Raw genomic sequence first — 230,686 nt, 5'->3', positions numbered from 1 at the left:
AGCACTTGAGAGGAACGCGCTATGGACGTGAAAGACAAGGTCGTCGCCATCACCGGCATCGGGTCAGGTATCGGGCGAGCGATGGCGACCGCCTTTGCCGCGCAGGGTGTCCGCGTCCTGGGGTGCGACATCCAGGCTGACAAGGGCGCCAAGGTCGAGCAGGCGATCCGTGCCGCCGGAGGACAATGCCGCTTCGTACCCGCCGACGTCACACGGGAGGCCGACTGCGAAGCCTTCATCGACGCGGCCGTCGCCGAATATGGGCGGATCGATGTCCTGATCAACAATGCCGGTGGCAGCGGCAAATGGATGCCCAGCGCACAGGTCGACGAGGCCGCGTTCGACGCGGTGATGCGGCTCAATCTCTACGGCCCGCATGTCTGCGCGCGGAGGGCGATTCATCACATGATCCCGGCAGGTGGCGGCGTCGTCCTGTCGCTCGCGTCGATCCAGGGCATCCGCGCGGTGGCGGGATCAATCGCTTATAATGCGGCCAAGGCGGGCCTCATCCAGATGTCCAACACGCTGGCGGTCGAATATCAGCACGACAATATTCGGTCGAACATCATCCTGATCGGCGGCGCACCGACCGGTGGCGCAGCGACGGTCGTAGATGACATATCGCAATGGTTGAACGGCAAGGAAGCGGATTTCGGGCAATATCTGCCCCGGTCGCTGACCGGCACGCCGCTGTCCGATATCGCCGACGCGGCCGTTCTGCTCGCCAGCGATGGCGCGCGGGCGATCACCGGCGCGACTATTGCGATCGACCAGGGCATGAGCGCTGGCGCCCTGCATTCCGATGCGGTTTTCCTGGCATTGTCGGGCGGGTGGAAGCCGCCAACGGGTTAGGAGGTGTTCATTCCAGCAATTTTGCTAGTTCGCGCCGATCGACCTTGAAGGACGGGTTGCGCGGGATGGCATCGATCACGCGGATTTCTGCCGGCACGGCGTAGCCGACGATTCGCTTACGCACGAACGCGGTCAGGCCATCGGCCGTCGCATCCTGGCCCGGATGCAGCACTACTGCCGATACCGGCACCTGCCCCAGTCGGGCGTCCGCGCGGCCCAGCGTCTCTGCCTCCGCCACGGCGGGATGTTGCTCCAGCGCGGTATTGATCGTCGCTGGATCGATTTTGAATCCGCCGCGCGTAATTACGTCGTCGGCACGGCCCTTGATGAAGAGGAAGCCATCCTCGTCGATCACCGCCAGATCGTTAGTCGACAGCCAGTCCGGTCCGATGCGATCGACCTGCGTTTCCAACCGGCCCGGCGATCCAGGCGGTAGCGGGTCGCCGCTGGCCGGATCGACGACGCGGATATGCGCGCCGGGCAGCGCGCGCCCCACCGCGCCCCGTTTTTGACGCCAATGATTTTCATGGTCGGCGCGCGACCAGCAGGCGATCATCCCGCCGAACTCGGTAGCCCCATAGGACGTGTAGACGGGCAAGCCGAACTTGCGTTCAAAGGCTTCCTGCACGTCGGGGTCGAGCGATGCTGATCCCGTCATGCAGTGGGTCGCCCCGCCGAACAGATCGGAAGGCAGGTCTGCATCCAGCATCATCTTGATGCCGGCGGGCGGCATGCCGATGATCTGCTGTGGGTAGCGCCGCACAAGATCGACATAGGTTTCGACCGAGAATTTTTCGAGCAGGCACAGGGTCGCGCCCACTGCGGCCGTTGCCACGCTATTATAAACCCCTGAGATACTGCCGAGCGGAAAAGCGAGCCCTGTGACGAAATGCAGCGGCTTCTCTTTGCCGGCGGGCGAATAGCCCATGCTGGTCATCGATCCGATTGCCGCCGCTTCTATGGTAGAGCGGCTCAGCGCGACATGTTTAGGCGCGCCGGTCGTGCCGCTGGTCAGCATTATGATACCGCCATCGCCCGCCGACCGCGGATAATCGCCGGTCTGCCAAAGGCCGCCCGGCTCCTCCAACCGCGCCGTCTGCGTCGTCACTCCGATCAGCCGCATGCCGGCGTCGCGCGCAAACTCTTCCAGCGCTGCGTCGATATCGGCCTCTTCCGCCACCAGTGCGGCGATCCGCTTTTCCCGCAACTAGGCGATCAGGGCCAGGCGCGGCTGAAAGGCGTGCATCATGATGGTGTCGCGTCCGTCCATGAACAGGCGCACGAACGCCGCCACCATGGCGGGACGGGTGCGGGCGAGGATGCCGATCGCAGCGTCGCTCGGCACGCCATCCAGCGCCGCCAGCATCGCGCCGGTCATCACATCTACCTCTCGCCATGTCATGGTCAGCCCGCCGCCGGCATAGGCCAGCACGTCGGGACGGGAAATCAGCGTATCGGCAAAGGCTGCCGCAATATCCATGTGCCTCTCCTTGAGGTTCCGTGCTCGACCCATGGTCGGCGGTTGTTGCCGGATGGTGCCTTGAGTCGCGCGTTCGAACAACGCTGCTGATGCGCGCCTGGCCGAATGGTGTCGCGACAGGCGCGATGATGGATATGATAATAGGAGACGGTTTTGAATTGCGCTTGTCGGCTTGACGTCGCCTTGCCATCTTCAGCTCCAAGAACACAAAGCGACTTCGCGGCAAACGGCCTCTGGACCCGCGATCGGGAGAGTATGGATGGGCAGGATCAATTTTCTGCATCATGTTGGCACGTCGGTGCCGTCGCTGGATGAAGGGCGGGGCTTCTATGTCGGCTTGCTGGGCTTCAGCGAGTTGGGATCGGGGGAATTTGCGGCGGACGCGGATATCGATCGGATCATGGGTCTGGATGGCGCGTCGGCGAATGTTGCCTTCCTGACCTTCGGCGACTTCAAGATCGAAATGTTCGAATTTGAAACACCCGCTCAGACGCCGGCCATGGACGATCGGCCGGTCCACATGCACGGGTTCACCCACCTGTGTCTGGATGTGCAGGATGTGCTTGGCCTGCACGGACGACTGAAGGCAGCCGGCATGCGGTTTCACAGCGATCCGATCGACAAGGCCGGGGTGCGCACTGTCTATGGCCGCGATCCGTTCAGCAATGTGATAGAACTCCAGGAAATCATTGATGCCGACCCCACACAGGGATGATTAGTGAACTGAAAGGAAGAAAAATGGCGTCTTCACGCATCATGATCCGCGGTGGCCTGGTCTGGAATGGCCGGGATGATGGCCGGACCGTGCGCGACGTTCTGATCGAGGACGGGACAATCGCCGCAGTCGCGCCGACGGGAGGCCTACAGGCTGATGACGCACGCATCATTGATGCGGCGGGCGCGACACTCATGCCTGGGCTGGTCGATGCGCACGGGCATCTGAGCTTCCCGGACGATCCCAGCCCCACAGCGATCGAAGACACGCCGCCCGAGGAGATGATCTTCCTCACCATGCACAATGCGCGGCTGATGATTGACGCGGGTTTCACTGGCGTCGTGGGGGCCGGATCTCCAAAGCTGCGGTCCGAGGTGGTGGTACGCAATGAGATCGACTCCGGGCGCATCCCCGGCCCGCGCCTGATGGCGTCCAGCCCGACCCTGACCGCGACCGGTGGCCTCAACGATACTGGCCAGATGCACCAGCGGCGCGACGTGTCCGGTTTGGTCGTCGATGGACCCGAAGAAGTGCGCAAGGCAGTGCGCCTCTGTTATCGCGAGGGCGTAGACGTCATAAAGCTCAACATTTCGGGCGATGATTTCTTCCCCCGACCGCATGGGCGGGTAACGACCCTGTCCGAGGAAGAGGTGCGCATGGCCTGCGATACTGCCGCCGAACTCAATCTGGTGACGGTGGCCCATGCACGATCCGCCGAGTCAGTGAAGCGCGCGGTCCGCTGCGGCGTGCGCATCATTCATCATGCTGACTTCTGCGATGAGGAAGCACTCGACATGCTGGAGGCGGCGAAGGACCGTGTCTTCGTCAGCCCAACGATCGGCTTTTATCACGGCCTGCTGCACCAGAGTGGCTTTCCCGAGCCGCTGCTGGAAAGGATGATGGTGCGCCAGGCGATGGCATCGAACATCGCTACGCATAGCAGCCTGCGCCAGCGCGGGCTGCGGATGCTGATCGGCGGCGATTATGGCGTGAACTTCATGCCCAACGGTACCAACGCCAACGACGTGGCCCATCTTGTCACTTATCTTGGCTTTTCGCCCCAGGAGGCACTACGGGCCGCGACCTATCATGGCGGGCTGGCGATGGGCATGGATGCGGGCGAAATCGCGCAGGGCAGGGCCGCGGACCTGCTGCTGGTCGATGGCGATCCGACGAGCGACCCTGCCATCGTGGCCGATGCGAGCCGGCTGCGCCTGATCATGAAGGGCGGCGTGCTGCACAAGGCCCCACAGGAGGCCGTGGCGCCAATGGCTATCGCTGCCGAGTGAGCGGCCGCAATATCAGCGCGCGAGGCGCGAAGATCAAGCCGTGTCGACTGACAGACTTTGACGCGGTCACCCGGCGAAGGACCGCTCGCCGGGGACGCTTGGGAACGATAGAGCCTCTCAGGCTGCGTCGGCGGGTTCCAGGCCGGCGATCAGCTTCAGCACCTGATCGGCATGCTCCTTGCGGCAGATCAGGAGATCGGGCAGATAGACGTCCGCCTGATTATAGACGAGCGGGCTGCCGTCGATACGCGAACAGTGCAGGCCATGGGCGGTAGCGACCGCGACGGGCGCCATCGAATCCCATTCATATTGTCCACCGCTATGCAGATAAATGTCTGCCTGGCCCAGGATCACCGCCATCGCTTTCGCGCCCGCGCTGCCCATCGGCACCAATTCGGCACCCAGCGCCTCGGCAACGGCGATCGCTTCCTTGGCGGGACGAGTGCGGCTCACTACCATGCGCAGCATTGCGGGGGCCGGCGGCACCACGACCGGCTGGTCCGATCGTAACACTTTCCCCCCTTCGAAGCCGGGGAGGGCAACAGCGCCCAGCACCGGCTTGCCGTCTACCGCCATGCCGACATGCACGGCCCAGTCGGCCCGTGCCTCGCCATATTCGCGCGTGCCGTCGACCGGATCGACGATCCACACCCGCGACTGGGCGAGACGATCGGCATTGTCCTTCTCCTCCTCCGAGAGTAGGCCATCCTGCGGCCGCACCTCACGCAGGGCATGGCAGAGGAATTGGTTAGCGGTCTGGTCGCCAGCCTTGCCCAGCGCCTTGGCACTGAACAGGCCGGACGAGCGGACCTCGACCAGGATACGTCCGGCGACCTCAGCCAGATGGGCGGCGAGATCGCCGTCGGTCATGGCCTGCTGCATTTCGGAAACGCTCATGGGATCAGCCTCTTGACGATTTCCTCGGCCGCTTCTTCGGCCGTGAGCGAGGTCGTGTCGATGCGGATTTCAGGATCCTCCGGCGCTTCATAGGGGCTGTCGATGCCCGTGAAGTTCTTGAGATCACCCGATCGCGCCTTGGCATAGAGACCCTTGACATCCCTTGCTTCGGCGTCCGTCAACGAAGTGTCGATATGCACTTCGATGAACTCACCCGGCTGCATCATCTGGCGGACCATCTCGCGCTCGGCACGGAACGGCGAGATGAAGGCGGTGATGACGATCAGACCCGCGTCGGTCATGAGCTTGGCCACCTCGCCCACGCGGCGGATATTTTCCACGCGGTCAGCATCAGTGAAGCCCAGATCCTTGTTGAGACCGTGGCGCACATTGTCGCCGTCGAGCAGGAAGGTGTGGCGGTTCATCCGCGCCAGCTTCTTTTCGACAATGTTGGCGATGGTCGATTTGCCCGCGCCCGAAAGCCCGGTGAACCAAAGTACGACCGGTTTCTGGTTCTTCATCGCCGCATGGCTTTCACGGCTGACGTCGGTAGGCTGCCAGTGGACATTCTGCGCCCGGCGAAGGCTGAAATGCAGCATGCCGGCAGCCACCGTGGCGTTGGTGATCTTGTCTATCAGGATGAAGCCGCCCAGCGTCCGGTTGTCGCTATAAGGCTCGAACGTGATCGACTTGTCGGTAGACAGGTTGGCGACCCCGATAGCGTTCAGGTCTAGCGTCTTGGCCGCCAGATGCTCCATCGTATTGACGTTGACCTGATATTTGGGCGCCTGCACCGTCGCGGTCACGGTCTGCGTTCCGAGTTTCAGCCAATAGGGGCGGCCCGGCAGCATTTCTTCATCGGCCATCCACACAATGGTTGATTCGAACTGGTCGGCTGCTTGGGGCGGGTTGATCGCGGTGGCGATCACGTCGCCGCGCGAACAATCGACCTCATCAGCGAAGCAGATCGTGACGGACTGGCCGGCAATCGCCGTCTCCAGATCACCGTCGAGCGTGACAATGCGCGACACCGTCGAGGTCTTTCCCGAGGGCAGGACGCGAATGGTGTCGCCAACGCGAACAGCGCCCGTTGCGATCTGACCCGAGAATCCCCGGAAATCCAGGTTCGGACGATTGACCCACTGCACTGCCATGCGGAATGGCTTTTCCTGGTCAGAAACCTGATCGACCTCCACGGTTTCGAGATGCTCCATCAGCGCCAGCCCCTTATACCAGGGCGTATTCGCGCTGGGGCTGGTGATGTTGTCGCCCTTGAAGCCGGAAATGGGGATCGGGGTGAAGGCGGTTATCCCGATTGATCGGGCGAATTCGGTGTAATCCTTCAGGATCGCGTCATAGACTGCCTGATCATAGTCGACCAAGTCCATCTTGTTGATCGCCAGCACGATATTCTTGATGCCGATCAGATGCGCCAGATAGCTATGGCGGCGCGTCTGCACCAGCACGCCCTTGCGCGCATCGATCAGGATGACGGCCAGGTCGGCAGTCGAGGCGCCCGTCACCATGTTGCGCGTATATTGTTCATGGCCGGGTGTATCCGCGACGATGAACTTGCGTTTTTCGGTGTTGAAGAAGCGATAGGCGACGTCGATGGTGATGCCCTGTTCGCGCTCGGCGGCGAGACCATCGACAAGGAGGGCGAAGTCGATCTCCTGCCCTTGGGTTCCGACCTTCTTGGAATCGGATTGGAGCGCTTCGAGCTGATCTTCAAAGATCATCTTGCTGTCGTAGAGCAGGCGGCCGATCAGCGTCGACTTGCCGTCATCTACTGACCCGCAGGTGATGAAGCGCAGCATCGTCTTGTGCTGATGAGTGTCCAGATAGGCGTCGATATCCTCGGCAATGAGGGCGTCGGTTTTGTAGATAGGTTCTTCAACGGTGTCGGTCATGTCGTCTGTCCCGTCATTCTGTTCCATCACGCAAGAGCAGGTTGGCATCTTGGTGATCTGGGCGGAAGTTCTGCCTGAAGGCGCAAGGTCCCAATCGTTGCTGGGGCCAATGCTTCGTCACCCGCTTCGCGGATGACGGTGCGCATCAGAAATAGCCTTCCTGCTTCTTCTTCTCCATTCCGGCGCCGCCGGCATCCTTGTCGATCGCGCGGCCCTGACGTTCCGATGTCGTAGTCAGCAACGTTTCCTGGATGACCTGCGGTAGAGTCATCGCCTCGCTCTCTACCGCTCCGGTCAGCGGATAGCAGCCCAGCGTGCGGAAGCGGATGGACCGCATCAAGGGCTCCTCGCCCGGCTGCAGCGGGAAGCGTTCGTCATCGACCATCAGCAGCATGCCGTCGCGCTCCACCGTGGGCCGCTTGTCCGCGAAATAGAGCGGGACGATGGGCACGTCGTTAAGGTGAATATACTGCCAGATGTCCAGCTCGGTCCAGTTGGAGATCGGGAAGATGCGAATTGATTCGCCCTTGTTCTTGCGGGCATTGTAGAGATTCCACAGCTCGGGCCGCTGGTTCTTGGGATCCCAGCCGTGCGACGCGGTGCGGAAGGAGAATACGCGTTCTTTCGCGCGGCTCTTTTCCTCGTCACGGCGCGCGCCACCGAAGGCCGCATCGAACCCGTAGAGGTTGAGCGCCTGCTTCAAGCCTTCGGTCTTCCACATGTCCGTGTGCAAAGCGCCATGATCGAACGGGTTGATCCCCCGCTCCCTAGCTTCGGGATTTTGGTAGACGAGCAACTCCATACCGCTGTCACGCGCCATCTTATCGCGCAGCTCGTACATCGCCTTGAATTTCCAAGTTGTGTCGACGTGCAGCAGCGGGAAGGGCGGCGGCGAGGGATAGAAGGCCTTGCGCGCCAGGTGGAGCATCACGGCCGAATCCTTGCCCACGCTGTAGAGCATCACCGGCTTTTCCGCTTCGGCGACGACCTCACGCAGGATGTGGATGCTTTCAGCTTCCAGGCGCTCCAGATGCGTTAGGGTTGCAGTGTCCGTCATATCCTCTCCTTATTCGCTTTGAACCCTGATGCCAAAAAGCGGGGCCTCCTTGACCTCCCATATGGGAGGTCGTAGCGATGATCCATGGCTGGATTTACTTCGACGAACGATGCCGCGCTCATCCTCGCCTTAAACGAAGGCTTTTTTGAGCGCCCGTTGTGGGACGGGTTTCTCAAAAAGCTCCGCGACCAGACCGGGGCGCTGCATGCCAATCTAAGCTTCCGCAACGCAGACAACTCGATCGTCGGAACGCTTTGGGCGGGCACCCCCTTGCCGCCAGAAGCGGCGGCGCTTCTGGAGGAGCGGTTCGACGGCGATCCACTGCCGCACCGGCGCATCCGCGAAGGGCGGGTTTATACATTGCCTGAAATGATTGACCCACACGACCCGTCGCATGCCGCCTTTTACCGCGATATATTGGACCCCATAGGGCTGCGGTATCATCGGATCGTGCGGGTGACGGAGCCGAGCGGCATCGACGCCTGGCTGACGGTCGGGGACGGTCGCGACTTCCGCGCTGCGACCAGTGCCCTGCTCAGTCGTCTGGTTCCGCATCTGCGGCATGCGCTGCGTACGTTCGTCGCGCTGGAAAGGGAACGGATGCGGTCGTCCATCTCGTCCGAGGCGATCGGTCGGCTGAATTTTGGCTGGGTGGCGCTGGATGCGCGGTGTCGTATCATCGATACGACACCCAACATGGACCGAATTTTCGGGCGATCGGCGCTTATGCGGCGCGACCGCTACGGGCGGCTTTCCTTCGCTGCGGCGTCGATTGATCGCGCGGTGGGTGCGATTGTTCGCCGCTTCGCCGATGATCAGGAGGGGCAGGCGCGAGCCTTCAACCTCAGCCAGGATCCGTGGATGGACATATTAGTCGCGCCGGCGAAGGGGCGGCTGATCCTCCCCGAAGCGGCATCTGCCGCCATCGTTTATGTCAGTGGTGACCATTCGTCGCGCCGGGACCGGCGCGACCAATTGGTAGAGCTGTTCGGCCTGCTGCCCAGTGAGGCGCGGCTGGCCTGGGCGATCGCGCAAGGCCATTCCATTGCGGAGGCGGCGGAAGAACTCGGTCTGACGTTGGAAACGGCCCGCAACTATACGAAGAAAATCTATTCCAAGACCGGCGCGCGGGGGCAGGCCGATCTGGTTCGCATCGTCCTGACAGGGGTTCTGGCCATCGTGTGACAGGCTTTCGACAGTCGCTGTGTTGCTGAAGCCAACGATGTACGGCGCGGTGGAACTCCGCAAATGCCGACGATGACACTTTACCAAGCTGCTCCGGTAAAGTGTCACACGTGGAAAAAGCAGTAATGTTCCGGGCAAAGGCCGAAAGGGGATCCACACTGACTCGGCTTTGTGCTTGAAATGTTCCATGTGTCAATTCGATCTTTTTGCCCCAACTCTTTCTCCGGAAACGCTGGGTCTGCCAGGTCTGGTGTAGCGGCTCGCCGGCGTGTCTGCCCGGCCACGCTATACCTTCATGGTACTCAACCTCATTGCCTGGGCTGCTGGAAGGTCAGACAGCGCCGGCCCTTATGTGTGCGAAGGCACGCGTCGTGTGCGGTTGCGTGATTAGCTAAGCTGCGCGCTGATCCCGATGGCGCAGCGCGACGCGCGTTGGTTGATCAAGTGCGCGGTGATCTGGCTGCACAGGGGAAGCTCCCCGATGATGATGATGATGTGGCTGAGATGGCTGTGCGGAACGAGGTGCGTGAGCGGCTGCTCCAGTCGGGCCGGTGCAATGTCAGCCGCGCCGTGTCAGACCTTGTACGTGCAGGGCTGATCCGTCGGCATTATTAGGGCTTACCCGTCGATCATCACAATCGGGCGCTCAACGTGAGGCAGTCTATACGGTACTGCGCGCGGCGCTGGGCGTAAGCGGCTGAACGGGACGTTACAGCTTCCTTTGACGAAGCGACGCGGACGCAGCGAACATGGCGAACGTGCATATTTTCGGGCTTACACGCCAATCGCAATTCTGGGGACAGCCGAACGCCTGTTTTGGGGAGTTTGGCATCGAAGGCGCGTCCATCCGCCAGATCGGACTGGCTGCGAAGGTCGCTAACAAATCGGCGGTCAGTTATCATTTCGGCGATCGCGCGGATCGGGTGAGAGCGCTCTGGGCCTATTGCCTGCCAATACTCCAAACCCGCCGCCAGCAGCTGTTGGCGCAATTGCGGTCAGAGAATATGACGGACAACGGCCATGCGGTAGTACGCACGCTGATCCTGCCGCTTTTCGAAACCGTCGATGCGGAAGGGCGCCACCATTACGCCATCTTCTTCCTTGCCACGATGCGATGGCGCGAATGGCGCCGTCTGCGTGAAGATGGACCGGCTTGCACACCGGCCAGTGCGGACGCAATGACGATGCTTGCCGCAATCGCGTCCAGCATTTCGATCGAGCAGATGCGCTGGCGCCTTCGCTTCGCGGTCAATGCCTTCCTCGACATGGTGGTCGAGCGCGACGCCGACATCGCCGATGGCAGGCCATTAGCAAGTGATGATAGTTTTATGCGGGAAGCCATCGATATGGTCGTGGCGCATTGTCTGCGGCCTTGGCCAAGCTGATGCGGTTGCCCGGCATCTTCCGTCTAGTCCGCTTGTCTCGATCTCGAATTGACTTTAGGAATATGCCTTAAGACAATAGGTGGGAGAGGCGCGCTTGTTGCGAACGGTCCAAAAAGCAAAGGGCTTTCGTGTCGCTGCCGCTGGATCGATTTATCAGTTTGGCTACGTGACTCCGATATTGAAACGGTCATCGTCTGCCTGGGTGAGTGTTTCGGGGTGACCAAATACCCTCGCAAGCGCGCGTGCGATTGGATGCAGTCGGCCCATGCCGGGATCGGCGAGACCATGATTGAAATATTGGAGCTGGGTGGGGTGCGCCCGCACTCTACACGGACTGGTTGCCAGCGGACGGGTCCGCCGCGCGCCTGCATCATCTGGGATATCGGGTTCATCCCGATAATTGGGGTAAACTGTTGGCTACCATCGATCACCTGGGCATCGGCACGGACATGATCGGGACGGGGATGGATGGGCATTTGCGCTACGCCTATGCTGACACCCGCAACGACCTTGGCGTCTATACCGAGTTTGTCGGCCTAAGCGATCCGTGCCTGAAGATGTACGGCGACGTACCGCATCGCCCGCCGTCGGATACGCAACCGACAGGGGCCAAAACAACAGAATATGACTATGGAAGGATAGCCATGCCTATTTCCCAAGATATCATCAACAACCTTTACGCCGTTCCCGGCAAGGTCGCGATCATAACCGGTGCAGGATCGGGCATCGGGGAGGCGACGTCGAAACTATTCGCCCATGCCGGCGCTAGTGTCGTGGTCGCCGATCTGGTCGAGGAACAGGCCCAGCGCGTCGCCAATGAAATCGTCGCGGCCGGTGGTGAAGCGATCGCGGTCAAGGTCGATGTGTCGGAAGAGGAAAAGGTCAAGGCGATGGCCGCCCACGCGGTCGAGGCCTTTGGCGGGATCGACATCCTCGTCAACAACGCCGCATACCGGCCTAAAGCCGATTTCTTCGAAATGAGCGTGTCGGACTGGGACCGGATGCACGCGGTCAATACCCGCGGCACTTTTCTTTGCTCACGCGAAGCGGTGATCATCATGCGCGGGCAGGGCAAAGAGCGCGGAGGTGCGATCATCAATATATCGACCATCGGTACGGCCCTGCCGACGATCGTCAACAACGTGCATTATGATTCTTCGAAGGCAGGCATCAATTCGATCACCAAGAGCATGGCTACGGAATTTGCGGCGGACGGCATTCGCATCAATGCCGTGATGCCCGGCGGTGTCGATACCGGCGGTGCGCGCCGGATGCGCGAGGATCCGAACCAGCATTTCGAGATGCGCGGTCCAATCACCATGCCGGGGCGACTGCTGTTGGGCGTTGCCGCGCCGATCCAACTGGCAAGCGCGATCCTGTTCCTGGCCAGTCCAGCAGCCAGTTATATGACGGGGCACATCATGCCAGTGGATGGCGGTTACCTGGTCGGCTGATCGCGCAAGGAGGCCAAGATGGCGAGCGTCACGAAGATCGAGACCAAGGGCAGCGGCAATTTTGGCAAGGTCGCCAGACCTGCCCATGTCCCGGCGGAACGGGAGGTCGACTATAATTATCTGGCCGATATTCCGATCGGCGAGGATAATTACACCATCCTCAAGCGGCTGCGCGACGCGGAGCACGACATAGTATGGACGCCGCACAATGGGGGCCACTGGATCGTCACGCGTGCGGACGACATCAAATGGGTGCAGGAAAATTTCGCGATCTTCAGCCACGAGGTGTTTTCGATCCCGCGGGGTTCCAGCCGCATCATCATGCCGCCGCTGACCGTCGATCCGCCAAACCATGCCCGTTATCGCGCGATCATAAACCCCCATATCAGCCCCAAGAAGGTGGCGGGGATGACCGACAAGGCGCGCGCCATCGCCGTTGAACTGATCGAGGGTATCAAGACGCGGGGACGCTGCGAATTCACCAAGGAGTTTGCGAGCATCCTGCCAGTCGTGATGTTCCTGGGCATCGTGGACCTGCCTCTCGACCGGCGCGAGGAATTCGTCGGCTGGGGCAAGGCTTATATGACGGCCGTAGACCAGCCGACGCGTGACAGGGCGTTGGCCCCGATCGTGGGCTATCTGAAGGAGGTGCTGGACGAACGCTATCGCAATCCGGGCGACGACCTGATGAGTGCGATCGCCAGGTGGCGCGACAATCCCCGGTACCAAAGTGAAATGGAGGTGCTGGGAATGGCGCTCGTTCTGTTCTTTGGCGGACTGGATACGGTTGCGTCTATGCTGACCTTCACGGCGCGGCATCTCGCCACCCATCCAGAGCATCGTCGCCGGATCATCGAGGACCCAGATGTGGTGCCGCGCGCGGCGGAGGAATATCTGCGTCGCTTCGGCCTGTCGAACACCGGCCGCCTCATCATGTCCGATGTCGAACGCAAGGGCGCGACGATGAAGGCCGACGAGATGATCATGGTTCCGATCGGATGCTCCAGCATAGACGATCGGCTATACGATGGTCCATTCGAGGTTGATTTCGACAGGCCCAATGTCTTCGCCGCCAACGGCCAGCCCGCGCATAACACCTTTGGCAACGGCCCGCACAAATGCGTCGGTGCACCGCTGGCGCGCACCGAACTCAGGATCTTCCTGGAGGAATGGCTAAATCGCATACCAGATTTCAGGCTCGATCCGGACCATGACATACATGTCCACATGAACTCTGTACCGGGCATCGATGCGCTGCACCTGATCATCGAGTGAACAGGCCCGAATGGAACGGAATGATATTATGATAGCAAACGCCGATATTTCGATACTGCCCCAGCGGGCGTTGCTGATCGGCAACCGTCACATCAGCAGCGCCAGTGGCGGCACGCACAGCCACGTCTATGCAGCCACCGGCAAGGTGACCGGTGAAATCCCGCTCGCCGGCGGTGAGGAAATCGACCAGGCTGTCGTCGCTGCGCGCGCGGCGGCGCCGCTATGGGCCAATATGCCCGGCAACGAGCGGCGCGACCTGCTGATCCGCCTTGCCCACCTGATCCGGGCCGAAGCGGATTCGCTCGCGCGCCTGTCGGTGATCGACAACAGCATCCCGATCGCGACGGCGCAGTGGGGCCCGCATGTCGCGGCGGATAATTTCCTCTATTATGCCGGTTGGACCGACAAGATCGGCGGCGAGGTGATCCCGGTATGGCCCGGTCCCGCGTTCGACTATACGCTTGACGAACCTTTCGGCGTGGTTGCCGTCATCATTCCATGGAACGGCCCGGTCTATGCGCTGGGCATGGTGCTGGCCCCGGCGCTGGCGGCGGGCAATTGCGTCATCGTCAAGCCGCCGGAACTCGCTCCCTATGCGGCTATCCGGATCGGTGAACTATGCCTGGAGGCGGGGTTGCCTGCGGGCGTCGTCAACATCGTCCCGGGCGGTCCCGAAGCGGGCAGGGCGCTGACGGGGCATCCGGGCGTTGACAAGATCAGCTTCACCGGCAGCGGGGCGACCGCACAGCATATTCTGGCGACCGCCGCGCCGCGCATGACACCGGTGCAGCTGGAACTCGGCGGCAAGTCGGCGCAGCTGGTCTTTCCCGATGCGGATTTCGACGCGCTGACCCCGCATGCCCTGGGCGGCATGATCAACAACAGCGGGCAGGGTTGTTGCAACCCCAGCCGCCTGCTGGTCCATGCCAGCATCTATGACGAGGTGCTGGAGCGGCTGGCGGCATTTACCGCCGGTGTGACGGTCGGCGATCCATTCGACCCAACCACCGTGCTGGGGCCGGTCGTCGATGAGCGTGCGGTTCACCGCATCGTCGGGATGATCGACCGGGCGCGGGAGGATGGCGCACGCCTGATTGCGGGCGGTGCGCGGATGGGCGGGGCCATGGCGGATGGCTTCTATGTCGCGCCGACATTGTTCGCCGATGTCGCGCACGGGTCCGAATTGTCGCAGAAGGAAGTGTTCGGGCCGGTGCAGGCCGTCCTGAAGTTCGAGACCGAGGAGGAGGCCGTCGCCATGGCGAACGATACCGAATTCGGGCTGGCTGGCTATATCTGGACCCGCGACCTGAAGCGTGCGCACACGCTCGCGCAGCGGATGGTGGCAGGCAATATCTTCGTGAACGGGTTTCGGGGCTTGCCCGTATCCGCACCGTTCGGCGGGGTTGGCCAGAGCGGGCAGGGCCGGCTCGGCGGACAGGCCGGGTTGCGCGAGTTTTTGAGGCCAAAGAATATCTGGATCGGTTTCTAGCAGATCTGGACGACGGTTTTCCGGTACGCCTACGTTACCAGACGCGGCTCGACTGGATTGCGACAGGGGCGATCCCTGCCATCCACTACGAGAACGAGAGAAATGCATATGCTGAGCTGGACTGAATTTGCCGACCTGCTGAAGCCGGCAGAGGCACTGATTAACGAGGCGACTGCGCCGGTCGATGATCAACTGCGCGCAGACCTGTTACGACAATTGGCGATGAACGCGTCGCAGGCCTATTTCCTGATCTTTGGCACCGATCCGGACTATCCCGAATTCGTCCCGTTCGAAAATTCGGTGTTCACGCTCCAGCCCAACCCGGATGCGGTCTATCATTATTCGGCGCTCAATCCGGCTGGGACCTATCGCATCACCGGCCAGCGCGGCACCGCCATCGTCGCCAACCTGACGTTGGGCAACAGGGTGTTCGGCATGGACGATGTGCCGGGCGGAAATTTCGGCGAATTCGACGTCGATAGTTTCAAGATCGACGCCGACGGCCAGTTCAGCGTCATTTTCAGTGCCAAACGCCCCGCCGGTTACGACGGCGATTGGTACGAATTGGCGAATGAGGTTGATTTCATCCTGCTGCGCCAGTTCAGCTATGACTGGGGCGTGGACAAGGATGTGCGGATCGCGGTCGAGCGGCTGGACCCCATGCCGCCACGTCCGCGCATGGCCCCCGAAATCGTCGATGCCAAGCTGCGCCAGCTGGCCGCCTATGTCCTACGGATCACCCGCATCGGTCTTGCCGCCGTACGGCGTCCGCATGAAGGCGGCTTCGTCAACAAGATGCATATCCATACATTCCAGGACATGGGCACCGGCAAGGGCTGGCCGCAGGCATATTTCGAGATGGTTTTCGATCTCGGTGCGGACGAGGCGCTGGTGCTGGAGACCGACCTGCCCGAGCAGCGCCATTATTGGAACGTGCAGGTCATCGATGGCCTGTGGAACCAGGTCGACACCACCTATCGCCAGTCCAGCCTCAACGGGCTGACCGCTGCGATCGACAGCGACGGCAAGTTCCGCGCTGTTCTGTGCGCCACCGATCCGGGGTTCGCCAATTGGCTCGACACTGGCGACCATCTCTATGGCATGCTGATCGGTCGTTGGAACCGCTGCTCTTCGCACCCGATCCCGGAGATCAAACGGATGAAGCTGTCAGAAGTCGCGGCCTATCTGGGCGACAAGTCGCCACGCTCGACCGGGGAGCAGCGCGCTGCACAGATGCGCAAGCGCCTCACCGGTAACCAGATGCGCTGCAAATGGTGACGTCCGGCGGGTAAGGAGGAGGGACGGGATGGTGAACGGAGCAGGTGGGGTGATGGCGCGGTCGGTGGTCGATATCGACGGCCGACGGCTATCTATGCTGCGTGCATCGACGGTCGATCCACGCGGGCTGGTGATCGCCCTGCATGGCGGCGGGCATGATGCGCGCTACTGGCACCATCCCGCCGCGCCCGATGCGTCGCTGCTGACATTGGGGGCCGCGTTGGGTTTCGATGTCGTGGCGGTCGACAGGCCCGGCCATAATGAAAGCCTTTCCGCCTTTCCAGCCGGCCTGTCGCTGGCTGGCCAGATCGACCTTCTTTTCGCGTTGATCGACCGGCTGACTGCGGAGCGGAAGATGCCGGTTTTCCTGATCGGACATTCGCTCGGCGCAACGCTCTCCATGATCGCTGCTGCCGATCCACGCGGGCGCGGCCTGGCGGGGATAGAGGTTGGCGGTACGCCGGTCCGCTTCACGCCTGAACAGGAAGAGGGCATCCGCGCCGGGCTGGCCGCCACGCGTGCGGCGGGTGAGGTGCTGATGCCGGAAATGGGGTCAGACGCGTTGCGCGCCATGTTCTTTGGCCCGGACGGCAGCTTCGATCCTGCGGTGATTGACGATGATCCGATGCCGCATCGCTCTGTCGTGCTGGAAATCACCGAATTACTCGACATTCCGCCGCAGCTTGCCGATATCGCGGCGCGCATCGTTTGCCCGATGCGCTGGACTTTCGCGGAGTTCGAACGCTCATCCGTCGTCACGCCAGAGACGGCGACGCAGGTCGTGCGCTGGCTGACCGCCAGCGTCGATCCACGTCCGTATGTCTGCCCGGACAGCGGGCATAATATGAGCCTGCACCATGTCGGCCGGGCTTATCACTTGGGCGCGCTCGCTTTCTTTGAGGAAATGCGCGCGCGTCATTGCCACTGAAGCTAGGGAGAGCGCATGTGGACGCGGATATCGTCATAGTCGGATCGGGCAGCGCGGGGGGCGTGCTGGCCGCGCGCCTTAGCGAAGACCCGAGTTTGCGGATCCTCCTGATCGAGGCAGGCAAGGAGCGCTCGTCCAGCCTGTTCGTCACGATGCCAGCCGGATCCTTCGCGATGATGGGTCGCGGCGGCTTCGACTGGACCTACCGAACCGCACCTGACCCGAGCATAGCCGACCGGATGATGGGCTGGTCCGGCGGCAAGATGCTGGGCGGGTCGAGCGCGATCAACGGCATGGTCTATGTGCGCGGCAACAGCCGGGACTATGATCGCTGGGTTTCGGCTGGAGCGGACGGTTGGGACTGGCTGACCATGCTCACTTATTTCCGCAAGGCCGAAGCCTATCAGGGGCCACCGTCGCAATGGCATGGCGCGAACGGCCCTTTAATAGTCGGTCGCTCCAATGCCCGGCATGAACTGAGCGATGCAGTGATCGAAGCCTTTGTCGGCAATGGTGTGCCGCATCTGGACGAGTATTGCGCGGGCGACCAGTTTGGGGTCTACGACATTCTGACCACCGCCTATGGCGGACGTCGGCGCAGCGTCGCGAACACCTATCTGGCCGCAGCGCGTAAGCGGCCCAACCTCACCATCCTGACAGAGGCGATTGCAGACCGGGTGTTGATCGAAAACGGGTGTGCGGTCGGCGTGCGCATCCTTCGCGATGGCAAAACTACCGACATTCTCGCGCGCGAAACTATCGTGTCAGGCGGCGCGATCCAGTCGCCGGCCATCCTGATGCGATCAGGCATCGGCCCAGCGGCACACCTGGCCGACATGGGCATTTCGGTTGTCGCAAACCTGCCCGTAGGCCGCAATCTTCAGGAACATTGCGGCATGTCGATGAGCAAGCTGGTTGACGTGCCGACCTATAACAGTCCCTTTGGCCCTTGGACTATCGGCAAGAATTTGGTCCGGTGGATGGTGACGAAGAAGGGACCGATGGCGTCGGCCGCCGTGCATGTGATGGCGGGGGTCAAATCCTCACCGGATCTGGAGGAAGCCGACATTACCGTCAGCTTTATCCCGCTCGCCATCAATTTCGACGCAGGCGTGCCGAAAATGCACGACAAGCCTGGCATTACCATTGGCGGCAACTGCATGCAGCCCGATAGCCGGGGGGAGATCCGGCTTGCCAGCACCGACCCCCACGACAAACCACTGATCGACCATCGCTTGCTAGGCGACGAGCGGGACATGGCGCGGCTGATCTCGTTCGGCAAAGTGCTGGACAGGGTTTTCCGTACCGAACCGCTGGCGAGCCATGTTGTGGGAGACAATTTCCCCGCGCATACGCCGCAGAGCGACGCTCAGTGGGAAGCACTGGTCCGGGAGACTGCTGGGATCGGTTATCACCCCGCTGGCACATGCCGCATGGGGGGAGCCGACGCTGTGCTCGATCCGCGCTTGCGCGTGCGCGGCGTCGGGCATTTGCGCGTAGTGGATGCGTCGGCCATGCCGAACGTTGTGTCCGGCAACACCAATGCCGCGACCATTGCGCTCGCCGAGCGCGCCGCCGAACTGTTTAGGGAAGATATGGCGGCGGGTTGAACGGCTACGCCAAATCAGGCTGGTCAGGGACGTGAGCCCTGGCGCAGCATCGCTGCCCGATTGCCCACGCGCACGACGACCAGATGCATCCCCGGTACGGTATAGTCTGCGAAGCCCGCGAAGTCCTCACGCTGGGCAGCATAGCGCACGCGGATATAGGTTTCCTTCGCCTAGTAGCGTGACCCTGCCCACGGCAGGATCGTCCGCCTCCACCGTCACCGAACGAGGCGTCACCGCCGTCACCGTCGCAGCGAAGGTACTGAGTCGCGCCGCCGCCTGGACGCGCGTGTCGAACGAGATGCGCAGGTGGTCCGACCGGTTCGGCATGCCGCCATGGGGGTAGGGATGCACCACCAGAAGGTCGTCTGGATCGTAATCGATGGTTGTCCAGCTGTCGGGACCAATCGTCGGCGGGAATAGGAAAGGGATTAGCCTTGCCCAGATTGTGCAGATGGCCCCTGCGATGCTGGCCTACTGCGATCATCAGCCCGCCTACTGGCGCGGACATGGGACCGGCGGAACCCAGAGCGGCTTATAATCCTGGAGAAGCGGTCCTGTGGATCATCGTGACCGGGCCGTGGAGCGGATAAAGCCGATATTGGACGATCGGCACCATGCAGGCCGGCTCACCCAATATCTTCGCAAGCATGGCTTGGTTCGCGAGATAGGCAATCAGGCGGCTCGAAATGCCGGCGAAGGCCGGGTCTTCCTCGCTGCGTGAAACATGGGCCTTGCCGGTCCATCGGCCCTGCACGTCGCCCGTCTCGATCAGGCCATATTCCTCGGCTGCTACGGTCAGTATCGCCCCGCGCGCCGCCGCCGCCGACCGGGGACCGAGCACGTTGCGAAAGAAAAGGTAGCCATTCTGCGAATAAAAGCGTTCCAGCGCGTCATGGTCTCCGAGCAGACGATTACAGTTTTCAAAAGTCCGCGTCCGCTGGATGGCGAGCGCATCGATATACTCGGCATCGAGCCGGTTGAGCGTAAGCGCGTTCATCTGTTCGATCCTCTTCCTGGAGCGGCGCCTTGTCGGCGTCCGGTCCCGATATACGCTCATCCGGGGCGTCAGGGGCGGATAGAAACTCCCGCTAAGCGGATATTTATGTTTGCCTATGCAGCGCCCGCCAAGCCGACGCACTCTGGCCAGTGGCACGTTGAAACATCTGCCGGAACAGGCATGCGTCGCTGTAACCCACCGCGAAGGCGATGCTTTCGATCGAACGGTCCGAGCTAATCAGCATACGCTGCGCCGCTGTGAGGCGCAGCCCGAGATGGGCCGACGGCGTTATCCCCTACGCCTTGAGGAAATGCCGGATCAGCACGGCCGGGGTCACCGCAAGGTCGCAGGCCTGCGCGGCGAGCGAGACCGGCCCGGTAAAATCCTGCTTCAGCCGCCACCGCGCGGCGGGGATCGCCGTCTGGCCCTCCAGCCCCGCCGCCATCGGCAGAATGACAGCCGCACCGCTGGCGGCGATCGGCATGCCTCTCGCTCCGGCTTCGCTCAACCAGTCGATCAGGGTTCCAAGGTTATCGAGCCGAGCGCGTAGCGCCGCCGGGTCGCCCACCCGAAAGCCGGGAACCCATGCCATGTCGAACCGATCGGATCGTGCGACCGCGCCGTCGACCTGCAACGTTGCATGGCTGTGGAGCGGCACATCCGTGCCGTCTAGGGATAATAGGCTAAGCCGCAGGGCCGGTGGCTCGCCAGCCAAAAACAATCGACCAAAGGCGCCAAGCTAGCCATGAAGGTGCCGGGCAGGACGATGGCGGCGACATGGACCATGCGCCCGGCCGGCTACGTCTTGCGGCCGCCCGTCAACGCGCCGTGCCGCGTGTCACAGGGATCAGTGCGCCGCTGATCGATCGCGCGGCGTCCGACACCAGGAAGCGGATGACGTCGGCCACTGCCTGCGGCTGAACCCAGTTGGCGGTGTCAGCGTCCGGCATGTCGGCCCGGTTGGTTGGCGTATCGATGATGCTGGGCAGGATGGCGTTGACAGTGACGCCGCTGCCCGCCAGCTCAATCGCGAGGCTTTCGGTCAGGCGGTGGACTCCCGCCTTTGACGCGGCATAGGCGCCCATGCCGATATCGGCCTTCACCGCTGCGCCAGCCCCGATGTTGATGATCCGTCCGTCACCTCCCGCCTTGAGCGCCGCCAGCGCCGCCTTCGTCATGGTCGAGGCGGTGACCACATTCATGGCGAACATCCGTTGCCAACTGTCGATGCCGCCACCCTCCAGCGTCTCCCAGGTGAAACCGCCGGCGATGTTTACCAACGCGTCAACGCCGCCGAACGCAGCGCGAGTCGCTTCCACCGCGCGGGTGCAGGCATCTGCATCGGTCAGGTCGATATCAGGCAGGTCGATCGCGCCCTCCAGTGCCTCGGGCGCGGTAGACGCGAAATCGACCCGGGCTACCCGATCCCCCCGTGCCGCGAAGGTGCGGGCGACGACACGGCCCAGAGCCCCGAAAGCGCCGGTCACGATTATGCTGCGTGAAGTCATGGTGAACTCTGGTCTCCGCAAGGTACTTTGGCCCACCATAATCGCTGACGGCCGCCCTCGCCAGAGCAGAGGCTGCGGAGCGGGGCAGGCATCATGGGTGGGATCAATGCCGACCGCGCATGGACCATCATGCCGCTTCCATGCATCCTTCGGGCAAAATTGCGCAGGTTCGGGCCATTGGCAATCCTGACGGTACGATATAACAATGACAGGGAGAGTATCGATGGGTTTGAGCGATGAGATTAATGCGTGCTTTGGCCTGAGTGGCAAAACTGCGGTCGTGACAGGCGCGGCCACCGGCATCGGCCGGGAAATCGCCCGCCTGTTCCATGCCGTTGGCGCAACCGTGATCGGCGCGGACAATAATGCGCAGGATCTGGCGAGCCTGCCAGAGCAATGCCCCGGCGCGGTGACCGTCGCCTATGACCAAAGCGACCCCGCATCGATCAAGGCGCTATTCGGCCAGGCAGACGAGGTCGCCGCGCCGATCGACATATTGGTCAATTGCGCGGCCATCTACCCACTATGCCCGTTTGAGGAGGCCGACACGGCCTTCCTCGATCGCTTGCTGGCAATCGACATCCGCGGTCCATTTCAGTGCACGCAAGAAGCGGTAAAGCGGATGAAAATCGACCGGCGAGGCGGCTCTATCGTCAATATATCATCGGTTAATTCGCTGCGCGCGCTGATCTACGACAATATCCATTATGGCGTGGCAAAGGCGGGCATCAACAACCTTACCATTTCGATTGCGCTGGAATATGGCGAGTTCAACATCCGCTCGAACGCGATCCTGCCCGGCGGTGTGGCAACCGAGCAGGCCGGCAAGTCTGTCGAGGGTCACTCGTTGCGCGGCCCGATACTCCAGCCTGGGCGGATTCCTCTGCACGGCACATCCTGTGATCCCAGGGACATTGCGCGCACGGCTTTGTTCCTGTCCAGCGACGCCTCGACTTTCGTGACCGGACAGCTCATAGCGGTCGACGGCGGTTTCCTTATCAGCTGAGGATCGCCCGATATAAGGATCGATACCATAGCCGCCACCGCCACCGCCGCCCCGCTACCGTCTTTGACCGAGACGCCCACCAGCGCCGAACGCACGCGACGGCGGCGGCGCACGCGGGAGGATGTGGTCGAACGCATCTGCGGCGCGGCGCGGCAGCTGTTCTCCGAACGAGGGTATCACGGCGCAACCACACGCGAAATCGCGCGGGTGGCGGACGTGTCGGAAACGCTGCTGTTCCGCTATTATGGTAGCAAGGCGGCGCTGTTCGACGAGGTGGTCTGTGCGCCCTTCAACGATATCATGCAGACCTTCCTGAAGGACTGGCGGGAGCTGTCGCAGGACGATCTTCGCAAGACGCGGCAACATCATATATTCCAGTCGATCAGTGATCTGTTCGAAAAGAACCGAATGCTGTTCACGGCGCTATTGTCGGCGCGGGGAATGGATCCGGAAGATACCGGGCCGCTGCCGTTCAACAGCCTGCTGTCCTTTTTTCGTGAGGGCACGCGTGAGCAGCTGGTCGCCTATCGAGAACGTGGGGAAGAACCGACGATAGACATTGGGCTGGGCGTCCGGCTTGCCTTCGGTATGCTCGCGGCATCGGTGTTGTTCAACGACTGGCTGTTTCCTGATGAACGCCCTGCACAGGCGCATATCGTGCAGACTTTGGAAACGATGGTCAGCCGGGCACTTGATCCGTCGGGAGCGCGTTGACCAAAAGCCACAGTCATCCTATGTAGTAAAAACTATATAGAATGAGGACCAAGATGGCGACGACATTCCGAATCGAGGAATTTGCGGATAGTAGCTACGATCCGTTCATGGCCGACGCCGTGAATTTCGGTGACGATCTCGATCCGTATCCGCGTATTCATGCATTGCGCGTACAGGGCGCGGTCATCCCCGGCTGCTATCGAGAAAATATGGGCTATCCCAGTTTCTACGGGACCATGCCGCAATTCACGGTATTGGGCGCGAAGGAAGCCGACGAGGTGCTGCTCGACACCAGCCGCTTTTCCAACGCCAGCTACCGGCCCAGCATTGGCGCGACCTTTGGCTTGGGCAGCATCAGCACCATGGACAATCCCGAACATGGCCGCTGGCGCAGGCTTTTTCAAAAAATCTTTCTGCCGCAATATGTGCGGACATGGGGTGAGACCATTGTCGACCCGGCGGTCGATGACCTGATGCGCACCTTCTTGCCACGCGGAAAAGCCGACCTGATCGATGAATTTACGCTGCGCTACCCATTCGAAGTCATTTATCGCCAGCTTAACCTGCCGCGCGAAGACGTGCATGTCTTTCAGCGGCTGGCGATCGGCCAAACGGATTATGTCCATATGGACAGGGCGCAGGAAGCCAGCGTCAAACTTGGCATCTATTTCAAGGGTCTTGTAGAGGCGCGTCGCGCCGACCCTGGTGACGATTTGGTCAGTTTGCTGGCGACGACCGAAGTGGACGGAGAATATCTGCCTGAACTGGTTCTGATATCCTTCCTGCGTCAGCTGATGAACGCGGCTGGCGACACCACCTATCGCGGGACCAGCGTGCTGCTGACGCAATTACTATTCAATCCCGATCAACTGGATGCGCTGCGCGATAATCGCGACCTCATCCCGCAGGCGATTGAAGAGGCGCTGCGTTTCGACGGGCCGGTGCTGGCGCAGTTGCGCATGGCGAAGGTCGATACCGAATTGGGCGGCGTCGCCATTCCCGCCGGCGCTTATCTCGACGTCATGGCGGGAGCGGTAAATCGCGATCCGTCCATTCATGCCGATCCGGACAGGTTTGATATATTCCGCCCCAAAAAAGCGCATCATTCCTTTGCGCGCGGCCCGCACATCTGCGTAGGCCAGCATCTAGCCCGGGTCGAAATGACCCGCGCCTTGCACGCGGTGCTGGACAAGCTGCCCAACCTGCGGCTCGATCCAGACGAGCCAGCGCCCGAGATCCGCGGTCTCATAATGCGCGTGCCTCGTCATCTTCACGTGAAATTCGATTGTTAGGGGTCGGCGCCCTTGCGATCATGTGAGTGATGGCACGGTTCTGTCGATTGCATGGCGGCGCTTGCTCCGTCACGCTGCGCATTAATTGTACATCAAGGCTGCGGCGACGGCCAAGGATCAAGGAGTAGGTACGATGTCTGCAGCAGCGCCATTCGACGAGGAGTTCGATCTCGTCATCATCGGGTCGGGCGGCGGTTCCATGCCTGCAGCACTCGTCGCCAAGCAGCATGGCAAGCGCGCCGTCATTCTGGAAAAGGAAGACAAGGTCGGCGGATCGACCAGCTATTCGGGTGGCGTCTGGTGGGTGCCCAACAACAACCTGTTGAAAGAGGCTGGCATTCCCGACAGCTATGAAAAGGCGCGGGAATATTTCGATAATGTCGTGACCTACAAAGGGCCGGGCGTTACCCCACAGCGCCGCGACGCCTTCCTGAAGGCCGCCCCGCGCATGATGGAGTATCTACGGGGCCATGGTCTGAAAGTCCGTCGTCCAATCAACGATTGGCCGGACTATTATGACGATGCGCCGGGCGGACTGCCGCAGGGCCGATCGCTGCTGCCGGAACCGTTGAATCTCAAGGAACTGGGTGAGGCGGCCGATCATCTCGCGCTCTATGGGCCGCTTGTGGGCATGCCGATATCGTCGGATCAGTTTCCGGTCCTGTTCCTTCACAAGCGTACGTGGAAGGGCAAGCGCAAGGCGATGCGTTATGTGATGCTGACGCTGCGCGACAAACTGCTGGGCCGCGTCACCGTCGCAAATGGCGGTGCGATTCAGGGACGGATGTACCAGATCGCCCTGCGCGAAGGGCTGGATATCCGCCGCAGCACGCCGGTCACCGACTTCATCGTCGAGGATGGACGCGTCGTTGGCGTGATCGCTCAGCGTGACGGTCGGCAGGTGAGGATCCGCGCGCGCGACGGCGTCATCGCCAATGTCGGCGGATTTTCCCACAATGTCGATTTCCGCGCGCAGGTGACGAACGGGCCGGTCGGCTCCACCAATGCCAATCCGGGCGACACGGGAGAGGTGATTCAGCGCATGATGGACCTGGGCGCGGCGACCGACTGCCTGGACACCGCCTGGTGGGTCATTACCTCCCATGCCACGGACGGCACCTGGCCCGAGGGTTCCTATTGGACCACCGGGCAATTGCTGCCCTTCATGCACCATCTGGACCTCAGCCTGCCGCACTGCATGATGGTGGACCAGAATGGCAAGCGCTTCGCGGACGAAGCGGGCGCCTATATGGAGATCGGAGAGCGCATGTATCGGCGCAACCAGGAGACCGGCGGCAAGGCTATTCCGGCCTGGACGATATTCGACGCGCGCCATCGTGCCCGCTATCCATGGGGATCAACGCTGCCTGGGCAGAAGACGCCGCAGCAGTGGATCGACAGCGGATATATGAAGACCGCCGATACGCTGGAGGACCTTGCCGCGCTGTGCGGTATCGACGCCGCCGGGCTAAAGGCGGAGGTCGAGCGCTTCAACGGCTTCTGCCGCACTGGCGTGGACGAAGATTATGGACGCGGCTGCCGCGCGTTCGACAGGGCGCATGGCGATCCGACGGTGAAGCCCAATCCCAATCTGGGCGCGATCGAGCAGGGGCCGTTCAGCGCCGTAGCCATGTATCCTAATGATGTCGGCACAGCCGGCGGCGTCGTGGCGGACGAATATGCCCGCGTGCTGCGAGATGACGGATCGGTGATTTCGGGCCTGTATGCCATCGGCAATTCGACGGCGTCCGTGCTGGGCCGCTGCTACCCTGCGGCGGGGGCAAGCATCGGCGCGTCGTTCACCTTTGGCTATGTTGCCGCCCACCATGCATTGGGATCGAACCAATTGGCAGAAATCCTGGCCTGACGCGACGGCGGTCGGTCAAAGCGGGACCGACCGCCAATGTTGTCCGGCAATGCTGGTCATGTGCACACTTGCCCATGACATACGCATCTCAGCCCATCATTTGGGCGATCATTTCCTTGCGCAGCAGAGCGATGCGCGTGGGCGCGGGAACCTGTTCGGGAATGTTGGGCACAGGCTGGCCACGTCGGGCCGTCTCTTGGACCAGGCGCGCGAGCAACTTGTCCTTCACGTCATCGCGCGGCTGGATGACCTCCTTGGGATCCTTCATCATCGGTAGCTCAGGCAGCGCGCGCTCGACCAGCACCCAGGTCTCGCCGTTTTCGTGAACAGCCTCACCGACGAAAGTTTCCAGGCCCTGGAATGTCAATGTCGCCTTGCCCGTGGCGGACCATGGTGCACCCTTCGGCACATCGACGCGAAAGCGGTCGCCCGTCAACTCGCAAGAGCGCACACCGATGGGCAGGGGGAAGCCGTCCGTGTCGCACAACGTCAGATGGGCCGGTGCACCGCGCGCCAGCGCGCCTTGGGCCATAGACTGCCAGGGGCGCTGGTCCCATTTCGCAGCCGGGCTGGTCTTGCCGGGAGGGGCATGGTCGGATGCCGGGAAGACGAAGCCGGCAGGCGCTTTCCATACATGGGGGGCGACGTCCATCGCGCCCGCATTGTCCCACCACATTATCCGTTCGGGCGCTACTTCGATGATGATGCGGGTCCAAATACCAGACTGCCTGCCGCGCAACCTCCCACGGAAGGCCATAGCTGACCATATCGACGCCGGTTTCTGCGATATAGCGCTCCGCGTTACCCTGAAGATCAGCATCGCGCACCGCAGCCATTCCGCGAATCGACACCACCGGCTCGCCCGGCATCCCGTCCAGCAGCAGGCCGACCTTCGGATTGCGGCGCGCGCGTCCGGCCTTGGCGGGATAAGCAAGCCCCGTGGCGACGCCGATATGCGACAGGTCATCGTTCGGGAAGCAGTAGGTCGGCGTGTCGATCGGCACGTCCGCCGTACTGACCGTAGCGAATTGGGTGAAGACGCTGCGTTCGATCACGTCGATCACGGACTGGGGAAGGGCAAGCTTTCTCATGGGATTGTCCATCATGGTCGGCCGCAAGTCGGGTGCGGGGGCGTCACAGGCGAGCAGGATAGAAGGGCGGATCACACGCGCCTACCCCCTCCACCCACCTATCACATCGCCGATTTCCAGAGCGACGCTGGATGAAAGGCTGGTCATTGCGCAGCGCAGCGGGATCATGATGATGGCATAGACTGGTGGTGGAAATGATTGTGCATCAGATTGGGATAGGCAGGTCCATGACGGACCCTGTGATGACCCATAAAGCGGGCCGGAGAACGGTGCGATGACCGGCGCCGCGCGTCGGATAGTGACCGGTTTTGACGAACAGGGGCGATCGGCCGTGATCATCGACGGCCTTCCGCCTGCCGACTTGATATTCCGGATTCAGGCATCGGTGGCTATCTGCTATGGCAGACGCAGAAGAACCCGGTGAGCAACGAAGGATCGAGCGAGATGACGCTGATCATAGCAAGCGGAGAAGTCATCCTGCGCGCTGGTGACGCGCTATCCAGCAGGCGCTGCGACACGAGCAGATGACGACTTTGCATTAAGCTGACAATGAATTTAACATAATCTTTATTATCCATCTCGCTATCATCACCGTCTGATCGTATGGCCATGAAATTGAACACGGCATTCTTTTCTGTTTGCCTGAGAAAGGGTCAAGTCGGCCTCCCTCTTCACACTGATGACGGCCAGTTCGTCTTTGCCAGGAACCGCAGGGTCATCTGGCGCGCTATGCTGTCACACAGTCTGTGTCGACAGACAAATGCAGGAGACGATCATGAGCATTGAAGGCAAAGCCAAGGAAGCTGCAGGTTTCGTCAAGGAAGAACTTAACGAGCATGGCAAGTCGCCGGAAAGCCAGAAGAAGGCCCAGGAAGGGCGCGATTTGCGAAACGAGGGTCGCGCCGAAGATGGCAAGCCACCAAAGACGAGCGAACCTGGCACGGGACACTGATTAGCCACAATGCCCGCCCCCTTCGGGGCGGGCTTTTTGTTTCAGCATCACAGGAAACACCCATGTCAGACAGCGACCCAGAAACTCCGCGCGGCCCTTCCGGTGATGCGCGGCCAGACTCGTTCGATCCGCATGTTCAAAATGAAAGCGGTCAAGAGGCGCAGAAACTGGAGGACCGCCCGGCTGAAAGCACCAGCGTGACGCCCGAAGACTACCCTGAAGATCAAAGAGCCAAGGGCGCTTGATAGGGTTTAGTCACTGTCGCCAACGGTGCATCCAAAGGACCTTACCTTGTTAGATATTACGGACGTGGATGGTCAGCCCGATATTCCCTTGCCTTCAGCCGGACGTATTCAAAAATTGCTGTTTGAAGCGTCGCGCATTGGTCGGACCGAGATGGTTGTTCCGCTTTTGCAGGCGGGGGCAGATTTCGGCGCCGTTGATGACAAGGGCTACACCCCTCTGATCTTGGCGACTTACAACGGTCACCTCGACACGGCGTCAGAACTGCTTGCTGCTGGAGCGAACGTCGATCAACCAGATGGCGCCCGCGGCAATACCCCTCTCATGGGGGTAGCGTTCAAGGGGTATATCGACATTGCGGAATTCCTGTTAGCCGCCGGCGCAGACGTGAATGCGACCAACAAGGCCGGGCAGACCGCCTTAATGTTCGCTGCGTTGTTCGACAGGATGAAGATCGCCGAACTTCTAATCGCACATGGTGCGGCCCCCCATGTGTTCGATTTAGCCGGCAACAGCGCCATTTCCGTGGCCAGGGAACAAGGGAACGGTGTTATGGCTGCGCGGCTTGGTGACACCGCGTCTACCGATAATACTATCTCGTAGACGCCATCAGCATATTTGGCATTGCTGGATTGTAGCTGTGCTCATAACGATGATGTATGCATTTTCACGCTGTATCTCTCCCCTCGCCAGAAATGACAGGTTCGAATTGACCAGTAGTCCGTCCCGTAAGATCGCGGCGCCGATCGTGAGCGGTGCAGCGCCGGTGGACGCCGCCCCTACCCGTCAATCCATCAAAAGCGCTCAGACCCGAGGCCGTTTGGTTGAAGCGACTATCCAATGCCTTGTCGAGGTGGGCTATTCCGGCACGACCACGCCGCTGGTCGCTGCGCGAGCGGGATTATCCCGCGGTGCCATGCTTCATCACTTCGAGAACAGCGCCACTCTGATCCGCGCGACGATCGTTGAATTACACGAACGCCGCCTTCGCGCATTCCGCCGTTCCTCCGAAGTGAGCGAGCACGATCCTGCTGCGATCATCCCGGGTTATTGGCGTCAGGTTCAGAAACCGGCCTTCATCGCGTTTCAGGAATTGGCCCTTGCCGCACGTACGGACGCTCAACTGGCGCAGATCATGCACCCGTTGCAGGTTGAATACCGCGAGCGCTTCAATGCCGAGGCTCTGGCGCTTTTTCCCGAATGGAAATCCGAGCCGGAGCATCTGGCGCAGGCCATCGCCCTATCCCAGACTCTGATCGAGGGCATGGCGCTGAGCCTGATGACCGGAGCGCTGGATGAAGCCATGGTGCCATCATTGCTGGGCACGCTGGAAAGCCAGATCCGCGCACTCCACCCGCCTGCCTGATCAGTCGCGATTGCCGTAGGCGTCAAAAAACGATGGCGGCTTGGCGTAATAACTGGCGTCCATGCGACAATCCATCAGACCGGCGTCCGGAGCGATCACCTGTCCGGTGATGTTCAAAGCATCGTCGCTGGCGAGATAGGCGAAGGCAGCGGCAATTTCGTCCGCAGTCACTACCCGTCGCAACGGATTGCGTGCTTCCGCCGCTTTTCGCATGGCTTCGGCATCGCCATAAGCGATTTCGGTCATGCGGGTGGGTACGTTACCCGGCGCCACTGCGTTGACGCGTATTCCGTCTTCCGCAAGCTCTGCCGCAACGGAACGGGTGAGGCCGAGAACTGCATGCTTCGCAGCGGTATAGGCATGCGGGCCGAGAGCCACCATACCGGCGACGCTGGAAGTGGAGAGGATGACACCACTTCGTTGCGGCCGCATGACGCACGCCGCGTGCTTCATTCCGAAGAACACGCTGTTGAGCAATATCGCCATCGTATCGCCCCACGCGGCGGCATCGATCTCTTGAATGCGGCCGACGGCACCCAGCTGGCCTGCATTGTTTATCATGCAGTCCAGCTTGCCGTGCTCTGAGACGGCGTGTTCGATCAGCGCCTGTACGTCCGCCTCTCGGGTGACGTCGCATGTCAAAAAGGAACCGCCGAGTTCCTGCGCAAGCGCCATGCCTGCATCCTCACGGATGTCGCCGAGCACGAGCCTTGCTCCCTCAGCAGCGAAGCGCCGAGCGGTTGCTTCGCCTAGCCCGCTCGCAGCGCCTGTGATGACGGTGACTCTTTCGGACAGGCGGTTCAATTGAGATCTCCAGCTATCATCAATAGTGGTAAGTCAACTGCACCTGCACGGTGCGCGGTACGTTGGCATAGCCACGTTGATCGGCAAGGCGACCGGTCGCCAGACCCGTGCCCGAGCCAGTACCGGGTGAATCCAGCGCGCCGGAAATGACGAACTGATTGGTCAGGTTCTTGCCGATGACGGCCAGGTCCCACCCGGCTTTCGAACTCAGAGTGACCGATGCATCCAGATTGATATACTTGGGCTGCGTGGCGATCGGATTGTCGAACGGCGATGCGTTGTACCGGCTCGAATAGCGCCCGTCAGCCGACAGCGTGAGCGACATGTCGGGGCTAAGTTCCGCTTCGTAGCTCGTCCCGATCGCTGCAGTCCACCGTGGTGCGTTGGCGGTGGGACGTCCACTCAGGTCCTGAACCAGCAGGCCGCCATAAGGGCTGGCTGCCGTTGGATTGCATCCCTGCGCCGGCGTCTGCCCGGTGACGCATGGGGCGATGAATTCCACGTAGCGCGCTTTGTTGTAGTTAAGGGACCCACGGACGGACAGACCCGGCAGCGCGATGGGGGCCCACTCCGTAGAGATTTCGATACCCTTGGTGCGCGCGGAGCCGGCGTTTGTCGTCACGTACCGAAACGTCTGCGCCTCGAAGAAGTCGACCTGAAGATCGGTATACTCGTAGGTGTAAAGCGCGACGTCAAAACGCAGCTGGTTGTTGAATAGCGTCGTCTTCACGCCGCCTTCGAACCCCTTGGCCTTCTCCGGCTCAAAATCGAGATCCGCAGGGATGGATGCCTGCGTGTACGAGCTCTGGTTGGAAAAGCCGCCAGACTTGTAGCCGGTCTTGAAGCCGCCGTAGATGTTGACGTTCGGCACCGGCTTGTACGATGCGGTGATTTCCGGGCTCCAGTTGGTGAATGTCTGATCCGTATAGATCGGATCGTTCAGGCGATTGATCTGCCCTGCCCGGTTGACGGGGTGCACGAAGAAGCTGTCCTTCGTTTCATGAGTATAGCGGATGCCTGCTGACAGTTCGAGTTGCGGCACGACTTTCCAGGTGACCTGCCCGAACGGCGAAATCGTTTCACCCTTGGTGTAGGAATCCTTGCCGAACGCCACGTATTCCCACTCCGGTCGTTGCGCGCTGTCGCGCACATTACCGGAATAGACGAACTGATCAGAGTCCAGCTTGGTTTTCTGATACAGGACGCCAACCATAAGGTTGAGCGGACCGTCGAGGTTGGTCTGAGCGCGAAGTTCCTCTGAGAATGCCGTCCACTTCTCGCGCGATCCGACGTAGATCTGGGTCGTGCGCTGCTGATAGTCGCTGTCGGTCAGCCAGCGGTTGTTCTGATGCTGGAAATTGGTGGCGGACGTCAGCGTTACGTCACCCAACTGCCATTCCAGATTGTTGGTCGCCTGGAAGGATCGGTATTTGGTGTAAAGCTCGCCGTCCGACCTTGCGAAAGGAAAGTTCGCTGCGATTTCGGGCGGCATCTGGTTGTGGTAGTATTTCCAGTCGCGCTTGCAGGGAACGCCGGGTTGCAACGTGCTGAAGCCGGTGGCGCAGGAGAACACGATGTTGTTCCAAGCACCGTCGTTGGTGGTGGACTGGTTCGCCGAAACCTTGAACGTGTTGGTGATCGCGTCGGTGGGTTGCCACTTCAGCGTCACGCGGCCGACCAGTTCGCCTTCCTTGGGCGATCGCCGGTCCGCTGGTTGCGCCGTAAAAGTCTGCACCGGCCCGCCTGCCACGTCCGTGACGTTGAAGGTGACGGGTGTGGCGTAGTTCCGGGAATAGCCGCCGAACATCTTTGATCCACGAAGTGCAACGCGGATGCCGAGGGTGTCCGTCAGCGGCGCTGAGATCATCTGTTCGATGTATGGACGCTTGGCCCGGAATTCATAACCCAAGCGCGTCGATGCTTCGAACGTCGAGCCGGGATCGGCGGTCGTGATCGATATGACGCCCGCCGTGGCATTCTTGCCGAAGAACAGCGCCTGCGGGCCTTTCAATACTTCGATACGGGATAAATCGAAGAAGCCCTCGTTCAGGATACGACCGCTGGCGTAATAGATACCATCGACGATGACCGCCGTGGAAGACTCGATACCAAGCGCACTTGCAGGTGTGCCGATGCCGCGCAGGGAAATCTGCGCTCCAGAACCTGTCGTGGCGCGGCCTACCACCAGGTTAGGCGTGGTCGCTGCAATCCGCTCAATATTGGAAATGTCCTGGCGGGCGATCTGTGCGGGCGAATAGGCGGTGACCGCAACGGGGATGTCCTGCAGCGACTCCGTGCGTTTACGGGCAGTGACGACGATTTCTTCAAGACCGCCAACCGCAGCCTGTGGTGCAGCATCCTGAGCCAGCGCCGGCGCGGCAAAAACCACTGCTGAAACTGACGCCATCAGTCCGATAGTCAAGCCACCTCGACGCGTGCTCTGAAGGTTCATCATGCTCTCTTCTCCCCATCGTGCTCTTCGCAAGGAAGGCCGACTTATTTTACGATGACGACGATCTATTCGCGCCGACCTACGCCAGCGCGAAGGAAGTTTCGCCTTCATCTCAATCCCCCGGCGTTCGTGATTCGCATCAACGCCGCCAGCCGTTTTGGTTTCCGCCCGCGTTATGCAAAGCGGACGTCACGCTGACAATAAAAAAGTCGAACATGTCTGCTTTTTTATCTCAACCCGCTTAAGAATGCTGGCGGGTTTCGGGCGTTTGCGCCGCACGCCCCTCAAACCCAACCTGTTTTATGGCTCAATTGAGCTAGACTTATTACCCTGCCCTCGTCATGCTTTAGAGCAAGGGAAGGTTGCGTCGCTGGCGTTTCCTAACCCGAAAGTAATCGATGGAGAGGCGCCTTATGCCGGTTTCGAATGACCGCGAAGCGACCGACTATGATGTCATCGTGATTGGTACAGGCGCCGCTGGTCTGAGCACTGCCGCCATTGCCGCTGACCATGGAGCCTCCGTGCTGATGGTGGAAGCGGCCGATCGAATTGGTGGCTCCAGCGCCTTGTCTGGCGGCGTATTCTATGCGGCCGGCACTTCGCTGCAGCGTGAGGCGGGCATTACCGACGATAACGCTGATGCCATGTACCACTATTACATGACACTCAACCAGTACAAGCTGGAGCCGTCCCTTGTACGCACTTTGTGCGAACACTCTGCGCCTGCATTCGAGTGGTTGCGGGAGATTGGTGTCAGATTTACGCAGGACAACCTGTATGCATCCGGCGTTGACAAGATCCGTCGCGGTCATCGGGCGACTGGCGATGGTGCCGGTATTGTCGAGGGTCTGGAAGGCTACCTTTCAGACAAAGGCATCGATACCGTTCTCGATACGCGGGTCGACCGTCTGCTGGTGGAAGGCAGCCGGGTTTGTGGCATCGTCACCGACGGGCAGGAGGTGCGCAGCGCTGCGACGGTGATCGCCACCGGCGGCTTCGGTGCGAACCCCGAAATGCTGGCGCAACTCTATCCCGACGCGGCACGGCACGGTGATCTTCACTGGTACATCGGTGCGCCGACCTGCCGGGGCGACGGACTCGGCCTTGCCGCGCAAGTGGGCGGGCAGTTGAGCAAGGAAAATCGCGGGCTGCTGCTGATCACGCCGGGCTTCGTCAAGGATCTGGAAAGCTATCTCCCGGGCTGGCTGATGATGGTGAACCGCGACGGACGGCGGTTCATCGATGAAACGATCGAATACTCCGTATTGGCCGGCGTTCTCGACGAGCAGCCGGGTCAGGACTGTTTTGCGATCTTCGATGAGGAAGCTCGCCTGTCCTCCAAAACCACGAAGTATCGCCCTGCTCCCAACTGGACGTCGGAACGATTGCTGGACCATGTCGAGGCCGGGACGCTGATTGCGGCGCCGACACTCGATGAGTTGGCAATCAAGCTGGGTGTTCCAGCCCCTCGCCTCCGTACCACGGCCGAACGCTATAACGAGCAGGTGCAGATGGGTAATGATCTGGACTACTTCAAGCCTGCCGCGATGCTTCGTCCTGTAGCGGAAGGACCGTTCTACGCTGCCCATATCCGTCCCGGCATCATCTGCTGGACCGGAACCGGGATCCGCATCGACACGCAGGCTCGTGTCCTTGGCGAAGACGATCGCCCGGTGCCGGGCCTGTACGCGGCAGGTGAAACGACGGGCGGCATGTTCGGGCAATGCTATGCCGCGGGTGGAGCATCGATCGGCAATGCCGTCGTCTTCGGACGGATTGCCGGAGCCAACGCTGCGAAGGAAGGGCAACCCGCATGACATACGAAGATCGCACCGTCGATGTGCTGATCGCCGGTACGGGCGCTGCTGGGCTGACGGCTGCCGTCACCGCGCGCAACGCTGGACTTGAGGTTCTGGTGGTCGAAAAGGAGGCCGTTTTCGGCGGGACGACGGCAACGTCTGGCGGTGTTCTGTGGGTGCCGGGCAACCACCACTCCCCTGCCATGCAACGCGCTACGGGCAAACGTGACGACATCGACAATGCCCGCGCGTATCTGATCGAGGAAACCGGCAATTACATCGAACGGGATCGTGTGGAAGCCTATCTCGACGTCGCTCCCCGCATGGTGCGGTTCCTCGAGCAGAATAGCCAGGTCCGCTTTTACGGCATGGACTATCCGGACTATCATTCCGAAAGCGAGCACAGTTCCATCGTCCGATCCATCGGGACGGTGGATTACGAAGCGCGTGAACTCGGCCCGCACCTCAAGAACCTGAAGCAGCAATTGCCACAAACTCTGTTTCTGGGTTTCGCGGTCGGTTCCGGGGTGGAGATGATCCAGTTCATGAAGGCGGGTCGCTCAGTGAAGGCGCTCGGCTTCGTCGCTCGCAAGCTGGCCCGTCACTTTGCCGACGTGCTGCGCTATGGTGAAGGGCAGCAGGTGGTGCGGGGGCGCGCGCTGGTGGCAAGATTGGCACGCACCTTGTTCGACAAAGAAGTCCCGATCTGGCTTTCCTCTCCGGTAGCGGGGCTGATCCGAAAGGAAGGTCGCGTCACGGGTGCGGAAATCGACACGCCGCAAGGTCGCGTTCGCATCACTGCTCGCCGCGCGGTGGTGCTGGCCTGTGGCGGGTATCCCAACGATCCCGACAGGCGCGCCGAGACATTCCCCTCACCTGCCAACAATCGCGATCAGCGCAACCCGACCAATCCGGGCAACACCGGAGACGGCATTCGCTTGGCCGAAAGCGTTGGAGGTGCGTTCAACGGCAACGTCGCGCATCCGGCGGCGTGGATGCCGGTTTCGGTTCTGCCCGGTTCCAAAGACTTCACCGGGGTATGGCCGCATCTGATCGACCGGCAGAAACCCGGCTTCGTCGCAGTGCGCCCGGATGGCCGCCGGTTCGGAGACGAATCCAGCGCCTATCACGATATCGTCCCCGAAATGACGCGCGCCAGCGAAGGGGACGCCAGTGCCTGGGCCTGGCTCATCGGGGACGCCGCCGCCGTCAGGAAATGGGGTATCGGCATGGTGCGCCCCTTCCCCATTCCCCATGGATCGCACTTGCGAAGCGGTTATCTTAAACGCGCGGATAGCCTGCGCGAACTGGCTGTCATCTGCGGGATTGATGCCGACACGCTGGCAAGCACCGTTGCGACGTTCAACGCCAATGCCGAAAGCGGCGCGGATCCTCAGTTCGGTCGCGGTGGGCGGGTGTATGATGTCTATCAAGGCGACCCGGAGCATAAACCCAACCCCTGCCTTGGCCCTTTGGTCAAGGCCCCGTTCTACGCGATCCGCATCGAGGCGGGGATCATCGGGACGTTTGCGGGACTGAAAACGGATCAGCATGCCCGTGTTCTCAACGACGATGGCGTGGCCGTTCAGGGGTTGTATGCGGTGGGGAACGATCAGGCCAACGTCTTTGCCGGAGCCTATCCCGGGGCCGGTGCCACGATCGGACCGGCGATGACCTTCGCCTACATCGCCGGTCGCCATATCGCGGGCCTGGAGCCTTGATCGAGGAGTTCGACTTCATCGTCAGCGGCGCCGGATCAGCGGGCTGCGTCGTGGCGGCGCGCCTTAGCGAGAGTGGGCGTCATTCGGTGCTGCTGCTTGAGGCCGGGCCGGAGGACAAGGCGTTCTGGATCAAGCCGCCGATGGGTTATCCGATGCTGTTCGCCGATCCCAAAGTGAACTGGATGTTCGAAACCGAGCCGGAGGCCCAGCTTAACGGCCGCCGGATGTACCAACCGCGCGGCAAAGTCCTAGGCGGGACCAGCTCGATCAACGGCATGCTCTATATCCGTGGCAATGCGCGCGATTACGATCACTGGCGCCAGCTTGGCTGCGAGGGTTGGAGTTATGCCGACGTCCTGCCGTACTTCCGCAAGGCTGAGGACCAACAGCGGGGTGCAGACGAGTACCACGGCGTCGGCGGGCCGCTTACGGTTTCCGATCAGCCCGGCGGTTCCCCTATTGCTGACGCCATCGTGAAGGCTGCGCAGGAGGCGGGCGTCCCCTATAATCCTGACTTCAACGGCGCCAGTCAGGAAGGTGCGGGCTTCTTCCAGACCACCACCCGCAACAACCGCCGATGGAACACGTCACAGGCCTATCTCGCACCGGCCCGTAGCCGGGCGAACCTGACCGTCGCGACCCACGCCCATGCCACTCGTGTTCTGGTGGAGGGGATGCGCGCGACCGGCATCGAGTATCGCACCAGGGGCGGCCTGAAAACCGCCAAGGCCCGGCGTGAGGTGATCGTGTGCGGCGGCGCGTTCGGATCGCCGCACCTCCTTCAGTTATCGGGGATCGGCCCGGCGGAGCATCTGCGCGAACATGGCATCGCTCCGTTGGTCGATCTGTCCGGTGTGGGCGCCAACCTGATGGACCATTTCTATATCTCGCTGATGTTCCGCTGTTCGCAGCCGATCACGATCAACGAGCTGGCCAACAGCCCCCTCCGCAAGCTGAAAGCCGGGATCGACTACGTCCTGTTCAACAAGGGTCCGCTTGCCAGCAACGGCATTTTCGCAGGCATCTTCACCCACACCGACGAGCGGCAGGATCGGCCGAACCTTCAGATCAATACCAACATCTGGACAGTGCAGAGCCGCACCGCCTCCGGGATGAAGGCGCACCCCTTCCCCGGTTTCACGATGAGCCCAGTCCATCTCAATCCGCTGGCCACCGGCACTGTGCGCCTGCGCAGCGCCGACCCCCTGGCCGATCCGGTGATCCGCCAGAATTTCCTGACCGACCGTACCGACGTGGAAGCGATGATTGCCGCCGTGAAGGTGGTGCGCGGTATCGCCGCTCAGCCCGCGCTTGCGGCCTACAATGCCGGAGAGATCGCGCCCGGCGCGGATGCGCGCAGCGATAGCGAGATCGAAGCGTGGGTGCGGGGCGCCGCCATCGCCAACCTGCACCCCGTCGGTTCCTGCCGCATGGGAATAGGCGATGATGCCGTGGTTGATCCGCGTCTCAGGGTGCGCGGGGTCGCCGGGCTGCGCGTCGCCGATGCCTCCATCATGCCGAGCCTTCCCGCCGGAAACACCAACGCCCCTTCGATCATGATCGGCGAGAAATGCGCCGACATGGTCCTGGACGACAATCCATCGAACTGAGGAGAAGACTATGCCTACTATCGAAGAACGCATCGCCCGGCTGGAAGCGGAATCGCAGATCCGCCAGCTGATCGCCCGCTATTGCTTCACGCTGGACGATCGCGATGTCGATGCGGTGCGCGAACTGTTCGCGCCTGATGCGGTACTGAAGTCCGCTGACGGGGTGATGAACGCCACCGGCATCGATGCGATCATGACCCAGTATGATGGCCGCTTCGATGTGCTCGGCCCCGGCCATCACTTCATGCACGACGTCCAGCTCGATTTCGTGGGCGACGGTTCGCAGGAAGCAACCGGGCGAGTGATCGGCCATGCAGAGTTGTGGCGCAACAACCAGATGATGGTCACCGCAATCCGCTACGACGACAAGTATCGCAACACCGACGCGGGCTGGAAATTCGCTGAACGCACGATCGCGTTTCTGTATTACGTGCCGATCGACAAGTACCCGAACATCCTGTCCACGCCGTTGCGCAACCACGCCTATGCCGAACCAAAGCCTGCGGACTTTCCGGAAAAGCTGCCGACGTGGATCGCCTACGAAAAATCGCGCGGACGCGGCTGAAGCCAGATCCACGCGAGCGAAGCACACGGTTGATCGCCCGCTGGCGAATGCGGGATAACGCCGGGGAAAGGCGCGGCAGGCAAACATCGGGCCGGCATCGCTGCGTCCATGCCGGACGTGGGGATTGTCACATGCTCTTGCGAATGGCCGGGTAGCTGCGGCAGCCCGGCTCGACCTGGTATTGCATCGGAGCCATCCGGTATGATCGGCGCGTGGGGCTCGCTTCGTGGCCGATCATGGGATTTTCGGAGTGCCAATCCGGAGAGGGAGTGGATTGCCGAAAGCCCAGGGGATGCTCCGGGTCTTGAGGGACGCAGTGCATGGCCACGACTGAAAAACCCGTGTCCGACTGCGACGCCGACCCGATACACTGCGACGTTCTTGTACATCAAACGCCGCGGATCGAAATGATATAACCTATTTGGCACAAAATGTCAATTGGTCGGAGGTGATGCGTCCGGAAATGAGGCGCTGGTTCCGGGAGATACCCTCCTGCATCGTCATCCGGCGTTGTGTATGATCGCGCAGCAAAAGTGAGGATACCTTTCGTGGCAAAGCAAGTCCGGTGAAGCGCGATGGAAACGAACAGGCCGCGTGGCAGCGCCGCAAGGATTTCCGCCCAAAGGAAATACTTGCGGCAGCGCGGACACTGATCGAGGAAGAAGGCACAAAAGCCACGTCCATGGCCAAGATCGCCAAGCTGGCGGGTGTTTCGGAAGCGACGGTCTACAAGTACTACGACAGCAAGCAGGAGCTGGTGAACCAGGTTCTGGCGGAATGGGCCGCGCCATTCGTCGAACGGCTGACCAGCGAATTGCGCCACATCACCGATCTGCGTTCGCAATTGACCCTGATCGCCGCGCGGTTTCTTCGCTCGATCGAAGAGACGCCACGGTTTCACCGGGTGTTCTACCAAGAACTTCGCTGGGCCGATTACCGCGGCACGGAACTTCACAAGCTCAACCGCACATTCGCGCACACCGTCGTTCTGGCAGTTCAGCAGGCCAGGGACGAGGGCAAAGTGCGCGCAGACGTGGACCCAGTGATGATCCGCGACATGATGTTCGGCGGGTTGGAACACATCGCCATGCGAACCAGCTTTATTGACCGACCACTCGACATCGATATCGAAGCCGGACGCTACGTGGACGTTCTGATGGGTGGAGTGCTGGCGACCCCTGCTGAGCCTGCGCCGCCGTCCGAAGTCGCACGTCTTTCAGCGCTCGTCGATCGGATGGAAATTCTGGCTGACAACCTAACCAAGAAATAAGATGCCGACAAAAAGGCAGGCATGAATGTCTTTTTTTATCCGCGGGATTGGGCTAGTCCTGTGCCTGAACGAAACTGCCATTTGGCGTGGGAGAGCGCGGACCAGTGAAACGACCCGGCGCGGATGAACCGACGATGCAGGCGCTCAAAAGCGCCCAGACGCGCGCGCGGTTGATCGATGCGACAATCCGGGTGCTGGTGCGCAGCGGCTATTCCCGCACGACGACCCCGCAAGTCGCGTTGGAGGCCGGGCTTTCGCGCGGGGCGATGCTGCACCATTTCGACAACGGCGTTTCGTTGATCAAAGCCACGATTATGCACTTGCACGAACGCCGGCTACGGGCCTTTCGCCGCGCCGCCGAACGCAGCGCGCTCGATCATCGCGCCATGGTGCGCACGTATTGGCGGCAGATCCAGAAACCGGCTTTCATTGCGTTTCACGAGTTGGCCGTTGCCGCAAGGACCAACCCGGACCTTGCCGCAGTGCTGCTGCCGCTTCAGGTGGAATTTCGTGACCGGTTCAACCAGCTTGCGGTGCAGCTCTATCCCGAGTGGCAGGAAAGCCCGGCAAAATTCGCTTTGGCGATGGCCATTTCGCAGGCGACGATGGAAGGGATGGCCGTCAACCTGCTGACCGGCGCTATGGATGCCGATCTGGTTGAGCCAGTGCTCGAATCGCTGGAGGCGCAGTTGCGTGCACTGCGCCCCCCGTCGCGGGATCAGGCGGCGTGAGCGGTTCCCCAGCGTATGCCCCGGCGCAGCAATTCATGAAAAACCGGGTAATTCCAGGCGCAGCGCTGCGGGTGCGGCCAGAACGGGCTGACCGGCAGCAAATCGTAATGTCCCCTGCAATGGCCCAGCGTCAGGTACAGGATCGCCCCCTGCCCGACCTTGCGTTCGTACAGCACGGGCACTTGCGCCTTGTCCCATTCGGCATCCCGAAATTCATCGCACCGACCTGTGAAACTGGTGTGCAGCAGCACGTCGATATCGGCAGTCCGGTGGGTAAGGTACAGCTCGTCTTCAACCCGGAAATCGCGCATTCCGGCCGTCATCTCGTGATCATCGCGCGTGACGAAGACCTTGAACGGAGCGATCGGCGGGTGCCCGGCAAAACGTGTGCCGAGCAGGCCGGTGAACGCAGGCACCTCATCGGGCGTATCGACCACGCCATCCGCACCGAAGCGCAGGATCGCGTTGGTCCCGTGCAGCGCCAGCCAGCGTCCGCCGCGCGCCAGAAATGCCTCCAGCCCTGCGATTTCCTCGTCCGTCGTCGGCACCATGTCGCACGTGTAGGTGATCAGCATGTCCGCCGCCGCCAGACTGGCCAAGTCCGCATAATCGGACGCAACCGAGGTCCGGATGCGCGGCTGCTCGGCCAGCAACTTGAGCAGTTCGAGGCGGGCGTAATCGATATCGTGGAACTTGCCCGCCGCGATCAGGTGAACTTTCATTTTTCAGCAAACTCCCCTCGTGTGCATACGCACGAGGGTACGCCGGGCGAGAGCGCTGGCAATATTCAAGATCAGACAAGCGGAGAATTCGAATGAGCGGGAGCGGCAAGGGACCTCTGGCGGGCGTCAGGGTCCTCGATCTTACCAGCGTGCTGATGGGGCCGTACGCCACGCAGATCTTCGCCGATCTGGGTGCGGACGTGATCAAGGTGGAAAGCCCGCAGGGCGATACCACGCGCTTTATCCCGCCCGGCCCGGACGCGTCGCGCGGGGCGATGTTCCTGAACGTCAATCGCGGCAAGCGCTCGATCGTCCTCGACCTGAAGCAGCCCGAAGCCCACGCGGCATTGCTGCGCATGGCGAAGGGCGCGGACGTGTTCATCCATTCAATGCGGTCTAGCGCGATCGGACGCCTCGGGCTGGATTACGCGGCGCTGCGCGAGGCTAACCCCGCTATCATTTACGCCAATCTCTACGGTTTTGCGCGCAGCGGACCATACCGGGATTACCCCGCCTATGACGACATCGTCCAGGCCGCATCCGGCATCGTCGATCTGCAGGCCCGGCTTTCAGGCGGCGAGCCGACGTATGCTGCCACCGTCATCGCCGACAAGGTTGCCGGGCTGACCGGCGCCTATGCCGTGATCGCGGCGCTCTACGCTCGCGAGAAGAGCGGCATCGGGCAGGAGATCGAAATTCCGATGTTCGAGACGCTGGTGTCGTTCGCGATGGTCGAGCATCTGTGCGGATCGCTGTTCGTGCCTCCGCAGGGGCCGCCGGAGTATCCGCGCGCTACCTCCGAAGCCCGGCGACCTTATCGCACGGCGGACGGATACATCGGCGTGATGATCTACAACGACAAGCACTGGCGCGCCTTCTTCGATGCGCTGGGCAATCCCGAGTGGTCGCAGGACCCGATGTTCGCCTCCATGCGATCGCGGACCCAGAACATTACTGCGGTCCTCGCGAAAGTAGCGGAAGTGATCGAAACCCGGGCGACCGAAGAGTGGGTGGAGTTGTTCCGACAAGCGCACATTCCTGCCACCGCGATCAAGAGCCTGACCGACCTGCTGGATGATCCCCATCTGGTCGAGACCGGTTTCTGGCAGGAGCGCGACACGACCGAAGGCAAGCTGCGCTTCCCCGGTATTCCGACGACGTTCTCCGAAACCCCCGGCGCGATCGGCGATCCGGGACCGGCATTGGGCGGTGAGAGCCTGGACGTGCTGCGTGAGGCTGGCTTCTCCGACGAGGAGATCGCAGACCTGCAGTCTCGCGGCGCGGTAAGGACGGCGGCGTGACCAGTCCCGAAGCCCATTGGCGCGCTGCCTTGAAACAAGGCCAACTGCTGCTGCAACGGGCGCCGGACGGCAGCGCGGTATTTCCTCCGCGCCTTGCCGCCCCCGGCACCGGTGAAGCGCTCGAATGGTTCGAGGCATCAGGCAAGGGTAGTGTCTATTCATTGTCATGGATCCAGCGCAAGCCGCCTGCCGAACCCTATCATGTCGCGCTTATCGAGCTTGACGAAGGAACCCGGCTGATGAGCCGGGTGGAAGACGTGACCCCTGAAACGCTTTCTGTCGGTATGCGGGTAGAGGCGTTTGTGGATCAGGACGGAGAAGCGCCCCTGCTGCTGTTCCGCCCGACGCGGGAGGTCTGAGAGTGGGCGATACATTCCCCCGTGGCCGCACCGCAATTGCTGGCCTCGCGACATTTGGCGTGGGCGAAATGCCCGGCTATTCCTCCATGGAATTGACGGCAAAGGCAGCCATGATGGCCGTCGCTGATGCCGGATTGACGCTGCCCCAGATCGACGCGCTGTTCATCTGTCAGCCGGACGACTTCTTTGCCGGGCTGTCCTTCGCCGAATACCTTGGCCTGCAACCGCGGTACACGGACAACAACCGCACCGGCGGCTCCGCGTTCATGAGCCACATGGCCGTCGCGGCGATGATGCTGGATGCCGGCTACATCGATTGCGCGCTGATCGCCTATGGTTCCAACCAACGCAGCAACGGCGGCAAGCTGGCGACAAAGATCACCAGCAACCAATGGGATGCGCCCTACGCGCCGATCTTCCCCCTCACCTCCTACGCGCTGGCGGCGGCGCGGCACATGCATGAATACGGCACCAAGCGCGAGGATCTCGCTGCGGTAGCACTGGCCGCGCGGGAATGGGCGAACACCAATCCGGAGGCTTTCGCCAGGGGACCGCTGACGCTGCAGGATTACCTCTCCGCACGGATGGTCAGCACGCCTATCTCGGTAAAGGATTGTTGCCTCGTCACCGATGGCGCGGCCGCGATCGTGATGACTCGCATTGACAGAGCGCGCGATCTCGCCCGCCCCCCCGTCCCCGTTCTGGGCGCGGCCGCCGCAACGTGGTGGAATTCGATCGCTCAGGCTCCGGACGTTACCGTTACCGCTGCGAAGGAATCGGGTGCGCGGGCGATGGCCATGGCCGGAGTGTCCCCGTCCGACATCGACACGGCCCAATTGTACGATGCCTTCACGATCAACACGATCCTGTTCCTGGAAGACCTGGGCTTCTGTCCCAAGGGAGAGGGAGGCCGCTTCGTCAGCAGCGGGGCCATCGCCCCGGGAGGCAGCCTGCCGGTCAACACCAATGGCGGCGGGCTATCCTGCTGCCATCCCGGCATGTACGGCCTGTTCGCCATTATCGAGGCGGCGCGGCAGATCCGTGGCGAGGCGGCCAACCAGCTAGCCGAAGTGGACGTGGCCCTGGCCCACGGGAACGGCGGAACACTCTCGAGCCAAGCAACGGTGATCCTGGGGAGCATGGCCACGCTATGATGGTGTAACTGGGCGGCGGCGATGCGCCGCCTCCCCTTACACCGCTTCCAGTGCCAGCACCCGGCGATACCCTTTCAACGCTCGCCACATGAAGAACGCCGAGACCGCCCCGGCCGCCGCGCACGTCAGCGAAAGCGAAAGCCCCACGCTGCGCTCGTCGCCAAAGACGTGATCCGTAAGCAAGGCCACGATGGTGGGTGCTGCGCCGAGTCCCATAACACTCGCCACGAAAACGTAGATCGAGGACGAGATACCCCGCATGCGGTTCGGCGTCGCCATTTGCAGCCCGGATGAGGCCAACGCCTGTGGCAGCGAGTACGTAAAACTGGCCAAGGTAGCGATGGCGATCGCCGCCTCGTACGATGGCGCGAAGGCCAGCGACAGGGATATCACGATCAATGCCAGAGCCGCAAAAAACGGCACGCGCATCAGGGCATCGGCCGAGCCGCGCTTTCGCAGCCAGTTCGCCACGACCGGTCCCGCAAGTACGCCGATCGAGCCGGTGATAAGCACCGCTACCCCGTAATGCACGCCCACCGTCGCCGCGCTCGCGCCGAACCGACGCATAAGCATGGCGGGCATCCACGCGGGGAAGGCGTACAGGATGATGACCAGCGAGGCCATGCCCGCATAGAAGTTGCCGTAAAAATCGCCACGATCGACGAAGGTGCGCCAAACTTGCGCAAACGGCATCCGTTGACCCGCATCCTTTGCAGCCAGCTTTCGGGCAGGCTCACGTATGCCGAGCATCATCAGCATGATCACGAAGCCGGGCAATCCCGCCACCAGGAACACGACTTGCCACGGCTTCAACGCGCCCAGATAGGGAACGGCGGACAAGTCCCACCCTTGCGCCGCTTCCAGCAGCAGCCCGCCAAAGATCAGCGCCAGCCCCCCGCCGATATACGGGCCCATCAAAAAGATGCTGAAAGCGCGCGGAATCATCCGGGTCGGGAAACTGTCCGCGATGATCGACCAGGCGGCGGGCGTGAGGCTCGCTTCTGCTCCACCCACGGCTGCCCGCGCGAAGAACAGTTGCCAATAGCTACGCGCCAGCCCGCAAAGGCTCGTGCCAAGGCTCCACAGTCCAATGCCGCCCAGCAAAATACGGCGACGGCTGCCGGTATCGGCAAGTCGCCCGAACAACGGGCTGAAGAGGATATAGGCCGTTGTAAAGGCCAGCCCTTGCAGCAGACTAAGCCGGGTATCGGTCAGCCCGAAGTCGGCCTTCAGTGGAGCGACCAGCAAGTTGAGCACCTGCCGGTCGATGAAGCTTACGGTGTAGGCCAGCGTCAGTACGAAGATCAGGTACCACGCCGCCGCGCTCGGCGCTGGTTCAGTATCGAAGGGAACCGTTGCGGCGGCGTTGTCGATAGCGGCATCGGCGGCTGCGACGCCCGTCATGCAGCGATCCATTCTTCGATCATCGGGCGCACCGCTTCACCCACCAGTTCCAGGACCGGACCGTCGCCTCGTGCCAGGTAGGCCATTTGGCCATACCGATGTTTTGGGGATGCTCCGGCGGCGATCAGGCGCCACCCATCTTCCATGAGACTTTCGACCTGCGCCCCGACATTATCGGTCCAGGCGCCGACATGCGCTCGCGAAACGCTGCGGAGAACATCATACGCGCCGCCAGGAGTCGCCTGGATCAGTTCCACATGGATCGGCCCCTGTCGCGAGTACGTCACGTCAAGGTGGGCCTCCGACCAGCCACCATCTGGCAACCATACGCGCAGCGGGTCGAACTTACGTACCGGTGCCCAATCGATGCCAAGTCCTTTGGTCAATTGATCCATGGATTGATGAATATCATCGACAATCAGCCCATGATGATACAGCTTATCGAACGCTTTCAATTGACACTCTTCCCATCTTATCAATCAGCGAATACCTGTCAGCAACGCGATTTTTGTAATCTTTATCTGTGCATGAGCGGGAGATAATTGCAATGACTGGCCTGATTGTCGAGCATCGTGATGCCATCTGCCTTCTGACCATTGACCGGGAGCCTGCTCGAAACGCGCTGGATGCTGCCACTTCCCGCGCGATGGACGATGCTATCACGGCGGCGGAGGCGGACCCTTCGATCGGCGCGCTGATCGTCACGGGCACAGGCGATCGCGCGTTTTGCGCAGGCATGGATCTTAAAGAGGCGGAGCGGATCGGGGCGGGCCATGGATTGATCCCGGGCCGGGGCTTCGGCGGCATTACCGAGCGCAAGCGCACCAAGCCCTTGATTGCCGCCATCAACGGCACCGCCGTCGCGGGCGGGTTTGAAATCATGATGGCTTGCGACATGGTTTTCGCTGCCGACCACGCGATGATGGGAGTCAGCGAAGTGAAGCGCGGGCTTTTTGCCTTTGCCGGCGGCATCCAGCGCCTTGCCGCTCAAGTTCCGCGCGCTACGGCTCTGGCGATGATCATGACCGGCGAACTGCTTCCCGCGCGCCGCCTCTATGAACTGGGCATCATCACCGAGGTGGTGAGTGCCGACCGACTGCTGGACCGGACGATCGCTGTGACACAAACGATGCTCCGAAATAGCTGGCAGGCAATCAACAATGGCCGTCACTTGTATGACTTGTCCTCTGGGATGGACATTGATCAGGCCCTGGCGGTCGGCAACGCTTGGGGGAAAGCCACGCTCGACAGCGCGGACAGCCGGGAAGGTATCGCCGCCTACGCTAACAAGCGGGAAGCGGAATTCGGCGACGCGGGAGTGGTGCGACCGACCGGCTGATGAAATTACAATCACTGTTGACTGTTTTATCGCGCAAGAGGTAGGATCGCAAGCATCACGACGACAGAATCAAACATACATGTCTGTTTTTTGATTCGGTCGCCGCCGCTCCGTCAACAGGGTGCGGCAGGCAAGGGAGAGAAGGCCGATGCTGGATCTGGTCACAGATCAAAAGCCCGAGAATGATTTCGCGCGCATGGATTATGAGCGTGATCGCAAGGGGCCGCCCGAAGGCTTTCCCAAGCTCCCCGATATTCCCGGCACGCGCTACACTGACCCGGAGTTCCTCCGTCTCGAAAAAGAGATGATGTGGGATAAGGCCTGGCTTTACGCTGGCCATGTCGATCAGTTGCCGAATAACGGATCGTGGTTTCTTACCCGCAATTCGGGTGTGCCGATCATCGTCGCACGAAATCTGCAGGGTGAAGTCAAGGCGTTCTATAACACCTGTCAGCATCGCGGCGCCCCGTTGGTCACCGAGGAGTCTGGTGAAGGGCGTGGCTTCGTCTGTGGCTATCACGGTTGGAGCTATACGCTTGATGGCAAACTGACGGCGGTTCGCGACAAGCGGGATTTCGTCGATTTCGACATGTCCTGTCGTTCGCTCGTACAGGTACGCTGTGAACTGCTGGGGTCGTTGATCTTCATCAACCGTGATCCGGAAGCGCAATCCCTTATGGAGCATATCGGCCCGATGGCTGAGCAGCTCGAACAATTCGAGCTTGATAAGCTCCGCTTAGTCGATAGCCGAAGCTATGAAGTTGACTGCAATGTCAAAGTCTTGCTCGATGCTTTTCTGGAAGTGTATCACCTGAAATCGATCCACATCAATACGGTGGATCGGTTCCTGGATCACCGCTCGATGATCGTTACGTTGTGGCCGGGTGGTCATAGCCGCATGGCCACGCCGAACCGACGGCCCGATTGGGTCGATCCGGGGACGGTCGGCATGCCGGAGATCGCTTCGATCACGGAATTCCCGGCCAAAAATAACGTCAGCTACCAGATCTACCCGAACTTCATTATGCCGCCGGCGCCAACGGGGATTCCCATCCTGCAGTTCTGGCCTATCGGCACGAAGCGTACGCGGGTGGTTTCCAGCTGGTTGGCACCTGACCATGATCCAGAAAATCCGCATCCCCTTTGGCCAACGCGCCTGAGCAACTGGGAACGGATCCTGTACGAGGATCTGCAGTACGCGCCGCAAATTCAGGAATCCCTGGAAAGCCCTGGATTCAAAGGGATGCCCTTGAATTATCAGGAACGTCGCATCTATCACTGGCACGAAGAGCTCGACCGTCGCATCGGTCTCAACCGCGTTCCAGAACATGCGCGCGTCGAGCAGGTACTAGGCGATCGCTGGGTCCAGCAGGACTGAGCATGCATGACGCTCGCCGCCGTTTGAGCGGGGCCACGCATGACCTATAGGAGAAAAAGACATGGCCGACCTGGCCGGAAAGATTGCCGTCGTCGTCGGCGCGGCGAACCGGGACAACATGGCTCAGGTGATCGCGCGAAGGCTCGCATCCGATGGCGCCACCGTCATCGTTGCCGGGCGCAAGGCCGAGGAGCTTGACCGGCTAGCAGCCGAGATAGGCGGCCTTGCCGTCACCGGGTGCGATCTTACCAGCGAGGATGACCTCGCCCGCCTCGGTGAAGCCGCTACTTCGGCGTATGGTGGCATCGATATTGCCGTGAACGCAACCGGTTGGGGCTTGCTCAAGCCTTTTCTGGAAACCACCAAGGCCGACATCGAGCGGATGACATCGCTTCAGTTCACCGGGGCAATCCTGTTCTATCAGGCGATGCTGCGCGTGATGCGCGATGGCGGATCGCTGATCCAGATCTCGTCGGCCACGGCATCCATCATGCTGGAAGATCATGCGGCTTATATGGGAACCAAGGCCGGTGCCGATCATGTCATCCGGTGCGTCGCCAACGAGTTCGGGCATCGAGGCATTCGCGCGAACTCGGTAGCACCGGGTTTCACTGTCACACCAATGACTGAAAAAGCCGCCAAAAACAGTGCGATAATCGATACATTTACGAAAGAATATCCGCTTGGCCGGGTGGGGACGAGCGACGATATTGCCGAGGCTGTTTCATGGTTGTCGAGCGATGCATGCTTCATGAGTGGGCAGGTTCTGCAGGTGAACGGCGGACTGACTCTCCGCCGTAATCCAACCAACGCCGAAATCGTCACCGCCGTGAAAGCCGCGCGTCAGACAGCATGATCCTGGGCATCCATCACCTCGCCATCTCGACGCCGAACCTCGAACGGTTCGTCGATCACTATCAGCGTTGGTTCGGGTTCGAGCGAGCGGGCAAGGCCGGTGGCTGGGAGCCAGGCAATGAACGCATCGACACGATGGTGGGCCTCACGGATAGCAGCGCGAAGTACGAGATGATCCGCTTGGGCAACCTGCACATCGAGGTTTTCGAGTACAGCAGCAACGACCCCCAGACGGTCCATCCGCGGATGTGCGACAGAGGCATCACCCATCTGTGCCTCTATTGCGACGATGTCTTTGCCGAGCACGAACGGCTTTCTGCTCTGGGTATGGAGTTTAATTGCCCGCCGGGCGGTTCGGCAGCAACACGAGCCACCTATGGCAAAGACTGCGACGGTAATGTCGTTGAGTTATTACAGATAGTTGATCTAGACTGTGGATTCGGATTCGAAAAGTTGGGTGCCCCCTGTTAGGCGACGCCGCAGGACCCAGTGCGCAGTTATGGACACCCAAGTTGATAGATGAAAACCCTTACGTAGATGATCCTGAGGCTGAACGTCGCCTAGGCTACACTTACGATGAAATCTCGCCGGACTTATTCCGCGCGGAGCCCATACCAAGCGGACTGCTCCGACTGTACGGAGGAATGGCGCTTTCTCAATGTCTGGCCGCTGCCAGGCTGACGGTTCCAGACGACAAGACCGCGCATAGCCTTCATGCCTATTTCCTGAAGCCGGGGCTGATCGATCGTCCGCTGGACATGCAGGTTTCGCGCGAAAGTGACGGGCGCAGTTTTGCAAATCGAACGGTGCGCATGACGCAGGATGGCGTGCCCATCATCAACATGATGGCGTCGTTCAAGGCGCCGGAGGGTTCGGGGCGGCACGGAATTTCGATGCCCGATGTGCCCGCTCCCGAAGATCTAATCAGTTTGGACGAACTGGTTGCCAACTATGGCGACCGGCTGCCTGAACGCCACCGACCTTTCTGGTGCCGACGTCAGCAGGTGGATTGGCGTCCAATCGGCTCTTTCGCTTTCGACGAGCGCAACCTGCGGCCGGCGAGCCGGGACTTCTGGTTTCGTTTTAATGGTAAGGTCGAAGGCGCGCTGGATGTGCATCAGCGGTTGCTGGTATACGCATCCGATTTGCACATCTTCCACACTGCTTTGGGCCCTCTTGGTATCGGATGGGCGAACGATTATTTGCAGAGCAGCAGTCTGGATCACGCCGTGTGGTTTCACGACGAGTTTCGGGTCGATGAGTGGATGCTCTATTCGCTCGACAGTCCGGCGGCGACCGATGCGCTAGCCTTGGGGCGGGGCAATATCTTTCGCCGGGACGGAACGCTGGTGGCGACTGTATGTCAGCAGGGTCTCGCCCGTGTGCTGGAAGAGAAACGCGAAGGAAAATTGTGACCGAGCCATTTAAGCCCGCCAAGCCAACCCGAACGTTCGAGGACCTTGAGTTGGGCGAATTTCGCCAGTCGTCACCTCGGACGGTGACCCAGGATGAGATCCTGGAATTCGCCCGCAAGTACGATCCGCAGTGGTTCCATACCGACCCGGAAAGCGCGCGGGAATCGGTGTTCGGCGAGGTGGTGGCCAGTGGCATCCATGTGCTGGCCCTATGGCGGCAGATGGATCATGAGATCAATTGGGATATTGATTGGGTCTGCGGCGTGGGCTGGGACGAACTGCGACTAAAGCGCGCCATACGTGCAGGAGATACGATCCACGTCACCAGCGAGATCGTCGCCCTCGAACCGTCCACGTCCCGCAACGACCGCGGCACGGCGAAGACCCGCTATGCGGTCATGCTGGCAGACGGGACGGAAGCGGTTACGTTCACCAGCATCAATCTAGTCTACACTCGAGAGGCGCGGGACAAGATGGCCGGGACCGCCAGATAGAGCGCTGTCCCCTCCCCAATCAATCCAGTGCCGCGAGCATGTCTCGCGTGAAGGGGCGCAATCGAGTGCCGTGTCCGGCACGCACCAGATTTGCCCAGTCCGGATTGGCGATCATCGCGCGGCCGACCGCAATCATGTCGAATTCATCGTTGGCGATATAGTTCGCGACGGTTTCGACGTCGCGACTGCGCGGTGCGCTCTCCGCAATCCCGCCGGTAGCCTCGGTCTTGCCGGCCTTGAAGTCCTGCTCCAGCGTGACAGAGCCAACCGCTATCGTTGGTATGCCCGTAAGCTTGCGAAACCATCCCGCCAGCGTCATTGGATCGCCGTCGAAACCTGGTTCCCAAAATCTACGAGTGGAGCAGTGAAATGCATCCACGCCGGCATCGGCGATCGGCTCCAGCAAAGCCCCGAGTTCGGTCGGTGTTTTCGCGATACGCGCGGCATAATCGAAGCTTTTCCATTGTGACATGCGCAGTATCACCGGGAAGCCGGGGCCTGCGGCTTTCTTGCACGCGCGGATCAGGTCGACCATGAACCGGGTACGCTTGTCGATGTCACCACCATACCGGTCGGTGCGACGATTGGTCCTATCCCACAGGAACTGATCCGGCAGATAGCCATGCGCGCCATGAATCTCGATCCCATCGAACCCGGCATCCCGCGCTGCGGAAGTGGCGCGGGCGAAATCGGCGACGGTGTCCGCAATGCCGCGTTCATCCAGGGTATCGCCTCCCGTTTCGCCAGTTCCCAGCAGACCCGATGGCCCTACCCGCGCCGGGCGTTGCTTGATCGTCAGCGGGTTTACCTCGGTAGGAGAATCCTGGATGCCGACATGCCAAAGCTGCGGCATTATCCGCGCACCGGCCTCGTGAACCTCCCGCGCGATCAGGCTGCAGGCGGCGAGGGTTTCCGGTTGATATAGCAGAGGTATGGGGCCGTCATGCGCGCCCGCCGCATTGACTGCCATCCCCTCAGTGATGATCAGACCAGCGCCGCCTTCGGCGCGGCGGCGGTAATATGCCGCTACATCCGGCCCGGGTACGCCCCCCGGCGCGAACTCGCGCGTCATCGGAGCCATGGCGATACGGTTGAGAATAGTCACGCCGCCGATGACGATCGGGCGGAACAGCGCATCGGCTGCGGTCATGGGGCGTCGTCCTGTTGAACGACCGTGGGGGGCAAGCGCGTGCTGCCGCCGTCCGCGAGCCATCCGCCATCGGCCACCAGTTCGGTCCCGGTTACGAAGCTGGCGTCATCGCTCGCGAGAAACGCGATGCAGGCCGCCATTTCCTCGGCCGTGCCCATGCGGCCGACAGGCTGCAGCGCGTCCATCGCACCGCGTGCTGCTTCGCGATCGGCGGATGCTGAAAGGCGTCGCTCGTGGATGGGAGTGTCTATGGCGCCAGGATGCAGGGAGTTGCAGCGGATACCGCGATATTCACTGGCACATCGCACCGCGACGGATTTGGTGAGGAGCCTGATGCCGCCCTTGGTTGCGTTATATGCCGGAGTCTGCGCCATGCCGATGAACCCGGCCATGGACGATATATTGATGATCGATCCGCTGGGCCCGCCGGGATTGTCGCGCATGGCGAGAACGCCGTGCTTGCAGCCTAGCATCGTTCCGGTCAGGTTGATGGCCAGCATGTTGTTCCAGTGATCCAGGGTGACCTCCTCGATCGGCTGCGCGCTGGTAATGCCGGCGTTGTTGACCAGGATGTCGAGCCTCCCGAAGCGTTCGAGCGTTGCTGTCAGGACGGCAACCCACTGCGCTTCTTCGCGCACGTCATGAACCATGCACAGCGCCGCTCCATTGGCGCCGTTCGATTGAGAAGTGAGATCCGTCGAAACGACCAGCACTCCTTCTGACGACAGGCGCTGCACACTGGCGCTGCCTATCCCCGATGCTCCACCGGTTACGATGGCGACGCGTCCTTCGAGCCTTCGCATGGCACATTCTCCCAGATTGTTATCGGAGGCAGGGGTATCGGCATACCTCAGTTAAGGCAACCGCCTTATGTCAGCCGAAAACCCGCCATTCGGACAGGTCCGCAGGATCGCGGAAGGTGGAATACTTGCCGTGATGACCGTTGATTGAGCGGCGCTGCTGTGGCGATGATGACAAGCATTGGGTGAGGAACGCGATGTCTTTAGTGATTGATCCGAAGGACCCGTTGGACGTGTGGAACGCTTCCATTCCCGCATGGGTGCTGCACCGCCCCCCCGAGTCGACGGCGCAGCGGGCGATCGTACGTCAGGAGATCGCGGAAGCCGGGCGGCGTCTGGTATGTGCATCCGGTCTGGAAGGGTTGACCCTCCGCAGGCTTGCAAGCGCGATGAACTGCAGCACCACTACCATCAACCAGCACTTCGCCGACCGGCGTCAACTGTGGACGGCCATCTATCGTACTACCATCCTGCGAACCCAGGCCCGCATCCGGCGGGCGTACGAGGAAAGCGGGGGCAGCCCCCTCGCCTGTACGTTAGCGCAGATGCCCATCGATCAGGAGGGGCGCGAGGACTGGCAGATCTACGTGGCCCAGTATCATGTAGCCTGCAATGACGAGGAACTGGCCCGTGAAGAGCGGGAGCAGGTTCGTTTCGCCATGCGGGATTTCGCGGAATTGCTGCACCGTGAGCATGGATTGCCCCTTGCACGCGCACGGAAAGCAAGCCGGCAGATCATCACCCTGCTCGTTGGTATCGCGACGCAGGCGCTGTTCGAGCCTCGCAGCTGGTCAGCACGGCGCCAGAGGCAGTTTTTAACAGAACACTTTGAGCTTCTGGGACTGCCTATTTAACCTGGAAGAAAAAGCTGCAATTTAACCTAGAGAATTGACAGATGTTAATTGTAAAAAACATGTGTTATTTACTATTCTTACGATGAGATTTTGTTATGTAATTATTTTAAATAGGTCCAAGAATAATTTCTGCTGCGCTCTGACATACAATTCGACTTACGGCACGTTTTTGGTCCATGCGCCTTATCCGCAGTCCGGTTTCGCTTTGTTTTCGCCGTTGATGCAGGCTCCCGCTTACCCGTAACCTAGCTTCGCCTCCGGTGAAAAAGCCGGACTGAGAGATGCGTGATACCGCACCTTGGGCAACGACCGATGCAGAGCGTCGGCGGGTGGCAGGGAAAGAGGAAACTGGGGGAGAAATCCGATGGCTCGACGGCATGATTTGAAAATGGGTTGCGCGCTGGCACTGATCCTTGGCGCAGGAGCGCTGCTGCCCGGTGCGGCGGCTGCGCAGGACGAGACGACAGCCGTCAGAGGACCCAATAACGACGGCGACATCATCGTCACCGCTCGCCGCCGTGAAGAATCCCTGCTCGACGTGCCGGTCGCGATTTCGGCAGTCAGCGCCACGCAACTCGAACGCAGCGGCGCCACGGATCTGCAAAAGATCGGGCAGATGATCCCTCAGGTTATCCTTGCCAAGACGGGCGGCGGTGGCGCCGGCGCCAGCTTTACCATTCGCGGCCTCGGTTCATCAGCGCTCGATGCTGGTATCGATCAGACCGTCTCATTGAACATCGACGGGATCCAGATCAGCCGCGGACGGCTTGTTGCGCAAAGCTTTTTCGATGTGCAGCAGGTCGAAGTTCTGAAAGGCCCGCAAGCTCTGTTCTTCGGCAAGAACAGCCCGGGCGGCGTTGTGTCCGTCCGCACCAAGGGCGCAACTGCCACACTTGAGGGGTATGGCCGCGCTGGCTACGAGTTCCGGGCGCGTGAGCGTTTCGTGGAAGGTGGTATCTCTGGCCCGGTCACTGACACACTGGGTTTCCGCGTCGCTGCACGTGGCAGCAAGATGGACGGCTATATCCGCAACGTAGCCGGTCCCGTCACGGTGCCCAGCGCACCCAACACACCGGGTGTGGGAGCTGCCCATCGCCGCGATCCCGGCACGCGCGAAATCCTGGGTCGTCTGACGCTCGAATGGAAGCCGACCAGCGATTTCGACGCGACGTTCAAGCTGTTTGGCGATCGCATGCGCGATAATGGCGAAACGGCGGGAACCGAACTGCTGTGTTCGGGCAGCCCGCGAACGCTTGATCTGTTGTCGGGCACTTACGTCACGGATCCTTACGGCGACTGCAAGCTGAACGGAAAACGTTCGCTGGGTGCTTTCAATCCGATCATCGCGGATAACTATCCCGGCTCCAACGGCGGCGTTCCAATCACTCGGTATGAATCAATACTGACGTCGCTGACGATGAACTATCGCACCGACACGCTGGCATTCACGTCGGTCAGCGGGTTCTGGCGCTATTCGAACGATTCGTTCGACAACTTCTCATTCGATTCCTCGCCGATCGTAGCCGGCGCCAACAAGGATGCGTCCCAGGCATTCACGCAGGAACTTCGCGTCAATTCATCGTTCGATGGACCAATCAACTTCGCCGCCGGGCTGTTCTTCGAAAGCTCCAAGCGCGATACGCGCGGCAATGGCTTCGTCGCCAACGTTGGGCCGGACCCGCGCAACGGGCAGTACAACAACTGGCAGTTCCTGACCTTCAACAAGGGCAAGACCTATTCGGCGTTTGGCCAGTTGATCTGGGACGTGACCGATACCGTCGAATTGGCCGGCGGCGCGCGGTGGACCCGTGAAACCAAGCGCACGCGCCAAGGCAACAGTTTCGTCAACCAGAACTTCGCCCCGCTGGGCATCACCGCTACCGAGGGCGTGTTCACCGAAGGACGGTTCTCTGACGAGCAGATCTCACCAGAGGCGACTCTTACCTGGCGGCCGACGCCGAACACCACGCTCTATGGCGCGTTCAAGACCGGCTACAAGTCTGGCGGCTTTTCGAACCCGTCCATCCTGTCGTTCGGACAGACCGTTGCCGATCTGGGCTTTGCTCCGGAAAAGGCTGACGGCGGTGAAATCGGTTTCAAGGGTGAGATGCTTGGCCGTCGCCTGCTCCTGAACGTGACTGCCTATCGCTACACGTTCAAGGGGCTGCAGCTGACTTCGTTCAATCCCTCGCCCCCGTCATTCACGATCCGCAATGCTGCTTCGGCACGGACCAGCGGCGTTGAAGCAGATGCTTCGTTTGCCGTCACCCCGGACTTCACCGTGCGCGGCGCGGTGGGTTACAACGATGCGAAGTACCTGAACTTTGCGGCCGCTCCCTGCTATGCGGGACAGACCGCCGCCCAGGGATGCAATGGAACGATCCAGGATCTGTCCGGCACCCATCTGGTCCGCGCGCCTTCATGGAACGTCACCGGTGGCGTAGCCTATGACATGCCGCTCGGCAGCGATGTCGGTCTGGGGCTGATGGCCGATGCACGCTACACCAGTGGATACTGGCTGCTGGAGAACCAGAATCCTGTCGGCTACCAGAAGGGCTTCGCGACGCTGAACGCAACTGCGCGCCTGCATGCGTCCGACGATGGCTGGGAACTGGCGTTGATTGGTCGCAACCTGACCGACAAGTACTACGGCGTGGCCGGCGCCGAAAAGCCTTTCGGCACGCCTGACGCAGTATGGGTGAGCATCGGCCGCCCGCGCGAGGTGATGCTGCAGGGCACCGTCCGCTTCTGACCCCCCCAAGTCCTGCCGCCGCTACCCCCCTCCCGGCGGCGGCAGGCAACCGGAGATTATTTCATGGCCCTCCACGATCCGAACGAGACAGTCCTTGCCCACGTTCGGGCAAAGCATCAGTTGTTCATCGATAACGAGTGGCACGACGCCGCCTCCGGCAAGACCTTTGAGGTCCGTAATCCTGCGACCGGCGAAACCGTTGCCCATGTGGCGGAAGGGGATGCTCAGGACATCGACCGGGCGGTGCGCGCTGCACGCCGGGCCTTCGAGGAGCGCCGTTGGTACGGTTTGCCACCCGAAAAGCGGGCAGACATCATGTGGAAGCTTGCCGAGTTGTTCGAGCGTGACGCCCGCACGATCGCGGAGATCGAAGTCATCGACAACGGCATGCCCATCGCGTTCGCCGAATGGATGGTTGGCAGCGTGGTGCAGGGGCTGAAGTATTACGCGGGGATGGTCACCAAGATCACTGGCCGCAACGCCTCCCCCGCGATGGCCAGCGACGCACTGAAAATGCACGCCTACACCAGCGTCGAGCCAGTGGGCGTGGTCGGCACGATCATTCCCTGGAACGGCCCGATCGGCGTGATGATGATCAAACTGTCGCCCGCTTTGGCCGCTGGCTGCTCGGTTGTCATCAAACCTGCGGAATTGACGCCGCTTTCGGCGCTCTACGCCGCCAATCTGATGGTGGAAGCTGGTATCCCGGCGGGCGTCGTCAACATCGTTCCCGGCTATGGCGCTACCGCCGGGCAGGCGCTGGTCGACCACCCGGATGTCGACAAGATCAGCTTCACTGGCTCCACCGCTACCGGCAAGAAGATCGTCCAGTCTGCCGCCCATACGCTAAAGCGCGTGACGCTTGAACTGGGCGGAAAGTCACCGGTGGTCGTGTTCGATGACGCCGATCCCGAAGTGACCATTCCCGGCGCATCCATGGGCATCTTTGCCAACACCGGCCAGGTCTGTTTTGCCGGATCGCGCCTGTTCGTGCAGAAAAAGTCCTACGACAAGGTCGTCGCCGGCATTTCGGACTTCGCGAAGAATCTCAAGATCGGTCATGGCTTTGACCCGGACAACGCCATCGGCCCCCTCATCTCTGAAGGACAACGTGACAAAGTGTCACGATATCTGGAGACCGGCGTGAAAGAAGGCGCTGAGGTTGTCACCGGGGGCAGCACGGTTGGCAACCAGGGCTATTACATCGAGCCTACGGTGTTCGCTAATGTCAACGCAGACATGAGCATCGTGAGGGAGGAGATCTTTGGTCCGGTCCTGGTCGCCACCCCCGTCGATGACCTCGACGATATCGTGCGCGCTGCCAACGATACCCGCTATGGTCTTGGTGCGGGCATCTATACCACCGACGTGAACAAGGCCCACCTCACCGCCGCCCGCCTGCAAGCGGGCAACGTGTGGATCAACGGCTACGGCATGATGCATCCGGCAATGCCCTTCGGCGGCTATAAGGAATCCGGATGGGGTCGCGAAAATGCCGAGGAAGGCATTCGCGGTTATCAGGAAACGAAATCCGTATTCGTCTATCTCAAGGGTTGAACGTGATCTTCGGCATTAAAAATCGGCGTCGCGGAAGCAGCGCGGTGATGGCGTGCGCCCTGCTTGTCGGTTCGGCGCTCAGTTCCTGCGCCGTGCAGCGGGATGATGCCTCCAAAAGTGACCCGCGTCTGCTCAAGGCAAGTGATAAGGCCGAGGACAGCAACTGGCTGAGCCACGGCAGAACCTATGACGAAACGCGTTTTTCACCGCTGAGCCAGATCAACGGTGAAACCGCGCCGCGTCTCGGTCTTGCCTGGTATGCCGATCTCGACACGTTTCGCGGACAGGAAGGAACGCCGCTCGTCGTCGATGGCGTCATGTACGCGACGACGGCTTGGAGCAAAGTCGTCGCGCTGGACGCCGCGACAGGCAAGCAATTGTGGACGTATGATCCCAAGGTGCCGGGCGATAGCGCAATCCACGCGTGTTGCGACGTCGTCAATCGCGGCGCGGCTTATAGCGATGGACGACTCTACTTTGGCACGGTGGATGGGCGACTGATCGCGCTGGATGCCAAGACCGGACGCCAGCTTTGGCGCGTCCAGACTACAGACCCGAAAAAGCCGATGGCGATATCCGGTGCGCCGCGTGTCGCTCGGGGTAAAGTTTTCATCGGCTTTGGCGGCGCGGATCAGGGGATGCGCGGCTACATATCCGCGTACGACGAAAAGACCGGCAGACTTGCGTGGCGCTTTTACACCGTTCCCGGTAAGCCCGGCGCGAAAGACGGCGCCGCCTCCGACGAAGTGCTGGAGCGTATGGCGCTGCCGACCTGGGCCGGTGACTGGTGGAAGATCGGCGGCGGCGGTACGGCATGGGATTCGATCGTCTATGACGAAAAGCTCAACCGCCTTTACGTCGGCGTCGGCAACGGTGGCCCCTGGAATCGGGGCGTCCGGTCCGCCGGCAAAGGCGACAACTTGTTCATCGGCTCGATCCTCGCGCTTGATCCCGACACCGGGAAATACGTGTGGCATTATCAGGAAACGCCCGGCGATCAGTGGGACTTCACTTCGACCCAGCAGATGACGTTGGCTGATCTGACGGTCGGCGGGAAATCGCGCAAAGTGATCCTGCATGCCCCCAAGAACGGCTTCTTTTACGTGATCGACCGGGAGACCGGAAAGCCGTTGTCGGCCGACAAATTCGTGCCGGTCAACTGGGCCGATCGGGTGGACCTGAAGACTGGCCGGCCTGCCATCAATCCGCAGGCACGGTACGATAAATCCGGTAGTTTCATCGCGACTTCCGGGCCATGGGGCGCACACAACTGGCATCCAATGGCGTTCTCGCCGCGAACCGGACTGGTCTATATCCCGGCGCAACAGCTTCCGGCAGTCTACACGCCGGATGGCGCATTCAAGTACCGGCCCGGACTGCTCAACATGGGATTGGGTGAGCCCGGCAAGTTACCGCAAGACAAGGCCGCCATCGAGGCCATGCTGAAATCGTTCGAAGGCCGCCTCATCGCGTGGGACCCGGTCGCCCGCAAGGAAGTGTGGCGGGTGCCTTACAAAGGGCCTTGGAATGGCGGTGTGCTGGCCACGGGCGGAGACTTGGTATTCCAAGGTGATGCGCAGGGATTGTTCCATGCCTACGATGCCGGCAATGGCCAGCAACGCTGGCAGTTCGACGCACAGCAGCCGATCATGGCCGGACCGGTATCCTATGCCGTGAACGGATCGCAGTTTATTGCAGTGATGTCCGGCAAGGGTGGCGCATACAACCTCGCTATGCCGAGCTATGCCGCCCCGCAGCAGCGCCTGCCCGGCCGTATTCTAGCTTTCAAGATCGGCGGCAGTGCTAAATTGCCCGCCCCCGAGAAGGCCCCGCCAGCTCCCTTTGCGCCGTCGAATGAGACGTTCACGCCGCAGCAGATCGCCAGAGGCAGCCAGCTATTCGCCAGCACGTGCAGCGCGTGCCATGGCGTTGAAGGGCTTTCCTCCGGAGTGCTTCCAGATGTTCGCCGTTCGGGGGCGATCGCCGACAAGGGGGTATTCAGGCAGGTGGTTATCGATGGCATCCTGGCCGATCAGGGCATGGTTTCGTTTCGCCGCTATCTTTCGGTCGACGACGCTGAGGCAATCCGTGCCTATCTGAACGGAGAAGCACGCAAAGCCAAAAACACTGGTGAGCCTTGAAGCCAAAAATTGATCATTAGCGCTTTATTTTTAAGGCATATGATCTAACATTGGCATCACAAAGAAAACCAGGAGAGAATCTGATGGCCGATGTCGGCACCCAGGAGCGGCTGGAATCGTTCAGCCTGCTCGATCCGATGACGCAGAGCGATCCCTTCGCGATGTACGAGGCCATGCAGGACGCGCCGGGTATCTACCAGATGCCGGAAACAGGCTTTTACATCATATCGCGTTACGCTGATTTACGGGCGGTTCTCACCGATCCGGTCACGTTCTCCAACAAAGTCGATCGCGCTTCTCTGCAAGGGCCTGAGAATGCGGCCAAGCTGCGTGATTATATGGAATCGCGGGGGTGGCCGCACATCTCTACGCTCCAGCGTACCGACGCGCCGGATCATGGGCGCTACCGCAAGTTGGTGGATCGCGTGTTTACGGTCGGCCGCGTTCGCGAAATGACCCCGCATATTGAAGAGACTGCCCATCGTTTAATCGACGGCTTTATCGATCGCGGTGAGTGCGAATTCATCAACGAATACGCCATGCTGCTGCCCGGCACGATCCTCGCTGAGGAGATGGGCCTGCCGTCAGACCAGGTAGCGACATTCAAGAAATGGGCGGACGCGATGCTTGCGCCGGCATCCTACGTGATGACCGAAGAGCAATTGCTGCGCAACGCGGACATCGAACTTGAAGCGCAGCATCATCTTGCGCGCCTGTTCGAAGAGCGTCGAGCAAATCCTATTGGTGACTGGATATCCGCCCTCGCAACGGCTCACGGTGAAGGGGAAGAGCCGCTTTCAATGGCAGAGTTGCAGAGCGTCATGAGCCAGTTAATCGGAGGCGGGTTCGAATCGACGATGACCGCAATCGGCCATGCACTGATGCAACTCATCAATCACCCCGATCAGATGGCCCGGCTTCGTGAAGATCCCAAGCGGACCAAGAATTTCGTCGAGGAAGTGATTCGGTTTGAAAGTCCTACGCAGGGTCTTCGTCGTCGCACGACGCGTGATGTGGAATTAAGCGGCACGCTGATTCCCAAAGATTCCGTGGTGATCGTGCGCTATGGCGCCGCCAATCGCGATGCCGCAAAATTTGCCTGCCCGCACGCCTTCGATATGGAGCGCAGCAATGCCGGCACGCACCTTGCCTTCGGGGCGGGTACGCATTTCTGCGTCGGTGCAGTACTGGCGCGACAGGAAATCGCTATCGGTATCTCGGCGATACTCCAAAGGCTGGACGACATCGAACTTGCCCGACCGCTGACGGAGCCGATCCATCGCGCCAATTTCCTGACCCTTCCCTTGCGCGAACTGCCCATTCGTTTTCGCGCGCGTTGAAAGCCACACCGATGACCCGCAAGGAAGACCGCATCGAACTGTTCGTCGTGGTCAAGGGCCACGCGTTTTCGCGCGATGGGCTGGAGGCCATGCTGCGGGCCGTCGGGTGTGAGCCGACCATGGTCGATCAGCCGGCGGCCGCCATCCTGCTGAATCCCGAACACATGCGCCGCTACGACGCAATCCTGTTCTACGATATGCCCGGACTGGACTTCCGCGCCCCGATTGAGGAGCGCCCCGCCTTCGTCCAGCCGCCCGCCTATTTCACAGAGGGCTTCTGCGCGCTGATGGACGAAGGAAAAGGCATGGTCATGCTGCACCACGCTATTGCGGGATGGCCTGAATGGCCCGCTTATGCTGAAGCGATTGGCGGGCAGTTTCTGTACCGGGATGCGGTGATCGATGGGAGGGGTCGCGAAGACTCCGGCTACTTGGGTGATGTTGCATACACCGCTCGCGTCGCGGATCCGAAGCATCCGGTAACGGCCGGTTTGCCAGACCGCATTGAACTGGTGGACGAACTTTATTCGCAGCAGGTGTTCGACGACCCTTCGATCCACCCATTGCTCTACTTGGACAGCGACATCGCGCCCGAACGCTTCCAGTCGGCCCGCCGCGCGGTTCAGCGGCTTGCCGATGGCGAGGGCAAGCCATGGCACCCCGTCGCCGTCAACCGGATACTGGCGTGGACAAAGCCCGCGGGAAACAGCCCACTGGTGTACATCCAACCAGGTGATAGTCCGGAGACGTACGCAAACCCACAATACCGCCAATTAGTAGGCAATGCCCTTCGCTGGGTCAGCAGCGCTGGTGCCCAGGAATGGGCGCGCGAAAGCAACGGTATCTAGTAAGCGCGGCGATTACAAATGATGGGTCCCGAATCCCCTCCGTACTTTGCATCTGGAGGATATGAAGCAAATTCGCCACACCACTTTGATTGTTATTAAATTATTAAAAAGGCAGTTGCCTTAATTTCATAACCGGCTAGATTTCGGGTCGACCGCAAGAGGCACCACAAGCGCTGCGGATCAAGACAGCGCAGCAAGCGCGGAAAAGTGTTGGTCGAGGGGATCTTCTGAAATGCAATCCGACATTCGCAAACCGCAGATTCAACGCGGCATTCTTCTGGCGGGCACTGCCCTGCTGACGGCAGCATGGCCCATGAGCGCGGCATCTGCGCAGACCGCTGCCGAAGCGCCGCAAGTGGCTGAAGAGGCTCCTCCTGCGGGTGACATCGTCGTAACCGCCCGTCGTCGTGCCGAATCCGCGCAGGAGGTGCCGGTTGCGGTTACGGTATTCTCGGCGGCCGAAATTGCTCGACGCGATCTGACTAGCCTGGAGCGCATTGCCGCCGCCACACCGCAGCTCGTCATCGGTCGTAACGTGTCAGGTTCAGGCGCGCAGCTTACATTGCGCGGCATTGGGTCGAACTCTCTGTCGATCGGGGTTGAACAGTCGGTCGCGGTGATTGTCGATGGTGTCTATTATGGCCAGGGCCGCACTATCAACGAAGGGTTCTTCGATCTTGCTTCGATGGAAATCCTGAAAGGACCGCAGTCGCTGTTCTTCGGCAAAAACGCTACGGCGGGCGTGATTTCCATCACCACGGCAAATCCAACTGATCACCTCACCGCGCAAGTTCGCACCGGGTACGAATTCAACGCCCAGAAAGTCTATGGTGAAGGCTTCATCTCCGGCCCGATCGGCGACACCGCCGGTTTCCGTCTGGCAGTGCGCGGATCGAAGGATTTCGGTTCGCTGTTCGACAATCGCGCGGGCGATATCGTGTATAATACCCGCGACACGCCCACCGCCGGCACCGTTGCGCCCAATACCCCGCACATCGCTCCTCCAAGCAAGTCAGGCCCGCGCGAGCGCGATATCCTTGTGCGCGGCACGCTCCGCTGGGAAGCGACGGACGATCTGACCGCCACGATCAAGGCAAACTATGGCTTGAACAAGACGTTGGGCGGCGCGTGGAACTATAACATCTTCGCCTGCGACGGTGGCACCAGCACCACAACCCCGGGAGTTGCATGTACGCCCGGTTTCTACAACCGCATGAACGATCTGCCGAAGGATATCGCCGATCAGACCGCCCTGGTTCGCGACTACAATTTCAATGACTACCGTTCGTGGGGCGTAACCGGCAACATCGATTACCAGCTGGGCCAGCTAGCGATCACGTCGGTCACCAACTACAACTTCAACCGCAATCACTGGACTGCGGACATCGACTATCAATCGTCTCCCACGGTAAACATCTGGGGCGGTGAAGTCAGTCGCTGGAAGGCGTTCAGCCAGGAGCTTCGTGTGCTGTCGCAGTTCGATGGCCCGATCAACTTCCTGCTGGGTGGCTATTACCAGAACACCAAGCGTACGTTCGATCAGGTTGTCATCAACGCGAACGCGGAAAACAGCGCCGCGCCGCAGGGCTATCGCTACGTCCAGTACGCAAAGCAGTCGACCACCGATGGCGAAACGCTTTCCGGCTATGGTCAGGTGATCTGGAAAGTCATACCTGATATCGAAGTCACTGGCGGCGTTCGCTATATTCACGAAACGAAGGACAGCTCGTTCTTTCAGCCATACGCGAACCCGCGTTTCGCCGGGATCAACTATGACGTCACTCGCCGGCTTGTCGCGAACCAGACCTTCAACAACTGGTCTCCGGAAGCGACGGTGGCCTGGAAGGTCGCGCCCGACATCAATATCTACGGCGCCTACAAGACCGCGTACAAGTCGGGCGGCTTTTCCAACAGTTCGATCCTGACGCCACTGACGTCGGCAGACTTCTTCACCTTCGATCCTGAAAAGGCAAAAGGCTTCGAAGCTGGCATCAAGACCCTGCTGTTCGACCGTCAGCTTCGCCTGAACGTGAGCCTCTACAGCTTCAAGTACACCGATCTTCAGGTGACGTATCTGGACTCGGCGGCACTCAGCTACAACTCGGTCAACGCCGGGTCGGCGCGCACGCGCGGCATCGAGGTCGATTTCGACTACACCCCGCGTGGGCTGGCTGGTTTCGGGATCAACGGATCGGTCAACTACAACAAGGCGGATTACGGCGATGGCATTGCTCCGTGCTACGGTGGTCAGTCCTTGGCGAACGGGTGTACGCCCGGTTTGCTGGTGCCGCCGATCCCCGCAACCGGAACCACGCCTGCACGCCCCGGCACGCCTGGGCAGAACCTCAACGGTGTGCCGACCTTCGCCGCTCCGCGCTGGACCGCAACGTTGGGCATGAAGTACGATACCGATCTGAGCGACAATCTGACCGCCGGGTTCGGGATCGACAGCCGGTACAGCTCAAGCTACCTGACTTCGGCTTTCGGGTCTCCACTGTCGCGCCAGGGATCGTACATCAATCTCGATGCACAGATCCACATTCGCACGGCGGACGAGCGTTGGGAATTGGCGCTTCTTGGCAAGAACCTGACCAATCGCTTTGTCGTCACCGGCGTGACCGACGCATCGGGTTCGGGCCTTGGCACCGGCACCAACAACAACCGGATCGCCGATCAGGCCGGTTTCGGCGCAATGCCCCGCACGGTCGCGTTGCAGCTGACGTGGCGCATGCCCTGATCGACGCCTGACGTCCCTTCGGATTATTGACGGAGATATCCTTGCCCGAAACCGCCCCCCTTGTCCCCGTCTCTACGATGCCCGATCTCATGACGGTCGGGGGGGCACTGGTCAATGCTGCCGATCGCTTTGGCGATCGGCCAGCGCTTGTCTACGATGGGCAGGAAGCCACCTATTCGCAACTGCTCGATCAGGTTGTGGAGCGGGCGAAGGGGCTGATCGGGCTGGGCGTTAAGCCGGGAGACCACGTTGGCATCCTGGCGCCCAACTGCTGGGACTATGTGGTCCTGTACTATGCGATAGAGATGGCGGGCGGTTGCGCGGTGTTGCTGAACGCCCGCTATCGGCCAGACGATCTGGCCTATGTCATTCCCAAGGCTCAGATCAGCGTTCTGCTGGTTGGCGGACATGCCTGGAATTTCTGCGACTACCGCCCGATGCTGACCGAGGTTTTCCCGGAACTCGCAACCTGGACCGGCGGCGATCTGGAAGTCGAGGCGGCGCCGGCTCTACGCCTAGTCTTGGAACTGGGTGACGACCGCCCGGGCAATTGGCCCGGGGCCGATCTGCTTAGTTCAGCGGCGGAAAGCGTCACAACGGACGATGTGTTCGCGCGTGCGGTGGCCGTGCGGCCCGATGACATCGGCCTCATCATTTTCAGTTCCGGTACTACGTCCCGGCCCAAGGCCTGCATGTTGACCCATGTATCGCTGACCCGGATGGGACACCGGATGGCGGGCAGCTTCCGCCTGACCTCCAAGGACCGGGTGTGGGACCCGCTGCCGCTCTTCCATATGTCCACGATCCTGCCCATGGCCGGATGCCGGGCCACGGGGGCCTGTTTCGTCGGCATGAGCCACTTTTCCGCCGACGATGCGATGGATCTGTTGATCGAGCGTCGACCGACGGTGCATTACGCCGGTTTCCCGACAATCATCTCGGCTCTCGTCACGCATCCCCGGTTCGATGAATACGATCAGTCCGCCCTGCGCATCAATCACGTTGTCGGCCCGGTCGACCTGATGCGCCGCTACGGCACGCTGTTTCCAAATGCCAAATACGTGAACAGCTACGGTCTGACCGAAGCGACCGGCGTACCTTGCTACAGCAACATCGATGACCCGGATGACGTTCTGTTCTCAACTTCGGGTCCCATCTGCGAAGGGATGGACGTTGCAATTTTCGACGAAAACGATGCGATAGTCCCCGACGGCGAGCCTGGCGAAATCCGGGTGCGCGGGTTCGGCGTGTTCGCCGGCTATTTTGATGACGATGAAGCCACCGCTGCCGCAGTCGATGCCGATGGATGGCTTCACACAGGCGATCTTGGCCGCATCGGTGCCATGGGTCGCCTCGTCTACGAGGGCCGCCTGAAAGACATGCTCAAGATCGGCGGCGAAAATGTCGCTGCGGTCGAGCTGGAAAGCTTTCTGGCGACCCATCCCTCCATCCGGATGGCGCAGGTCGTGGGTGTGCCGGACGAGCGGCTGATGGAAGTGGCTGCGGCCTTCATCGAACTCAATCCCGGCGAAAGCTTGAGCGAGGAAGAAGTCGCGCGCTACTGTGCCGGCCGGATCGCCAGCTACAAGATTCCCCGCTACGTGCGTTTCGTGGATTCATGGCCAATGAGCGCCACCAAGGTCCAGAAATTTGAGTTGCTGAAAGGGTTCAAACCGGATCGCAAGATCGACCCCGCCGCCGTGTCTGCTCCCAAGTCATGACGGCTGTGATACCGGCCGACCCACCGGTCGATCCGGCAACCATTGATGTCGCGATCCCAACCGAACGCGGCGATGGCCACGAACGCGGATCACTCGCGGGCTGGTATCTGATATTCGTCCTGACCCTGGCGTACACATGCAGCTTTATCGACCGGCAGGTCCTCAATCTGCTGGTCGGGCCGATCAAGGCCGAATTCGGACTGGACGACACCCGTCTCAGCCTGTTGCAAGGCCTGGCTTTCACATCCGCCTATGTCATCATGAGCCCGATATTCGGACGGGTCGCCGACGTCGGCAATCGCAAGCGCGTCTTGATGTTTGGCATCGCGCTGTGGAGCGTTGGAACCAGCTGCTGCGGCTTGGCGCGCAGTTACTGGCAATTGTTCATGGCACGCTTCGGCGTCGGCGGAGCGGAAGCCTGTCTTACGCCGGCAGCCTGGTCGATCATTGCTGATGCATTCCCGCCTCGCATGATCCCGCGCGCATTCAGCATTTACATGATGGGTCCTTATCTGGGCGGTGGCTTGGCCCTGATCTTCGGTGGACTGTTGCTCGATGCAGCGCAAGGCTGGGATCTGTCCGGAATTCCGGTGCTGCGATCGATGAAGCCATGGCAGCTGGTGTTCCTGTTGGCGGGCGCTCCGGGCGTCCTGATCGCGGGGATGCTGATTTTCGTCAAGGAACCGATGCGCCTGGCTACATCGGCTGCCACAGCCGCTGGCGGTGAAGTCGAGCGCATGTCTGGTACGCAGATCCGCGACACCTTCCGACGCGGACGCGGCTTCTACGGAAACTTCTATCTGGGAATGCCGCTGTTCATTATCCCGCTTTACGCTTTTCCAGCGTGGATGCCGACGGTGCTGATCCGCAAGTTCGGCGTCTCTGCCTCGCAGGTCGGCGTACAGTATGGCGTCGCGGTGCTGGTCACCGGGTCATTGGGTGTACTTGTCAGCCCATGGATCGCACGGGCGGTCGAGCGGTTTGGCCGTCGCGACAGCTTGCTCGCCGTCGCGCTTGGCTGCTGTGCACTGATGGTACCGCTCAGCATCGCGCTCATGTTCACGAATAGTTATTGGGCGGCCTTTTCGGTCGCAACGATCGCCAGCGTTCTTTACAGCGTGCCACAGGCGCTATCGTCTTCAGCGCTGCAACTGGTGACCCCCAACCGTATGCGCGGCATCGCCTCGTCCATTTACGTCTTCGTTATCAGCGTTGCCGGTCTGGCATTTGCACCGACAATGGTGGCTCTGATCACCGATTACGTCTTCAAGGACGAAGGTCGCGTCGGAGATTCGCTGGCCATTACTTGTGCGTTAGCCGCAGCGGCGGGTACTGTATTTCTGGCTCGCGCCCTGCCCCACTACCGCCAGATGTTGGACGATCCGCTATGAGCCGGCGGCAGGTCCGATCAGATCGCTGAACAGCGGCGCTTGGCGATGATTATGCGGAGCAGTGAGCGCGACCGTCATCTGCACCAGCGTATCGTCGACCAGTTCCTCAAGGGTGATCCCCTGGTCGAAGTTGGGAAAGCCGCTGTCCCGCCGCATAAGCATGTTCAGGAACATCAATTTGCAGAGACCGACGCGCAGCCGCAATTCCACGGGTGGGACATAGCTTATCCGTTCGGTAATAAGCCGCCTTACGCGCCTCAGCGCCGGAACTGGTACTTCGGGGTCATCGTAAGGATGGCGGATGCCTTCGGCTCTCGACCGGGTAAGGTACTGCGCCAGAAAAGCGGAATAGGGATGACGCCCGTTCTCGTCGCTGATCGTCAGGTGCGGCAGACACATGATTTCGAGCAGCGTGCGGGCATCGCCAAGAAGCCCGGCATCTTCCGCCCGTTCGAGCATGGCCATTCGCAACGGTTCGAACAGATTGGTGCGATAGTCGAAGATCGCGTAGACCAACGCTTCCTTGGTGCCGAAATGGTATTGCACCGCGGTATTGTTGCCCTGTTCGGCAGCGGCCGCGATTTCACGCAAGGCAACTCCGTCTATTCCACGGTCAGCAAACAGCTTCTCAGCTGCTTCGATGATCTTCGTCCGCGTCGCGATCGACGTGACGTGGCGTCGCTTTACAGGCGCAGTCTGGGTCGTGATGTCATGCATACGATTGCCTTACTGTTCCGACTGCGAGCGTTAGGCAAGTCGTTACGCACCTAACAGCGCCGTCTCTGGTCTGATATTTGTTCTTCGGGAGAATGATTATGAACGATACTCCATATTCAGTCGTAACCGGCGCTGCGCAGGGCATTGGCCGGGCGATCGCTGAACGACTGGTGGAGCTTGGCCATCGCGTCGCCCTTCTGGACGTCAACGCTGACGCGGTTCAGGAAATGGCGAACACCCTGCCTGGCACACTCGCAATTCAATGCGATGTATCGAACCCGGAAAGTGTTGAAGCGTGCGCCCGGGTCATACAGACGGAATGGGGCCATGCTGATATTCTCATCAACAATGCAGGTATCAGCCCCAGCCATGGCGGATATTCCCTCCCCGTCGAGGATACTGACATTGACGAATGGCATCGCGTCATCGGCGTCAATCTGACCGGCACCTTCCTGATGTGCCGCAGCCTTTTGCCGCTGATGAAGCCGCGCGGATGGGGTCGCATCGTAAACTTCTCGTCGCAAGGCGGCCGCATGCGCTCGCGATTGTCGGGTGCGCATTATGGAGCCACTAAGGCTGGGGTGATCGGATTTACCCGCGTTTTGGCGGGTCAGGCCGGTGCTCATGGCATCACCGCCAATTGCATTGCGCCGGGCCGCATCGTTACGCCGCAAAGCGAGAGCTTCGGCGACAAGTCCAGCTATGTGGATGACATACCGGCCGGACGTCTGGGCGAAACCGACGATATTGTCGCTGCCGTGGAGTACCTGATTTCAGATAGAGCATCGTTCGTCACCGGCACGGTGCTGGATGTGAACGGAGGCTTCTTTATGCCGTGAACCGGCATCCGAGCCGCTGATGGCCGGCACCCACGCCCAAAGGCGCGGGTGCCCGGTCACCCCCTCATGGCTCGATATTTCTACCGCCGCTGGTCGAAACGGCGTCCCAGCATCGCACCGGCGATATTGGTCTTCTGAATGTCGATCGCGCCGCCGGCGATGCCCCAGCCCCAGCTGTCACGCAGGCGGCGTTCCATCGGAAATTCCTTGGAATAGCCATACGCGCCCATCAGCTGCAGCGCATCGCCCGTCACCTCACGCGAGATAGTGTTGGCGAAGCATTTTCCGGTCGAACTATGCAGTACTGACGGCAAGCCATCTTCGGCTAGCGAGGCCGCGCGCCAGATCAGCAGGCGAGCGGCTTCCACTTTCATCTGCATCTCGGCCAGCTTGATCTGGACCGCCTGAAACTCAGCAATCGCCTTACCGAACTGCTTGCGTTCCTGAACATAGGCGCTGACATCCTCAAGCGCGCCTGAGGCCTGCGCCAGAGACATCGTCGCATTGCCGCACCGTTCCAGGTCGAACGCTTCCATCAGCTTTTTGAAGCCGCCACCGGCATGGACGATGACATTGTCCAGCGGCACCTCGCAATCGTCGAAGTTCAGGTCGGACGAAGGTATGCCGCGAAAGCCCATGAGCTGCTCGTTCGGTCCGAAGGACAGGCCGGGTGCGTCCTTCTCGACCAGTACCGCGCCAATTCCCTTGGCACCGGGCTCGTCGGAAAGACGGCAATAGACCACGTACGCATCGGAATGGCCGCCCCCAGAGCACCAGCGCTTGGTGCCGTTGATCACCACTTTGTCGGCCTTGATCACGCCTTTGGTCTTGAGATCCGTCAGCGCGCTGCCCGCATCCGGTTCGGACATCGAAACCGCGACAACCATGTCGCCTGAGCAGACTGACGGAACGATCCGCTTCTTCAGCCTATCCGATCCGAAATATTCGATGGCGCGAACGGGGCCGACCGAACTTTCGAAGATTGGGAAGCCTACAGCCGAAGAGATCTTGCCGAATTCTTCCAGTACGATCAGCGCCTCGATGTTGCCCATGCCAAGGCCGCCCAGTTCACTGGAAACGTTGATGCCCAGGAAGCCCATCTCCGCATAGCGCTTCAGGAGTGCACGGCTTGGCGGCTTGTTATCGCGTTCGAGTTCGGCGGCAATGGCGGGAAGTTCAGCGCGAGCGAACTGACGGGCGGCTTCCTGCAGCTGCACCTGATCTTCGGTCAGTTTGAAGTTCATCGATCAAGTCTTTCAAAGAAAATGAGGTTGTTCGATCAGCGCTGCAAGTGCGGCCATGAAGCGGCCGCCGTCAGCACCATCGATCGCACGGTGATCGCAGGAGAGCGAAAGGTGAAGAACCGGAACGATGCGGATGGCACCGTCATCGTCAATAGGCTCCGGGCGTGCCGTCCCGACGGCAAGTATCGCACCCTGCGGCGGATTGATGATTGCGTCGAACTGTTCGACCCCGAAGCCGCCGAGGTTGGAGAGCGAGAAACTACCGCCGGTGAATTCCTCCGGCTTCAGCTTGCCGGTACGGGCGCGCTGGGCGAGCCCTTTCATGGCAAGGCCGATGTCAGCGACGGACATATCGTCAGCGCCGAACACGATCGGCGTCACCAGCCCGCGTTCCGTTGCGACGGCTACGGAAATGTCCGCCGATCCGAAGCGATGTATTTCGTTGCCGTGCACCTGCACGTTTACCGCGGGCACCTCCAGCAACGCTAAGGCGGTCGCCTTCACGATGTAGTCGTTTATGCTGGGCCGATCGCCCGTTACTGCTGCGCGAAGGGCCATCAACCTGTCGGCGCGTACACGGCGCCGGACGTAGAAATGGGGGATCTGCTGCTTTGATTCGGTAAGCCTGCGCGCGATGGTCCGACGCATCGATGACATTGGCATAATGTCGACGTTGCCGGATGCAGGCGCAGGCGTCGATACGACCGGCGATACCTCTGCCTTTGGCTCCGGAGCGGGTGCTTCCTGCTTGACGATTGCCAACACGTCGTCCCGGCGAACCTTCCCCCGTGCGCCTGACCCTTTGACTGTTTCAAGGTTGAGGCCATGCAGGGTAGCAAGCCGGCGTGCAACGGGCGTTGAAAGGACCGGGCTGTCCGGCGTTGCCGCGAAAGCGCCCACCAATTGCGGCTTCGCCTCGGGCCGAGCGGCCTGATGAACATCCTGAGCGAAAATCCGTCCGCCGCGCCCGCTTCCGGAAACGGTATTCAGATCGACGCCGAGCCGCTGCGCTTCCGCAAGGGCGGCGGGGCTGATGGACATGCCTTCCGGAACAGGGGGCGCTGCTTTGGGCATCGGGGCCGGTTCACTTGACTTGGCCTTGGACGGAGCATCATCACCATCCGGGCCGAATCCCGTTTCAGAGGGCCGGAATGCGGCAACGACAGCGTCGATTTCTTCTGCGCTAGCTTCGCCTCCATCGCTCAACACGGCGAGCAGCGCACCCACCTGATGGGTTTCACCAGCTTTGGCCAGAATGCGAACGAAGCGGCCCGCCTTTTCTGCCTCTACTTCATTGGTGATCTTGTCGGTTTCGATAAGCGTCAGGACGGTACCCCGATCGAAAGGGGCATTTTCGGCCACCATCCAGTCGGCGATCGTGCCTTCGGCCATTTCGATGCCCCATTTGGGCATGGTGAAAGGGGTAAGTTTGGCCATGCCGAACCCCCTAGCGGAAGGCGAGAACGCGGCGGACCGCATCCTCGATCTTTTGTGGCGAAGGAACCCAGGCGCGCTCGAGATTGCGAGCGAAAGGGATCGGGCTGTGCGGCGCGGTGACCATGGCGGGTGGCGCCTTGAGGCTGGTGAAGGCCCGCTCGGTGACCATCGCGGCGATATCGGCGGCGAGGCTGCAGCGCGGCGGACTTTCGTCCACCACGACGAGGCGGCCGGTCTGCTCGACGGATTCGAGGATCGCATCCTCGTCGAGTGGACTGGTCGTGCGTAGATCGAGAAGATCCATGCCGATGCCGTCCGCAGCGAGCTTATCTCCCGCTTTCTCCGAGAAATTGACCATTCGTCCGCACGCCACGACGGTCACATCTCCGCCTTCACGTACGACGCGTGCCTCGCCGAAACGCTGGCGGTGATCGCCTTCGGGAACCTCGCCCTTCACGCCATAGAGCGTCTTGTGTTCGAAGAACATGACCGGGTCATCGCCGCGCAGTGCTTCCGTCAACAGTCCCTTGGCGTCCGCCGGCGTGGTGGGCAGGACCACTTTCAGGCCTGGCATGGCGGTCAGCATCGCGTAGACCGACTGGCTGTGCTGGGCCGCCGTCTGCATCCCTGCGCCATAGACCAATCGCACCACCGCGGGACACTTCGTCTTGCCACCGAACATGTAGCGGAACTTCGCCATCTGGTTCCAAATCTGGTCGAGGCTGACCCCGACGAAATCGGCAAACATCAGTTCGGCGACCGGGCGCTTGCCCGATAGTGCGGCGCCTGCTGCCGCGCCGATGATCGCGCTCTCGCTGATCGGTGTATCGATCACGCGTTCCGGGCCGAACTTCTTCCAGAGCCCCGGACTGGTTCCCCAGATGCCGCCGATCGCTTCGGGGCCGCCGGCGGTGCCGTTGCCGCCGACCACGTCTTCGCCCAACAATATAATGTCGGAGTCCCGCTCCATTTCCGCGTGCAGCGTCGAGACGATCGCCTCGCGGATGTTCATGATGGCCATCGGCGATCCTTCAGTAATATTCGACGTAGACGTCGTCGGCTACGGTCGCCGGGTCTGGCTGCTCGTCGGCCCGTGCTTCGATGACGGCCTCTTCGATGAGGGTCATCACCTCTGCATCCACGCCGTCAAGGTCATCATCGGTGAGCAATGCGGCGCCAGTGACGCGAGCGCGGAACGCTTTCAGGCAATCGCGCTCTTCGCGAATGCGATCGAGTTCGCCCTTGCCGCGATAGCGTTGCGGATCTCCCTCGAAATGCCCGTAATATCGTTCGGTATCGAGCTCGATAGCTGCGGGGCCGTTGCCTGCCCGAACATATTCGAGAAGTTCTGCGAATGCCGAATAAGTCTCGAAAAAGTCACAACCATTGGCACGCCAGGCCTTCATGCCGAAGGCTTCGGCGCGACTGGCGATATCCTTGTTCGTACCCACGGCGTAGGCATCGCCTGTATGTTCGGAGTAGTGATTGTTCTCGAACACGAAAATGGCGGGGACCTTGGTTACCACCGCCAGGTTCATCGCTTCGAACGTGGTGCCCTGGTTGCACGCGCCGTCGCCGGAGAACGCAATGCCGACCCGGCCCTTGCCGTCGATCCTTGCTGCAATCGCCGCCCCAACGGCCTGCGGTGCACCGCCTCCGACGATGCCGTTCGCGCCCAACATCCCCACGTCGAGGTCGGCGATGTGCATCGAGCCCGCCCGACCCTTGCACAAGCCACCGGCGCGTCCGTAAATTTCCTTCATCATGCCTTTCACATCGCAACCCTTGGCGATGCAATGGCCATGGCCGCGATGGGTGGAGACGATCTTGTCATCGACGGTCAGCTGATCGCAGATGCCCACGGCAACGGCTTCCTGACCGGCATAAAGGTGAGTGAAGCCACCGATTTCGCCGGTCTTGATCTCTTCGTGTAGGCGTTCCTCGAACTCGCGGATGATCTTCATCCGGCGATAGGCGCCCAGCAGCTCGTCGCGGTTCAATTGCATCCGCGCTTTCCTCTCGATGATTTTAAAGGTCGTTCGGCTGCTTGCCGTCGACGTAGATGTAATCGTCCAGCACCTTGTGGAAGTGACGGATGCGCAGTTCCTGATCCCCGATCCAAAGTCCGGGGTAGAAGTCCGACTTCATTCCTGTCTGCACGGTTGGCAGATTAAAGGCATCTTGATCAAGCACTTGACCGATGGTCTTGTCACCGTGCTTGAATATCTGATGGCGGACCCGTTCAGGCCATTCTTCGCCATCCGGGACAAGCCCAAACATCCAGATGTCGTAATACATCTTGTTCGGATCGGTCGCGTGCGGACGCTGCCTGAACAGCATAATGTCATCCGAGTGGACGTTCACAGATACGTTCGGGAAGATCGTATAGTGATAGTCGTCGGTCAGTTGCTCGTCGTTGAGCTCGGAATAATCCTTGCCTTGCGATGGACCATGCTCACGCTTGTACAGCTGCACGTCACGGCGAATGTCGGATACGCGGCCCTCATATTCAGCCGGGTCCATCCCCGCATGGACCATGATTTCATGGATCGCAGGTGGAATCTGGCTGGGCATGGCAACGCGCGGGGATACCGCCGCAAAGGGGATCAGGTACCGATTGTGCTTGCCATAGCAGTCGATCTGGACGTTGACGTCATCGAGATACCACTTCAGCTGCGGGTGAATGCCCTGAACGTGGTAGGTCTCGCTGAATGCGTCGACCGACGTTTTCCAGTTGCAATCCCACTCGACCGTGATGTCGCGTTTCCACGCCATTCGCTCGGCATGGTAGGGCTCCAGATGGCGCTTCAACGGATCGATGAAATCGTCGAACGGTTCGACATCGGGATTGAGCGAGAACCACACGAAGCTGTTCCACTCGATGCACGGAAGCGACGTCAGCTTCATGCCCGGAGGACCGCCTTGGTGGAAGGTGCAAAGGTCCGGGATGTGGTCCAGCTTGCCATCCAGCCCGTAGGTCCAGTGATGGTACATACACTGGAAGCTCTCGGCATTGCCGCGCCCTTCGGGACGAAGGCGATTGCCACGATGGAGGCATACGTTGGGGAAGGCCCGGATCGAACCATCGGCCTGTCGAACGATCAGCACGGATTCCTTGCCGATGTCCGTGCAGATGTAGTCGCCCTGCTCTTTCAAGTCGTCGCTGCGCCCCCCGAGGAGCCAGACCTTGGTCCAGACCCGCTCCCATTCCAGCTTCATGAACTCTGGCGAATAATAACGCGCCGCTGGAATGAGTTCGGTGCCGAGTTCAGGATCAGGTGCGCGCTCTACCGGGGTTCCGTTGCCCACGGTCTCGGGATCGACGCGGAAAACGTCGACGACGCGCTTTACGTCCATCGCTTCCCGGTCCCAACCCATGACATGCGGTTTCATTAGAACTGGGTCCTGTTGGTGAAGCCCCCGTCAACGACGAGGTGCGAGCCGTTGCACCAGCTGGCGGCGTCGCTGGCTAGGAACGCAATGGCCTTCGCAACTTCCTCGGGCCGACCGAGCCGCCCCATGGGCTGCTGGCGGAGCTGCGAGTTGTAGAACTTTTCCATCGTCCCCTTGATCATGTCCCAGTTGCCGCCTTCGAATTCGATGGGACCGGGGGAGACGACGTTCACGCGGATGCCGTTCTTGCCATGCCACAGTGCCAGCTGCTTGGCCCATGTGATGAGGCTGGCCTTCATGGCATTGTAAGGCTGCGGGCCGCCCATGGCTTCAGAAACCGATGTCGTACCAAGCAGGACGATCGAGCCGCGCTGCTGCTCCGTCATCGTTTCAATCACGCCCTCGACCGCGCGCACTACCGCCATCACATCGGTTTCGAAGGCATTGTACCAATACTTTTCGCTGCCCATGCCGGCACCGGCGGACGTGAACGGGACAAGAATGTCGACCCCGTCGAGCGCTTCGATCGCCCAGGTGATCCAGGCTTTGTAGTCTTCCGGCTGCTTTGCATTCACGGCCTTGCCGACGACATTGGTGCCGTACTTCGACAAGTTGGCGACCGCGTCCTTCACGCTGTCTTCACTACGGGCGGTGAGCGCTATGTCGCAGCCTTCGCGCGCCAGGACTTCGGCCACGGAATATCCGATACCCCGCGCCGCGCCGATGAGGATCGCCTTTTTGCCCGACAGTCCCAGATCCATTGCGCTCTTCCCTTAGTTCGTGGCGTCGCCAGCGGATTCGCGATGGCGGCGCTTCATGTCTTGGCCGGAATGTAAGCCCTTCCCCCCCGCCATGCAATAAAAAAGACAAGCACGACTGCCTTTTTTATTTCGGAGGCGATTGAATGGGATGCGAAGTGATATACCGGCTGCCTTTCAAATCAGGCGGTCTGCAGTTCCGCGATCAATTCCGAGCGGAGCCGAAACTTCTGGATCTTGGAGGTCGACATGGGCCATTCGGTCACAAAGCGGATGTGACGCGGCACCTTGAAACTGGCGATCCGGCCCTTGCAATGCTCGATCAACTCCTGTTCGCTGGCGCTTTCGCCATCGTTCAGTTCGACGAATGCAGCGGGCACTTCCGAATAGCGGTCATCGGGCAGGCTGACGACCTGCGCCAGCTTCACGGCCGGGTGCGTCTGGAGCATGGCTTCAATCTCGGCAGCCGCGACGTTTTCGCCACCGACTTTTAGCATGTCTTTGGTCCGACCGTGGAACATGACATTGCCATCAGCGTCGATAGACCCGATGTCGCCTGAGTAGAACCAGCCATCACGAATGGCCTCTGCCGTCTTCTCCGGTGCGTTGTAATAGCCCTGCAGGATGTTCGGGCCGCCTAGTACGATCTCTCCTTGTTCGCCAGAGCCGCAGTCAGTGCCGGTTTCGGGATCGACAATACGGATCTGCCATTCGTCAGTCGGAGTTCCGCAGCGTCCCGTCCGCACTTCATAGCTGTCCGAAAGCCGACTGGTCGACACCGTACCAGCAGCCTCCGTCAGGCCGTAGGTGCCAACCTGAATTGTGTGCGGCATCGCTTCCGCCACGGCGAGCTTGATCCATTCGGGCTGCACCGCGAAGTTGGAATTCATGATGCGAAGGGCCGACAGGTCCGTCTGCTTGAACGTCGGGTGCGTGATCAGATCCTGCATGATCGTGACGAAGCTGGGGTACGCGATCGTCGCACCTTCCTTGCCCAACATGGCCAGACCGACGCCGGCATCGAACCGCGGGATGGTCATATAGACGCCACCGAGGTCCAGGATCATTGTCATCGGCAGGATGCCCGCGATGTGGAATATCGGCAGCGGCGACCATACTTTGTCATCGCTCGTGCATTCGTATCGCACGCCAAGGTTGCGACTGTTGGCGACTTGGGCACGGTGGCTGATCATCGCGCCCTTGGGGTTCGCTGTAGTGCCAGAGGTGTAAAGGATCATGGCGGTATTTTGCGGCTCGACCGCATCGATCCGTGCATCAAGGTCAGCGTCGGCGATCTTTTCGCCCCCGGCCAGCGCTGCCTTGGCCGAAGCCAGATAGTGCGCACATTCGTCGTCTAGGCAGACGATGCTGCGAAGCCGCGGAGCCTCCGGCAACGACAGAGACCAAGGGTCACCGGCCTGATTTAGCGAAGGCAGGGCGGATTCCAGACGAGCGCTAAAATCGAGGCCGTCGGCCACTTTGCCGATAGTAATGATTGTCACCAGATCCGCATCGGCCGCGACGAAACCCAGTTCGCTCGCCTGATACCGTGCGTTTACCGGAACTGCGACCGCGCCGGTCATGGTGATGCCGTAAAACGCGGTGATGAAGTCCACGCACGTCGGCAGCAGGATGCCCACATTGTCGCCGGGCTTCACGCCCATCGCGATCAGCGCCTTGGCCCAGGCCCGTGCTGCCCGATTCAGTTCCGTGTATGTTAGCCGTTGATCCGGCATTACGATCGCATCGCGCTGTGCGAACCTCGCTGCCGAGGATCGTATCATCTCGCCCATAGTCAGGATCGGCTGTTGGCCCATTCCCGCTCTCCCATGTCCTGTGCTTTGTCCGGTCGCGCTGATCGACGATCGACCGGGTAACCATTTCTACACCGGCAGCTTACCAACCCGATCGAAAAACACAATCAGTCATGTCTGTTTTGTTTTGCGTCACGGTCCTTCTCATTCACCCGGCTGATATGTGTGCGCGTCGGGATACTGAGCGGCCCACCTACGCTTGCGTTCATGGCACACCTGAGCGTAAGCGGACCTGATCTACATAAACCCGTGACAGTATCTTCAGGCGAATCACATGGCCCTTTCGCGCACTCGCACCGTTCGTACGGTTAAGCCTGCCCAGGCAAAGGCAACGTCCGGTGCGAAAGGAACGGGAAGCACACTGCAGGCCACAAAGGCGGCTCAGACGCGAGGGCGACTGATCGATGCCACGGTGCGGTGTCTGATCAAGCACGGCTATGCAAAGACGACGACTCCGCGCGTTGCCGAGGAAGCCGGACTATCTCGGGGAGCGATGATGCATCACTTTGAAAACGGTGCAGCACTGATCAAGGCGACAATCATCGAACTGCACGAAAAGAGGCTTCGCGCGTTCCGCCGTGCTGCCGAAAAGCCTGATGAGCATGACGTCGATACGCTGGTGGAAACCTACTGGGCGCAGGTCCAGAAGCCTGCATTCATTGCGTTTCACGAACTTGCGGTCGCGGCCCGGACGGATAAGGAACTCGGCACGATCCTCTTTCCTCTCCAAGAGGAATTTCGCGATCGCTTCAATGCCCAGGCCGAAGCCCTGTTTCCTGAATGGCGCGGCGCCGAAGCCGAATTCGACATGGCGATGAACCTGTCGCAGACGATTCTGGAAGGCATGGCGATCTCAGTACAGACGGGCGCGATGGACAAGGCGAAAGTGCCGCGCATGCTTGCCCATCTGGAAAACCAGATCCGCGCGCTCATGCCGTCCCAAAAGGCGCGCGCCGCATCGTAAAAACAATCTTGTTTGTCTTTTTGATTGAGCCGCGTTACCGTGCCGGTCGGGCAGAGGATAAATAGCGGTGTCGACCGCTCTCTGCCTCGAATCGCAAGGACAGAGATTTGGACGCTCCCAAGACTTTCACCGCCAAGGTGTTCCGCCCAGAAGATGATGGCCCCGATCGCCCCGCACGGGGATTGGACGAGGAAGCGCTGCGACGGCAGAACACCATTTACCGTGATGACATGCTGGCGGGGCAGACCGTTCTCATCACTGGCGCGGGTAGTGGCATGGGCAAGGCGGCGGCGTTCCTCGCAGCAAAGCTCGGTGCGCAAGTTGCCATCTGCGGCCGGGATGCCGAAAAGCTTCAGACCACGGTAGATCTGGTACGGGATGAAATCGGCACCGACGTTTTGGCCGTGCCGACCAATATCCGCGACCCAGACGCGGTCGAAGTGCTGATCGGCACCGTCCATGATCACTTCGGTGGTTTGGATACGCTGGTCAACAACGCCGGGGGCCAATTCCCACAAGACGCGATTGATTTCAGCCGCAAGGGTTGGTTGGCGGTCATCGACACCAACCTGAACGGCACCTGGTGGATGATGCAGGAGGCCGCCAAACGCTGGAGGGCGGACGGAAAGCCCGGCAATATCGTCAATATCGTCGCCAATGTGGAACGCGGTATGCCGCAGGCGGCCCACACATGCGCTGCGCGGGCGGGCGTGATCTATTTGTCCAAGACGCTGGCGACCGAGTGGGCGCAGTGGAATGTCCGGGTCAATTGCATCGGACCCGGAGTGATCGAAACCGAAGGCTTTCGCATGTACCCTGAGGAAGCGCTTGCGCGGTTCCACAAGGCCAATCCGATGCGCATGCGCGGCAACGCCTGGGATGTTGCGGAAGCGATCGCCTATCTGGCTTCGCCTGCGGCACGCTTCATCAATGGCGACCTGATCATCATGGATGGCGGGCAGGCCCAGTGGGGCGTGATCTGGCCTGCGGGCATGCCTGAATATTTCACGGAAGACGGGGCAGCCTGAATTCCCAAGTCGCCCCACAAAGCGGCGAGTCAATATACAATACATAGGAGAGATGCATGGGCCGGGTTGAAGGCAAAGTCGCATTGGTAACCGGCGGCGGTTCGGGTCTTGGTGCGGCTGATAGCGAGGCGCTGGCCCGCGAAGGCGCGACCGTCGTCGTCACCGATGTCAAGCTCGAGACCGCCCTCGCCGTGGCCGATCGCATCGGCAACGGCGCCGTCGCCATGGCGCTTGACGTGTCCGACGAAGCGCAATGGATCGCCGTCATGCAGGAGATCGACGCCCGGTTCGGTCGGCTCGACGTTCTGGTCAACAATGCGGGCGTCGTCCTCAGCGCCGACGTCGAGGAAACGACGCTGGAGCAATTCCGCTGGGTCAGCGCGATCATGACCGATGGCGTGTTCCTGGGCTGCAAACACGCCATCCCGCTGATGAACAAGCGCGCTGGCGGCTCTATCATCAACATGAGTTCCACGGGCGCCTTGCTGGGCTATCCGATTTTCTTTGCCTACTCCGCTGCCAAGGGCGCGGTTCGATCGATGACGAAATCCGTGGCGGTGATGTGTCAGGAAAAGGGATACAAGATTCGCTGCAACTCGGTTCATCCCGGGTCCATCGAGACGCCAATGGTGCAGACGGCGGAAGGTAGGCTCGGCCAGACCAAGGACATACCCGACGGTGTTCTGGCCCCCGGCACGCCGGGCCATCCTAAGGACGTTGCCGCGCTGGTGCTTTTCCTAGCCTCTGACGAATCCCGGTTCGTCAATGGCGCCGAACTGGTCATCGATAACTGCGTTACCATCAGACCGTTCTGACCCTTCGAACACCATTAAAAATGCCCTGCTCCGTCACTCGGAGCAGGGCATTTTTTGTTGGCGCTATTCTGCTTTCAGGTATCGGCGTCCAGCCAGCGATCGAGCTCGACGTGGAAATGCCTTAGTCGGGCCTCCTGCTCGCCCCATAGCGGGCCACGGAAGCCACGCGAACGGGCACCCGCTTGAACGATCGGGAGGAGATCGGAATCCTGATCCAGCACTTCACCCATTCCCGGCGGCTCGCCAAGGCCGGTGTGGACGACCTCTGGCCGGGTCGCGCCGGTCATGTCCACTTCCGGACCCAGTCCCATCCATCCCGGCGCGCCGTAACCGGGCGCATCGACATGGCGATAGAGGATGGTGGTGTCATACGTGAATTGCTCGGGATCGCTGGCATGCGGCTTGAACCGGTGCAGGAACACGGCTTCCGGGTGGCAACCGATCTGCATGTTGGGGAAGATGCCGAAGATCGTTGCGTCGGTCAGTTGCGCGTCGGAGAAGTGCGAATAATCCACGCCCATTCGAGCCGCCCTCTCCCGCTTGGCATGCGCCACGGCGGCACGGCTTTCCATGGCGGTGCCGGTAAAGCTGTCCGGGTCGATACCGGCGTCTGCCAGCAAAGCCGCGATTCCAGGATTGATCGCATCCTGATCCGGGAAGTGGGAGTTCGGCTGAGCCATCGGCACGAATTGGCGCGATAGGCCGCCGGGGTACAAGTCGATGTGGGTACGATCATCGATCACGCCCATCGTTTGCGGATGGATGGCGTGAAGGTGGTAGCTTTCGTAAAAAGCGTCGATCCCGCCCTTCCAGTTGGCCGCCCAGTCCGACCGGCGATGCTGCACGACGTGCATCTTGTCCATGCCGTACGTTTCCAGCATGGGGAGGATCGGCCCCAGAAACTCCTTCAAGGGCTGCGCGTCTTCCGCCATGTTGATGAAGACAAGTCCCGCCGCCTCCTCAGCACGGACCGACGTGAGATCGGTGCCTTGGCATAGCACTTCAGGGCGGAACGTCTCTGGGTCTGTCACTTTTTCGTTGTGACCATCCAGGCCGAACCGCCATGAGTGGAACGGGCAAGTGAAGCTGTCCTGACTTCCCATGTCGCCCATGACCAGTCGGCTACCCCGGTGAGGACATACGTTGTAGTGGGCAGCGACTGACCCGTCCTCCTGCCGCACGATGATGAAGCTTTCCGGGCCGATGTCGAACTTCACCCAGTCTCCCGCTTCGGGAATGTCGCTGGCGGGGGCGGCTAGCAGCCAGCTGCGGGCAAAGACCTGTTCCCATTCCCGCTGGAAGAATTCCGGCGACGTATAACGGCTTGGATCGGGACGTACGGAACCATTGTCTATGGCAGGGGCGGGCTGGTCGAACGGATGCTCCGACCCCTTGTGAACGGCCCAACTGCGAGGATCGTAATTCACGCTCGGTTCTCCGAATTGTGGCCCATGCGGCGGTCAAGCTCGGCATGGAAATGGCGCAGGCGGCCTTCCTGCTCGCTCCAGAGCGGACCACGAAATCCGCGCGACCGAGCGCCTGCCTGCACGATCGGTAGCAGATCTGAATCCTGATCGAGGACTTCGCCTAGGCCGGGTGGTTCCCCCAGACCGGTGTGCACGACTTCGGGCCGCGTTCTGCCGCTAAGGTCGGTTTCGGCGCTCAGCCCCATCCAGGCCGGGGCGCCGTAGCCGGGCGCATCGACATGGCGATAAAGGATGCAGGTGTCGTACGTGAACTGGTTGGGATCGCTGGCATGCGGGATAAAGCGATGGAGGAAGATCGCTTCGGGATGGCAGCCGATCTGCGCATTGGGGAACACGCCGTAGACGACGGAATCGCTCAACTGGCTATCGCTGAAGCGCTCATACCCCAGCCCCAGTTCTTCTGAGCGGCGGCGCTTCGCCTGCTGCACCGCACGCCGGGTTTCGGCCGCCGTGCCCTGATAGGTTTCAGGGTCGATACCAGCGTCGCGCAGCATGGACTGGATGCCGGGATTGACCGTTTCCTGGTCGCCATACCGAGCAGCGGGCTGTGCAAATGGAACGAACTGGCGCGAAAGCCCGCCGGGCCAAAGATCGATCTGCGTGCGGTCGTCCATCAGGCACTGCGTTTGCGGGTGGACCGCGTGCAGGTGATAGATTTCGGCGAAGGCATCCACCCCGCCTTTCCAGTTCGCGCCCCAGTCCGACCGGCGGTGCTGGACGACATACATCTGGTCGATGTCGTAAAGCTCAAGGTGAGGAAGGATCGGCGCCAGCCATTGCTTCAGAGGCTCGATGTCGGGGTCCATGCAGATGAACACCAGGCCCACCGCCACTTCGCACCGAACCGACGTCAGATTGCGATCGTGGCACAGCACTTCCGGACGGAACGTGTCCGGGTCTGTCACCGCGATATTGTTACCTTCAAGGTCGAACTTCCAGGAATGGAAGGGGCAGGTAAACTGATCCAGCGATCCAAAATCTGAAGTTACGAGCCGACTGCCGCGATGGGGGCAGACGTTGTAGTGGGCGTGAACCTCTCCATCGTCACCGCGCACGACGATGAAGCTCTCGGGCCCGACTTCGAAGGTGAAATAATCGCCAGGTTCTGGAATATCCGAGATATGGCCTGCAAGAAGCCAGCTCTTTGCAAACACCTTTTCCCATTCTTCCGCCATGAAAGCACGATCGTGATACCGACCCGGGTCAGGCCGTGACGTGCCGTTGTCGATCGCGGGAGACACGCGCGCATTGAACGGGTGGGGCGTGCCGACGTGGATATTCCAATCGTCGAAATCGAGCTTCATCATGGTTCATCCCTCTCCTCTGGGATCTACCCCGCGGCCGGTTCAAGTCCGACTCACTCGTGGGGTAGACATCCAGTAGAAAACAGTCATGAATGTTTTTCAAGCAGGATCGCGACCGCCCGTGCCGATAAGACGCGGGGACGCGTAATAACGGGAGAGTAATTGATATGAGCCGGTTTTATGGCAAGGTCTTTCAGATCGCCTATGTCGTTCCCGACCTCGACAAAGCGGTTGACCACTGGACTAAAAACATGGGTGTGGGGCCGTTTTTCGATTTCCCCGTACCATTGGGGTTCGAGGCTTTGGCGGTCAACGAACAACCGGTGCCGCTTGACGAACCGATCTTCGGCGGCGTTTCAATCAGCTACAGTGGCGATATGATGATTGAGTTGATCCAGCCCGGTACAGCGCCATCGACCTACCGCGACTTTCTGGAGTCCGGTCGCAGTGGCATTCACCACTTCGGCACCTGGATCGATGATTACGACGCGGCGATGGCCCGCGCACGGGCCGAGGGCGTGCCGGTGGTCCTCGAAGGACGGCTTTCGCTTTCGCAGTTCGCCTATCTGGATACCTCGCGAGACGGCCTTAGCCCGCTGGTCGAAATCATCGCTCCACTGCCCGAAATGAACGAATTGTTCGACCGGATCAAAGCGGTCACGTCCGACTGGGACGGAAGTGACCCGCGCCGCTCTATCTGAGGCTTATCAGCGTTTACCCAAGGCAAATGCGACGACGGAGTCTCCGGGGGTGGTGCCCATATAGGCATGGCCCCCGGCAGCAATGACAACATACTGCCGTCCGGTTTTGCGTGAAACGTAGGTTATAGGCGTCGCTTGACCACCCGCCGGCAGACGGCCCTTCCACAGCTCCTTGCCTGTAGCGGTGTCAAACGCTCGTAAATAATTGTCGAGGGCTGCGCCGATAAACGTCACTCCCCCTGCCGTGTTCGCAGAGCCGCCGAGGTTGAAGGCCCCCGGCACTGGCACGCCCAGCGGAGCGCTATCTGCCGTGGTGCCGAAGGTGCGACTCCAGGCGATCTTGCCGGTCCGCAGATCGACCGCCGCCAGCTTGCCCCATGGCGGGGCCTCACACGGAATGCCCAGCGGTGAAAGCATCGGCAGCAAGCTGACGCCATAGTTGGTGCCATATTGCGGCAGGTAACCGGGTGCATGGGAATCGTTAGCCATTGCCGGTCGGTTCACGTCGGCACCATGGCGGAACAGGCGCACCTCCTGCGGGATGGCGGCAGAGTTGACGATCATCAACTGGCGTTGCGGATCGATGCTGACGCTGCCCCAGTTGAGGATGCCGAAGGTACCCGGAAACTGGATCATCCCGCGCTCCGATGGAGGGGTGAACAACCCCTTATAGTCCATCGACCGAAAGCGGATGCGGCACCACATCTGGTCTATGGGCGTGGCGCCCCACATCCCTTGCTCGGTCAGCGGTGGCGGAATGAAGGAGGCGAAGTCCGTCACGAAAGGTTGCGTGGGAGAATATCGTTCACCCGGCAAGCTGCCCTTGGGTACCGGACGCTCCTCCACGCCGACCAAAGGGCGGCCGGTTGCACGATCAAGGATGAAGATGTGACCGCGCTTGGTCGGCGCGGCCAGAGCGGCGACTTTCTGCCCGCCAACCGTATAATCGAACAGCACCGGCTGCGCGGGCATGTCATAGTCCCAGATGTCATGATGCACAGTCTGGTATGCCCACCGCACCCGGCCTGTCTTGACGTCCAGAGCGACAATGGAACTGGCGTACCGTTCCAGCATCGGTGAGCGATGGGTGCCGACATGGTCGGGAGTCGCGTTTCCAGTGGGCAAATACACCAGTCCCAGCGCCGGGTCGGCGCTGAACACGCTCCACGCATTGACCGAACCGCGGGTCCAGCTTTCGCCCGACCCCGGCATTGGTGCATCGTCCGGCCGTCCGCTATCCCACGCCCATAGCAGCCGTCCGCTCTTGACGTCATAGGCGCGCACCACGCCAGACGGGTCCTGCTTCGTGAAGTTGTCACGCACATAGGAGCCCAGCACGGCGACATTGCCGACGATCACCGGTGGCGACGTGGTGTACGACCGCAAGGGATCGATTGCCCCAAGCCCCTCGTCCAGATTGACAGTGCCGTCGCGCCCGAAATCTGCACAGGGCGCTCCGGTGGCGGCATCGCTGGCGAGCATACGCCCATCGACGGTCATGCTGATGATCCGCTTGGCACACAGACCGGTCGCGGCGGGATCGGCGTGGTAGGATACGCCGCGGCAATTCAGCATCTGCGCATTGCCGATCTTCGTTCGCGGATCGCGCAGCCACACCTGTTTGCCGCTGTCTGCATCGAGCGCGAAGACTTTGCCAATGGGGGAGCAGAAATAGACGCGGTCATCCACCATCAGCGGCGTCGCCATGAAGGAGATCGACTTGATCTCCGGTCGCTTGGCTTTCGTATCGCCGGTTTCGAACGACCATGCCTGCTTCAGATCTGCGGCGTTGGCAGGTGTGATCTGGGCTGCCGGTGAATGCCGGGTACCGGAAATATTGGCGCCATAATCGGTCCATTCGGCACTGGCGGGATTGGTAGCGGCGATATTAGGCGCCTTGCCCGGTGCGATGTCGAACGTGGGGACCATCACGAATGTCGCCAGCAGGGCGATGGCGGCGAGGACCACCGCGCCGCCCAATCCCCAAGCGGAAGCGCTATCCGAAATCCGGGCCAGCCGTCGCCGGATCGGTGGAAGCCAGAGCAGTGCGCCAATAACGGTCGGCCCCGCCAGTCTTGGGAGAAGTTGCCAGAACTGAGCGCCCACTTCCCAAAACGACCACAGGACCGTTGCGAACAGCATCGCAGCATAGAGCCACAGCCCTCGCCGATCCGCGCGCCACAGCAGGACGCCTGATCCGATGCAGGCCAATCCGGTAAGAAGGTAGTAAACCGAACCGCCAAGGCTGATCAGCTTGATCCCACCGACCGCCAGCACCAGACCGATGGCAAGCAGAACCAACGCCGCCAACCAGCACAGCCAACGGCTCGTGTTCCCTACCTTCATTCCCAACATCCTCTACCAGCACGACTTTTGTTATTCGGCTTTGGTGAGATCAGCCGGTTTCGATTACCGCGATGGCTTCCCGCACATCTACTGTGTCCCCTGCCTGTGCAACTATTCGCAGCAAGGTGCCCGAAACCGGAGACGGCACTTCCACCGTGGTCTTGGCGGCCTCCACCTCGACCAGATTCTCGCCTTCCTCGACCCGGTCTCCCGGTTCCTTCAGCCAGCGAACGATTTCGCCATCCTGCATGCCCATGCCATACTGTGGCAGCACCATCGTGAATTCGGCCATGCGTATCTCCTCAGGCAGGCTGGGCCACGCCGACAAGTCGGCGGGCAGCGGCAACGATCCGCTCGACCGTGGGATAAAGCGGCTTTTCGATATGCGGACTGAAAGGAAGGTGCGTATCCGGCGTGGTCACCCTCAGCACCGGCGCGCGCAGTGCCTCGAAAGCATCTTCGGCGATCGTCGCGGCGATTTCGCTCGCAGCGCTGCAGGTCTTGTGCGCAGGATCGACGCAGATCGCCCGGCCGGTCTTGCGGACCGAGCGCAGGATGAGGTCACGGTCCAGAGGAACCAGTGTACGCGGATCGATGACTTCCAGCGAGATGCCCTCCCCTTGTAGCTGTTTCGCTGCCTTCAGCGCGACGTTCACACCGCCAGCAATGGCGATGACGGTGATGTCGGTCCCTTCGCGCTTGATGTCGCCCTTGCCGATGGGGATCATGAAGTCAGGATCGTCGGGCACCTCCGCTTTGTTCATCCAGCAGGTCCCGTCTTCGAAGCTGAGAACAGGATCATCATCGCGGATAGCAGCCTTCAGCAGCCCTTTCATGTCGGCAGCGTCCGAAGGTGCGATGATCTTCAGCCCCGGCATGTTCATGAACATGGAGTAGGGACGATCAGAATGCTGCGCAGCATTCGAGTTGCCATAGAACATGCAGGATCGGATCACCAAAGGCAGCCGAGCTTGTCCGCCATAGATATAGCGCGACTTGGCAATGATCGAGCAGATCTGGTCCATCGCCGGGTAAAGGAATGAAGAGAGCGTTGCATCGACGATCGGACGCATCCCCACCATAGCCGCGCCGCCTGCCGCGCCGATGAAGCCGTTCTCGGAAATTGGCGTGTCGCGGATGCGCTCTTCGCCGAAGCGTTCGACAAAGCCGGTGGTCGTGCCGAATACGTTGCAGCGAATATCCTCGCCCATCATGAAGACGCGCGGGTCACGCTCAAGCTCTTCTTGCTGCGCCTGCTGGATCGCTTCCAGGAATGTAATTCTGGCCATGTTTCGGTCCTCTTCAGGCGTGCGCCGCAACGTCGGCGGGGATCGGCAGGCGATCGACGAAGACGTGATCGAACGCTTCCTCGAATGTCGGGTATGCGCTGTCACGCGCGAACGTGAGGCAGTCCGCAACTTCATCGGCAATTGCCGCATCGATCGCGTCAAGGTCTGCGGCGTCGATACCATCGGAGACCAGTCGCGCGCGATACAAGTCTATCGGATCCCGTGCGACCCAGTCGTCGTGCTCGGGACCACGCGGCGTAAGATCGCGGCCCATGTTCACCGCGTGATCGCGATAGCGGTAGGTTTTGGTCTCGATAAGGGTCGGCCCCTTGCCCGCCCTGGCACGGTCCACTGCTTCCCGAACGGCTTCTTCCACCGCGTCCACATCCTGCCCGTCTACGATGACACCAGGAATGCCGTAGCCATGTGCCCGATCCGCCACATGCTCGCCAGCGACCGCCGCGCTGGTCGGCGTGGACATGCCGAAACGGTTGTTCTCGCACACGAAGATCGCTGGCAGCTTCCACACGGCCGCAAGGTTCATCCCTTCATGGATGGCGCCCTCGCTGGATGCGCCATCGCCGAAAAAGCACAGCGCCACGCGGTCGAGGCCCTGCAGCTTTGCGCCGAGGGCCGCGCCGGCGACCACTGGCCCACCCGATCCGACGATGCTGGTTTCCCCCAGGCTACCCATGGAAAAGTCGGAGAGGTGCATGGAGCCGCCCTTCCCCTTGCAGACGCCAGTAACCTTGCCGAGCAGTTCAGCCATGAGCGGCCGCAAGGTCGATCCCTTGGCGATCGGGTGGCCGTGGCTGCGATGGGTGCCGACCATGTAGTCGTCATCGCGCAGCGCCATGCACGCGCCTACGCCCGACGCCTCCATTCCAGCGTAGGTATGCAGCGCGCCCGGGATTTCTCCTGCGGCATGCATGCTTTCCGCCTTGGTTTCGAACTGACGGATGCGTTGCATGCGCCGGTACTTTTCCAGCCTGCGGTCGTTGTCGCCGATGGCGGTCATCGCTCTCTCCTTATGAATCCACGGGTTCAGGGGCGGCGCTTACCGTCTCGAACAGGTCGAGCGGTGCGGCGTACATCGGTTCGGGAGCGCCTGCGGTGATCGCGTAGACGTTCTCCATATGGCACGGGCCAAGCTTCGCGCCGAAGTACAGGCTATCGAGCGAGATCAGCATGTTCTCTTCCAGAACAAAACCTTCCTTCACCCCGGAAAGCCCTGCAGCCGGGAAAGCCAGTGGAATTTCAAGCGGCATAAGACCGATACCGTGCGCGACGACCAGCAGCTTTTCCGGCGTGGCGATGCCCTTTGCCTTCAGGTGCTCATAGCCGATTGCGGGCAGGCTGGCGGTCGAGACGCCGGGCCGCAGATGGTCGACCATCTTGACGAATGCATCGCGCAGTACGTCATGCTGGTGGCGGTATTCGGGTGAGGCCGTGCCGACCACGGCAGTCCGGTTGATGTCCACCCAGAAGCCATCGTGAATCCCTTGCGTTTCCAGGATGACGATATCCCCGTCGCGCAACTTTCGGTTACCGCGCGTTCGAAACAGGTCGGGAATGAATTCGTCGGCTTCGTAGGCACCGCCGAACAGCATCGCGCCTTCGTCCACCGGGATCACTTCATTGCGAACCATGAAGTCACAGATGCGGGCCTGCACGTCGTTCCAGTCCGCCCCTTCATGCAGCAGAGACCCCGCATGGGCGATGATCCGATCGGCCAGCGTGCCGACCTTGCGATAACGATCAAGTTCCTCGGCGGTCTTGACCACTCGTACGCGCATCATGAAGTCAAGCACATCGACGTATGAATGCGGAACTTTGCCCGAGATGCGGGCCGATACGCGATGCTCGTCAAAGCCGATCGTCTTTCCGGCAAGCCCATGGTCCGCAAGCGCCTCGGCGATCGCGGCGGCGACATCGGGCTGACAGGTTCCGGCGATCGAGCCCATCATCGCGGCGGCGTCCTGCCCCAACTGACCGGTTTGGCGATCGGGATCGATGTAACGGCTCACTTCACAGAAGTTGAGCATGTCAAACGTGCGGACTTCGCCGAAGGTACAGGCCGCACGCTTCTTGTTGAGAACCGCGACCAGTCCGATATTTGCCTCTGGGATCACCAAGGTCAGCGGTTTGGCAGGGTCTGCATAGACGATGGCCGCTGCCATCGGCTCCATCTGCCCCCAGCGTTCGAGCACTGAATGATACCCGGTGGCATAGCGAACATCGTGCGGATGGCTGAGCACGACGGCGTCCAACCCTTCCGCCGCCATCATCGAGCGCAGACGATCTGCACGTGGGTTGGATCGCGGCATCACGCCGCTTCCTCCAACCCGTCGTTGGCGATGTTCGATATCACTTCACCGCGCGCCACGTCGCGGAGATATTCGTGGTTCAGGATGAAACGAACTTCGCCCGCCTCGTCGGTGAAGGCAACGGCGCCGTGACCCATGAACAGATACTCGGTCACTTCCTCGCACCGCGCTTCATTGTGACGCGAACCGATCGGTTCATAGCCGTACGTGCCGGCAGGAGCGGAGCCCACGTCGTAGAGCAGTTCGCCCTTCGTGACGAAATACTGCCCATGTCCCAGATGCCAGTGTGGGGCGAACGTAGCGCCCGGCTCCATATGAACCCACAACACCCAATCACCCGTCTCCTCGCTGTATCGCAGCAGACGGATCGTCGTGCCCGTGCCAAGAGGGACTTCGCGGCAATCGTTGATGTTGACGATCAGATCGCCCACTTTTCCGGCGTCATGCTGCAAATTTGGTTGCTGTGTCATGGTTCATTCCTCTCGCGTGGTCTTGGTTACATCGTGGCGGTCAGGCCCTCGTCAGCGGGGATCACGGCGCCGTGGACGGCACTCGACCGCGGATCGAGGAGGAAGCACACCAATTCGGCGATCTGGGTCGGCTCCATGAAGAACTTGCGGCGTGGACTGCGATGTCCATCCATCAGCGCCGCGATCGCCTGCTCACCTTCGGGAGTGCGCAGATTGGCGGTAAGCGGCGTCGCCACGGCACCGGGGCAGACGCAATTGATGCGAATGCCCTTGGGACCAAGCTCCGCCGCCAATGTGCGCGACAACATGGCGACCGCCGCCTTCGACGCGCTGTAGGCGCTGTCGCCAGCGCGGCCCGCCGTGCCGCTGACTGATCCGATGAACACGATAGCACCGCCACCGGACTCGATCATCCCGGGGAGCACCGCCTGCGTGACATAGAAACTGCCCTTGAGGTTAACGTCGATATGCCGATCGAACAGAGACAGCGGGCTGTCAGGCACCGGGTTAGGTGCCCAGATCGCGGCATTGTTCACCAGCAGAGTTACCGGGCCCAGCGCACTTTCGATCCCTCGAACTGCCGCAGCGACCGCTTCCGCATCAGATATGTCGACATGGGTGGCGTGACCCAGCGCACCACTAGCGACTTCCTTGTCGAGATCGGCCTGCGACGCATCGGAAAGAACGGCCACTTTCGCGCCCGCCTCCCGCAGCAATTGTGACACCGCTGCACCAATACCGCTGGTGCCGCCGGTGACCAGGGCGACTTGTCCCGCCAGCCCACTCATTGCGCGGTGAACCCGCCATCGACGAGCAGCTCGGACCCGTGCATGTACCCGGCCTCATCAGAGGCGAGGAAGCGGACTGTCTTGGCGACGTCGATCGGGTCAGCCATGCGCCCGATCGGGTGCGCAGGTGCAAGCCCAGCCGCCGCTTCCTCGACGCTGTTGGCAAAACCATTGTCAACGATGCGCTGGAGAATGTGATCGACCATCCCGGTCTTTACGCCGCTCGGATGAACCGAATTGACACGAACCTTGTAGCCCAGCGCGGAGAACTCCATCGCGCAGGCTTTCACAAATAGGGTGACCGCGCCCTTGGACGTGCAGTACCCGACATGAAGCGGCGATCCGATCTTGCCTGCGACGGACGATATGACGACCACCGACGCGCCGTGCGGCAATGTCTCGCCCGAGCGGCGGAGCAGTTGTGCGCCCACCTTGGTGCCAAGGAACACGCCGTCGACATTGACCGCCATCTGCTTGCGCCATTGCTCAAGCGTCGTGTTCTCCATCTTTTCGACCACCACGATGCCGGCAACATGGACCAGAACGTCCAGCCGTCCGTACTTTTGCTCGACCGCGCCGATGACCGACTGCCAGGACGATTCATCGGTCACATCGAGTTGCAGGTACTCCGATCCATTCCACGATCCGGCATCAGCCGGAAGGTCTGCGCCGATCACGGTGGCCCCCGCTTCAGCAAGAGTGCGGGTGATTTCGCTGCCAATCCCCCCGGTGCATCCGGTGACGAGGGCGATGCGTCCTTCAAGCGACGAAATCATGCGGTAACTCCTGCGTTGGCGGCTTCGCCCAGCAGGTCGAAGACGCGGATATCGGGATCGCCGTCCAGGCAGGAATAGCCTTCTGCCGACATGGCAACGTGGTACGGGCGATTGGCGTGGGCCTCTTTGGCCTCCAGGCTTGCGAAGATTTCGGTGAAGCCGAAGGCATCGGGATCGTCCCGGGATTGCATGACCTGGAATAACAGCGTCTCAGGCTCATTGGCGCGGACGTCTTTTTGCAACTGGGTCGTCAACTCGATGAAACGCTGCGTCTTGTCCGGCTTGGTGCGGACATGCATGATGACACCAATCATAGTGGAGAGGACCTTTCGTCATGTGGGGGGAAATGCTGGCCGACGCGGCGATGGCTGCTCAGGGGCCGGACCCGGAAGCGGCAAGGCCTTTGGTCGACCGCTTGCTTGCGACCAAACCGGAAGATGCCGATGCGCTGACGCTGTCTGGCATCGTCGCCCAGAGGACCGGCCGCATGGGCGAGGCCGTAGCTGCCTTCCGCCAGGCTTGTGCCGCGGATCCGCGCGATCCGGGTCGCCATCAGAACCTGGGCGTTGCGTTGAAGAATGCCGGATCGTTCGATGATGCACTGGCCGCTTTCGGCGTTGCGCTTGATCTGCGGCCCGGCCATCCGGCAACGCTGGCGAACCTCGGCGCCTGCCTGATCGCCGCCGACCGTCCCCAAGAGGCGTTGGCAACGCTCTGCAAGGCCGGTGAAAGTGCCGACGCTCTCAACAACACCGGCGTTGCGCTGGCACGGCTTGGCCGTCACGCCGAGGCTGTTCCAGCGTATCAACGATCGCTGACGCTCCGTCCCGGTCATCTGGACACTGCGCTGAATCTGGTGGATGCCCTTTTCGCATCGGGACAGGTCGAAGCGGCGGAAAACCTTGTCCATCAAGTGCTGCGCGCTCAACCACGCAATCCTCGGGCAGCGAACCAGCTGGGGTTGATACGCGAAAAGGCCGGTGATTTCAGCGGCGCCGTTGCGGCGATGACGCCCGCGTTCGATACTAGCGCCCCCAACCATGCCCTTGGCATCAACCTGGTGCGTGCCTTGATCCGGTCGGGCGAAGCGCGCGATGGCGCTGCGATCTGCGATCGCCTCATCGCCACGCAGCCCAGTGTCACCACGCCCCTTGCCCTCAAGCTCGCCGCGCTGGAGAAGCTTGGCCTTACCGATGAGCGTGAACAATTGATGGCAATCGACCGTTTCGTCACCGTCCACGACATCGATGTGCCGCCCGGCTTCACTGACCTGACTACATTCAACGCCGCGCTGATCGAGGAACTGCGCGACCATCCCTCCCTGACGTTCGAGCCGGAGGGGCTGGTCACCCGGCAGGGCCGCCAGAGCGACGACCTTGCCACCACTAATAGCCCGGCCATCGCCGCTCTTGGTCAGATCGTCGAGGAGAAGCTGGCTTCCGAACACGCCCGGTTTGCCGTCCTGCCCGCCGATCACCCCTTCTTGCGCGCCATCCCAAACAAGTGGAGTGTCACCATGTGGGGCACGATCCTGCAGCCCGGCGGTGAAGTGGGCGCGCACATCCACGCCCCCAACTGGCTCTCCGGCGTCTACTATCCGACGTTCGAGGGTGAGGATGGAGCTTTCGCGATCGGCGTCCTGCCAGACGAACTGGGCGGCGGCGGCAACCCGGTGGTCCTTCAGCCCAAGGCGGGCCGAATGATCTTCTTCCCGTCGTACCTCTGGCACGCTACACTTCCATTCGGTGGTAAGGCAGACCGGATCAGTTTCGCGTTCGATCTGGTGCCAGCCGGTATTGGGCGAGGACATAAGCTCCGCTGATCCGGCACGGTGATGGCGGCGGCTGGGCTTCTCTGTTGCCCGAGAGGAGACCGCCGCCGCCATCGATCAAAACTTCATCGAGCCTTCGACGCCGAAACTTCTCGGCGGCGCATAGTTCGTAAAGTTGAATAGCCCGGCGACAGAGTTGCCGGATACGCGATAGACTTCGTTCAGCAGGTTGCGGCCAAATACCGAAATGCGATAGCGCTCTTCAGCATCGTTCCAGCCGATGCTGGCCCCTACCAGAGTACGCTCCTGGCCCTGTGAGAAGTCTGCGTTCAATGTGGTGGATTCATATTCAGCCTGATAATTGATGTCGGCGTTCAGCGAAACTACACCCCACTCCATCGGCGGGAATTCGTAATGGGCATTGGCGCTTGCGGTCCATTTTGGCGTATTCCGCAATTTCAGGTACGATGCATCGTCGTTGATCCCATCGCCATTTACGTCGGTTATGAACTCGTCGTACTTGGCCTTCTGCCAACCAACTGCGGCACCTAGAGTTAGCCCCGGTGTCGGCGCTGCCGATATTTCGAGTTCGATGCCTTTGACGTGGGCTTTACCGGCGTTGGTCGTACGGGTTTCCTGCCCGGGAAGGCCGGTGATCGGATCAACGAATGGCACCACGGCGTCGCGCTGAAGATCGTTGTACTTCACGTAGAACGCCGCCAAATTGACGCGCAATTTGCGATCAGCAGTCTCCGTCTTGAAGCCCAATTCGAAACTGTCGGCCGTTTCTTCACGGAACGGCAAAGCCGACGTGGCCGACATCGCCTGTTCATTGTACCCGCCGGATTTGTAGCCTTGGCTATACGTGAAGTAGTTGTTGATACCGGACGCGATTTCCCAGCGATAACCGGCACGGATCGTGGGTTTGCTGAACTTGGCACTGTCGCTGTACTCGGGCCAGAAGCCCGTCGCGATCAACGAGCGGCGGACCTGCGGACGGACCGAAAAGTCCTTGCTCTCCTTGGTGTAACGAGCGCCAAGGAAGACAGAGAACGGATCGGTCAGTTTATATTCGGCTTCTCCGAACACTGCATAGCTGTCCACCTTATAGTTGGCGGTGGACTGATTGGGGTCGGTCAGCGCGGTGGGATCACCGAGGAAGCGCAGGAAGCCCAGGAAGCTGGTGGCGCTCGCATCCAGGGTTTGGCCCCAGTACATCCCGCCGACGGTGAACTTCAGAACGTCGGAGAAGTCGGAGCTGAACCGTGCCTCCAGGCTGTATTGCTTGCGGGTATCTTCACGTGTGGACACGAACAGGTACGCGTTTTCTCCGGTATAGTCCGAAGGCAGCTCCGATCGTACCCGGCGCCAACCACCGACGACGGTGATGGTACCAACATCGTCCAGCGTATGTTCGCCACGCAGATACAGGCCGTCTACATTCACGCGGTGACCGTCAAGCGTCCCGACGCACGTAGGCGCTGAGGCCGACCCTTCGCACAACGTCGTGCCGGTTTTGAAAGGGCTTTGTCCAGTCGTCTGAATCCCCGGGAAGCCGACTACGTCAAACAGAAAGCCGGGCGGGGTTTCGTTGACCGATGGCGGGGAGTCGCCCCTGTCACGTAGCAATTCATACGTGAGCATGATGTTGGTGTCGTCGGTCGGCTCCCACAGGAGCTTGGCTCGGGCGCTGAAAAAGCGTAACCCGCCCCAGCGCTGGCCGCGACCGGGCACGCCCTGGACACCATCAACATTGTTGTTCTTTGTCAGACGGTAATAGCCATCGCTTTCCTGGAACGATCCTGCCGCGCGGAAGAACAGGTTTTCCGAAAGCGGAATGTTGATCGCGGCCTTCACGTCTTTGGTGTTGAAGCTGGAATAGCCCAGCCGGACTTCGCCGCCGAATTCACGCTCTGGCTTCTTGGTGATGACGTTCACCACCCCGCCGACGGTATTCTTACCGAACAAGGTTCCTTGCGGGCCACGTAGAACTTCTATGCGCTCTACGTCGAACAAATCGAAAAGCTGGGTCTGAACGTGAGCAAGAACGAAGTCATCGACGACCACACCAACGGCGGGTTCAAAGGTCAGAATGATGTCACCGGTCGACTGTCCGCGAATACCGATCGATGCGGCGTTGAAACCGGGAACATTGGTGATGACTACGTTGGGCACGTCACCTGCCAGAGCGCGAATGTCGGTCGCAAACTTATTCTCGATTGCGGCCGAGGTGAACGCGGAAACCGCAACCGGGGTTTCCTGCAGCGATTCAGAAACGCGACGTGCTGTGACGACGATGTCTTCCAGCCCCCCTTGCTGCTGTTGTGGCGCTGAGCCGGCGGCTGGCGGCGCGGCCTGCGCGAGAGCGGTAGTGCTTGCACTTGCCAGCAGCCCCGTGGCGAGTGTCTTGAAGACGCAGCTCAAGTGTCCTTTGCCGATCATGTTCTTCCCCTCCGATACGACTGCCTTCGATTTGGTCCGGGCAATTCGAATCACGTGCCGACATTTTTGCCGGGCACCTACAAATGAGTGCACATGATCTTTTTTGTGAAGCCATAAAAAACATTCATGTATGATTTATTATGCCGCATCGCAGCGGACTACGCCGGTAAAGGATTACAGTCGTGAGCAGTTCGGGGGTAAATTCTGTCGACAAACTGGGACTGCGGCGTGAAACGGCGATAGTTGCTGCGATGCAAGAAACGATCGAAGAAAAAATGCCGGTGATTCGGCGTCGCTACACGAGCCCTGCGATAATCGAGCGGAGGGCGCGGATTGTTGACACCGCTCACCGCATTCTGGGTGAAGGCGGAGTGGCCGCGCTGACCATTCGCAGGTTGTCCGAGGATGCCGGCGTGGCGCAGCGAACGCTCTACCGCCTCTTCGGCGACAAGGATGGCGTGATCAGCGCAACGGTGGTTGATCGCATGGTCGAAGTTCGTGAGCATATTGCGCGACGGGACGCCACTTATACCTTGGACGTTGTGTTTGCGGAGCTCGACTGGATGGTCAGCGAACTGGAGCGTGACAGTCTCTATGCGCGTGTGGTGATCGATTTCGTGTTTTCACGCGAACCTCGGGACCTTGAGGTGCGGGAATTGACGTCAGTAGCGCGCTCGCGTTTCTCGGGCTGGCTCGGGCTGGAACAGGCCAAGGGGCACATTCGCGATGACCTTGATCTGGTGGCGGTAGTGGATACGCACGTAATGCATGAGTTTCTGGTCTATCGCCGGTGGTCCTTGGGACAATCGGCTGGTGACGGATGCCGCGCCGAATTGCATGCCTGCTTCCTGCAGACGGCGGCGTTGTTGCTGACGGGCACTATTCGCGAGACTTACGTGCGCAAGCTGGCCATGATCCAGAAGAAGCTGGGCCGCACCCGACGCCCAGCGGTGGAGATGCAACCGAGGGAGAACACGCGATGACTCTTGATGACCTGCTTGCTCGTGAGGCGATCCGACAGCTGCGGATCGATTATTCAACCGCGTTCGATACGATGGACGAAGGCGCGGTGCGTCGCATCTGCACGGACGATATCGTCTGCCACTATCCAGGAACCTATGGCGGCATCTATCACGGCGTGGATACGGTGTTGGAACTGTTCCGCGAAAACTGGAAGCACATGCACGCCCCGCGCGAAACGCTGCACCTTATCGCCAATCATTCTATCGAACTGATCGGCTCCGACAGCGCGCGGGGGCATTGCCTGCTGGTGGATCTGGTCACGCGCCAGCATGAGGGTTCAACCATCACGACCCAGGGAGGGCATGACAACCCCCTCCTTTTGCTCGGCCACTATGACGATCAGTACGTTCGGCGCGACGGCCAATGGAAGTTTGCCCGGATCGGCCTTTCGCTGTTGTGGCCGACCCGGTCCTGACGGCTTACTCTCCTGTTTTGTGAGCGGATCCCACAGTATCGTCCTTTCGCCCGCTGCGCAGCACTTCGGCACGGGTGCGGATGTAGTGCCGCAGCGCTTCCAGCTGATCCGGCGTGAATTCTGCGAACTGGGGCATGCCTGCCGAAACCAGCGAGCCGTTATGCACCACGTCGGCAAATGCCTCTGCGCTGGCGGCGATGGGTGAGGTGCGCAAGTCTGGCGCAGTGCCGCCCGCGATCACGGCCGTCCCGTGACATACCGCGCAACGGCCTCCGAAGATTCCCTCTCCCCGCGCAGCCTTGGCGGCATCGGGTTTGAAATCAGGATCGTCAAACGCCTCTGCCTTGTAGGGTTCACGTGGCGGTAGCTGTTGCGTTCCGCCAAGAGCGAACGTCAGCACCCGGCGCGCCTGTGTACGATAGTCGATGCCGTATTGCGCAAACATCGGCCCGAACAGGCCCACGCTCGTCCCGATCCCGGCAATGATTGTGACATACTGTTTTCCATTGACGCGGTAAGTGATCGGCGGCGCGACTACGCCTGCGCGCGCGTCAAAATTCCAAAGGCGCTTGCCGTCTTCTGCGTTGTAGGCGGAGAAGCCGCCGTCCGGCCTTCCCTGAAAGACCAGATTGCCGCCTGTCGCCATGATGCCGCCGTTGCCATGGGTGGGCATCGGCAGTTTCCATCGCGCCTTTTGTGCAATGGGATCCCAGGCGACGAGCCAGCCGGTCACATCCTTGCCGCCAGCATCGATGGCATAGCCGACACCGGGCGACAGACCCATTCCCTCGGCGAACTTGAAGTTCTCCCGCGTGATTCCCGTGTCATCGAAGTGGGCCTGCAGGTCGATTGCCGGAATATAGGTCAGCCGGGTCTTGGGGCTGTAGGCCATCGGCATCCAGCTGTGCGCACCAAGTGGCGTCGGCCGGAACGACGTCTTGCCGCTTTCGTATCGTACGCCGGGGTTCTCCACCGGGCGGCCGGTCGCCAGATCAATTTTCTTGGCCCAGGTCACCTCCACGAAAGGTTCGGCGGAGATCAGCTTCCCGGTCTTGCGATCAATGACATAGTAGAAGCCGTTCTTCGGGGCGGTCATCACCACTTGCCGGGGTTGACCGTCAATCGTCAGATCCGCGAGCTGCATGTCCATCGCGGCGTTGAAGTCCCAGCTTTCGCCGGGATTGATCTGATAGTGCCACTTGTACTTGCCGGTCTTGGCGTCGAGCGCCACGATCGAGCAGACGAACAGATTGTCGCCCTTGCCCATCGATCTGATCTTGTGGTTCCATGGAGCGCCGTTTCCCGTGCCCAGCAAGATCTGGTCGTTGGCTTTGTCATACGTGATGGCGTTCCAGACCGAGCCGCCGCCGCCGTATTTCCACCAGTCCCCACTCCAGGTCTTGGCCGCCATTGCCTGCGCTTCATCTTCGAAGCCTTTGGCAGGGTTGCCAGGGACAGTGTAGAATTTCCACAATTGCTTGCCCGTATCGGCATCAAAGGCGGTGACGAAGCCGCGAACGGCGCTTTCGTCCGACCCGGCGTTGCCGATGATCACGTTGCCGTCGAACACGCGAGGCGGCCCCGAAATGAACATCGGCGCGCCGTCTTCCAACGTCTGAACGGTCCAAACCGGTTCGCCGGTCTTGTCATCGAGGGCGACAAGGCGTCCGTCTTGCGTGGCGGTGATGACCTTGTGGTTCCAATAGGCGATGCCACGGCTGCCCCAGCCCTGCCGCAGTCGCACCCCGGAAGCCTCCGGCGCCTTGGGGTCGTGTTCCCATTTAACCTTGCCAGTGGCGACGTCGATCGCCCGTACGACCGAGTAGCCACTGGCCAGGTACACCGTGCCGCCAACCTCGATCGGGCCGGTGGCAGGATTGCCGGGCGGCAGATCCACCGCCCAGACAAGCCCGAGGTCCTTTACGTTATTTGCGTTGATTTCCTCCAACGGGCTATAGTGCTGCTCGCCATATGTCCGGCCGAACGCAGGCCAGTCGTCGCCATTGCTGGCATCATCCAACTGGCGCTCCCAACCCTCCTGGCCATGAGCACCGGCGAGACCCTGCTGGTCGGCGGTGCCGCAGGCGGCAAGCGACCAGATCAGGGCTATGGGCAGACAGCCGCGCAGCACGTTCCCGAATGTCATCAATCAATCACTTCTTACAGTTCGTTGCCGAACGAAACGCCCAGTTCTACACCGAAGTAACGCGGTGCGCCGAACTGCGAGTTCAACCAAAGTCCAGCAACGTTCTGCGTGCCGATGCGATACCGCTTGTCGGTCAGGTTACGACCGATCACCCGAACGTAGTACTGGTCATCCGCCTGAGCCAACGTGATAGATCCATTCACCAGCGTCCGCTTGTTCAGGAAAGTATTGCCAAGCGGATCGTCGATGGCCTGTGTGTTCAGGTTACGCCCGGTATAGGCGACGTTGCCGTTAAGCGTCAGCTTGTAGTCGCTTCCCAATGGCAACGAATAGGCGGCGTCTACCGTCCACTGCCACTTCGGCGCGCGATCGAGCGGGGCGGACGCCAGATCGTACCCCGCGTTTTCAGCGGTGTACGTGTTGTACTTGCCGTCCTGATAACCCAGCACACCGCGCAAAGTCAGCCCGTCAAAAGGATTGGCCGAGAGTTCTGCCTCGATGCCCTTTACTGTGGCGCTGGCCGCATTGACGAAAACAGTAACCTGGTTCGGCTGTCCGTTTACTACGATGGGCACGTTCAACTGCTTTTGCAGGTCCTTGTACTTCACGTAGAAGCCAGTCACGTTGAAGCGCAAACGATTATCAAGGAACTGCGATTTCACACCGAGCTCGTAGCTGTCCGCCTTTTCGGGATCAGTGGGCCGTGCCGCAGCGCGGAATGCGTCGAGGTCCGCGCCAAAGGCCGCGAAGCCACCAATCTGATCGTTGAAGCCGCCGCCCTTGTACCCATGCGAATAGCCGCCGAACAGGAACAGGTCGTCCGTCGCCTGGAAGCTGACGCTGGCGCGATAGGTCGGCTCACGCCATTTGCCCTTCACCGTCACGACGTTTGCCGGATAGTTGTAGACGCTGGCGTCCAGCGCTTCGTCGATCGAGATTGTCGGATCGAAGCCACCGTTAAGGGCCGGGATGAACGTCTGCTGGCGACCGAGCCACGTCTTGTCATCCCAAGTATAACGCCCGCCGGCCGAAATCGTCAGTTTCTCTCCCAGCTTCAGCGTTCCTTCAAGGAAGACTGCCCGCGATTTGGCGCGCTGTGCGTTGCATAGGATATAGGGCGTATCGTTCCAGTTGCCGAACGGCAAAGGCCCAGAAGTCAGATCAAGAAAGCCCAGGATCTGCGATACGCAGAAGTCGATCTTGTCACGCTGGAAGAAGCCACCGCCAACAAAGTTGAATGGCCCCTTGAAGTCGGAAGCGAACCGCAGTTCCTGCTGGAAGGTCTTGCGATCGTCATCTCGTGTGGCATCGAAGAACGAAAGAAGCTGTCCGTCCCCTGCAACCGCAGTTGCCCCCGCGTAAGAGTTAGGAATACGCGATTTCTGCTTGCGGTAACCGGTAACCGAGGTGATCGTGCCAATACCGGTATCGTATTCAAGATTGGCGTACAGTCCATCAACCGAGATGCGCTGACCCTTGTCCATATACAACAGGCCGTCATTGCGACCGGTGTAGCCAGCACGCTTGAGCGGGTCGATGTTCTGCGCGTTCGGATCGGTAAGCCCCAGTAGATCGGTAAGAAACGGACTGGTCCCCTTGTACAGATAGTTCTCGTTTACGGATGGCACGGAATCCGACCGGTCGCGGATCCACTCATACTGGAACAAGGCACTGAAATTGGGTGACGGTTCGACCAGCAATTTCGCACGAGCCTGCCAAACGTCCTTGCCGCCCAGCGTTTCGCCGCCAAGGCACCCCTGCGCGCCCTGGAACTTGTTGGGGACGAACCCGGTTACCGGGCCATAACAGGCGCCGTTCTTGTAATAGCCATCCGATTTCTCGTATCCACCAACTAGGCGAAAGGCCGCAAAGTCTCCGATCGGGACGTTCATTGCGGCCTGCATTTTGCGCTGGCCGAAATCCCCGAATTCCACACGGCCGTCTACGCCGACATATTCCAGCTTCGGCTTCTTGGTACGCACCGTCACGACGCCGCCGGTGGTATTCTTGCCGAACAACGTTCCTTGAGGACCGCGAAGTACTTCGACCTGAGCAATGTCGAACGTATCGAGCAGCTGTGTTTGCACCGACGGGACGACGAAATCGTCGACCAGCACGGCCACGGGCGGCTCGAAATACACGATGATCGACGTCTGACCCACGCCGCGCATTGCAAAGCTGGCTGCGTTGAAGTTGGCGATCGTCGCAGCCGAGAAGTTCGGCACGAATGCCGCGATGTCGCCAAGATCGCGTGGTGCTGCCTGTGCGATCAGCGTGCTGTCTACCGCCGACACCGACACCGGGGTCGACTGCAGGTCCGTAGCGCGGCGGGTAGCCGTAACGACGATTTCGCCCAGCCCGCCCGATGGCGCGCTTGCCTGCGGTGCGGTAGCGCCGGTCCCCGTGTTATCCTGTGCAAAGGCTGGCGCGCTTGCGAGTGCTGCAACGAGCGCGAAAGCGCAAGACGAGCAATATAGCTGCCTGGTGAACATGCCTCTCTCCTAATGCCCCCGCCATTCCTTGCGAGTTGCACACAGGATTATCACGAAGTCGGCATTTGGCAATCATTCATGTATGTTTTTTTGAGGTGTGCTTTTTAGGTCATAAAACCGTGTGATCGCTTCTCTCTCAGGGGTTCGGCTTGCAGAGCCAAAATGTTCGATCACATGCATTCATGATTGTTTTTATGATGGCTCGGACTATGCTTCATTCACAAGTGTGAGCCGATCGGCGAACGCGTTGAGAGGATCCGGGCAGCATCCATAAAGGCGCGCCTCATCTGAAAGGAGATACGGTCGATGGCTTTCAGTTTTCTATCCCGCTTTCACATCCGCGAAGACCGTCAGGAAGAGTTTATTTCCTTGGCGCGCGAGATGGAAGAACTGGCTAAGCAGGAGCCGGGTACGCTGGCTTACAAGTTCTTTCGGCTTGGCGAACCGGGAATGTTTGCCGTTCACGAAAGTTTTGTCGATGAAGCCGCCGATCAGCGGCACATGGACTACGCTCATAACAAGCCGCTTATCGAAAGGATCATCGGCTGTATGGAAGGGACATACGAACGCGAACTGCTGTTCGACCTTGCCCCCCACGAAAAGGCTTAAGCACAATGCCCGGCAAAAGCTTCATCGCCCAGCTGCGTACCCGCCCCGAAAAGCGTGACGACCTGATCGCGCTGCAGGCCGAGCTCAAGGCCCTGGTATTTGAACACGAACCGGATGCCCTGGTCTACGAGTTGTTCCAGTCGGAAACCGATCCGGACCTGTTCCAGATCGTAGCGACATTCCGGGACGAGGCTGCCTTCGAGAAGCACATGCACATTGATTTCCACGATCGCCTGGTGCCGCCGATACTGGAATGCGCGGCCGAAGACATGAAGCTGGAGTTCTACCGCTCCCTGCCATGACGCCAGACGGCTTCGTAACGGACCATTACCTCTTCCATTGCCTCGCGCGGGCGTCACGTTCCTGCTGTGCATCGAGCGGGTCGCTGCCGGCCATCGCTTGGGCATTTGCCATAAGGTCGGCAAGAGGCGACCCGGCCTGGCGATATTGGCTGGTGGATGGCTTGCTTCCCGGGACCGTGCGCTCGAGCACCCACTGATCCCGTTCCTTGCAGGCAATCCCGGCACTCGCACCGCCATCGTAGACCCGGCAATACTCACCATCGCGCTGAAAGCTGGCGAGTATCCGCAAGTCCGAGCCTTCCGAGCTCGCAAGCCGCCCTTCAAGATTGCGGGCAAGCGACCCCGACGCGACCAATTGTCCGTCGATTTCCGCAACGTTGCCACGCCCGCCAACTTGCGCGCCCAACAACACCCCGAGCACCAGCGAGGCCGCGAGGGCGGCACCGGTCCGCCATTGGGCGGGCCATGGTCGCGCTGGACGTTTCTGCGCCTTGTCTTTTGCCGCACGTCGCGCGCGGGCTGCTGCTAAGTCCAGCACTTGCGCGGGCGTGCCGACCGGCGCATCCGTCATGTCACGCTCGGCCTCGTCGGCTGCGGCGTCGGCAATGAGCAAGGTCAGGTTTTCCGGCACCGGCTCCTGCAATACCGGGTCAAGGTGGCCCTTCAGCATGGTCCGCAAGCGCCGCTCATCCTCGATCCTTGCCGACAGTGTGGGATCGGCAGCCACGGCGGCAGCGACGCGCTCCGCATCGGAGCCGGTCAGTTCGCCATCGGCAAATGCCATCAGGTCTTCATCGGAAATGGTCACGCCACTTCTCCCAATTCACGCAACAGCGCCTCTCGGCCCCGGCCCAGTCGCGAGGTGAGCGTCCCTTGGGGCACGCCCATGATTTCCGCCGCTTCCTTGTAAGGAAAGCCTTCCACCAGCACCAAAATCACCGCTTCTCGCTGCTCATCGGGGAGACGCGCCAATGCCCGTCCCACATTGCCCAGTTCGACGGCATTTTCGGCATCGCGATCACCGGCCATACCCACGTTGACACCTTCGTCCTCGCGAACGAAAGTCTGTGAACGCCGTGTCCTTGCGCGTATTTCATCGATCCACTGGTTGCGCATGATCCTGTATACCCAAGCATCGAGGCGCGTTCCCTCCTGCCATTGCTGGCGGTTCTTGAGCGCGCGCTCTACCGTTTGCTGGCACAAATCGTCAGCATCGGCCGCATCATGCGCAAGGCCGCGAGCAAACCGCCGCAGGCGCGGCAGCATGGCTGTCAGCTCTTCGCAGAAATGGTCTTTGCTCATCGAAATGTCTTGCCTGAGGATGAAACGGATGGATCCTTGCGTTTCATCCCTGAGTGGAACGAAAATCGATAACGGACAAGCCAATGAAACGCACTACAACATATCTGGCCTTGGCCGTGACCGTGGTTTCCGTTCCGGTCCACGCTCAACTGGGCGGCGCGATCGACCCGATGGGCACGGTCGGCCGCGTCAGCGACGCATTGCGTGATGTCGCCGGGCCTGCGCTAAGGCCGATCGGCGATACCGTCAAAAATGTACGCACTCTGGCGAACGAGCGGATGCAGCGGCTCAACCGCCTAGTCGCCGATCATGGCGATCGGATCCAATTCGACGATCAGCGTCAACCCGCCGTGCGAGGAGAAGCGCTGCTGCTGCACCCCTCCCCCGCCGACATCGAACTCGCCCGCAAGGAGGGTTACAATGTACTGGAACAGGCGAGCATCGAAGGGCTGGGCGTGGCCTTTGCCCGGCTGTCCTCCCCACCGGGCGTCCCCCTCGGCAAAGCAGTCGAACGGTTGAGGACGCTGCTACCGGGGCGAACCATATCCGCCGACCAGCTTTATTTCCTGTCCGGCAAAGCTGTGGACGCGGGTGCATCATCGAGTTCGTCATCCCCGCTGCCGCGTGGCGGAACCGTAGGAGTGATCGACGGCGCAATCGCCGGATCGAAGCGAGTTGTCGCGCAGCGCAGTTTCGCAAACGGTACCAAGCCAAGCGATCACGCCAGCGCCATCGCATCGCTGCTGACCGGTGCGGGTACGGCGCGAATATATGGCGCGGACGTTTATGGCAGCGACCCGGCGGGCGGAAACGCCCTCGCAATCGCCAAGGCACTGGGATGGATGCAGGTGCAACGCGTCCCCGTGGTCTCGATCAGTTTAGTCGGGCCAGCCAACCCCCTGCTCGATCGTGCAGTCGCATCGGCATTGGGAAAAGGCATGGTTGTTGTCGCTGCGGTGGGTAACGATGGCGCCGCGTCCCCCCTCTCCTACCCCGCATCTTATCCGGGCGTGATTGCCGTGACCGGGGTGGATGGCGCGGGCCACGTGCTGATCGAAGCCGGACGGGCCACTCACCTCGATTATGCAGCCCCGGGCGCAGACATGTCTGCACTGGTGCCCGGCAAAGGACGAGTTTCGTTGCGCGGAACTTCCTACGCAGCACCGCTGGCCGCTTCTCGCATCGCGGCAAGAGTGATGAACGGCAGCGTCACCAGTGCCGTGAAGGCCGTGGAACAGGAAGCGCTGAAACCCTCCCGTCGGACCGGTCGCGGGGTTTTGTGCAATATCTGCCGGTCCGGCCTTTGAAGAAATTTCAGAAAAAACGATCCGGGTCGGGATGAAATCATAACACCCACCCGTTCCTTCCATCAGACATTCCCGAGGCAGACAGCCTGCCCCGGACAAGATTACAACGGAAGGAGCATACCCATGAACAAGCTCACTCTTGGAACGGCGATCGCCACTCTTGCTCTTATCGGCGTGCCGGGCGCAGCCAATGCGCAATTGCTGGGCGGTGGCGGCGTCGGCGGCGCGCTCGGCGGTGGACTCGGTGGCTCGGTTGGAGGCACCCTGGGCGGTGTCGGCAGCACGATGGACAGTACGGTCAGCGGCGCAGGAGACATCAGCGCTTCAAGGACAGGCCGCAGCGTATCGTCGCGCGCCGAAGGCAGCGGCCGGGGCAGCGCGCGCAAATCGGTTCGTGCACCGCGCGCTAAGACGCCCGATACCTCGGCGGCGACCGGCGTGATCGGCAACGCACGATCCACCGCTGAAGGCGCCACTGGGTCGCTGGGATCGGCAACCAACAGCGCGACCGGCTCCGGCAATGGGTCGGCTTCAGGATCGGTAGACCGCTCAGGCGCCACCGGCACCGCAACCGGTTCGGGATCCGGCAGCCTGACGGGCAGCCTTGATGCGACCGGTGCGGCCTCGCAAGTTGTCGGCACGGCATCGAGTGCCGCCGACACGGCACGCTCGACTGCCACCGAGCAGGCGCAGGCCGCTCGCAGCAAAGCCAGCGATGCTGCCTCCACCGCGTCCGACGCTTCGGCTAGCAGCTCCAGCAGCGGTTCCGCGAACGCCCGTGCCGGCAAGCGCAATACCAGCGTAAGCGGCTCGGGCAACGGCTCGGCATCGAGGAACGGTGCCAGCGGTTCGGGGAGCCTCGGTGTCAGCAGCGGCACCGACGCTCAGTAAACTCGACTAGGCTACCGCGCACTTACCGCCACCGACGCGCGGTGGTACGGCACCCCCGGAATGGACGCCATGCTTCCGTTCCGGGGGTATTCCCATGGTGAGTATGGGTCAGGGGGCACTCAGATCGAGAGGATCAAGGTGTCGTCCGCTCGGGGTGGCTCAGGCGTAAAGGACGGAAGCGGCTCGAACGCGTCTTCCAACACGCGCGTTTCTGCCAGCCCCGCGAGCTTGAACTGACCAAGGCGACGTTCATCATCACTGCGCCAGGCTTTGCTAAGGTTCAACGCGCTTACAAACAATTCGCCGTGGCGTTCGAACAGGAAATGAGGCGCCAGGCGGATCACCGCGCCGTTATACCGCGCTTCGACAACGATCCTTCGCGTGATCGCCTCCATCAGGGGGAGTCTTGGATCGCTCATGATGGTCGGCGCGGCATTCGGCAGGGAGAAGGATTGTGCATTGCAGCATGTTGCCCAAAGCCGAACGCAATTGCAAGATCGGGAGTGCGATCAGACGCGAGCGGCGGTGACGATGATCTCTACCTTCCAGCCCGGCGAGGCCAGCCGTGATTCCCCCGTCGCACGCGCTGGCGCTGGATGCCCCTCTATCCATGCATCCCACACCGAGTTCATTTCCTCGAAGTCACCGATGTCGGCGAGCCAAATGGTCGCCATCAACAAATGGTCCTTGTCGCTTCCCGCCTTGTCCAGAAGCGCCTCGATTTCGGCAAGCGCGGTTCTGGTCTGGTCGGCAACGCTGTCTCCTTCCTCGCCCACTTGTCCAGCGAGATAGATGGTATCACCATGGATCACCGCTTCGCTCATGCGCGGTCCCTGGTCGATGCGAGTAATGGCCATGTCGTATTCTCCCAAAATGCCGCGAAAGCCCGTCAGTAACGGCTGATCGCCAAATCTCCGACTTCAATTGCCGGGGTACGCCCACTGATCATGTCTGCCATGACATGGGCCGAACCGCAGGCCATGGTCCAGCCCAAGGTGCCATGCCCGGTGTTCAGATAAAGGTTGGGCACCTTAGTCGGGCCGATGACGGGAGTGCTGTCCGGAGTCATCGGGCGCAGGCCGCACCAGAACGACGCCGCCGCCATATCGCCGGCACCCGGAAACAGCGTCCCGGCCGAATGTTCGAGCGTCGCGCGGCGAGCGTCGGGAAGATCTTTCGTAAATCCCGAAATCTCCGCCATCCCGCCCACGCGGATGCGATCGCCCAGGCGAGTGATCGCAACTTTGTAGCTTTCGTCCAGCAAGGTGGAAACTGGCGCCAGAGCCTCGTCCACAATCGGCACCGTGATCGAATAACCCTTTACTGGGTACACCGGCAGCCGGATTCCAAGGGGCGCGACGATCTGCGGCGAATAGCTTCCCATCGCCACAATGAAGGCATCGGCAGAGAGATTGGATCGCGTTCCCTGCGTCTCTAGGACCGCATGGGAGATACGGGATCCGTCATGAACGAGGTTGAGGATCGTCGTATCATTTACGAATTCAACACCCTGCTCTGGGGCCATTTTGGCTAGGGCATTGGTAAACTTGAAGCAGTCACCGGTTTCGTCATTCGGCAAACGCAACCCGCCGACGAACGGAACGGTGCTGTTCGCCAGGCCTGGCTCGGCCGCAATGCACCCTGCCCGATCCAGCACTTCGAACGGCACGCCATCGGCCTTGAGCACGGCAACGTCCTTGCCGATCCCGTCCATCTGCTTTTGCTCACGGAACAGTTGGAGGGTGCCTTGGCTGCGCTCGTCATAGCGGATGCCTGTCTCTCCCCGCAGTTCGATCAAACGGTCCCGGCTGAACTCCGCCAGACGGACCATGCGTGCCTTGTTGATGGCGTAATCACGCGCGTTGCAGTTGCCCAGCATCGCCACCAGCCAACGAAGCATCGCCATGTCGAGATGAGGGCGCAAGATCAGCGGGGCATGCCGCATCATCAGCCACTTTGCCGCTTTCATCGGAATCCCCGGTGCAGCCCACGGCGACGCATAGCCCGGCGAAATTTCTCCCGCGTTGCCGAAGCTGGTTTCGAGGGCGGGACCTGCCTGTCTGTCGACTACCACGACCTGATGCCCCGCCTGCGCGAGATACCATGCGGTCGTGACCCCGATTACACCGCTTCCAAGGATAGCGATCTTCATTGTGAATGGCCCATTCTTGCTTCGTCGTCCATCAGGTCAGGCTTGGCGGGCCGGCATATCCGCTCATAGCGCCGCCCCAACTGTGTCAGAATTTCGTAGGAAATGGTCCCTGCATCCGTGGCGACCATGTCGACGGTCTGATTGGATCCGATCAGTTCCACCGGCGCGCCTTCGTACAGATGTGCGGGGTCGATCTCCGTCACGTCGAGGGTCATGCTGTCCATCGACACGCGTCCCGCGATCGGAACCCGCTCCCCGGCAATAAAGGCAGCGCCGCGATTGCCGAGGCTGCGTGGCCAACCATCGGCGTATCCGACCGGGATGGTTGCGATCCTGCTCTCACGCTCCGTGCGGAAGGTAAGACCATAGCCCACTCCCGTTCCCGCCGGGATCGTGCGAAGCTGAGCAATGCGCGCCTCAAGAGCGACGACTGGACGCATCGGATTGGGCCCATCGTTCGGAGCGCCGCCGTACATCGCGATGCCTGCCCTCACGATATCGAAATGACCACGCGGAAGAAACGCACCGCCACTATTGTCCAGCGCACGCAGAACGCCCGGGAAGCGTTCTGCAATCTGCGTGAACCTGGCTGCTTGCTCTGCATTGGCGGGATCGGCGGGAGTATCGGCGCATGCCAGATGGCTCATGATCATGCGCACATCGATGTGTGCCAGAAGTTCGGGACGCCGCAAAACTTCGGTCAACTCGTCCGCAGGCAGCCCCATTCGCGACATGCCAGTGTCCACTTGCAAGACCGCAGGCAGTGTTTCCTGTCGTTCGGCGGCGAGGTTGGCCCAACGCTCTATCTGCGCGAGCGAATTGAGCACTGGGATCGCGCCTAACGCAGCACACTGAACCTCTGCTCCGGGCATAAGCCCATTGAGCACGTACACAGGCACGTCGTCAGGCAGGCTCGGTTTAAGTTCCGCAGCTTCACCCAGAAGGGCGACGAACAGATGGCGGCATCCTTCGCTGATCAGTGTCCGCGACACATTCGCCGCACCAAGACCGTATCCGTTGGCCTTGACGACACCCGCCACGGAAGCTGGGCTCACTTCATTGCATAAGCGCCGATAATTTGACGCCAATGCGTCAAAATCTATCGTCAATGTCGCGCTGGCATTCATGATAGCGCTTCAATCCTTCACCCTCTGACTTATCGCGCCCAGATATACCGCATGTTCACCGAAATTTTCTGCCAAAGTGTCGCATGATCGACTAATAGCGACTTGAAGATCCTATTTCATACGAGAGAAATGAAACACGATGTCATGGTCGCTTGACGAGCTTGATCGCGCCATTCTGAGATTGCTGCGGATGGACGGGCGACGTCCCAACGCGGAGATAGCCAAGGAGGTGGGATTGTCACCATCCGCCTGTCTGCGCCGTATAAAGATCATGGAAGATCGCGGCGTCATCCGCGGTTATACCGTCATAACCGGTCCGCAGGAAGATGATGAACGGGGCGTCGATGTTGTGGTGGAGGTCACGCTCGAGCGGCAGACAGATGAATATCTGTCACGCTTCGAAAAGGCTATCCGACAATGTCCGGAAGTGCGGGAATGCTTCCTCATGGCAGGCGAGGCCGACTATTGGGTTCGACTTCGCACGGAAAGCGTGGCCGCCTATGAATCCGTTCATGTGGAGGTACTGTCCCGTCTGCCGGGCGTAACGCGGATCAGTTCCAACTTCGCCATGCGTGACGCATTACGCCCCCGTCGTGGACGGCGTTGAGTTGCTGCGACTAAGGCAAGTTAGACGGGGCATATAAAAAAGATCTGCCGATCAGAGACCGGCAGATCTTTTAGCGATCCGGTTTAGAATAAAACTATTCAGCGTTGCCGGAGGAAGCCTTGGGCGCGCGCGCCATACGCTTCGGCTTTGCAGCCTTGGCGGTCTTATCCGCTGCGGCAGTCTTGGGTGCCGGAGCACCTTCGTCTGCCCCATCGCCCTTGGCGTTACCTTTGCCAAAAAGGCCGAGTTTGCCGCGCTTGGGCGCTTCGTCAGTCTTGTTGCCGGCAGCCGGGGCGGATGCCGATTTCGAAGCCGCTGTCTTGGCCTTGGGCGCACCAGCTTCACCCGCTGCCTTTGCAGCGGACTTGGCAGGAGCCTTTCGCGAGGACGAAGTCGAGTTGGCGGCAGGCTGCTTGGCTTCTGCTGTAGCCGGAGATGCCGAAACCTTTTGTTCGGATGTAGTATCCGGCGCCGCTTCAGTCTTCGCGGGAGCTGTGGCTCCCCTACGGCTGCCGAGACCAATCTTTTCCGCGATCGCCCGGCGGTGCGCCGCAAAAGTCGGCGCTACCATTGGATAGCTTGCAGGCAGACTGTACCGCTCACGATAGGTGTCGGGCGTCAATCCATGCGTCGCCAGATGGCGTTTCAGAACCTTATATGGCTTGCCGTCGATAAGGCTGATGATGTGATCCTGCGAACTCAAGCTCTTACGAACGGAGACCGCCGGCGTATACTTCGATGCTTCGGGTTCGACCGGCTCAGCCTGCGGCTGTTCGGTCAACGCGGCGCGGGTGGTGCGGATCAGTCCCGCAATCTCGTCAGACGCAATGGTGTTATTCGCCAAATACGCGCTCAGCAATTGCACAGTGAGTTCCGCGACGTCGAACGAGTTGTCAATTTCGGACATTTTCCAGCTTTCCAATGCTTGAATATGCGGACGTGAACGTACGGCTACTTCCGGCCGAACATGCCAGATATACATTGTTCGACTTGTTTCAAACGATTTTCAAGCAAAAAGGGAACAATTTGCACTGCTTTGATCATATTTGATGGTTGCTGCACCCGATCTGTGTGTTCGTTCGTTGGAATGGGTCGGGATCGCAAGACATGAAAGATGACGCATGGCTCACCGCGCTGACGATGATGTCGAAATCGAACTTAAGTTGGAGCTCTCTCTCCATGAAGCCGATGTTCTTGAACGGTCCGACCTGTTCGGGTCTGATCCTTCAGCGGTACTTCAGGAAGCCATCTACTTCGATACGGACAAGCATGATCTGGCAAATGCAGGCTTATCCTTGCGTATCCGTATCAGCGGGGACAAGCGAAGGCAGACCGTCAAGGCCAGTGGCGTAAAATCCAGCATGTTCATGCGCAAGGAATGGGAGTTCGACGTAGCGGACGACGATCCTGTGCTTGATGATAGTACGCCAGTCCGGTCTATCCTCGGCAAGCGCGCAGACGCGATCGAACCGATGTTCAGGGTCGAAAATGAAAGACATATCTGGGATCGGGACGGGATCGAGATCGCGTTGGATCGCGGGCGTATTATTGCCGGAGACCGCGAAAGTCCGATTTGCGAAGTTGAACTGGAGTCAAAGGGCGCCGATCCTTCATCATTATTCGCATTTGCACACCGTATCAGTGAAATAGTGCCAGTACATCTCGGCGTTCTGAGTAAGGGAGAACGTGGTTACCGCCTGCTCGGCCCGACCCCGACCCGAACCAAAGCAGAGCCCGTGGAACTAAAAGCGGACATGACCGCAGGTGCGGGTTTCAAGACGATCGCATATGCTTGCCTTCGACATCTGCGCCTGAATATCCCATTGGTCTTAGACAAACGAGACGCTGGGGCGCTGCATCAGGCAAGGGTCGCCCTGCGCCGGCTTCGTTCGGCCCTTTCGATCTATAAGGAGATGTTGACCGATGGCCGCGTTGAACACTTCAACCAGGAGCTGCGTTGGTTGGCGGGTGAAATCGGCAAGGCAAGGGATCTGGATGTTCTGATTGCCCGTGCCGACGATGGGCCATTGAAAGACGACCTGCTTGCCGCGCAGGATAATGCCTATGCAGACGCTATCAATGCGCTTCAGTCGAACCGGGAACGCCATCTGATACTCGACTTCGTCGAATGGGTGGAAGTGGGTGAGTGGCAGCAGCGTTTGGATAGCGAAAGCATTCGAACCGCTGACATAAAATGTTTCGCCAACAGTGCTCTCGATAAGCTTCGCCGCCGCGTCAAGAAACAGGGCCGTGATCTTGCCGACAAGGACGACGATGCGCGGCATGATTTGCGCAAAGCCGCAAAGAAGTTGCGCTACGCCACGGAATTCTTCGCGGCGATTTATGAAAAGAAGCCAGAGCGGCATCGTCACAAAGAGTTCGTGTCGCGGTTGGAGAAGCTTCAGGATCGCCTAGGCAAGCTGAATGACCTTGCCCACACCGGCGAGGTGCTGAACCGCTCAGGCCTGGCTGCCGCACCGAACGCTGCCGAACTGATCGACGCTCGGCAAAGAGAAAAGCTGATCGCAGGGGCGGAGAGGGACTATGACGCGCTGATGGACAGCCAGCGCTTCTGGCGATGACGGACGGCAATTCACCGAGCTTCCGAACGATATTAGGGGCAAACTGCCGTTAAACCGTACTGGTTGGAAACCTATGGTCCCGTCACGCGCTGCGCCTCTATCATGGACACAGCCCGACCAGACGAAGACGCTATAAATTCCTCGCCGGTGGAGCCTGAGGGCAAACGTCGGCGACGGATCCTACGCAAGGCCTTACTGATCCTGATCGGCACGGTCTTCGCGGTGTGGTTGGTGTTGTTCGTCACCAAAGGTCGTTTTCTCAAATACCCTTTCGAGCGGATTGCAGGGTCCTTGATGGACCGCAAGATCACGGTCGACGGTGAATTCCAGCTATACTTCGCCCCTTTGCGTATCAAGTTCGTGGCAGAGGGTCTGGATGTATCCAACCCGGCATGGGCGGGCGAGCGCAGTCTTTTCACCGCCAAACGAGTGGATGCCAGGATCGCCCCGCTGTCGATGCTGTTCGGACGGCGGCATTTTTACACGCTCGATCTCGCGGATGGACGCATCGACCTTGAGTGGGATCGGACCCGCAAGCGTAACACCTGGACATTCGGCGACGGGTCAGGCGGCAAGCCTTTCGAATTTCCCCGCATTGACGAGGCATCGGTTACGGGCACCAAAGTTCGCTACGTCGATCCCGTCATGCCACTGATCGCAAACCTGACGGTCGACCCTATCGTGTCCCGCGATGCCCGCATCGGCAAGGCGATCGGCGTCAAAGGCGATGGTAAAGTACGATCGACACCCTTCCGGGTCACGGCCCAACTGCTTTCTCCCGATCAGACGGCGAACCGCGGCGCCAACCGACTGGTCTTGCGCGCGTGGGCCGCGAACAACGTGATCGACGTATCCGGCACTCTCCCGTCCATCGCGGACATAGAGGACACACCTCTGGCCGTTGCAGCGAAAGGACAGGACCTTTCTGACCTGCTGAACATCATCGACGTCGCCATCCCGCAGACGCGGCGGTACGCGCTGAAAGGTCAGATGGTGAAGGATGACACCACGTATCGCTTCACGGACTTGACGGGCAACTTCGGTCGATCCGACGTGACGGGCCGCTTTACCGTCACTAACAAGGATCGAGTCCGGATTGATGCAGTGCTCAAGACGCGCCGCCTGGACATTGTCGATGCAGCGCCCTTCATCGGTTACAACCCGGACATCGTGGCAGAAAAGGGTGCGGTGGCTGCCGCTGCCGCGACCGGTGCCGGGCCACAGCGGGTCATGCCGGACGCGGAATTGCCGGTCGCGTCCATGCAGCGGTTCGATGCCGGCCTCGACTGGACGATTGGGGTCGTCCGATCACGGAACGTGCCGATCGAGAAGATCTCCATGAAGCTTTCGCTCCAACGGGGACGGTTGGCGCTCTCTCCGCTAAAGTTCTCCATGGCGCGGGGGGACGTGGTATCCAACATCAAGATCGACACCAACCCGCGCCCCTCCTCCATCAATTACGACATTCGTCTGTCCCCCACGCCGATGGGCCGCCTGCTGGCGGGATACGGCGTGGCGGAGGCAGGCACTACGGGGACTATCTCCGGCAGGATCAAGCTGGATGGCCGGGGCGACAGTATCCACGATTCCCTTGCGACGTCGTCGGGACGCATTGCCTTCGTGATACCCAATGGCGATCTGTGGACGCGAAATGTTCAGCTGGCAGAGCTGGACCTGGGGACGTTTGCCTACAAGATGTTTCAGGGGAAGCTGAAAGCGCCGGTGCAGGTGAATTGCGGTCTGGTTGCCTTCACGGTCCGTAACGGCCTGGCCGCTACCGACCCGATCCTTATCGATACGCGCAAGAACGTCATCACCGGGCGTGGCGGGTTCAGCTTCGGTACCGAAGCCGTGGACATGGCATTTAGGGCCGACGCCAAGAAGTTCAGTCTGTTCTCCGGCCAATCACCCGTGGGGATCGGCGGTCACTTCGCCGAGCCGAAACTGGACGTCATCAGTCCGCAGCTGGTGGGCCGGGCCGGCGTGGGATTGGGTCTTGCGATCGTGGCTACACCGGTTGCTGGGCTTCTTGCCTTCGTAGACGTCGGCGATGCCAAGTCCGCCGCTTGCGGCCCTGTCCTGGCTGGCGCGAGAGCATCTGCTCAACGCACCACCAAGGGTAAGCCGCGCGACGATGTCGGCCACGGCAAGGCGAACAAAAAAGGCGACTGAGGTTTATCACCTGCCAGCAATTGGAGAAGCGCGATGATTATAGTTCATCACCTGGAAAATTCGCGCTCTCAGCGTGTGTTGTGGCTGCTTGAGGAACTGGCCATTCCTTATCAGGTAAAACGGTACGAACGCGATAAACAAACCATGCTCGCACCTCCCGAACTGCGCGCCATCCATCCTTTGGGCAAGTCGCCCGTCATCGTCGATGATGCGGCGCCGACAGGTCCACGCACGATAGCCGAAACGGGTGCGATCATCGAATATCTGATCGACGTTGCCAGCGGTCGACTGGGGCGGCCTGATGACATCGACGGTGCGCTTCGATACCGATACTTCCTGCATTACGCGGAAGGATCGATGATGCCGCCGTTGCTTCTGAAACTGGTGCTGGCCCGTGTTCCGCTATTCGGCAAAGCAGCACAGAAGCGAATACAGCCGATGATCGATGTTCATCTCGACTACGTCGAGAGCGAACTGGCATCACGGCTTTGGTTTGTGGGTACGGAATTCTCCGCTGCCGATGTGATGATGAGCTTTCCGCTAGAGGCCGCTCGCGACCGTGGTGGCCTCGACGGATCAAGGCCAGCAACGATCGCCTGGCTGGATACCATCCATGCTCGCCCTGCGTACCAGGCAGCGTTGTCCGCTGGCGGCCCTTACAAGTACGCTTAGGTTCTCTCTAAAGCCGCCGCGAAAAGCCGAAGTAGATCTCCACGTCTGCGGCGTTATGGTTCAGACCCACGTTGCCGCCGACATCGAGTTGCAGGTTGTCGGAAGGCTGCCACCCCAGGGACAAGCCAGAGCGCTGCTCCACAGCGTGCCCTTGCGGATCGCGATCGTCCAGAGCCTGGTACTCGACAGTTGCGGTCAGCTGGCTGGCCAGCTTCAAGTTGGCCCCCACCGTTTCGCTCACGGCAAAGTGCCTGCCGGACCCATCCTGATCAACCGCTGCGTCAAACTCCGTGGTCGACGACAAGCTGAGCGTATCGGACACCTGATAGGATGCCGGTATCAGCAGACCGGTGGACCAGTCTCCCGCGCCGATCGGTTGCCAGCCGACCGGCAGCGTCACGAATGGCATCACTGCGACTGAGAAAGCCGAACCGTCCGGGTTCAGCACGTTGCGCCGGACGGCCAGCGTCACATCACCGACGCCGCTGTCCTTGTCGACCCTGCCGGTAATAAGGTCTCGCGTGCGAGACAGGCCGAGTGCAGTCCAGCCGACCTGAACCTCAGCGTGGTCAGCGATCCCGTATCGCACCAGCACGTCGCCCAGCTCGACTGTATCCTGCCGTTCCTCCCGATTGCGATCGAGAGTCCAGTCCCCCAGACCGACTTCCACAGAAGTGCGCCCCGGCTCCATCGTGCACGGCGGCGTATCCATGCCGGGCCGGTCGGGGCAATAATCACGATCCTTTGCCAAAGCCGTCGCTGGAGTGACTGCGATGGCAAGGAGCAAGGCTATGGTGATGCGCATGGGCCAGCCGTCTTTCGAAGTGCGGACGCGATGGTCCGGCGATGTGGAAGCCGAACGGTTTTTGCCTTTCGCCTCTCGCCGGCAGGTACCCCACAACCGCTCGCCTGCCAATTTGCAGGATTGGCCTCAACAAAACAGTTTTATGGCTTTTAATCCAAGGTCGTGACGAAGCATGTGAATATGGCTAGGACGAACCCCCCATAAACTCAATTGTACGGGAAGAACGATCATGAACAACAGCGATCTCGCCGATACCATCGCCGCAAGCAACGGCATCACCAAGGCCGATGCGCGCAAGATCGTCGATGCCGTCTTCGACGCGATCGGTGACGCAGCCTCGAAGGGAGAAGAAGTTTCTCTGAACGGCTTCGGCAAGTTCAAGGTGAAGGACAGCCCGGAACGTGAAGGTCGCAATCCCGCCACTGGCGAGACGATGACCATCAAGGCATCCAAGAAGCTGGCCTTCGCTCCCGCCAAGGCGATCAAGGACAAGCTGAACGGCTAAGTCCCGCATGGGATGGCGTTCCGCATCGCGCGGAACGCCATATCCGGCGCTACTGACCGCTTTCAGTCATTTTTATCCGACATTATAGTTGGTTATAGGAATTATTTGAGGCGGCTCTCCACTCTGTGCAAACCTTAGCATAAGCTGGCTTGCATCCTCTTTGTTGAGCGCCGGCGAATAGAAAAAACCTTGCCCGACAGCACAGTCGAGCTCCATCAGGCGCCGCGCCTGAGCCATACTTTCGACACCTTCCGCAACGATCCCCAAGCCGAGCTTTCGCGCTATACCGATGATGCCTTCGACGATCACTGCGCTCGGTCCGTCGGCAAAAAGGGCTTCGACAAACGACCTGTCGATCTTGATGATGTCTACCGGCACGCTCATCAGATGGGTGAGAGAGGCATAGCCGGTACCGAAATCATCGAGCGCAATACGCAGCCCCTGAGCCCGCAATGCGGCCATGGACCGCCGCACGATACCGGCGTCATCGTCCATGTAGACTGATTCGGTAACCTCGAGAATCACATGCTTGAGCGGCACGTTGTGACGGTCGAAGCTCTCGCAAAGGGTGGTGTAGATGGATTCGTTGTGGAAATCGACGGAGGACACGTTGATCCCCACATGCTGCACCGGGATGCCGAGATCGAGCCAGGCGCGAATATCGCGAGCGACCTGACCTATCATGACCCGGGTGATCGATGAGGCAATATGTGCGTCGGTAATAGCATCCTGAAAGGAACTGGCCGGTACGTATTGATCGCCTATGCGCATACGGCACAAGGCTTCCATGCCGATTATGCCTCCGGTCTTGAACAGGACCACTGGTTGATAGAAAGCTTCGATCCGGTTCTCGCGTAATGCCGCATCCACTTCACGGATCGCTGTCAGCCGCCGGGTCATTCGGGTACGGATGCCAGGCCAATAGCGCATGAACCCACCGCGCCCGGTTTCCTTTGCATGATACAATGCAAAGTCCGCGTTTTGGCGTACCCTATCGGGAACCGCGTCACCGTGAGAGACGATCGCCAGGCCGATAGTCGCTTTCGGTCCCACTACATTGCCGCCGCAGTCCGCCGGTGGGACCAGCGCACGCAGATAACGGTCCATCGTGGTATCCAGATCAGCCAGGGACGCCGGATCGTGAATAATAATGGCAAATTCATCGCCGCCCACCCGGAACACCGTGTCTGGCGAACAAGCCGCAGCAAGCCGATCTGCAACCGTACGCAGCATTGCGTCTCCGGCCCGATGCCCGAAGGTATCGTTGACCACCTTCAGATTGTCGAGATCGACAAGACACAGGGCCCAGGCTCCGGGCGTTGAACAGTTCAGTCCACCGAGGGCGTTGTTGAATGCGTGGCGGTTCGACAGATCCGTAAGCGCGTCCGTGTTGGCCCGCCGTTCGTGTTCTTGCAGCCGGCGATGCCGATCCAGCGCGATGGTGCACAGATTCACGCATTGTCGTACCAGTTCGCGGTCGATGTCTGACGGCCCTCGGCTTTCGAAATAGTAGAATGCAAAGGTCGCGATTACCGTTCCTTTGGCGTCGAAGATGGGGCTGGACCAGCAAGCACGAATGCCAAGCGGGACGATAAGCTGGTGAAAGGATGCCCAATTCGGATCCGTCGTGATGTCGCGGGAAGTGACTTCTTTGCCGAAATATGCAGCTTCACCACATGAACCGATCCCCGGACCGATCGACACCCCATCGATCACCGAGGAGTAACTGGCCGGCAAACTGGGTGCAGCCAGCGAACAGAGCCTTCCCTCAGGATCGATCGTCAGGACCGAACACAATACGCCGGGCGCGCGCTTTTCTACCTCATTGCACAAACGGAGTATGGTATGCGACAGGTCTTCACCTTTCGCTATCATCTCCAGAATCATGTTCTGAAATTCGGTCACGTGAGATCTCAATACTTTGAAAAATGCCGCAGAATCACAATCGCTCATAAAGATTAATGAAAATGACTGACACTGGTCTCAATATACAACCGAACTGAATGTAAAGGAAGAAAGGTCGCAGCAGGCGGCGGCGGATGGGCTTTTTTGCTTAGTGGTCCATCATATCCCGGACGCGGGAGGCCAGTTGTTCGACCACAAACGGCTTGGTCAGCACCTGCATGCCTGGCCCCAGATGGCCGTTGCCGATGACTGCGTTCTCCGCGTAACCAGTTATGAAAAGCACTTTCAGGTCCGGGCGGTTCTGGCGGCCTGCTTCTGCCATCTGACGCCCGTTCATGCCTCCGGGCAAACCGACGTCGCTGACTAGGAGGTCGATCCGGGCATCTGATTGCAGGATTTTCAACCCGGCAGCACTGTCTCCTGCTTCGATGACAGCATACCCTCGATCTTCCAGGATGTCCGCGATGAGCATGCGAACACTCGGTTCATCATCGACGACAAGGATGGTTTCCCCCTGATCGCTACCGACTGTTGAACTGTTCGTGGTGGCGGCGGCATCTTCCGTTGCGTCGCCATAGTGACGCGGAAGATAGATGCATACGGTGGTGCCTTCCCCAATCTCCGAGTAGATGCGTACCTGGCCGCCGGACTGCTTTGCAAAACCGTAGATCATCGACAAGCCGAGGCCCGTCCCCTGCCCGATCGGCTTGGTGGTGAAGAACGGGTCGAACGCCTTACTGATCGTGTCGGGCGCCATGCCGGTGCCGGTGTCCGTCACGCATAGGGAGAGATACTGGCCCTCCGGGATGTCGTGGGTACGCGCGCCGTTCAAATCCAGCCATTTGTTGGCCGTTTCGATGGTGATTCGGCCGCCATCCGGCATCGCGTCACGGGCGTTGATGCATAAGTTCAGCAGCGCGTTTTCCAGCTGGCTGGGGTCCACCAGTGTCGGCCACAGGCCCCCCGCCCCTACAGTTTCGACCTTGATAGAGGGGCCGACCGTGCGCTGGATCAGATCGGTCATCCCATTGACCAGCGTGTTGACGTTTGTAGGGCGAGGGTCGAGCGTCTGGCGGCGCGAGAATGCCAGGAGCCGGTGTGTCAGTGCAGCGGCACGACGGGCAGCCCCTTGCGCAGCGACCAGATATTTGTCGACATCCGGCAGACGGCCCTGGTTCAGCCTGATCCCCACCATCTCAAGCGCACCGGAAATGCCCGCCAGCAGATTGTTGAAATCATGTGCGAGGCCACCGGTCAACTGGCCGACGGCCTCCATCTTCTGGGCCTGCCGCAGCTGTTCTTCAGCCTGCATAAGCTCTGCGGTGCGCGAGGCGACGCGCTGCTCCAGCGTATCGTTCAAGGCGCGCAGGGCAGCAGCGGCGCGATCCCGCTCCGCCTCAATCGCGCGTCGCTGCTGAATGTCGAGCAATACCCCGGGAAAGCTGATGGGCGTGCCGTCTGGTGCACATTCCACCCGACCGTTTGCCTCGATCCAGTAGAAATTACCATCCGTGCGTTTCACACGATACTGGTGGGCGTAAGCGGACCCGTTCTTGATCGCGGCGTCGATCGCTGCCGCCAGTCCTTCCTGATCGTCGGGATGCACCGTCTCCACGACTTGTGCCAGGCTCAGGCCCTCAAAACCGCGAGCGGGGTCGAGACCGAAGGAGCGCGCAAATGCCTCGTCCACCGTGAAGCGGTCGTTCACGACGTCCCACAGCCAGGTTCCGATGATCGCGCCTGCAGACAGTGCCAGCTTTACCCGCTCGATATTGGTTCGGGCCAGGGCCTCGCTGGCGCGCAGGGCATCTTCGGCGCGCTTGCGAGCGTCGATATCACGGAAGAGTACGGAGACTTGTCTGCGGCTCGCCGGTTCGACCCGCGCGGCGGATACCTCGATATGCCGGCCAGCGGCGAGAAAATATCGTTCGAACCGGATCGGCTCTCCGGTGCGCAACACCTGCCCGTAAAGGTCAGCCCATCCTTCGGCATCGTCCGGCTCGAGTTCCCGCAGGGTCACGCCAGCGACATTGGCGATGCCGGACTGCCTTTCGTATCCGGCGTTGGCCTCGACATGAACGTAGTCGCTCAGCGGGCCATGGGGACCGTCGAAGAACTCGATGATGCAAAAGCCATCGTCCACCGCTTCGAAAAGAGCGCGATAGCGTTCTTCGCTACGGGCCAGCGCGTCCAGCGCCTCTCGCTGTGACGTGATGTCCCGGGCGACCCCGACGAAGCGCAGCGGCCTGCCTTCATCGTCGCATTCCATTTCCCCGGTACGAGCGAGCCAACGAATGTCCCCCGTACCGGGGTCTTTCACTCGATACTCGATCTCGCGCGTGATCTCGCCAAATTTACGAGCATTGGCGCTTGCCAACAGATGCTGGTCCTCTGCGATGACCTGATCCTGAAAGGCGGCGACCGAATGCTGGCTTTGCACGGGAAGACCGTGGAGCCGGCAAAACTGCGCGGTGGCGGTCACCATCTCATCCGCCAATTCGACGGTAAACAGGCCGACGCCGCCCGCTTCCTGCGCCTGACGAAGCCGCGCTTCGGTATCGCTCAGGTGCTGCTCGGCCAGATGTTCGGTCGTCCGGTTGCGCAGCACTTTGACATAGCCCAGGTGTCGGGCCTCATCGTCGCGCAGCGGCGACATCTTGCCGCTGCCCCAGAACCTGGCCCCCGCCCCGCGCGAATACCATCGTTCGATGGTCTTCGATCCATCATCCGAGTTCAACGCATCCGCCATCTCCTGTTCGAGCACGGAGGCTGCACGATCCTCGTCGGTGAATACGGCGGAGAGCGAACTGCCGATCATATCCTCGGCATCCCACCCGAACGTGGCCGCTGCCCCGGCGCTCCAGTCGGTAATCGTGCCGGAAAGATCGGTGACGATGACGGCGTAGTCCGCCGCACTGTCCACGATCGCGCGGTGGCGGGCCTGTTGGCGTTGGGCGAGCGTAGCCGCGCGCCGCAGTTCAAGCGTCGTCATCGTCTGCCGCGCCAGAACCCGCAGAGCCTGCTGCTGGACGGGATCGAGTTCGCGGGGTTTATAGTCCAGCACACACAAGGTGCCGATCGGTGTGCCGTCCGCCGTCTTGAGCAGCGCGCCCGCATAGAACCTCAGCCCCGGATCGCCGGATACCAGCGGATTGCAGCTGAAATGCCCGTTTTGCGTCGCATCGGGGACGATCAGGAATTCTTCTTCCTGCAGGGCATGCACGCAGAATGACGTTTCCAGCGGGGTCTCGCGCACTCCCAGTCCGACTTCCGCCTTGAAGAACTGCCGTTCCGCGCTCACAAAATTGACGACCGCGATGGGTGCCTGACATAAAGCGGCCGCCAGTTCGGCGATTTCATCGAAAGCCTGCTCGCGCGGGGTGTCCAGGATGTCATACTGCTTCAGCGCATCGCGCCGTGCTTCCAGAACAGATGCTTCGCTCATTCGGATCAGCTCTTGGTCACTTTTACTCGGGCGCCGAGGTATGCCGCCGTCCCTGCCCCATCGGATGACAAAGTACAAACTGCCGCAGAATGTTTTCCGCGCGGTTTACAGGATTGTCATCTGGCGGGAGAGGCCCCGGATGGCGCGATGCGCCACACCGTATTGGAAAGGTCGTCCGCCACAAACAACGCGCGCCCTTGCGGATCGTACGTTACGCCCACCGGGCGGCCCCTTGCCTTGCCGTCATCGCCGATGAAGCCGGTGAGGAAATCACGCGGCTTGCCGGTGGGGCGCCCGTTGGTGAACGGAATCCAGACCACTTTGTAGCCGGCCAGCTGTCGCCGGTTCCAGCTGCCATGTTCGCCCACGAATGCACCATCGGCATAATTGCCGCCGAAGCCGCCGCCGGTGACGAATGTGACGCCCAGTGCGGCAACGTGCGAGCCAAGGGCATAATCCGGCGCTATCGCCTTGCGGACCATATCCGGCTTTTGCGGCTGGACACGCGGATCGACGTTGGCGCCCCAATAGCTGTACGGCCAGCCATAGAACGCGCCCGGACGGACGGAGGTCAAATAGTCTGGCACCAGTTGCGCGCCCAGTTCGTCACGCTCGTTGACGACGGCCCAAAGCTGCTGATTGGCCGGGTTGATCGCTAGCGCGGTGGGGTTGCGAATGCCGGATGCGTACGTGCGATGCGCGCCGGTGGCTCGATCGATTTCCCAGACGACGGCGCGATCCTGCTCGATCGCCATGCCGCGTTCGCCGATGTTGCTGTTCGATCCGATGCCGACGTACAGCTTTGATCCGTCCGCGCTGGCCGCCAGCGATTTGGTCCAGTGGTGGTTGGGCTTGGAGGGTAGCTTGGTCACCACCTGGCCCGGTACGTCGATACGCGTCTGGCCCGGCTGGTAGGGGAAACGCAGCAGTTCGTCCTGATTGGCGATATACAAGTCGCCGCCGACCAGCGCCATGCCATAGGGCGCGTTCAACTTGTCGATCAGGACAGTGCGTGTGTCCACTTTGCCATCGCGATTGGCATCACGCAGCAACGTGACCCGATTGCCTCCTTTGACATCCGACTTACCCAAGCTCTTGATGTACCCTGCAATTACGTCCTTGGGGCGCAGCTTGGGCGCGCTGTCCCCGGTGCCTTCAGCCACCAGCAGGTCACCGTTGGGCAATACCAGCATCTGGCGCGGGATTTTGAGATTCGACGCGAACGGCGTGATCGAAAAGCCCTTGGGAACGGTCGGCATCGCACCATCCCAGCCCGTAGGCGTGGCGATCTTCATCGGCGGGATCAGCGTTTCCTTTTGCCCCGGCAAAGTAGGCTTCGGGCCGGTCTGATCGACATCCGGCGTCTTGCCGCAAGCGGCCAGCGCCAAAACCATCGAGAGGCCAAGCAGGCTCGCGCCTTTACGTGAACCGATCATACCCGCCTTCTCCATGCCAGACCTGAAAAACCGAGCCATCCGGCAATGAGAGCGAGCACCGTGGAGATCACCGACAGCGCCAGTCCGGTCGTGCCGACTGAACTCCACGCGTCGCGGCTATGCTGGAAGGCGTTCACCAGTCCGACGACCCACATGCCGGCGACGACGATCAGGTAGAACAGGCTGCCTGTCTTGCGCAGAACCGCGATGAACGCACCAAGCATGACGAACCCGCCGAACACCAGCGCGCCAGTGATCAGCCATGCCGCGAAGTTCGACCACTGCATTTCGGCGCTGTTGAGATACGTGACATCGGACAGCAGCGCCGCCGGAAACATCGCGACCGGAAACGCCAGAAGCAGCGAATGCAGCGTGTGAAGCACCGTCGGAGGGCGGGAAAGAGCGGCCGGCAAGTTCATTCTCCTGGGAAACGCACGATGCGCGTCTATCGGGGGCAATGCGTACCGCGCCGGTTTGGTTGCGCGCAGAGTGTTGATCGACTTTGCAAAATTCACCTCGGCAGCGGCTCTTTCTGGCAGTCGCTTGATCCTGTCTGGAGATATTGGGGTTGCGCAGGCAGGCGAAAACCTGCTCTCCCTGCCGTCATTCCAACGCAGAGATCGTTCTTGATGCCCACTTTCCTACGCCTGATCCTGACCGTGCTCCTGTTCGGCAGCGCCTTGCCGGTCATGGCGCAGGATGTCGCTATCCTCGATCTTGCGCGGGAGGTGACGCAGGCGGAAGCGGACTTGCGGAGCGTCGATGGGGGGATGGACACCCGCCTCAATAACGACAGCCGGGCAGAACTTCGCGCCAAGGCGGTGGCCGCCCAGCAATCGGTGCGCGCATCGCAGGCCAAGCTTGAGGATCAACTGGCTCTGGTGGACGCTCGCATCGCCGGACTTGGGGCGGTGGCTGATGGCGTTACGGAAGCGCCCGAAATCCAGCGTCAACGCCAGCGTCTCGCCAAGACACACGCCGCGGTCGACGCCGCCGTAAAACGCAGCCGCCTGGTGGATGTCGAAGCGCAACAATTGCTGGACGAGATCGACCGCAGCCAGGCGGCGCAATTGAACGAGGCGCTTTCCACCAAAGCGTCTTCCCCGCTCGCTCCCGGTTTCTGGACGACGCTGCTGAAGGCCATGCCGCGGGATCTGCGACGGGTGGACCTGTTCGCCAAACAGGGGTTCGCCCAGATCCGCCAGCAATGGAAAGGCTGGCTGCCGTGGCAGGCAGCTGCGGGGACCATCGTGGCGTTCTTCCTCATGTTCCCGCTGCGCGTGGCGGGGCGCAAGGTCGGCCAGCGTTACCTGATCGGCAGCGCGCCGGGCCATCGCGTCCGCCGCTCCGCCTACGCCATCTGGCGCGTGCTGGTCGGAACCATCGCTCCCCTTCTGGCCGCCGTGGCGCTGGTGCAGGGGTTCCGCTGGGCAGGCCTGTTCCCGGACCGCTGGGACGATCTGCTGGACGGCTTCATCGTCGCCTCGGGATTCTCCGCGTTCACTGCCTCGCTGGCCGGGGCGGTGCTGATGCGCCGCCAGCCATCGTGGCGCATCGCCCCGATTCCTGACGAGATGGCCAGCGCCATCCATCCGATGACCATGATCCTGGCGGGCATCGCCTTTGCCAGCATCATTCTCGATACCTTCAATCGCACCGTCGGCGTCAGCGTGATCGCGACGACGGCGGGCGAGATGATCGAGGCGCTCGTCCATCTTATCTGGATCGGCGCTTTCCTGATCCTGCTTGGCCGTCTGCGTGCGCGCCGGACGGAAAGCCGGGAAGCCGAGTACGAGGCAAACGGAACCGAAACGCCGTTTTCGGGCGGCGCGGGTCTGGCAGTCATGACGCTGGTAAGCTGGGTGCTGGTGCTGGCCGCGTTGGTCGCCCTAGCGCTGGGCTACGTCGGGCTCAGCCGGTTCATCTCGCAGATCATCGTCTGGGCCGTCATCCTGGGATCAGCGCTCTACCTGCTGCTCGGGACCGCTGACGACGTCGCTACGACGGTGTTCCATCGCGACAGTCGGCTTGGTGTCACCCTCACGCGCAACGTCGGGCTTCGGGGCAGCGTGATCGACCAGTTCGGAGTGCTATTCTCGGGTGCGCTGCGTATCCTGCTGGTCTTTGTCGCGCTGGGGATGCTGATGTCGCCGTTCGGCGGGGGCAGTGGACCCGGCAGCTTCTTCAGCCGGGTATCTTCGTTGGCGCAAGGGATCGAGATCGGCGGCGTATCCATCTCGCCGGGCGCCATCGTCCGGGCAGTGATCGTCCTGACCGTCGGGCTGGCGGTCGTTCGCGCGTTCATGAGCTGGCTGGAAAAACGCTATCTGCCCGCGACTGACCTTGATGGATCGGCGCGTAATTCCGCCGGCCTTGTGGCCCGCTACGTCGGCATCGGGCTGGCGATCATCTGGGCGCTGGCATCGCTGGGCATAGGAGTGGAACGCATCGCGCTGCTGCTGTCCGCCCTGTCGGTCGGCATCGGCTTCGGTCTTCAGGCGATTACCCAGAACTTCGTGTCCGGGCTGATCCTGCTGGCCGAACGCCCGATCAAGATCGGCGATTGGGTGCGTGTCGGCACGGACGAGGGCGACGTGAAGCGCATTAGCGTGCGATCGACCGAGATTACCCTGCCCGACCATTCCACCCTGATCGTGCCCAATTCCGAACTCATCACCAAGACGGTCCTGAACAAGACGCTGGCCAGCCCGCTGGGCCGGATGCAAATCCAGTTTTCCGTGCCGCTCGGTACCCCGGTCGACAAAGTGCTCTCGATCGTCCTCGGAGCGTTCAGGGATGAACCGGCGATCCTGGAAGCGCCGGCGGCATCGGCTTTCGTGGATTCGATCGCCGACGGGCGCGTGCTGTTTAACTGCTTCGCGCACGTTGGGTCACCGCGCGACGTCTATGGCGCTCGCAGCCGCGTGTACCTGACGTTGCTGCGCCAGTTTGCCGATGAAGACATCGATATCGGCACCGTCCCCCAGCGTCTGGAACTGCACTCCGCCGCAGAGATCGGCGCCGCTCAACCACTGCCCCGGCATGACGATCCCGACGAAGTTCGCCGCCCCTAGCGGCAAACCGACCCCAAAAATCAAAGCGTTCTCTGAACGTCCGAAGCGGCGTCCGTTCCGACCTGGACCGAGGGCGTGTCCGCATCCAGCAATTCGCGAACCCGCCGCGCCAGATCGCGCGAGGTGAAGGGCTTGTGCAGAAGCGATACCTCGGGGTCCAGGCGTCCGCCATGGACAATGGCGTTGCGCGTGTATCCCGATGTGTAGAGCACCTTGAGCGACGGCCGGATATGGCGCGCCGCGTCGCTCAGTTCCTTGCCGGACATGCCGGGCATGACCACGTCGGTGAACAGCAGGTCGATACGCTCCTCGCCTCGCGCGACGACTTCCAGCGCCGAACGCCCGTCCGGTGCCTCGATCACGGTGTATCCCAGATCGCGCAGGACCTCGACGGAAAATGCCCGCACCGCCGCGTCATCTTCGACAACCAGAATGGTCTCGTCCAGCATCGCGCGCCCTTCGCAGGATACCGACTGCGGCGCTTCGTCCTGATCGGCAGACCCTTCGAACCGCGGGAGATACATCGTCACCTTGGTGCCATGGCCCGGCGTGGAATCGACGTAGACCTGCCCGCCGGACTGCTTGACGAACCCGTAGACCTGGCTCAGCCCCAGCCCCGTGCCCTTGCCGATTTCCTTGGTGGTGAAGAACGGCTCGAAAACACGCGTCACGTTGTCCACCGACATGCCGACGCCGGTATCGCTTACCGAAATCACGACATAGTTGCCCGGCGGCACCTCCATATGCGTCGCCGCATAGCCACCGTCGAGATGCGCGTTGGCTGTCTCGATCGTCAGCGTGCCACCTTCGGGCATCGCGTCGCGCGCGTTGACCGCCAGGTTGATCAACGCGTTTTCCATCTGGTTGGGGTCAGCCTCCACCGCCCACAAGTGCGGGCTGGCGACGACGTTCAACGTCACCAGTTCACCCAGCGAGCGGTTCAGCAGTTCGGACATACCGGCAATAAGCCGATCGAGGTCCAATGCCTTGGGCGACAGCGGCTGGCGACGCGCGAAGGCCAACAGCCGCTGGGTCAGCGCACCCGCCCGCTCTGCCCCGGTCATCGCGTTGCCGATCAGGCGTCGGGCCTTGGCGCCGTCTTCCTTGTCGATCGCGCGCGAGGCCATGTCGATGTTGCCGGTGATGATCGTCAGCAGGTTGTTGAAATCGTGCGCAATGCCCCCGGTGAGCTGGCCGACCGCCTCCATCTTCTGCGATTGCCGCAGACGCTCTTCTACCGCGCGTTTTTCCGTCAGGTCGCGGGTGATCTTGGCGAAACCGATGAACTCGCCGCTTTCGTCGTGGATGGCCGCGATCACCACAGTGGCCCAGAATTCGGTGCCATCCTTGCGGACACGCCACCCCTCGGCCTCGGACTTTCCGACACGGCGGGCCGTATCCAGCATTCGCAACGGCATGCCGCCATCGCGATCTGTCTGCGTGTAGAATGTCGAGAAATGCCGCCCGACGATTTCTTCCGCGCTGTAGCCCTTCACCCGCTGAGCGCCGACATTCCAGTTGGACACGTATCCTTCCGGGTCCAGCATGTAGATCGCGTAGTCGGTGACGCCGTCCACCAGGATACGAAAGCGCCGCTCGCTTTCTTCGAGCCGTTCGAACGCGGCCTGAATTTCGCGTGTGCGGTCCTCGATACGCGCTTCCAACGTCGCGTTGAAATCGCGCAGGGTGGCTTCGGCAACACGCTGATCGGTGATGTCGGTATGGACCCCGACCCATAGCTCCACCTGACCGTCCTCGTCGATGATCGGGATGGCGCGCACATCATAGTGCCGCCACTCGCCGTCATGGCGAAGGAGGCGGTGTTCGAATACGAAGGGAGCGCTGGCTTCCACCGCCCGGTTCCAGGCTTCCACCGTCGGCTGGGCATCGTCGGGATGGACGCGGCTGGCCCAGCCATAACCCTCGTATTCGGACTGCGACTGGCCGGTCAACGCAGACCATCCGGGCTGCTGGCCCTCCATCCGGCCTTCCGGTGAATTGGTCCACAAAATGCCCTGCACCGCATCGACGGCCGCACGGAAACGGCGGTTGCTGGCGCTGAGGTCCGCCTCCGCAGCGCGGCGGGCGGCGAGTTCGCGCCCGGACTGCTGGTTCAACCGGGCATTGTCGATCGCTACGGCGGCATGGCCGGCGATACCCTGAACGACATCCTCATGCTCGGCGGTGAACTGTCCTTCGCGGTGGTGGCCAAAGAACAGACCGCCGTGGACTTCGCCGTTGCGGGAAATGACGGGGACCGCAAGATAACTTGCGACTGGCAGGTGACCCGGCGGCATTCCCTTGAACGGCTCGTTGCGACCGTAACGATCATCCTTGCGGATATTGTCGGACCGCACCACTGCACTCCCGGCGAACGTCGGCGCGAAAACCTCGGTGTTGCGGGGCATGCGAAATCCGGCAAACGCCTCCCGGTCCGCACCGGAGAGGCTATAAAGCATGTAGCTCTCGCCGCTATCGTCAACTTGATTGTAGAAAAACGCGCCGAATTCCGCGCCGGTGAGATGGACGCCCGTATCGGTGATCATCTGCACCACCCGGTCCAGGTCACGCTCCGCAGCGACGGCCGCGCCGGTGCGGTTCAGAGTCCCGAACGAATCCTGCAGCGCGACATTGCTGACCGCCGCGCCCACGAAGCTCGCCAGGTTGGAAAGCGCCTCCACCGATTGCGGATCAGGGGTGCCGGTCTTGGCCCAATAGGCCCCGATCGCCCAGCGGTTCGGCCCCGCTTGTACCGGCATCATCGCCATCGATTTGACGAACGTATCGCGGTAGACTGCCACCGGCACCCGGTCGTCTTTGTAGATGTCGGCGATCACCGCCGGCTCGTCATGCGCCATGACCCAGCCGGACACGCACTCGGCGCTCAGGAAGCGTTCGTTAAGCCAGAGCGGCGCGATGGCATCCTCGGCGGCGTAGTGGCAATGTTCGCCATCGCATTTCACCAGGGTAATACCATCAGCACCCACGATTTCTCGCGCTGCGCTTCGGACGATATCGACGACTTCATCGATGGAGCGCACGCGGACAAGCCGCTCGGCGGCGGCGAACAGTGCGGGCCATTTCCCCGTATCAGACGCGTCTGCCATCATGCCCCGGATATAATAAGAACAGCGATATAGCTGTTTCCAACGACGCGGCATAGCGCAGAAAATAGGGGCTTGGACGGATTAACGAGGTGCAGATGCCGTACAGCCACAAGTCGCCTCAATCATAAATTGCAATTGCGTCGCAATACTGATAGGCGATGCATGGATGACAGTTGAGAAACGCGCAACCAGGGTTCACCCCTTGCAACTTGCTCTTTGGCGTCATCGCAGTATAGCGCGCCGCAAGTGCACAGGGACGATTCCGTGACGATCCCGTCTGGATGGTCGCCGTGCGGCCCAAGTCGGCGCAGGTGCTGCATCGTATGAACAGCGTCAGCGCGGCCGGGACCAAACCGTTGAATGTCGAGGATGAGATGTTGATGAGCGATCGCAAGGCCGAGGCGGCCAATCTGGCTCCTGCCCCGCTTGAGCCTACGGCCGCCCTGACCGTGGAAGAGGTGTTGTCGGTCCATCACTGGAACGACCACCTGTTCAGCTTTAAGATCACGCGGCCCGCCTCGTTCCGCTTCCGTTCGGGCGAGTTCATCATGATCGGCCTGCCGGGCGACAATGGCCGCCCGCTGTTGCGCGCCTATTCGATCGCCAGCCCTTCGTGGGCGGAGGAAATCGAGTTCCTCTCGATCAAGGTCGAGGATGGCCCGCTTACGTCCAGGCTGCAACTGATCCAGCCCGGCGACAAAATCTACCTTGGCCGCAAGCCGACCGGCACACTGGTGACAGACGCGCTATCGCCCGGTAAGCGCCTGTTCCTGTTCGGATCGGGCACCGGCCTTGCCCCGTTCCTGTCTCTGATCCGCGACCCGGACGTGTACGAATGCTTCGAACAGGTCGTCGTCGTCCATTCCGTGCGCACCGTGGCCGATCTCGCTTTCCGTGAGGAGTTGGAAAGCCAGCTGGCGGGTGATCCGCTGGTGGAGGATCAGGCTCTGGTCCAGTTGTCCTATGTCCCCACGGTCACGCGCGAACCGTTCCACACCACCGGGCGGATCAACACCCTGATCGACAACGGACGCCTGTTCGAAGGTCTGCAGGGCGAGGCGCGCCTCGTGCCCGAAACCGACCGCGTGATGCTCTGCGGATCGATGGCGATGAACAAGGACATCGCCGCGCTTCTGGAGAGCATGGGCTTCGTCGAAGGATCGAACAACAAGCCGGCCGACTTCGTGATCGAGCGCGCTTTCGTCGGCTAAGCCCGCTCGCGCCGGTCGTCCGGAAGGCGACCGGCAGCAGTGCATTGCAAATTCACACGAAGTCCATTTGCCTGAGTTGAGACGGCGAGCGACAAGGAACCCTCCCCAGGAGGCGTTGCCATGACTGTTGCCGTATCCCGTTTCGCCGCTGTGCGCCCGTTCATGTGGGCGGGCTTCGCACTGCTGATCGTCACGCCGCTTATCGCCATGCGCCTCACCGACGACGTACGATGGGATGCCGCCGATTTTCTGGCGGCAGGGCTGCTGCTGGGCGGACTTGGTGCTGCCATCGAAATCGTCTCTCGCACTGTGAACCGCCCGCGCGTACGCGCTGTGCTGATGGCCACCGCCATCGGCATCGCCTTTGCGACGTGGGCTGAAGCGGCGGTAGGTCTGTTTGACTGATAACAGCCGCCCTTCCCAATTCTCCCCCCGTGCGCGGAAGGCGGGAACGGCACCCCTGCACGCGAGTTAGCGGATGCAGCATCACACGACGGCAGGCGATCCGTGATGGAACGCCGCCCCGTGCACGGGAGCATCGTACATGTCGCAGGGGTCCGCGAGTTTTTCCTTTGCCAAGCCGGAACGACTGATCCACGAACTGGGCGCTGAATATCTCGGCGACGGCACGCATTTCGGCATCTTTTCCGAACATGCCGAGAGCATCGAACTGTGCCTGTTCAGCGATGATGGCTCCGAGGAAATCTCGCGCATGGAGTTGCCTTCGCGCGAGGGGTCGATTTTCAGCGGATATGTGCCCGGGGTGAAGCCCGGCCAGCTCTACGGATACCGCGCGCACGGTCCGTATGAACCGGAACAGGGCCATCGCTTCAATCCCAACAAGCTGCTCTTCGACCCTTACGCCCGCGAAGTGTCGGGAGCGATACAGTGGGATGATGCGCTGTGGGGTTATGACCTTACCACGGGAGACGACCTGACTTTCGATCCACGCGATTCAGCTCCCTTCATGGTGAAGAGTGTCGTGCAGGATCCTGATTTCGATTGGGAAAATGACCGGGCTTTGTCGCGCCCATGGACCGAAACCATCGTTTACGAAGCCCACGTCCGCGGCCTGACGATGACGCATCCGGACGTTCCCGAAGCGCTGCGTGGCACCTACGAAGGCATGGCGAGCGAGCCGATCCTGCACCACCTGAAGACCCTGGGCGTCAGCGCAATCGAACTGCTGCCCTGCCAGTTCTTCCTTGATGACCGGATGCTGCTGGACAAGGACCTGTCCAATTACTGGGGCTACCAGACGCTGGGCTTCTTCGCGCCGGAACCGCGCTTCCTGCGGGGCGGAGACGTCGCCCCTCGCGCGATCAAGCAGTTCAAGGACATGGTGAAGCGGTTCCACAAGGCGGGCATCGAAGTGATCATGGACGTGGTCTACAACCACACGGCGGAGGGGTCGGAAAAAGGCCCGACGATGTGCTTCCGGGGGTTGGACAACGTCAGCTATTACCTGCTCTCGCCGGAAAATGCCCGGCACAGCTTCGACACCACAGGCACCGGCAACACGCTGCAGGTCGCGCACCCGATGGTGATGCGCATGGTGCTCGATTCCTTGCGGTACTGGGTACAAGTGATGCACGTCGACGGCTTCCGCTTTGATCTAGCGTCCACCCTGGGGCGTGAGCAGCAGGGCTTTGATCGGGAAGGAGGCTTTTTCGACGCCATCCGTCAGGACCCGATCCTGGCGGGGGTAAAGCTGATCGCCGAGCCATGGGATGTGGGCATGGGCGGCTATCAGGTCGGCGGTTTCCCGCACCCCTTCCGCGAATGGAACGACAAGTTCCGTGATACCACGCGCGCCTTCTGGCGCGGCGACGAACGACAGGTGGGCGACATCGCGCAGCACCTGATCGGCTCCCCCGTCCAGTTCAATCACTCGGACCGGGGCGCGACCAGTTCGATCAACTTCCTGGCCGCGCACGACGGCTTCACGCTGATGGACACCGTTTCCTACAACGAGCGCCATAACGAGGCGAACGGCGAAGGCGGGGCCGACGGCCATGACAACAACATCTCGGACGACATGGGCTGCGAAGGCCCCACGCAGGACGAAGGCATCAATGCCGCCCGTGCCCGTCGCCGTCGCGCGATGATGGCGACCTTGCTGGTCAGCCAGGGCGTGCCGATGATCCTGTCGGGGGACGAGATCGGCAACAGCCAGCAGGGCAACAACAACGTCTATTGCCAGGACAACGAGCTGGGCTGGATCGACTGGGCTGCGCGCGACGACGAATTTCTGGATTTCTGTTCGCAGATGATCGCGCTCCGCCGGCAGTATCCGGTGCTGGCGCAGGAGAATTTCCTGAACGGTGATGCCACCGACAACGAGCGGACCGAGATCGCCTGGTTCCAACCTGACGGCCGCCCGATGGACGCCGAACTCTGGGAGCAGGACTCGCTCCGCGTGCTGGGCATGATGGTTGATTATTCGGCGCGCGAAGTGTTTCTGGACGGCGGGCGGCCGCTGTTTGCCGTGTTCAACGCGGGCGACGGGCTGGACTTTACCTTGCCGAGTGGAAACGGCGCGGATCGCTGGGAGCGCGTGCTCGATACCGCGCGTGACGACCCGTTCACAGTCGAGCCGATCAATGCCGAGCAAGCGACGATCTCGCCCGCCAGCGTCAGCCTGTTCCGCCCCGTTTGAGGCGGCGGGCATGACAGACATGGAATGGGGCGCGCGTCCGATCGGTGACGGACGTTGGCGGCTGTCCCTGTGGGCGCCCGATGCACGGGAAGTTGCGGTCGAGCTGGATGGCGAGGCCATTGCGGCGGTGGCTCAGGGAGAAGGTTGGTGGACGGTCGTGGCGGATGCTACGGCCGGAGCGTCCTACAGTTGGCGCATCGATGATAGCCTTTACCCTGATCCTGCGGCTCGCGCTCAGGCGGGGGATGTCCACGGGCCGTCGGTACTGGTCGATCCCGCGCGCTTTGAATGGCGCAACGACTGGGCGGGGCTGCCGTGGCATGAGGCTGTCGTCTACGAACTGCATGTGGGGACGTTCACCGAAGAAGGCACTTTCGCGGCTGCGGCGGCCCAACTGCCGCGTCTGCAGCAGCTGGGCATCACCATGGTCGAACTCATGCCGGTCGCGCAGTTCGAAGGCGATCACGGATGGGGTTACGACGGCGTCCTGCCTTATGCGCCGCACCCGGCCTACGGTTCGCCGGATGACTTGTGTGCCTTCATCGATGCCGCGCATGGCTTTGGCATGGGCGTGCTGCTCGATGTCGTGTACAATCACTTCGGGCCTTCGGGGAACTACCTTGGCGCATGGGCGCCCTCGTTCTTTCATCCTGAACGAGCATCTCCGTGGGGCCAGGGCATCGCGTTCGAAACCCCGGCGGTACGGGAGTTCTTCATCGGAAATGCGCTGCACTGGCTCGATGACTACCGGTTCGATGGGCTTCGCCTCGATGCCGTCCATGCGATAGAGGATCATTCCGAACGCCACTTCCTCGACGAGCTGGGCGAGCGGATCCGGGACCGGGAATGGGGTCGCCCGATCCACCTCATCACCGAGGATGAGCGCAATCTGGCGCGCTATTTCACCGCAGATGCGCCTTTCGACGCGACCTGGAACGATGATTGGCATCACGCCGTCCACTGCCTCCTCACCGGAGAGGACGAAAGCTACTACGCCCCCTTCGCAGTCGATCCGGTCGGCGATCTCGCCACCGCCCTTGCCGATGGCTACGTGGAACAGGGCCAGCCTCGCGCGAACGGCGAAGAACGCGGCGAACCCTCAGCCCACCTGCCCCGCATGTGTTTCATCAACTTTCTCGGCAACCACGATCAGGTCGGCAACCGCGCCCAGGGAGAACGTCTCCATCATCTGACGCAAGACCGCCACGCCCTGCGTGTCGTAACCGCGATGACACTTCTGTCGCCCTTCGCCCCGATGATCTTCATGGGCGATGAATTCCTGACCAAAGCGCCATTCCTTTTCTTCGCTGACTTCTCCGGCGATCTGGCCGAAGCGGTGCGCAAAGGTCGCGCCCAGGAATTTTCCCGCTTCAGCGCCTTTGGCGGCCATGTACCTGATCCGATCGCAAAGCAGACATTCCTGAAATCGAAGATCGGCACTCCGCAGAATGCCGAGCAGCATGAACACGAGCAGTTCATCCGGGGCTTGCTCACGCTTCGCTCAAAACACCTTCACCCCCTGCTCACTCGCTCGTCCCATCCTGCCACTTCAGTCACACGGGAGGGGGACGTGATCGAGGCTCATTGGGCTTTCTCCCCGGGTACGTTGAACCTGAAAGTGAAGCTCGGAACCGATGGCCCCACGCTTGAGCCGCACCCCGAGCCTTTCTTCAAGATCATGGGCGAAGAAAGCGGCTTTGCCTTTTCCGCTGCCGTCAGCCCGGAGTAAACGATGCAGCCTGTTCCCCTGATAGCGACATATCGCCTGCAACTGCGCAATGGCGTGGACTTGAACCGAGCGCGTAATCTGCTGCCTTGGATCAAAGAACTTGGCGCGAGCCATCTTTACCTCTCCCCGCCATTCCAAGCCGCAAAAGGGTCGACTCACGGCTACGACGTGATTGACCCCACACAGATCGATCCGGTGTTGGGCGGGCAGTCGGCTTTTGAGGAACTGAGTGCGGCGGCGCACGCGTCCGGCATTGGTATCGTCGTAGACATCGTTCCCAATCACATGGGCTTCACGCCGGAAAACCCTTTTCTTGCCGACGTCCTTCGTCACGGTCCGGATAGCGTGCACGCCCGCGTGTTCGACATCGATTGGAAGAGAATGGAGCGCACTGGAGCACGGATCCACTTCCCGATGCTCGATGCCTCCCCAGCAGCTCTACTTGCCGATGGCCAGATCGCCATTATCGGAGACCCGGACAATCCGGCTCTGACAGTATACGATCGCCGGTTCCCACTCCGGCAAACTCAGCTCTCTGCCTATCTATGCGGTGTTTCGCGAACGCTGAACGAGGAGAGATTCCAGGAACTTCTCGCCGAACAACACTGGTCCCTGGGTCATTGGCGAGACGACGCGGGCGACATCGTCCACCGCCGCTTCTTTAACATCACTGATCTCATCGGGGTGAGGCAGGAAGATACCGAAGTATTCGCCCTCACTCATCGCTGGATAATCGATCAGGTATCAGCCGGGCGCATTCAAGGTCTTCGTGTTGATCACATAGATGGATTGGCGCAACCGGGCAAATACCTTGATCAACTGCGGGAAGCCGTTGGCGACACACCGATCTGGGTCGAAAAGATCGTGAAAGCCGGTGAAAATATTCCAGCGTCTTGGCCGATCGAGGGGATGAGCGGCTATGAGTTCATGAGCCCGGTCACGCGCCTGCTGGCGCGACCGAATGGACTGGAAGCGATGCGCCTCGCCGCAAAGGACGCGGTGCCCTTGTCGACCAAGCAGGAAGTACGGAAGGTTCGTCAGGAGCTGCTCCGGAACGTCTTTGCCCCAGAAGTTGCGAGGGCAACGGATGAAGCCATGACGGCACTGGCTGCTCTGGAAACCGGGCGCGGGGCGGTTGTGGAGGCGGTCAAACAGCTAGCCACCATCTGGCCAGTTTATCGCTCCTATGCTGCGGACCGTTGCCAGCTGTCTGAATTGATCTTCGATGCAATATCGACATGTGACGGAAATCAGCCGACGCAGGATATTCTAAATCTCCTTCGTTCACCCGACGAAGCACTGGCGCGCACATTCGTCGCGCGGTTCGAGCAGCTCACTGGTGCGCTGACGGCGAAGTCCGAGGAGGACACTGTCTTCTTCCGCAGCATCGGTTTCCTGCCTTTTTGCGAGGTTGGATCGGAACCTGATCTCTCTCCAATCGACGCTTCCATATTTCAGGCCGAAATGGTCGAGCGGGCGGCGCATACTCCTTTCGCGCTTAATGCCCTCTCCACGCATGATACAAAACGATCGGCGGATGCTCGCGCAGTCATGCTGGCGTTGACCTTTTTCCCGGATCTCGCCCGGTCGCTGTATGCGGAAGGGGTTGCTAGGGCCAACGCGGCTGGCATTTCGCCACGCTGGGGAATCTACGCCGTACAGACAGCGCTGATCATGAGAGAACAGGATGATGCCCATGAGCGGATCGCCGACCACATCGCCAAGGCGATGCGGGAGGCGAAGGATCTGTCGACGCATGAAGATCCTGCGGTCGAGCATGAAGCTGCCGTCGCCCAGCTGACCCAAGAATTGCTTGGGTCGCTGGCCGATGGATCACTGATGGATGAGGAGACGACCCACGCATTCGAGCGAACCGTGGAGGAGGTCATTCTCGTACAGGTAGCGCTGCAACTAACCGCTCCCGGTGTTCCGGACATCTATCAGGGCACGGAAGTGGTGGCGATCGCCCTAACCGACCCGGACAATCGCAGGCCCGTGGATTGGGAGCGCTTTGAATCAAGGGCTGGGTCACTGGCATCGCTTGACGAACGGAAGCTGGCGCTGACCCGCGAACTACTGGCCGAACGTCAGGCGAGGCCGCGCCTTTTTACTCACGGCACCTACCGGCTTATACCCACCGACGCCGGATGGATGATCGAGCGGGATTTGGATGGCGAAGCGTTTTCTTATCCTATCGACCTGACGGATGGCGCCATTACGGCCGGCAGACTAGAAGCAAAAGCTGCCAAAGGTCCGCTTTCCTAATCGTCGTACCAAGGATGAACCTTTCGGCAATGGAACCAGTGTGAACGGGGGTGGTTGGGATACCGATGCCTATCGAAACTGTGCCCTACTGTGGTGCTGCGCCGCTGCCCACTGACATATTGTCGCGATGGAATTTCGATCCGACGCTGCTCGTGGTCATTGCCATCGCGTTGGCGGGAATATGGGCGGTTGCAGACCGCAAGAGGCCACTGATGGCCGGCTTCGGGGTTCTCGCGGTTATTTTCATATCACCGCTATGCGCAATGGCGTCGGCCTTGTTCGCAGTTCGAACGGTGCACCATGTTCTTCTGATATCTGCTGCTGCACCGTTGATCGCTCTTTCTATACCGAGAAAAACCGGCGGATTGGCCGTCTGGACCGCTGTTCATGCGCTCGTGCTATGGGGGTGGCACGCCCCGGCCGCCTATGCCTATGCCCTGCAGAGCGATCTGGTATATGCCGCGATGCAGATCACGTTGTTAGGTTCGGCTATCGGCCTCTGGCGAGCCGTATTGTCAGCGACCGCACCGGCTGCAGTGACGGCGCTTCTCGCGACGATGATGCAAATGGGCTTGCTCGGTGCGTTGCTGACATTCTCGGGTTCCGCCATCTACCAGTATCATTGGACCACCACCGCCGCGTGGGGGCTTTCCCCACTTGAGGATCAGCAATTGGCGGGTCTGGTGATGTGGGTGCCAGGCGCGGGGGCATATCTCCTCGCTGCACTGAGCATCGCCAGCAAGTGGTTTGCGAGCGCGTCGCGCGAGCGCCCGGGCTTGCCTGCATCATGATCAAGTCTATCCAGCGCTGGGCGGCAAAACATACGTCGGAGCGGCGTTACTCGCCCGTCGGGGTCGGCTTCCACTGGATCATGGCTGGGCTTATCACCTTCCAACTCTACTGGGGTTGGCACATGGGCCAGGTTCCGGTCGGGCCTGAGAAAGTAGAGGGGTTCCGGCTTCATTCGGAACTGGGCCTGCTCATGCTGGTGCTTGCAGGCATGCGCCTATTGTGGCGGCTGATCGTCCCCGGACCGTTGAACGATGCGGACAAGTTGGGCTGGCAAACCAAACTTGCCTACCTGACGCATGCCTTGTTCTACACGTGTTTCTTCGGCCTGCCGCTGAGTGGGTGGGCGATGTGGTCAGCCCTTGGGGATGGCTCTCCTCTAAGCCTGGCGGGCGTTCCCTTTCCGCAAATGCCTTTCCATGATGTGCCGATCGCCATTCAGTGGGCAGTGCTCGACTGGGCGGAAGGGATACATGCGCTATTGGTGATCTGCCTTCTCGTCATGGTGCCGCTTCATGCGGGCGCTGCCTTGAAACACCACTTCTGGGACAAGCACGACGTGCTTATCGGGATGCTCCCGGAATTGGAGACGGACGAGGCGGGGGATACGATGCCCCGACATGGTCTGCCAGGGACCTGATCTCTTCCTCACTCAGTGCCCGGCTGACGGCCAGCATTTCCCTCATTCCATCACCGTGCCGTTTACCGGATCGCCACGCTTCGATCTGAGACCTGACGTAGGCTGACGATTGCCCGGCCAGCGGCGGGTTTGCAGCGTCGCGGCCCTCGCCATTCACGCCGTGACAGGAAGCGCATCTGCTGGCGTATATTGGTGATGTATCGGGCAGCATCTTCCCCGTCGCCGGTAGGCCAGCGTAATAGGCGGCAACCTTGGCGCGATCATCGCCGCTCAATCGCCGGACTATCGCGCGCATTTCCTTATGCTCGCGGCGGCCGTTGACATAATCGTCCATCTGCCGATGGAGATACCCCGCATCGAGGCCCGCCAATCGAGGGGCAAGGCGTCCATCGCCTTCTCCGTTAAGGCCATGGCAGGCCACGCAGGCATTCGCCGCTCCGCCATCGCCACCGCTAAAGGCTATTACCTCACCGGTAGTGCGAAAGGCCGGGTTGCCGCCATCGGCGCCGCAACCCGACAAAACCAGAGCTAGTACAGGGACAAATCGGTGCATCGCTGACGGAACCATCGCCCTAACCGTCTGTTCCCCAACCGATGCACGAACACAGGACGGGGGTACTTTTCGCCTTGATGGCCACGCTTTCGCTTGCCGCGTGCGAGGATGTGAAGATCGCGCCGAATGGTGCGGGCGAGGGTGTCGTCGCGCGGGGGAAGCTGGCGGCGCAGCGTTTGGGGTGTGGTTCCTGCCACACCATCCCGGGTATATGGCCGAGCGGAACGACAGGGCCAGCCCTCATTTCCCTGTCGGATCGCGGGCTTATCGCCGGCAAACTGCCAAACAAAGCTGACGCTCTTGCAGCTTACATCTTCGATCCTGCCGGGACCGTGCCTGATACGTCCATGCCCAGGGTTCCGATGACGAGACAAGACGCCAGCGACATCGCCGCTTTTCTGCATAGCACCAATGCCCGCTAAGGATGATCTCAAGGCGGTGCTGGGTGGCTGGCCACCTGCGGTCCTGGACCCTGCAGGCCCCTACGCCGAACCGGTAACCTTGTTGTCGTGGGTGCTGCTGGTCGGAGGCACCATCATCCTCCTGATCGTACTGGCCGCCTTTGCGATTGCGCTTTGGGGCAGCGCCGGTTTGCGCAGGAAACTGGGCGGTGACCGGGCGATTTGGATCGGTGGGGTCGCTTTTCCGGCAGTCGTGCTGACGGCGCTGCTTGTCTGGGGCCTATGGCTCACCGGAGACTTGGCGGCAAAGGCGGCACGCCCCGGCGAAATGCGCATTCGCGTCACGGGCGAGATGTGGTGGTGGCGGGTCGCTTATCTGGACAACGGCGGAAGGCCGGTCATGCAGGACGCAAATGAACTGCACGTTCCCGTTGGTCAGTCCGTTCTGATCGAGCTGGATTCGGCAGACGTCATTCACAGTTTCTGGGTGCCTCGATTGTCCGGCAAGGTCGACATGGTGCCGGGGAGACGCAACTTGCTGCGCATCCAGGCCAACCAACCCGGCACCTATGGCGGGCAATGCGCCGAATATTGTGGCGGTCCCCATGCCCTTATGGGCTTTGCCGTCGTGGCCCACACGCCCGAAAGCTTCGCCGCATGGAAAGCGAGCCGCCTGGCGCCATCCAGAACCGCAGCGCAGCCTTCTAAAGGCCAGCAGATATTCCTGACGAGCGGATGCGCAGCCTGCCACGCTATTGCGGGCACTCCCGCCCGTGGTCTGGCCGGACCGGACCTGACCCACGTGGGATCGCGTCGGACTTTGGGGGCCGGGATCCTTCCCAATAACCGGGGTACGCTGGCCGGCTGGATTGCCGATAGCCAGACGATCAAGCCGGGCAATCGCATGCCTAATTACAAGCAGTTCAGCGCCGAAGAACTGAACGCCGTTGCCGATTATCTGGCCTCCCTGAAATGAAGTCGGAAACCGGCTTCGATCATGACCTGTTCAAACGCTTCCCTACTCGCGAGCCAAGGCCCGAAGGCGAAGAGGAAGAACTGAAGCGCATTTGGTGTGCTCCCAAGGGTTGGGAGTACCTGACGGTCGTCAACAACAACTACGTTGGCATCTATTATCTCGGGACGGCCTTCCTTTTCTTCCTTCTGGCAGGAGTGCTGGCGCTTCTGATGAGGGTGCAGTTGGCAGCGCCGTTGATGGACGTGCTGCCGCAAGCGACGTACAATCAGGTCTTCACCATGCACGGCACGGTGATGATGTTTCTTTTCGCAGTGCCGATGGTGGAGGCGGCTGGCGTCCTGCTATTGCCGCAGATGCTAGCGGCCAGAGATCTGCCCTTCCCGCGCCTTTCAGCCTACGCGTTCTGGGCCTATGCCGTGGGCGGACTGTGTTTCTTTGGATCGCTGTTCATCGGGCTGGCCCCTGACGGTGGCTGGTTCATGTACCCGCCATTGACGTCGAAAGCCTACTCGCCGGGTATCAATACCGACTTTTGGCTGCTCGGCATCGGCTTCATCGAAATCAGCGCCATCGCCGGGGCAGTGGAAATCATCGTCGGTGTGCTTAGGCACCGTGCGCCCGGCATGAGCCTGGATAAAATGCCGATCTTCGCGTGGGCGATGCTGGTATTCGCGGTGATGATCATCATCGCATTCCCCAGCGTGATCCTTGCCACGTTGCTGCTGGAGATCGAGCGCGCGTTTAACTGGCCGTTCTTCGATGCCACTCGCGGTGGCGATCCGATGTTGTGGCAGCACCTGTTCTGGTTTTTCGGCCACCCCGAAGTCTATATCATCTTCCTGCCCGCCGCCGGAATGATGAGCATGATCATCCCCACCGTCGCCCGCACCGAGCTGGTCGGGTACAAACTGATCGTCCTGGCAATGATCGCAACGGGATTCATCAGCTTTGGGGTCTGGGCGCACCACATGTTCGCCACCGGGCTACCCCCCATGACGGCGGGGTTCTTTTCCGCCGCATCGATGGCGGTCAGCCTGCCCGCCGGTATTCAGGTGTTTTCGTGGATTGCCACATTCGCAGTGGGCAAGCCTCGGTTCAACGCGCCCGGTCTGTTCGCGATGGGCAGCGTGGTCATATTCGTCACCGGCGGCCTTACCGGAGTGATGGTGGCGCTTGTTCCATTCGACTGGCAGGCGCACGACACGTACTTCATTGTCGCACACCTGCACTATGTACTTATAGGTGGCATGGTATTCCCGCTCTTCGCGGCGATGTACTACTGGATACCGATGGTGAGCCGACGCGCCCTTTCGGAAAAGTGGGGCCGCTGGGTGTTCGGGCTGATGTTCGGCGGAATGAACGTGGCCTTCATGCCGATGCATCTGGCGGGGCTGATGGGCATGCCGCGCCGGGTGTACACCTACCTTCCGGGCAGCGGATGGGATGCACTCAATCTGATCTCCACCGTCGGTGCTTTCGCCTTTGCCCTGGGCGTTCTGGTCTTTCTGATCGACATGGCGCGCAATTTCAGGCTCGCGCCCGATGATGGGGAGGCGGGCAACGTCTATGGTGCGGGCACTCTGGAGTGGTTGCCCACCGCCTTGTACTCCACCCGTTCTATACCGGTTGTAAAAAGCCGCGAGCCGCTGTGGGACGATCCAAAGATCTGCGATGAGGTAGAGCAAGGCCGCTATTTCCTTCCCCGCTCTGCAACCGGGCGACGCGAAACCATCGTGACCAGCCCGCTACTCGCCGAGCCGCAATACGTGCAGATCATGCCCGGCCCATCCGCCTGGCCGTTTGCAGCGGCGATCTTCACGGCCGGCTTTTTCCTCGCGCTGACCGTGAAGGCCTATCTCTTCGCGCTGGTGAGCGGCGTGCTGGCGGTCGTCGGTGTGCTGCGGTGGATGTCGGAAACCGACCTGCCGGTCGCCGAGCATGAGGTGGACATCGGCGCCGGAATACGAGTGCCTACGTACGTGACGGGGCCGCAGACCCATAGCTGGTGGGCGATGACGATCGTCATGATCGTGCTCGGCATGATTTTCGCGATGGCCTTGTTCAGTCTCGCCTTCCTGTGGAGCAACCAACCCACTTATTGGGTCGCTCCACCGGCGCTGACCGGCGTCCTCCCCATTGCTGGGGGGTATGGAATTGTCATTGCCACGGCCCTAGCCACTCGGGTTCTTCATCGGCGGGGAAAATCGTGGGCCGTGGTTCCTTCAGTCATCGGCGCGTCTATTGCCGTCGGCGCGCTATGGCATGACATCGCGACATGGCAGACCGTGCTTGCCCCCCAAACCAGCGGACAAGGCGCTGCCGTGTTCGCGATCCTAGCCCATCAGGGGCAAGTTGCCGCCATTGCGATGCTGATGGCGCTATATCTGGGGTGGCGCAAACTGCGCGGCGTCATCGTCGACGAACGCAGCAATACACTGGACCTCACCTGCCTGTTCCTGGGCTATACGGGTGCACAAGGATTGATCGGCTCAGTCTTCGCGCGGGCGATTGGCGCATGAAGACCTGGGCCATCCTGCTGGGCGGGCTGCTGGTGTGGACGGTGCATTTCTTCGGCCTGTATGGAATCGCGGAATTCGCCCCCTCCCCCCCGCTTACCTTGGTTCTGACCATTGCGTGCCTGATTGCCGACGGCGTTCTGCTGATGCAGGCGTGGCGACTGTCCAGCGAAGATGCGTTTGCAGCCTGGCGTAGATCGACAGCGTTGGGCGGAGTGACGCTCAGTCTGCTCGCGGTATTCTGGCAGGCGCTGCCGCCCTGGTTCGACTAACCCCATCAGGCGATCTTCTCCAGGCCACGGCACCAATATCGGCCGGGGGTGTTACAGTACGAAATGTCGGCCCGACCCGGGCAGCATCAACTCGTGAGGCAAGATCATGAGCATCACCGTCAATGGCCGCGCCGTATCCGCTCCGACAGATCCCCGTGTGTCACTTCTCGATTTGCTCAGGGAGCATCTGCATCTGTCCGGCACGAAAGTCGGCTGCAACCAAGGAGCTTGTGGCGCTTGCACGGTACTAGTCGACGGCGAGCGTATTCTGTCCTGCCTGACGTTGGCGGTTCAAGTGGAAGGCCGCAGCGTCACCACTATCGAGGGGCTGGGTACGGTCGATGACCTGCACCCCCTGCAGGCAGCTTTCATTGAGCACGATGGCTTCCAGTGCGGATACTGCACGCCGGGGCAGATTTGCTCGGCCATCGGGATGATGGAGGAAATCCGACGGGGTGTTCCCAGCCACGTCACCGACGACCTGACGACAGCGACCATCGACCTTTCACGGGACGAGATGCGCGAGCGGATGAGTGGAAACCTCTGCCGTTGCGGCGCTCACAACGGCATCATGGACGCGATTGCCGATACTTTCTCTGCCCAGCGAGTGACGGAGGACGCCCGATGACTCCATTCAGCTATCAGCGAGCGGACGACATCACCGACGCCATCGAACGCGGCTCATCGTCCGATGCCAAGTATCTGGGTGGCGGCACCAATCTGGTCGACCTGATGCGCGAGACGATCGAGCGCCCCGCCTCTCTGGTGGATGTCAGCGCTCTGTCCCATTCGATCGAAGCCAGTTCCGATGGCGGATTGATCATCGGTGCGGGCGTGCGAAACACCGCTCTGGCCGAGCATCCCGAAGTCCGCCGTCGATATCCGGCCCTATCCCGCGCCATCGTGGCTGGGGCGAGCGCGCAGATACGCAACATGGCGACGGTTGGGGGGAACCTCCTGCAACGCACGCGATGCTCGTATTTCTATGACGATCAAGGCTCTCGCTGCAACAAGCGTGTCCCCGGTCAGGGGTGCGACGCCTTGGAAGGGTTCAACCGCAACCACGCTATTCTGGGAGCGTCTTCGGCCTGCGTGGCTGTCCATCCTTCCGACATGGCCGTCGCCATGCTTGCTTTCGACGCCATCGTTCACACTGAGAGCAAAACGGGGCCGCGATCCATCGCTCTGCAGGATCTTCATCGCCTGCCCAGCGACCGCCCTGACATCGATACCCTGCTGGAAGCCGGGGAGTTGATCACCGCGGTCGAACTTCCACCGCTATCGCTGGCAGGCCGTTCCACCTACCGCAAGGTGCGCGACCGTTCGAGCTACGCCTTCGCCCTGATCTCGGTCGCGGCGGGCATGGACATCGCGGACGGTCGGATCACCGACGTCAGGATCGCGTTGGGTGGCGTCGCGCACAAGCCCTGGCGAGCAGCGCGTGCCGAAGAAGTGCTCAGGGGAAGCGCGCCAACGGCGGAGGCTTTCGCGGCGGCTGCCGAGGCAGAACTGGCAGACGCGAAACCGCTAAAAGACAATGGCTTCAAGGTCGAACTGGCGCGCCGCACGATCGTCGCGGTACTTGGCGAACTGGCGGGAGAGAACGCATGAGCATTTTCGAGGAAGCCAAGCAAGCAGCCCAGGGCGCAGTGCAAGGGGTCATGGCAAAAGCGATCGCCATGGCGCCCGACGGGTGGATACCCGGTGGTGAGCCGGACCCGCTGATCCAATCCCGGCACGGCCACGTCGGCAAACCCATATCGCGCATCGATGGTCCGCTGAAAGTGTCGGGCACAGCACCGTTTGCTGCCGAGTTTCCGCTGCAAGGCATGGTGTATGCCTCTTTGGTGTTCAGCACTGTGCCGAAAGGCCGGATCACGCAGATCGACACTTCGCAGGCCGAAACTGCACCGGGCGTGGTTACGGTGATGACCTACCATAACGCGCCGAGGGTAGCCCCGCCGCCAGTCTTCATGTCCAAGGCGAAAGCGGCCGGAGGCGATACGTTGCCGGTGATGCAGGAGCCGCGGGTGTACTGGAACGGCGAGCCGGTCGCGGTGGTTCTGGCTGACACGCAGGAGCAAGCGGATCATGCCACCTCTCTGGTCCGTGTTACCTACGAGAGCGAGGCAGCGCAGACGGACCTTGATGAGGTGCGCGGCAATGCCAAAGTCGCGGTGTTCATGGGCGGCGCCCTGCACGACAAGAAAGGCGATGCCGACGCAGCGTTCGCCGCTGCGCCTGTTCAAGTGGACTTGCGATACCTTACCCCGCGACACAACCACAACGCGATCGAACTTCATGGCGTTACCGTTGCATGGATCGGAGACACTCTGCGCATCCATGATGCGTCGCAGCTCGTTGCTCACGAAGCATGGTCGATCGCGCAGATGTTCGGCATGGACGAAAAGAAGGTCGTCATCACCTCGCCCTTTGTGGGGGGCGGGTTCGGCGGCAAATGCATGTGGCAACATCAGGTTCTGGCGGCGATGGCTTCCAAATTGTCTGGTCGTCCGGTCAGACTGGCCCTGTCACGCGAGGGTGTTTATCGCGTGGTCGGAGGAAGGTCACCCACAGAACAGCGCGTGGCGTTGGGCGCGGATCAGGACGGCCGTCTCAAGGCGCTCATCCACACGGGCCTCACGATAAAAACGGCGACGAATGTCATGCCGGAACCGTTCATCATGGCCTCACGCAGCGGCTATGCTTCCGAAACGATGAAGCTGGAAGTTCAGGCGACTGAACTGGACATGCTCTCCAACACGTTCATGCGTGCGCCCGGCGAGTCGGTCGGCACGTTTGCGCTGGAAAGCGCAATGGATGAACTGGCAGAGAAACTGGGCATTGATCCGATCGAGCTTCGGATACGCAACGAACCCGAAGCGGATCCCCTTACCGGCCTGCCCTTCTCATCGCGCAATCTGATCCAGGCCTGGCGGGATGGCGCGCGCAAATTCGGATGGGACAAGCGCAACGCGTCGCCCGGCGCCACTCGAGATGGAGAATGGCTTGTCGGCATGGGCTGCGCGGCCGGCACGTATCCTTATTATCGCATGCCCGGCGGCGCGGCGCGGATTACGCTGACGGTGGACGGCAAAGTCAGCATCGACATTGCGGCGCATGAAATGGGCATGGGTACCTCGACGGCCCAGACCCAGGTCGCGGCGGAACGCCTGGGCCTGTCGATGGAGGCGGTGACGTTCAACTATGGTGACTCGACCTTGCCGGGGACGGTGCTTGCCGGAGGATCGCAACAGACCGCATCCATCGGTGCCTCCGTCAGCGCCGCCTATTCGGTTCTGATCAAGGAATTGCTGAAGATTGCAGGCAATGATTCCCCGCTTGCGGGACTGAAGCCTGACGAGGTTGTCGGCCGTGACGGGGGGCTGTGCAATGTCGCTGATCCCCGCCAGCACGAAAGCTATGCGTCCATCCTTGCCCGCGCCGGTCGGGGCACGCTCAGCGCGGAATCGGAAGCGCCGATGCCGCTCGAAACGCAGCACTGGTCCATGCACAGTCATTCGGCCATGTTCTGCGAAGTGCGGGTGAACGCAATCACCGGCGAACCCCGCGTCAGCCGGCTTCTCGGCTCGTTCGACTGCGGCCGCATCCTTAATCCGAAAACGGCGACCAGCCAGTTCCGCGGTGGCATCATCATGGGTCTGGGGATGGCGCTGATGGAGGAGACTCAGTTCGACAAACGGAACGGCAGGATCATGAACCCCAGTCTGTCCGAGTATCATATCCCGGTACACATGGACGTGCCGGAGATCGACGTGATCTGGACCGATATCGCCGATCCGCATACGCCGATGGGCGCGCGAGGCATCGGCGAAATCGGTATTACTGGAACGGCTGCGGCAGTCGCCAACGCGATCTACAACGCGACGGGCAAACGCATTCGAGACTTGCCGATCACGCTGGATAAACTGCTTTAAGACGTAGCGTATCCCTCAGGCACGCCGACGATTGCCGTCAGGCACCAAGACGAGGCGCCGGGCCGCGTCGATGATCCTTTGTACCGAAGGATACACCGGAGCATCGGCGTGTGGGCTGGATGGAAGGTGGCTGTCGAACGTCGTCACCCGAACGATCGGCGCCCGCAACGCATCGAATGCTTCTTCCGCAATGGTCGCCGCGATTTCACTGGCGGCCGAACAGGTCTTGTGGGCCGGATCCACGCATATTGCCCGTCCGGTCTTCCGCACGGAATTAAGGATCAGTTCCCGGTCGAGTGGAACCAGTGTTCGCGGATCCACTACTTCCAGCGATATGCCCTCGGCGCCGAGCGTGTCGGCGGCTCTGAGAGCAACGTCTACAGCACCGGCAATAGCGACCACGGTTATGTCCGCTCCTTCGCGCCTGACCTTTCCGACGCCAAGCGGGATCACGAAATCCGGATCGTCGGGCACATCCGATGTCATTGTCCAGCAGGATGAATCCTCGAACGACATCACCGGGGAATCGTCCCTGATCGCGGCTTTCAGGAGGCCTTTCATGTCGTAGGCCGTGGAAGGCGCAATGATCTTCAGGCCCGGCATGTTCATGAAGATCGAATACGGGCGATCGATGAGCGCCGTTGAACCGGCATTGGCGTAGAACAGGCACGACCGGATGACGAGTGGCAGTTGAGCATGCCCCCCGTAGATGAATTTCGACTTCGCGATGATCGAAAAGATCTGATCCATTGAGGGAAACAGGAATGACGCAAGGGTGGCGTCAACGATCGGTCGCATCCCGGCCATCGCCGCACGACCCGCCATGCCTATGAACCCGTTTTCTTCGTGCGAATTGTCCCGCACCCGGCGCTTGCCGAACTTTTCGACGAACCCTTCGACCGTGCCCATGCCATTGGTGATCATGTCCTGACCCATGATCAGGACTTTGGCGTCACGCTCCATTTCTTCGGATTGGGCCTGGTGAATGGCTTCGAGATAAGTGATCGTCGGCATCAGGGCGGCTGTAGCCACCAATGCGGCAGCGCGCGAGCGTTGACTGGACTTCGCGAATGACAGCGCCTATATACCGACCGGTATGAAATGTTCAGAAACCTCTGGGGGAGTGACAGCGACGCGGGGCCGCCCGCGCGAGTTCGATCCTGATACAGCGCTGTCCGCAGCGCTTCGGGTGTTCTGGACGCGCGGCTATGAAGGCGCGTCGATGGCTGAATTGACCGAAGCCATGGGCATCACCAAGCCCAGCCTCTACGCATGTTTTGGCAACAAGGAAGCGCTGTTCCGTAAGGCGCTGGACTTATACGAGCGCGACAAGCTCGACTATATCGGCAAGGCGCTGGAAGCCCCTACCGCACGGGGAGTTGCGGAGCGTCTGCTACGGGGAGCGCTGGCCACGCATTGCGGGTCAAGCGATCCGCACGGATGCCTCGGCGTGATCAGCACCGTCGCCTGCACCAACGAGATCGATTCGATCCGTGAGCATGTCGTCGCGCGACGGGCTTCGTCGGAGGCGGCATTGGTCGATCGCTTTGCGCGTGCCAGAGCCGAGGGCGACCTGCCCGACCATGTCGATCCCAAATCGTTGGCGTGCTGCATAACGACCATGCTGCAGGGGATGTCCGTAAAAGCTCAGGGCTGTGCTTGCCCGAGCGAACTGCAGGGCACGGTGGATACGTTCCTCTCTTTCTGGCCCAGTCGCTAAGGGGCGTGGCCGTTCAGGATCAGTGCGATCCGCGGCGTTCAGTGAGCCGGTAAATAATTTACCGGGCGGTACAGAAACCGCATTGACCTAAACACAGCCTGAATATATACCGCTTGGTATAGAAGAAATCCGGTCGAATCGCGAATGACATTCGGGTTCGGCGGGGCTCTTCAACGCTAGGTCAAAAGCCGGCGTTCGCAGCCGCTTGTCTTTTTCCGACGGGCGACGGTCATTGAACTGAAGGTATCTGCCGACTGGAAACTACTGTTTCCAGTGCCGGGCAGACGCAACTTAATTCCACCCTTCCGGCGCCCCCCCCGCGCCGGAAGTCGCCCCGGTGCGCGCTTTTCCCCATCCAGGTGCGTGCCGGGGCATCAATTCCTGCAGGAGCCCGTCATGGCCTTCATCGATTTTGCAGACACCACCGCCCAGTTACAGCCTGCGGCCATCAAGGCGCCGCGGATCGAGGCATTGGCTTCGTCCAGGCCGATGTTGTCGGCGCTTGAGCACAGGATCATAGACCTGGCGCGTCAGGATGGCTTGGCGACACTGCGACCCTTGAAAAAGCGCGGCTGGCTTCTGCGCCTGATCCTTGGCCCCACGCCGCCATCCGCCATGCTTGCCAACGAGCAGTTGGAAGCCCTGCGTCGTCTGGCCGTGATGGCCTGGCACCATGGCTACACCCTTCCCGTCTCCGCCGTAAAGGAAGCGCACCGTGCCGGCCACAGCGAGGCCAAGATCGGCGCCGTCATCGACATTATCGGGCGTGCCCGATCGCCCTTTCGAAGGATAGCGGCATGAACTATCAGACTTCTCTGGAAATACCGTCGGAATACGCCCGCGATCCCAGGGTTCGTACGGAGACATCGGCAAACCGCCGCCGTCTGCCGATAGCGATGGGCGCACTGGCGTTCGTGGCCATAGCCGGCTTCGGTTGGAAGTTCCTTGCGCAGCCCGAACCGGCGAGCGCGTTGCCAACAGCCGCGATCGTCCAGACCGCGCAACCGCTGGTCCGTGATGTGACGCAATGGGACGACTACGTCGGACGCTTCGCACCGAGCCGCAGTGTGGAGGTTCGCCCTCGTGTATCGGGCGCGATCACCCAGGTCCTGTTCAAGGATGGCGACTATGTGCAAGCCGGGCAGGCCCTGTTCGTGGTCGATCAGCGCCCGTACCGCGCGGCCCTTGCCGAAGCGCAGGCTGATCTCGCTTCGGCAAGGGCGGCGCTTTCTCTGGCGCGGTCCGACTATGCACGGGTTGCGGGGCTGAGCGGCGATGAAGCCATGGCTGCCAGCGAGGTCGATCAGTTGCGCTCACGCGTCCGCGCGGCTGAAGCGGCATTGGCCGGCGCACAGGCGCGGGTCCGCACCCGCTCGCTGGACGTGGAATTCGCGACGGTACGCGCGCCGATTTCGGGCCGTATCTCAGACAGGCGAGTCGATCCGGGCAACCTTGTGTCGGGCGACAACGGGGCCAGCGCGACGCTGCTGACGACGATCAACGCAGTTGATCCCATTTACTTCACGTTCGACGCATCAGAATCGCTTTTCCTCAAAACTCAGCGAGATCAGGCAACAAGCCGCGATCCGGCCGGTGTGGAAGTGCGCCTTCAGGATGAGGCGGACTATCGCTGGAAGGGCCAGCTGGACTTTACGGACAACGCGTTGAACCCCGGTTCGGGAACGATCCGCGTTCGTGCCAGCCTGCCCAACCCGGACGGGTTCCTGACACCAGGCATGTTCGGCAACATGCGTCTGTCCAGTGGTGGGACCGTGAAGGCCATGCTGGTCCCGGACGCGGCCGTTCGCTCGGACCAGACCCGCAAGGTGGTGATGGTGGTCGGCAAGGACGGCACCGTATCGAGCCGCCCGGTCGAGACCGGCCCCCTCATCGGCAACCTGCGGGTGATCCGCAACGGACTGCGACCCGACGATGCCGTGGTCATCTCCAACTATCAGGCCGCCGTCGCAGGGAGCCATGTACAGGCAAAGGTTGGCAAGATCGAAAGTGCCCGGATCGACGCGGGGCCGCCTCCCGCTGCCCCGTCAGCCTCACAGGCGACGATGGCCGACTGATCCTTCGAGTTCTGGCGCGGGTCATCCGTTATGATGATCCGCGCCGCCATTCGATACCCGATACCAACCCAATAGCGCCCATGTGCGCGCCGGACGTTCATGCTGTGCAGGCATCACCCTGCGCATGGTCCGACGCGCGCCCAGCAGAGGCTTCGCACCATGCGACTTTCCCGCTTTTTCATCGACCGCCCGATTTTCGCCGGGGTCATCGCGGTGATCATCACTGTGATCGGCGCGCTGGCTTTCTTCGGCCTGCCGGTCAGCCAGTACCCCGACATCGTCCCGCCCACTGTTACCGTCAGCGCGCAGTATCCCGGTGCCTCCGCTGAAACGGTCGCCAGTACGGTCGCCGCCCCGATCGAGCAGGAGATCAACGGCGTTGACGACATGCTGTACGTGGATTCCCAATCCACCGGCGATGGTAAAGTCACGATCACCGTTACGTTCAAGGTCGGCACTGACCTGGATGCCGCGCAAGTCCTGGTGCAGAACCGCGTAGCTGTCGCCACACCGCGCCTTCCCGAGGAAGTACAACGTCTTGGCGTCGTCACCCGCAAGACGTCACCGGACTTCCTGATGGTCGTCAATCTCCAGTCGCCGGACGGGACATACGATCGCAATTACCTGTCGAACTACGCACTGACCCAAGTAAAGGACCGGCTGGCCCGAGTCGAAGGCGTCGGCGACGTCGTCATGTACGGCGGGCGCGACTATGGCATGCGCATCTGGATCGACCCCGGCCGTGCGGCTGCCCTGAATCTCACCGCTGGCGAGATCGTCGCTGCGCTGCGTGCGCAGAACGTGCAGGTGTCCGCTGGATCAATCGGCGCACCGCCGTTCGACAAGGGCAACGCCTATCAGGTCGGCGTCGAACTTCAGGGCCGTCTGGCAGAACCCGACGCTTTCGCCGACATCGTCGTGCGCACCGATGCGGACGGCCATCAGGTCCGCGTGCGTGATGTCGCTCGGGTGGAATTGGGCGCGCAGGACTACAACACGAACACCTATCTGTCGGGCAAGCCCACCGTCGTGATGGCGGTTCTGCAACGCCCCGGCTCCAACGCCCTGGAATCCGCCAAGGCCGTTCGCGCGGAAATGGACACGCTGGCCGCCAAGTTCCCCAAAGGACTGGAATACTCGGTCATCTACAACCCTACCGAATTCATCGGGCAGTCCATCGACGCCGTGTATCACACGCTGTTCGAAGCGGTGATCCTGGTCGTGCTGGTGATCCTGGTGTTCCTGCAGAACTGGCGCGCGGCGGTAATCCCGATCATTGCCATTCCGGTCTCGCTGATCGGCACGGCGGTGATGCTGGCGGCGGTCGGCTATTCACTCAACAACCTGTCGCTGTTCGGACTGGTTCTGGCGATCGGCATCGTCGTCGATGACGCGATCGTCGTTGTGGAGAATGTCGAGCGATACATCGAGGAAGGTCTGACCCCACTTGAAGCGTCGCGACGGTCCATGGATGAAGTATCCGGCGCGCTTGTGGCAATCGTGCTGGTATTGTGCGCGGTGTTCGTGCCGACGCTGTTCATCGACGGAATTTCCGGCCAGTTCTACAAGCAATTCGCGGTAACCATCGCCACTGCCACGGTAATCTCGCTGGTACTGTCGCTAACCCTGTCGCCCGCGATGGCCGCGATCCTGCTGAAGCACCGCGAACGCGTTGCCGGTGACGCTCCGCGCTGGCGCCAGTTCCTGCAATCGGGAGCAGACCGCTTCAACACCGGCTTCGATCGGATGAGCGATGCCTATGCTCGGTTGACCGCCCGGCTGGTCGTTCTGCCCGGACGGATGATGGCAGGCTATGCCGCACTGATCGCCGCGACTGTTGGTCTGTTCTGGGTGACACCTACGGGTTTCGTGCCGCAGCAGGACCAGGGATACTTCATGGCCGCCGCGTTCCTTCCTTCCGGCGCTTCGCTGGAGAGGACGGACGAGGTGACGCAGGATATCGCCAAACGCCTGCTGCCGATCAAAGGTATTCGCGGCGCGGTGATGTTCGCAGGTTTGCATGGTCCATCGCGCACCGCCGCCCCGGATGCCGCCGCCATCTACTTCCCGTTTGAATCGTTCGAGAAGCGTAAGGAATTGGGAGTTACGTACGCCCAGATCATGGCGCAGGCGCAGGAGGCGATCAAAGGATACGACAAGGCCTCAATCTTTCTGCTTCCGCCGCCGACCATCAACGGCATCGTGCCCGCCGGCGGCTATCGTATGATCGTGGAGGACAACGAAGGCCGCAGCTATTCCGAGCTTGCACAGGCAACCGGCGGCATGCTCGCCAGGGCCAATCAGGAGAAAGGGCTGCAACAGGTCTATACCCTGTTCGACCAGAATGCCCCGCGCGTGTTCGCCGATGTGGACCGTCGCAAGGCCGACCTTCTTGGCGTACCGCCGGAGCGCGTTTTCGAAGCACTCCAGGTCTACCTCGGGTCTGCCTTCGTGAACGACTTCAACCTGTTGGGCCGTACCTATCGCGTCACGGCGCAGGCCGATCAGTCCAATCGCGGGTCCGTGGCTGACATCGCCAATCTGAAGACACGGTCCAATTCCGGCGCGATGGTGCCGCTCGGCTCGGTCGCGACGTTCGAGGACAAGACCGGACCTTACCGCGTCGTGCGCTACAACCTCCACCCCGCCATCGAAGTGGACGGCAACGTCGCTCCGGGCTATTCGACCGGCCAGGCGCTGGCGACGATGGAAAAAGTCGCGACGGAAACCCTCCCCTCGGGCTACGGCTTCGAATGGACCGGCATCGCCTATCAGCAGACGACCGCAGGCAATACCGCAGCCGTGGTCTTCGGCATGGCCGTGCTGTTCGTGTTCCTCGTCCTTGCGGCGCAGTACGAAAGCCTGACTCTGCCGCTGGCGATCATCCTGATCGTGCCGATGTGCCTGTTCGCGGCGATGGCCGGTGTGAACCTGCGCGGGATGGACAACAACATCCTGACCCAGATCGGCCTGGTCGTTCTGATCGCTTTGGCGGCCAAGAACGCGATCCTAGTGGTCGAGTTCGCCAAACAGGCGGAGGAGGAACACGGCATGTCCACCGTCGATGCCGCCGTCCACGCCGCAAAGACACGCCTGCGCCCCATCCTGATGACGAGCTTCGCCTTCATCCTGGGTGCCGTGCCTCTGGTGATCGCGCAAGGCGCGGGCGCTGAACTGCGCCAGGCGCTGGGCACGGCGGTGTTCTTCGGGATGACCGGCGTTACCGCGTTCGGTCTGCTGTTCACACCCACGTTCTATGTCGTGTGTCGCAGCCTGGGTGACAAGCTGGCTCGCCGTCGCAGCTCGCACGGCGACGCCCATGCGCTGCAGCCTGCTGAATAAGGAAATCGTGTCGATGGAAATGAAGACACTGGCGGCACTGCTGGCCGCCACCGCCCTGTCGGCCTGTGCGGTCGGCCCGGATCATATCGCGCCCACCCCGCCGCCCACTGCGCAAGGTCCATTCGTTGGCGCCCAGTACGTGCACGTCAGCGAAGCATCGCCGCAAGACCAGTGGTGGCACCTTTATGACGATCCTATGCTGGATCGCCTGGTGACCGATGCGCTGGCCGCCAACACGGATGTCCGCGTTGCCGTCGCTCGCATCGAACGAGCGCGGGCATCGCTGCGCGGGTCTCGATCACAGGCACTGCCGTCGACGCAGATCGACGGATCGGCCACATACGGCCAAGTTTCCGAAGCGCAGGCGCTGCCCGGCTTCGACCGTGAAGGCCGGCGCGTGGACGCCGGGCTGTCGGTCGCTTATGAAATCGATCTGTTCGGCAGGGTCAGCCGCGGGATCGAAGCCTCGCGCGCGGATCTCGCGGCCGCTCAGGAAGACGCGGATGCCGTGCGGGTCACCGTGGTCGCGGATACTGTGCGCGCCTACGTCGATGCGATCAGTGCTGGCGAGCAGATCGACGTGGCGCAGCGTACGGTCGATCTGCTTGCCCGATGGGAACGGATCACCAACACCCGTTTCGAAAGGGGCCTCAATCAGAAACTCGACGTAATCCGCATCACTCAACTGCGCGAAGCACAGGCTGCCCTGCTCCCGACCTTGCAAGCCCGGCGCGAGGCGGCGCTGTTCAGGCTTGCGGTGCTGACCGGGCGCACGCCGCGGGAACTGCCGGACGCCGTGATTGCCCGCACCACCACGCCGAGAGTGGAGCAGCCTATTCCCATTGGCGACGGCGCCATCCTGCTGGCACGTCGGCCGGACGTAAAAGCTGCGGAACGCCGGCTGGCTGCCGACACGGCCCGCATCGGCGTCGCCACCGCCGACCTCTACCCCCGCATTTCGCTCGGCGGTTCGGTTGGCACGACCGCTGTCGGCGCCACCGATATTCTGGGGGGTGGCCCTTTGCGCTGGCTCCTGGGCCCGCTGATATCGTGGGCCTTCCCAAATCAGGAGGCCATTCGCGGACGGATTGCTGCCGCTCGGGCCGATGCCAAGGCGGATCTTGCGGCATTCGACGGCAGTGTCCTGCGGGCGTTGGGCGAAACCGAAACGGCGTTGTCGGCCTATCGCAACGCGCTGGTGCGACAGGAGCGCCTCGACGCTGCCCGCGATGCCGCGAACCGTGCAGCCAATGTCGTGGTGGCACGACAGGCTCGCGGCCAGATCGACGCGCTGGCCGCTCTGGATGCGCAGCGTACCCTCGCGCAAGCAGATACCGATGCGATTGCGGCGAGAAGCGCAGTCGCGCTGGCGCAAGTCGATCTGTTCCGCGCGCTTGGTGGCAAATGGTGATTTAGTATACAAATGGCTCTTACGGCGCGGATGACGCCTTGTATACAAATTTCAATATTGGTGGTTTAAGGTCAAGAGGTCTGGATGGCGTCGCCGTGGCTTGCCTTTCGGTCAAGCGCAGCTAGGTGCCGCCAATGTAGTTTTAGGTGCCATGGAAGAGAACCGTGTCGAAAGCCAGTGATCGCGCTTATGTCGAACTGCGTGGCCGGATCCTTTCCGGCGAACTGGCGCCGGGTTCGCAGTTGAAGGAAGAAGAACTGGCAACCCTCTGCGGGGTATCGCGGACCCCCGTTCGCGATGCCATCCGCCGGTTGGAAACCGACTTGTTCGTCCGGCGAACCGACAGTCAGCGATCATTCGTGGCTGAATGGACCACGGACGATATCGAAGAAGTCTTCACCTTGCGCGGCATGCTCGAAGGCTATGCGGTGCGCCGCGCCGCAACTCGCGTCGGCGACGGACATATCGCGCAATTGCACGAAATCAATCGCTTGCTGCGCGATGTTCTGGAAGCACCGGAACTCGACGTACAGGCGTTCCTCGCCGCCAATTCCCGTTTTCACTCGCTGATCCTGGAAATCGCTGCGTCAGACCGGCTGGCCGCGCTGCTTGCCCGTCTCGTGATGCAGCCGGTCGTCCAGCAGACGGCGCTGTCATACAGCCGTGAGCAGCTGGAACGCAGTTATCTAGAGCATACCGAGATTACTGCGGCGCTGGAAAAGGGCGATCCGGATTGGGCGGAGGCCTTGATGATCGCCCACATCCGTCGCGCCCTCCACGCTCGTCGCGCGCCCGCAGCTAATCCCCTAGCATAACGTGGAGGGAGGCCCCGGCGCATGGCCGGGGCGCAACCATCAGATCGCCTGGCGGGCCTGCAACGCGGCGATCTCTTCGTTGGAAAGTCCGAGCAACTCGCCATAGACTTCGGCGTTGTGCTGGCCGATTTCCAGCGGGGCCGGTTCGCGAACCGACGAGGGCGTGTCAGAGAATTTGGGGAACGCGTTCTGCATTTTGAACTTGCCCCACCGCGGATGCTCCATGTCTACCAAAGCATCGCGCGCCGCGAAGTGAGGGTCCGAAAGCATTTCCGGCGCACGATAGATTTTGCCGGCCGGTACGGAAAATTCGATCATCTTCGCTTCAAGCTCGTCGACCGTCAGCGTCCGGGTCCATTCGGCGATGATGTCGTCCAGCTCACGCAGGTTGTTGCCGCGCGCGACGTGAGTGGCATACCGCTCGTTGGTAGCGAGGTCTGGACGGCCCATCGCATCGCAAAGGCGGCGGAAAACCGCGTCCTGGTTGGCCCCGATCAGGTACTCGCCGTCCTTGGTGGGATAAACGTTGGACGGCGAAATCCCCTCAAGAATGGAGCCTGAACGCTGACGAATATGCTCCGACACCATGTATTCCGGCACCAGGCTTTCCATGACCTGCAGCACCGCTTCGTAGAGGGCGCTATCGACAACCTGGCCCTTACCGGTGCGTTCGCGAGCATGCAGCGCAGCCAAAGCGCCCATGCACCCATACGTCGCGGCCAGGCTGTCCCCGATCGACACACCCATACGGCTTGGCGCGCGATCGGGATCGCCGACGATATAGCGCCATCCGCCCATCGCTTCACCGATGCCGCCGAAGCCCGCGCGCGTGGAATAGGGACCGGTCTGGCCATAGCCCGAGACGCGTACGATGATCAGGCGGGGATTGATGGCATGCAGCGCATCTGGGCCGAGGCCCCACTTTTCCATCGTTCCCGGCTTGAAATTCTCGATCAAAATATCGGCGTGCGCCACCAGCTTGCGAACGATCTCCTGTCCTTCGGCAACGCGCAGGTTGACGCTGACGGATTTCTTGTTGCGGGCAACGACTTCCCACCACAGCTTCGCTTCACCATGGCCCCAGTTGCGCATGGGATCGCCGCCGCCTTTGCCATCGACATGGGGCGGCTCGATCTTGATGATTTCGGCGCCCATGTCGCCAAGAAGCTGTCCGCAGAAAGGACCGGCGATCAACTGGCCCAGCTCCAGTACACGGATTCCCTGAAGGGCGCCTTCGTTCTTCATCTCTTGTCCCTGTGTCATGCCTGCGCTTCGATCTTTTGGGGGAAATTGCCGGCACGGCTGACCATGGCCGGCAAGGGCTTTTTCATGATGGTCTCCAGCCAGGCGGCGTGCTCGATCGTGCTCGACAGATCATAGCCGGTATCGATGCCAGAGCGCTCCAGCATATAAAGCAGATCTTCCGTGGCGATATTGCCGGTAGCGTTCGGCGCGAAAGGACATCCGCCGATGCCACCTAATGCTGCATCCAGCGTGGACGCCCCTGCCTCCACCGCCGCCCAGGCATTCGCTATCCCGGTGTTGCGGGTATTGTGCAGGTGGACCCGGATGGGAATGCTGCCGACGGCCTCTGCCACCGATTTGACCAGGCGCGAGACTTGCGCCGGAACAGCGACGCCGATCGTGTCGGCCAATGCGATTTCCCGCGGGTTCGCTTCCGCCAGGCGACGGGCCATGGCGACTACTCGATCCGGAGAAACCTCGCCTTCGAATGGGCATCCGAAAGCCGCGCCTATAGTAACCTGACCGCCCTTCCCCGCAGCAATTGCGTTGCGAACAATCGCGGACGCGACTTCTACCGATTCGTCACTGGTCTGGCCCTGGTTGCGCATCGCAAAGCTGTCGGTCGAAACGCAGACGGCGCCCGCTTCGTCGATGCCTGCCGCCAGCGCACGATCAAGCCCTCGCTGGTTTATGACCAGGCCGATGTACGTCACGTCATCTCGCTTGGGCAGCAATGCGACAAGCTCGTCAGTGCCCGCCATCTGCGGCACTTTCTTGGGATTGACGAAGCTGCCGACCTCTATCCGGCGCGCACCGAAATCAATGGCGCGACGGACCAGTTCCGCCTTGTCCTCCAGCGAAATCAGTATCTTCTCGTTCTGCAAACCATCGCGCGGTGCGACTTCGACAATCTCGACCACGGAAAACCTTCCTGCGATAATCGACGCATGCCCAGCTAAAACCGGGTATACCCATATAGTATACATAATTGATAGTGGATATATGATGACGTTGCAAGAAGGCCTTTAAACTCCAGGGATCACGATCTCGTCGCCGAATTCCTGTATCCTGATGCTGGAAAAGTTGGCGTTTAAAACTCTTCGAGCAGCCGCCCCATACCGGCAATCTTGTCGGTGATGCCGAGCGCACGCAGGCCGTGCCAGTATGTAGCCGTATTGATCGCGATAACGGGCTTGCCGAGTTTGGCTTCGTATTCGGCAGCCAGATCGACCATCGACAGGTTCGTACCGACTTGCAGGATTGCGTCCACATCGTCGCCGTCCAGATCGGCAATCACGCCGCGAAGCGTGTCGGGCGTGACTTTGGCAATGTCGGTCCAGCGCTTGCATTCCAGAGGAATATCTTTTTTTACGTCGAACCCGGATTCGTCGAGAAATCGACGTACTTCGGCGTTCGCGACCGGGTAGTAAGGGGAAACGAAACTGACCGATTTCACCCCGTACGCATGGAGCGCTGCAGCAACAGATTCGGCACCCGTCGAAGCACCGACACCGGCGACATTCTCAACCTGCTTCTTCCAAGCCCGGCTACCTTCCACGCCACCATAGAAAGTGACAGCAGACATCCCAAGCACGAGATAGTCCGGGCGACAGGTCATCACCGACCGCACGGCATCCAGCGTATTCTCGGCGATTGCCGTGGTACCCGCGATGAAGTCCTCGTTCGTCAACGCGACCGGATCTTCGACATGAATGCGCGAAACGTGATTTGTCACCCCTTCCGGGCGCATCCGCTCCATGTCGGGCTGCACGACCGTGTTGGTAGACGGCGCAATTACGCCGAGCAATTTGCGCCAACCAAGAACGTCACCCATTACAGTACTCCATTTGCCGGCCCTACGGCCACGCGAACTGATTGGCGCAGATCCCGCCTCAGCGTATCGTTTCTGCTTGGGCAAGGCTTTCGAACATCGCCTGCCGCAGCATGTAGGCCCGGCGACGGTCGTCATCCTGCTTGATCGCGAGCATGGTTTCCCGGCGACGCTGGTGAGCTTCGTCCTGGCCGCCACGGATCATGGCCATGTTTTCCTTGGTCTGCATCTGCGTAAAGCTGTGCGTCACTTCTCGCCGCTGACGGTCGTACAGCGCAAGGTTTTCTTCACCGGCCTGGCCCTTCAGCACCGGCAACAGCTTGCCGAACAGGTTGAACGCGTCGTGCACGCCCGAATTCATGCCGAAACCGCCCAACGGATTGTTGAGATGTGCCGCATCGCCGACGAGCATCACCCGACCTTCGCGGAAGGACTTGGCTACACGCTGATGCACCCGATAGAGCGTGCGGTGCTTCGTCTGTACTAAGGCACCGTCTCCCACAAGCCGATCAAAGATGGCATTCTTCATCTGATCGGACCGCAATTCGTCATCGGACAGTGCGCCATCAGTCGGGACCAGCACCCGCCATAGTGAGGGCACGCGGAGCAGAACGAGCCACTCTTGCGGGTCCGAAACATAGTTCACCAGTGCCAGATTTGGCAGGTAATCTGCCAGTTCGGTTTCGGTGGACAGGCACAGGAAGCGTTCCTGGTAAGTAAAGCCATCAAATTCGATGCCCAGCCACTTCCGCACGATCGAGTTCGCGCCGTCCGCACCGATCAGGTAATCGCAACGCAGGCGCTCGATCCCGGTCATGGTCTCGTAGGCCACGTTCACCCCGGAAGCGTCTTCGTCGAACGTCAGCAATCGAGCACCGAAACGCATCGAGGCTTCCGGATACTTCTCGAGACCTGAAGCAAGCGCGCGCGACAGATGATATTGTTCGCACTGGATACGGAAGGGATAGCGCGTCACATCGGAGATATCCGCCAGATCGAAGTCAATGACTTCGCCTGTTTCCCGGTCGCGCCAGTGATAGACCGGCGCTTTCAATCCCTTTTCCAGCAGCATCGGCGTAATGCCGATCTGATCGAGCATTTCAAGCGTCGGCGGATGGAAAGTAGAAGCACGAAGGTCCTGCGCACAGTCTGCGCCTGTCTCCAGAACGACCACGTCGACGCCCGCCTGGGCCAGCAACGTCGCCAGGACCGTCCCAACCGGCCCTGCCCCCGCGATCGCTACCTGGCACCGTTCAACTGCTGTCATAAGAAGCAGACTCCAATCTCTATTGTCTGCCCCCGCTATGGACTCCCCTGCTGCTCTTTCTTGGTGTGGACACGGAACTATCCGAGGTTCGGGGATTGCATGTTTCGCCAACGCAACAACGGAGCGTGAATCTGAATGCCCCCGGTTTCCAATCGGTTAGTTGAACGAAAAAAGGGCGCGCCATCGGCACGCCCCTTTTACCCAATCTCGGATTGCGCAGATCAGACCACGGCGCAGACGGTTTTCCATTCCAGATAATTCTCAAGCGCCTGCTTCCCGCTATCGCGACCCCACCCGGATTGCTTGACCCCGCCGATTGCCAGAGTGGCGTCATACATGGCGTGGCAATTGATCCAGACGGTGCCCGCTTTGATGGCGCTCGACATGCGATGGGCATTGGACAGTCCCTCGGTCCACACACTGGCGGCAAGGCCATACTCGCTGTCGTTGGCGGCGGCGATCACTTCCTCCACATCGTCGAATGCCTGAGCAACGAGAACCGGGCCGAATACTTCCTCGCGAACGATTTCCATCTCCGGCTTTACATCGACCACGACCGTCGGCGTGATGAAGGTGCCCGCTTCGCCGGTACGCTCACCGCCTGTCAGCATCGTCGCGCCTTCGGCCCGCGCGCGCTGAAGGAAGCCTTCGACCCGCTCGGCATGGCGCAGCGAAACCACCGGGCCCATCTGCGTTGCGGCGTCTAGACCGTGGCCCAGCTTCAACCCTTTGGCGTAAGCGGCGACACCCTCGACAACCTGATCGTGGACCGACCGATGGACATAGAGGCGCGATCCAGCGATGCAGACCTGTCCACCGTTGAAATAGATCGCATTGGCGACGCCCGGGATTGCCAGCGAAAGGTCGGCGTCGGGCATCACGATCGTAGGGGACTTGCCACCCAACTCCAGCGTCACGCGTTTGAAGTTGGTTTTGGCCGCATCAAGCACTGCCCGACCGGTCGCGGTCGAGCCAGTGAAGGCGATCTTGTCGACATCGGGGTGCGATGCAAGCGCCGCCCCGGTCTCTCCGCCCAGCCCGGTCACCACGTTCATGACACCGGCCGGAACGCCGGCTTCGACCATCAGTTCGGCCAGACGCAGCGCAGTGAGCGAGGTATCTTCGGCAGGCTTGAGCACAACGGTGCAGCCTGCGGCCAGCGCTGGCGCCAGCTTCATCGCGGTGAGCACCAGTGGCGAATTCCAGGGAACGATAGCGGCCACCACACCTACCGCTTCGCGCACCGTCCAACTGCGGACCTGCTTACCCTCTGGCTGATAGTTGATCGAGCTTTCCAGCGTGCTGCCTTCGATCGCCATCGCCTGTCCAGCAAAGAAGCGGAACTGATTGACCGCCCCCGGAATTTCCGCCCAGCGACCGACGAACAACGGCTTACCCTGATCAAGCGTCTCCAGTTCTGCAAGATCGTCGATATTGGCGTCGATCAGGTCGGCGATCTTCCACAGGATGCGCGCCCGCTCAACCGGCACGGTCGCGGCCCATCCCGCCTGTGCCTTCCGTGCAGCGGCCACCGCTGCGTTTACATCCACTGCTCCAGCCTTGGCGCACTGACCAAGTTCGCTGCCGGTCGCAGGATCGACGGTCGCGAAAGTCGCGTTGTCGGTCGCGGCAAGCCATTCGCCGCCAATCAACAATCCCTGGCCCCGCGCGCGACGGTTCAGGAATTCTTTTGTGCCGGGGCGAAGCGTGCTGAAGTCGAGTGGCATGGCTGATCTCCTTGGTTGCTGCTATTCTATGTCGGTGGTTTCACACGCGGGGTCGCGCTGGCCGAAAAGTCGCTTGGCGGATAACTTTGTCCGAAACTACAGCCGAAGCGCTGTCGCGCATTAGTCATGCCGCGACGATTTGCCGCGACTCCCGCCGCATTTAAAACGATCGAGGATGACATGACCTATCGCTTGGGAGTGGACGTTGGAGGGACGTTCACGGATTTGTTGTTGTTCAATCAGGTGACGGGAGAGTTTTGGCGGAACAAGACGCCGTCGACGCCGCATGACAGTTCGGAGGGGATTCTGAACGGGGTGACGGCGATCTGCGACAAGGCGGGTGTGAGCCCTTCGGATGTCGAGTTCTTTCTGCACGGGACGACGGTTGCGACCAACGCGGTGCTGGAAGGCAAGGGCGCGCGGGTCGGGTTGATCACGACCGACGGCTATCGCCAGGTGATGCAGATCGCGCGTTCGTTCGTGCCCGGTGGCCTCGCGGGCTGGATCGTGTGGCCCAAGCCCGAGCCGCTGGCGGCGCTGGAAGACACCTTCGAGGTCAAGGGCCGCATGGACGCGCGCGGCAACGAGATCGCCCCGATCGACGAGGCCGAGGTGCGCGCCGCGCTGGAAGCGCTCAAGGCATCGGGCGTCGAGGCGCTGACCGTCAGCCTGATCAACGCCTATCTCAACGGCGCGCACGAAGCGCGCATCGCCGAGCTCGCCGCCGAGATCATGCCCGACGTGCCGATCTCGCTCAGCCACCTCGTCCTGCCCGAGATGCAGGAATACGAACGCACCCTGACCACCGTCGCCAATGCCGCGGTGCGCCCGGTCGTGGGCAAGTACGTGCGCAACCTGCGCGCCTCGCTGCGCGGTGCGGGCATGGCCGGATCGCTCTCGCTGCTGCGCTCGGACGGCGGCCTGATGTCGTCCGAGAAGTCGGAAGAGCATCCCGTCTCGCTGCTGATGTCGGGTCCCGCTGGCGGCGTCACCGGCGCCATCTGGGTCGGCCGCAACGCGGGCATCCGTAACATCCTGACGCTGGACGTGGGCGGCACCTCCACCGACGTCGCGCTGATCGAGGATCTGGAAGCGCGCCGCCAGCGCACCACCGAAGTCGGCCACCTCTCGGTCCGCGCCTCGGCGCTCGACGTCAAGACCGTGGGCGCGGGCGGCGGCTCGATCGCCTATGTTCCCGAACTGACCAAAGCTCTTCGTGTGGGCCCGCAGTCGGCCGGCGCGGTGCCCGGCCCTGTCGCCTACGGCAAGGGCGGCACCCTGCCCACCGTGACCGATGCCAACGTGGTGCTCGGCTACCTGCCCGAGAACCTGCTGGGCGGAACCTTCAAGCTCGATCGCGAAGGCGCCAAGAAATCGGTCCAGACGATCGCCGATGCGCTGGGCATCGGCCTCATGGAAGCGGCCCGCGGCATCATCGACATCGTCAACGAGAACATGTTCGGCGCGCTGCGCATGATCTCGGTCCAGCAGGGCTACGATCCGCGCGACTTCGCGGTGATGGGCTTTGGCGGCGCCGGGCCGCTCCACGTCAACGCGGTCGCCAGGCTGATGGGCTCCTGGCCTGCCGTCTCCCCCGTCTCGCCGGGCGTGCTGTGCGCGCTGGGCGATGCCACCACCCGCATGCGCACCGAGACGGCCCGCTCGTTCTCGCAGCGCGTGGCCGAGACCAGCGAGGCGGACGTGCTCGCCCTCCTCGACGAGATGGCCGCGCAGACCCGCGCCGAACTCGCCGCCGAAGGCATTGCCGATGCCGACATCACCAGCCAGTTCGAACTCGATGTGCGCTATGAAGGCCAGGCCTTCGAAGTGCCGCTCGCGATCGATCCGGCAACGCTCAAGGCCGATGGCCTGGCCGGCGTCACCGCCCGCTTCGATGCCGAGCACCTGCGCCTGTTCACCTTCAACATGGACAGCGCCCACGAACTGGTGAACCTGCGCGCCGTCGCCATGGGGCCTGCCCTCGAACTGCCCAGCGCCCCGCTGGAGCAGGGCGATGGCGATCCCTCGCGCGCCAAGGTGCGCGACCACGAGCTGTGGTTCGACGGCGCGATGGCGCCCGCTGCCATCTACGACCGCGCGTTGCTGCGCGCCGGCGATGTCATCAAGGGCCCGGCGATCGTCACCGAGATGGACTCCACCACCCTCATCGAAGGCGACTGCTTGGGCACCGTCGACCATGTCGGCAACATCCTGATCAACCTGGCCTGAGCGAGAGGAACGAACCAATGTCTGCACGTATCATCCAGGCCAACCAAACCCCCTTCCAGACCGTCGCCGTCGATCCGGTGACGCTCGACATCATCGAGAACGCGCTGCGCAACGCGCGCATCGAGATGGACGCCACGCTGGTGCGCACCGCGATGTCGCCCGGCATCCGCGAACAGGGCGACGCCTTCCCGCTCATCGCCGACCATAACGGCAAGATGATCGTCGGCCAGTTCGGCTCGTACATCGGCCCGTTCCTCGACGGCTTCGACGGCACCGTGGAAGACGGCGACCTGATCTTCCTGTCCGACCCCTACTCGGTCGGCGGCGCGATCAGCCACTGCAACGACTGGCTGGTGCTGCTGCCGGTGTTCAAGAGCGGCCGCCTGATCGCCTATACCTCGATGTTCGGCCACCAGAGCGACATCGGCGGCATGGTGCCGGGATCGATGCCGATCCACGCCACCGAGATCTTCCAGGAAGGCGTGCGCATCCCGCCCGTCAAGATCTGGAAGAAGGGCGAATACAACGAGGACCTGATCAAGCTGGTCATGCACCAGTCGCGCACCCCTGACTGGTGCAAGGCCGACCTCAACGCGCTCATCGCCTCGTGCCGCGTCGCCGCGCACCGCGTGGTGGAAATGGCCACCCGCTTTGGCGACGACGTGTTCGTCTCGGCCACCGACATGCTGCTGGAGCGCAACCACCGCGCCATGAAGCACCTCATCGAAACCTCGATCGGCGAGGAGAAGGTGAGCTTCGAGGACTACATCTGCGATGACGGCATGGGCTATGGCCCCTACCGCATCAAGTGCACCATGTGGCGCGAGAACGGCCCCAACGGCACCCGCGTCGTACTCGACTTCGACGGCACCGATCCGCAGTCCAAGGCATCGATCAACATGTTCCTCAACGAGAACATGATGCGCATGTTCTTCGGCATCTACATGATCATGATCTTCGATCCGCAGATCCTGTTCAACGATGGCTACTACGACCTGATCGACGTGCGCATCCCGGAAGGCTCGCTGCTCAAGCCGAAGTTCCCCGCCGCGCTGTCGGGCCGCACCCACGTGCTGGGCCGCCTGTTCGATATCCTGGGCGGCCTGCTCGGCCAGAAGACGCCCGAGTTCCTCAACGCCGCCGGCTTCTCGTCCAGCCCGCACCTGTTCTATGCCGGCCACGACAAGGCGGGCAAATGGTTCCAGCTGTTCCAGATCGGCTTTGGCGGCATCCCCGGCCGGCCGCTGGGCGACGGGCCGGACGGCCACTCGCTGTTCCCCGGCTTCACCAACGTGCCCAACGAGTTCCTCGAACGCTACTTCCCGCTCGAGATCGTGCGCTATGAAACGGTGGCCGATTCCGGCGGCGCGGGCCTGCACCGCGGCGGCAACGGCATCAACATGGTCTACCGCTTCCTGGAACCCGGCGTCATCGCCATCCACGACGACCGCTGGTTCGTGCCGCCCTGGGGCGTCAACGGCGGCCTTCCCGGCAAGCGCGCCCGCAAGATCCTCACCAAGGCGGACGGAACCCAAATCGTCGTCGGCAACAAGCTGGAGGACTATCCCGTCGAAGCCGGCGACGAACTGCAGTTCATCACCTGGGGCGGTGGTGGCTGGGGCGACCCGCTCGAGCGCGATCCCGCCCTCCTCGTCAAGGAACTGAAGCAGGGCCTGGTCACCGAGCAGGGCGCCCGCGACTACGGCGTCGTCCTCGTCAACGGCCAGGTCGATGCCGCCGCCACCCAAACCCTGCGCACCAAACTGCGCAGCGAACGCGGCGACACCACCGTCTTCAACTTCGGACCCGACATCGAAACCCTGCGCCAGAACTGCCTCGAAGAAACAGGCCTCCCCGCACCCAAAGCACCCCAATGGACCACACCACTCGCCATAGCCGCCGAGTAAACACGACAACCGTCACAAAGCAGATTTCAGGAAGATACGATGGCCAACCCAATTTTTCGCCAGAAGCTGGAGAGCGGCAAGTTCTTCATCGTGCCTGGTATCCAGGACATGATCGCGGCGGTGATTGCCAACAAGGTCGGGTTCGATCTTGTCTATGGAACGGGCTATTGGCTCACCGCATCGGCCTGGGGTCTGCCCGACGCCGGGATCGCCACATACAGCGAGATGCGCAACCGGATGGAAACGCTCGTCCGCACCTCCAATGCGGCGGTGATAGCGGATGGAGATACCGGTTACGGCGGCCTGCTCAACGTTCATCACACCGTGAAGGGATACGAGGCCTCAGGCGTTACCGCGATCCAGCTGGAAGACCAGGAATTCCCGAAAAAGTGCGGCCACACGCCCTTCAAGCGGCTCATCCCGGTCGAGGACATGGTGGAGAAGATCAAGGTCGCCATCGACGCTCGGGAGAGCGATGATTTCGTGATCATCGCCCGCAGCGACGCACGCGCCAGCGAAGGGATGGATGGTACGTTGCGCCGTCTGGAAGCCTATTCGAAGGCCGGGGCCGATGTGCTGTTCCCAGAAGCGCTGACCTCAGAAGAAGAGATGCGCCGCGCCTGTGCGGAGCTGGACAAGCCGTGCATGGCGAACATGTCGAACGGCGGCAAGTCACCTGTTCCCAATGCATCGGTGCTGGAAGAGATCGGCTATGCCTATGCGATCTATCCCTCGCTCACCAGCCTGGTAGCCTGCACCGCCATGGAAAAGGCGCTGCGCGACCTGAAGAACCAGGGCATCGGCGAACCGGAGGGTATCTTCAGCTTCAATGAATTCTGCTCGCTGATCGGCTTCGAAGAAGTCTGGGACTTTGAAAAAAAGTGGGCCAAGGCTGACTGACGCTGCCCCGATAGAAAGACATAAGAGCATATGACCCGTCGCATTGCCGCTGCCGTCCTGTCGCGCTCAGGAGACAACCCAAAGCCTTACGCAGACAACCGGCCTTTGGATATCAAGCCACTCGAACTGGCGGATCCAAAGCCGGGCGAAGTGCTGGTGCGCATTGACGCGGCGGGCATTTGCCACTCCGACCTCTCCGTGATTAACGGCGATCGCCCTCGCCCGATGCCGATGGCGTTGGGTCACGAGGCTTCGGGCACGATCCTTGCGCTTGGTGATCCCGGCGAACCGGGTCTTGCTGTCGGTGACCGGGTCGTGCTGGTGTTCCTGCCCAGCTGCGGCCAGTGCGTGCAGTGCGCTTCCGGGGAAGGCTATCTCTGCGCGAACGGAGCAGCGGCCAACGGCAAGGGCGAACTGATGCGCGGCGGCAGTCGTCTGTCCTGCCCGAGCGAGGATGGCGGTGAGACGGTTCATCATCACCTGGGAGTATCCGCCTTTGCCACCCAGGCGGTGGTCGACCGGCGGTCGCTGGTGAAGATCGATGCCGACATTCCGCCTGAAACCGGTGCGTTGTTCGGCTGCGCAGTCCTGACAGGCGTCGGCGCCGTCATGAATACCGCCAAAGTACAGCCCGGTGAAAGCGTGACCGTCTTTGGTTTGGGAGGTGTCGGATTGTCCGCCGTCCTGGGCGCCCTGGCTGCCGGGGCACAACCGGTACACGCAATCGACCCGTCGCCTGCAAAGCGCGCGCTGGCCCTGGAACTTGGCGCGGCAACGGCTTCGGCACCCGGCGAGGACGAAGCGGCGATGGGAAGCGATGTCGTTATCGAAACGGTGGGCAAGGCGGCCGTGCTGGCGCACGCCTATCGTTCGGCTCGTCGCGGAGGCCGCATCGTGACGGTAGGACTGCCCAATCCTTCCGAAGACCTGGCAATCAATGCACTGTCAATCGTGGCTGATGGTAAGGCACTGTCGGGAAGCTACATGGGATCATCTATCCCTTCCCGGGATATTCCTCGTTACATCAAGCTGTGGCGCGCTGGCCGGCTTCCGGTGGAGAAACTGCTGACCTCCATCGGCCCATTGGAAGAGATCAACGAAGCGATGGACAAGCTCGCATCTGGCGAAGCAATCCGCCAAGTCATTGTGCCGGCTTGGTAAGGCGGTTCTAAAGTTGCAAAAAGTTCCCTGCGATCGCTCTAGCGGATAAAACTATCCGACAGGCGGATATGCGCTTGATTATTCCGGTCAAACGTCATTGGTTTGTCACTCTCTACGAGTTGCTGACCAAAGGCGGGGATGATCAATGGAAAAAGGGGTTCCGATTCGCTCTATCACGAGGTCGATCGCGGCGCTGAAGGCCATCAACAGGCACGGCTCGCTTTCGATGATGGAGATCGCCAAGGCATCGCAGGTGCCTTATCCGACGGCATGCCGCATCGTGCAGACCCTGCTTTACGAAGGCCTGATCGAGCAGGAACCGTCGCGCAAGCGATACCGTGCGACTGCCATGGTGCAGACCCTCGCCACGGGATTCCAGCATGACGATGAACTGGTGCGCATCGCCCGCCCTCACATTGTGGGGCTGACGAAGCGGCTTGGCTGGCCGATCTCCATCGCCATCCGCGTCGGCCGCGAAATGATGCTGCGCGATTCAACGCACTCTAATTCGTCGCTGACGTTCGAGCATTACTATCCGGGCTTCACTCTGCCCATTCTGGACAGTGCATCGGGCAAAGTGTCGATGGCCTACGCGCCCGATGACGAGCGGGAAATGATCCTGCGTTTCATGCGCGTATCACAGGACATCGATCTCAATTACCTCGCCACGGCCGAAGTCAGCCTGGATGTCGAGCGCATCCGCGCTGAAGGCTATGCCGTGCAGGGGCGTAACCACTTCAACCTGACGCCCGGCAAGACGACGTCGATCTCGGTGCCGATCTTCCGCAATGGTCATTTCGAGGCGGCGATGACGATGGTGTTCTTCGTTGCGGCAATGCGCCTGACGCAAGCCCTTGAACAGTACATGGACGATCTGAAAGGCACGGCAGCGGCGATCAGCCATGATCTGTCGAACCCGGTTCCCGTGGGCAACGCCTGAAACAAATGACGGGAGGTCCATGCGAACCTCCCGTCTCAACAATTATCAACGTGGAACGTGGGTCAGAGCCGAGCCGTAACGGCTTTGGTTTCCAGGTAACCGTCCAGACCCTCTTGCCCGAACTCCCGTCCCCAACCGGACTGGCCGTAGCCACCGAACGGAATGTTGGTGCCGACCGCGCCGTGGCAATTGATCGATACGTGGCCTGAGCGGATACGCTTCACCAGGCGATGGGCAGTCGACAGATCCTTGGTCCATACCGAACCTGAGAGGCCATAGGGCGTATCGTTGGCAAGGCTGGCCAGTTCGTCCAGATCGGTCGTCTCGACTTTCATGATCGCCATGACCGGGCCGAAAATCTCTTCACGCACCAGTGGCATGTCGGCGTGGCAATCCGTGTAGATCGTGGGGCGCACGAAGTTACCCGGACGGTCCAGCTTCTCACCGCCCGTCACCAGCGTGGCGCCCGCCGACTGCGCGCCATCGATGTAACCCATCACCTTTTGCGCATGAGCGTCGGAAATCATCGGCCCCTGCATCGTCGCGGGATCAAGGCCGTGGCCCAGAGTCATGGACTCCGCGAAGCCTTTCAAGCCGGCAACGAGATCGTCATGAACGTCGGCATGGGCGAAGATGCGCGTGCCGGCCATGCAGTTCTGCCCTTGCAGAAAGAATGTCGCCATGGCGACGCCGGGCACGGCAAGTGCGAGATCGGCATCGGGCATGATCATGACCGGGCTTTTCCCGCCCAGTTCCAGGCTGACCTTCTTGAGATTGCCCAAAGCGGCCGACACGATCTTGCGCCCCGTCGCGGTGGAGCCGGTGAACGAGACTTTGTCGATCCCCGGATGAGCCGCGATCGCGGCGCCCGCATCCGCGCCGTATCCATTGACGATGTTGACGACACCAGCGGGCAGGCCAGCGTCCAGTACCATCTGACCAAGCGCGAGAACCGACAGCGGCGTTTCTTCGGAGGGCTTGACGACGATGGTGCAACCCGCCGCCAGCGCCGGGGCGAGCTTCAGGATCGCGGTCGACAGCGGGACGTTCCAGGGCACGATCTGGCCGACGACGCCGACTGGCTCACGCAAGGTATACGTCAGCGCCTCCGTTTCGGCGGCGATGTGACGCGGCGGTGCGATCGTCGTACCCTCGATGCGCATGATGGCACCGGCATAGTAATCGATCATCTCGACGCAGTTGGCGGTCGTCAGTCCGGCGATGAAGCCGGGCATGCCATTGTCGAGAATGTCCAACTGGGTCAACAGCGTCGCGTTCTCGTCCATGACCCGCGCGAGCCGGAACATAAGCGCAGTGCGCTCAGCGACGGTCATGCGGCCCCAGGGACCATCGAACGCCTTGCGCGCTGCGGCTACGGCGCGATCGATCTCGGCCGCCCCACCGGTCTGCACGCGGGTCAGTTCCAGCCCGGTCGCAGGATCGCGGCTGACGAGTTCGCCGCTGCCCTCCACCCATTCGCCGCCGATCAGCAGCTTGTGAGGGGCATCGAGGAACGCCTGCGTCTCAAGCGCGATCGCATGTCCGTCGAATGGAAGCACGCTCATACCGGAACCGTCCTGCAATCGTAGGTGAACAGACCCAGCGATTCTTCATCCTTCATGCCTTCGAGGCCGAAGAAATCGGTGTTTTGGCCCTGCATGCGGTCAGCGTTGGCGTTACTTTCCGCCTGGATGAAGGTCGCGCGCTCATGGCGCGCGGCTTCGTACCGCTTGAGACCTTCGGCGATCGTGTCGGATGCGCCGAGTGCGCGCGCCAGAACCACGCCATCCTCGATCCCGCAGGCAGCTCCATGGCCCAGGAAAGGGGTCATCGCGTGCGCCGCGTCGCCGATCAGGGTCACATTGTCGTCCAGCGTCCAGCCCGGTAGAGCCGTCCGGGCGTTGATCGCCCACTTGTACATTGGTTGCTGCGTGGCTGCTGCGATCATTTTTTGCGTATCATCGCACCAGCCAGCGTAGACGGCACGCACTTCGTCGGGATCGACCGGCGTCGTCCAGCCTTCTTCGTTCCAGCCATCCTGACGGGCGAAGAAAACGAAGTTCATCGCCTTGGAATCGCGAATATTGTACCGGGTGATCATCGCACCGGGGCCGATGATGATACCGGGAAAATCGGACAATTCCTGAAGCTCGGGCGTGACCGGCACCAGGCAGCGCCAGGCAACGTGGCCCGTGAAATGCGGCGGTGTCGTCTCGAACCGCTCGCGGATCACTGACTTTACGCCGTCCGCCCCGACGATCAGATCGCCAGATACCGTCGATCCGTCCGCCAGCGTCACCGTGTTGCCGGTGCTGGAGACCACGCCCGCGTTGGTTCGCAGATCGACGCCAGCGCGCCGCGCGGCGCCGACCAGAACCTCGTGAAGGTCGGCGCGATGGATGGTGACATACGGCGCACCGTACTTATCGCGCTGATCCGAGCGATCCTTGGCAACCAAAGTGCGCCCATCCTGCCAATGCTGAATACGCTGGCGGCTCGGTTCGACACCTGCCTTGGCGACATCGTCACAGATGCCGATGAAGTCGAGGCCTTTCATCGCGTTCGGCGAGAGCGTGACGCCCGCGCCGATCTCGCCGAATTCACGCGCGCTTTCCAGGAGCGTGACCTTGAAGCCTTCCTGCGCCAGCGCGGCAGCCGCAGTCATCCCGGCGATACCGCCGCCGACCACGACGATGCTTTCAGTGCGCGCCATTACTGGCCCTTGCCTTCAAGCTGGCCGGGGATGTGGCTCTCATGGTTCTGAAGATACCACTCGGCGATCTCTTCGCGCGTCGCCCACCATACGCCGGGAAGCGATTTTGCATGCTCGATGAACTCGCGAAGGGCACGCACGCGGTGCGCGCGGCCGGACACGTGGGGGTGCAGGCCGACGTTCATGATGCGACCGGTCTTGCCGCCTTCCTCGTACAGCACGTCCAGCTCTTCGATGAGCGCATCGCGGAACTGGTCGGTCGTGAAGTTCTTGCGCGTGATGAACGTGAAGTCGTTGATCTCGTTCGAATACGGCACCGATACGATCGGCCCGTTCGGCGTGCGCAGCAGGTACGGCTGATCGTCGTTCATGATGTCGCAGTAGAACGTGCAGCCCTGCTCGGCCAGGATGTCGGCCGTCTGCAGCGTGCCGCGCAGGCTGGATGACAGCCAGCCCTTGGACTTGCGGCCCGTGTATTTCTCGAACTGTTCCAGGCTGCGCATGATGATGTCGCGCTCAACCTCAGGCTGGTGCGCGAAGTTGGACAGAAGTTCACCCTGCTCCCAGTTGTGCGTCAGCAGTTCCCAGCCCCGCTCGAGCACGGCATCGGTCATCGCCTGGCGACGTTCGAACGTCACGGCGTTGGTGGTGCAGCTTGCCGGCACACCCAGTTCGTCGAACAAGTCGAACAGGCGCCAGATGCCGACGCGCTGGCCATATTCGCGCCAGGTGAAATTGGGGAAGTCAGGGGTATTGCCCGGCAGCACGTCCGGCAGGATCGCCGGGCCGCCCGCGTAATACGGCTTGTCCGTGTCCTTGGTCAGGTCCCATGTTTCGAGGTTGAACGTCAGGATCAGCGCAACGCGCGCGCCGTTCGGCCACGTGAGGGGCTGACGCTTCGGCAGGGGGACGTAATCATATTCCATCGGACATTCTCACTCGCGACATTTGGTTGACCCGAACCTAATTCAGGTGATCCTCCCCGCCCCGGCTTACCGCTGACTGCGGATCATGCCGAAGGACGGGGCTTCATGGCATTCACATGCCCATAACTTCAAGCGCCACGCGCTCGCTCGATTCAAGCGCGCCTTCCAGACCGCGCGCGCCGGTGGCGGTGTGCTCGCCTGCGAAGAACAGGTTGCCGGCAGGCTTGACCATGTCGGCAAGCCACGCAACCTGGCCGGGCGCGAGGTAGGATACGTCGCCCAGGTTGAAGCGTTCCTGCGACCAGCTGAAATAGGAATGCGCGCGCACACGGCCTTTGGCGGCAGGGCGCAGCGCCTCCAGCCGGGACACGACCATCGCCTTGGCCATATCGGCGCCCATCGCATCCCAGTAACTCGCGAGATTGGCGCGCGCCTGTACGATGAACCCGGTGATCTGGTTCTTATCCTCGCCATACCGCTGGGGCATGACATTGCCGAGGATGCCGTCGGTCCACATGCCTGGAGCAAGCCCGTCCTGTTCCCAGAACGGCGTCTCGGCCGTCACGAACACCATCGAGATCGGCTGATAGCCGAGTTCCGCGACGGCCTGCGCCTGGATGCCCGTCAGACCGGGTTGGATCGCCACGCTCCGCAGGGTGGAGAACGGCAGTGTGCAGATTACCTTGGGCGCGGACAGGTTCGATCCATCGGCAAAATGCACGGTGACCTTGGCGCCCGACTGCGTGATCGCCACCACTTCGCGTCCGAGCAGGAGATCGCCCTTCAGCTGCTTGGCAAGCGCCATTGGCATCAGCAAGTTGCCGCCCTTGACGGCAAGCGACTTGGTGCCGGCTGCCATCTGGGCCTTGATGAAGCCGTCGTTATATTCGGTCATCAGCGCCGACACGTCGTAGGCGTTCATGCCGTAATAAGGCGCGATTCCATAGGCCAGATGGATCGCGGGATCGGACAAACCCTGCTGGCGCAGGAATTCGTGCAGCGAGATGTCGAGCTTCGCGTTGGCCGGATCGTGCCAGGCGTTCCAGTCGGCAAGGCGCGTGCTCTTTGCAACGACGACGTTCGCCAGTTCGGCAGGCATGACGGACTTCAGCGCATCGGGGAACGGATTGCCCGGGAACTTCGCCCATTCCTCTCGGGTCATGGCTTTGTCGCCGATGTAGACGAGCGGCGGCGGGCCAAGGCGGTAACGCTCGCCCACTTCGTGCATCTCGACGCCCGCGCGATTGGCAGCATCCAGCCCGCGCCCATAGCCTTCGCCCATGGAGTTGAACCCCATTTCGGGATAGCCCGGCTGATCCAGCAGGGTCATGATCCGGCCACCGACCCGGTCGCGCCCTTCAACGACGGTGACCTTCAGCCCCTGTTCCTCAAGGAGCCAGGCCGCCTGCAGACCCGAGATGCCAGCGCCGAGGATCAGGACGTCCGGCTCGCCTGCCTGCCTGCCTGCCGACTTGGCGCCTTTGGCCTTCGCGGACGAAGCCTTGGGCGCGCTGGGCTTCGTGGCGGCCATGAGCGGGGCAGCCCCTGCCAGCGCACCGGCTCCCAATGCTGCCGCGCCGAGAGCGAACTTGCGCCTATCCATCACCATGACTGCCTGCTCCTTATTCAACACCCCGCCCTTGCCGGCGCGTGAGGCGGGCAAGAAAACGAGCTGTGCGGAGAGGTACATCACCTGATCGCGCATAAAGGCAAAGAGCGGCGCATCACCATCTGGCGGATAATTCTCTTTGCTTCTCGGACATCAGGGATGATGAAGTTACGTCTTAGCCAGACCAAACCTTGCGGAAAACCGCGACAGATAAGGATCGAGCCTCATGCAGAACCGCCTTCGCACGTGGGTTTTCGCCCTGTTGTCGGCCTCTGTAGCGCTGGCAGCGACCGGCGCCAGTGCGCAGCAGGCTCCTGCATCGTCCAGCGCCGCGCAAGCCGCCACCGCCCATCCGTGGCTGACGCTTGCCCAGTTGCGCAAGACCTATTCCGATCCGCAAAGCCGCTTTCTGGACGTCGGCGGCTTGTCCATTCACTACAAGGATGAAGGTCCGCGCAGCGCGCCAGTGCTGCTCATGGTGCACGGTTCGGAAAGCAGCTTGAAGACGTGGGACCGCATCACGCAAGTCCTGAAAAAGCGCTATCGCGTGGTCCGCTTCGATCTGCCGAGCTACGGCCTGTCCGAGGGGCCTACTGACGAGGCTCTCAAGAAGCTGACCCCTACCGACGTGCCGATCGCCCTGCTCGACAAGCTGGGCGTCAGGAAAGTAACGTTCGTTGGCGTGTCCAGCGGCGGCACCATGGGCATGTACCTTGCCGCCCGCCGTCCCGACATGGTGGAGCGGTTGATCCTGTCGAACACCCCGTCCGATCCGGTCGATACGAGCCATCTGGTGATGCCCAAAAGCTTCCTTGATGCGCAGGCGCGGGCAAAAGCCACCGGGTTTCGCGATCAGGACTTCTGGAACGAATTTCTCAGCTATTTCGCGGGCGATGCCAGCCGGATTTCCGCGCAGACGCGCAAGGAATACTACGACTTCTACCGCCGCGTACCGGAGAAGAACCTGATCGGTCTGGTCGCGCGCATCGGCGACGGCAAGAAAGCGACGGTCGAGATGGCCAAGGTTCGCCAGCCCGCGTTCCTGATATGGGGCGGTGCGGACCCCCTGCTGCCGGAGTCAGCCGTGAATGCCATCACCCGCTACCTTGCCAACGCCCAGATATCCAAGGTGGTCATGCCTGATGTCGGCCACTACCCCCCGCTGGAAGTTCCCGACCGTTTCGCGCAGCTGATCGCGGCCTATGTCGAAGCGGGAACGCCTAACCTTTCTTCCAAGTGATGCCGGCCGGTTCGCCGGGCTATCCAACAAAAGAAATCCATGATGAACGCACCGCGCACCCTTTATGAAAAGCTGTGGGACAGCCACGTCGTGGCCGAGATGCCGGGCGGCGTAAGCCTGCTCTATATCGATCGCCATATCGTTCACGAGGTCAGCAGCCCGCAGGCGTTCGTGGCGATGCGTGAAAGCGGCAGGCGGCTACGGCGCCCCGAAACGCATCTGGGCGTCGCGGATCACGCTGTCCCCACCAGCCAGCGAGGAGGGGATATCCCTGATCCGCAGGCTCGCGCTCAGGTCGCCGAACTGGAAGAGAACGTCGCCGAGTTCGCGGTGCCCTACGCCGATCTGGAAGGGCCCGAGCAAGGCATCGTCCACGTCATCGGCCCGGAAACCGGCTTCACCCTGCCCGGTACGACGATCGTGTGCGGCGATAGCCACACCACCACGCACGGGGCATTCGGCGCGCTGGCGTTCGGCATCGGCGCCAGCGAACAAGGCAGCGTGATGGCCGCACAGGCGCTGCCACAGGCCAAGGCGCGGACGATGAAGGTCGAGCTGACCGGACAGCTTCACCCGCTGGTCGGCGCAAAGGACGTCGCTCTTGCCCTGATCGCGCGCATCGGCGCAAATGGGGCGGTCGGCCATGCCGTGGAATACGTCGGCCCGGCGGTAGCCGCCATGTCGATGGCCGAGCGCATGACCTTGTGCAACATGACGATCGAGGCCGGAAGCCGCATGGGTCTGGTCGCGCCGGACGAGGTGACTTTCGCTTACCTGCAAGGCCGTCGCCTCGCTCCCAAAGGCGATTCCTGGGCCGGCGCGACAGCCTACTGGCGCACCCTCGCCAGCGATACTGGTGCTGGCTACGACAAAGTGGTGACGCTGGATCTCAGCGCAATCGAACCGCAGGTCAGCTGGGGCACCAGTCCGAACCAGACCCTTCCCATCGGCGCCTCTATCCCCGACCCCACCACCATTGCCGATGCTTCCCAGCGCCGGGAAACCGAAAAGGCGATCGCGTACATGGGGCTGGAGCCGGGGCAGTCGCTCACCAGCGTACCCGTGGATCATGTGTTCATCGGTTCATGCACCAATGGCCGGATCGAAGATCTGCGCTCTGCGGCGGCCATTGCGAAAGGTCGCAAGGTCGCGGGGGGCGTACGCGCGATCGTGGTTCCCGGATCGACCGCCACCCGCTCACTTGCCGAAGCGGAGGGGCTTGATCGCGTCTTTCTGGACGCCGGGTTCGAATGGCGCTTCGCCGGATGCTCCATGTGCGTCGCCATGAACGAAGACCGCCTCGCTCCGGGCGAGCGTTGCGCCAGCACTTCCAACCGCAATTTTGAGGGCCGCCAGGGTCCGGGTGGACGAACGCACCTGATGAGCCCCGCCATGGCCGCGGCCGCCGCGATCTCGGGCCATCTCGCCGACGTTAGGGAGTTTGCCTGATGCCCGCCAAGCCGTTCACCACCGTCATCGGCCGTGCCGCCGCGATGCGCGAAGAGAATATCGATACCGATATCATCTATCCCGCTCGCTTTCTTCTCATCACCGCCCGCGCCGGCCTCGGTCGCTATGCTTTCCACGATCGCCGCTACGATGCGACCGGACAGGAAGTGCCTGGTTACGTGCTAAACACGGAAGGTCTGCGCAACCCGCCGGTAATCGTCGCAGGCGCGAATTTCGGTTCCGGGTCCAGTCGCGAACAGGCGGTCTGGGCGCTGGACGGCCTCGGCACGCGCGCCGTCATTTCGTCCAGCTTTGGCGAGATTTTCTTCTCCAACTGCCAACGCAACGGGATCGTCCCCATTCTTCTGCCCGCCGACGACGTTTCGGCACTGATGGATGCAGCGGAAGCTGGCGAGACGTTCACGGTCGATCTGGAAGCACAGGAGTTGCGCGTTACCGGCCAGCCTACACGCGCGTTTCATATCGACCCGGAACGTCGCCTAGCGATGTTGAACGGATGGGATGAAACCGATCAGATACTCAACCAGTACGGCCCGGATATAGATACGTTCGAGCAGGAACAGCGCCGCGTACAGCCGTGGCTTTACGAAGGACAAGACGCATGAGCACCGAAGAAGAACTTCTTGCCAACTACAAGAAGGCCTATGACAACCGAGTAGGCTTCGGGTCCCGCCCCGCTCTGCTGCTGATCGACTTCTGCCAGGCCTATTTCGAGCCGGGCAACGCTCTCTACTCCGAAGTGGACGATGCCATCGCGTCGGCCCTACGCGTCCGTGCCGCCGCCCGCGAAGCCGGTGTGCCGGTGATCCTGACCAACGTGGTCTATCACCCGTCGGGGATCGACGGCGGTCGCTTCTATGAAAAGGCCATGCCGCTTAAGAACTTCCTGAAGGGTAGTCCGATGGGTGCCTGGGGGCCGGGACTGACGCCGTTCGAGGATGAACTGGTCATATCCAAACAATACCCCAGCGCCTTCTTCGGCACGTCGCTGTCCTCGACGCTGACCGCCGCCGGGATCGATAGCGTGATCCTGACTGGCCTGACCACGTCCGGCTGCATCCGCGCCAGCTGCATCGATTCCATGTCCTATGGCTTCAAGACCGCCGTGGTGTCCGAAGCCTGCGGCGATCGTCACGCCGCGCCCCACGAAGCCAACCTTTTCGACATGAACGCCAAGTACGCCGACGTGGTAAGCGAAGCCGAGACCATTGCCTTCCTGCAGGGACTCAAGCGCCCCGCTGGCGTTCAGGCCTGAAGAGGGCGCACCCATGGCGGCATCAGTGAAGATCGACTTCGTATCTGATGTCGCCTGCCCGTGGTGCATCGTCGGCCTTCGCGGCCTGCAGATCGCGCTCGACCGGCTCAGCGGCGAAGTGACCGCGCAGATCCGCTGCCGCCCATTCCAGTTGAATCCGACAATTGACAAAGCCGGTCAACCCTTGCGCGAGTACTTCGCCAATAAGCCCGGCATAACTCCCGAACATCTGAGCATGATGCGTACAGCCGTATCAGAACGCGCGGCAGCCGTTGGCTTCGAAATTTCGACCTCGGATGACAGCCGGATCTACAACACGTTCGATGCCCATCGACTGTTATACTGGTGCCGCGACGATGAAGCACAAATCGACCTGAAACTGGCGCTATTTGAGGCCTACTTCACCGAAGGTCGAAACGTAGCGGACCCTGAAGTTTTGCTCAGCGCTGTAGCCAGTACGGGTCTTGATATTGATCGAGCCAGGCAAATACTTGCTGGCACCGAATTTGCCGACGCCGTCAGAGACGAAGAACGCGGCTGGCGTTCCCGTGGGATAACAAGCGTTCCTGCGATCGTTATCAATGACCAGCATCTGATCAGCGGAGGGCAACCTCCGGAAGTGTTCGCACAGGCGCTGCGGCAAATTGCTGCGAGCGCCTGATCAATCGTCGTCAGATGCGCTCCAACAACTCAAGGCGCGCCCCCCAGGGTGTGACCGCGCAAGCCGCGCGCACGTTTCCGTGAGGTAGCCATTCGAACGTCACTTCCTCGCTAACGTCGCAACCGGCTGCCTTCATCCGCGAGGCCATGTCGGCAAGATCACTGACGGGTAGGCGCAACGACGCCCACCCGCGTCCTGGCGGCTTCGCTTTGGAATAGTCCCGGCCACCGCAACCGAATGCGATGATCTCGATCGAACCTTCCATCTTCCCCTGCGGATGATAGATCCCGATCTGCATGGAAATGTCCGGCGCGAGGCCGAGCGGAAGGCCCATGCAATTGGCACCATCACCGACAGCCACGGGTCCGGTCGTTTCCTGTACCGGAGACCATCCCATACCATCCACGAATACTCGCCGTGCCGCATCGAAATCACTGACGACCTGGGTCGAGTTGAATACCCACGACGCTGGCCCCGATATGCTTTCGTATTCAGTAAGCGGCGGATGCACGCGCTCCATCAGTGCGATGCAAAGCCCATCGGCATCGCGTTCCACCACTTCCCTCACACCGAGCGGCCCGAAGTCCCAGTCGATGATCGGTGACGGGCTTATGAAATGGGCCGCACCGAAGGACGCATGTAGATCCTCGATACCGGAAAGCGCTCGCATGTTGATGTCGAATATACCCCCCGGATCCCATGCCTGGCCGCCATCGCGCATGGGAGCGTGCAAAGTATTCGTGTCGAGTGTGACAAGCCGAATTGCACCCCGTGAAGCATCGGGATGGGCTATCAGGACCTCTCGCCCGATGACACTTTGATCAATGCCAAGTACAGCGCCTGCGCCTTGGGGCAATTGTCCGCGATGGCGGACGGCATACCCCGTTGCCGCGCAGAGTCTGTAGGCACTGGCGTCGCAATCGCCGACAATGGCGACCGCCTCTTCGAATCCGTTATCAATTGCGATCATTGGCTGACTGTGCAGCCCCACCTGCATTCCAGCATCATTCTCGGCGGAACATCCGCTCTTCGGTTAAAACGAACCCGATAAGCAAATGCTGCCCCCGATAGAGCATATCTAATCCGACAGGCGAATACGACATGATTTGAGAAGGATTCAGGAGGAACCTGGGTCAACTAATGGCTCACCGGCAGCGATCCAAACAAGATCAACAGGGCGGTCGGCAAAGCTATGTGAGGGTAAGTGGTCTTGCGTCGCACATCGGTTTGACTGGCAGTGATGCACGGCATCGACCGGTAAGGACGACCGAAAAGAAAAAGCAGGCAGGAATGCAGTCTTAGTCCGCGATGGCGCGGGGATTGATCAGCATTGAGGGATAAGAATGACTGGAACATCTAACATGATCCGACTCGCATCAGCGTTGTCGACTATCGCACTGGCAACCGGCCTCGCCGTTCCTGCCGTCGCTCAGACCGCGCCAGCGAACGAAGGCGTAGGCGGAGACATTATCGTCACCGCGCGTAAAACGGGCGAAGACATTCTCAAGACGCCCGTGACCGTGGTCGCGCTGACGTCGGAAGCGCTGGACGCCAAGGGCATCGTGTCGGTCGTCGACATGGCTGCGTCCACCCCCGGCATCAACGTCAACAACAGCTCGTCCGGCCACGCCGACCGCTCATTCCAGCAGGTCGTCCTGCGCGGCATGACCCCGTCGAGCACGCTGGCGACGACGACGTCGATGTTTATCGATGGTGTTGCCGTGTCTTCGCCTTCGCAGCTCAGCGCGATCAGCAACCCCGAGCGCGTTGAAATCATCAAGGGCCCGCAAAGCGCCTACTTCGGCCGCAACACCTTCGCTGGCGCGATCAACGTCGTGACAAAGGTTCCCGGCAACGAGTGGGGCGGCGAAATGCTCGGCATGGTCGGCACGCGCAACAACTGGCGCCTGCGTGGATCGGTCGAAGGTCCGATCATCGAAGACCTGCTGTCGTTCCGTGTCGGCGGCGAAAAGTTCTCGCGCAACGGATCATACCGCAATTACGATGGCCGCACGCTGGGTGACCAGTCGACCACCAGCGGCTCGATCATGTTCGCGATCACGCCGTCGCCCGACGTCACCATCAAGCTGTTCGGCATGATGAGCGAAGACAAGGACGGTCCTTCGGCCCAGACGCGCCTTTATGCGTATGACGTGCGTGACGCGGCCGGTAACATTGTGGTCGCCAGCCAGTCCAACTGCACGCTGTCGGGTGACGATCGCGGAGTTCTTGATCCTAATACTGGTGCCGTGGTTGGTCGCCCCGTTCAAAACCCATTCTTCTGCGGCACCATTCCGTACCCTGCCAATCCGATTACCGCCAACGTGGCGGACAACGACTTCATTCGTCAGTTCCTCAACATCGGTACCAACCGCGTAGTTAGTCCAAAAGAAGGCGTGCAAGGCTACGGCCTGCTGCGCCGCACGCGCCATGCGCATGCGACCTTGGACTGGGACGTCACCGAAGGTCTGACTGCGTCCTTCCTTGCTGGTTACAATCGTGAAGTCTGGACGACGCTTATCGATCTGGACGGTTATGATGGACGAGCGCTTACTGGACCAACCTGCACGACGGCAGCCCCAACCAACTGCTTTGGTCAGGGATACTACACCTTCCCGTTCCTGATCGAACGCAAGATCGACGATTTTTCGGTTGAAGGTCGCCTCGCCTACGAGAGTGGAGCGTTCCGCGGCGTTGCTGGCATCAGCTATCTCAATGCAGATCAATTGCAAGGCCTAGGCGGTGATTCCCGCGCTTTGTCGGCAAGCGTTCTCGTTCCTGGCGGCCTTAGCCGCAACAAGACTACGGGCATGTTCTTCGGACTGACCTACAACCTCACTGACACCATCTCGGCGAGTATCGAGGGCCGCTATCAAATCGACGTCCTTCAATCCTTTGCACGTCCTTCCGGCCTTACCGTTGCATCCAGCGCGTTCATTCCACGTGGGCGCTACGAAGGCGGTGCGTTGCTCGCGGAGGCGAAGTACAAGAACTTCACCCCCCGCGCGATCATCAACTGGCAGATCAACCCGGACACGATGGTCTATGCCTCATGGGCGAAGGGTGTGAACCCAGCACAGTTCAACACCAACATTCTGTCGCAGACAGAGCCGGTACAGCAGGCTGCTGCCGATGCCGGTGGTCAGCTGGCCCTCGAACCCGAGAAGATCACGAACTACGAAATCGGCCTGAAGGGCCGTCTGGGATCTACCATCCGCTACAGCTTCGCGGCGTACTATGCGCAATGGAAGAACCAGATCAACTCGACCATCATCGTGGTCCCCGATGGCACGGCAACCGGGTTCAGCTTCGTCACGGCATCGGCTAATGCCGGTTCGGTCGACCTTCGCGGTATCGAAGGCGAAGTATCGTGGCGTCCCACGGACTTTGTGACGATCGATGCTGCCGGTGCTATCAACGACTCCGACATCAAGAACTATCTGAACTCGGGTGTCAGCGCCCTTACCGGACTGTACAACTTCTCCGGCAAGGAGATGAAGAACACCTCCAAGTACTCCGCTAACGTGGGTGTACAGGTCGGGACCGCCATCGAAGGTTGGGACGACGGTAGCTGGTTCCTGCGTGGCGATTGGAACTTCAAGTCCGGCGTCTGGTCGAACGAAGCAAATCTCGCCCGTACCCCGGACCTGCACATGTTCAATGCTCGTGCAGGCATCACCCACGGCAACATTTCGGTCGAAGCCTTCGTGACCAACATCTTCAACACGAAGACCCCGCTGTCGGTTTCGGACAACTATGTCCTTGGACCGAACACCGCCGTTCCGGCAGCTGCAGCCGCGCGCTTCTCGTCGTTGATGCTTGGTCTGCCTGATCTGCGCACCTTCGGTGTACAGGCCAAGGTCAAGTTCTGATCGAAGCATAATCGGTAAAAAAGGAAGGCCGGGTGCGAAAGCGCCTGGCCTTTTTTTTGTGAATCGTCAGTATTTAACGGTCAGGTTGGCGTGAGCGCGCGTTTCTTGACGTACTGGTTGCTGGATACGGCAGCCTGCCGCATCGCTTCACCGATGAGGAGGAGCGCCGGGCCGTCACCCAGCGCGGTCCGTGCCGCCAGCGGGAGCAGGCCAATGGTCGTATGAAAATGACGCTCGCTCGGCAGACTGGCGTTCTCCACCAGCGTTACCGGCGTTGTCGATGGCAGGCCCGCCGCAATGAGCCGCGTGGACACTTCGCCCGCTGCCGCCTTGCCCATGTACACAGCCAATGTCGCTTCCGGATCGGCGAGGCGGTCCCAATCGAGGTCCAGCGCTTCGCCGGCCCGTGCGTGCGCCGTCACGAACGTCAGCTTCCGTGCCAGACCTCGTAGGGTCAGCGAGGCACCGAGGCTTGCCGCCGCTGCGCTCGCGGCAGTGACGCCGGGACAGACCCGGATGGTGATGCCCGCCGCGCGGCAGGCTTCCAGCTCCTCTGTCGCGCGGCCGAAGATCGACGGGTCGCCGCCTTTTAACCTGACCACCTTCTCCCCCGCCAGAGCGGCGTCCACGATCAGCCGGTCGATCGTCTTCTGATCCTTGGAATGGCGACCTGACCGCTTGCCAACATGGACAAGGCGAGCAGATCGCGCCGCCATTTCAAGGATCTCCGACCCAACCAGCGCATCGTAGAAAATCACGCTGGCCTCGCCAATCAGCCGTTCGGCCTTGCGTGTCAGCAATTCGGCATCGCCCGGTCCGGCGCCCACCAGCCATACCGAGCCTTCGGGAAAGTCGCTCATTCCGCCGCCTCCACTTCGATGGGCATGTACGCTTCGATCAGTCTGGCAATGGCAGGGCGGCAGGAGCCACAGTTCGTGCCCGCGCGAGTGCAAGCTCCCACCTCGCCCACGCTCGCCGCTCCGCCACCGATCGCTGCGGCAACATCGGTTTCGCCAACGCCGTGACAGACGCAGACGATAGGCCCGCGATCCGGCAGGGGTGCGCTGGGCCGACCGGCGAGCAGTTCGACGGCGCTGGCTTCATCACCGCCCAATTGCCCCGCCACCCATTCTCGCGGCGGCAGTTGACCCGACTTGGTGAGATACGCCGCCGCGATCAGGTTGCCGGAATGGTCCCGCACCGCGATCCGGCGCATCCCGCGTGCGATGTCGACGACTTCCAAACGCTCGCCGTCAGGCATCAGCGCATCGATGTCGATCATGCCGTGACCGGCCAGTTCGTACAGCCAGCCAGCCTTTACGCGGGAGCGGGTCCAGTAAAGCAGCCCGGTCGGGGTGAGCACGTCCTGACGCACCAGAAACCCGCGCCATTCGGGCGTGACCGGCACGACACGAGCTGAGGCGTTCTTGAAGCCGGGCTGGCCGGACACGGGATCGACGGCCTGCGACGGCAGGCGGTTGGCTCGCCCCTCCCCCGCCATTGCGTCGGTCCAGTGCATCGGGGCGCAGACTTCCCCCCGACGCTGACCGGCAGAAACCGAAACGCGGAATGTGGCGGCTCCGTCCGGTGTCTCGACGCGGGCCAACCCTCCGTCAACCAACTCCAACTCCGCGGCATCTGCCAGGTGGACTTCGAGGAGCGGCTCAGGCCGATGCTGGGACAGCGTGGGTGACAGGCCCGTGCGGGTCATCGTATGCCACTGATCGCGATAGCGCGCGGTGTTCAACCGCAAGGGGAAGGCAGCGTTCGTCACCGGGGCAGCGGGTTCCACCCGCACCAGTCGCGCCCTCCCGGACGGGGTGGGAAAGCCAGCGCCGAGCGGATGCCTGCCACCCCACTGAAAGGGTTCGAGAGCGGCGTATCCGGCATCGTCGAGATTGGCATGGGCGGACAGATCGAGCTTCTTGCCATGCCTGCCAGCAAGACCGGTCATCGCGGCATATTCGCGGAAGATCGCAGCGGCGTTGCTCCACGCGAAGTGCTCACCCCACCCCATTCGCGCGGCGACGTCGGCGATGATGCGCCAGTCGGCTCGCGCCTCGCCGGGGGCGGCGAACAGAGCCCGCTGGCGGCTGATCCGTCGTTCGGAGTTGGTGACGGTGCCGTCCTTTTCGCCCCATCCATGCGCAGGCAGGCGGATGTGGGCGAAGCGGCCGGTGTCGGTATCGGCGATGATGTCCGACACCACGACCGTCGGGCAGCGGGCAAGCGCTTCGCGAACGAAAGCGCTGTCAGGCATGGAGACCGCCGGGTTGGTCGCCATCACCCAAAGGAAGCGGATGCGCCCTTCATGGATGGCGCGAAACAGGTCCACCGCTTTCAGGCCCGGCCCGGCGCACAGGTTGGGCGCATCCCAGAACGCGGCCACGTCGGCACGTTCCGCCCCACTGAAACCGAGGTGACAGGCCAGCGTATTCGCCAGACCGCCCACTTCGCGTCCACCCATGGCGTTGGGCTGGCCGGTGATGCTGAACGGTCCCGATCCCGCGCTGTTGATGCGTCCGGTGGCGAGGTGCAGATTAATAATGGCGTTGCCCTTGTCCGTCCCGCAGACGGACTGGTTTGCGCCCTGGCTGAACAGCGTGATCATGCGCGGATGTGCGGCGACGAGATCGCACAAAGCGGCGAATGTCTCTGGGACGCCGGGCGCAGCATTTGGCACCTCCCAGAACCCGGCGTCCACATCGACATGGGCGGCAAGGTATTCCTCGTCCACCCGACCGCGCTGCCGCATATCGAACAGCAGTGCGTTGAACAGGGCGACGTCGCCGTCGGGGGCGATGGCGACGTGCAGGTCCGCCTGCTCGGCGGTTTCGGTGCGGCGCGGGTCGATGACGACCAGCTTGGTTCCGCGTGTTTCGCGCGCCTTTTCCAGACGTTGCCAGACGACCGGGTGGCACCATGCCGTGTTCGATCCCACCAGCAGGACTAGGTCCGTATCGTCGAGATCGTCGTACGAGCATGGGACCACGTCTTCGCCGAAGGCGCGGTTATGCGCGGCGACCGCGCTCGCCATGCAGAGCCGCGAGTTGGTGTCGATATTGCCGCTGCCGATGAAGCCCTTCATCAGCTTGTTGGCGGCATAGTAGTCTTCGGTCAGCAATTGCCCCGAGACGTAGAAGGCGACGCTGTCGGGTCCGTGCTCATCGATGCAGGCGCGCATTCGCGAGGCCACCAGATCGAGAGCATCGTCCCAACCGGCCGGTTCGCTGCCGATCATCGGGGTGAGCAGACGTCCATCGAGCGACACCGTCTCTCCCAGGTGGGTTCCCTTGGAACATAAACGCCCATGATTGGCCGGGTGCGCCGGATCGCCCTTGATCGTTACCTCACGAGGGCCGGTGACGGTGGCGGCAATGCCGCAGCCAACGCCGCAGTAGGCGCAAGTGGTGCGGACAGGCGCCCCCGTGGCCGGCATCGCGGTCAGGCCGCCTCGGCCCGCGCGACGACCGCCGAGCGCAGCAGGTAGAGCCGCCCAGCGTCCACTTTCAGCGGGATCGTGGGCACGCATCCCTCGTCATCGCCCAGCGCCTTGCCGGAGCGCAGCGAGATGTTCCAGTTGTGCAGCGGGCACGTCACCACGTCGCCATGAACGATGCCCTGGCTAAGCGGGCCGCGCTTGTGTGGGCACTGGTTGCGCAGGGCGAAGAACTCGCCGCGCTGGGTGTGGAACACCGCGATCTCCTCACCGCCGACGACGGGAAGCGTGCGCGCCGTGCCAGCCTCGATCTGGGTGACAGGGCCGATATCGAGCCAGTTGCCGATCATCATGCGTTCTCCAGCGTCGCCGGGGCGGGGGTGTTGGGAAAGGGGCGGACTTCGGCGAGGTGCTGGTGCAGCTTGGCGTCCTCGCCAGCAGCGCGTTTCGCCCAGGGATCGTCCTGCATGAACTGCTGCGAATAGCGGAAGCGGGCGGCGTAGCGCTCCACGGCGCCATCCTCTGCCAGGCGATCCTTGACGTACTGCAGGCCAACCCGCTCGATCCAAGGCGCGGTGCGCTCCAGATAGTGCGCTTCCTCGCGGTAGAGCTGGGTGAAGGCGGCGCACATGTCCATGGCCTCTTCCTCAGTCGCGACTTTGCACAGGAAGTCGGTTGCGCGCACCTTGATGCCCCCGTTGCCGCCGACGTGCAGTTCATAGCCGCTATCGACGCAGATCACGCCAAAGTCCTTGATCGTCGCTTCGGCGCAATTGCGCGGGCAACCGCTGACCGCGATCTTGAACTTGTGCGGCATCCACGACCCCCAGGTCATATGCTCGATCTTGACGCCGAGACCGGTGGAATCCTGCGTGCCGAACCGGCACCAGTCGGAACCGACGCACGTCTTCACGGTGCGCAGCGACTTGCCATAGGCGTGGCCCGATACCATCCCGGCGGCGTTGAGATCGGCCCAGACCGCGGGCAAGTCTTCCTTCCTGATGCCGAAGATGTCGAGCCGTTGGCCGCCCGTCACTTTCACCATCGGCGCGTTGTATTTCTCGACGACATCAGCGATGGCGCGCAGTTCGCGCGGGTTGGTCAGGCCACCCCACATGCGCGGAACGACGGAATACGTGCCGTCCTTCTGGATATTGGCGTGCATGCGTTCGTTGACGAAGCGGCTCTTCTGATCGTCCTCGTACTCGCCCGGCCATGCGCAGAGCAGGTAGTAGTTGAGCGCGGGGCGGCAGGAGGAACAACCGTCCGGCGTGGCCCAGTGCAGTTCCTGCATGACCTGCGGGATAAGGCGCAGGTCCTTTTCCACGATCAGGCGGCGCACGTCATCGTGGGTGAAGCTGGTGCATTTGCACATCGTCCTGGGGCCGGACTGCACGTCTCCGCCCAGCGCGACCGCCAGCAGGCTTTCGACCAGCCCCGTGCAGGATCCGCACGAGGCAGAAGCCTTGCACTGCGATCGCACCGCGTCGAGCGAGCAGGCCCCGGCCTGGATGGTCTTGACCACGGTGGCTTTGGAAACGCCGTTGCAACCACAGATCTCGGCATCGTCCGAGAGGGCGGCAACGGCGGCGTTAGGGTCCGCGAGCGCACCCCCGGACGCGAAAGCCTGGCCGAAGATCAGCGCCTCGCGAATAGGCGACACGTCCTCGCCCTTTTTCATGAGGTCGAAGTACCAGGAACCGTCCGCGGTATCACCGTAGAGCACCGCGCCGATCACCCTGTCGTCCTTGACGATGACCCGCTTGTAGGCGCCCCGCGCGGCGTCGCGCATGACGATGTCCTCGCACCCCTCACCGCCCGAAAAGTCTCCGGCGGAAAACAGGTCGATGCCCGAAACCTTGAGCTTGGTGGAAGTGACCGAGCCAAGATACCCGGTCGGCGCGCCGGTCGCGTGATCGGCAAGGGCGCGGCACATTTCCCACAGTGGCGCGACCAGACCGTAGCAGGTGCCCCGGTGCTGCACGCATTCACCCACGGCGAGTACCGCCGGATCGGACGTGACCATGTGATCGTCAACCATGATGCCGCGCTCGACGTCCAGCCCGGCCTCCCTGGCAAGGCCGGTGGCGGGGCGGATGCCCACCGCCATGACGACGATGTCGCAGGCGATCTCGGTCCCGTCCTCAAGCCTCACGCCTGCGACCTTGCCGTCCTTGCCGACGATTTCCTTCGTGTTTGCGCCGGTGAGGATGGTCTGCCCGCGCCGCTCCAGTTCGCTGCGCAACAGGTAGCCCGCAGCCTCGTCCAGCTGGCGCTCCATAAGGGTGGGCATCAGGTGGATGACGGTGACTTTCATGCCGCGCAAGGTCAGCCCATGCGCCGCTTCAAGGCCGAGCAGGCCGCCGCCGATGACCACTGCCGAGCCGCCGCGATCCGCTGCCGCCAGCATCCGGTCCACGTCGTCAAGGTCGCGGAAAGTGACAACGCCTTCGAGGTCCCTGCCGGGCACCGGAATGATGAAGGGATCGGACCCGGTGGCGATCAGCAACCGGTCATACGGCTCGACCCGGCCGGACGCGGCGATGACGCTCTGCGTGGCCCGGTCGATCGCGACCACCTTGTCGCCCGAAACCAGCGTTATCGCGTTGTCGTCGTACCATTGCGCGGTGTTGATGACGATCTCGTCGAACGTCTTCTCGCCCGCCAGTACCGGCGACAGCATGATGCGGTTGTAGTTGACGCGCGGCTCGGCGCCGAAGATCGTGACATCGAAGCGGCCCGGATCACGCGCCAGAATTTCTTCCACCGCACGGCAGCCCGCCATGCCGTTTCCGATCACTACGAGCCGTTCCCGAACCTGACCGGGAAAGCCCCCCTTCTCGAAGTTCATCGGTGCATTCACGTCACGTCTCCATTCGCAACGCGCAACGCAAAAAACCGCCCAGTGCCTGTCCCTGATGAGGGAAGGTACGGGCGGCTTCGTTGCCACGCGTTCTGTCATGTAAAGCGAGGCACTGGATCGTCCTTCGATGGACGAGCGCTCTATCGCTGAGCAAGGTGTAACCGATTCGATAGCAACGCTGCAAGCGTCTTTTTTGCGGTGCAGCAAACCGGTCGGTCACCGGTCAAGTCAGATGACGAAGTCGAACTGCAGCCAGAACTTCTTGACATCACCGCTGGCCGGAAACGTTACCGCATCGTACCGCGCATACTTCGCCAGCACGGCGACCGCGCCGTACTTGAAGCCGACCTGAGCATCCCATTCGTGCCCGTATTCGATGTTGCCGACGTCGCTGTCGAACTGATGCCAGGTGACGTTGGCGTTGATGCCTTTCAGCGCGCCAACATTCCCGAACGTGTAACTCGCGCTTGCATAGGCATCAGCCAGACCCGCCGCCGGGGTGGTGAGGAAAACGTCAGCGGTGCCGTTGAACTTGTGGAGCGTCGCCAGCGGTGTCTGCAGGGCAAAGCCGTTGTCTGATCCCAGCTTTTCGTAGCCTGCCGCCAGTCGAAAGCCCTTGAAGGTGAAACCGCCCTCGCCCGCCAGATAATCGGCGTCGTAGTTGCGCGCCGGGTTTCGCCAGTCGGATTGGCGGGCATAGGATGCCGCGATGTCCAGCTTGGCGGCGGTCCCTAGCGGAAATGCCCCCGTCGCCCGCGCACCGAACGTCTTGCTGGAATTAGCGATCTGCAGCCGATCATCATAGTCGATCAGATAGGCGAAACCCTTCACCGAGATTGGTCCGAGCTTGATGCCCGCATCGCCGAAAATGAAGTTGCCGTCGTACGCCTGACGCGGCCCGGCGTCGGAGCCGAAGATCGTGCGCTGGTCCCAGGAATAGGTGGCGTCGATCGACACCGGACCCAGCTTCGCTTCCGCTCGCACGGCGTCGAACGTCTGCTCATCCTGCCGCCAACCGACCGATCCAACCCAGCGCTGATCGTCAAGATTGATACGCTGGCGCCCTACCGTGACGGTTCCCGCTTTGGTCTTGTAAGCGAGTTGCAGGCGATTGAGACCGATCGTTTCGGCATCGGGAATGACCGAGCGGCCCGGGCGATACTGGTTGCTGGCGGTATTGGCGAAGGGAAAGGCGTTGTATCCATTGCCCAGCGCCAGCACGCCCTCACCTTCGGCCAGCAGCGAGAGGTTGTGGACCTTGAATTCCACCCCGGCGCGCACACGCATCGTTACCGCGTCTGCATCGCGGTCGATGTCCGGCTGATCGACGGATTCCCAGCGGAGACGGCCGTCGATGATGGGGTCGATGGTCAGATCGTCGCTGACTTTTATCGGGCTACCGGGTGCCGCTGCAAGTGCGGGCGATGCGGCCAATGCTGCGCAGCATGCTGCAAGCGAAAATGCGGTTCTCATGAATGTGTTCCCCCTACTTCCGGTCGGGCACATCGCCCGGAACCGGATCGAAGGCTGGCACCGTTGCCCGCCGGTTATCGCGTGCATGCACACCCGCCGGGCCGCGCTGCCCGGGGGACTTTAGAAGGTCCTTGCCCCCCTCAGGCAGCCTTCACCGCCGGGCCGTGGTCATATTCTGCCAGGAAATGCAGCACTTCCTGCCGGTACTGATAGAACTTCGGATCATCCAGCAGCGCCTTGCGATCACGCGGGCGCGGCAGGTCGACCTTCAGCACTTTGCCGATGGTGGCGTTTGGCCCATTGGTCATCATGACCACGCGGTCGGCCAGCAGGATCGCTTCGTCCACATCGTGCGTCACCATGATCGCCGTCACCTTGGTGCGATTCCAGGTCTCGACCAGCACGTCCTGAAGATCCCAGCGGGTCAGGCTGTCGAGCATGCCGAAAGGTTCATCCAGCAGCAGCAGGCGCGGGCTGAGCGCGAAGGCGCGGGCAATGCCCACCCGCTGTCGCATCCCGTTCGACATTTCCGCCGCCATCCGGTCTTTGGCGTCGGCCAGGCCCACCCTATCGAGGTAATAATCCACGATATCGCGCCGCTCCCCCTTGCTGGCATGGGGATAGACCCGCTCCACCCCCAACGCGACGTTCTGCCGCGCCGTCAGCCAAGGCATCAGGCTGGGGGATTGGAACACGACTGCCTTGTCAGGTCCGGCCACGTCGATCTCGCGATTGTCCAGCACGATGCCGCCCGAACTGATGGCGTTCAAGCCCGCCGCCATGGTCAGCACGGTGGACTTGCCGCAACCCGAATGACCGATCAGCGAAATGAACTCGCCTTTGTCCATTAGCAGGTTGAAATCCTCGACCACCGTCAGCGGACCTTTCGGCGTTGGATAGATCTTGTGCAGCTTGAAGAATTCCAGATAGCGCCGCTCGACGGCCGACTTGGCCGCTTCGCGATAGGCTGCGGGCAGTTCGGCTTCCTTTTTGGCCGTCTGCGCGAACAGGTCGATCGGCGCGACCATCGGCAACGGCACGCTGCTTTCGCCTACGCTCGACCCACCTTCGTTCAACCGGCCAAGGTATTCGACGATATCCTTGCGCAACGCCTGGAAGTGCGCGTCATCGTTCACCGCTTCCCGGTCGCGCGGACGCGGTACGTCCACCGTGAACAGCCGCCCGATGGTGGCGGCGGGCGCGGGTGTCAGAACCGCTACGCGGTCAGCCAGCAGCAGCGCTTCGTCCACGTCGTTGGTCACCAGGATGATAGTGCGGCGCTCTTCCTTGCGGATACGCTCGATCTCGTCCTGCAACTTGGACCGGGTCAGCGCATCGAGCGCCGATAGCGGTTCGTCCAGCAGCAGGATTTCCGGTTCCATCGCCAGTGCCCGCGCCACCGCCACGCGCTGGCGCATCCCGCCAGACAACTGTGACGGCTTGCGATCCATCGCGTGGCCCAGCCCGACCAATTCGACCTTCTGCCGCACCAGCGCTGCCCGCTCTGCCCTGGATCGGTCGGCATGCACGGCATCGACCGCCAGCGCGACGTTCTTTTCCACCGTCAACCATGGGAACAGGGAATAGGACTGGAACACCAGGCCGCGATCCTTGCCGGGACCGGTGACCTGCTCGCCGCGAAGCAGGATCGATCCGGCATCGGCCTCGATCAGTCCGGCAATGGCGGAGATCAGCGTCGTCTTGCCCGCTCCGGAAAAACCGAGGATGGCTATGAACTCGCCCTCCTCCACATCGAGGTCGATGCCGCCGAGGACGGGAGTGACCGCGCCCGATTTGCCGGTGTAGCTCTTGGTGACGCCTTGCAGGGACAGGATGGTCGTCATGCGGGTGCCTTTCGGTGTCCAGGTGTCGTCAATGTCATTATAGGTGCCGTCGTTTCAGACCGTGCGATTGCGGCTGACGAGGGCCTGAAGGCTCATCATCACGCGGTCGAGAAGGAAGCCGATCAGGCCGATCACGACCACCGCGAGCATGATCCGCGCCAGTGACTGGCTCGATCCGTTCTGGAATTCGTCCCACACAAACTTGCCAAGGCCGGGGTTCTGCGCGAGCATTTCAGCAGCGATCAGGACCATCCAGCCCACGCCCAGCGACAGGCGCATCCCTGTGAAAATAAAGGGTAATGCGCTCGGCAAGACCAGTCGCGTCAGCTTCTGGAACGCGCCCAGTCGAAGCACCCGGCCCACGTTCAGCAAGTCCTTGTCAATCGACGCCGCACCGATCGCGGTATTGATCAGCGTCGGCCACAGCGAGCACAACATGACGACGATGGCGGAGATCACGAAGCTCTTGGCCAGCATCGGATCGGCGCTGGTGATGGTTGCCGACACTACCATCGTCACGATTGGCAGCCAGGCCAACGGACTGACCGGTTTCATGATTTGAACCAACGGGTTAATCGCCGCGTTGAACAGGGGTGATAGCCCCGCCGCCAACCCGATCGGCACCGCGAAAACCGTCGCCAGAACAAAGCCCAGCGCCACCGTTTCCAGCGACGTAAACACCTGATCCACGAACGTCGGCGATCCCGAATAGTCAAACGCCATCGCCTGCGTTCCCGCTGCAATCCGCGCGTCCTGATCGGCATAGAACTGGCTTTTCGCGGCATTCGACGCCTGCCATTCCTCAAAGAGCGCGCCACCTTGCGCAGCCACCTGAACCGGTCCCGGCAACGCGCCGAGCGAGGTCTGAACCAACGGTGCCAGCGCAGCCCACAGGCCTAGGAACGCGACGATACCTAGTAACGGCGCCAGCAGCGCCTTGCCATGTTTGGCGATCGCCATTTGCAGCGCGCCCGGACCCGAAGGTGGCGGGGCAGACCGGGAATTTTCCTTTTCTGTCAACAAGGAAGCAGGGTTTTGATCACTCGAACCCTGGTTGAGCGGCTCGACATCGGCGAAAGCGGTGGCCATCGAAATTCTCCTCGCTGGGGTGCGGATCAGTTGCCGGTGACGCCCGAAGCGCCGACCTTCTGGCCGCTCTTCAAACCGATCTTAAGCGACTGGATGTAGGCGTTGGGCTTGCGCCCATCGTAGGGCACATGATCGATGAAGCCGTTGTTGATCGGCTTGAAACCGTCAGTCTGCGGAATGGCGGAGGCGGGAATGACCTTCTTATCCGCCAGCGCTTTTGCGGCCGAAAGGTAGAGGTCCGGGCGATAGACCGCTTTCGCCTGCGCCGCGTACCACCCATCGTCGTGATCGTCGGCAATCTGCCCCCAGCGGCGCATCTGGGTCATGTACCAGATGGCGTCGGAGTAGAACGGGTATCCGGCAAACTTGTCGAAGAAAATGTTGAAGCCTGCCGCCGGACGCGTGTCTCCGGGGCCGAACGTGAACTTGCCGGTCATCGACGCGGCGATCACATCCGCATCCGCACCGACGTAATTTGAGCGGCTGAGGATCTGCACGGCTTCAGCCCGGTTTTTGCCGCCGCCTGCATCAAGCCACTGCTGCGCCTTGATAATCGCCCTCAGGATGGCAGCGGTAGTGCCTGGGTACTTGTCCGCAAAGTCCTTGCGCAGGCCGAGCACCTTTTCGGGATTGTCGTGCCAGATCTGGTCGTCCGTGATGACCGGCACGCCGATCTTCTTCTTGACCGCGGCCTGGTTCCAAGGCTCACCCACGCTGTAACCCTCGATCGTCCCGGCCTCCAGAGTGGCGGGCATCTGCGGCGGCGGCGTCACCGAAAGCTGCACATCAGCACCGGTGGTCCCCGCGATGTCTCCCGGACGGTAATAGCCGGGATTGAGGCCACCGGCAGCGAGCCAGTAACGCAGCTCGTAGTTGTGCGGCGATACGGGGAAGACCATGCCCATCTTGAAGGGCCGGCCCTCCTGGCGAAACTTCTGGATCACCGGTTGCAGCACCGATGCAGGGATGGGATGCACCGGCTTGCCATCCGGCCCCTTCGGCAGACCCGGTTCGATCATCGTCCACACTCGGTTCGACAGCGTGATCGCGTTGCCGTTGAGATCGAGGCTGATCGGCGCGATCATCTCTGCCTTGGTGCCAAGGCCAAGCGTGGCGGCGATCGGCTGTCCGGCCAGCATGTGCGCACCATCAAGCTGACCGCCGATCACGCCGTCCAGCAGAACTTTCCAGTTCGCCTGGGGTTCGAGTGTCACGTTCAGGCCCTCTTCGGCGAAGAAGCCTTTCTCCTTGGCGATGGCCAACGGCGCCATGTCGGTCAGCTTGATGAAGCCGAGCTTGATGACGGGCTTTTCGACACCGCCCGCGGCGACTTTCGCGCCATTCCCGGCAGGCGCGTCGGCCTTGTTGCCGCAGCCGATCAGCGCGACGCTGGTCAACAGCGCAACTACCGCCGCCGTTTGTCTTGATCCGAATACCCGCCCGCCAAGAATGCTCATCGAAACCAACCCCGCCTGATGGCAAACGCGAAAAAGCCGCCTCGACGCTAATCCCAAAGGGACTACATCGGGCGGCTACGTTGCCACTGTTGTTGAAAGCGCATCCTGATCTTGCTTGGCTGCCGTCTTTGGAAGCCACCACGATGCTGCAATCAAAGTGTATGCGATTCGGGCGCGCCGCGTAAAGCTCTTTTTGCAGTGCAGCAGAATGCGATGGTCAGGGCAGCCGGGCGAGATAGCCTTGGATGTCGTTCGGATCGAACACCATCGCGTCGAAGAAACTGTTGGGTTCCAGCATCATGGCCCCTTGCTGGGTGCCGACGACGGTTCGCGCGGCAAGGCTGCCTTCGACCTTGGAACTGGCGCCGGGAAGCGGTTCGCCGGTGCCGAGAAGTGCGCTGCGGTAGATGTCAGGCCTGAACACCTTGGCCGCTCGGGCGGCGTCAGCCGGATCGAAGGCGATACCGTCCCAACGGACCATCTGGGTGTAGAGCCATTCGGCCTGGCTGACCCAAGGGAAATTGGCCGCCTCACGGTACTGGAACATGAAGTCGGGATAGTGGATCAGCGCACCATCCTTAGAGATCAGCAGGCGATCGGAAATGGCCCGGCGGATCAGCACCGCCGACCCGTCCAGATATTCGGGACGCGACAGAATCGCGGCGTTCTTGTCCCAGTTTTCAGGATCGACAAAGTGCGCACCGGTCGTGCAGAGCGCGCGGATGAGCCGCTCGATCTCATCCCGTTTCTCGTTCAGCACCGGCTCGCGCAGGGCGAGAACCTTTTCCACGCCGCGACGCCAGACCTGTGCGCTCGACAGCACGATCTCACCCGCGCCCTGTTCCACCGCAACACTGTTCCATGGCTCACCCACGCAAATGCCGTCCACCTCACCCTGAGCGAGCGCATCGGCGCAAAACGGCGGGGCGACGGTGGTGATCTCCACATCACGGTCAGGCTGAATGCCGCACGCCGCCAGCCAGTAGCGCAGCATGTAGTTATGGCTAGAATACCGGTTCACGACGCCGAAGCGGACAAGATTGCCCGCCGCCAGTCGTTCCTGAACGATCCGCTTCAGATTTGCGCCGACTTTCGCTGGCCGCCCCATCTCACCGGCAGGGCGAAGCTGCTTTGCCAGTTCCGGACGCATGGTAATCGCGTTGCCATTGAGGCCCAATACGAATGGAACGGACAGCGGTTGGGCTGGGCGACCCCGTCCGAGCGTGGTGGCTATCGCCAGCGGTGCGACAAGATGTGCCGCATCGCTATGGCCATATAGCAGGCGGTCGAGTACCGTCGCCCAGCTCATGTCCTTCACAAGCCGCAGCGAAAGGCCTTCTGCTTCCGCAAAGCCGTGCTCCTGCGCGAGGATCGGCAGGCAGGCATCAACCAAGGGCAGAAATCCGATCGTCAGTTCGGTCGTCACGCGGGTTTCCTCCGGTGTAGGTTGCCGCGCATTACATGCCTCCGATCAAGTTGTGGGCGGTCACGATGGCTTCGGCGATGTCCGCTATCCGCTTGCCCTGGTTCATGGCTGCCTTGCGCATTTCGGCATAGGCCTTGGCCTCGGGCATACCGCGGGTGTCCATCAGGATGCGCTTTGCCTTGTCGATTGCGTCACGTTCGGCAAGTTTGCCCTTCGCTTCGGCCAAGTCGCGCTGCAGCCGGGCGAAGGCATTGAAACGAGTGACGGCTAGGTCGAGGATCGGGCGGATGCGGTTGGCGGCAAGACCGTCCACCACGTAGCTGGATACGCCTGCGTCAACGGACGCAATGATCGATTCATCATCGGACTCATCGACGAACATGGCGATGGGCCGCTGCAACGCGCGGCTGACGACGAAGTATTCCTCAAGCACGTCGCGGGACGGGTTGCCCAGATCCATTAGGACGATGTCAGGGTCGAATTGCGCAACCCGCGCCAACAGTCCTTTCCGTTCGGTGAGGACGAACAACTCGCAATCATCCAGGGTCGCCAGACCTTCCTGGATGATGGAGGCGCGAGCAGCGCTTTCGTCGATGATGGCAATCCGCATGTGCCGCTATTGTGCAATGCGGCATACCGTGTTGGCAAGTGGCGCCTCTCCATGTTTCATTCTGTGTCATTTCCAGCACGCCTGGGTCTATAGGTCGGCAGGCAGGAACATTTGAATTCCGAGCGGTTTTCTCTTGCAAAGGAGATTAACATGATCGGTAAGATTCTTGGAGCAGTTGCCGGAAAACGTATTGCTCGCCACGTCGATGGCGTTGGTGGAACCGGGGGCGCCCTGCTTGGTGTCGGCACCGCCGCCGTTTTGCGCCGCCTTGGGCCTGCTGGTTTGGTTGCTGCCGCCGTGGGCGGATACGCCTTCAAAAAATACTCCGAACGACGGAAATTTCCAAACCACTATTGATCTTTTACGGAATGCGTCGCGACTGAAAGGTCGTGCTTATCAGCCCCGCAGTGTCTTGGCCCTGCGGGGCTTTCGCTATGTAGCCGATCAAAGCCGGGCGAGGCTAAGAGCAAGGTCGCTTTGTTTGAAAGGCTTGGTGAGACGAGGCAGATCGGGTGAGATGCCCTTGTTGTCAGCGTATCCAGAGATCACCAAGACCCGTACCTCGGGTTTCCAACCCCTGACCTTGTGCGCCAGATCGGTTCCGGTGAGCCCGGGCATAAGATGATCGGTTACGAGAAGATCGATCCGGTCGTCCTCTGCCAGAATGCGCAGGGCATCTTCGGCGCTGCAAGCCTCAACCACGGCATAGCCAAGTTCGCCGAGCATGTGGGCGGTGCTTGCTCTCACCAGATCTTCGTCGTCCACCACCATAGCGATGCCGCTGCCGGACTGTTCGGCATGAACTTCCGGTATCGGCGCTTCATGCGGCGGAGCATCGGTGACCGGTAGCCAGAGATGGATGCACGTACCTTCGCCGACCGTACTTTCGATCCGTAGTCCGCCGCCGAGCTGGGCGGCCAGACCATGCACCATCGACAGGCCCAGGCCCGTGCCCTGCCCAACGCCCTTGGTGGTAAAGAACGGCTCGATTGCCTTGGTGATAGTCCGTTCGTCCATCCCGGTGCCGGTATCGGCCACGCTTAGGCGAATGAACTCACCCGGTTGCAGGCGATAGGCATTGCCCGCGCTTTGCGTATCCCGCGCGACGGTGACGGTGAGCGTGCCGCCATCGGGCATCGCGTCGCGCGCATTGACCACGAGATTGAGCAAAGCCATCTCGATCTGGTTTGCGTCAGCGCTCGCCATGGGCAGGCCATCGTCGATATTCAGGACTACCTGCACCCGCGGCCCGCAGGTACTGGCGATCAGTTCCTGCATGTCACGCACCAGGCTACCCGTCTCGATCGCCGTGGCCTGCAGGGGCTGGCGGCGCGCGAACGCGAGCAGTCTTTGAACCAGCATGCGCGCCCGATCAGCCGACTTCACCGCGCCTTCGATCAGCTTTCTTTCTCGTTCGGTACCCACGCCGCGACGAAGCAGAAGATCCAGGCTGCCGACTATCGGCGTCAGCAGGTTGTTGAAATCGTGGGCGACGCCGCCGGTCAGCTGCCCCATCGCTTCAAGCTTCTGAGACTGTCGCAACGCTTCCTGCGCCTGTTCCAGATCGCGCGTGCGCTGCTCCACTCGCTCTTCCAGCGTTTCGTTGAGGCGACCAAGGCGTTCCTGGCTGTCGCGTAGAGCGACTTCCATGGCCCGCCGTTCCGAGATGTCGTTGAACAGAATGGCGACGCGGGCGGCGCTTGGTTCACCTACTCTGAAGGCGTAAACTTCGTACCAGATGTCTCCAAGCGCTTCAGCATGCTGTTCGAAACGGATCTGTTCGCCGCTGCGGGCCACTGCACCATAGATGTCGAACCAATGCTGTTCCTGTGCCGGGACGAGCTGGCGCATCGACTTCCCGATTGCATTTACAAGCCCGGTCTGCCTTTCAAAGGCAGGGTTCGCCTCGACGAACGTATAATCGACCGGCCGGTCGTCATCATCGAAAACCATGTCGATGATGCAGAAACCTGCGTCGATTGATTCAAAGAGGGATCGATACCGGTCGGCCCCGCGATGAAGTTCTTCAAGCCGGCTGCGGGCATCGTATTGCCGACGCCGACCACGCAGCGCTGACTGCGCAAGGCTTACGAGAGTCGTCGGATGAAATGGCCTTTCCAGGAAGGTAACGTTCCCCAGAATATCAAGAAATCGCTTGGCGGCGGGGTTGCGCTCTAGTCCGCCGCCTTTGGCCGTCAGGAGCACGAACGGAAAATCCGACCACTCCGGTTGTGCTTCAAGCCATACCGCCAGCGGTGAGACATCGGTGGTCCGCAATGCCTCCTCAGTCAAAAGGGCGAACCCCGCGCCCGCCTTTATTTCTTCCACAAGCTGCGCGAGGTTGATCGCAACTGCGGAATGCAGCCCTGCGTCCTTGAACAACCCTTGTGCGATCAGCGCATCGCGGCCATGCGGGGCCAGAATGATGGCGCGTTCGGAAAGATGCGCGATCACTCCCTGTCGTCTTCAAGCAGTGCAGTGGATTGATGGTCGCCTGTAAATGTAGGCACGCCGCGAAGCACGCCCTGAAAGCCGGTCAGCGGATCGCCAAGACGAATGCCATAGTTGCCGATCCGGTATTCCCGGATGGTGTCTTCATGCGCGCCGGTACGCTTCTTGATGATCGAGATTGCGCGGCGAACCCTGCCGGACGCCTCGAAATACCGCAGAAGGATAACCGTGTCGGCAAGATAGGTAACATCGACCGGTGCCTTCATGTCACCCACCAGCCCATGCTGAGCGACGGTCAGGAACGTGGTCGCTCCCTGACGGTTAAGATACTGCAGCAGTTCATGCATGTGCAGGATCAGCGCGTTTTCCTCTGGCATCGCGGCCTGATAACCGTTCAGGCTATCGACCACGACCGTCTGCACGCCGTGCCGTTCGACGCGGGCCTGCACCCGCTGAGAAAATTCGCCTGGCGACAATTCAGCGGCATCGACCTGTTCGATAAACAGATCGCCGGCATCGACCATCGCCTGCATATCGATACCAAGGCCGAGCGCCCGGTTGAAGAGCAGGCCGATTTCTTCGTCAAACACGAACATCGCGGCACGCTCTCCGCGATTGATCGCAGCGGCAACGAACAACAGCGACAGCAGTGACTTGCCCGTGCCTGCCGGCCCGAGGACAAGCATGCTCGATCCCCGCTCGATCCCGCCGCCCAACAAAGAGTCCAGCTCGGGTGAATCGCTGGTCAGCATATCGCGTGAGAACGCTGTCCGGTGCTCCGCCGATACTAGGCGAGGATACACATGCACGCCGCCCGTTTCGATGCGAAAATCATGATAGCCGCCACGGAAGCGTCGGCCGCGATATTTCACTACGCGCAAACGACGCCGTTCAGGGCCATAGGAAGGAGCGAGTTCTTCAAGCCGCACAACCCCATGTGCCACGCTGTGCACCGTCTTGTCTGCAACCTCCGCCGTCAGATCGTCCAGCATCAGTACGGTGGTGTTCTGCTTTGAGAAGAAGTGCTTCAGGGCAAGGATCTGCCGCCGATAGCGCAACGAACTTTGCGCAAGCAGTCGGATTTCCGAAAGGCTGTCGAGCACGACGCGATCAGGCTTTATCCTCTGGAATGCCTTGAAAATGCGGCGCGTGGTCTCGCCCAGCTCAAGGTCGGAAGAATAAAGAAGGCTTTGCTGCTGGTCTTCATCAAGCAAGCTTTCGGGCGGAACCAGCTCGTAAAGATCGACCCCCGTCAGGTCCCAATCGTGCGAGCGAGCGCTGTCGCGCATCTCATCTTCGGTTTCGGAAAGCGTAATGTAAAGACACCGTTCGCCTGATTTCGCGCCTTCCATGAGAAACTGCGTGGCAATCGTGGTCTTGCCCGTGCCGGGGCTGCCTTCAAGCAGGAAAACCCGTCCTCTCGCGAACCCGCCAGCCAGAATATTGTCGAGACCCGTAACACCCGTAATCGCCAGATCGATTGAGCCATCAGCCATAATTGTCTCGTCTTGCCTCAATCTTCTGATCCAAAGCCGATGTCCGTTATGGATATACGATCAAGTGGGCGTTTGGCTGCGTCGCCCATATCATCCCCGCTGATCGCTGTCCATTTGGCACATTACGTGATTTCTCGACCGTCGCTGCAACTGGCTGTTTCGTTAAGAAAAGCACCCATCAATCGCAGTGAAGCAAGCAATGGCCAGGGACTGGTGATTACCCCCCTGACATATAGAGCCGGAACGTCAGCCCTCATCGCGCATTTGGAGCGCCAAGGGAGAATGATGTGGACTACAGTAAACGAATGACTTTGTTCGCGCGGCTCGGGTTCGCCGCACGCGGGCTTGTCTACATCATGATAGGAGTCCTCGCTTTTGATGCTTCGCGCACCGGGGCGCAGGCCAACGACAATCAGGGCGCATTAGGAAGTCTGGCTGACACACAGGCAGGCCGAATTCTGCTGGCCTTCTGCGCACTGGGGTTCGCTGGCTACGCGATCTGGCGGTTTACCGAAGCCATGATGGATCCTGAGCGCAAAGGCCACGATCTGAAAGGGAGTTTCGAGCGCGCGGCCTATGTAATCAGCGGCGTAGCCAATGCATCGCTGGCCATCGTCGCGGCGAAGTTGGCGCTTCAGCAATCGCACGCCGCATCTGGCAGTCCTGGCGATGCGCGGGCGGAAAGCTGGTCAGGCTGGTTGCTGGAGCAACCGGGAGGCGTACTCTTGCTCGTTCTGGTCGGCGTTGGCTTTTTTGCGACCGCGCTTACCCAAGCAATCAAGGCCTACAAAGCGAACTTCGATAATCTGAATGGAGACGTCCCGGCTCCAAAGTATGTTCGGTGGGTCGGGCGCTTGGGATATGGCGCGCGGGCGGTCGTCTTTACCATCATTGGATGGCTCATCGTGTCAGCAGCGCTCAACCATGACCCTGAGCAGGCAGGCGGACTAGGCGATGCATTGGACAAGTTGCGTTCTCAGCCTGAGGGTGCAATGGTTCTGGCGGTAGTGGGTGTGGGACTGGCTTTGTTTGGCGCATTTAGTCTCGTGGAAGCGCGCTATCGGCGCATCACGGTAGTCAAGCCGCGCCTCGGCATTTGAAATTTGGTACGCCGACTGCCGGAAGCGGCAAATTCAACGACCAGGTCTTATAGTTAATTGGCGTTAGTTATCTGCAACAAATAATCTTGCAGGATTTCTCCTATACGCGCAAAGCAGTCACTTGGAGATACAGATCCCCGTCGATCATTCTGGACGTTGGAGCTGGCTTTCTGGCGGGGGTCATGTGAGCAATTGTAAACGTCATTCCGGGTCAGTCCTAGGCTGGCTTCGCCTAGGTTCCGTGCGTGAAGAAGGGCCCGTAACGCCTATCGGTGATCACGTCCGTCAGAACACGCTGGATGCCATCGGCGTGTTTCTGCTCGACCATCATCTGAGTCTGACTGCGGATAGCCTTTCAGCCGCCTACAGCATCGTTTCGGGCTCGAACCCCGGTTTGGAGCGGCAGATCGCGCAGCGATTGGCCAAGGGCTTGCAAGTCACCGATGCATGGCTCGAGGAAGTCACGGCGAAAACCGATCAGACCGACATCTCGAAGCTTGTGGCGCGACTGGAGGTTACTCTGGAAGGGCTGTCTCACAGCACGCATGCTGCACGGTCGGCTACCTCCGACTATACAGAGGGTCTGCAACAACACGTTGCTCAGTTGGATGAGGTTGACGACAGCACGGATGTTATCTCCAGCCTGGCTACGCTCGCCAAATCGATGCTCGAACGCGCAGAACGCCTCGAACAGGAAATGCGCCGGAGCGAGCGCGAAGCCGCGACCCTTCGCAACAATCTTGCCAAGGCTAAACGCGACGCCGAAGTTGACCACCTTACCGGATTGCCCAACCGCCGGGCTTTCGAAACGGTGCTGGAACAGGAATACCGGGAGGCCCGGGGCGCACTCGACCCGCTGGTCGTCGCTTTCTGCGATATCGACCATTTCAAGCTTGTAAATGACACGCACGGACATGACGCGGGTGACCGGGTGATCCGCACAATCGCGGAGATGCTGGCCACGATCTCAAACGACAAATGCCACGTGGCGCGCCATGGAGGAGAAGAGTTCGTCATGCTGTTCCGTGGTGCTTCGATTGAAGAGGCGCGGCACAAGCTGGACCAAGTGCGCGAAAGCATGGCGAAGCGTCGGCTGGTGAATCGCAAGACCGACACTCCCTTTGGTCAGATCACCTTCTCCGCCGGGATCGCCAACGTCTTTGATTTCACCGACCCCCGTTCAGCCCTGCGTGCCGCCGATCAGGCGCTTTATCTTGCCAAGGAAAACGGGCGAAACCAAATTCAGATGGCAGCCAAAAGCACCGCCTGATTGCGCTGATCATCTGCAAGTTTTGATACAAACGGGCCACTCCAGAGCGGTCTTTGAGCAGTAAGCGAAAGGTACATCACGCAAACGCAGAGACGGGACGCAGCCCACGCCCGCTTGGGGCATTACGAACACAGATGCTGTACATCCTTCTCATTTCCCTGATCGGAGCGTGTTGCGCCCCCCTTGTAGTCCGGTGGATCAAGCGTGGAGCCGGGTTCGTCATTGCGACACTGCCTGCCGGACTGTGCGCCGCGCTGATTTCGATGGCACCGATCGTAGAGAAAGGCTGGGTCCGAAAGGCGCAGTTGCCATGGGCGCCCTCTCTCGGACTGGAATTCACCCTTCGCCTTGACGGGTTTTCGTTCCTTTTCTGCCTGCTGGTAACAGCGATCGGCACGCTGGTTGTCCTGTACGCCGAAGGGTACATGAAGCGGAAATCAGTGCCGGAACGCAGCCGGTTCTTTACGCTGATATTGCTGTTCATGACCGCCATGCTCGGAACTGTCCTGGCAGAAAACCTTCTGGTTCTGGTGACATTCTGGGAAGCGACCAGCGTCCTTTCATTCATGCTGGTGGGTTTCGACGGTCGCAGTGCCCGGGCGCGCAGAGCCGCCCTGATGGCGCTGCAGGTCACTGCATTCGGCGGGCTTCTGCTGCTGGCGGCAGTGTTGATGATCGGTCAGGTCGCCGGCACCTATTCCATGGTGGAAGCGATAGACCGGGCGCCGCAAATCGTGGCATCGCCTTATGGCAATTCCATCGTCGCCTGCATCCTGATCGCAGCTTTCACCAAATCCGCGCAGTTCCCCTTCCACTTCTGGCTGCCGAATGCGATGCAGGCGCCCACCCCCGCGTCCGCGTACCTTCACTCCGCAACAATGGTGAAGCTGGGCATCTACCTGCTGGCCCGGTTCGAGCCGGTTTTTGCCTCGACCACCTGGGGCCGCACGACCGTGATAACGGTCGCCTGCCTGACGATGCTGGTGGCCGCGCTTCAAGCGCTTCGGGCCGTGAATTTCAAGTCAGCGCTCGCGTACTCGACCATCGCATCCTTAGGCATCCTGGTCTTGCTCGTCGGGCTGGACGGTCCCGCAGCGACAGTTGCAATGGTCGGGTTCCTGCTGGCGCACGCCCTATACAAGGCGGCTCTGTTTTTCTGTGCCGGATCGGTCCTCAACGCGACCGGCCTGCACAGTCTGCGTGCCATGGGCGGCCTTGCGCGGTTTTTGCCGCTGACCGCCATCGCTTGTCTGGGTGCCAGCCTTTCCATGGCAGGTATCCCGCCATTCATCGGCTTCGTCTCCAAGGAATTTCTGTTCGAAGCACAGCTTGAAAGCAGCTGGAAACTGCTGCCGCTGGCGATCGCCGTGCTGGTCAACGCGGTGATGGTCGGCGTGGCAGGTGTCATCACCCTGCGGCCGTTCTTCATGGGACGAGACAAAGTGACCGAGGTTCGCCACCACGAAAATCTGGCAATCGCCCTCCCACCGGTGGTGCTGTCCCTCGCCGGACTGGCGATCAGTCTGGAGCCGGACTGGATTACGCGGGTAGCCTTGAGGCCGGCGGTCGCGGCAGTCTACGGCCAACCGGTGAAGGTCGACATAGAAGTATGGCACGGGGTCACCCCGATGCTTTTGCTGAGCATGGTGGTGGTATCTGTCGGCGCGATGATCGTCCGATTTTGGGGACCGATCCACGATCGCCTGCGCAATGTGGATCGATTGGACACGCTGGCCGTAGAGCGCGTGTGGGCGGACGGGCTGCGCTTTCTCGTCAGCGGCGCCAAAAATGTCACTGCATGGATCCAGCATGGAGATCTGCGTGTCTACATGTTGACGGTAGTCGCAGGAATGGGCGCGCTTCTGGCCTTTTCGGTTGTGAGCACGGGCATCATGCCTCAGCTGCCTGCCGCCACATCCATCGGACCGGCGCGAGTGCTGGTCGCCCTTGTAGCGCTGGGCGGAGCGGTGATGGCCGCGCTTGGGCGATCCCTGATCGCCTCCATGGTGGCGACGGGGCTTACCGGGTTTGCGGTGGCCGTGACATTCCTGCTGAACGGCGCGCCCGATTTGGCGCTGACCCAGTTTGCGGTGGAAGCCCTGTTGGTGGTTCTGCTGACGGCGTTGTTGATCGCGGTGCCGCTGGCCAGCCCGGCAACGCGCAGTCATGGCAAGCGGGCGCTCGATCTGGCGCTCGCGCTAGGATTTGCAGCAATCCTGTCGGTCAGCATCATCGACATGGTCGTGAGCCGCCAGCCTTCACCAATCAGCGAGATGTACGGTCAGCTCAGCTACGTCGCCGCTCACGGACGCAATGTTGTGAATGTGATCCTTGTCGATTTCCGGGCATTCGACACGCTGGGAGAAACCACCGTGATCGCCATCGCGGCCTTGCTCGCCCGTTCGCTGCTGATATCTCGCGGGGGCGAGCCTGTCGAACAGGTAAAGCGCACAACACACTATTCCTTCCGAGCCATCGGCAAGCCGCTTAGCTGGCTGCTGCTGGTCTGCTCGCTGGCGATTCTGTGGCGGGGACATAACGATCCCGGTGGCGGTTTTGTCGGTGGCCTGATGGCGGCGCTCGCCTTTGCCATATTGTCGCTGGCGTATGGAATCGGACAGGCAGAGCGTACTCTTCACTTCAAGCCGATCACACTGGTAGGCGTGGGGATGGGCATCGCCCTGCTTAGCGGCCTACCTGCCATCGCCATGGGTGAGCCGTATCTGGAACACCTGTGGTGGGAGCCTGCGCCGTGGTTTCCCGCGCTCGGCACTGCGCTGGTCTTCGACGTTGGCGTCTATCTGGTCGTTCTGGGAGCCGTGCTGACGTTTCTCTTCGGCCTGCAACGGGAGGCGGTGCGATGAGCGTCATCTATGCCCTGACCGGCGCGGGGATCGTCGCCTGTGCGATCTTCATGATCCTGTCGCGAAATCTGGTCCGCATGCTGCTCGGCTTTTCGCTGCTGGCGACAGGGGTGAACCTGCTGCTATTCCTTGCCGGCGGCCTCGGCACAAGTCAGCCCCCGATTATCCAGGACGGAGCAAAGGCACTTGGCGAGAGCGCAGACCCGATCATTCAGGCATTGATTTTGACCGCCATCGTCATCGGCTTTGCGCTCACGGTGGTCTTCGGCATCCTGATTTTGAAGGTATGGAGAGCGAAAGACACGATCAAGTCCGATCAGGGCGATGCCGCCCAAGGGCTGGGACAGGCACGAAGGAATGACCCCGCCGATGGGTGAGGTCGTTCTTCTCATCGCACCGATCCTGGTACCCTTCCTTGCAGCGGCTGCGGCTATGCTGGCGCGGGAACACCCTTCGGTTTCCCGTGGCGTAGGCGTCGGCGCAGCAGTGCTTTTGGCGGTATTTTCACTGGTTCTGCTAACGCGAACCACCGCTGGCACCGCTCCCGCGCCAATCGTCTTTGGTGGATGGCCTGACGGATATGGAATAACCTTTTCCGCATCGCTGCCAGGTGTAATGCTGGTGGCCGTGACGGCGCTGATCACACTGGCGGTCATGATCTACGCCTTGTCAGACATCGGACCACGGCGTCGTCGCGCGGGCTATGACGCACTGATGCTGGCCATGGTCGGCGCAGTGAATGGGGCGTTTCTCACGGGGGACCTGTTCAACCTCTATGTCTGGTTCGAACTGGCCCTTCTCGCCGCACTGGCCCTCCTGACACTCGACCGGCGCGTCGCCCAGATCGATGGAGCCATCCGCTATGCTTCCTTCGCCATGCTGGCGGCGACTTTCATCCTGCTTGGTATCGGCATGATATACGGGATCGCAGGGGCGCTCGACATCGCGACAGCGAGTACCGTGCTGTCAGGAATTCCACCCAGTTTTGCGCTGGCGGTCGCCTCGGCCCTTCTGCTCGGAGGGCTCATCCTGAAGTCCGGGCTGGCGCCGTTCCATCTGTGGCTGCCTGCCTCCTATCACACGGCGCCGACATCCGTGAGCGCCGCGTTCGCCGCGCTTCTCACCAAGATGGCCTTCTATGCGCTGTTGCTGGTGTTCGCGGGGCTGTTCGGGATCGCGAGTGAAACCCCCGCCGCGGGTCAACTGACCCCACTCCTGCCCTGGATCGCGGGAGTGACGATGATAGTCTGCGCGCTTGGCGCTCTGGCGCAGACGGACATGCGTCGCATTCTTTCCTACCATGTGATCGCCCAGGTCGGCTACATGGCGGCGGGGCTCTCGCTGGCCAGCCAGGATGGGATCGCGGCGGCGGTGTTCTTCATGATCCATTCCATGATCGTGCAGGCCAACCTTTTCCTGGGAGCAGGGCTGATACGGCGAGTGAGTGGAAGTTGGGACCTAACCCGTACCGGAGGGATGCTGCGTAGCAATCCGCTGTTCGCATTTCTGTTCGCCGTACCGGTGCTGTCGCTGTCCGGCATACCTCCGCTGTCCGGCTTCTGGGCCAAGCTGATCGTTCTGCGTGAGGCATTTGGTGCCGGCCTCCCTTGGCTGGCGGCGGCGGGGTTCGTTGCAGGTATGATCACCATCGTATCGATGGCGATCTTTTGGTCAGACGCCTGCTGGAAAGACGCGCGAAGCCGGTTGCGCCCTATCCCCGGCAGCGGTTTGGCTGCGATGGCGCTCCTATCGGCGGCAACGGTGGCGATCGGGCTGGCTCCCGAATACCTGTTGCGGATTGCTGAAATATCCGCCGCCAGTCTGGTGGGAGGGGGCCGATGATCATTCGCCGTACTCGTGCCGTGATCATTCTTCTCGGCATATTTCTTTGGGACCTGGTTGCAGCGTCTCTGACGGTCTCACGGATCGTACTGTCTCCTTCGATCCAGACGCGACCGGCCATTATCTGCGTGCCGGTATCGCTGCGACGGCCATGGGCGGTGGCGCTTTTCGCGTATTTCACTTCTCTAACGCCGGGCTCCACCTGCCTCCATGTCGCGGAGGATGGCAGCACGCTATACGTGCACGTACTCAACACACCGGACCACCGAGAGACCACGGCCCGTTTCAAAAAACTGTACGAGCGTTGGATACTGGAGCTGGAGGCATGATCGACCTCGACGCACTTCCCCAGATGCTGGCCCCGGTGCTCGGCGTGGTGCTGGCGATCGCACTGATCCTTGCTGGCTGGCGCATGGTACGCGGCCCCGCCCTTGCCGACAGGTTCATCGCTCTGGATATGCTGACGGCGGTAGCGGTCGGCTTTACGGCGCTGGCCGCGTTGACGACAGGACGGTCGCTGTTCTTCGATGTGGCCCTGGGCATTTCCCTTATCAACTTTGTCGCCACTGCCGCATTTGCTGCGTTTCTTGAAGGAAAGGGGAAGAAGTCATGAACGTGATTTCCGCGATCCTCATGATTCTGGGCAGCGGCTTCCTCCTGATCGCGGCCATCGGCCTGATCCGCCTCGCCGATCCGCTGCAACGCATGCACAGCGGGACCAAGGCTGGTACGCTAGGCACCGCTCTCCTGCTGGCGGGCGTGATGGCTTCCGACGCAGTCGATGCACGAGCATCGGGATTTCTGGCCGTCTTGTTTCTGCTCCTGACGCTCCCGATCGGTGCCCAGTTGCTGGGGCGGGCCAGTTACGTTTCAGGTACACGACTGGAAGGGTTGGAGGATGACCCCCTCGTTGCCCATCTGGACCGGGCGGACCACCCGGACGACGAAATTTAGGTAGGAAGTCCCGTAAGTCCGTCCGATCGAGCGGACGAAATTCGCACCCCGGTCACTCGATGGTGCACTTCCTGAAGGATGTTCTTCGTGCTGGCCGAGATTTCGGGACTATTGAGGTACCCTTCCGTCACGGCCACCACTTGGCGCTTGGCCTCCTTGCTAGCGATTGCTGCAGCTGCGTCATCGTCACCAAATGCGGCGTCAATGGCTAGGCGGAACTGGTCCAGCAGCCGCATCATGGATCCGTCCGACACCTCACCAGACGGATTGGCCAGCTCACTCAACTGCTCCAATTTGTCGCGGCGATCAGAAAGGGATCGCGACAAATCCGTATCGTCCGCGATCTTACTGGCCTTGCGATGGATATGCGCAGCGTCCGCTAGTGCGTCAGCAACCGCCGACAAGGCTTTGCGGTCATGGGCGTTGGGCATCATTGGTCCTCGTTTCCGATGGTCAGTTCTTCAAGAAACCAGACTCCGGCGATGGCGTTCCGATCCGATCGTCAATCTTCGGCGGGTGTCAGGACGCCAAGGAGATCGTCCAGGTCCGCCACGGCGAACTCCGTCAGTTCGTCCCCCACGCCGTACGGCAAAAGTACGCGGCGCTGGTGAACCATGGCGCCGCAGCTATACGTCACGTTCGGCACGTACCCGCCACGTTGCTCCCCGCTCGGAAAGAGCAACGGCGCACTGGTTCTGGCCAGCACCCGCGAAGGATCGGATTTGTCGAGCAGGCAAGCACCGACGCAGTATCCACGGACCAGTCCCACCCCATGGGTGAACACCAGCCAGCCCTCATCAATCTCGATGGGAGAACCGCAGTTGCCGAGCTGCACGAACTCCCATGGGTACTTGGGCGTCATTATGATGTCGCCATGATCCCAGGTGTACAGGTCGTCCGATTTCAGCAGCCAGATGTTCTCGTTATCCTGACGTCCAAGCATGACGTACTGCCCGTCGATCTTCCGGGGAAACAGCGCCATGCCCTTGGTGGCGGCCATGCTGCCCCCCAGCGCGCGCATCTCGAATGTACGCAAATCAACGCCGCGCAGCAGTTCCTGTCGTGCGCTTTGGCCGTCATAGGCAGTATATGTTCCGATGATGATTTGCCTGCCGTCGTCCTCGGTGAAGGTCACCATTCGCAGGTCTTCCACGCCGCGACGCTGCGAAGGCAGGATCGGGAAGATAACCGTCTCCGACACATCTTCGCTCTCGTCGCACTGAAGCCGAACCCAACCTTCGTTGTCGCTTTCGATACGAGGAGGCACGCTATAGGAACTGGCCGGGTCGATGGTGACGGATGATCCACCATCCCATAGCCCCGTACGAAACGTGACCGACGAGACGTGGCCCTCACCGATGCCCCTCAGCGACAGCAGGAAACGAACACCCTCAACCGGATCTTCGTCCGGCAGCGCATCCTCGGGCAACCGGACTATGCTTGGATTGAAAAGCGCCGCCGATTCAAAGGCGAACTCCTGGCTGAAGTAGGCACCGAGCAGCATTCGGTCGTTTTCGGATAGGCCGGACGTATCGCAAATGTCCTGCGCCACGGCGTCGATCTGACGCAGAAAGGTAGCCTCGGGATTGCGATGACGGTCTCGCATAGGGCCAGTTATGAAGGCCAGCATCCGGTCGCGGACTTCGGAATCGAGCGCAAGTAGACGATCCATCACTTGCCGGGGCCGGGGCGGTCGTTCGCTGGCGAATGGTTCTGGGTATTCGAAATTGAACGGGCGGATCACCGTACGAGCGGGATCGGGGTGTAACTTGAGATGAAGCTTCGTGAATACGTCGCGCGCTTCCATGCTGCAGTCTCCGCTCTCGAACCGCGAAGAAGCTGCGGCGCTTGCCATTCAACGCCGATCGACGGGTGAAGTTCGAGGAAGCTGCGTATTTAACCGCTAGCGGTCATGCTCCCGCCACCCACTGTGCCAACATCTGATAGTGCTCTGCCGCCCACCCCACCGGCGGGAGCACGACCCGCTCGACGATACCGGCGGAAGGCCAGATATAGGGGACTACTATCAAGAGAACGAGCAGCAGCGGAAAGCCCAGGGGTCGCAACCGACGATAGGCGCGGGCGGCGGGTCGTGGCAACGCCCCTTCCACAATGTGCGATCCATCAAAGGGCGGGATCGGAAGCAGGTTAAAAAGCGCGAGGAAGATATTGATCAGAATGAAGTTCTGCAGATTGAGCGCGACAAATCCTACCACGTCACCGGTACTGCCCGTTCGAGCGATCAGGCCCAACAGTACGGCACCCACGAATGCCAGAAACAGGTTGGACAATGGACCTGCCGCAGCGACAGCCATCATCCCGTATCGAGGGTTTCGCAATCGCCGCTGGTTGATAGGGACTGGCTTGGCCCATCCAAACACCGGCGCCCCTGATAGCGCGAGTACGCCAGGCAACACCACGGTTCCGATCGGATCGACATGGCGCAAAGGGTTGAGGCTCAGGCGTCGTTTTTCATAAGCCGTCGGGTCGCCCAGGGCCCGCGCCATCCAACCGTGCGATACTTCGTGAAAAACGATCGCCACCACCAATGGCAAGATCAAGGCGGCGGCTTGAATTACGGTCGATCCCATGCCCGCCATCTAGGGAGCGCGGGCTGCGATCGCAATTGGCAGGCGGCTTACTTCTGCAGTTCTTCCGTCGCGGCCCGGCGAAGCGCGTCGCAAAGCTGTGAAGGCGAACTCGGCTTGGAATAGATCTGGGCCGTCGGGTATCGCATGCGCAACTGGCCTTCATCGGCGTGGCCGGAATGGAAAATCAACGCGACCCCCGCATCGCGCAATACATCAGCGACTGGAAAGACCTCGCCATCGGGCAGACGCACATCCAATATTGCGCAGGTGGGGACTTGCCGCTTGATAGCCGCCATCGTTCCAGCCACCGTCCCACAGGTGCCGGATATGGTGAAACCCGCCTGCTCCACGGTGTCTTCAAGATCCAGGGCGACGAAGAGTTCATCCTCGACGATCAGCACGGTCGGCCTCATTTGGAAGTCACCGACAGAGGAAGGACCATCCGCTGCGAGAAGGTCGATCCATGCATATCGCGTGAAATATCGGCACCGAGCTGGCGAGCGGACGTTGTTACCAGCAACGTTCCAAATCCATTTCCTTCGTCCACATCGATCCCTGAATCGCCAATTTCGTCCCAATGAAGCGCTACCGCTTCATCACGAAACTCCCATGCGACGGAAAGGATGCCAGCCCTCGGGCCCAAAACACCATATTTTGCCGCGTTGGTCGTCCATTCGTGCAGGATCAGGGCCAGTGAGGAAAGGCAACTTCGCTCAACCGCAATGTCAGGCCCACGGAGACGTATGTCTGCATGACCGGTGTAAGGCGCGATGGTCGTCTCGATCAGATCACGCAACATGATGGACTGCGGCTCTCCGGAAGGCGCCGCAAGCGAATGGGCACCGCCAAGCGCGGCAATCCTTTCGCGCAGATCCATCGAGAGGCTTTTGACGTCGTTATGGGAGCGGCTGGCGACCGCTATCATTCCGCTCACCACCGCGAACAGGTTCTTGACCCGGTGATTCATTTCGCGGAGCATCAGACCACGCGTATCCGCTAGGGACCTCTCAGCCGTAATGTCGATGGCAGCACCCACCATCCGTCGCGGGTTAGACCCTGCGATCGCTCTGCCGAAGCTCTTGAGGTAGCGATCAGAGACCGGCGCGTCTTGACCCTCGATAGGCACCCGAAACGTGACCTCGAAATCGTCCCCGTCCTTGATCGTGCGCCCCAGGGCAGCCTGTACAGCCGAACGATCCTCGGGATGAATGCGGGATACCACTTCCTCCAGATCAACCTTGCCCTCAGCGGACATGCCAAGCTGCGCCCGATTGGTCGCATCGGGAATGATCTCCCCCGTCGCTTCGCAATATTCCCACACGCCAATGCCACCTGCGGTGATCGCAAGGTCCAGACGTTCCCGCTCGGCAGCGAGATCGCTTTCCATCATCAGCGCAGCGGTGATGTCCGTCAGCACCAGTGTGGCCCCGTCGAACCCACCATGCTGGGTGCGGTAGGGAAGGACGCGCAGGGCCAGGGTCCGGTTGCCGTCGCGGGTATGAACGCGCCGCTGCAGCGGCTCCCCGGTTTCGGCGACGTGGCGCGCATCGTCGAGATAGGCAGCATCGTCCAGCCTGGTCGCCACGTCCGCCAGCAGCCGCCCCCGGTCCGTGTTCTGCAGCGGGAAAATGCTGATCGCCGCCTCGGTAAAGCTGCGGATACGCAATGACTTATCCAAGACGATGACGGCGAGGTCGGTCGATTCAAAGAAGTTCCGCAAGTCCGAATTGGCGACCGTGAGTTGATCAACCTTGCTTTTCAGCTCGTCATTGACGGTCGACAGTTCCTCGTTCGTGGACTGCAACTCCTCGTTCATCGACATCATTTCTTCGTTGGAGCTTTTCAGCTCCTCATTCGCGGTTTCCAGCTCCTCGACCGCTGTGCGCAATTTGTGGCGGGTAAGGCGCAGTTCCTCCTCCAGCGCCTCCATGTGGTGATCGCTTTCCTCGATCTCGGCGGCGGCATGTTCGTCGAACGGGTGGAACGGCCCTCGGTCGCGGAAGACCAGCAGCAGCGTGCCGTCGGGAAGCGGCTCGCACACCGCCTCGATCGGTTGCACGCCGTAGTCGGATTTAACCTCGACCTCGCGGGCAACGGTACGCTTCTTGCCATCCCGGGCCTGCCGGATCAGGGGGCCAAGGACATCGCGCAAACCCGGCTTGGCAAGCGAAATGGCGTTGGATCCGCCGGTACGGGTGACGGGAAAATCGAAATATCGGCTGAGCTTGCCGTAAGCTGCCAACACCGCGCCGTCCTGATTGAGCACCATCGACGGGGGGGCGTAAAGTTCCGTAAGTCGCTGAATCGCGACTTCGCTTTCCACGGGCTTGCGATCGGCGTGAACGCGTTCAAACGACGAGCGCCGGGGGTGGGTATCACGGTCTCCGGTGGGCAGGTCGATCGGATAGGTCGGGCTGCCTGCCCCGCGTCGGAAGATGCGCGCATGATGGTCGAGCGGCGGAAACAGATGGTCGAAACGCCCAATGCTCTCGGACGGACCGAGGAACAGGTAACCGCCAGGACGTATGGCATAGTGCAGGATCGGCATCACCGATTGCTGCAAACGATCGTCGAAATAAATCAGCAGGTTGCGGCAGGAAACCAGATCAATTCGAGAGAATGGCGGGTCCTTGACGACACTGTGGTTCGAGAACCGGATAAGATCGCGCAAATCGGCAGAAATCGTGATCCGGTCGCCATGCGGATTGGTCCACCTCTCACGCATGGGCGATGGAATGTCGGCCAGAGCGGACGCGGGATAGACACCGTCTCGAGCGATCTGGAGCATCTGTTCATCGATGTCGGTCGCGAATATCTGAACCGGGTTGGCCACACCAAGGTCGCGCGCAGCTTCGGCGAACAGCATCGCCAGGCTGTACGCTTCCTCGCCGCTCGAACAGCCAGGCACCCAGACCCGGATTTCCTCGTCCGGCGCCCTCTCGCGCAGCAAAGGCAATACCACCTTTTCCCGGAGTGCCTCGAACATATCGGGATCGCGGAAGAACCGGGTCACGTTGATCAGCAGATCGCGGAACAGCGCATCGCACTCATCGGTATCGCTACGAACCCGATCTAGGTAGCTTCGTGCCGACGTGATGTTCAGCACGTGCATGCGCCGTTCCACCCGGCGCACCAGCGTCGACCGTTTATAGCCGGAGAAGTCGTGGCCGACTGCCTTGCGCAGGGTCGCGCACAAGTCGTCGACATGGTCCGCCACAAGTTCGGCCTGCCGATCCGCAGGCTCACCCCGGCGGCGATTGAAGAAAGCGCTCAGACAGTCCAGGATCTCACCCGGCTGCTTGACATAATCGACCAGTCCGGTGCCTACGGCCGCGACGGGCATGCCGTCATACTTCGCGCTCTCGGGGTCCTGAACGACACAGACGCCGCCATGCTCCTTGATGGCGCGGAGACCCGTGGAACCGTCCGCGCCGGTACCGGAAAGGATCACGCATGCTGCGTTCGCCTGCCGGTCCGCCGCGAGCGAAACGAAGAAGTCGTCGATCGGGCGGCGCAAACCTCGAGGCTGGGCGAAGTCGGTCAACTGCAACCGGCCATCCTGCAGCGCCAGCCCCCTGCCCGGCGGGATGATATACACGCGTTCTGGCAGCAGTTCTTCCCCCCCTTCGCATTGCAGAACCTCGAGCGGACTGGCCCTGTCCAGCAACTGAGCGAGCATGCTTTCGTAATTCGGATCCAGATGCTGGACGATGACGAACGCCATGTTGGTCGGCAGTCGTGCGGCAGACAGCATGTCGCGCAACGCTTCAAGCCCTCCGGCCGAAGCACCGATACCGATCACCGGCGTCACCGCCTCTGTATTTCCGCTCTGATCGGTCGTCACAGGATCGTGCTGTCGTCGAGATGGGCTAGAGTCAGCTTTGCTTGCGCGATCGTGGCCGCGGAATTGGCTATCGTCGTGAGTGTGCCTTCGACGATGATGCCGCTCTCGGCAACGATCGGGCTTAGCTTGGCGAGGGTCTGGCCAAGCTGTTCGTCGTAACCCCTCAAAAGGTCCGAATGCGCGCGACTTACATCGAATTGCGATGCAAGAATGTAGCGCGTCTCGCCATTCAGGCTGCGTAGCCTGGACATGTAGAGAAGATTCACGAACGGAGTGCCGTCCTTCTTGAAATTCAGAATTGGGGTCCGCACGTTCGGCGCATCGTCCTGCGCCAGAAAGGCCCGAAGTCTGGCGCGCGCCTCGTCATTATCGGCAGCGCCCTGCAGCACGCGGCAATTGCGGCCAGCCAGTTCCTGCTGTGAATAGCCGGTCAATTCCACGAACCGGCGGTTCACCAGCATCAGCGGATGATCCTGGCAGGGGGCAGCCAAGGCTAAGGCCACCGGAGAATTCTCAAAAAAAGTCCTGAGTTCAACCGGAACGGTCAGGTCCTGCACGTCAACATTCTCCAGCGAGCGCTGTCCATCGCGACGTTCGGCGCTGCCGTCGCAGGGTCCATTTTCAATCGTCACCTCGGCTCTCTGCCTCATTTGCACGACGAGGTCACGGGCGATCTTTCACTTTCCGACCCGTTATTGGCCACCCCGGCCTCACATGTCAGATCATGGTTTCGAAAATGTCGGTATTGCGCTAGTCATTGCAAGACCTTGCCGAAGCACGGAACTTTGCCGTGATTCCGGCACAAGACAAACGCAGGATTTCGCGGCCTTAATGCTCGACTACCAAGCCCCGGAGAATGCTCAATCCGCCATACCGGCCTTTCTGGCCGGGGGCGGGGCCTGCGCGGAATTGGTCGCCAGCAAGGACTGGAGCGCCACCCCGCTTGGCCCGATCGAGCAGTGGGCGCCGTGCCTGAAAGGCGCCCTGTCCATACTGCTTCGCTCGCGGATCCCCATCGTCATGCTTTGGGGGGAGGAAGGCGTCATGCTGTACAATGACGCTTATTCCGATTTTGCCGGCGGGCGCCACCCCAACATCCTGGGGTCGAACGTCCGCGAAGGCTGGCCCGAGGTGGCCGACTTCAACGATAACGTCATGAAGATCGGACTGGCAGGGGGCACGCTCCACTACCGCGACCACGAACTGACGCTTCACCGCAACGGCCGTCCCGAACAGGTCTGGATGAACCTGGACTACTCGCCTGTCCTTGATGAGGAAGGCTATCCAGCAGGTGTCATCTGCTTCGTCGCTGAAACCACCGAGCGGGTGGCGGCGGAGCGCAAGACGGAGTTTCTGCTCTCCCTGGCAGATGCCCTGCGCCCGCTTTCGACGCCAGCGGAGATCATGAGCGTGGCCGCCGATCGCCTGGGGGAATGGATCCGGGCGAGCCGGGTCTTCTACGCCGAAATCGCCAGCGGAACGATGACGGTTGAGCGCGACTATATCCACGGAGTCGACTCGATCGTCGGCGTTCATTCGCTGCATGCTTTTGGACCTGATCTGCTGCGGGCGTATCGGGTTGGCGAACCGGTAGTCGTGCAGAATGTCCCATCGGACTTTAGGTTGAGCGAGGATGCCCGGGCAGGGTTGACCACGCGAAAGGTCGGGGCGTTCATCGACGTCGTGTTGTTTGAAGAAGAGAACTGGGTGGGACTGCTGGCGGTCCAGAACGCCACGCCGCGCGTCTGGACTCCGACGGAAATGCTGCTGGTCCAGGAAGTTGGTGAGCGGGTGCGAACCGCGATCGGGCGGGCGCGCGCCGAACGCGATCGTTTGTGGAACCTGTCGCAGGATATGCTCGCCCGGGCGGACTATTCCGGCATGATGTCTGCTGTGAGCCCGGCGTGGACCCGCGTGCTGGGATGGAGCGAAACCGAGCTGCTGTCCCGTGGATATGCCACTTTCATGCACGAAGACGACATGCCGGCGACGCTCACCGCGATTGCGGGGATGGCCGAAACGCGTCAACCAACGCGTTTCGAAAATCGCATTGCGACCAAGGATGGAAACTGGAAGTCCATCGAATGGACCGTCGCGCCCGAACCTGATGGTTTGAATTTCGTCGCCGTTGGCCGCGATCTGAGCGAAGCAAAGGCGCGGCAGGCGGAGCTGGAGGCGGCACAGGATGCCCTTCGCCAGAGTCAGAAGATGGAAGCGATGGGCAGCCTGACCGGCGGCGTCGCGCACGATTTCAACAATCTGCTGACGCCGATCATGGGTTCGCTTGACCTCCTGATGCGGCGCGGGATCGGCAACGAGCGTGAGCGGCGATTGATCGAAGGCGCGCTGCAGTCTGCCGAACGAGCGAAAACCCTCGTCCAACGATTGCTGGCATTCGCACGCCGTCAGCCCCTGCAGCCGACCGCTGTCGACATTCGGCAACTGGTTGATGGCATGACCGGCCTGATCCGCTCGACCTTGGGTCCGACCATCGACGTGCGAACCGACCTTGGCATCGACATGCTGCCGGCTCTGGCCGAACCGAACCAATTGGAAATGGCGCTGCTGAACCTCGCGGTCAACGCGCGCGATGCCATGCCCGATGGCGGCGTGCTGACGATCACGGCGAAGACGGTCGATCTTCGCGCCGGGGCGATATCCGGCATGGCTGCGGGCAAGTATGTAAAGTTGTGTGTATGCGACAACGGCGTCGGCATGGATGCCGCCACCGCAAGCCGGGCGGCGGAACCTTTCTTTTCCACCAAGGGTGTCGGCAAAGGCACCGGCCTTGGGCTATCGATGGTTCACGGGCTTGCTGCACAGCTTGGCGGCGGCCTCACCATCAAGAGCGCCCCCGGCAACGGCACCGCGATGAACCTGTGGCTGCCGACGACCGTGATGGCAGCCAGGCTCGACGACGACTTTGATGCTGCGGCCGTTCGCGCCAACGGTTTCGGCACGGTTCTGCTGGTGGATGACGAGGATCTCGTGCGGATGAGCGCGGCGGATATGCTCTCGTCGCTCGGCTGCGAGGTGGTTGAAGCCCAGTCGGCAGAAGAAGCGATTGCCCTTATCGAAGGAGGGCTGGAACCGGACATTCTGGTGACCGACCACCTGATGCACGGCATGAGCGGTACTCAACTGGCGCGCGAGCTGCGCGTGTCGCGACCGGCATTGCCGATCCTGATCATCTCCGGCTTTGCCGAGGAGGACGGCATCCCCCTCGACCTGCCACGGCTGACGAAGCCGTTCCGTAACGATGAACTGGAAAGCAGTCTGGCCAGCCTGTCCCGCTGGCGGGACGAGGCTTGCCATACTTCGATCAGTACGTAACCCCGAGTTGCAGTCCCCAGGTGCGCGCAACTTCGCGGCTGGCGAACGCGAACGGACCGGTGATCACCTTGCGATAGAGCCGCCCATCGCTGTGGAAAGCATTCTGCACGAAGGCGGAAACGTTGATCGACTTGCCGCCATCGACTTCATAGCGATAACCGATGGACGCATCGACCGTAGCATAGGCATCGATGAAATCACGGTTCAGGCCGGTTGTGTCGCGAATAATGGACGTTGCGAACTTATCCGTCCATTTATAGTTTGCGTTGATCAGAATGTCCCCGCCGGTTGCAGAGACCGGTATCGTGGCATCGCCGCCGAAGCTGACTGACCATTTCGGAGCGTAACGCAAGTTGCGCTGATCCTTGATGTCTACGTCGCCGGACAGGAACTCATCATACTTGCCATCGATATAGCCAACCGCCGCACGCAAGTTGAGCCAACCGGTAGGCGCCAACTGGAATTCGCCTTCAACACCCTTCAGGGTGGCCGAGGCCGCATTCTGCACCTGGGTCTGGGTGATCAACGGGTTGATCGGCGATGCGGTGATGACTTCTTCCTGCTTGTTCTTGTAGGTGGCGTGGAACACCGTCACGTTGGCGCGGGCGCGGTTGTCCCAGAACGACGTGCGCAGGCCCGCCTCGTAGCTGTCAACCGTTTCGGGCTGATACGGTCCGATCGCGGTGGTGACCGTCGCACGGCTGTTCCAACCGCCCGACCGGTATCCGCGCGACCAACCGCCATAGATCATGATGTCCGGCGTGAAGCGGTAGTCCACTGTCACGCGCGGGGTGAATTTGCGGAACGTGACCGAAGGGTCGGCACAAGGTCCATAGGGCGATGCGGCATCCGGGCATTGGCCAGTGATCGTTCCCGTGGCGGGGTTGCGGAAGCGGATGTAGAAGTCCTTCTTCTCTGACGTATAGCGCCCGCCGATGGTCACCCGCAACTTGTCGACCGGCTCGATGTAGGCTTCCGCATACGCGGCGTAGGCGTTCAGGTCCTGCCCGGCATCGAAGAACTGCGAACGCGCACCGCCGACCTCAACAGTCTGGACCAGATCGAATTCCGACTTCATGTAATACAGGCCCGCGACGAAATCGAACGCTCCACCAAGATCGCTTACCGCGCGGATTTCCTGGCTGAACTGGCTGGCCTTCTGATCGCGTTTCGACACGAAGATCGGTGCGCCATTGGGCAGCGGAGCGCCGCCGGTATTCTCGATGTTCAGCCCGTCTTTCTGCCGTGTATAGTTGGTGATCGATTCAATCGAAATGCCGTCAATCACGTCAAGCTTGGCGTTGAGGGTGACCGCGGTATGGTTAAGGCGGGCGTAAAACGGATAGTCATCCAGCGCCAGCTTGTACCCACTATCGGCGATCTGCTGCCCCTGCGTTCCGATACAGGCGCCGAAAGCGATACAGAACGTCTGGTTCGACGCCGAAAGCGGGACAAGGCTGGGATAGTGGGACTTGTCGTTGATGTGATCGACCGACAGCGTTGCATCCAGCACCGGACTTGGATTGATGCGCAGTGCCCCGAAGATTGCGTAGCGATCGATGCCCTGTTCGCGCTTTCCGTCGCTGGCCTTGCGGGTGAAGCTGTCGCTCAGTTCACGATAACCGCCCAGCTTCAGGCCGACTTTGTCCGACACGATCGGCACGTTGGCGATGGCCTTGAATTCGCGCAGATTGTAGCTGCCCACTGTCACCTGGGTCTTGAAACCCCAGTCCATGGTCGGCTTGGTGCGCTTGATGCTGATGACGCCGCCGATGGTATTGCGCCCGAACAGGGTGCCTTGCGGGCCGCGCAGGACTTCGATCGCTTCGATGTCGAACGTGTCCATCATCGCGCCGGTGTTGGACGCCAGGAATACGCCATCGACCGATACCGCCACCGCCGGTTCGAAGGCGCGATCGAGGTCTCCGAAGCTGACGCCGCGGATCGAGGCCGACATGCCGCCGCCGGTGAACGGGTGACGGCCAAGTTCGACGTTGGGCATGAAACGCTCAATGGAGTCGACGTCCGGGATGAAGCTGCGCTCGATCATGGCGGCATCCATTGCGGCAACGGCGACGGGCACCGTCTGCAGCGATTCAGAACGTTGCCGGGCGGTCACGATGATTTCCGAAATGCCCACGTTTTCCTGAGCGGGCGGATTGGCGGGCGGGGCTGACTGCGCCATAGCGGGCGCAGCGGCAAGCGCAGGAATACTGGCAGCCAGTAGAAGTCCGGATTTCATCTCAGCATATCTCCCCATTTTGTTGTCCTTGTATCGGCTGCGCGAATATCGATGATGACGGCATGCGCGCGAATTCTCCCCCGTCCACGAGGGCGAGGTCGGCTGTCCTGCAATGAAGTTCGGTCTATTTTGCGAGCCGGCGCTCGCGGACGTTCAGCGTCCGGTCCAGTTCGGGGCGCGCTTCTCTACGAAAGCACGCGGTCCTTCGGCAAAGTCCTCTGTTTTCACCAGTCGGGTGATCGCTTCGTGCGTTGCCCGGATTGATTGTTCTTCCGGTACTTCCGCCGCAAGCCGAGCGATCGTCAGGCTTTCGCGAACCGCGATGGGCGCGTTGGCGCAGATGGTGCGCGCGAGGTCGATAGCAGCATCCAGAACCTGCTCCTCAGGCACAGCTCGATTGACCAGACCCAACGCGACCGCGCGCGGGGCGTCCATGGGGATCCCGGTCGCAATCATCTCCAGCGCGATGGCGCGGGGCAACTGCCGAGGCAGACGATAGATACCGCCGGCACCGGCGATGAGGCCGCGCTTCACTTCGGGAAGGCCAAGGACCGTGGTTTCCGCCACGACCCGCAGGTCGCATGCGAGCGAAATCTCAAGACCCCCGCCCAACGCGCTGCCCTTCACCGCAGCGATCCAGGGCTTGACGCGCTTGGCCTCGACGAAGCCGGCGAACCCGCCGTCCGGGGTGCTCAATTCATCGGCGCGCCCAGCTGCCACTTCCGCGAGGTCTGCGCCGGCGCAGAAGGTTGGTCCCTCGGCCGAGGTAATGACGACAGCCCAGATGGCCGGATCGGCTTCGGTCTGCTTGACGATGCTGTCCAAGGCACGGGCCACCGCGCCATTCACGGCGTTCCGCTTGGCCGGTCGGTTGAGGGTCACGACGCCGATGTGCTGGTCGACAACTTCATACAACACCACGTCATCAACCGTATCGATCATGTTTCTCTCCAAAGCGCATCGTTCGCCGGACACGGCCTTGCGTAAGCCGGTCTATCGTTTCCTGGGGTGCCCCACGGGATGGCGTCATCTCGCCATGCCCGATCATCCTCTTCGACCTTGTCGATAGCGCCGGTTTCTTGGCGCCTGTTTGTTAATCGAAGGCTACGCCCGCCAAATTGCATGGTCTAATATGTATCAAATGACGCTTGATACGGGTTTCTTATCAAGACTACCGGACGCCGAGGCGCATGCCAGATCCCACAGGCTTCTCACGGCGGGGCGATCGTCATGTTCCCGCCGCACCAGGTGCAGCGCGAACGTGAAATCCTTTTCCTGAAGAGGCACTACGGCCAGATCAGGATCGAGGATCGAGTGTGAACTCCACTCGCTGATGAGCACTGGCACATGGGCACGCTGAACATGCTGACGGATGCCGCACAACGACGATTCCGGGAGAGCGACGATCTCGATATCGTGCGCTGCCAGACGCGGCGCGATGCTGTCGTAAAAGGCGGGATTGATGTTGCGGCGGAAGCTTGCGACCTGACGGCCCCGGAGGGCAGACAACGGCACTTCATCGCCCCACTGCGCCGCCAATTCACGTTCAGCCAGGATCGCCCAGCGGTATTCCGCGATATCGATGACTTCGCACCCCGCCCGGTCGAACGGCCCTACCGTAAAGGCGAGATCAATCTCATGATCGAGCAGGGCATCCAGCAACTGCGAGGACCAGGCATTGACGATCTCGATCTCCATGCGCGGGTGACGACTGGCGAACTTGTCGAGCAGGGCACCTCGCGCCGGGATCTCGGCCGAAAAGTCAGGCGCGCCGAGCTTCAGTGACAGGGCCTGATACCCCCTCACTTCGCGCGCAGCATCCGCCGCATACTGCGCAGCATCGACATAGGCGCGGGCCGGTTCCAGGAACTCCTTTCCCTGCCGCGTCAGCACCACCCCGCGATTGCGATTGCGGAAGAACAGCGGAAAGCCGATCTGGTCCTCAAGCTTGCGGATCTGCACGGAAAGCCAGGGCTGCGCGACGTGGAGAGACGCAGCGGCGCGGGTGAAGGAGAGGGCATCGGCAACCGCCACGAACATGCGCACCTGCCGAATATCGATATTCGTCACTATCAACGCTCCCTCTCATGCGCCCGCAGCCGAGCGTCTGTTCATGCCATCACGTTCGGCCCCAGATCGGCAGTCCGTTCTCGCCGGTCGAAACCTGACCGGCGGTGCCGACCGGTTGTGCTCCATCGCCCAGCAAAAAGGCGATCGTCTCGTTGTCGGTCTCCGGCACACGGGCAACGAAGCGAGCACCCTCCGGTGTGCGCCCGATCACGGTCGCATGCCGGGGATTGCCATGGCGGTCGAACGGTATGGTGTATGTCTCGATGGAGCCGGGCCCGGTGTAGTCATCCAGCAGTTCAGGTGCAGGACCGCGCTTTGCATCGGCCTGCGGCTGGACGTTGTAGTCCTGCGGGAATGTTCCTGCCGGGATGGGCTTGCTGCTGAACACGATCGAATGGCTGTGCGTGGCGTAGCCGCCGTTGGCGACGATGAGGCCATAGTCCCCGCTTTGGCGCAGTTTTTCGACCATGCGCGCTGCCGCGTGCATCATGCAGTTGCCGATCGGTCCGCCGCCGAACGTCAGCCCGCCATAGACGGAGCAAGGCTTGTCGAGCGGCCAGTCCAGCGCCCGCCGCGCCAGTTTCGGCACGATGGGAAAGCAGGAATACAGCTCTACGTGGTCCACGTCGCCCGCCGTGATGCCGTTGCTTTCAAGCGCGGAAGACACGGTGGTTTCCAGGCTTACGGCGCGGGTATAGCTGTCGCGCAGCAGGAAATCCTCGTCCTCATGCGCGGCGGCCCCGGCGCCGATATAGACGATGCGGCTTTCATCGACACCCAGCTCTCGCGCTTTGGCGAGGCTTGCGATGATGACGGCGGCGCCCATGTTGACGCTGGAATTGGCGACCATCATCTTGGTGTAGGGGAAACTGACCATCCGGTTGTCCGGGGTCGCCGTCGCGATGGTTTCCGCGCTGACCGGCTTCCTGATCCAGGCGTAGGGGTTGGCGGCAGCAACCGCCGCGAACCCCTCGCCGATCGCACCGCTTTCGGCCTGTCCTTCTGCCAGTGTCTGTCCCCACGCAGCGCGGGCGGCGTTTTCATACAAGGGATAAACATCGATCGGCGTGAACAGGCCGTGCTTGCGTGCCAGTGGCTTTGCGTTCGCTTCCGCAACATCGGCGATGGAGCTTTTCGGGGGTTCCTGCCCGGCAGCGATGGCGGCCTGGGCGCGCTTGGCCGCGGTGCGCAGTGCTTCGGCGCCGACCGCTGCGGCGATGGAGATTTCCCCGCGCCCGATCAGATTGGCAGCGTCGTTGATCAGCTTGATCGGCCCATCCCCGCTGGCCTCGTGCGTTTTCAGGAGATGCGCGGGGCGATGATCCATACGCTCTGCAAGGCGTTCCTGCGGCGCCGGGTCGGGGAAAGAAATCTCATCCTCGACGCCCAGCCATTCCAGCGCATCCAGCACCGAGACGCCCGCATCCGCTTCCGCCGCTTTCAACGCCGCCAGCATAAGATCGAACGCGTCCACGCCATCCAGATCGTTGGCGGGCCGGTCGAGCACTTCGCCGATCCCGATCAGGACCGGCACCCGGGTTTCATCGACAGTGGAATTCATGCATCCCTCCTTTTCAAGTTCGTGCTTGTCGGTGACGCAGAAATTTCAACGCAGTAACACCTGTCGCCCGGCGCTATCCGGCGACCAATCGGCCTTCGATCCTCTCTATTCTTGTTGGACAGGATGCTAACGGCCCGAGTCACTGGAAGTCAAATCTGCATCACCCTTCAATCAGCTATCATTTGTACTAGGCCGCTACGGAATCGCCGCGCCCTTCACCGTTTGAAAGCATCCGTTCGATTTCCGGGGCAACTCCTTGCAGCACTTTATCGGCGAACAGGCGCTCCACTTCTGCGTCCGATAAGCCGAGCCAGTCGCGCACGATCTCGCCGCTATGTTCGCCCATCAGTGGGGCGGGCGTAGACGGTAGCGCGCCGATATTGGCGGACGGGGCGTGGAAGCTCTCGGAGATAACTTCTTCGGCAAGATGCGGATGAGGTTCGCGGCGGAATAGCCCTCGCTCGAGAAAATAACCGAAGTCGGGCAGATCGGCGATGCGCAGCATCCGCGCGGCGGGCACCCCGGCTGCCTGAAGCGCGCGCATGGCGCCATCGGCGTCCTGTCGGGCCATCCACTCGCGCAAATCCCGGTCGATCGCATCCCGGTGCCGTAGCCGACCGTGACGATCGGCGTATCGCGGCGCGCTTGCCCAGTCCTGCCGGCCGACGACGTCGGCCAGGGCCTGCCAGTCTCGATCCCCGCGCACGGTGACGACGCACCATTCGTCATCCCCGCGTGCAGGATAGGCGCCCCACGGAGCGTCCGACGGCTCGTCCCAATTGTCCACGCCGCTTTCAAGTCCGGCTATTTCCGGGGCGAAGTGATCCAGCATCACTTCCAGTTGCGATAGCGATGCCGTTCCCCCCCGTCCGGTGCGCAGACGGCGCGACAGGAGCGAGAGGACGGCAATCGTGCCATAGCGCGCGGCCGCGTGATCGGGGTAGATCGTCACAGTGTCGCTATACGCTTCGTCGTCGTCCGGATAGCACCACTTGCGGGTCAACCCGGATGCCGCGCGCACCAGCGGGCCATAGCCCATTCGCCCCGACCAGGGACCGTCCGCGCCGAATGCGCTGCTGTCCACCATGATGACGCCCGGATTGATCGCGCTGACGGCATCATAGCCGAAGCCGAGTGATTCCATCGTTCCGGGCTTGAAGTTCGAAAGGATGACATCGGCCTCGCCCGCGAGCTGCAGAAACAGGGCCTTGCCTTCCGGGTGCTTGAGGTCCAGCCCCAGGCTGCGCTTGTTGCGATGCCCGGCCGCGAACCCGACCGAAAGGCCCGTCGGCAGGTACGTATGGCGCGTACCATCGGGGAACGAGGCGCTTTCCACTTTGATTACGTCCGCGCCAAGATCGGCCAGCAGGCGGCTTTGCTCTCCGCCTACGACGATCACGCCAAGGTCGATCACTTTCAGGCCTGCCAACGGCCGGGCGGGTGTGGCCCCCATCACCTGAACGCGCGCGGGGGCGGGTGTGTCACGCACCGGCCCTTGCCCACGGTCGATACCGATCACGCCGCGCGGCATCCGCATTCGGCTGCCATCCGGCAGCGCCGCATCCGCGACGATGCCCCGCGCCTTTACGTGCTCGGTCGCCAGGCATTCCGACAGCGTCAACACCCCGGAGATCGGCACGCCCTGCGCCGCGCCTTCCCGCTCCAGATCATCTTTGGACCGAGACCCGAAGAATTCGCCGAGCGCTTGCGATAGCGCGGCGGAACCCTGTCGCACATCGATGCTGTTGAACTCGGCGCCGCCAAATTCGGGAGGTGAGCCCATCCACCGCCACATGTTCTGCCACTGACGCGGAGCCAGCAGGCACACGCGCACATGCCCGTCTGCACAGGGATAGATGGGATAGAGCCTGCCGGGGGCCGGTCTGCCCGGCGGCAGCAGCTTGGCGGATCGGCCGAGTGTGGCGCTGCCTGCAAGGCCGAAGCCGGGATCCAATGCCTGCACCGCGCCGTCCAGCATGGAGAAATCGATGCGGTCGCCAATCCCGGTTACGCGCGCGGCATAGAGCGCCGCCATGCCCACATAGGCAGCCTGCGAGATCGCACAGTCGAAAGCCAATCGCCCCGGCGGCAGCAGCGGTTCGCGCCCTTCGATGCCGGAGCGCGAAAGTTCGCTGGACAAAGCGTGGAGCACAGGGTCGGTCGCTTGCCAATCGGCGTAGCTATTCCCGGTGCCGAACATGCTGACCGTCATCAGGACGGTGCTGCCCGGCACGCCGTCGTCGAGCGCTTCCAGCCCGGCGGGGCGGGGGTAGGGGGCGATGATAAGGTCCGCCCGCTCGATAAATTCGCGCAACTGCGCTCGCCGCTCTTCGCCCTCTTTTGGCAGCGCTACCAATTCCTTGCCCGCATCCGCCACCGCAGACGTGATCGCCGCTCGCTGATCGACGAAAGCGCCCTGACCCGGCGCAGAGATACGGATGACCCGCGCACCCAGTTCGGCGTAGATACGGCTCAGTGCCTTTTGCGGACCATCCAGCAGGTCCAGCACGACATGGCCTGCCAGCGGGCTATCGGCATTGTCACGCCCCGCAATCATGGACGGCACCCGTAAACGTGGTCACCCGGCATCCCTGCTTCCCAAATTCATTGTTCTGAAGTTGGGTCGAGCATCCGGAAAGCGCCTGCCCCCGTCCAATACGCAATCGGGCAGAGCTAAGACTGATTTCTTATCAACATATCGCTATCAGCAGATCGTTGATAAGAAAACGCCCACCAAAGCCATGCGAACTCATATTGGAGCCATGCCCACCCGCCCTATAGCCTGATCCGATAAACACAGTGGGCGAGGCAAGAACGGCACGGACATCTCCGTGCAGCATGGTCGCGCGCCGTCTTGAAGGGTGCCCATGTCCGCCAACGCCCCTGCCCCAACAGCCACTTCGCAACCTTCCGGTCGGCGGGGTGCGTGGTATGCCACCGGCGCCGTTTCGCTGGCTTTCACCTTATCGTATATCGACCGCCAGATCCTCAGCCTGCTCGTTACGCCGATCAAGGCATCGCTCGATCTCAGTGACACCCAGATCGGCATCCTGCAGGGCGTGAGCTTTTCGATCTTCCATGTTCTGGCGACGTTGCCGCTGGCCTGGCTGGCCGATCGCGTCCACCGCCCCCGACTGATGGCGATCTGCATGGTCGCGTGGAGTTTCGCCACCTGCGGCGCTGGCCTTGCTTTCAGCTTCGGTAGCCTGATGCTCGCCCGGATCGGCGTGGCGACCAGCGAAGCGGGATTGCCGCCTGCCGCCCAGACCCTGCTGTCAGATCTTCACGACAAACGCGGACTTGCCCGCGCGA

The 230,686-nt window shown here is 61.3% G+C and carries 195 protein-coding genes (1 of these 195 running past the window's edge); 107 read left to right on the top strand and 88 right to left on the bottom strand.

Features of this window, described 5'->3' with window-relative positions; genetic code table 11:
- Nucleotides 1-21 precede the first annotated feature (21 nt).
- Complete coding sequence (locus ACZ1JM_RS01650) at nucleotides 22-852, top strand: SDR family NAD(P)-dependent oxidoreductase (protein ID WP_465132363.1); 831 nt, start codon at nucleotides 22-24, stop codon at nucleotides 850-852.
- A 7-nt stretch (nucleotides 853-859) separates the two neighbouring features.
- Here ACZ1JM_RS01650 and ACZ1JM_RS01645 read toward each other — a convergent pair whose 3' ends face one another.
- Nucleotides 860-2,059, bottom strand: a complete 1,200-nt coding sequence (locus ACZ1JM_RS01645; protein ID WP_465132362.1) for a class I adenylate-forming enzyme family protein — start codon at nucleotides 2,057-2,059, stop codon at nucleotides 860-862.
- The gene (locus tag ACZ1JM_RS01640) at nucleotides 2,060-2,332 is read right to left on the bottom strand and encodes a hypothetical protein (protein WP_465132361.1); all 273 of its coding nucleotides are present in this window, start codon (nucleotides 2,330-2,332) and stop codon (nucleotides 2,060-2,062) included.
- Nucleotides 2,333-2,591: 259 nt separating this feature from the next.
- Here ACZ1JM_RS01640 and ACZ1JM_RS01635 point away from each other — a divergent pair, with 259 nt between their 5' ends.
- Together ACZ1JM_RS01635 and ACZ1JM_RS01630 are read left to right on the top strand one after the other, a co-directional pair.
- Nucleotides 2,592-3,047, top strand: coding sequence for a VOC family protein (locus tag ACZ1JM_RS01635; protein WP_465132360.1), 456 nt, complete (start codon nucleotides 2,592-2,594; stop codon nucleotides 3,045-3,047).
- Between the two features lie 23 nt (nucleotides 3,048-3,070).
- A complete protein-coding gene (locus ACZ1JM_RS01630) occupies nucleotides 3,071-4,336 on the top strand; it encodes a metal-dependent hydrolase family protein (protein WP_465132359.1) in 1,266 nt (421 codons plus the stop codon).
- Nucleotides 4,337-4,453: 117 nt separating this feature from the next.
- Here ACZ1JM_RS01630 and ACZ1JM_RS01625 read toward each other — a convergent pair whose 3' ends face one another.
- From ACZ1JM_RS01625 to cysD, 3 genes are all read right to left on the bottom strand, one after another.
- A complete protein-coding gene (locus ACZ1JM_RS01625; protein WP_465132553.1) occupies nucleotides 4,454-5,218 on the bottom strand; it encodes a 3'(2'),5'-bisphosphate nucleotidase CysQ in 765 nt (254 codons plus the stop codon).
- Between the two features lie 11 nt (nucleotides 5,219-5,229).
- The gene (cysN, locus tag ACZ1JM_RS01620) at nucleotides 5,230-7,143 is read right to left on the bottom strand and encodes a sulfate adenylyltransferase subunit CysN (RefSeq protein ID WP_465132358.1); all 1,914 of its coding nucleotides are present in this window, start codon (nucleotides 7,141-7,143) and stop codon (nucleotides 5,230-5,232) included.
- A 145-nt stretch (nucleotides 7,144-7,288) separates the two neighbouring features.
- Nucleotides 7,289-8,200, bottom strand: coding sequence for a sulfate adenylyltransferase subunit CysD (gene cysD / locus ACZ1JM_RS01615; protein ID WP_465132357.1), 912 nt, complete (start codon nucleotides 8,198-8,200; stop codon nucleotides 7,289-7,291).
- An 84-nt stretch (nucleotides 8,201-8,284) separates the two neighbouring features.
- On the opposite strand from cysD, the gene ACZ1JM_RS01610 reads away from it, so the two are divergent.
- From ACZ1JM_RS01610 to ACZ1JM_RS01570, 9 genes are all read left to right on the top strand, one after another.
- Nucleotides 8,285-9,385 (top strand): helix-turn-helix transcriptional regulator, encoded by a 1,101-nt coding sequence (locus ACZ1JM_RS01610; protein WP_465132356.1) that lies wholly within the window; start codon nucleotides 8,285-8,287, stop codon nucleotides 9,383-9,385.
- Between the two features lie 432 nt (nucleotides 9,386-9,817).
- A complete protein-coding gene (locus tag ACZ1JM_RS01605; protein WP_465132355.1) occupies nucleotides 9,818-10,000 on the top strand; it encodes a hypothetical protein in 183 nt (60 codons plus the stop codon).
- A gap of 134 nt (nucleotides 10,001-10,134) precedes the next feature.
- Entirely contained in the window at nucleotides 10,135-10,770 is a 636-nt protein-coding gene (locus tag ACZ1JM_RS01600; RefSeq protein ID WP_465132354.1) for a TetR/AcrR family transcriptional regulator, read from the top strand.
- A 413-nt stretch (nucleotides 10,771-11,183) separates the two neighbouring features.
- A complete protein-coding gene (locus ACZ1JM_RS01595; RefSeq protein ID WP_465132353.1) occupies nucleotides 11,184-12,224 on the top strand; it encodes an SDR family NAD(P)-dependent oxidoreductase in 1,041 nt (346 codons plus the stop codon).
- 18 nt (nucleotides 12,225-12,242) lie between these two features.
- Complete coding sequence (locus ACZ1JM_RS01590) at nucleotides 12,243-13,499, top strand: cytochrome P450 (RefSeq protein ID WP_465132352.1); 1,257 nt, start codon at nucleotides 12,243-12,245, stop codon at nucleotides 13,497-13,499.
- A gap of 28 nt (nucleotides 13,500-13,527) precedes the next feature.
- Nucleotides 13,528-14,988 carry an aldehyde dehydrogenase family protein gene (locus tag ACZ1JM_RS01585; RefSeq protein WP_465132351.1) on the top strand — a complete coding sequence of 487 codons (1,461 nt, stop codon included), beginning with the start codon at nucleotides 13,528-13,530 and terminating at the stop codon, nucleotides 14,986-14,988.
- A 102-nt stretch (nucleotides 14,989-15,090) separates the two neighbouring features.
- On the top strand, nucleotides 15,091-16,266 hold the full coding sequence (locus ACZ1JM_RS01580; RefSeq protein WP_465132350.1) for a DUF1214 domain-containing protein: 1,176 nt from the start codon (nucleotides 15,091-15,093) through the stop codon (nucleotides 16,264-16,266).
- A gap of 28 nt (nucleotides 16,267-16,294) precedes the next feature.
- Nucleotides 16,295-17,194: an alpha/beta fold hydrolase gene (locus ACZ1JM_RS01575; RefSeq protein WP_465132349.1), complete on the top strand. Its 900-nt coding sequence runs from the start codon at nucleotides 16,295-16,297 to the stop codon at nucleotides 17,192-17,194.
- Nucleotides 17,195-17,211: 17 nt separating this feature from the next.
- Nucleotides 17,212-18,804 (top strand): GMC family oxidoreductase, encoded by a 1,593-nt coding sequence (locus ACZ1JM_RS01570; protein ID WP_465132348.1) that lies wholly within the window; start codon nucleotides 17,212-17,214, stop codon nucleotides 18,802-18,804.
- 23 nt (nucleotides 18,805-18,827) lie between these two features.
- Here the strand turns inward: ACZ1JM_RS01570 and ACZ1JM_RS01565 are convergent, their stop codons facing one another.
- Nucleotides 18,828-18,953 carry a hypothetical protein gene (locus ACZ1JM_RS01565; RefSeq protein ID WP_465132347.1) on the bottom strand — a complete coding sequence of 42 codons (126 nt, stop codon included), beginning with the start codon at nucleotides 18,951-18,953 and terminating at the stop codon, nucleotides 18,828-18,830.
- 29 nt (nucleotides 18,954-18,982) lie between these two features.
- On the opposite strand from ACZ1JM_RS01565, the gene ACZ1JM_RS01560 reads away from it, so the two are divergent.
- Nucleotides 18,983-19,147 carry a hypothetical protein gene (locus ACZ1JM_RS01560; protein ID WP_465132346.1) on the top strand — a complete coding sequence of 55 codons (165 nt, stop codon included), beginning with the start codon at nucleotides 18,983-18,985 and terminating at the stop codon, nucleotides 19,145-19,147.
- A 189-nt stretch (nucleotides 19,148-19,336) separates the two neighbouring features.
- On the opposite strand, the gene ACZ1JM_RS01555 is transcribed toward ACZ1JM_RS01560, so the two are convergent.
- From ACZ1JM_RS01555 to ACZ1JM_RS01540, 4 genes are all read right to left on the bottom strand, one after another.
- The gene (locus ACZ1JM_RS01555; protein WP_465132345.1) at nucleotides 19,337-19,801 is read right to left on the bottom strand and encodes a phytanoyl-CoA dioxygenase family protein; all 465 of its coding nucleotides are present in this window, start codon (nucleotides 19,799-19,801) and stop codon (nucleotides 19,337-19,339) included.
- Between the two features lie 103 nt (nucleotides 19,802-19,904).
- Nucleotides 19,905-20,069, bottom strand: a complete 165-nt coding sequence (locus ACZ1JM_RS01550) for a helix-turn-helix domain-containing protein (RefSeq protein WP_465132552.1) — start codon at nucleotides 20,067-20,069, stop codon at nucleotides 19,905-19,907.
- Between the two features lie 27 nt (nucleotides 20,070-20,096).
- Nucleotides 20,097-20,459: a type 1 glutamine amidotransferase family protein gene (locus ACZ1JM_RS01545; RefSeq protein ID WP_465132344.1), complete on the bottom strand. Its 363-nt coding sequence runs from the start codon at nucleotides 20,457-20,459 to the stop codon at nucleotides 20,097-20,099.
- 160 nt (nucleotides 20,460-20,619) lie between these two features.
- Nucleotides 20,620-21,309 carry an SDR family NAD(P)-dependent oxidoreductase gene (locus ACZ1JM_RS01540; RefSeq protein WP_465132343.1) on the bottom strand — a complete coding sequence of 230 codons (690 nt, stop codon included), beginning with the start codon at nucleotides 21,307-21,309 and terminating at the stop codon, nucleotides 20,620-20,622.
- Between the two features lie 223 nt (nucleotides 21,310-21,532).
- On the opposite strand from ACZ1JM_RS01540, the gene ACZ1JM_RS01535 reads away from it, so the two are divergent.
- From ACZ1JM_RS01535 to ACZ1JM_RS01520, 4 genes are all read left to right on the top strand, one after another.
- Nucleotides 21,533-22,315, top strand: a complete 783-nt coding sequence (locus ACZ1JM_RS01535; RefSeq protein ID WP_465132342.1) for an SDR family NAD(P)-dependent oxidoreductase — start codon at nucleotides 21,533-21,535, stop codon at nucleotides 22,313-22,315.
- Nucleotides 22,316-22,378: 63 nt separating this feature from the next.
- Nucleotides 22,379-23,029 carry a TetR/AcrR family transcriptional regulator gene (locus ACZ1JM_RS01530; RefSeq protein WP_465132341.1) on the top strand — a complete coding sequence of 217 codons (651 nt, stop codon included), beginning with the start codon at nucleotides 22,379-22,381 and terminating at the stop codon, nucleotides 23,027-23,029.
- Between the two features lie 53 nt (nucleotides 23,030-23,082).
- Nucleotides 23,083-24,321, top strand: a complete 1,239-nt coding sequence (locus ACZ1JM_RS01525; protein WP_465132340.1) for a cytochrome P450 — start codon at nucleotides 23,083-23,085, stop codon at nucleotides 24,319-24,321.
- Between the two features lie 133 nt (nucleotides 24,322-24,454).
- Entirely contained in the window at nucleotides 24,455-26,188 is a 1,734-nt protein-coding gene (locus tag ACZ1JM_RS01520) for an FAD-binding protein (protein WP_465132339.1), read from the top strand.
- 88 nt (nucleotides 26,189-26,276) lie between these two features.
- Here the strand turns inward: ACZ1JM_RS01520 and ACZ1JM_RS01515 are convergent, their stop codons facing one another.
- The gene (locus ACZ1JM_RS01515; protein WP_465132338.1) at nucleotides 26,277-26,840 is read right to left on the bottom strand and encodes a hypothetical protein; all 564 of its coding nucleotides are present in this window, start codon (nucleotides 26,838-26,840) and stop codon (nucleotides 26,277-26,279) included.
- 10 nt (nucleotides 26,841-26,850) lie between these two features.
- Here ACZ1JM_RS01515 and ACZ1JM_RS01510 point away from each other — a divergent pair, with 10 nt between their 5' ends.
- The 5 genes from ACZ1JM_RS01510 (at nucleotide 26,851) to ACZ1JM_RS01490 (ending at nucleotide 29,840) form a co-directional block, all read left to right on the top strand.
- On the top strand, nucleotides 26,851-27,414 hold the full coding sequence (locus ACZ1JM_RS01510; protein WP_465132337.1) for a hypothetical protein: 564 nt from the start codon (nucleotides 26,851-26,853) through the stop codon (nucleotides 27,412-27,414).
- 640 nt (nucleotides 27,415-28,054) lie between these two features.
- Entirely contained in the window at nucleotides 28,055-28,231 is a 177-nt protein-coding gene (locus ACZ1JM_RS01505; protein WP_465132336.1) for a hypothetical protein, read from the top strand.
- A 62-nt stretch (nucleotides 28,232-28,293) separates the two neighbouring features.
- Nucleotides 28,294-28,476 (top strand): hypothetical protein, encoded by a 183-nt coding sequence (locus ACZ1JM_RS01500; protein WP_465132335.1) that lies wholly within the window; start codon nucleotides 28,294-28,296, stop codon nucleotides 28,474-28,476.
- Between the two features lie 46 nt (nucleotides 28,477-28,522).
- Nucleotides 28,523-29,077 carry an ankyrin repeat domain-containing protein gene (locus ACZ1JM_RS01495; protein ID WP_465132334.1) on the top strand — a complete coding sequence of 185 codons (555 nt, stop codon included), beginning with the start codon at nucleotides 28,523-28,525 and terminating at the stop codon, nucleotides 29,075-29,077.
- A 145-nt stretch (nucleotides 29,078-29,222) separates the two neighbouring features.
- Nucleotides 29,223-29,840, top strand: coding sequence for a TetR/AcrR family transcriptional regulator (locus ACZ1JM_RS01490; protein WP_465132333.1), 618 nt, complete (start codon nucleotides 29,223-29,225; stop codon nucleotides 29,838-29,840).
- Here the strand turns inward: ACZ1JM_RS01490 and ACZ1JM_RS01485 are convergent, their stop codons facing one another.
- On the bottom strand, nucleotides 29,841-30,644 hold the full coding sequence (locus ACZ1JM_RS01485; protein WP_465132332.1) for an SDR family oxidoreductase: 804 nt from the start codon (nucleotides 30,642-30,644) through the stop codon (nucleotides 29,841-29,843).
- 19 nt (nucleotides 30,645-30,663) lie between these two features.
- Nucleotides 30,664-33,099 (bottom strand): TonB-dependent receptor, encoded by a 2,436-nt coding sequence (locus tag ACZ1JM_RS01480; RefSeq protein WP_465132331.1) that lies wholly within the window; start codon nucleotides 33,097-33,099, stop codon nucleotides 30,664-30,666.
- A 172-nt stretch (nucleotides 33,100-33,271) separates the two neighbouring features.
- On the opposite strand from ACZ1JM_RS01480, the gene ACZ1JM_RS01475 reads away from it, so the two are divergent.
- The 7 genes from ACZ1JM_RS01475 to ACZ1JM_RS01445 all read left to right on the top strand — a co-directional run bounded on the left by ACZ1JM_RS01475 (nucleotide 33,272) and on the right by ACZ1JM_RS01445 (nucleotide 40,792).
- On the top strand, nucleotides 33,272-33,526 hold the full coding sequence (locus tag ACZ1JM_RS01475) for a hypothetical protein (protein WP_465132330.1): 255 nt from the start codon (nucleotides 33,272-33,274) through the stop codon (nucleotides 33,524-33,526).
- Entirely contained in the window at nucleotides 33,510-34,913 is a 1,404-nt protein-coding gene (locus tag ACZ1JM_RS01470; RefSeq protein WP_465132329.1) for an FAD-dependent oxidoreductase, read from the top strand. Before ACZ1JM_RS01475 ends, ACZ1JM_RS01470 begins: the two co-directional genes overlap by 17 nt.
- Entirely contained in the window at nucleotides 34,910-36,616 is a 1,707-nt protein-coding gene (locus ACZ1JM_RS01465; RefSeq protein WP_465132328.1) for an FAD-dependent oxidoreductase, read from the top strand. The genes ACZ1JM_RS01470 and ACZ1JM_RS01465 overlap by 4 nt, the downstream gene beginning before the upstream one ends.
- Complete coding sequence (locus ACZ1JM_RS01460) at nucleotides 36,613-38,226, top strand: GMC family oxidoreductase (protein WP_465132327.1); 1,614 nt, start codon at nucleotides 36,613-36,615, stop codon at nucleotides 38,224-38,226. The genes ACZ1JM_RS01465 and ACZ1JM_RS01460 overlap by 4 nt, the downstream gene beginning before the upstream one ends.
- 10 nt (nucleotides 38,227-38,236) lie before the next feature.
- Entirely contained in the window at nucleotides 38,237-38,791 is a 555-nt protein-coding gene (locus tag ACZ1JM_RS01455) for a nuclear transport factor 2 family protein (protein WP_465132326.1), read from the top strand.
- A gap of 565 nt (nucleotides 38,792-39,356) precedes the next feature.
- Nucleotides 39,357-40,061, top strand: coding sequence for a TetR/AcrR family transcriptional regulator (locus ACZ1JM_RS01450; protein WP_465132325.1), 705 nt, complete (start codon nucleotides 39,357-39,359; stop codon nucleotides 40,059-40,061).
- A gap of 104 nt (nucleotides 40,062-40,165) precedes the next feature.
- Complete coding sequence (locus ACZ1JM_RS01445) at nucleotides 40,166-40,792, top strand: TetR/AcrR family transcriptional regulator (protein ID WP_465132324.1); 627 nt, start codon at nucleotides 40,166-40,168, stop codon at nucleotides 40,790-40,792.
- Here the strand turns inward: ACZ1JM_RS01445 and ACZ1JM_RS01440 are convergent.
- Nucleotides 40,780-41,514, bottom strand: a complete 735-nt coding sequence (locus ACZ1JM_RS01440) for a ThuA domain-containing protein (RefSeq protein WP_465132323.1) — start codon at nucleotides 41,512-41,514, stop codon at nucleotides 40,780-40,782. The genes ACZ1JM_RS01445 and ACZ1JM_RS01440 overlap by 13 nt on opposite strands.
- Nucleotides 41,515-41,606: 92 nt before the next feature.
- On the opposite strand from ACZ1JM_RS01440, the gene ACZ1JM_RS01435 reads away from it, so the two are divergent.
- Genes ACZ1JM_RS01435 through ACZ1JM_RS01425 form a run of 3 tightly spaced genes read left to right on the top strand, consistent with a single transcriptional unit; the run spans nucleotide 41,607 to nucleotide 44,328 of the window.
- Nucleotides 41,607-42,815, top strand: a complete 1,209-nt coding sequence (locus ACZ1JM_RS01435) for a CaiB/BaiF CoA transferase family protein (RefSeq protein WP_465132322.1) — start codon at nucleotides 41,607-41,609, stop codon at nucleotides 42,813-42,815.
- A complete protein-coding gene (locus ACZ1JM_RS01430; RefSeq protein ID WP_465132321.1) occupies nucleotides 42,812-43,174 on the top strand; it encodes a Zn-ribbon domain-containing OB-fold protein in 363 nt (120 codons plus the stop codon). Before ACZ1JM_RS01435 ends, ACZ1JM_RS01430 begins: the two co-directional genes overlap by 4 nt.
- Before the next feature lie 2 nt (nucleotides 43,175-43,176).
- On the top strand, nucleotides 43,177-44,328 hold the full coding sequence (locus ACZ1JM_RS01425; protein ID WP_465132320.1) for a thiolase: 1,152 nt from the start codon (nucleotides 43,177-43,179) through the stop codon (nucleotides 44,326-44,328).
- 36 nt (nucleotides 44,329-44,364) lie between these two features.
- Here the strand turns inward: ACZ1JM_RS01425 and ACZ1JM_RS01420 are convergent, their stop codons facing one another.
- Both ACZ1JM_RS01420 and ACZ1JM_RS01415 read right to left on the bottom strand, forming a co-directional pair.
- Nucleotides 44,365-45,732, bottom strand: coding sequence for an MFS transporter (locus tag ACZ1JM_RS01420; RefSeq protein ID WP_465132319.1), 1,368 nt, complete (start codon nucleotides 45,730-45,732; stop codon nucleotides 44,365-44,367).
- Nucleotides 45,729-46,187: a VOC family protein gene (locus ACZ1JM_RS01415; protein WP_465132318.1), complete on the bottom strand. Its 459-nt coding sequence runs from the start codon at nucleotides 46,185-46,187 to the stop codon at nucleotides 45,729-45,731. The genes ACZ1JM_RS01420 and ACZ1JM_RS01415 overlap by 4 nt, the downstream gene beginning before the upstream one ends.
- A gap of 92 nt (nucleotides 46,188-46,279) precedes the next feature.
- Here ACZ1JM_RS01415 and ACZ1JM_RS01410 point away from each other — a divergent pair, with 92 nt between their 5' ends.
- The 6 genes from ACZ1JM_RS01410 (at nucleotide 46,280) to ACZ1JM_RS01385 (ending at nucleotide 51,213) form a co-directional block, all read left to right on the top strand.
- Entirely contained in the window at nucleotides 46,280-47,071 is a 792-nt protein-coding gene (locus ACZ1JM_RS01410; RefSeq protein ID WP_465132317.1) for an enoyl-CoA hydratase/isomerase family protein, read from the top strand.
- Between the two features lie 148 nt (nucleotides 47,072-47,219).
- The gene (locus tag ACZ1JM_RS01405) at nucleotides 47,220-48,449 is read left to right on the top strand and encodes an aromatic ring-hydroxylating oxygenase subunit alpha (protein ID WP_465132316.1); all 1,230 of its coding nucleotides are present in this window, start codon (nucleotides 47,220-47,222) and stop codon (nucleotides 48,447-48,449) included.
- 61 nt (nucleotides 48,450-48,510) lie between these two features.
- Nucleotides 48,511-49,305, top strand: a complete 795-nt coding sequence (locus ACZ1JM_RS01400; protein WP_465132315.1) for an SDR family oxidoreductase — start codon at nucleotides 48,511-48,513, stop codon at nucleotides 49,303-49,305.
- Nucleotides 49,302-49,775, top strand: coding sequence for a VOC family protein (locus ACZ1JM_RS01395; RefSeq protein WP_465132314.1), 474 nt, complete (start codon nucleotides 49,302-49,304; stop codon nucleotides 49,773-49,775). Before ACZ1JM_RS01400 ends, ACZ1JM_RS01395 begins: the two co-directional genes overlap by 4 nt.
- A 41-nt stretch (nucleotides 49,776-49,816) precedes the next feature.
- Nucleotides 49,817-50,719, top strand: coding sequence for an acyl-CoA thioesterase (locus ACZ1JM_RS01390; protein WP_465132313.1), 903 nt, complete (start codon nucleotides 49,817-49,819; stop codon nucleotides 50,717-50,719).
- A complete protein-coding gene (locus ACZ1JM_RS01385; RefSeq protein WP_465132312.1) occupies nucleotides 50,716-51,213 on the top strand; it encodes a MaoC/PaaZ C-terminal domain-containing protein in 498 nt (165 codons plus the stop codon). The genes ACZ1JM_RS01390 and ACZ1JM_RS01385 overlap by 4 nt, the downstream gene beginning before the upstream one ends.
- A 19-nt stretch (nucleotides 51,214-51,232) precedes the next feature.
- Here the strand turns inward: ACZ1JM_RS01385 and ACZ1JM_RS01380 are convergent, their stop codons facing one another.
- Nucleotides 51,233-52,363, bottom strand: a complete 1,131-nt coding sequence (locus tag ACZ1JM_RS01380; RefSeq protein ID WP_465132311.1) for an oxidoreductase — start codon at nucleotides 52,361-52,363, stop codon at nucleotides 51,233-51,235.
- Nucleotides 52,360-53,166: an SDR family NAD(P)-dependent oxidoreductase gene (locus ACZ1JM_RS01375; RefSeq protein WP_465132310.1), complete on the bottom strand. Its 807-nt coding sequence runs from the start codon at nucleotides 53,164-53,166 to the stop codon at nucleotides 52,360-52,362. Before ACZ1JM_RS01375 ends, ACZ1JM_RS01380 begins: the two co-directional genes overlap by 4 nt.
- Before the next feature lie 194 nt (nucleotides 53,167-53,360).
- On the opposite strand from ACZ1JM_RS01375, the gene ACZ1JM_RS01370 reads away from it, so the two are divergent.
- The 9 genes from ACZ1JM_RS01370 to ACZ1JM_RS01330 all read left to right on the top strand — a co-directional run bounded on the left by ACZ1JM_RS01370 (nucleotide 53,361) and on the right by ACZ1JM_RS01330 (nucleotide 68,504).
- Nucleotides 53,361-54,017: a TetR/AcrR family transcriptional regulator gene (locus ACZ1JM_RS01370; RefSeq protein ID WP_465132309.1), complete on the top strand. Its 657-nt coding sequence runs from the start codon at nucleotides 53,361-53,363 to the stop codon at nucleotides 54,015-54,017.
- A gap of 364 nt (nucleotides 54,018-54,381) precedes the next feature.
- Complete coding sequence (locus tag ACZ1JM_RS01365) at nucleotides 54,382-56,769, top strand: TonB-dependent receptor (protein WP_465132308.1); 2,388 nt, start codon at nucleotides 54,382-54,384, stop codon at nucleotides 56,767-56,769.
- A 63-nt stretch (nucleotides 56,770-56,832) separates the two neighbouring features.
- The gene (locus ACZ1JM_RS01360; RefSeq protein WP_465132307.1) at nucleotides 56,833-58,326 is read left to right on the top strand and encodes an aldehyde dehydrogenase family protein; all 1,494 of its coding nucleotides are present in this window, start codon (nucleotides 56,833-56,835) and stop codon (nucleotides 58,324-58,326) included.
- Nucleotides 58,327-58,373: 47 nt separating this feature from the next.
- Nucleotides 58,374-60,467, top strand: a complete 2,094-nt coding sequence (locus tag ACZ1JM_RS01355) for a PQQ-dependent dehydrogenase, methanol/ethanol family (RefSeq protein ID WP_465132306.1) — start codon at nucleotides 58,374-58,376, stop codon at nucleotides 60,465-60,467.
- An 83-nt stretch (nucleotides 60,468-60,550) separates the two neighbouring features.
- Nucleotides 60,551-61,807 carry a cytochrome P450 gene (locus tag ACZ1JM_RS01350; protein WP_465132305.1) on the top strand — a complete coding sequence of 419 codons (1,257 nt, stop codon included), beginning with the start codon at nucleotides 60,551-60,553 and terminating at the stop codon, nucleotides 61,805-61,807.
- An 11-nt stretch (nucleotides 61,808-61,818) separates the two neighbouring features.
- Nucleotides 61,819-62,655, top strand: coding sequence for a ThuA domain-containing protein (locus tag ACZ1JM_RS01345; RefSeq protein ID WP_465132304.1), 837 nt, complete (start codon nucleotides 61,819-61,821; stop codon nucleotides 62,653-62,655).
- 232 nt (nucleotides 62,656-62,887) lie between these two features.
- The gene (locus ACZ1JM_RS01340) at nucleotides 62,888-65,392 is read left to right on the top strand and encodes a TonB-dependent receptor (RefSeq protein WP_465132303.1); all 2,505 of its coding nucleotides are present in this window, start codon (nucleotides 62,888-62,890) and stop codon (nucleotides 65,390-65,392) included.
- A 41-nt stretch (nucleotides 65,393-65,433) separates the two neighbouring features.
- Nucleotides 65,434-67,113 carry an AMP-binding protein gene (locus tag ACZ1JM_RS01335; RefSeq protein ID WP_465132302.1) on the top strand — a complete coding sequence of 560 codons (1,680 nt, stop codon included), beginning with the start codon at nucleotides 65,434-65,436 and terminating at the stop codon, nucleotides 67,111-67,113.
- Entirely contained in the window at nucleotides 67,110-68,504 is a 1,395-nt protein-coding gene (locus ACZ1JM_RS01330; protein ID WP_465132301.1) for an MFS transporter, read from the top strand. The genes ACZ1JM_RS01335 and ACZ1JM_RS01330 overlap by 4 nt, the downstream gene beginning before the upstream one ends.
- Here ACZ1JM_RS01330 and ACZ1JM_RS01325 read toward each other — a convergent pair.
- Nucleotides 68,499-69,221: a TetR/AcrR family transcriptional regulator gene (locus tag ACZ1JM_RS01325; protein WP_465132300.1), complete on the bottom strand. Its 723-nt coding sequence runs from the start codon at nucleotides 69,219-69,221 to the stop codon at nucleotides 68,499-68,501. The genes ACZ1JM_RS01330 and ACZ1JM_RS01325 overlap by 6 nt on opposite strands.
- A gap of 98 nt (nucleotides 69,222-69,319) precedes the next feature.
- Here ACZ1JM_RS01325 and ACZ1JM_RS01320 point away from each other — a divergent pair, with 98 nt between their 5' ends.
- Nucleotides 69,320-70,060: an SDR family NAD(P)-dependent oxidoreductase gene (locus tag ACZ1JM_RS01320; RefSeq protein ID WP_465132299.1), complete on the top strand. Its 741-nt coding sequence runs from the start codon at nucleotides 69,320-69,322 to the stop codon at nucleotides 70,058-70,060.
- Nucleotides 70,061-70,140: 80 nt separating this feature from the next.
- Here ACZ1JM_RS01320 and ACZ1JM_RS01315 read toward each other — a convergent pair whose 3' ends face one another.
- From ACZ1JM_RS01315 to ACZ1JM_RS01285, 7 genes are all read right to left on the bottom strand, one after another.
- Nucleotides 70,141-71,304, bottom strand: a complete 1,164-nt coding sequence (locus tag ACZ1JM_RS01315; protein WP_465132298.1) for an acyl-CoA dehydrogenase family protein — start codon at nucleotides 71,302-71,304, stop codon at nucleotides 70,141-70,143.
- Nucleotides 71,305-71,316: 12 nt separating this feature from the next.
- Nucleotides 71,317-72,741 (bottom strand): 2-oxo acid dehydrogenase subunit E2, encoded by a 1,425-nt coding sequence (locus ACZ1JM_RS01310; RefSeq protein WP_465132297.1) that lies wholly within the window; start codon nucleotides 72,739-72,741, stop codon nucleotides 71,317-71,319.
- A gap of 10 nt (nucleotides 72,742-72,751) precedes the next feature.
- Complete coding sequence (locus ACZ1JM_RS01305) at nucleotides 72,752-73,762, bottom strand: alpha-ketoacid dehydrogenase subunit beta (protein WP_211151716.1); 1,011 nt, start codon at nucleotides 73,760-73,762, stop codon at nucleotides 72,752-72,754.
- Between the two features lie 10 nt (nucleotides 73,763-73,772).
- Entirely contained in the window at nucleotides 73,773-74,747 is a 975-nt protein-coding gene (locus tag ACZ1JM_RS01300) for a thiamine pyrophosphate-dependent dehydrogenase E1 component subunit alpha (protein WP_465132296.1), read from the bottom strand.
- Between the two features lie 22 nt (nucleotides 74,748-74,769).
- Nucleotides 74,770-76,134, bottom strand: a complete 1,365-nt coding sequence (locus ACZ1JM_RS01295) for an aromatic ring-hydroxylating oxygenase subunit alpha (protein ID WP_465132295.1) — start codon at nucleotides 76,132-76,134, stop codon at nucleotides 74,770-74,772.
- Complete coding sequence (locus tag ACZ1JM_RS01290) at nucleotides 76,134-76,895, bottom strand: SDR family NAD(P)-dependent oxidoreductase (RefSeq protein ID WP_465132294.1); 762 nt, start codon at nucleotides 76,893-76,895, stop codon at nucleotides 76,134-76,136. The genes ACZ1JM_RS01295 and ACZ1JM_RS01290 overlap by 1 nt, the downstream gene beginning before the upstream one ends.
- A gap of 179 nt (nucleotides 76,896-77,074) precedes the next feature.
- Nucleotides 77,075-78,709, bottom strand: a complete 1,635-nt coding sequence (locus ACZ1JM_RS01285; RefSeq protein WP_465132293.1) for a class I adenylate-forming enzyme family protein — start codon at nucleotides 78,707-78,709, stop codon at nucleotides 77,075-77,077.
- Nucleotides 78,710-78,980: 271 nt separating this feature from the next.
- On the opposite strand from ACZ1JM_RS01285, the gene ACZ1JM_RS01280 reads away from it, so the two are divergent.
- The 3 genes from ACZ1JM_RS01280 (at nucleotide 78,981) to ACZ1JM_RS01270 (ending at nucleotide 81,513) form a co-directional block, all read left to right on the top strand.
- On the top strand, nucleotides 78,981-79,670 hold the full coding sequence (locus tag ACZ1JM_RS01280) for a TetR/AcrR family transcriptional regulator (RefSeq protein WP_465132292.1): 690 nt from the start codon (nucleotides 78,981-78,983) through the stop codon (nucleotides 79,668-79,670).
- Nucleotides 79,671-79,777: 107 nt separating this feature from the next.
- A complete protein-coding gene (locus ACZ1JM_RS01275; RefSeq protein ID WP_465132291.1) occupies nucleotides 79,778-80,698 on the top strand; it encodes an SDR family oxidoreductase in 921 nt (306 codons plus the stop codon).
- 56 nt (nucleotides 80,699-80,754) lie between these two features.
- Entirely contained in the window at nucleotides 80,755-81,513 is a 759-nt protein-coding gene (locus ACZ1JM_RS01270) for an SDR family oxidoreductase (protein ID WP_465132290.1), read from the top strand.
- Between the two features lie 74 nt (nucleotides 81,514-81,587).
- On the opposite strand, the gene ACZ1JM_RS01265 is transcribed toward ACZ1JM_RS01270, so the two are convergent.
- Nucleotides 81,588-82,940, bottom strand: a complete 1,353-nt coding sequence (locus tag ACZ1JM_RS01265) for an aromatic ring-hydroxylating oxygenase subunit alpha (protein ID WP_465132289.1) — start codon at nucleotides 82,938-82,940, stop codon at nucleotides 81,588-81,590.
- Nucleotides 82,937-84,304 (bottom strand): aromatic ring-hydroxylating oxygenase subunit alpha, encoded by a 1,368-nt coding sequence (locus ACZ1JM_RS01260; RefSeq protein WP_465132551.1) that lies wholly within the window; start codon nucleotides 84,302-84,304, stop codon nucleotides 82,937-82,939. Before ACZ1JM_RS01260 ends, ACZ1JM_RS01265 begins: the two co-directional genes overlap by 4 nt.
- 167 nt (nucleotides 84,305-84,471) lie before the next feature.
- On the opposite strand from ACZ1JM_RS01260, the gene ACZ1JM_RS01255 reads away from it, so the two are divergent.
- Nucleotides 84,472-85,005, top strand: a complete 534-nt coding sequence (locus ACZ1JM_RS01255; RefSeq protein WP_465132288.1) for a VOC family protein — start codon at nucleotides 84,472-84,474, stop codon at nucleotides 85,003-85,005.
- A gap of 6 nt (nucleotides 85,006-85,011) precedes the next feature.
- On the opposite strand, the gene ACZ1JM_RS01250 is transcribed toward ACZ1JM_RS01255, so the two are convergent.
- Genes ACZ1JM_RS01250 through ACZ1JM_RS01210 form a run of 9 tightly spaced genes read right to left on the bottom strand, consistent with a single transcriptional unit; the run spans nucleotide 85,012 to nucleotide 93,315 of the window.
- Nucleotides 85,012-87,351, bottom strand: coding sequence for a membrane-bound PQQ-dependent dehydrogenase, glucose/quinate/shikimate family (locus ACZ1JM_RS01250; protein WP_465132287.1), 2,340 nt, complete (start codon nucleotides 87,349-87,351; stop codon nucleotides 85,012-85,014).
- A 49-nt stretch (nucleotides 87,352-87,400) separates the two neighbouring features.
- Nucleotides 87,401-87,643, bottom strand: a complete 243-nt coding sequence (locus ACZ1JM_RS01245) for a biotin/lipoyl-containing protein (RefSeq protein WP_465132286.1) — start codon at nucleotides 87,641-87,643, stop codon at nucleotides 87,401-87,403.
- 10 nt (nucleotides 87,644-87,653) lie between these two features.
- Nucleotides 87,654-88,640, bottom strand: a complete 987-nt coding sequence (locus ACZ1JM_RS01240; RefSeq protein ID WP_465132285.1) for an alpha-ketoacid dehydrogenase subunit beta — start codon at nucleotides 88,638-88,640, stop codon at nucleotides 87,654-87,656.
- Nucleotides 88,641-88,653: 13 nt separating this feature from the next.
- Nucleotides 88,654-89,658: a thiamine pyrophosphate-dependent dehydrogenase E1 component subunit alpha gene (locus tag ACZ1JM_RS01235; protein WP_465132284.1), complete on the bottom strand. Its 1,005-nt coding sequence runs from the start codon at nucleotides 89,656-89,658 to the stop codon at nucleotides 88,654-88,656.
- A gap of 10 nt (nucleotides 89,659-89,668) precedes the next feature.
- A complete protein-coding gene (locus ACZ1JM_RS01230) occupies nucleotides 89,669-90,967 on the bottom strand; it encodes a M24 family metallopeptidase (RefSeq protein ID WP_465132283.1) in 1,299 nt (432 codons plus the stop codon).
- On the bottom strand, nucleotides 90,967-91,437 hold the full coding sequence (locus tag ACZ1JM_RS01225; RefSeq protein ID WP_465132282.1) for a cupin domain-containing protein: 471 nt from the start codon (nucleotides 91,435-91,437) through the stop codon (nucleotides 90,967-90,969). Before ACZ1JM_RS01225 ends, ACZ1JM_RS01230 begins: the two co-directional genes overlap by 1 nt.
- 26 nt (nucleotides 91,438-91,463) lie before the next feature.
- Nucleotides 91,464-92,225: an SDR family NAD(P)-dependent oxidoreductase gene (locus tag ACZ1JM_RS01220; RefSeq protein ID WP_465132281.1), complete on the bottom strand. Its 762-nt coding sequence runs from the start codon at nucleotides 92,223-92,225 to the stop codon at nucleotides 91,464-91,466.
- Nucleotides 92,222-93,001, bottom strand: coding sequence for an SDR family NAD(P)-dependent oxidoreductase (locus tag ACZ1JM_RS01215; protein WP_465132280.1), 780 nt, complete (start codon nucleotides 92,999-93,001; stop codon nucleotides 92,222-92,224). Before ACZ1JM_RS01215 ends, ACZ1JM_RS01220 begins: the two co-directional genes overlap by 4 nt.
- Nucleotides 92,998-93,315 (bottom strand): putative quinol monooxygenase, encoded by a 318-nt coding sequence (locus ACZ1JM_RS01210; RefSeq protein ID WP_465132279.1) that lies wholly within the window; start codon nucleotides 93,313-93,315, stop codon nucleotides 92,998-93,000. Before ACZ1JM_RS01210 ends, ACZ1JM_RS01215 begins: the two co-directional genes overlap by 4 nt.
- 20 nt (nucleotides 93,316-93,335) lie before the next feature.
- Between ACZ1JM_RS01210 and ACZ1JM_RS01205 the strand changes: the two genes are divergently transcribed.
- Nucleotides 93,336-94,823, top strand: coding sequence for a tetratricopeptide repeat protein (locus tag ACZ1JM_RS01205; protein ID WP_465132278.1), 1,488 nt, complete (start codon nucleotides 93,336-93,338; stop codon nucleotides 94,821-94,823).
- A 66-nt stretch (nucleotides 94,824-94,889) separates the two neighbouring features.
- On the opposite strand, the gene ACZ1JM_RS01200 is transcribed toward ACZ1JM_RS01205, so the two are convergent.
- Entirely contained in the window at nucleotides 94,890-97,214 is a 2,325-nt protein-coding gene (locus tag ACZ1JM_RS01200) for a TonB-dependent receptor (RefSeq protein WP_465132277.1), read from the bottom strand.
- Nucleotides 97,215-97,396: 182 nt separating this feature from the next.
- Between ACZ1JM_RS01200 and ACZ1JM_RS01195 the strand changes: the two genes are divergently transcribed.
- On the top strand, nucleotides 97,397-98,197 hold the full coding sequence (locus tag ACZ1JM_RS01195) for a TetR/AcrR family transcriptional regulator (RefSeq protein ID WP_465132276.1): 801 nt from the start codon (nucleotides 97,397-97,399) through the stop codon (nucleotides 98,195-98,197).
- On the top strand, nucleotides 98,194-98,652 hold the full coding sequence (locus ACZ1JM_RS01190) for a nuclear transport factor 2 family protein (protein ID WP_465132275.1): 459 nt from the start codon (nucleotides 98,194-98,196) through the stop codon (nucleotides 98,650-98,652). The genes ACZ1JM_RS01195 and ACZ1JM_RS01190 overlap by 4 nt, the downstream gene beginning before the upstream one ends.
- A 4-nt stretch (nucleotides 98,653-98,656) precedes the next feature.
- Here the strand turns inward: ACZ1JM_RS01190 and ACZ1JM_RS01185 are convergent, their stop codons facing one another.
- Complete coding sequence (locus ACZ1JM_RS01185; RefSeq protein ID WP_465132274.1) at nucleotides 98,657-100,798, bottom strand: PQQ-dependent dehydrogenase, methanol/ethanol family; 2,142 nt, start codon at nucleotides 100,796-100,798, stop codon at nucleotides 98,657-98,659.
- Between the two features lie 14 nt (nucleotides 100,799-100,812).
- Nucleotides 100,813-103,290, bottom strand: coding sequence for a TonB-dependent receptor (locus tag ACZ1JM_RS01180; protein WP_465132273.1), 2,478 nt, complete (start codon nucleotides 103,288-103,290; stop codon nucleotides 100,813-100,815).
- A gap of 306 nt (nucleotides 103,291-103,596) precedes the next feature.
- Here ACZ1JM_RS01180 and ACZ1JM_RS01175 point away from each other — a divergent pair, with 306 nt between their 5' ends.
- Both ACZ1JM_RS01175 and ACZ1JM_RS01170 read left to right on the top strand, forming a co-directional pair.
- Entirely contained in the window at nucleotides 103,597-103,899 is a 303-nt protein-coding gene (locus tag ACZ1JM_RS01175; protein ID WP_465132272.1) for a putative quinol monooxygenase, read from the top strand.
- Nucleotides 103,900-103,904: 5 nt separating this feature from the next.
- Nucleotides 103,905-104,201 carry a putative quinol monooxygenase gene (locus ACZ1JM_RS01170; RefSeq protein WP_465132271.1) on the top strand — a complete coding sequence of 99 codons (297 nt, stop codon included), beginning with the start codon at nucleotides 103,905-103,907 and terminating at the stop codon, nucleotides 104,199-104,201.
- 25 nt (nucleotides 104,202-104,226) lie between these two features.
- On the opposite strand, the gene ACZ1JM_RS01165 is transcribed toward ACZ1JM_RS01170, so the two are convergent.
- Together ACZ1JM_RS01165 and ACZ1JM_RS01160 are read right to left on the bottom strand one after the other, a co-directional pair.
- Nucleotides 104,227-105,009 carry an anti-sigma factor family protein gene (locus tag ACZ1JM_RS01165; protein WP_465132270.1) on the bottom strand — a complete coding sequence of 261 codons (783 nt, stop codon included), beginning with the start codon at nucleotides 105,007-105,009 and terminating at the stop codon, nucleotides 104,227-104,229.
- A complete protein-coding gene (locus tag ACZ1JM_RS01160; RefSeq protein WP_465132269.1) occupies nucleotides 105,006-105,503 on the bottom strand; it encodes an RNA polymerase sigma factor in 498 nt (165 codons plus the stop codon). Before ACZ1JM_RS01160 ends, ACZ1JM_RS01165 begins: the two co-directional genes overlap by 4 nt.
- 83 nt (nucleotides 105,504-105,586) lie before the next feature.
- Between ACZ1JM_RS01160 and ACZ1JM_RS01155 the strand changes: the two genes are divergently transcribed.
- Nucleotides 105,587-106,810 carry a S8 family serine peptidase gene (locus ACZ1JM_RS01155; protein ID WP_465132268.1) on the top strand — a complete coding sequence of 408 codons (1,224 nt, stop codon included), beginning with the start codon at nucleotides 105,587-105,589 and terminating at the stop codon, nucleotides 106,808-106,810.
- A gap of 123 nt (nucleotides 106,811-106,933) precedes the next feature.
- A complete protein-coding gene (locus tag ACZ1JM_RS01150; RefSeq protein WP_465132267.1) occupies nucleotides 106,934-107,701 on the top strand; it encodes a hypothetical protein in 768 nt (255 codons plus the stop codon).
- Between the two features lie 119 nt (nucleotides 107,702-107,820).
- Here ACZ1JM_RS01150 and ACZ1JM_RS01145 read toward each other — a convergent pair whose 3' ends face one another.
- The 4 genes from ACZ1JM_RS01145 to alr all read right to left on the bottom strand — a co-directional run bounded on the left by ACZ1JM_RS01145 (nucleotide 107,821) and on the right by alr (nucleotide 110,980).
- Nucleotides 107,821-108,120, bottom strand: a complete 300-nt coding sequence (locus ACZ1JM_RS01145) for a hypothetical protein (RefSeq protein ID WP_465132266.1) — start codon at nucleotides 108,118-108,120, stop codon at nucleotides 107,821-107,823.
- A gap of 90 nt (nucleotides 108,121-108,210) precedes the next feature.
- Nucleotides 108,211-108,558 carry a RidA family protein gene (locus ACZ1JM_RS01140; RefSeq protein WP_465132265.1) on the bottom strand — a complete coding sequence of 116 codons (348 nt, stop codon included), beginning with the start codon at nucleotides 108,556-108,558 and terminating at the stop codon, nucleotides 108,211-108,213.
- A 32-nt stretch (nucleotides 108,559-108,590) separates the two neighbouring features.
- Nucleotides 108,591-109,853, bottom strand: a complete 1,263-nt coding sequence (locus ACZ1JM_RS01135) for a D-amino acid dehydrogenase (protein ID WP_465132264.1) — start codon at nucleotides 109,851-109,853, stop codon at nucleotides 108,591-108,593.
- Nucleotides 109,850-110,980 (bottom strand): alanine racemase, encoded by a 1,131-nt coding sequence (alr, locus tag ACZ1JM_RS01130; RefSeq protein WP_465132263.1) that lies wholly within the window; start codon nucleotides 110,978-110,980, stop codon nucleotides 109,850-109,852. Before alr ends, ACZ1JM_RS01135 begins: the two co-directional genes overlap by 4 nt.
- Before the next feature lie 139 nt (nucleotides 110,981-111,119).
- Between alr and ACZ1JM_RS01125 the strand changes: the two genes are divergently transcribed.
- A complete protein-coding gene (locus tag ACZ1JM_RS01125; protein WP_465132262.1) occupies nucleotides 111,120-111,587 on the top strand; it encodes an Lrp/AsnC family transcriptional regulator in 468 nt (155 codons plus the stop codon).
- A 94-nt stretch (nucleotides 111,588-111,681) separates the two neighbouring features.
- Here the strand turns inward: ACZ1JM_RS01125 and ACZ1JM_RS01120 are convergent, their stop codons facing one another.
- A complete protein-coding gene (locus tag ACZ1JM_RS01120; RefSeq protein WP_465132261.1) occupies nucleotides 111,682-112,494 on the bottom strand; it encodes a Ros/MucR family transcriptional regulator in 813 nt (270 codons plus the stop codon).
- A gap of 214 nt (nucleotides 112,495-112,708) precedes the next feature.
- Between ACZ1JM_RS01120 and ACZ1JM_RS01115 the strand changes: the two genes are divergently transcribed.
- The 3 genes from ACZ1JM_RS01115 (at nucleotide 112,709) to ACZ1JM_RS01105 (ending at nucleotide 117,013) form a co-directional block, all read left to right on the top strand.
- The gene (locus ACZ1JM_RS01115) at nucleotides 112,709-114,169 is read left to right on the top strand and encodes a CYTH and CHAD domain-containing protein (protein ID WP_465132260.1); all 1,461 of its coding nucleotides are present in this window, start codon (nucleotides 112,709-112,711) and stop codon (nucleotides 114,167-114,169) included.
- Nucleotides 114,170-114,271: 102 nt separating this feature from the next.
- Complete coding sequence (locus tag ACZ1JM_RS01110) at nucleotides 114,272-116,341, top strand: AsmA family protein (RefSeq protein ID WP_465132259.1); 2,070 nt, start codon at nucleotides 114,272-114,274, stop codon at nucleotides 116,339-116,341.
- A 33-nt stretch (nucleotides 116,342-116,374) separates the two neighbouring features.
- Nucleotides 116,375-117,013, top strand: a complete 639-nt coding sequence (locus ACZ1JM_RS01105) for a glutathione S-transferase family protein (protein ID WP_465132258.1) — start codon at nucleotides 116,375-116,377, stop codon at nucleotides 117,011-117,013.
- 7 nt (nucleotides 117,014-117,020) lie between these two features.
- Here ACZ1JM_RS01105 and ACZ1JM_RS01100 read toward each other — a convergent pair whose 3' ends face one another.
- Nucleotides 117,021-117,818, bottom strand: coding sequence for a transporter (locus tag ACZ1JM_RS01100; protein WP_465132257.1), 798 nt, complete (start codon nucleotides 117,816-117,818; stop codon nucleotides 117,021-117,023).
- Nucleotides 117,819-118,047: 229 nt separating this feature from the next.
- Here ACZ1JM_RS01100 and ACZ1JM_RS01095 point away from each other — a divergent pair, with 229 nt between their 5' ends.
- On the top strand, nucleotides 118,048-118,323 hold the full coding sequence (locus ACZ1JM_RS01095; protein WP_465132256.1) for an HU family DNA-binding protein: 276 nt from the start codon (nucleotides 118,048-118,050) through the stop codon (nucleotides 118,321-118,323).
- Between the two features lie 72 nt (nucleotides 118,324-118,395).
- Here ACZ1JM_RS01095 and ACZ1JM_RS01090 read toward each other — a convergent pair whose 3' ends face one another.
- The 4 genes from ACZ1JM_RS01090 to ACZ1JM_RS01075 all read right to left on the bottom strand — a co-directional run bounded on the left by ACZ1JM_RS01090 (nucleotide 118,396) and on the right by ACZ1JM_RS01075 (nucleotide 125,522).
- Nucleotides 118,396-120,228, bottom strand: coding sequence for a bifunctional diguanylate cyclase/phosphodiesterase (locus ACZ1JM_RS01090; protein WP_465132255.1), 1,833 nt, complete (start codon nucleotides 120,226-120,228; stop codon nucleotides 118,396-118,398).
- A gap of 148 nt (nucleotides 120,229-120,376) precedes the next feature.
- On the bottom strand, nucleotides 120,377-123,673 hold the full coding sequence (locus ACZ1JM_RS01085; protein WP_465132254.1) for a PAS domain S-box protein: 3,297 nt from the start codon (nucleotides 123,671-123,673) through the stop codon (nucleotides 120,377-120,379).
- Between the two features lie 116 nt (nucleotides 123,674-123,789).
- Entirely contained in the window at nucleotides 123,790-125,109 is a 1,320-nt protein-coding gene (locus ACZ1JM_RS01080; protein ID WP_465132253.1) for a PQQ-dependent sugar dehydrogenase, read from the bottom strand.
- Nucleotides 125,106-125,522: a DUF2231 domain-containing protein gene (locus ACZ1JM_RS01075; RefSeq protein ID WP_465132550.1), complete on the bottom strand. Its 417-nt coding sequence runs from the start codon at nucleotides 125,520-125,522 to the stop codon at nucleotides 125,106-125,108. The genes ACZ1JM_RS01080 and ACZ1JM_RS01075 overlap by 4 nt, the downstream gene beginning before the upstream one ends.
- Before the next feature lie 216 nt (nucleotides 125,523-125,738).
- Between ACZ1JM_RS01075 and ACZ1JM_RS01070 the strand changes: the two genes are divergently transcribed.
- Nucleotides 125,739-128,183 (top strand): DUF3772 domain-containing protein, encoded by a 2,445-nt coding sequence (locus ACZ1JM_RS01070; protein ID WP_465132252.1) that lies wholly within the window; start codon nucleotides 125,739-125,741, stop codon nucleotides 128,181-128,183.
- A 20-nt stretch (nucleotides 128,184-128,203) separates the two neighbouring features.
- Here the strand turns inward: ACZ1JM_RS01070 and ACZ1JM_RS01065 are convergent, their stop codons facing one another.
- Nucleotides 128,204-131,293 carry a PAS domain S-box protein gene (locus tag ACZ1JM_RS01065; RefSeq protein WP_465132251.1) on the bottom strand — a complete coding sequence of 1,030 codons (3,090 nt, stop codon included), beginning with the start codon at nucleotides 131,291-131,293 and terminating at the stop codon, nucleotides 128,204-128,206.
- Between the two features lie 377 nt (nucleotides 131,294-131,670).
- Here ACZ1JM_RS01065 and ACZ1JM_RS01060 point away from each other — a divergent pair, with 377 nt between their 5' ends.
- The 7 genes from ACZ1JM_RS01060 (at nucleotide 131,671) to ACZ1JM_RS01030 (ending at nucleotide 140,583) form a co-directional block, all read left to right on the top strand.
- Nucleotides 131,671-132,501 carry a ferredoxin--NADP reductase gene (locus ACZ1JM_RS01060; protein ID WP_465132549.1) on the top strand — a complete coding sequence of 277 codons (831 nt, stop codon included), beginning with the start codon at nucleotides 131,671-131,673 and terminating at the stop codon, nucleotides 132,499-132,501.
- Nucleotides 132,502-132,621: 120 nt separating this feature from the next.
- Nucleotides 132,622-132,906, top strand: coding sequence for a hypothetical protein (locus ACZ1JM_RS01055; RefSeq protein WP_465132250.1), 285 nt, complete (start codon nucleotides 132,622-132,624; stop codon nucleotides 132,904-132,906).
- A gap of 139 nt (nucleotides 132,907-133,045) precedes the next feature.
- Nucleotides 133,046-135,160 carry a glycogen debranching protein GlgX gene (gene glgX / locus ACZ1JM_RS01050; RefSeq protein WP_465132249.1) on the top strand — a complete coding sequence of 705 codons (2,115 nt, stop codon included), beginning with the start codon at nucleotides 133,046-133,048 and terminating at the stop codon, nucleotides 135,158-135,160.
- Between the two features lie 10 nt (nucleotides 135,161-135,170).
- Entirely contained in the window at nucleotides 135,171-136,889 is a 1,719-nt protein-coding gene (gene treZ / locus ACZ1JM_RS01045; RefSeq protein ID WP_465132248.1) for a malto-oligosyltrehalose trehalohydrolase, read from the top strand.
- 3 nt (nucleotides 136,890-136,892) lie between these two features.
- Nucleotides 136,893-139,154: a malto-oligosyltrehalose synthase gene (gene treY / locus ACZ1JM_RS01040; protein WP_465132247.1), complete on the top strand. Its 2,262-nt coding sequence runs from the start codon at nucleotides 136,893-136,895 to the stop codon at nucleotides 139,152-139,154.
- A gap of 65 nt (nucleotides 139,155-139,219) precedes the next feature.
- Nucleotides 139,220-139,945: a cytochrome c oxidase assembly protein gene (locus ACZ1JM_RS01035; protein WP_465132246.1), complete on the top strand. Its 726-nt coding sequence runs from the start codon at nucleotides 139,220-139,222 to the stop codon at nucleotides 139,943-139,945.
- Nucleotides 139,942-140,583 (top strand): cytochrome b, encoded by a 642-nt coding sequence (locus ACZ1JM_RS01030; RefSeq protein ID WP_465132245.1) that lies wholly within the window; start codon nucleotides 139,942-139,944, stop codon nucleotides 140,581-140,583. The genes ACZ1JM_RS01035 and ACZ1JM_RS01030 overlap by 4 nt, the downstream gene beginning before the upstream one ends.
- Here the strand turns inward: ACZ1JM_RS01030 and ACZ1JM_RS01025 are convergent.
- The gene (locus ACZ1JM_RS01025; RefSeq protein WP_465132244.1) at nucleotides 140,507-141,136 is read right to left on the bottom strand and encodes a c-type cytochrome; all 630 of its coding nucleotides are present in this window, start codon (nucleotides 141,134-141,136) and stop codon (nucleotides 140,507-140,509) included. The two genes, ACZ1JM_RS01030 and ACZ1JM_RS01025, sit on opposite strands and share 77 nt — an antisense overlap.
- Before the next feature lie 77 nt (nucleotides 141,137-141,213).
- On the opposite strand from ACZ1JM_RS01025, the gene ACZ1JM_RS01020 reads away from it, so the two are divergent.
- The 7 genes from ACZ1JM_RS01020 to ACZ1JM_RS00990 all read left to right on the top strand — a co-directional run bounded on the left by ACZ1JM_RS01020 (nucleotide 141,214) and on the right by ACZ1JM_RS00990 (nucleotide 149,239).
- Nucleotides 141,214-141,558 (top strand): c-type cytochrome, encoded by a 345-nt coding sequence (locus ACZ1JM_RS01020; protein WP_465132243.1) that lies wholly within the window; start codon nucleotides 141,214-141,216, stop codon nucleotides 141,556-141,558.
- Nucleotides 141,548-142,513: a cytochrome c oxidase subunit II gene (gene coxB, locus ACZ1JM_RS01015; protein ID WP_465132242.1), complete on the top strand. Its 966-nt coding sequence runs from the start codon at nucleotides 141,548-141,550 to the stop codon at nucleotides 142,511-142,513. The genes ACZ1JM_RS01020 and coxB overlap by 11 nt, the downstream gene beginning before the upstream one ends.
- Complete coding sequence (locus ACZ1JM_RS01010) at nucleotides 142,510-145,032, top strand: cbb3-type cytochrome c oxidase subunit I (protein ID WP_465132241.1); 2,523 nt, start codon at nucleotides 142,510-142,512, stop codon at nucleotides 145,030-145,032. Before coxB ends, ACZ1JM_RS01010 begins: the two co-directional genes overlap by 4 nt.
- The gene (locus ACZ1JM_RS01005; protein WP_465132240.1) at nucleotides 145,029-145,301 is read left to right on the top strand and encodes a hypothetical protein; all 273 of its coding nucleotides are present in this window, start codon (nucleotides 145,029-145,031) and stop codon (nucleotides 145,299-145,301) included. Before ACZ1JM_RS01010 ends, ACZ1JM_RS01005 begins: the two co-directional genes overlap by 4 nt.
- Nucleotides 145,302-145,407: 106 nt before the next feature.
- Complete coding sequence (locus ACZ1JM_RS01000; protein ID WP_465132239.1) at nucleotides 145,408-145,929, top strand: 2Fe-2S iron-sulfur cluster-binding protein; 522 nt, start codon at nucleotides 145,408-145,410, stop codon at nucleotides 145,927-145,929.
- Entirely contained in the window at nucleotides 145,926-146,912 is a 987-nt protein-coding gene (locus ACZ1JM_RS00995; RefSeq protein ID WP_465132238.1) for an FAD binding domain-containing protein, read from the top strand. The genes ACZ1JM_RS01000 and ACZ1JM_RS00995 overlap by 4 nt, the downstream gene beginning before the upstream one ends.
- Entirely contained in the window at nucleotides 146,909-149,239 is a 2,331-nt protein-coding gene (locus ACZ1JM_RS00990) for a xanthine dehydrogenase family protein molybdopterin-binding subunit (RefSeq protein WP_465132237.1), read from the top strand. Before ACZ1JM_RS00995 ends, ACZ1JM_RS00990 begins: the two co-directional genes overlap by 4 nt.
- A 15-nt stretch (nucleotides 149,240-149,254) precedes the next feature.
- Here ACZ1JM_RS00990 and ACZ1JM_RS00985 read toward each other — a convergent pair whose 3' ends face one another.
- Nucleotides 149,255-150,253, bottom strand: a complete 999-nt coding sequence (locus ACZ1JM_RS00985) for an alpha-ketoacid dehydrogenase subunit beta (protein ID WP_465132236.1) — start codon at nucleotides 150,251-150,253, stop codon at nucleotides 149,255-149,257.
- Nucleotides 150,254-150,335: 82 nt separating this feature from the next.
- On the opposite strand from ACZ1JM_RS00985, the gene ACZ1JM_RS00980 reads away from it, so the two are divergent.
- From ACZ1JM_RS00980 to ACZ1JM_RS00955, 6 genes are all read left to right on the top strand, one after another.
- Nucleotides 150,336-150,959, top strand: a complete 624-nt coding sequence (locus ACZ1JM_RS00980) for a TetR/AcrR family transcriptional regulator (protein WP_465132235.1) — start codon at nucleotides 150,336-150,338, stop codon at nucleotides 150,957-150,959.
- Between the two features lie 396 nt (nucleotides 150,960-151,355).
- Entirely contained in the window at nucleotides 151,356-151,760 is a 405-nt protein-coding gene (locus tag ACZ1JM_RS00975; protein ID WP_465132234.1) for a hypothetical protein, read from the top strand.
- Entirely contained in the window at nucleotides 151,757-153,034 is a 1,278-nt protein-coding gene (locus ACZ1JM_RS00970; RefSeq protein WP_465132233.1) for an efflux RND transporter periplasmic adaptor subunit, read from the top strand. The genes ACZ1JM_RS00975 and ACZ1JM_RS00970 overlap by 4 nt, the downstream gene beginning before the upstream one ends.
- A gap of 159 nt (nucleotides 153,035-153,193) precedes the next feature.
- A complete protein-coding gene (locus ACZ1JM_RS00965) occupies nucleotides 153,194-156,376 on the top strand; it encodes an efflux RND transporter permease subunit (RefSeq protein ID WP_465132232.1) in 3,183 nt (1,060 codons plus the stop codon).
- Nucleotides 156,377-156,389: 13 nt separating this feature from the next.
- Nucleotides 156,390-157,787 (top strand): efflux transporter outer membrane subunit, encoded by a 1,398-nt coding sequence (locus ACZ1JM_RS00960; protein ID WP_465132231.1) that lies wholly within the window; start codon nucleotides 156,390-156,392, stop codon nucleotides 157,785-157,787.
- Between the two features lie 164 nt (nucleotides 157,788-157,951).
- Nucleotides 157,952-158,602 (top strand): GntR family transcriptional regulator, encoded by a 651-nt coding sequence (locus ACZ1JM_RS00955; RefSeq protein WP_465132230.1) that lies wholly within the window; start codon nucleotides 157,952-157,954, stop codon nucleotides 158,600-158,602.
- A gap of 39 nt (nucleotides 158,603-158,641) precedes the next feature.
- On the opposite strand, the gene ACZ1JM_RS00950 is transcribed toward ACZ1JM_RS00955, so the two are convergent.
- From ACZ1JM_RS00950 to ACZ1JM_RS00930, 5 genes are all read right to left on the bottom strand, one after another.
- Nucleotides 158,642-159,865: a CaiB/BaiF CoA transferase family protein gene (locus ACZ1JM_RS00950; RefSeq protein WP_465132229.1), complete on the bottom strand. Its 1,224-nt coding sequence runs from the start codon at nucleotides 159,863-159,865 to the stop codon at nucleotides 158,642-158,644.
- Nucleotides 159,862-160,767, bottom strand: a complete 906-nt coding sequence (locus ACZ1JM_RS00945; RefSeq protein WP_465132228.1) for a hydroxymethylglutaryl-CoA lyase — start codon at nucleotides 160,765-160,767, stop codon at nucleotides 159,862-159,864. The genes ACZ1JM_RS00950 and ACZ1JM_RS00945 overlap by 4 nt, the downstream gene beginning before the upstream one ends.
- 170 nt (nucleotides 160,768-160,937) lie before the next feature.
- Nucleotides 160,938-161,681, bottom strand: a complete 744-nt coding sequence (locus ACZ1JM_RS00940; RefSeq protein WP_465132227.1) for a maleate cis-trans isomerase family protein — start codon at nucleotides 161,679-161,681, stop codon at nucleotides 160,938-160,940.
- Nucleotides 161,682-161,739: 58 nt separating this feature from the next.
- Nucleotides 161,740-162,945, bottom strand: coding sequence for an FAD-dependent oxidoreductase (locus ACZ1JM_RS00935; RefSeq protein WP_465132226.1), 1,206 nt, complete (start codon nucleotides 162,943-162,945; stop codon nucleotides 161,740-161,742).
- A 221-nt stretch (nucleotides 162,946-163,166) separates the two neighbouring features.
- Complete coding sequence (locus tag ACZ1JM_RS00930) at nucleotides 163,167-164,672, bottom strand: aldehyde dehydrogenase family protein (protein ID WP_465132225.1); 1,506 nt, start codon at nucleotides 164,670-164,672, stop codon at nucleotides 163,167-163,169.
- A gap of 180 nt (nucleotides 164,673-164,852) precedes the next feature.
- Between ACZ1JM_RS00930 and ACZ1JM_RS00925 the strand changes: the two genes are divergently transcribed.
- The 5 genes from ACZ1JM_RS00925 (at nucleotide 164,853) to ACZ1JM_RS00905 (ending at nucleotide 171,809) form a co-directional block, all read left to right on the top strand.
- Complete coding sequence (locus ACZ1JM_RS00925) at nucleotides 164,853-166,901, top strand: hydantoinase/oxoprolinase family protein (RefSeq protein ID WP_465132016.1); 2,049 nt, start codon at nucleotides 164,853-164,855, stop codon at nucleotides 166,899-166,901.
- 17 nt (nucleotides 166,902-166,918) lie between these two features.
- Nucleotides 166,919-168,808 (top strand): hydantoinase B/oxoprolinase family protein, encoded by a 1,890-nt coding sequence (locus tag ACZ1JM_RS00920; RefSeq protein WP_465132224.1) that lies wholly within the window; start codon nucleotides 166,919-166,921, stop codon nucleotides 168,806-168,808.
- Between the two features lie 39 nt (nucleotides 168,809-168,847).
- Nucleotides 168,848-169,708: an isocitrate lyase/PEP mutase family protein gene (locus ACZ1JM_RS00915; protein WP_465132223.1), complete on the top strand. Its 861-nt coding sequence runs from the start codon at nucleotides 168,848-168,850 to the stop codon at nucleotides 169,706-169,708.
- A gap of 30 nt (nucleotides 169,709-169,738) precedes the next feature.
- On the top strand, nucleotides 169,739-170,869 hold the full coding sequence (locus ACZ1JM_RS00910) for an alcohol dehydrogenase catalytic domain-containing protein (RefSeq protein WP_465132222.1): 1,131 nt from the start codon (nucleotides 169,739-169,741) through the stop codon (nucleotides 170,867-170,869).
- Nucleotides 170,870-171,014: 145 nt separating this feature from the next.
- Nucleotides 171,015-171,809, top strand: coding sequence for an IclR family transcriptional regulator domain-containing protein (locus tag ACZ1JM_RS00905; protein WP_465132221.1), 795 nt, complete (start codon nucleotides 171,015-171,017; stop codon nucleotides 171,807-171,809).
- A gap of 62 nt (nucleotides 171,810-171,871) precedes the next feature.
- Here the strand turns inward: ACZ1JM_RS00905 and ACZ1JM_RS00900 are convergent, their stop codons facing one another.
- The 4 genes from ACZ1JM_RS00900 to ACZ1JM_RS00885 all read right to left on the bottom strand — a co-directional run bounded on the left by ACZ1JM_RS00900 (nucleotide 171,872) and on the right by ACZ1JM_RS00885 (nucleotide 177,153).
- Entirely contained in the window at nucleotides 171,872-173,374 is a 1,503-nt protein-coding gene (locus ACZ1JM_RS00900) for an aldehyde dehydrogenase family protein (RefSeq protein WP_465132220.1), read from the bottom strand.
- Complete coding sequence (locus ACZ1JM_RS00895; RefSeq protein WP_465132219.1) at nucleotides 173,371-174,522, bottom strand: FAD-dependent oxidoreductase; 1,152 nt, start codon at nucleotides 174,520-174,522, stop codon at nucleotides 173,371-173,373. Before ACZ1JM_RS00895 ends, ACZ1JM_RS00900 begins: the two co-directional genes overlap by 4 nt.
- Nucleotides 174,522-175,448: a polysaccharide deacetylase family protein gene (locus tag ACZ1JM_RS00890; RefSeq protein WP_465132218.1), complete on the bottom strand. Its 927-nt coding sequence runs from the start codon at nucleotides 175,446-175,448 to the stop codon at nucleotides 174,522-174,524. The genes ACZ1JM_RS00895 and ACZ1JM_RS00890 overlap by 1 nt, the downstream gene beginning before the upstream one ends.
- Before the next feature lie 112 nt (nucleotides 175,449-175,560).
- Entirely contained in the window at nucleotides 175,561-177,153 is a 1,593-nt protein-coding gene (locus ACZ1JM_RS00885; protein WP_465132217.1) for a flavin monoamine oxidase family protein, read from the bottom strand.
- Nucleotides 177,154-177,283: 130 nt separating this feature from the next.
- On the opposite strand from ACZ1JM_RS00885, the gene ACZ1JM_RS00880 reads away from it, so the two are divergent.
- Genes ACZ1JM_RS00880 through ACZ1JM_RS00860 form a run of 5 tightly spaced genes read left to right on the top strand, consistent with a single transcriptional unit; the run spans nucleotide 177,284 to nucleotide 181,683 of the window.
- Nucleotides 177,284-178,297 (top strand): alpha/beta fold hydrolase, encoded by a 1,014-nt coding sequence (locus ACZ1JM_RS00880; RefSeq protein ID WP_465132216.1) that lies wholly within the window; start codon nucleotides 177,284-177,286, stop codon nucleotides 178,295-178,297.
- Nucleotides 178,298-178,339: 42 nt separating this feature from the next.
- Complete coding sequence (leuC, locus tag ACZ1JM_RS00875; protein WP_465132548.1) at nucleotides 178,340-179,746, top strand: 3-isopropylmalate dehydratase large subunit; 1,407 nt, start codon at nucleotides 178,340-178,342, stop codon at nucleotides 179,744-179,746.
- Entirely contained in the window at nucleotides 179,746-180,372 is a 627-nt protein-coding gene (gene leuD / locus ACZ1JM_RS00870) for a 3-isopropylmalate dehydratase small subunit (protein WP_465132215.1), read from the top strand. Before leuC ends, leuD begins: the two co-directional genes overlap by 1 nt.
- Nucleotides 180,369-181,022 carry an isochorismatase family protein gene (locus ACZ1JM_RS00865; RefSeq protein ID WP_465132214.1) on the top strand — a complete coding sequence of 218 codons (654 nt, stop codon included), beginning with the start codon at nucleotides 180,369-180,371 and terminating at the stop codon, nucleotides 181,020-181,022. Before leuD ends, ACZ1JM_RS00865 begins: the two co-directional genes overlap by 4 nt.
- 25 nt (nucleotides 181,023-181,047) lie before the next feature.
- A complete protein-coding gene (locus ACZ1JM_RS00860; protein ID WP_465132213.1) occupies nucleotides 181,048-181,683 on the top strand; it encodes a DsbA family oxidoreductase in 636 nt (211 codons plus the stop codon).
- Nucleotides 181,684-181,693: 10 nt separating this feature from the next.
- Here ACZ1JM_RS00860 and ACZ1JM_RS00855 read toward each other — a convergent pair whose 3' ends face one another.
- Nucleotides 181,694-182,653 carry a hypothetical protein gene (locus ACZ1JM_RS00855; RefSeq protein ID WP_465132212.1) on the bottom strand — a complete coding sequence of 320 codons (960 nt, stop codon included), beginning with the start codon at nucleotides 182,651-182,653 and terminating at the stop codon, nucleotides 181,694-181,696.
- 391 nt (nucleotides 182,654-183,044) lie between these two features.
- On the opposite strand from ACZ1JM_RS00855, the gene ACZ1JM_RS00850 reads away from it, so the two are divergent.
- Nucleotides 183,045-185,555, top strand: a complete 2,511-nt coding sequence (locus tag ACZ1JM_RS00850) for a TonB-dependent receptor (protein ID WP_465132211.1) — start codon at nucleotides 183,045-183,047, stop codon at nucleotides 185,553-185,555.
- An 80-nt stretch (nucleotides 185,556-185,635) separates the two neighbouring features.
- On the opposite strand, the gene cobA is transcribed toward ACZ1JM_RS00850, so the two are convergent.
- From cobA to ACZ1JM_RS00800, 10 genes are all read right to left on the bottom strand, one after another.
- A complete protein-coding gene (cobA, locus tag ACZ1JM_RS00845) occupies nucleotides 185,636-186,415 on the bottom strand; it encodes a uroporphyrinogen-III C-methyltransferase (RefSeq protein ID WP_465132210.1) in 780 nt (259 codons plus the stop codon).
- A complete protein-coding gene (locus ACZ1JM_RS00840; RefSeq protein WP_465132209.1) occupies nucleotides 186,412-188,994 on the bottom strand; it encodes a nitrate reductase in 2,583 nt (860 codons plus the stop codon). Before ACZ1JM_RS00840 ends, cobA begins: the two co-directional genes overlap by 4 nt.
- A gap of 5 nt (nucleotides 188,995-188,999) precedes the next feature.
- A complete protein-coding gene (gene nirD / locus ACZ1JM_RS00835) occupies nucleotides 189,000-189,344 on the bottom strand; it encodes a nitrite reductase small subunit NirD (protein WP_465132547.1) in 345 nt (114 codons plus the stop codon).
- Nucleotides 189,344-191,845, bottom strand: a complete 2,502-nt coding sequence (gene nirB / locus ACZ1JM_RS00830; protein WP_465132208.1) for a nitrite reductase large subunit NirB — start codon at nucleotides 191,843-191,845, stop codon at nucleotides 189,344-189,346. The genes nirD and nirB overlap by 1 nt, the downstream gene beginning before the upstream one ends.
- 240 nt (nucleotides 191,846-192,085) lie before the next feature.
- The gene (locus ACZ1JM_RS00825) at nucleotides 192,086-193,330 is read right to left on the bottom strand and encodes an alginate export family protein (protein ID WP_465132207.1); all 1,245 of its coding nucleotides are present in this window, start codon (nucleotides 193,328-193,330) and stop codon (nucleotides 192,086-192,088) included.
- A 140-nt stretch (nucleotides 193,331-193,470) separates the two neighbouring features.
- Entirely contained in the window at nucleotides 193,471-195,174 is a 1,704-nt protein-coding gene (locus tag ACZ1JM_RS00820; protein ID WP_465132206.1) for an ABC transporter ATP-binding protein, read from the bottom strand.
- Nucleotides 195,175-195,228: 54 nt separating this feature from the next.
- Nucleotides 195,229-196,263 (bottom strand): ABC transporter permease, encoded by a 1,035-nt coding sequence (locus ACZ1JM_RS00815; RefSeq protein WP_465132205.1) that lies wholly within the window; start codon nucleotides 196,261-196,263, stop codon nucleotides 195,229-195,231.
- Between the two features lie 26 nt (nucleotides 196,264-196,289).
- Nucleotides 196,290-197,720 carry a CmpA/NrtA family ABC transporter substrate-binding protein gene (locus ACZ1JM_RS00810; protein ID WP_465132204.1) on the bottom strand — a complete coding sequence of 477 codons (1,431 nt, stop codon included), beginning with the start codon at nucleotides 197,718-197,720 and terminating at the stop codon, nucleotides 196,290-196,292.
- 217 nt (nucleotides 197,721-197,937) lie between these two features.
- Nucleotides 197,938-199,146, bottom strand: a complete 1,209-nt coding sequence (locus tag ACZ1JM_RS00805; RefSeq protein WP_465132203.1) for an ABC transporter substrate-binding protein — start codon at nucleotides 199,144-199,146, stop codon at nucleotides 197,938-197,940.
- Nucleotides 199,147-199,177: 31 nt separating this feature from the next.
- Nucleotides 199,178-199,756, bottom strand: coding sequence for an ANTAR domain-containing response regulator (locus ACZ1JM_RS00800; protein WP_465132202.1), 579 nt, complete (start codon nucleotides 199,754-199,756; stop codon nucleotides 199,178-199,180).
- A gap of 111 nt (nucleotides 199,757-199,867) precedes the next feature.
- Between ACZ1JM_RS00800 and ACZ1JM_RS00795 the strand changes: the two genes are divergently transcribed.
- The gene (locus ACZ1JM_RS00795) at nucleotides 199,868-200,113 is read left to right on the top strand and encodes a hypothetical protein (RefSeq protein ID WP_465132201.1); all 246 of its coding nucleotides are present in this window, start codon (nucleotides 199,868-199,870) and stop codon (nucleotides 200,111-200,113) included.
- Between the two features lie 87 nt (nucleotides 200,114-200,200).
- On the opposite strand, the gene ACZ1JM_RS00790 is transcribed toward ACZ1JM_RS00795, so the two are convergent.
- On the bottom strand, nucleotides 200,201-202,210 hold the full coding sequence (locus ACZ1JM_RS00790; protein WP_465132200.1) for a hybrid sensor histidine kinase/response regulator: 2,010 nt from the start codon (nucleotides 202,208-202,210) through the stop codon (nucleotides 200,201-200,203).
- Nucleotides 202,207-203,703, bottom strand: a complete 1,497-nt coding sequence (locus ACZ1JM_RS00785) for an ATPase domain-containing protein (protein WP_465132199.1) — start codon at nucleotides 203,701-203,703, stop codon at nucleotides 202,207-202,209. The genes ACZ1JM_RS00790 and ACZ1JM_RS00785 overlap by 4 nt, the downstream gene beginning before the upstream one ends.
- A gap of 287 nt (nucleotides 203,704-203,990) precedes the next feature.
- Between ACZ1JM_RS00785 and ACZ1JM_RS00780 the strand changes: the two genes are divergently transcribed.
- From ACZ1JM_RS00780 to mnhG, 8 genes are all read left to right on the top strand, one after another.
- Nucleotides 203,991-204,803, top strand: coding sequence for a DUF1206 domain-containing protein (locus ACZ1JM_RS00780; protein ID WP_465132198.1), 813 nt, complete (start codon nucleotides 203,991-203,993; stop codon nucleotides 204,801-204,803).
- 241 nt (nucleotides 204,804-205,044) lie between these two features.
- A complete protein-coding gene (locus tag ACZ1JM_RS00775) occupies nucleotides 205,045-206,073 on the top strand; it encodes a GGDEF domain-containing protein (protein WP_465132197.1) in 1,029 nt (342 codons plus the stop codon).
- Between the two features lie 134 nt (nucleotides 206,074-206,207).
- Nucleotides 206,208-208,937: a hydrogen gas-evolving membrane-bound hydrogenase subunit E gene (mbhE, locus tag ACZ1JM_RS00770; RefSeq protein WP_465132196.1), complete on the top strand. Its 2,730-nt coding sequence runs from the start codon at nucleotides 206,208-206,210 to the stop codon at nucleotides 208,935-208,937.
- Nucleotides 208,934-209,314 (top strand): sodium:proton antiporter, encoded by a 381-nt coding sequence (locus tag ACZ1JM_RS00765; protein ID WP_465132195.1) that lies wholly within the window; start codon nucleotides 208,934-208,936, stop codon nucleotides 209,312-209,314. The genes mbhE and ACZ1JM_RS00765 overlap by 4 nt, the downstream gene beginning before the upstream one ends.
- Complete coding sequence (locus tag ACZ1JM_RS00760) at nucleotides 209,307-210,779, top strand: proton-conducting transporter transmembrane domain-containing protein (protein ID WP_465132194.1); 1,473 nt, start codon at nucleotides 209,307-209,309, stop codon at nucleotides 210,777-210,779. Before ACZ1JM_RS00765 ends, ACZ1JM_RS00760 begins: the two co-directional genes overlap by 8 nt.
- Complete coding sequence (locus ACZ1JM_RS00755; protein ID WP_465132193.1) at nucleotides 210,776-211,108, top strand: Na+/H+ antiporter subunit E; 333 nt, start codon at nucleotides 210,776-210,778, stop codon at nucleotides 211,106-211,108. The genes ACZ1JM_RS00760 and ACZ1JM_RS00755 overlap by 4 nt, the downstream gene beginning before the upstream one ends.
- Nucleotides 211,105-211,392 (top strand): MrpF/PhaF family protein, encoded by a 288-nt coding sequence (locus ACZ1JM_RS00750; protein WP_465132192.1) that lies wholly within the window; start codon nucleotides 211,105-211,107, stop codon nucleotides 211,390-211,392. The genes ACZ1JM_RS00755 and ACZ1JM_RS00750 overlap by 4 nt, the downstream gene beginning before the upstream one ends.
- The gene (mnhG, locus tag ACZ1JM_RS00745) at nucleotides 211,389-211,733 is read left to right on the top strand and encodes a monovalent cation/H(+) antiporter subunit G (RefSeq protein ID WP_465132191.1); all 345 of its coding nucleotides are present in this window, start codon (nucleotides 211,389-211,391) and stop codon (nucleotides 211,731-211,733) included. The genes ACZ1JM_RS00750 and mnhG overlap by 4 nt, the downstream gene beginning before the upstream one ends.
- Here the strand turns inward: mnhG and ACZ1JM_RS00740 are convergent.
- The 6 genes from ACZ1JM_RS00740 to ACZ1JM_RS00715 form a co-directional block, all read right to left on the bottom strand.
- Nucleotides 211,730-212,167 (bottom strand): hypothetical protein, encoded by a 438-nt coding sequence (locus ACZ1JM_RS00740; RefSeq protein WP_465132190.1) that lies wholly within the window; start codon nucleotides 212,165-212,167, stop codon nucleotides 211,730-211,732. The two genes, mnhG and ACZ1JM_RS00740, sit on opposite strands and share 4 nt — an antisense overlap.
- 68 nt (nucleotides 212,168-212,235) lie before the next feature.
- Nucleotides 212,236-213,540, bottom strand: coding sequence for a glycoside hydrolase family 130 protein (locus tag ACZ1JM_RS00735; protein WP_465132189.1), 1,305 nt, complete (start codon nucleotides 213,538-213,540; stop codon nucleotides 212,236-212,238).
- A gap of 103 nt (nucleotides 213,541-213,643) precedes the next feature.
- A complete protein-coding gene (locus ACZ1JM_RS00730; RefSeq protein WP_465132188.1) occupies nucleotides 213,644-214,324 on the bottom strand; it encodes a site-2 protease family protein in 681 nt (226 codons plus the stop codon).
- 47 nt (nucleotides 214,325-214,371) lie between these two features.
- Nucleotides 214,372-214,737, bottom strand: coding sequence for a response regulator (locus ACZ1JM_RS00725; RefSeq protein ID WP_465132187.1), 366 nt, complete (start codon nucleotides 214,735-214,737; stop codon nucleotides 214,372-214,374).
- On the bottom strand, nucleotides 214,734-218,078 hold the full coding sequence (locus ACZ1JM_RS00720) for a CheR family methyltransferase (protein WP_465132546.1): 3,345 nt from the start codon (nucleotides 218,076-218,078) through the stop codon (nucleotides 214,734-214,736). The genes ACZ1JM_RS00725 and ACZ1JM_RS00720 overlap by 4 nt, the downstream gene beginning before the upstream one ends.
- 86 nt (nucleotides 218,079-218,164) lie before the next feature.
- Nucleotides 218,165-218,725 (bottom strand): PAS domain-containing protein, encoded by a 561-nt coding sequence (locus tag ACZ1JM_RS00715; protein ID WP_465132545.1) that lies wholly within the window; start codon nucleotides 218,723-218,725, stop codon nucleotides 218,165-218,167.
- 274 nt (nucleotides 218,726-218,999) lie between these two features.
- Here ACZ1JM_RS00715 and ACZ1JM_RS00710 point away from each other — a divergent pair, with 274 nt between their 5' ends.
- Nucleotides 219,000-221,501, top strand: coding sequence for a PAS domain S-box protein (locus ACZ1JM_RS00710; protein ID WP_465132186.1), 2,502 nt, complete (start codon nucleotides 219,000-219,002; stop codon nucleotides 221,499-221,501).
- Here ACZ1JM_RS00710 and ACZ1JM_RS00705 read toward each other — a convergent pair.
- The 5 genes from ACZ1JM_RS00705 to ACZ1JM_RS00685 form a co-directional block, all read right to left on the bottom strand.
- Complete coding sequence (locus ACZ1JM_RS00705) at nucleotides 221,491-223,743, bottom strand: TonB-dependent receptor (RefSeq protein ID WP_465132185.1); 2,253 nt, start codon at nucleotides 223,741-223,743, stop codon at nucleotides 221,491-221,493. The genes ACZ1JM_RS00710 and ACZ1JM_RS00705 overlap by 11 nt on opposite strands.
- Nucleotides 223,744-223,896: 153 nt before the next feature.
- Nucleotides 223,897-224,685 carry an enoyl-CoA hydratase-related protein gene (locus tag ACZ1JM_RS00700; protein ID WP_465132184.1) on the bottom strand — a complete coding sequence of 263 codons (789 nt, stop codon included), beginning with the start codon at nucleotides 224,683-224,685 and terminating at the stop codon, nucleotides 223,897-223,899.
- Between the two features lie 195 nt (nucleotides 224,686-224,880).
- The gene (locus ACZ1JM_RS00695; RefSeq protein ID WP_465132183.1) at nucleotides 224,881-225,813 is read right to left on the bottom strand and encodes a LysR family transcriptional regulator; all 933 of its coding nucleotides are present in this window, start codon (nucleotides 225,811-225,813) and stop codon (nucleotides 224,881-224,883) included.
- A 49-nt stretch (nucleotides 225,814-225,862) separates the two neighbouring features.
- A complete protein-coding gene (locus ACZ1JM_RS00690) occupies nucleotides 225,863-227,374 on the bottom strand; it encodes an acetyl-CoA acetyltransferase (RefSeq protein WP_465132182.1) in 1,512 nt (503 codons plus the stop codon).
- A gap of 187 nt (nucleotides 227,375-227,561) precedes the next feature.
- Nucleotides 227,562-229,931: a CaiB/BaiF CoA-transferase family protein gene (locus tag ACZ1JM_RS00685; RefSeq protein WP_465132181.1), complete on the bottom strand. Its 2,370-nt coding sequence runs from the start codon at nucleotides 229,929-229,931 to the stop codon at nucleotides 227,562-227,564.
- A gap of 310 nt (nucleotides 229,932-230,241) precedes the next feature.
- On the opposite strand from ACZ1JM_RS00685, the gene ACZ1JM_RS00680 reads away from it, so the two are divergent.
- Nucleotides 230,242-230,686 carry the 5' portion of an MFS transporter gene (locus ACZ1JM_RS00680; protein ID WP_465132180.1) on the top strand. 884 nt of this gene lie beyond the right edge of the window, so only the first 445 of its 1,329 coding nucleotides appear in the window; its start codon is at nucleotides 230,242-230,244; the stop codon falls past the right edge of the window.

This window comes from Novosphingobium sp. BL-S-24, assembly GCF_055521575.1.
The sequence above is the reverse complement of the archived record's forward strand: the minus strand, read 5'-3'. Positions and strand labels throughout refer to the sequence as shown.

Coding starts and splice junctions, on each gene's coding strand:
- ACZ1JM_RS01155 (WP_465132268.1), top strand. CDS start 105,587: ATGAAACGCACTACAACATATCTGGCCTTGGCCGTGACCGTGGTTTCC.
- ACZ1JM_RS01115 (WP_465132260.1), top strand. CDS start 112,709: ATGGCTCACCGCGCTGACGATGATGTCGAAATCGAACTTAAGTTGGAG.
- cysD (WP_465132357.1), bottom strand. CDS start 8,200: ATGACGGACACTGCAACCCTAACGCATCTGGAGCGCCTGGAAGCTGAA.
- ACZ1JM_RS01185 (WP_465132274.1), bottom strand. CDS start 100,798: ATGACATTCGGGAACGTGCTGCGCGGCTGTCTGCCCATAGCCCTGATC.
- ACZ1JM_RS00885 (WP_465132217.1), bottom strand. CDS start 177,153: ATGCGCGATCAGGTGATGTACCTCTCCGCACAGCTCGTTTTCTTGCCC.
- ACZ1JM_RS01110 (WP_465132259.1), top strand. CDS start 114,272: ATGGACACAGCCCGACCAGACGAAGACGCTATAAATTCCTCGCCGGTG.
- ACZ1JM_RS00995 (WP_465132238.1), top strand. CDS start 145,926: ATGACTCCATTCAGCTATCAGCGAGCGGACGACATCACCGACGCCATC.
- ACZ1JM_RS00700 (WP_465132184.1), bottom strand. CDS start 224,685: ATGATCGATACGGTTGATGACGTGGTGTTGTATGAAGTTGTCGACCAG.
- ACZ1JM_RS00960 (WP_465132231.1), top strand. CDS start 156,390: ATGGAAATGAAGACACTGGCGGCACTGCTGGCCGCCACCGCCCTGTCG.
- ACZ1JM_RS01480 (WP_465132331.1), bottom strand. CDS start 33,099: ATGATGAACCTTCAGAGCACGCGTCGAGGTGGCTTGACTATCGGACTG.
- ACZ1JM_RS01170 (WP_465132271.1), top strand. CDS start 103,905: ATGCCCGGCAAAAGCTTCATCGCCCAGCTGCGTACCCGCCCCGAAAAG.
- ACZ1JM_RS01505 (WP_465132336.1), top strand. CDS start 28,055: ATGAGCATTGAAGGCAAAGCCAAGGAAGCTGCAGGTTTCGTCAAGGAA.
- ACZ1JM_RS01500 (WP_465132335.1), top strand. CDS start 28,294: ATGTCAGACAGCGACCCAGAAACTCCGCGCGGCCCTTCCGGTGATGCG.
- ACZ1JM_RS01600 (WP_465132354.1), top strand. CDS start 10,135: ATGGCGAACGTGCATATTTTCGGGCTTACACGCCAATCGCAATTCTGG.
- ACZ1JM_RS01020 (WP_465132243.1), top strand. CDS start 141,214: ATGGCCACGCTTTCGCTTGCCGCGTGCGAGGATGTGAAGATCGCGCCG.
- ACZ1JM_RS01010 (WP_465132241.1), top strand. CDS start 142,510: ATGAAGTCGGAAACCGGCTTCGATCATGACCTGTTCAAACGCTTCCCT.
- mbhE (WP_465132196.1), top strand. CDS start 206,208: ATGCTGTACATCCTTCTCATTTCCCTGATCGGAGCGTGTTGCGCCCCC.
- ACZ1JM_RS01200 (WP_465132277.1), bottom strand. CDS start 97,214: ATGATCGGCAAAGGACACTTGAGCTGCGTCTTCAAGACACTCGCCACG.
- ACZ1JM_RS01375 (WP_465132310.1), bottom strand. CDS start 53,166: ATGCGAAGGCTCGAAGGACGCGTCGCCATCGTAACCGGTGGAGCATCG.
- ACZ1JM_RS00760 (WP_465132194.1), top strand. CDS start 209,307: ATGGGTGAGGTCGTTCTTCTCATCGCACCGATCCTGGTACCCTTCCTT.
- ACZ1JM_RS01380 (WP_465132311.1), bottom strand. CDS start 52,363: ATGACCGCAGCCGATGCGCTGTTCCGCCCGATCGTCATCGGCGGCGTG.
- nirD (WP_465132547.1), bottom strand. CDS start 189,344: ATGATCGGCAACTGGCTCGATATCGGCCCTGTCACCCAGATCGAGGCT.
- ACZ1JM_RS01210 (WP_465132279.1), bottom strand. CDS start 93,315: ATGATTGGTGTCATCATGCATGTCCGCACCAAGCCGGACAAGACGCAG.
- ACZ1JM_RS00685 (WP_465132181.1), bottom strand. CDS start 229,931: ATGATTGCGGGGCGTGACAATGCCGATAGCCCGCTGGCAGGCCATGTC.
- ACZ1JM_RS01580 (WP_465132350.1), top strand. CDS start 15,091: ATGCATATGCTGAGCTGGACTGAATTTGCCGACCTGCTGAAGCCGGCA.
- ACZ1JM_RS00940 (WP_465132227.1), bottom strand. CDS start 161,681: ATGGGTGACGTTCTTGGTTGGCGCAAATTGCTCGGCGTAATTGCGCCG.
- ACZ1JM_RS01120 (WP_465132261.1), bottom strand. CDS start 112,494: ATGTCCGAAATTGACAACTCGTTCGACGTCGCGGAACTCACTGTGCAA.
- ACZ1JM_RS01585 (WP_465132351.1), top strand. CDS start 13,528: ATGATAGCAAACGCCGATATTTCGATACTGCCCCAGCGGGCGTTGCTG.
- ACZ1JM_RS01240 (WP_465132285.1), bottom strand. CDS start 88,640: ATGGCCAGAATTACATTCCTGGAAGCGATCCAGCAGGCGCAGCAAGAA.
- ACZ1JM_RS01250 (WP_465132287.1), bottom strand. CDS start 87,351: ATGAAGGTAGGGAACACGAGCCGTTGGCTGTGCTGGTTGGCGGCGTTG.
- ACZ1JM_RS01630 (WP_465132359.1), top strand. CDS start 3,071: ATGGCGTCTTCACGCATCATGATCCGCGGTGGCCTGGTCTGGAATGGC.
- alr (WP_465132263.1), bottom strand. CDS start 110,980: ATGAATGCCAGCGCGACATTGACGATAGATTTTGACGCATTGGCGTCA.
- ACZ1JM_RS01175 (WP_465132272.1), top strand. CDS start 103,597: ATGGCTTTCAGTTTTCTATCCCGCTTTCACATCCGCGAAGACCGTCAG.
- ACZ1JM_RS01640 (WP_465132361.1), bottom strand. CDS start 2,332: ATGGATATTGCGGCAGCCTTTGCCGATACGCTGATTTCCCGTCCCGAC.
- ACZ1JM_RS00785 (WP_465132199.1), bottom strand. CDS start 203,703: ATGGCTGATGGCTCAATCGATCTGGCGATTACGGGTGTTACGGGTCTC.
- ACZ1JM_RS00950 (WP_465132229.1), bottom strand. CDS start 159,865: ATGACACAGGGACAAGAGATGAAGAACGAAGGCGCCCTTCAGGGAATC.
- ACZ1JM_RS01455 (WP_465132326.1), top strand. CDS start 38,237: ATGCCTACTATCGAAGAACGCATCGCCCGGCTGGAAGCGGAATCGCAG.
- ACZ1JM_RS01070 (WP_465132252.1), top strand. CDS start 125,739: ATGCCCACTTTCCTACGCCTGATCCTGACCGTGCTCCTGTTCGGCAGC.
- ACZ1JM_RS01340 (WP_465132303.1), top strand. CDS start 62,888: ATGCAATCCGACATTCGCAAACCGCAGATTCAACGCGGCATTCTTCTG.
- ACZ1JM_RS01260 (WP_465132551.1), bottom strand. CDS start 84,304: ATGAAGCTCGATTTCGACGATTGGAATATCCACGTCGGCACGCCCCAC.
- ACZ1JM_RS01420 (WP_465132319.1), bottom strand. CDS start 45,732: ATGACGGGCGTCGCAGCCGCCGATGCCGCTATCGACAACGCCGCCGCA.
- ACZ1JM_RS01235 (WP_465132284.1), bottom strand. CDS start 89,658: ATGACCGCCATCGGCGACAACGACCGCAGGCTGGAAAAGTACCGGCGC.
- ACZ1JM_RS01410 (WP_465132317.1), top strand. CDS start 46,280: ATGACTGGCCTGATTGTCGAGCATCGTGATGCCATCTGCCTTCTGACC.
- nirB (WP_465132208.1), bottom strand. CDS start 191,845: ATGAACTTCGAGAAGGGGGGCTTTCCCGGTCAGGTTCGGGAACGGCTC.
- ACZ1JM_RS01610 (WP_465132356.1), top strand. CDS start 8,285: ATGGCTGGATTTACTTCGACGAACGATGCCGCGCTCATCCTCGCCTTA.
- ACZ1JM_RS01365 (WP_465132308.1), top strand. CDS start 54,382: ATGGCTCGACGGCATGATTTGAAAATGGGTTGCGCGCTGGCACTGATC.
- ACZ1JM_RS00690 (WP_465132182.1), bottom strand. CDS start 227,374: ATGAATTCCACTGTCGATGAAACCCGGGTGCCGGTCCTGATCGGGATC.
- ACZ1JM_RS01160 (WP_465132269.1), bottom strand. CDS start 105,503: ATGAGCAAAGACCATTTCTGCGAAGAGCTGACAGCCATGCTGCCGCGC.
- ACZ1JM_RS01100 (WP_465132257.1), bottom strand. CDS start 117,818: ATGCGCATCACCATAGCCTTGCTCCTTGCCATCGCAGTCACTCCAGCG.
- ACZ1JM_RS00855 (WP_465132212.1), bottom strand. CDS start 182,653: ATGATCGCAATTGATAACGGATTCGAAGAGGCGGTCGCCATTGTCGGC.
- ACZ1JM_RS01080 (WP_465132253.1), bottom strand. CDS start 125,109: ATGATCGGTTCACGTAAAGGCGCGAGCCTGCTTGGCCTCTCGATGGTT.
- ACZ1JM_RS01555 (WP_465132345.1), bottom strand. CDS start 19,801: ATGAACGCGCTTACGCTCAACCGGCTCGATGCCGAGTATATCGATGCG.
- ACZ1JM_RS00920 (WP_465132224.1), top strand. CDS start 166,919: ATGTCTGCACGTATCATCCAGGCCAACCAAACCCCCTTCCAGACCGTC.
- ACZ1JM_RS01220 (WP_465132281.1), bottom strand. CDS start 92,225: ATGAGTGGGCTGGCGGGACAAGTCGCCCTGGTCACCGGCGGCACCAGC.
- ACZ1JM_RS01125 (WP_465132262.1), top strand. CDS start 111,120: ATGTCATGGTCGCTTGACGAGCTTGATCGCGCCATTCTGAGATTGCTG.
- ACZ1JM_RS00865 (WP_465132214.1), top strand. CDS start 180,369: ATGAGCACCGAAGAAGAACTTCTTGCCAACTACAAGAAGGCCTATGAC.
- ACZ1JM_RS00730 (WP_465132188.1), bottom strand. CDS start 214,324: ATGGGATCGACCGTAATTCAAGCCGCCGCCTTGATCTTGCCATTGGTG.
- ACZ1JM_RS01085 (WP_465132254.1), bottom strand. CDS start 123,673: ATGAGCGAAGCATCTGTTCTGGAAGCACGGCGCGATGCGCTGAAGCAG.
- ACZ1JM_RS00900 (WP_465132220.1), bottom strand. CDS start 173,374: ATGAGCGTGCTTCCATTCGACGGACATGCGATCGCGCTTGAGACGCAG.
- ACZ1JM_RS01230 (WP_465132283.1), bottom strand. CDS start 90,967: ATGCCGCGATCCAACCCACGTGCAGATCGTCTGCGCTCGATGATGGCG.
- ACZ1JM_RS00895 (WP_465132219.1), bottom strand. CDS start 174,522: ATGGCGCGCACTGAAAGCATCGTCGTGGTCGGCGGCGGTATCGCCGGG.
- ACZ1JM_RS00985 (WP_465132236.1), bottom strand. CDS start 150,253: ATGCCGACGATCACTTATCTCGAAGCCATTCACCAGGCCCAATCCGAA.
- ACZ1JM_RS00990 (WP_465132237.1), top strand. CDS start 146,909: ATGAGCATTTTCGAGGAAGCCAAGCAAGCAGCCCAGGGCGCAGTGCAA.
- ACZ1JM_RS01520 (WP_465132339.1), top strand. CDS start 24,455: ATGTCTGCAGCAGCGCCATTCGACGAGGAGTTCGATCTCGTCATCATC.
- ACZ1JM_RS00910 (WP_465132222.1), top strand. CDS start 169,739: ATGACCCGTCGCATTGCCGCTGCCGTCCTGTCGCGCTCAGGAGACAAC.
- ACZ1JM_RS00735 (WP_465132189.1), bottom strand. CDS start 213,540: ATGGAAGCGCGCGACGTATTCACGAAGCTTCATCTCAAGTTACACCCC.
- ACZ1JM_RS00915 (WP_465132223.1), top strand. CDS start 168,848: ATGGCCAACCCAATTTTTCGCCAGAAGCTGGAGAGCGGCAAGTTCTTC.
- ACZ1JM_RS00840 (WP_465132209.1), bottom strand. CDS start 188,994: ATGCCGGCCACGGGGGCGCCTGTCCGCACCACTTGCGCCTACTGCGGC.
- ACZ1JM_RS01280 (WP_465132292.1), top strand. CDS start 78,981: ATGGCCCTTTCGCGCACTCGCACCGTTCGTACGGTTAAGCCTGCCCAG.
- ACZ1JM_RS01370 (WP_465132309.1), top strand. CDS start 53,361: ATGTCTTTAGTGATTGATCCGAAGGACCCGTTGGACGTGTGGAACGCT.
- cysN (WP_465132358.1), bottom strand. CDS start 7,143: ATGACCGACACCGTTGAAGAACCTATCTACAAAACCGACGCCCTCATT.
- ACZ1JM_RS01215 (WP_465132280.1), bottom strand. CDS start 93,001: ATGATTTCGTCGCTTGAAGGACGCATCGCCCTCGTCACCGGATGCACC.
- mnhG (WP_465132191.1), top strand. CDS start 211,389: ATGAACGTGATTTCCGCGATCCTCATGATTCTGGGCAGCGGCTTCCTC.
- ACZ1JM_RS01345 (WP_465132304.1), top strand. CDS start 61,819: ATGACCCGCAAGGAAGACCGCATCGAACTGTTCGTCGTGGTCAAGGGC.
- glgX (WP_465132249.1), top strand. CDS start 133,046: ATGTCGCAGGGGTCCGCGAGTTTTTCCTTTGCCAAGCCGGAACGACTG.
- ACZ1JM_RS01190 (WP_465132275.1), top strand. CDS start 98,194: ATGACTCTTGATGACCTGCTTGCTCGTGAGGCGATCCGACAGCTGCGG.
- ACZ1JM_RS01400 (WP_465132315.1), top strand. CDS start 48,511: ATGGCCGACCTGGCCGGAAAGATTGCCGTCGTCGTCGGCGCGGCGAAC.
- ACZ1JM_RS00975 (WP_465132234.1), top strand. CDS start 151,356: ATGGCCTTCATCGATTTTGCAGACACCACCGCCCAGTTACAGCCTGCG.
- ACZ1JM_RS01525 (WP_465132340.1), top strand. CDS start 23,083: ATGGCGACGACATTCCGAATCGAGGAATTTGCGGATAGTAGCTACGAT.
- ACZ1JM_RS00720 (WP_465132546.1), bottom strand. CDS start 218,078: ATGCTGTCTGCCGCACGACTGCCGACCAACATGGCGTTCGTCATCGTC.
- ACZ1JM_RS01590 (WP_465132352.1), top strand. CDS start 12,243: ATGGCGAGCGTCACGAAGATCGAGACCAAGGGCAGCGGCAATTTTGGC.
- ACZ1JM_RS01475 (WP_465132330.1), top strand. CDS start 33,272: ATGCAAAGCGGACGTCACGCTGACAATAAAAAAGTCGAACATGTCTGC.
- ACZ1JM_RS01625 (WP_465132553.1), bottom strand. CDS start 5,218: ATGCAGCAGGCCATGACCGACGGCGATCTCGCCGCCCATCTGGCTGAG.
- ACZ1JM_RS01650 (WP_465132363.1), top strand. CDS start 22: ATGGACGTGAAAGACAAGGTCGTCGCCATCACCGGCATCGGGTCAGGT.
- ACZ1JM_RS01440 (WP_465132323.1), bottom strand. CDS start 41,514: ATGAAAGTTCACCTGATCGCGGCGGGCAAGTTCCACGATATCGATTAC.
- ACZ1JM_RS00935 (WP_465132226.1), bottom strand. CDS start 162,945: ATGACAGCAGTTGAACGGTGCCAGGTAGCGATCGCGGGGGCAGGGCCG.
- treY (WP_465132247.1), top strand. CDS start 136,893: ATGCAGCCTGTTCCCCTGATAGCGACATATCGCCTGCAACTGCGCAAT.
- ACZ1JM_RS01270 (WP_465132290.1), top strand. CDS start 80,755: ATGGGCCGGGTTGAAGGCAAAGTCGCATTGGTAACCGGCGGCGGTTCG.
- ACZ1JM_RS01310 (WP_465132297.1), bottom strand. CDS start 72,741: ATGGCCAAACTTACCCCTTTCACCATGCCCAAATGGGGCATCGAAATG.
- ACZ1JM_RS01540 (WP_465132343.1), bottom strand. CDS start 21,309: ATGACTTCACGCAGCATAATCGTGACCGGCGCTTTCGGGGCTCTGGGC.
- ACZ1JM_RS01330 (WP_465132301.1), top strand. CDS start 67,110: ATGACGGCTGTGATACCGGCCGACCCACCGGTCGATCCGGCAACCATT.
- ACZ1JM_RS00765 (WP_465132195.1), top strand. CDS start 208,934: ATGAGCGTCATCTATGCCCTGACCGGCGCGGGGATCGTCGCCTGTGCG.
- ACZ1JM_RS01000 (WP_465132239.1), top strand. CDS start 145,408: ATGAGCATCACCGTCAATGGCCGCGCCGTATCCGCTCCGACAGATCCC.
- ACZ1JM_RS00725 (WP_465132187.1), bottom strand. CDS start 214,737: ATGAGGCCGACCGTGCTGATCGTCGAGGATGAACTCTTCGTCGCCCTG.
- ACZ1JM_RS01145 (WP_465132266.1), bottom strand. CDS start 108,120: ATGAGCGATCCAAGACTCCCCCTGATGGAGGCGATCACGCGAAGGATC.
- ACZ1JM_RS01350 (WP_465132305.1), top strand. CDS start 60,551: ATGGCCGATGTCGGCACCCAGGAGCGGCTGGAATCGTTCAGCCTGCTC.
- ACZ1JM_RS01355 (WP_465132306.1), top strand. CDS start 58,374: ATGGCGTGCGCCCTGCTTGTCGGTTCGGCGCTCAGTTCCTGCGCCGTG.
- ACZ1JM_RS01285 (WP_465132293.1), bottom strand. CDS start 78,709: ATGGGCCAACAGCCGATCCTGACTATGGGCGAGATGATACGATCCTCG.
- ACZ1JM_RS00820 (WP_465132206.1), bottom strand. CDS start 195,174: ATGACGACCATCCTGTCCCTGCAAGGCGTCACCAAGAGCTACACCGGC.
- ACZ1JM_RS01405 (WP_465132316.1), top strand. CDS start 47,220: ATGCTGGATCTGGTCACAGATCAAAAGCCCGAGAATGATTTCGCGCGC.
- ACZ1JM_RS01105 (WP_465132258.1), top strand. CDS start 116,375: ATGATTATAGTTCATCACCTGGAAAATTCGCGCTCTCAGCGTGTGTTG.
- ACZ1JM_RS01140 (WP_465132265.1), bottom strand. CDS start 108,558: ATGGCCATTACTCGCATCGACCAGGGACCGCGCATGAGCGAAGCGGTG.
- ACZ1JM_RS00755 (WP_465132193.1), top strand. CDS start 210,776: ATGATCATTCGCCGTACTCGTGCCGTGATCATTCTTCTCGGCATATTT.
- ACZ1JM_RS01325 (WP_465132300.1), bottom strand. CDS start 69,221: ATGCATGACATCACGACCCAGACTGCGCCTGTAAAGCGACGCCACGTC.
- ACZ1JM_RS01055 (WP_465132250.1), top strand. CDS start 132,622: ATGACTGTTGCCGTATCCCGTTTCGCCGCTGTGCGCCCGTTCATGTGG.
- ACZ1JM_RS01005 (WP_465132240.1), top strand. CDS start 145,029: ATGAAGACCTGGGCCATCCTGCTGGGCGGGCTGCTGGTGTGGACGGTG.
- ACZ1JM_RS00815 (WP_465132205.1), bottom strand. CDS start 196,263: ATGGCCACCGCTTTCGCCGATGTCGAGCCGCTCAACCAGGGTTCGAGT.
- ACZ1JM_RS00930 (WP_465132225.1), bottom strand. CDS start 164,672: ATGCCACTCGACTTCAGCACGCTTCGCCCCGGCACAAAAGAATTCCTG.
- treZ (WP_465132248.1), top strand. CDS start 135,171: ATGACAGACATGGAATGGGGCGCGCGTCCGATCGGTGACGGACGTTGG.
- ACZ1JM_RS01135 (WP_465132264.1), bottom strand. CDS start 109,853: ATGAAGATCGCTATCCTTGGAAGCGGTGTAATCGGGGTCACGACCGCA.
- ACZ1JM_RS01515 (WP_465132338.1), bottom strand. CDS start 26,840: ATGGACGTCGCCCCCCATGTATGGAAAGCGCCTGCCGGCTTCGTCTTC.
- ACZ1JM_RS00905 (WP_465132221.1), top strand. CDS start 171,015: ATGGAAAAAGGGGTTCCGATTCGCTCTATCACGAGGTCGATCGCGGCG.
- ACZ1JM_RS00710 (WP_465132186.1), top strand. CDS start 219,000: ATGCTCGACTACCAAGCCCCGGAGAATGCTCAATCCGCCATACCGGCC.
- cobA (WP_465132210.1), bottom strand. CDS start 186,415: ATGAGCGACTTTCCCGAAGGCTCGGTATGGCTGGTGGGCGCCGGACCG.
- ACZ1JM_RS00980 (WP_465132235.1), top strand. CDS start 150,336: ATGAAATGTTCAGAAACCTCTGGGGGAGTGACAGCGACGCGGGGCCGC.
- ACZ1JM_RS01635 (WP_465132360.1), top strand. CDS start 2,592: ATGGGCAGGATCAATTTTCTGCATCATGTTGGCACGTCGGTGCCGTCG.
- ACZ1JM_RS00825 (WP_465132207.1), bottom strand. CDS start 193,330: ATGAGAACCGCATTTTCGCTTGCAGCATGCTGCGCAGCATTGGCCGCA.
- ACZ1JM_RS00705 (WP_465132185.1), bottom strand. CDS start 223,743: ATGAAATCCGGACTTCTACTGGCTGCCAGTATTCCTGCGCTTGCCGCT.
- ACZ1JM_RS00970 (WP_465132233.1), top strand. CDS start 151,757: ATGAACTATCAGACTTCTCTGGAAATACCGTCGGAATACGCCCGCGAT.
- ACZ1JM_RS01300 (WP_465132296.1), bottom strand. CDS start 74,747: ATGCAATTGAACCGCGACGAGCTGCTGGGCGCCTATCGCCGGATGAAG.
- ACZ1JM_RS01465 (WP_465132328.1), top strand. CDS start 34,910: ATGACATACGAAGATCGCACCGTCGATGTGCTGATCGCCGGTACGGGC.
- leuC (WP_465132548.1), top strand. CDS start 178,340: ATGAACGCACCGCGCACCCTTTATGAAAAGCTGTGGGACAGCCACGTC.
- ACZ1JM_RS01255 (WP_465132288.1), top strand. CDS start 84,472: ATGAGCCGGTTTTATGGCAAGGTCTTTCAGATCGCCTATGTCGTTCCC.
- ACZ1JM_RS01435 (WP_465132322.1), top strand. CDS start 41,607: ATGAGCGGGAGCGGCAAGGGACCTCTGGCGGGCGTCAGGGTCCTCGAT.
- ACZ1JM_RS00800 (WP_465132202.1), bottom strand. CDS start 199,756: ATGCGGATTGCCATCATCGACGAAAGCGCTGCTCGCGCCTCCATCATC.
- ACZ1JM_RS00965 (WP_465132232.1), top strand. CDS start 153,194: ATGCGACTTTCCCGCTTTTTCATCGACCGCCCGATTTTCGCCGGGGTC.
- ACZ1JM_RS00880 (WP_465132216.1), top strand. CDS start 177,284: ATGCAGAACCGCCTTCGCACGTGGGTTTTCGCCCTGTTGTCGGCCTCT.
- ACZ1JM_RS01305 (WP_211151716.1), bottom strand. CDS start 73,762: ATGGCCATCATGAACATCCGCGAGGCGATCGTCTCGACGCTGCACGCG.
- coxB (WP_465132242.1), top strand. CDS start 141,548: ATGCCCGCTAAGGATGATCTCAAGGCGGTGCTGGGTGGCTGGCCACCT.
- ACZ1JM_RS00810 (WP_465132204.1), bottom strand. CDS start 197,720: ATGAGCATTCTTGGCGGGCGGGTATTCGGATCAAGACAAACGGCGGCG.
- ACZ1JM_RS00890 (WP_465132218.1), bottom strand. CDS start 175,448: ATGGAATATGATTACGTCCCCCTGCCGAAGCGTCAGCCCCTCACGTGG.
- ACZ1JM_RS01320 (WP_465132299.1), top strand. CDS start 69,320: ATGAACGATACTCCATATTCAGTCGTAACCGGCGCTGCGCAGGGCATT.
- ACZ1JM_RS01205 (WP_465132278.1), top strand. CDS start 93,336: ATGTGGGGGGAAATGCTGGCCGACGCGGCGATGGCTGCTCAGGGGCCG.
- ACZ1JM_RS01360 (WP_465132307.1), top strand. CDS start 56,833: ATGGCCCTCCACGATCCGAACGAGACAGTCCTTGCCCACGTTCGGGCA.
- ACZ1JM_RS00850 (WP_465132211.1), top strand. CDS start 183,045: ATGATCCGACTCGCATCAGCGTTGTCGACTATCGCACTGGCAACCGGC.
- ACZ1JM_RS01060 (WP_465132549.1), top strand. CDS start 131,671: ATGAGCGATCGCAAGGCCGAGGCGGCCAATCTGGCTCCTGCCCCGCTT.
- ACZ1JM_RS01315 (WP_465132298.1), bottom strand. CDS start 71,304: ATGAACTTCAAACTGACCGAAGATCAGGTGCAGCTGCAGGAAGCCGCC.
- ACZ1JM_RS01025 (WP_465132244.1), bottom strand. CDS start 141,136: ATGCACCGATTTGTCCCTGTACTAGCTCTGGTTTTGTCGGGTTGCGGC.
- ACZ1JM_RS01150 (WP_465132267.1), top strand. CDS start 106,934: ATGAACAAGCTCACTCTTGGAACGGCGATCGCCACTCTTGCTCTTATC.
- leuD (WP_465132215.1), top strand. CDS start 179,746: ATGCCCGCCAAGCCGTTCACCACCGTCATCGGCCGTGCCGCCGCGATG.
- ACZ1JM_RS01535 (WP_465132342.1), top strand. CDS start 21,533: ATGGGTTTGAGCGATGAGATTAATGCGTGCTTTGGCCTGAGTGGCAAA.
- ACZ1JM_RS01575 (WP_465132349.1), top strand. CDS start 16,295: ATGGTGAACGGAGCAGGTGGGGTGATGGCGCGGTCGGTGGTCGATATC.
- ACZ1JM_RS01470 (WP_465132329.1), top strand. CDS start 33,510: ATGCCGGTTTCGAATGACCGCGAAGCGACCGACTATGATGTCATCGTG.
- ACZ1JM_RS01180 (WP_465132273.1), bottom strand. CDS start 103,290: ATGTTCACCAGGCAGCTATATTGCTCGTCTTGCGCTTTCGCGCTCGTT.
- ACZ1JM_RS01295 (WP_465132295.1), bottom strand. CDS start 76,134: ATGAAACCGCATGTCATGGGTTGGGACCGGGAAGCGATGGACGTAAAG.
- ACZ1JM_RS00750 (WP_465132192.1), top strand. CDS start 211,105: ATGATCGACCTCGACGCACTTCCCCAGATGCTGGCCCCGGTGCTCGGC.
- ACZ1JM_RS00740 (WP_465132190.1), bottom strand. CDS start 212,167: ATGATGCCCAACGCCCATGACCGCAAAGCCTTGTCGGCGGTTGCTGAC.
- ACZ1JM_RS01245 (WP_465132286.1), bottom strand. CDS start 87,643: ATGGCCGAATTCACGATGGTGCTGCCACAGTATGGCATGGGCATGCAG.
- ACZ1JM_RS01035 (WP_465132246.1), top strand. CDS start 139,220: ATGCCTATCGAAACTGTGCCCTACTGTGGTGCTGCGCCGCTGCCCACT.
- ACZ1JM_RS01225 (WP_465132282.1), bottom strand. CDS start 91,437: ATGACACAGCAACCAAATTTGCAGCATGACGCCGGAAAAGTGGGCGAT.
- ACZ1JM_RS00925 (WP_465132016.1), top strand. CDS start 164,853: ATGACCTATCGCTTGGGAGTGGACGTTGGAGGGACGTTCACGGATTTG.
- ACZ1JM_RS01030 (WP_465132245.1), top strand. CDS start 139,942: ATGATCAAGTCTATCCAGCGCTGGGCGGCAAAACATACGTCGGAGCGG.
- ACZ1JM_RS01290 (WP_465132294.1), bottom strand. CDS start 76,895: ATGGATCTGGGACTGTCGGGCAAAAAGGCGATCCTCATCGGCGCGGCG.
- ACZ1JM_RS01065 (WP_465132251.1), bottom strand. CDS start 131,293: ATGATGGCAGACGCGTCTGATACGGGGAAATGGCCCGCACTGTTCGCC.
- ACZ1JM_RS01095 (WP_465132256.1), top strand. CDS start 118,048: ATGAACAACAGCGATCTCGCCGATACCATCGCCGCAAGCAACGGCATC.
- ACZ1JM_RS01395 (WP_465132314.1), top strand. CDS start 49,302: ATGATCCTGGGCATCCATCACCTCGCCATCTCGACGCCGAACCTCGAA.